The organism is Nonomuraea sp. NPDC050786 (assembly GCF_040654115.1).
Classification (GTDB): Bacteria; Actinomycetota; Actinomycetes; order Streptosporangiales; family Streptosporangiaceae; genus Nonomuraea.
This window is the reverse complement of record NZ_JBFAHJ010000026.1, coordinates 1-189,286: the sequence shown is the minus strand read 5'-3', so window position 1 is coordinate 189,286 and position 189,286 is coordinate 1. Positions and strand designations below refer to the sequence as shown.

Genomic DNA, 189,286 nt, shown 5'->3' with positions numbered 1-189,286 from the left:
ACGGTTGTCCCGGGCCCCGGTAGAAGAGGGTGAACGCGCCGACAGCGAGAGCAACGCCCCCCAGAAGGACCATGGCGCGGCGCATGAGATTGACACCTTCTCCGAATCTCTATGATCAGGACGAACCTGATCATAGAGTTCGTCCCTTATGGCGGCATGCTGTGGGCAACACGGGTATGACCGTGCTCTCGGGTCAGGCGGACGACGGCTGGAGCCTGAACACCTGGCATGGCTATCCCCTGGGTGGCGCGGCACTCGCGGGCGGGGCGGCGCGCGACGTCTTCGCGGCCTGGTGGCCGGACGCGCCGACGACGGAGAAGCGCGAGAACGCCTCACGTCGTGGCGGCGTCAAGGGCGTCACGACAATCCTCCAGGACGGGTCGCGACACAGCGTCTCCCTCGAGGAGCTCACCGGCCGGACGAGCGCGCAGCTGAACACACCGGCCACGGGCGGCTCCGCGCCTGCTTTTTCATCCTGAAGTGGCAGTTAATGGCGGGTGGACTGGTGGAGGAGTTAAGGCCCGACCGAATATGGTTTGTCCCGGCCGTTGGACGACAGCTAGGTTGTCCGCCATGCAGGACGAGGTCTACCACTACAACGAGGAACGCTGGGAAGCCCTTGTAGAGGCGGAGGCGTTGTTCACCCGTCCTATGCTCGACCTGGACGCGGAGAAGGCCCAGGCATATCTGGGCCTGGAGAGGCTGGGCATCCCCGGTGACCTGGCGGGCCGGAAGGTGCTCTGCCTGGCCGGAGGAGGCGGGCAGCAGTCTGCGGCCTTCGCTCTGCTCGGAGCCGACGTGACGGTTCTCGACATCTCGTCCGGGCAGCTGGAGCGGGACCGCTTGGCCGCTGAGCACTACGGCGTCGGCATCCGCACGGTCCAGGGAGACATGCGGGACCTGTCGGCCCTTGACGACTCCTCGTTCGATCTGGTCTGGCATCCGTACTCGCTGACCTTCGTTCCGGACTCCCGGATCGTTTTCCGCGAGGTCGCGAGAGTCGTCGACGAAGGCGGCTACTACTACCTGATGTGCGCCAACCCGTTCTTCTCCGGGCTCACTCACCACTCGTGGAACGGGGAGGGGTACACGCTGAAGCACCCCTACACGGACGAGGCCGCGACCAGCTATCCCGACCAGGACTGGGTCTACGACCGCGAGCCGGCCGGGCGCCACATCCGCGAACCCATGGAGTACCGGCAGACGCTGAGCCGGATCGTCAACAGCCTGATCCAGGAAGGCTTCACGCTGAGGCTCCTTTCTGAGGTCCGAGGTGACTATCCGGGTGCGGAACCGGGCAGCTGGGCGCACTTCACGGGGGTGGCCCCGCCGTGGCTGGAATTCGTCTGGCAGTACTTTCCGGCATCCTCGGAAGGCGAGGGCATCCGAGGGCACGGGTGACTGCGACGGCTGGTCAGAAGTCGAATTCGCCGAGTTTCGCACCGCCCACGAAGGCGCGGAAGACGCCTCCGCGTACGATCATCGGCGGGACGTCGGGCTGCTCGGAATCCCTGATCGCGTACCGGTCGCCGCTCAGCTTGGCCGCGTAGAGGCAGTCTCCTCCGTTCGGGCCGGAGAGCGTGGACTTCGCCCACTGCGCGGCATCCAACTCGGCGCGCAACTCGTCACTGATCTTCATACCTTGCCGCCACCTCACGTACTAGCTGCTGGCTCACGTGTATGGGATGTGCCCATGTGTGAATTGCGTCATATATGACGTTAACCGGCCTTACCGTCTCCTCGCGAGCGGATACGGCACCCTGCACGACATCTTCGAGGTAGACGTGATCTTGCATGTCGTCACCCTGGGCGAGGGCGAAGCCTCCGAGCACACCTGCCGTGGCGCCCACTTCCAGTGGCACGATCTGGAACGAGACATTGGGCCGCTCGGCCATCTTTAGCAAATGCCCCAGCTGCTCGCGCATCACCTCCTTTCCGCCAACCGGCCGAAGGAGCACGCATTCGTCGATCAGAGCCCAGTACATGGGTGGATTCTCGCGCTCGAACACGGCCTGTCGCCGGAGCCGCGTTTCGACGGCTGCTTCGACCCACTGCTCGGTGGCCCTCGGTGCGGCCGAGAGCATGGCCCGTGCGTAGCGAGCCGTCTGGAGAAGTCCCGGGACCACGAGCGGTTGCCACGTTCGTATGGTGTGCGCCTTCTCCTCCACCTTCGGCCACTCGCTGAACCACTTCGGAGTGGACATGACCGTCGTATTGGGCAGGAGCCCGAAGAGCTCCCCGTTCAGGCCGAGCACCGCTTCGGCCGCCAGGGTGAACTTCTTGCTCGGCCTCCGCTTACCGCGCTCGATCAGGCCGACCAGGCTCTCGCTGCATGAGAGCAGCTCTCCCAGGGCCGTTTGAGAAAGACCTGCTCTGTTACGCGCCTTCTTCAGTACCTCGCCGTACACCTCTGTCGTCATGCCAATGCCCTTTCGCAGGACCCGGACAAGCGTCAGCACGTCTGTCTGGAAACGGACTGTGACGTGCCGATTACAAAATACCGAGCAGGCAGCACTCTGGGGAGTGCTTCCGGACACTTTGCTCGACTCTCTGTCCGAGGCAAATGGCGGCATAACAGAGCAAGGTGGGTGATTTTGTGCGTACAGAAACCACACCAACGGAGCTGCCAGATGTCGTCCTATGGCGCAGTACGACGCTGCGCCGAAACGACAAGACGTCGTGGCAGGCGCGGCAGGCAACCGGACTATGGCTCACCGACCATGATCCATCGGTCCGCTCCGACGCGCTCCAGATCGTCTCCGAACTGGTCGCCAACGTCCTCCAGCACGTCCCGGGCGGCAGGCGACGCGACTGGGTCAAGGTCCGGCTCGGCCTCGGCGACGGCCTTGTCCGCCTGGAAGTGATCGACCCTGGCACTCCGGAGCCGGAACCATGTTTCACCTCTCTTCAGGTGGGTCTCATGGAGGAGTCCGGCCGCGGCCTTGGCATCGTGGCCCTACTGAGCTCCCGATGTGGGACGCACATCATCAAGCATGGCCATCGCGTCGTGTGGGCCGACATCGCAGCAGGCATGCCTTGACAACGATCAGGAGGTTTCCAGGCTGGGAGATCATCGAAGGTGCCGGAGGCGGCTACATCGCCATCCGCACCGTTCTGGTGCCCGAGCACAGCCCGCTGTCCAACGTACGGTGCGGCGCGACCCTGCCGGAGTTGTTCGACCATCTGGAGGAGGAAACTCGCGGCAGGGCCGGCGCTCGGGCAGGATGACCGGTCAGGCCGTGGCACCGCCGTCGATCACGTGGTCCTGGCCCACGACGAAACTCGACTCTGGCGACGACAGCCAGAGCACCCCGGCGGCGACCTCCTCCGGCGTGGCGACCCGGCCGATCGGCAGCGCGCGCTTCATGCGCTCGTCCCGCTGCTCCCGGGTCTCGCCGGGGCGCGTCGACATGGGCGAGTCGATCGGGCCGGGGCTGACGGCGTTGATCCGCACCCCGTCCGCGATGTGGTCGCGGGCCGCCGTGCGGGTCAGGAAGCTCACCCCGGCCTTCGAGGCGGCGTACGCGGCCGCCCCCGGCAGCCGCCAGTGCGCGCCGAGGTTGGAGGAGACGTTGACGATGACACCCCCGCCGTGCGCGCGCATGTGCGCGATCTCGTGCTTCATCGACAGGAAGACGCCCTTGAGGTTCACCGCGAGCACCTGGTCCCAGGTGTCCTCGTCGTAGTCGGCCAGCGGCGCCAGCGTGCCGAAGATCCCGGCCGCGTTGAGCGCGACGTGCAGCCCGCCGTACCGGGAGAGCGCCGCTTCGACCATGGCGGCGACCTCGGCCGAGTTGGTGACGTCCACGCCGAACGCGCTCGCCCGGCCGCCCTCCTCCTCGATCACCTTCACGACCTCGGCGAGCTTTGCGGCGTCGCGCCCGGCGGCCAGCACCGCCGCGCCCTCGCGCGCGTACGCCAGCGCGGCGGCACGCCCCAGGACGCCGGTCGCACCAGTGACCAGAGCGACCTTGCCTTCAAAACGGCTCATCTATTCCATACCAATCGTTCTCAAATTTGCACGGCAACCATGGCCTGCTCGACCGCGTCACGCAGCCGGCGCGGGTCCGGATCGGCCCTGCCGAGCACCCTGAGACCCTGAAGGAGCACGAGCAGGAACCGGGCGAGCGCGTACGGGTCCTTCCCCGGCGGGATCTCCCCCTGGGCGCGCGCCCTGACGAGGGCGGCGGCGAGCGCCGTCTCCAGCCCGGCCCAGCTCGCCGCCACCTTCGCGGCCACGGCGGCGTCACGCGAGGCGAACTCGACCGCCGAGTTCACCACCATGCAGCCCCGCCGCGCCTCGTCGGCCAGGCACTCGGCCACGTACGAGTCGAGGAACGCCCTGATCGCGGGCACCGCCGGCCCCGGCTGGGCCAGCGGCCCCACGATGTCGCGCTGCCCGAGGTAACGCTCGAGCGCCTTCAGGTAGAGCTCGTGCTTGCCGCCGAAGGTCGCGTAGATGCTCGCCCGGGCGATCCCGAGGTGCTCCACGAGGTCCGCCATCGACGTCGCCTCGTACCCGCGCTCCCAGAACAGCTCCAGCGCCTTCTGCAACGCGACCTCGGGATCGAACTCCTTGCTTCTCGCCACGGCGGCAAGCTAACACATTCGAGAACGATCGGTCCAGTTACCGGGGCGTCAGCACCCATCGCCAGGCACCGTCCTTGTTGGAGTCACGGTTGGTGCCGAGCTGGGTCATCCGCTTCCCGTCCACGCTCACCAGGACCAGCCCGTTGTTGAACTCGCTCTTGCACGCCCCGGCGCAGCCCAGCGCGATGATGTTGTCGTCGTCCGCCCACGCCTGCAGCTGGAGCACCCGCTGCTGCCCGACGACCTGGCCGGTCGCGGCATCGGTGACCTTGGTCGGCAACCCGTCGGGGCCGAGGACCAGGCGGCCGTTCGGCGAGGTCGCCGAGATGCGGGAGTAATCCACGTACCGGTCCCCTTCGGGCGCTTCGCGCTGCTCGCCGTCGAGGGTGTAGAAGACCCGGTCCGGCGTGGTGGCCGTGGGCGCCCAGAGCATGGTGCCGTCCAGGCTCCAGCCGAGATCCTGACGGCCGTTCATGTTGAAGATCTTCTGGTCGGGGCTCATCTGGTCGGTCATCGGCGGCAGCTCGTGGTAGTCGGCCGTGCCCGCCTCGACGTCCACGATGTAGTAGCCGGTACGCGGGCTGGTCCCGGGCCGGGAGGCCGCTTGGCTACCCTTGCCCTCCAGGATGTCGGGGTAGCTGGAGTAGGCGGTGGCCAGGACCTTGGTGCCGTCGGGAGACCACGCGACCGACCCGACCGGGTGCTCCAGGTCGATCCACTTCAGGATCTGCCGGGTGTTCATGTCGAGGATGCCCAGCCGCTTGCTGATCAGGTCCCCTTCCAGCACGGCCGCGACTTGCAGCCCCGGAGCCACGTCCACCCACGCCCACTGGGTCTCCTCGTAGCCGTCGGTCCGCGGGTCGTACAGCGACCAGGTGCGCCTGATCCGCTGCTCGTTGTCCGAGAGCTGCTCACGCCTATCGGTGTAGTAGGCGGACACGGCCATGCGCCCCGCGGCGATCAGCTTGGTCGGCGGGCTGTTCTCCGTGTCGGTCCGCACGTCGGTCGGCGCAGGTGACGGGCGAGGGGGAAGCATGACGCCGGTGGCCGCGTGCATGGCGGCCTGAGGGTCGTGCGCGGCCGGCTGAGCGCCGCGCAGGCCCACGGCCGACACGGCGATCGCCGCCACCAGCCCCACGGCCAGCACCACCATGCCGACGGGCTTCCAGGCGCGCCTCCGCAGCGCCCGGTCGGCCAGGTCGTGAGGCACCCTGGTCTCGTCGGCCCATTCATGCAGCGTGTCGCGGAGCAACCTGGTCATTTGGCCACCTCCAGTTCCTGGGCCAGCTCGGGGGCGATCTCGCGCAGGCGGGCCAGCGACCTGTGCGCCGTGCTCCTGACCGTGCCGACGGAGCAGCCCAGCGCCCGTGCGACCTCCTGCTCGGGCAGATCCTCGAAATACCTCAGCACCACCACCGCGCGCTGCCGCGCGGTGAGCCTGGCCAGCGCCGTCCGCAGCACCATGCGCAGCTCGCTCTGGTGGTTGGCGTCCCGGTCCGCCAGTTCGGGCGGCGTCGCCTGCACCACTTCGCCGCGCCGCGTGCTCGCCCGCCACCAGCTGATCTGCTGGCGGTACATGATCTGCTTGGCGTACGCCTCGGGCGTCTCCACCCGCCGCCACCTGCTCGCCAGCTTCGCCAGCGCGGTCTGCACCAGGTCCTCGGCCGCGTGCTGGTCACCACCTGTGAGCAGGAAGCCGAGCCGCATCAGGGCGGGAGAGCGCGCAGAGACGAACTCGCGGAAACGTTGCTCGTCCGCGGCGTCCACGGTCACCTCCAGGGGATTGACATCACCCTCTCAGACGCCCGCGTTCGCCCCCCGCTATGCGTCAGTCGTCCAGGAGATCGCGAACCTGCTCCATCACGCTCTCCACCGACACGTCGGTCACCCACGGCAGGTCGTGCGGGCAGCGCTCGGCACGCGGGTCCATGCCGTCGGCGCCGCAGACCGGGCAGGCCGTGGTCCAGGAGATCAGCGGCCGGTGCCGGACCCTGCTGAGCGGCCCGTAGTTGATCAGGTTGCCGCACCAGTAGACGGCCACCGTGGGCGTGCCGACGGCGGCGGCCAGGTGACGCGGGCCCGTGTCGTTGGCGATCACCAGGTCGCAGCGCTCGTAGAGCGCGGCCAGGCCGCCGATGCCGAGCGCGCCCACGACCGGGATCGCGGGCCGGCGCATCGCGCCGACCACGCCCATGACGAGGTCCTTCTCCTCCGGAGTGCCCGTTACGGCGATGGGGCGGCCGGTCCTGTCGGCCACCTCGGCGAAGCGCTCCACCGGCCAGCGCCGCCGCGGGTCTTTCGCGCCCGGGTGCACGGCCACCAGCCCGCGCGGCGGCTCGCCGAGCGCCTCGGCGAGCTCCGCCCGGTCGGCTCCGGTCACGGCCACCCGCGCCTCCAGGTCACCCGTCACCGCTCCGACCAGCGCGGTGACCTGGAGGAAGCGCAGGGTCTCGTGGTGGTAGTCCGTGTACGGCACCCAACGGTCCAGGCTCTCCGCCCCGGGGGCCCGCATCCCGGCGGTCACCCTGGCGCCCAGCCGGCGGATGAACGGGTTGGAGTGGCGGCCGCCGCCGTGGATCTGCACCGCCAGGTCGAACCGGCGCGCCCGCAGCCGCTCGCACAGCTCCTCCGGCACCGCCCACCCACTGGCCTGTGTCGACACGCCCGAGATCGGGGGCAGCGCCACCACGTCGTCCACCGGCCCCGGGCGGCCCTCGAGGAACTCGGCGTGCCACGGGGTGCCGAGCAGCGTCAGGCTCGCCCCCGGATAGGCGTGTTTGAGCGCCTTCAGGGCGGGGACGGCGAGCAGGAAGTCGCCGAGCGCGTTGGCGCGCAGCACGGCGATCCGTTCGACCTCTTCGATCAGACCGGATGTGCCTCGCATAGCCGCCCGTGCTACCCGGCGGGCTCACAGGTTTAACCCGCCGCACTTCGGTCGGGGCGCCCTGGACGGGTCGCGGCGCGGAGCCGCGAACCTCCGCAGGGGCGGGCGGTTGCGAGCAAACCGGGTTTGAGCTGCGCTTTCTCAGGTATTCGCTCCTCATGGCCACTGACAGGACCATCAGCGCCGTGGTCGTCGGCGACGTCATGCTCGACTCCTGGCTGCGCTGCTCGGCCAAGCGCCTGGCGCAGGAGGCTCCCGTGCCCGTGATGAGCCTGGAGGCCACCGAGGAGGCCCCCGGCGGGGCCGCCAACACCGCCGCCAACCTCGTGGCGCTCGGCGCCCGCGTACGGCTCCTGGGCGCCGTGGGCGACGACGCCTGCGGGGACAAGCTCGTGCAGTCGCTCCACCTGCTGGGCGTCGAGACGGACCTGGTGACCGTGCCGGGCCGGCGTACCGCGCACAAGCGGCGGCTGGTCAGCGGCGGCCAGCTCACCGCCCGCTACGACGAGGAGGACCTCGACGTCCTCTCCGAGCAGGCCGAACGTGAGCTGCTCGGCCGGCTCGGCGAGGCCGTGCGCGGCGCCGACGTGGTGGTCGCGTGCGACTACGGCGGTGGCGTGTTCACCCCGGCCGTACGCCGGGCGCTCGCCGGCTCCCCGCTGCTCGTGGTGGACGCGCACGCGGTGGCGCCGTGGGGCGAATGCGCGCCCGCCGCCGTGCTGCCGAACTACGCGGAGGTCGTACGCCTGCTGGGCGACACCGGCGAGCCGGCCGACCGCCTGGCGTACCTGACGGCCCGCTCCGGCCGGCTCATGGAGCTGACCCGCGCCGGGATCGTGGTGACCACGCTGGACGGCGAGGGCACGCTGCTGCACAGGCGCGGCCGCCCGCCGTACCGCACCTACGCCCGGCCCGCGCCCCAGCACATGGCCACGGGCGCGGGCGACACCTACACGGCCGCGTTCGCGCTCTGGCTGGCCGGCGGCGCGTCGCCGGAGGAGGCCGCCGAGGCGGGCCAGGCGGCGGCCGGCGTGGTCGTACGCCGCCCGGGGACGGCCGTCTGCACCCGGTACGAGCTGCTGCGCGCCCTGCGCAGCCACGAGGGCGCCGTGCAGCCGGCCGAGCGCCTGGCCCAGCTCCTGGACGGGCACCGGCGCAGGGGCGAGCGGGTGGTCTTCACCAACGGCTGCTTCGACGTGCTGCACCGCGGACACGTGATGTACCTGGAGCAGGCGGGCCGGCTCGGCGACGTGCTGGTGGTGGCGGTCAACAGCGACGCCGGCGTGGCCAGGCTGAAAGGTCCTGGCCGCCCGCTCAACCCGTGCGAGGACCGCATGTCCGTGCTGGCGGCGCTGAACGACGTGGACTACGTGACGGAGTTCGACGAGGACACGCCCGAACGGCTGCTCAGGATGATCCGCCCCGAGCTCTACGTGAAGGGCGGCGACTACACCGCGGAGATGCTGCCCGAGGCGCCGCTGGTCCGCTCGCTGGGCGGCGAGGTGCGGGTGCTCGGGTACCTGTCCGACCACTCGACCACGGCCATCATCGGCCGCATGCGCTCGCTTCCCTGAGCCGGCCGAGGACCAGCGGGTTCGGCACGGGCACGCACCGCATGTCCCCGCCCGGCGCGTCCAGCCAGCGCAGCAGGAGGTTGGCCTTGGCGGGAATGTGCGCGGCGGACAGCAGGTCACGCAGCTCGTCCGGATCGCCGTAGTCCTCGGCGCACGCCGAGAACGCCTGCCTGGCCCGCGCCCACAGCTCCTCCCGCACTCCCGGACGGCGCTCCGCGAGCGCCCCGGCGATCTCGCAGAGGTTGTTGGTCACCAGGCAGTACACCAGCCGCTCCCACGCCCGCGAGCCGTCCATGCCCGGCAGCGGCGGATGCCGGTCCGCGAGCACCTTGACGCCCTCGTGATCGCGGAAGACCGCCTGCGCGGGGCTGCCGTGCCCGTCCACCGCGATCAGCACGTTCTGCAGGTGGCATTCGAGCACGATCCCGTGGCGGAAGTAGGCGTGCAGGACCGGGGGCACCACGTGGTCGAGGTAGCGCTCCCACCACGCGAGCGTCTGGTCCTCGCTCAGCCCGTCGATCGGGTTGCCGGGGAAGCCCTCGCTGATCCCCGCAGCCAGCAGCGGCGTCAGCCCCGGGCGCAGGTGCTCGCGCAGGCCGTCGCGGACGATGACCGCCAGCGCCTCGCCGCCGTCCCTGCTCAGCTCCGCGCTGCGGTAGCCACGGTCGCGCAGCACGGCGGGCCGGGGCACGTGCTCCGGAAGGTCGTCGAACGCGTGCCCCACGAGGTCGGCGATCGCGGCCAGCTTCTTCAGGTCGTGCAGCCAGAGCCGGCGGACGTCGTTCGTGATCCGTACGTCCAGACTGAACTTGCAGAACAGGTCCGGGTCCGGCAGGTACACCGTGCGGATCGACGAGGTCGGCCACGCCACGGCCGGCGTGACGCCCAGGCGGCGCAGCGGGGGGCCGCCCAGCAGCTCCACCTGCCAGGGATGCGCGGGCAGCAGGGCCAGGCCGTCGCCCGGGGGCGAGCCCAGCCGGTCGAGCGCGCTCGCGTCCCCCTCCTCCACCAGCTGCTCCGCGGGCACGCCGAACAGCGGCAGCGCGAAGCTCGCGTGTGCCTCCGGCGAGTACCGGAGCCACGCTCGGGGGTCAGAGCCGCCGCGGGCCTTGGGCGCGGGATGGTAGCGGTGGCCCGCGACGAGGGCCTGCTCGGAGCGCAGGTACAGGTCCGCGGGGGGCGGCACGGACCGCCTGGCGGCCAGCAGGGCGGCCATGACGTCCCGGCTGTGCGCGATCTCCGCGGGCAGCGCGTCGTTGGCGACCCCCGTACCGGCGCGCAGTTCGGCGGCGGCCAGCGCGACCAGGTCGTCCAGCGAGAGCGGGCACCAGCCGTCCGGCGTGCGGAGCGCGGGCCTGCCGGGGAACCGCCCGTCGTCGGCACGCAGGACGTGTCCGGTCCCGGGCAGCAGGAACGTGCCGTCCCACGCGGGACGGGCCACCTCGCGTATGAGGCAGTTGAGCAGTGCCGTCATGGCGAGGGCTGCGGCGTCTCTTCGCGCCTCTCCGGAGAGAGGGAGAAGGTCGTCGGTGGCGGTCATGGCGACCTTATCCCTACCCTTTGTCCCCATTGGTGCCACAAGGGTAGCTACCAGGGCTCTTATCTGGAAATGGTGTGAAATATGAGGCGCTCGGAGGCGGGGTTCGCGGCCGACCTGGCCCTCGTGCGCCCTGAGCTGTCCGCAGCGTACATGGCGGCCCTCCCGGACGCCCGCGCCGCCGTCCTGGGTCGGCTCTGGCGCAGCCTCCTGTACGAGCCCCTGCCCGGCCTGCTGGCCTCCCCGGACCCCCTGCCCTGGACAGGAGCACGGGTCCAGATCGCGCTGGCGGACGGGCGCAGGCTCATGGGGCGGGCGCGGGAGCCGTACGACCTCGGGGGCGAGCCCGCGCTCTGGCTGAACGGCCACCCGTACACGCACCCGGCCGAGCTCCTGGCCGCCCTCGGCCTGCCGGGCACGGACCAGCTCGTGGCCGACCTGGACAACAGCGTGGCCTCGCTGGCCCTGTCCCGCGCGCAGCCTCCCCACGCCCCCCGCACCCCCGTGGAGCACGAGCAGAGCGTGGTGGACGGCCATCCGTACCACCCGGGCTGCCGCAGCCGTCCCGGCGTCTCCGTGGCCGAGCAGCTGGCGTACATGCCGGAGCACCGGCCGGTCGTCCACCTGGACCTGCTCGCGGTCCCCGCGGCCGACTGCCTGGTCTCGGGCCCGTGGCCGGACTCCCTCATGGACGGAGACCGGCTCCTGCTGCCCGTGCATCCCTGGCAGAGCGCCCACGTCCTGCCCGGCCTGGGCCTGCGCCCGCACGTCAGCGCCGCCGTCCCGGCCCGTCCGCTCATGTCCGTACGCACGCTCGCCCCGCTCGACGGCGGCCCGCACATCAAGACCGCCTTCAGCACCCGGATGACGTCCGGCGTCAGGGACATCTCGCCCGGCTCGGTCCGCGACTGCGTCCACCTGTCGCACCTGCTCACCGTCCTGGCCGCGCGGCAGGGTGGACGCCCGGGCATCGCCCGCTACCTGGCCGGGGCCGCCGCCATGGTGAACGGCGAGCACAGCCCCGACCTGGCGGCCATGCTCCGCGAGCCGACGGGGCCCGCCATCCCCGTCGGGGCGGTCACCGCCGCCATGGTCCGCGACCCGGCGGCGTGGCTGGCCGCGTTCGCCCGGCTGGCCTTCAGCGACCTACCGGGCCTGCTGGCACTCGGCGTGGCGCTCGAGGCGCACGGCCAGAACCTGCTGGTGGAGCTGGACCGGGACGGCCTGCCGCACCGGCTGGTCTACCGCGACCTGGCCGACGTCCGGATCAGCCCGGCCCGGCTCGCCCGCAACGGGATCGAGGTGCCGCCGGTCAGCGCCAGGCTGCTCACGGACGACCCAGGGACACTGCACGCCAAGCTCTTCGGCGGCCTCGTCGGCACCACGTTCGGCAGCATGGTCGCGCTCTTCGGCCGGGGCGACCGGGCCGAAGAGTCCCGCCTCTGGGACGTCGTGGCCGCGGCCGCGCGCTCCGCGGAGTTCCCCTGCGCCGAGGACCGCCGGGCCCTGTTCGGCCCGCACCTCACGGTCAAGGCCCACCTGCTCAGCCGCCTGGACGGCGCGCCGCCGGGTGACAGCTGGACCAGGCTGCCCAACCCGCTCGCCGCCTGACGGGTCAGCGCTTGTTGGATCAGGGGGCGAGTTCGGCGAGGGGGAGGCGGCGGAAGGCGATGCTCTCGTACGGGCCGAAGTCGCCGGTCTCGAACAGCAGGCCCACCGTGTCCCCGTCCACCCGGACCAGGTCGGAGTAGGCCGCCGGCAGCCCCGACACCGTGTGCGCGACCCGCCAGGTCACCCCCAGGTCGTCGCTGGCGCGTACCGTCATCAGCGCCCGCGCGTCCGGAGCGGCCGGCCCCGAGAACAGCAGCACGTCCGGCGACGAGCACCACAGCGTGCTGCCCTCCACCACCGGCCCCACCAGCCCCGCCTGCGGCCGGAAGGGCAGCAGGAGGGTCTGGCCGCCGTCGGCCGTGTAGGCGTCGGCCCTGGTGCCGGGGGCGGCGGACTCGGTGCGGGTGTTGAGGTAGAGGCGCCCGTCCGGCAGCTCGGTGGCCGTGGTCTCGTTGACGTTGACGTATCCGTCGGGGTTGTCGTCGACGTACCCGATGCGCCAGGTCTGCCCGCCGTCGTCGCTCAGCAGCCCGTGGCCGCCGTTGTACTTGCCCTCGGTCCCGTTGTCGGACCCGGCGGGCGGCAGCGAGTGGTTGGCGGGCACCACGATGCGGCCGCCGCGGAGCGCGACCGCGTGGCCGGGCGCGGTCGCGTACCAGCGCCACTCGGCGCGCTTCACGCTCCCCGTGATCTCGCGGGGCGCCGCCCACGTGACCCCGTCGTCCGAGCTGACCTGTACGAACACCCGCCGCCCGTCGGCCGGGGCCACCTGGCCGCGCCGGATCTTCTCCTCCGTGGCCGAGGGCCCCTGCCTGACGTACACGAGCACGATGCGGCCGTCGGCCAGTGCCACGGGCGCGGGGTTGCCCGCGGTGCCCCGGCGCGGCTCCGTGGCGACCACCTGGAGCGGGCCCCATGTCCTGCCGCCGTCCATGGAGCGCCTGAGCACGATGTCGATGTGGCCGGAGTCCCCGGCCGAGGCGTGCCGCCCCTCCGCGAACGCCAGCACCGTGCCCGCCCCTGTCACCACCGCCGCGGGGATCCGGTACGTGGGATAGCCGTCCGTCCGCTGCCGGTACGGCACCGACGTCGGGTAACGATCAACCATGCGGGGCACGGTACGGGCCCCGGGTGAACGCGGCGTGAAGACAGGACGGACGGGACACGGGGCACGACGAGAGGGTCGCAGGTCAGACATGAAAGAGTGCATTCATAGGCGAGTGCTTCTGGAGGCAGGGTGGCTGACGAGTTCGACGTCATTGTGATCGGCGCCGGTCCCGCCGGCGAGAACGTCGTGGACCGGGCCGTGCGCGGCGGGCTGACCGCGGCGATCGTCGAGGAGCGGCTGGCCGGCGGCGAGTGCTCCTACTGGGCGTGCGTCCCGAGCAAGGCGCTGCTGCGGCCGGTCGATCTGGTGGGCGAGGTGGGGCGCGCCCCGGGGCTGTCGCTCGGGCCCGTCGACGTGGCGGCCGTACTGGCCAGGCGTGACGAGGCCATCGGGCACTTCGACGACTCCGGGCAGGTGCGGTGGATCGAGAGCGTGCCGGCCGAGTACGTACGGGGGCGCGGGCGCCTCGACGGCCCCAAGCGCGTCCGCGTGACCACCGAGGACGGCGGCGAACGCGTGCTGACCGCCCGGCAGGCCGTCGTGCTGGCCACCGGCAGCACACCCGCCATACCGCCCACTCCGGGGCTGGCCGAGGCGGAGCCCTGGACCAGCCATGACGTGACCGTGACCGACTCCATCCCCGAGCGGCTGATCGTGATCGGCGGCGGCGTGGTCGCCTGCGAGATGGCCCAGGCCATGCACGGGCTCGGCGCGCGCCAGACCACCGTGCTGGTACGCGGCCGCGGGCTGCTGCCCAGGATGGAGCCGTTCGCGGGCGAGCTGCTGGCCGAGTCGTTCGCGGAGGCCGGCATCGAGGTGCGCGACCAGGTCGAGGCCGTCAGGGTCGAGCGCCCGGAGCGCGGCGGGAAGGTGACGGTGCACCTGCCGGACGGGCCGCCGCTGGAGGCCGACGAGCTGCTGGTGGCGACCGGCCGCCGGCCCGCGACGCGCGACGTGGGGCTCAGCACGGTGGGCCTGCCCGACGGCCAGTACGTCGAGGTGGACGACAGCATGCGGGCCACCGCGATCTCCGACGGCTGGCTGTACGCCGTGGGCGACGTCAACGGGCGCGCGCTCCTCACCCACATGGGCAAGTACCAGGCCAGGATCTGCGGTGACGTGATCGCCGCGCGGGCCCGCGGTGACGAGCTGCCCGCGATGCGGGATCTGGCGGACGGGTACGGCGCGCCGCAGGTCGTCTTCACCGATCCGCAGATCTGCGCGGTCGGCCGCACCGAGGCGGCGGCCCGGGCCGACGGGTTCCGCGTGCGCGTGGTGGACTACGACATGGGGAAGGTCACCGGCGGTTACCTGATGGGCGACGGCTACCGCGGCCAGGCCAGGGCCGTGGTGGACGAGGAGAGGAAGGTGCTGCTCGGCGTCACGTTCGCCGCGCCGGGAGCCTCCGACCTGCTGCACTCTGCCACGATCGCGGTCACGGCCGAGGTGCCGCTCGACCGCCTCTGGCACGCGGTCCCGTCCTTCCCGACGGTGAGCGAGGTGTGGCTGAGGCTGCTGGAGGCCTACGGCCTCTGATACCTGCCGGCCGCCGCCCAGACCCCATGTGCCGCGGCGGCGGCCGTTCGCGCCTGCAGCGTCACCTCCGCCACCGTGTCCTCCACGCTGCCCCGCAGCTCCACGCGCGACAGCAGGTCGGTAAGCCGCAGCACCGACAGCAGGTGGGCGGAGGGCCGCACCACGATGATGCGCCCGCTGCCCTCTTCCTCCATCCGCTGCATGGCCATCCCGAGCACCCCGATGACGGACGAATCGTAAAAGTGCAGATCAGCGAGGTCGAACACGAGGACCGGCCCCTGCGTCCAGTCCCACACGGCGTTGATGCAGGCGCTGAACCGGACCCGGCCCGCGTGGTCCAGATCGCCGCTGGCGCGCAGGACCGTGCAATGGACGTGCCGGATGGTCTCGATTCGCAAGCCGCTCCTCACACTGGGAAAACTTCCCGCTGAGCGGCATTATCACCGGCAATCGTGTTTTTTCCGACCGCATTACACTCACCTGCCCCCAGGGTTACCCGGCGGCCCGGCGAGCAGCCCGGCTAGTGCGCGATGGCCGACTCCAGCGTTGGCATGGCGCCGAGGCAGGGACCCATGATCACCAGGAACGGCGAGTTGGTGGGGCTGGGCAGCACGAGCTGGGTCACGTTGCCGTCGACCCGCTCCTCGGGCACTCCCATGTTCCCGTCCCTGATGCTGAGCACCCGCTTGACGGGCGGCGCCGCCATGCCCAGCAGCTTCCTGGTGGCGTGGCGCATCCAGCGCAGCTCGCTGTTGACCCGCCCCCACGTCGCGGGGATGACGCTCGCGGGCTCGGCCTTGGTGCCCAGCCTGAGCGTGAGGCGGCCGCTCGACCCGAACGTCTCCTTCAGCGGCGGGTTGACCACGAACAGGCCCGAGCGCAGCACGCGTACGCCCTGCCGGTTGAAGTTGGCCAGGCCGCCCGCGCTGATCAGCGAGGAGTGCTCGCAGCGGAGGCCGTCGAGGGCGTCCGGGTCGAAGTCCACCGCCGGCGGCTCCTCGAACACCACCTTGTTCAGCCGCACCCCGGCCACCCCGTCGGGCATGACGCGCCCCGACACGGCCTGGCGGACCTCCGGGCAGACCCCGTCGCCCTCCATGATGTCGAGCAGCTCGACGCAGATCAGCCCGTCGTCCGGGATCTCGTCGGGCGACAGGTCGAAGGTCGCGCGGGCGTGCGCCCGCTTCCCCTTGAGGACCACGCACTGGCGCAGCCGACCCTGGGAGCGGACCTGCACCAGCCGGGGCAGCGAGGCCGCGGTCTCGGCCTTGCCGTCGTGCCAGCCGGCCAGGGAGCGCTCGTCCAGCGACAGCGACAGCAGCACCCGCAGCGAACGCCCCTGCGCGGAGACCTTGAACCCCGCCAGCCCCGAGGTCTCGAACCTGCCCACGATCTGGGTGCCCCGGTGGAACCTGTCGGTCACCTGCAGCGCGGAGACCTGGCCGTTGTTGAGGTGGACGGGCGGGATGGCGGGAAGAATCAGCTGGTCGAGCTCGGTGGCGGATCCTGGGCTGGTCATGGGGTGCTCCTGGGGACGAACGGCCCTTCCGGGTCGGGGAACTCATGGTGCGCAACGGCGTGACCGAGCCGGCGGAAGCGATCGTGGGCGCTCCTGATGTACGGCCCCGCCGGGTCGTGGAAGTCGAAACGGGTGAGCATGGGCTCGCGCCGGTCCCACATGCGCGCGACCGCGCTGTAGAGGGGGTCGCCGTCGCGCTCCACGTGCCACAGGTTGACCGCGAGCGCCCGCGCGTAGTCGGCGCCGTGCTCCCAGTGCGGCAGGAGCCCGGTGGGCACGTCCGCGCCGCAGCGGCGCAGCCAGAGCCACAGGCGGGCGCGCTCGCGCTGCTCCGGCTCGAGGATGGACTCCCCCTTGTCGTGCTTGGCGATGGCCTCGTCGAGCAGCAGTCGGAGCTCCGACGGCTGCAGCGCGATGTGCGTGGTGCGGCAGGCCCTGCCCACCGACCAGCCTGCCTGGATGACGGGGATGCCGAACGCGGGCAGATCGCTGTTGCCGAACGCGACGGCCGCGTCGGTCATGCTCCAGAGCAGGTTCGTGGACAGGGCGCCGGCCACGCACCTGATCCGGGAGTGCGACCTGGTGACGGGGTCGAGGAAGAGCCAGTTCGCCGACACGTCCGAGGTGGCGTACTCCACCGTCGCCTGGAACAGCTCCGTGTCCTGGTCCGGCCGGTGGCCGAGGACCGCGATCGTCGGCAGGCCGGGGTCGAGCCCCAGGCGGGCGCAGCCGTGCTGGCGGAGCTGGCGGCGCTCGGTGTCCGTACGGACCTGGTAGCCGCTCTTGGCCCGCCAGGCAGTCCGCTCCGCGTCGGGCGCGATCACGTGCCTGTGCGGCCAGACGTGCCGCTCGAAGAAGGCGCCGACCCGGGCGGGCAGCTCCTCGTGGAACGAGCAGGGGCCCTGGTCGGGGAAGAGCGCGTACGCCTTCAGCGAGCCCTTCCCGTGCACGTGCACGACCGGGATGTCCCTGGGCACGCCGGGATCCACCCGGCTGGTGACCAGCGCGGCCGGCGGCACCCGCGGCCCCCCGTCCGCCTCGGCGCCGAACACCTCGGCCAGCCCGCGCCACTCCGGATCGACCAGCGCGAACAGCCGCGCCGACAGCAGCTCGCACACAGCCTTCGCGACCATGAGCGTGCGCACCACGACCCGGATGTCCTGGTCGAACGCCTCCGCCACGACGCAGCTGTCACCACCCGGGCTCTCGCCCCAGTATGTTCTGGCGGCGGCGAGCAGCCGATCGAAGTGCTCGCCATCCCCGACACGTCGCATATGACCCCCCACCACGACCGGTAGGAACCCGACATTGCCAGAGCGGCCGACACCCACCCGCACGTCAACACGCTTTCTTTGACGAAAACTGAAGATCGCCACGGCCGGCGCGGAGGGCAGCGGTAGCCTGAACGCCGATTAAGCGGGCAGAGACGGAGAAACCCCGCCTCCCGCGCGAACAAACCAACCCCAAGCGGGGTCCAAGATTTTACATAGAGCACGTCATGGCGGGGTTTAGGATGCACCCAAATGCCAAGAGGGGGAGGTTTTACCACCATGGGTTCCCGTGTGTCGAGTATCGCGCGCCTGACCGGGGCAGCGATCGCGGCCGGTGTGGTGGCCGCGGCCATCGCGCTACCCGCGGTCGGGGGGACAGGAGCGATGTTCGTCTCGGCATCGGAGGACCTGGGCATCAAACCTCAGGAGCTCAAGGAACCGCCCCTCGCGGAGAAGACGACGGTCCTGGACGCCAAGGGCAAGCCCATCGCGACGTTCTACGAGGAGTACCGCGAGAACGTCGCGCTCGACCAGATCGCCGACATCATGAAGATCGCGATCATCTCCATCGAGGACTACCGCTACTACGAGCACGGCCCGATCGACATCGAGGGCACCATGCGCGCCCTGGCCAAGAACCTCAGCTCGGGCGGCATCTCCCAGGGCGGCTCGTCCATCACCCAGCAGTACGTCAAGCAGGTGCTGCTCAACTCGGGCACCACCAAGAAGGAGAAGAACGCGGCCCTCGAGGCCAGCTACGCGCGTAAGCTCAACGAGCTGCGGTACGCGATGGCGGTCGAGCAGAAGTACACCAAGGACCAGATCCTCGAGAAGTACCTGAACATCGTCTACTTCGGCGCCCGCGCCTACGGCATCGAATCGGCCGCCAAGCGCTTCTTCGGGGTGCCCGCCGCCAAGCTGACCCTGCCGCAGGCCGCCACCCTGGCCGGCGCCGTGCAGGACCCGCTCCAGACCGACCCCAGCCGGGGCAAGGAGTACAGGGAGCGGCTGCTGGCCCGGCGCAACGTCGTGCTGGACCGGATGGCCCAGCTGAAGAGGATCACGCCGGAGGAGGCCGCCGCGGCCAAGGCCACGAAGCTCGGCTACAAGGGCACCCCGCTCCCCGGCGGCTGCGAGTCCAGCGACTACCCGTACTTCTGCATGTACGTCCGCAACGAGATCCTCAGCAACCCGGACTTCGGCAAGACGAAGAAGGAGCGGACCCAGTTCCTCAACCGGGGCGGCCTGGAGATCAAGACCACGATCGACCCGAAGATGCAGGCCGCCGCCGAGAAGGCGATCAAGAAGCACGTGTTCGCCTCGGACAACCCGGTCGCCTCGGAGGCCCTGGTGCAGCCCGGGACCGGCCAGATCAAGGCGATGGCCGCCAGCCGCAAGTACGGCATCCGCAAGAGCAAGAACGAGATGTCCTACAACGTCGTCGCTGACGCGGTGCACGGCGGTGGCGTCGGCTTCCAGGCCGGCTCGACGTTCAAGACCTTCACGCTGCTCACCGCGCTCAAGGAGGGCATGAAGATCAACGACGGGATCTCGGTGGGCGGCAGCTATCGCGCCCCGGCCTACTGGTCGTTCAAGAACTGCAAGGGCGTCAACGTGGGCGACCCCAACTGGTCCGTCACCAACGCCGAGGGCGGCGGCGGGGGCTTCAAGTCGCTGGCCACCGGCACCTGGGGCTCCGTGAACACCTTCTTCATGGCGCTGGAGCAGAAGGTGGGCCTCTGCGACGTGGTCACGACGGCCAAGAAGCTAGGCATCAAGCGCTCCGACGGGCTGCCCCTGCAGGAGTACGAGACCTTCACGCTCGGCATCAACGAGATGGACCCCGTGACCGTCGCCACCGCGTACGCCGCGATCGGCGCCCGCGGCAAGTACTGCGCGCCGATGGCCATCACCTCGATCAAGGATCGCGACGGCAAGGTCACCAACTACAAGCCCAAGTGCAAGCAGGCGATCGACCCCGAGGTGACCGACGCCGCGGCGAGCATCCTGTCCGGCGTGTTCACCAAGGGCACCATGAAGGGCGTCGGCGGCATCGGCCGCCCGGCGGCCGGCAAGACGGGCACCACGGACGCCCAGTCCACCGCCTGGTTCGCCGGCTTCACCCCTGACCTGGCGGGCGCGGTCAGCATCGGCGACCCGCGCGGCGCGGTGACCCACAAGCTGAACAACATCACCATCGGCGGCCGCTACTACGGCTCGGTCTTCGGCGCCTCCATCCCCGGGCCCATCTGGAACGACACCATGAAGGCCGCACTCAAGGGCATCCCGGCGACCGACTTCACGCCGGTCAACACCTCTCGTTTCGGTGGCTGCGGATCGAGTTGCGCGCCCCGGCGGCAGGAGCCCAGGAACGACCGCGCGGACGGTCAGCTGGACGAGGCGGACATCGACACGACGCTTAACCACTGATCAACAGCAGCGGAAAACCTGGGAAAATCAGAAAATACTGCCGGTTACCAATGCCTCCTAGCTGAGGAAATTCGGAGTGCGTCCGCACAAGCGGACGCACTCCTAGCAAAGGCCCTATTAACAGCGACGAAACATTGGTAACGTGGGAGCGCTCCCAGGATCTTCCCGCGAGGTGCTCCATGACCGAGCAGCCCACACTGGCACAGGTGGCGGCCGCTGCAGGGGTTTCCCCCGCGACCGCATCTCGAGTCCTCACGGGCTCGGTGCGGGTCAGTACCTCGACCCGCCGGCAAGTCTACGACGCCGTCTCCCGCATGGGATACGTGCGCCAACGCGCCCCAAGGGGAACGGCCGCCAAGACCATCGCCGACGGCGTCACAGCAGTGATCTGCGACCATCTCCCCCGTCTCTTCTCCGAGCCCTACTACGCCCGGCTCCTGTCCGCGGCGGGCGCCGTGATCGCTGAGCACGGCACCCAACTCATGGTTACCACGGTCACACCCACGTCATCCACCCTGCCCGCATTGTCGGGCGCGGTGCTCATCGTGGGCGCCAGAGAGCGACATCCTCTGGCGATCAAGTTATCCACCTCGGGCGTCCCGGTCCGCAACATCGGCCGCCCGCCGCACGATCTCAAGCTCCCGTACGCCGACGTGGACAACCTCGACGGCGGGCGCCAGGCGGCCGAGCACTTCCTGCTCTCCGGCCGCCGCAACGTCGCCGCCATCGGCGGCCCACCGTCCCTGCCCGGCGCCCGAGATCGCCTGGAGGGTCTGATACGCACGCTGCACGCGGCCGGCCTGCCGGACGTCCCCGTGGCGTACGGCGACTTCACCGCGGCCTCCGGCACGCACGCCATGCAGTGGCTGTTACGCCACGCCCCCGGGCTGGACGCCGTCTTCGTCGCGTCCGACCTGATGGCGGCGGGCGCGATCCAGGCATTACGCAGGGCGGGGCGCAAGGTGCCCGCGGACGTCGCGGTGATCGGGTTCGACGACGCGCCGGTCGCGAGGCACACCGTTCCCGCCCTGACCACCATCCGCCAGCCCGTCGAGGAGCTCGCCACGGTCGCCACCCGGCTGCTCCTGACGGGGGCCGCGGGGATCGACCCCGTACTCCCCACGGAACTGGTCATCCGTGAGTCGGCTTGAGCCGGGGGACGTGCTGGCCCGCAGGTATCTGTTGCTGGATCCGCTGGCCCGCGGGGGGATGTCGGTCATCTGGCGTGCCTTCGACCAGTCACTGCACCGGATGATCGCGGTCAAGGTGCTCACGGCCTCGCTGCACGCCGGCGACTGGCAGCGGGTCAGCGCGCGCAGCGAGGCCCGCGCCGCCGCCCGGTTCATCCATCCCGATTCCATCGAGATCTACGACTACGGCGAGACCATCACCACGAACGGCGGCGTCGCGGCCTACGTGGTGATGCCGCTGCTCGACGGCCCACCGCTGGCCGAGCGCATCGAGCAGGGCCCGCTGCCGTGGTCCGAGGCGGCGGTCATCGCGCTGAGGCTGGCCCGGGTCCTGATGGCCGGGCACGCGCGCGGCCTGGTCCACCGGGACGTCACGGCCGAGAACGTGCTGCTCACCGCCGACGGCCCCAAGCTGCTCGACTTCGGCATCGCGGCCTGGGCCGGAGATCCCGACGACGACCGTGGCACCCCTCCCTACGTCGCCCCCGAGCGGCTGCTCGGCGCGCCGACCCATCCCGCGGTCGACGTGTACGCCCTGGGCGTGCTGCTGTACGCCATGCTCACGGGGCACACGCCGTACCCGGAGACGACGTGGGAGGAGATCGAGGCGGCCCGCAGGATCCATCCCCCGCCCCGCGTCCCCGGCGTGCCGCACGCCCTGGCCTCGCTCACCCAGCGCTGCCTGGCCTACCGGCCGGAGGCGCGGCCGACCGCGGCCGAGATCGTCTCGGCGCTGACCTCCACGCTCGGCACGGCGGCGCTGGCCCGGCATGTGAGGCGCGGTCTTACGGTCGCCGGGTCGGCGGCCATCGCGCTCTCCGCCCTGCTGTGGTCCCAGCGCACGGGGTACCAGACCCTCGAGGGCGTCATGCCGTCGCCGCCGGCGGTCACCGCGTCGCCCACGGCCAAGCACATCGAGAGCACGCCGGCGCTCGTGGAGAGCACTCCCGTCGCGGTGGACACCGTGGAGCAGGCCGTGGACGACTTCAAGACCGTGCTGGAGGCGAGGACGCCGTGCGGCGCGACCGACGCCGACGTCGTGCTGGACCTCAAGCAGGTGCTGCACGCTGCGGTGTCGCCGCACGGCCCGTCGGCGTCGACGACCGCGGGCGTGCGCAGGAAGCTCACCGACCGCCTGGCCGAGGGCCGGCTCGAGCCCGCCTGCCTGAGCGAGCTGCAGGCCAGGCTCGACGAGATCGACGCCGCGCTCCAGCGGGATTGAGGAGGGGTCCGGCAGATTGATGAGGGGTACGGCAGCACCCGCCGTACCCCTCTGAAGCCGCCCGCGCCCCTCGCTGGCACGACCGGCGCCATGTCCCCTATGGGAGCGCTCCCAAGCATAGGGCACCGCATCCAAGATCGGATGAAACTTTCACAGCGCGTTGTCGGAGCCGTCAGGGGCGTGATTCAATGCGATCACCGGGCGGGCAGGTCATGGGGCAGGTTTCCTCTGTCGACAGCGCAAGGGAATCCCCATGAGGTTATTCAAGTCGGCGGCGATCACCGCCGTCACGGTACTGATCGCGACTGTCCTGATCGTGCCCACGCAGGCACAGGCGCACGGGGTGTCGATGTTCCCCGGCGCCAGGACGTTCCTGTGCTGGCAGGACGGCCTGCGGGAGAACGGCCAGATCATCCCCTACAACCCCGCGTGCGCGGCGGCCGTCGCGCAGAGCGGCCCGACCCCCCTGTACAACTGGTTCGCGGTGCTGCGCTCCGACGGCGCGGGCCGGACCTCCGGATTCATCCCCGACGGGCAGCTCTGCAGCGGCGGCACCGGCGGGCCCTACGACTTCACGGCCTACAACGCGGTGCGCAGCGACTGGCCGGTGACCCACCTGACCTCGGGCGCGACCATCCAGATGCGGCACAGCAACTGGGCCAAGCACCCCGGGGCGTTCAACTACTACATCACCAAGAACGGCTGGAACCCGAACGGGCCGCTGAAGTGGTCCGACTTGGAGCCGTTCGGCAGCGTCACGAACCCGCCCGACACCGGCCCAGCCGGCGCGCTCAACTACTACTACTGGAACGCCCAGCTGCCGTCCGGCAAGACCGGCCGGCACATCATCTACACGCACTGGATCCGCTCCGACAGCAACGAGAACTTCTACAGTTGCTCCGACGTCGTCTTCGACGGCGGCAACGGCGAGGTCACCGGTGTCGGACCGGGCCAGAGCACGCCCACCGTCACCCCCACGGTGACGCCGACGGTCACGCCGACCCCGGGCGCCTGCACCGCCACGTGGAAGGCCACCGACACCGGCTGGGCCGGCCACTTCCAGGGTGAGGTGACCGTGAAGAACACGAGCGCCTCCTCCATCAACGGCTGGACGGTCAAGTGGACCTACAGCGGCGGCCAGGGCTTCGACGGCTCGCCGTGGAACGGCGTACTGTCCGGGCAGCCGCCCAACGTGGTGGTCAAGAACGCCACCTACAACGGGCAGCTGGCGCCGAACGCGACGACCTCGTTCGGATTCAACGCCACGGGTTCGATCCCGAACCCGGCACCGGCCCTGACCTGCACCAGCCCGTGATCAAGTCACGTCGCGGGCTGATCGCGGCGATCATCACCCTGGCCGGCCTGACCCTGGCCGGGGTGATGTTCTTCGCCGGCCGGCAGCCGTCGTCGCAGCTGTACAAGGAGCTCGCCGCCCAGGTGACGCTGGTGCTCGAGCAGTCCTCGCTCGACGAGCACCACGCGCACGGCCACGAATTCGACTCGCGCGTCGTGTGCGCCGTGGAGACGTTCGGGACCGAACCGCCGAACGCCACTTCCGTCGTCGAGGTGAAGTGGGTGTACGCGCGCCACATGTGCGCGGTCACCGGCGCGGGCACCGACTGGGCGACCTCCGTACGGGCCTCCGGCCCGATCGCCGTCCGCATCGGCATCCCTCCGGTGATCAGGGTCCCGGAGCCGGGCATGGGCTATCCGGACCGGGTCAGGCGGCTCATCCCGGCCCGCTACCAGGAGCAGGCCTTCGCCGAGTTCGACGACGAGGACGCGATCGACGCCGCCCGCCAGCGGTTCACCGAGATCAAGAAAGCCCAGGTCAAGTAGCGACGGCTCGGAAGCGACCGAGCCCGCCTCCACGAAGTGGAGGCCATAAACACAGAACACGGACGCGGCCGACTGGAGGTATCGGCCGCGTCCGTTCCATCCGGGCGGGATGGTGTTCATCGGGCAGGGATGTTGGTGTTCCGCCTCACCTCCTCATACGCAGCAGTACGACGGGCGGTTCAGTTGGCGCAGGTGCAGCCGGACGAGACGGCTGTGTCGCCGCCCGGGCGGCTCCTTTCCCTGAGCTGTGGAACCGCCCCCGCCGCTACTGCGGCGGGGGCGGGGTCTTCACTCAGGCGGGAGTGCAGGTGATCGGGTCGGGGACGGTGGGCGTGCCGTTCGCGATGAAGCCGAACGTGGTGGTGGCGCCGGGAGCCAGCGCCCCGTTGTAGGACTCGTTCTTCACGGTGACGCCGGACCCCGACTGGGTGTGCTTGCCGCCCCAGAGCTGGGTGATCTGGTTCGCCGACGTCCAGGCGACCGTCCAGCCCGTGGTGGCCTTCGTGCCGTTGTTCTTCACCGTCACCTCGGCCTGGAAGGCGCCGCTCCACGAGCTCGTCACCTTGTACGTCGCCGCGCACCCGCCCGGGGGCGGCGGCGTCGTGTTCGTGGTGGTGAACGAGACGCCGTCGGACGGCGCCGAGGTGTTGCCCGCCGCGTCCCGCGCCACCACGGAGGCGGTGTAGGCCGTGGCAGGGGTGAGCCCGCTCAGGTCGAAGGACGCGCTCGTGGCCGTGCCTACCTTTGTGGACCCCAGGTAGACGTCGTAGCCGCTCACGCCCACGTTGTCCGTGGAGGCGGTCCAGCTCAGCTTGGCGGTCGAGCCCGTGATCCCGGAAACCTCGGGCTTGCCCGGCTTGCTGGGCGCTGTCGTGTCCTGTTCCTCCGGACCCGGGGGCTCACCCCAGATCTTGGTCGCGCCGCTGTAGAGGGTGATGTTCCCGGTCCGCACCGGCGTCGCGCCGGGCGTGGTGGGGATGTTCCGGTACGACCAGTCGTTCGCCGGGTCCCACGTGCCCGAGCTGGCGATCCTGAACTGCACCTCTCTGCGGTGCTGCGACTGTCCCGCCGGGGCGATGACCTGGCCGGAGCAGTCGATGTTCACGTAGTACGTGGTGCCGCTCGCCTGGTGCAGCGTGGGCGCCTTGCACTGCGTGTAGGCCGACGACACGGTGATCTGCGAGGCGGTCGTCGAGCCGTCGAGCGTGAAGTAGTAGCGGAAGGAGCCGTCGGACAGCACCCTGGCGGGCCAGGCCGACTGGTTGCGGACGATGGCCTTGATCTCGGTGAAGTTGGTGCCCGAGGCGTTCACGCCCGCCTCGACGAAGATCTCGGGGCCGTCCGGGGTCTCCCGCGGCGGGAAGTTCGCGGCGGGGGCGCCCCCGTACTCCTTGTAGAGCCGGGCCAGCGCGCTGGTGAAACCGGCGTTGTAGTCGGTGGCGACCTCGTTCATGACGTAGTCGTCGCGCTTGTCGGTGTAGGCGTCGTTAGGGTCGGGCGGGCCTCCCACGAGCGCGCCGTACAGCGTGTGGCGGGTCTGCTCGGGGTTGGTCATCTGGTCGGTCCACGAGCCGTGCGCCGTGCGGTGGTGCGGGTTCTTGGGCGGGTTGCTGCCGAACCCGATCACGTACGAGGAGTTGCGCGGGTTGTCGCCGAGCGCGTAGTTGATCTGCCGGACCGCGAAGTCGTGGTAGCGGGCCTTGCGCGTGGCGTCGGTGATGGTGTCGCTGTGCACGAGCGCCGCGAACGAGGTGTTGGCCGCGTACCGCAGCGAGCCCCACCGGTCCAGGACGGCCTGGCCGCCCGGCGAGTACGCCACCTTGGAGCCGTTCACGCCCACCGTCCACCAGTCGAGCCAGCGGTTGGCATCGTCCAGGTAGCGCTGCTTGCCGGTCAGCTTGTACAGCAGCACGTACGCGCCGTAGGACTTGTCGTCCCACGCGATCGTCCACTTGTACGACTTGGTGGTGCTCTGCGGCTCGTTGCCCAGGTTGTCGTAGCCGCTCTCGGCCTTGGCCAGGTAGGAGGCGTCGTTGGTGGCCCGGTAGAGCCAGATCGCGCCCCACACCAGCTCGTCGTTGTAGCCGCTCCACGATTGGTAGTAGCCCTGGGCGTCGGTGATGCAGTCGCTGTACTTCTTCCTGACGGTGTCGGCGAAGGAGTACAGCTGCTTGGCGTGCGTCAGCAGCGTGTCAGCATAAGCCGGATTTGTCGGGCGGAAGACCATCGACGAGGCCGCCATCGCGGCCGCCGTCTCGCCCGCCAGGTCCGACCCGCCGCACGACGCGTCGATCTTGTACGCGGGCCGCGCCATCTGCATGGCCTCGGCCGGGCCCCACCAGGCGTGGTCCGTGCCGCCGTTGCCGACCTGCCCGTAGAGCACGTTCGGCGACGGGTGCGCCTTGATGAAGTAGTCGTTGACGAACTTGAGGTTGTTGAGCAGGTGCGTGAGCTGGCCGGAGTTCGCGTACGCGTCGCGGTACTCGACCGCGCCCCAGGCCAGCATCGTGGTGGAGGCCGCCATCGGGAGGCCGAACTTGACGTGGTCGCCCGCGTCGTACCAGCCGCCCGTGAGGTCCACGCCCACGTCCTTGCCGTCGTTCATGCCCGAGTCGCCGCGCCAGGAGACGCGGTTCCAGTCGGGCAGGTCGCCGGACTGCTGGGCCTCGTAGAACCAGAGCGACTTCTGCAGCGCCTCGCCGTAGGCGAAGGCGGGTGCGGCGGCGTGGGCCGCCGGCCCGGCCCCTGCGAAGCACAGGGGCAGGGCCAGCGACGCCACGGCGATCAGAGCCTTTCTCACGGGAAGAGCCGTCCGTACTCGGCCAGGGCGACGGCGACGTCCACCTGCGCCCAGAACCGGTGATAGTTGAAGACGGGCGCGGGGCCGGTGCCGTTGATGTAGGCGTTCACCTTCGCCCAGTCGGGGTCGTTCTTGTAGAAGGACCTGATCGACATGAACGTCGAGCTGGAGTTGATGGTGTCGCCGTTGGGCATCTTGCCGCTCCAGCCGGCCGGCACGTAGACCGGGTCGGCCACGCGCTTGTAGTCGGTCTTGGTCTCGGGGACCGACACGCCCTTGGCGTCGCGGTTCTTCCACACGCCGTCGAGCAGCGCCTTGGCCATGTTCTTGGCCGCCGTGTTGTTCGCCTTGGCCGCGTAGTACATGAGCACCTTGGCGTACGCGCCCGCCACACCCACGTCATTGGTGTAGTCGGCGATCGTCACGTGCAGGCCGGGGTTGGCCGGAGGCATCCCGGAGGCGGCGGTGAAGTCGCCCGCGGGCTGGCCGGTCCACTTCAGCGTGGACGGGATCTGGTACGTGCCGTCCGCGTTGATCGTGGTGTTGTTCATGGCCCAGGTGACCCACTTGTCGAGCAGTGCCTTCGCGTCGGTGTTGCCCGAGGCGTAGTAGAGCTCGGCCACCCGCTCCATCGTCCACGCCTGGAAGCCGAACCACTGGTTCGACGGCGGGTCGTGGTAGACGGGCTGCCAGTCGTAGGTCAGGCCGTGGAACTTGGGCAGGCCGGCCGGCGGCGTCCCGTAGTGGCCCTCCCAGCTGTTGGTCGCGCCACCGGCGATGGCGCCCTCGGCCGACTGCAGCCAGGTGTAGAACTGCAGCTGCCTGGTGAGGCTGGTGCTCCAGTCAGCGGCGCCGGTGCTGCTCTTGGGCTTCAGCTCGGCCACGTTGGCCAGCGCCCAGGCCGCGAGCGGGTTCTGGTAGCCGGAGTGGTTGTGGCTGGAGCCGATGCGCCACGCCCAGCCGGCGTTGGAGTCGGTCGCGCCGCCCCAGGCGTAGTACCAGCTCAGCAGGTAGTTGGAGGAGTCCTTGCCGGTGCCCGCCGGGCACGAGGGGCTCGTGCAGCCGGGCTTCTTGAAGTACTTGTCGTACATCGCGTAGCGCAGGTAGTCGCCCATCTTCGCGGCCTTGGCGACCGACGCGGAGATCTGCGAGTCCTTGCCCTGCGCCTTGGCCCACGTCTCCGCCCAGTACGCGGCCTGCACGGCACGCGCGTCGGCGTCGGGGGCGTTGGTGTACCTCCACTGCTTGGCGTAGGAGTTGTCCTTGATGAACAGGTCCAGGTAGCCGTTGGGGCCGCCGAACTTCATCGTGTCGCAGGACGGCTGCGGGATGGTCTCGAAGACCGACTCCTCGGCGCCACGCTGGTAGGTGTTGATGTAGGCGGGCTTGGTGGTGCCGTCGCCGCAGCGGCCGAAGCCGTAGGTGTTGTCGACGTCGAGCAGCCAGTGCATGCCGTAGATGTCACGGGTGCCGTACGCGCTCTGCAGCTCGTTCGCGATCGGGTCGCTGCCCGGGGTCACGCTGGTGTCGAGCGGGCTCGGGTAGTTGCTGATCTGGTTCGACTCCGGCGCGTACGTGGCCGGCTTGTTCGGCGTGTAGAAGGAGTTCGTCGGCTGGTCCGCCGTGGCCGGGATGATGTACTTCTCCATCGAGGCCCACGCGTTGTTGAACTTCGACCAGTCGCCGGTGGCCTGCCCGTACGCCGCCTCCAGCCACAGGTAGTAGCTGTAGGCCTCGGACGTGGTCTCGTGCCCGTGGTCCGGCGCCTCCACCATGAAGGTCTCGACCGAGTGGTAGGGCACGCCCTCGGGCGAGAAGTAGCCGTTGGCCGGGTCGTGGATCTCGTTGTACATCTCGACGAAGCGCTGGACATAGGTGTTGTCCCCGCCGACGTCGTCGTCCGCCTCGCTGGCGGTCACGTCCACCGCGGTGTAGCCGGTGGCGCTCACCCTGAAGACGGCCGAGCCGCTGGTGGTGTCGCTGTCGTTGGCCGCCGCCAGCGTGACGTTCTGCGCGGTGTTCCAGTTGGACGGCGTGAAGGTCAGGCTCGCGCCGCCCGAGACCGTGAGGTCGGTGTCGCCGCTGACGCGCGCCGTCGTGACGGTCACGTTGGCCGAGGGCGCCTTCGACAGCTTCACGCCGAAGCTCGCGCTGCCCGCCTCGGGCACGGACAGCGTCGTCGGGCTCACCAGGAGCGCGGGGCCCGCGTCCGGGGAGACCGTGATGCCGACCGGCGACGAGGTGGTGGTCGCGCCGCTGTTGTCGGTGGCCTTCGCGGTGATCGAGTAGCTGCCGGCCGCCACGTTCGTCCAGCTGTAGCTGTACGGCGCCGAGGTGTCGGTGCCGAGCAGCGTGGAGCCCTGGTAGAAGTCGACCTTGGAGACCGTCCCGTCGGCGTCGGACGCGTTCGCCGCGATCGGCACGGTGGCCGGGGCGGTGAACGTCTGGCCCGCGGTCGGCGAGGTCAGCGACACGGTGGGCGGGATCGGGTTCCCGGTGCCGCCACAGGTGGTGCCGTTCACGCTGAAGCTGGTCGGGTTGGGGTTACTCCCCGTCCAGGTGCCGTTGAAGCCGATGGAGACGGACCCGCCCGTGGAGATGCTGCCGTTGTACGACATGTTCGTGGCAGTCACGCGGGTGCCCGACTGGCTCCAGTTGGCACTCCAACCCGTCGGGGTGTACTTCTGGCCCGTGGTCGGGAAGTCGAAGCCCAGATTCCACGACGTGATGGGGTCGCCGGTGTTCTTCAAGGTGATGTTCGCCGTGAAACCGCCCTGACCGGGGCTGTTCGTCCACGTGTTGGCCGTGTACGTCACGTCGCACGCCACGGCCGCCTGTGCCGGGCCGGCCGCCACGGCCGCGGTCGCGCCCGCCACGAGGACGAGCGTCGTGGCCACGGCGAGCCGCCTCGATAAGCGGGTGAGGAGGGAAGGAGGTCTGTACTTCACGGGGTCTCCATGGGATCAGAGGAGTGGGAGCGCTCCCAAACGGGATTGTGGGTGTCCTCACGCGTATGTCAACGGAATGGCGGTCCGGTAACCCCCGTGTTTCCTCTCACCAGGCTGCCCGGCATGAAAGTTTCATCCGCGTTCCGGGCCATTCAACGAGCATGTGGGGCAGTGGACACCTCGGGAAGTGACGCCCGCTGTACACGGATGCGACTGAGGCAGACCATGGGAGCGCTCCCAGCCCTCTAACACTGGAGATGATCGCTCGTGAGACTCCCACGCGGCCTCCGCAAATGGGCCGTGACCGTGACCGCCGCGAGTGTCGCGGCCTTAGGGCTCGTCGCCGGCCAGAGCACGGCCGCCAACGCCGCCACCGCCTGCGACGTGACCTACTCTGCCAACTCGTGGACGAGCAGCCCTGGGCAGGGCGGTTTCACCGCGAACATCACGTTGAAGAACACCGGCGACCCCCTCACCTCGTGGTCGCTGGGCTTCGACTTCCCGACCACGGGCCAGAAGTACACCCCGACGGGTTGGAGTGCCAACTGGAGCCAGTCGGGCACCCGCGTGACCGCCACGAACATGTCGTACAACGGCAGCATCTCCACGGGCGGCTCCGTCTCCATCGGCTTCAACGGCACCTGGACGGGCAGCAACCCCAACCCGACCAGCTTCAGCGTGAACGGCACCACCTGTGGCGGCACCAACCCGCAGACGCCCGCGGTGGTCACCTCGGCCAGCTCGGTCGCGGTGAACGAGGGCGGCACGGCCACGTTCACGGCCAAGCTCTCCTCCGCGCCGTCCGCCAACGTGACCGTCACCACGACGCGGGCCAGCGGTGACACGGACCTGTCCGTCGCCTCGGGCGGCTCGCTGACCTTCACGCCGGCCAACTGGAACACCGCCCAGACGGTCACCCTGGCCGCGGCCCAGGACGCCGACACCACCTCGGGCACGGCCTCCTTCACCGTCGGCGGCACCGGTGTCACCCCTGCCACGGTGACGGCCACCGAAGTGGACGACGACGCCGTGGTGGAGCAGGCGATCATCGTCACGCCGACCTCGGTGACCGTGCCGGAGGGCGCCACCGCCACCTACACCGTGCGCCTGGCCGCCGCCCCGACCTCCAACGTGACCGTCACCTCGACGGCGGGCAGCGGCGACACCAACATCACCGTCTCCAGCGGCGCCAGCCTCACCTTCACGCCGGCCAACTGGAACACCCCGCAGACGGTCACCCTGGCCGCCTCGGAGGACACCGACACGACCAACGGCACCCGCACGATCACCGTCGCCTCGACCGGCCTGACCTCCAAGACGGTCACCGCCACCGAGGCCGACAACGACGGCGTCCCCAACCCCGGCGGCCACGTCGAGAACCCGTACGCCGGCGCGACCGGCTACGTCAACCCCAACTGGAAGGCCAAGGCCCAGGCCGAGCCGGGCGGCTCCGCGGTGGCCAACACCTCCACGGCCGTGTGGCTGGACCGCATCGCGGCCATCGCCGGCTCCACCGACGTCATGGGCCTGCGCGCCCACCTGGACGAGGCTGTCAGGCAGGACGCCGCCAACGGCTCCACGCCGCTGACCGTGCAGTTCGTCATCTACGACCTGCCCAACCGCGACTGCTCGGCGCTGGCCTCCAACGGCGAGCTGCTCGTCGCCGAGAACGGGCTCAACCGCTACAAGACCGAGTACATCGACCCGATCGCGGCGATGATGAGCGAGCCGGCGTACGCGGGCCTGCGCATCGTCACGATCATCGAGCCCGACTCGCTGCCCAACCTGGTCACCAACCTCAGCTTCCCCAAGTGCGCCGAGGCCAACTCGACCGGTGCCTACGTGGACGGCGTCCGGTACGCGCTGAACAAGCTGCACGCCATCACCAACGTCTACACCTACATCGACGCCGGCCACCACGCCTGGCTCGGCTGGGACTCGAACTTCCAACCGACGGTCAACCTCTTCTACAACACCGTGGCCGGCACCACCGCCGGTGTGGACAGCGCCGACGGCTTCATCGTCAACACCGCCAACTACGGCGCGACCACCGAGCCGTACTTCACGATCAACACGAACGTGAACAACCAGTCGGTCCGCCAGTCCAGCTGGGTCGACTGGAACTGGTACGTGGACGAGTCGAGCTTCGGCGCGGCACTGCGTAACGCCCTGATCAGCAAGGGCTTCAAGCAGGGCCTCGGCATGCTGGTCGACACCTCGCGCAACGGCTGGGGCGGCACCGCCCGCCCGAGCGGGCCGAGCACCTCGACCAACGTGAACGACTTCGTCAACCAGTCACGCATCGACCGCCGCATCCACGCCGGCAACTGGTGCAACCAGAGCGGCGCCGGCCTGGGCGCGCGGCCCACGACCAACGTCCCCGCCGGGTTCGACGCCTACGTCTGGATCAAGCCTCCGGGCGAGTCTGACGGCGCCAGCACGGACATCCCGAACGACGAGGGCAAGAAGTTCGACCGGATGTGCGACCCGACGTACGAGGGCAACGACCTCAACAAGCACAACAAGTCCGGGGCGCTGCCCGGCGCGCCGCTGTCCGGCCGCTGGTTCTCGGCGCAGTTCCAGGAGCTGATGCGGAACGCGTACCCGCCGATCAACTAGCGATCGGTACGGCCGAGGGCTCGGCGCCTCACCCGGGCCCCGGCTGAACCGAGGGGCCCGGACCACCCGGTCCGGGCCCCTCGCGAAAGCCCGAGCGACCCGGACCACCCGGTCCGGGCTCCTCGCGAAAACCCGAGCGACCCGCCTGACCCGGGTCTCTCGGAGGGGCCCGCCTGACCCGGGTCCCTCGACCACCCGAAGGGGCCCCGCACTCCGGGGCCCCTTCCTTACTTCTTCCGGTCCCTGCGCCACTCCGACACGATCTCGTCGACATCGAACGGCATCAGGTTGAGCGGCGGACCGGACAGCCCCGTCCTGATCGCCTTGCGGATCTTCTCGTTGATCTCCTCGAGGACCTGCCGCACCTGCGTCTCCGACCTGGCCCCGCGCGCCGCGGCCAGCGCCTCCTCCGCCTCCTTGCGCAGCGCCAGCGTGGGCGGCAGGGGCATCGTGAGCCCCTCGCTCTCGACCTTCTGCTTGATCCACCACATCTCGTCGTACGGCCGGTCCGGCAGCGGCTTGCCCGCCCCGGGCAGGTCGTCGAACGCGCCCCGCTCCTCCGCCTCGCGGATCTGCCGGTCCACCCAGCTCTCGAACGGCATGCCCACTGGTTTCCGATCGGTCAATTGACCTCCTCAGGCCAGATTGTGACTCGGGGTCCGCGGGCCACGCCAGCCGAGCATGGCCTCGGTCATGCGTACGGACGCGACCGTGGCGGCCACGTCGTGCACCCGGAGGATGCGGGCGCCTTTGACGATGGAGAAGACGTTGGCGGCGATCGTGCCCTCTTTCCGCTCGCCCTGAGGGCGGTCGAGCGTCTCCCCGATGAAGTCCTTGTTGGACAGGGCCACCAGCGTCGGGTATCCGATCGCGGTGATCTCCTCCAGCCGGCGCGTGAGCTCGAGCGAGTGGAAGGTGTTCTTGTTCAGGTCGTGGCCGGGGTCGATGATGATCTTGTCCTCGCCGATGCCGGACTTCAGCGCGTACGCGACCCGCTCGCGCAGGAACCCCGCCACCTCCGAGACGACGTCGGCGTAACTCGGCCGGAAGACCCGCTTGCCCGGGCCGCCGAGGCTGTGCGTGACGATCACGCTGACCCCTGACTCGGCGGCGAACTCCGCCATGCCGGGCTCGCGCAGGCCGTTGGTGTCGTTGATCACGTCGGCTCCCGCCTCGACGGCCGCGCGGGCCACCTCGGGCCTGTGGGTGTCGACGGAGATGACGGCGTCGGTGGCCTTCCTGACCTCGGCGATCACCGGCGCGACCCGGTCGATCTCCTCGTCCGCACCGATCTGCGCCTGAGCGGCGCTGAAGGCGAACCCGCCGATGTCCACCCAGTCGGCCCCGTCGTCCACGGCCCTGCGCGCGGCCGCGACGGCGTTGTCGAGCTCGTACGTGCTGCCCTGGTCGTGGAAGGAGTTGGGTGTCCTGTTGACGATCGCCATGATGGCGACCTGGCGCGCGAAGTCGAACTCCCTCCGCCCGATGCGCCGGACGGGCGAGATCATCCCGGGAGAAAGCGTTTCGCCGCTCACGTTGCGAGCCTACCTGCCCCCCGTCCGGCCCCTCCGCCCCGCATCCCGCCGACGCGGCGCCACCTACGCCTCCAGCCCCACCCATGGCGCGCTTCTGGAGGCGGCACGCCGGCCACACCGCACGCATGCGGGCGCGCCATCAGGCCGTCACACCTGCGGGCGCCGTGCAGCGCTCCTGCGATCGAGCGGCTTCGGTGTGAGTGGGGACACCGGGCGGGGTGTCAGGCCGTGAAGCGGCCGAAGGGGTGGCGGCCGGCGGAGACCCGGATGCGCTTCATGACCCGATGGGGGGCGCGGCCCGGTGGGTGCGGCAGCCGCATGGTGAGCAGGACCGTGGTGCCGCCGGGACCGGTGTCAAAGTCGACCATGTCGCACAGCCGGCGGATGAGGAAGATCCCCCTGCCCTCCTCGGCGAGGTCGAGGGGCTTGCGGTCGGCGTCCACGTACCCGGTGGGGATGCCCGAGCCCCGGTCGGTCGTCTCGGAGCGGATCACGCCGTTCACCGTCCACAGCTTGAAGTACCCATGCCCACCGGCGTGCTCCACGGCGTTGACGACGCTCTCATGCACGGCCAGGACGAAGTCGTCGAGCTTGGGACTGCTCAGCCCGCAACTGCCTGCAAGTTCGGCCACTGCACGACGTAGTCGGGTGACGTCGTGGAGGGTGAAGGGCTGGGCCATCAGGGTGCGCATGCACTCCTCCGTGTCGTCCGACACACAGGCCGCGCTTCAGGACCTCGCGTTGTGTCTCCCGTTCCCCTGAGCCGGGGCCTTACACACCATGCCGCGCATACGAACGGCCCCCCACGCCGGTGGCGAGCTCCTTCATCCGCTCGACCGGCCCGCCGTCGGGGGCGAGCGGCGCGGTGTCCATGCCGGCGCCGTCGTGCAGCCCCTCGACCATCTCCCGCATGGCCTCCCACGACGAGTACCGGGGCGTCCAGCCCAGCACCTCCCTGGCCCGGTCGGTCTTCATGACCGGGATCCGCAGGACCAGGTCGAGCAGCCCGGGCGCGGCGGGTATGAGCCTCATGTGCCAGCCCACCGCCATGGCCGCCCTGGCCACGGTGGGCGAGACCGGCACCGTACGGGCGTCGAGCAGCTTGGCGAGGTCGGGCGGGTCGAGCACGGGCTCGGCGGCGATGTTGAACGCGCCCCGCACCTGCCTGGTGACCGCCAGCCGGTACGCCTCCGCCGCGTCCTCGGCGTGCACCACCTGCAGCCGCAGGCCGGGGACGTCCGGCACGAACGGGATGCGCCCCGCCCTGATCAGCCGCCGCGGCACGAACGGCCCGCCGAACAGCCTGCGCTGCTCGGTCGCCGCCACCCGCTGGAAGATGAACCCGGGCCGCATCCGCACCACGCGGGTGCCCGGGTGGTCGTGCTCGAAGACGTCGAGCACGCGCTCGACGTACGCCTTCTCCCGCCCGTACGCGGCCCCCGGCCAGCCGTGCGTGGGCCAGCTCTCGTCCACCGGCCGGTCCTTGGGCCCCGGCGAGTACGCCCCCACCGACGAGGCGTGGACCAGCGCCGGCACGCCCGCCTCCGCGACGGCGCGGAAGACGCGCATGCTGCCCAGCACGTTCGCCCGCCACGTGACGGAGGGGTTGCGGGTCGGCTGGAACAGCCACGCGAGGTGCACGACCACGTCCGCCCCGTCGAAGATCCGCGTGAGGTCCGCGGTCGCGATGTCGGCCTGCCGCCAGTCGGTGCGGTCGATCCGCCACCCGGGCAACCGGCGGGCGACCCCGACGATCGAGGTCACGCCGCCGTCCGTGGCCAGCGCGCGCACCACGCTGGTGCCGACATTCCCGGTTGCTCCAACCACAACGACTCTCATGGAAGCTCCGCTGCCCGGCCGTTGGTCCGAAAAATCCCCATGAGCTGGCAAGTTATGGCTGTAGGAGTATCTTGACCGCTCCGTCCGCCTTCTTCTGGAACATCTCGTACGCCATGGGCGCCTGCTCCAGCGGCATCCGGTGCGTGGCCAGGTCCATGACGCCGAGCGGATCGGACTCATCGGTCACCAGCGGCATCAGCACGCCGGTCCACCGCCTGACGTGGGCCTGGCCCATGCGCATGGTGATGCCCTTGTCGAACATGCGCAGCATGGGCATGGGATCCGTCATGCCGCCGTAGACGCCGATGACGGAGATGACGCCGCCGCGCCGCACCGCGTCGATGGCCTGGTTGAGCGCGGCCAGCCGGTCGACGCCCGCATGCGCCATCAGCGGCGCGGCGACCCCGGACGGCAGCATGGTGGTGAGGGTCTGGGCGACCTTGGCGGCGGGCGAGCCGTGGGCCTCCATGCCGACCGCGTCGATGACCGAGTCCGTGCCGCGCCCGGAGGTCCGCTCACGGATCTCCCCGGGGACGTCGGTGACCTCGCTCGCGTCGATGACCTCGATCCCGTGGCGGCGGGCCATCTCCAGCCGCTGCGTGACGCCGTCCACGCCGATCACCCGGTGGCCCAGGTGAGCGGCGATGCGGGCGCACATCTGGCCGATCGGGCCGAGGCCGAGGACGGTGACGCTGCCGCCCTCGGGGACGTCCGCCCAGGCGACGGCCTGCCAGGCGGTCGGCAGCACGTCGGACAGGTACACGAACCGCTCGTCCGGCGGCCCCTCGGGCACCTTGACGGGCCCGAACTGCGCCTCGGGCACCCGCAGGTACTCGGCCTGCCCGCCGGGCACCTGGCCGTAGAGCTTGGTGTAGCCGAACAGCGCGGCGCCCGTGCCCTGCTCGCGGACCTGGGTGGTCTCGCACTGGGCGTAGAGCTCCATCGAGCACATGTGGCAGTGACCGCAGGCGATGTTGAACGGGATGACCACGCGGTCGCCCGGCTTGAGGTTGTCGATCCCGGGGCCGACCTCCTCGACGACGCCGATGGGCTCGTGCCCCAGGATGTCCCCCTCGGCCATGAACGGCCCGAGCACCTCGTACAGGTGGAGGTCGGAGCCGCAGATGCCGGTGCTGGTCACCCTGATGACCGCGTCGTTGGGCTCCTTGATCGCGGGATCGGGCACCTCCTCGACCCGGACGTCGCGCTTGCCGTGCCACGTGACTGCCTTCATGGTGTCTCCTTACGGAAGGGGCTCCCGCGAATGCCGCATACCCCCACATAGCGGATCAAACGCCCCACGACTCTCAGCACACCCTGCGGCTGGGACTGCTGATGCAAAAGAAGTCATCCGCTACAGAAGACTCTTTACACGCTACGTATTGAATGGATAACTATTGGTAGCGAACTTCTGACCGAAGGAGCCGCGCGCATGCCGGTGAGCTTCATTCAGCCCGACGTCGGGTCGCGCGTGGACCGGCGCCTGGCCGGCTTCCTCGAGACCTGGGGAGCCCCCGTCGACGACCCCGACGTCGAGGCGGCGTACCGGTTACTGGCCGACTTCATCCTCAACGGCGGCAAGCGTGTCAGGCCGCAGCTGTGCTACTGGGGCTGGCGCGGCGCCGGCGGCGGCGACAGCGAGGAGATCATCACCGCCGCCGCGGCCCTGGAGCTCTGCCACGCCGGCCTGCTCATCCACGACGACATCATGGACGGCAGCGAGCTGCGGCGCGGCCGGACCACCGTGCACAAGAGCCTGGCGGGGCTGCACTCGGGACCGGGCGCGGAGGCGTTCGGGCAGGGGGGCGGCATCCTGCTCGGCACGCTCAGCCTGGTCTGGTCCGACACGATGCTGTCGTCGTGCGGGGTGGAGCCGCACCGGCTGCGCGCCGCGCACCACGTGTTCGACGCCATGCGCACCGAGGTCATCAGCGGCCAGTACCTCGACATCCTGGCCCAGCTCCGTTCGGGCGCGAGCGTGGCCGAGGCGCTGACGGTGATCCGGTTCAAGACCGCCAAGTACACCGTCGAACGGCCGCTGCAGATCGGCGGCGCGCTGGCGGGCGCCTCGATGGAGGTGCTGGAGTCGTACTCCCGCTTCGGCCTGCCGCTGGGTGAGGCGTACCAGCTCCGCGACGACGTGCTCGGCACGTTCGGTTCGGAGCCGGAGACCGGCAAGTCGGCCCTCGACGACCTGCGCGAGGGCAAGCGCACGGTGCTCTTCGCGCATGCCGTGCGGAACGCCTCCCCCGCCCAGCTCGACCAGCTCAGGAGCTGGCACGGCAGTCCGGAGCTGACCGAGGAGCACGCCGCGGAGCTCCGGCAGATCCTGTGCGACACGGGAGCGCTGGCCCGGGTCGAGGAGATGATCGAGGAACGCGTGCACGAGGCCGTGACGGCACTGGCCACGGCGCGGATCGAGCCCGAGGCCGCGAGAGCGCTGGCCCTGCTGGCGGACCAGCTCGCGCACCGCACCAACTAGGGGGTTCCCGGATGGGACGTGTACTTCTCGCGGCCCCGCGCGGCTTCTGCGCGGGCGTCGAACGCGCGATCGCCACGGTAGAGGAGGCGCTGAGGCGCTACGGCCCACCCGTTTACGTGCGCAAACAGATCGTCCACAACACCTACGTGGTCGACGACCTCACCCGGCGCGGCGCGGTCTTCGTCGAGGAGCTCGACGAGGTGCCCGACGGCTCGCTGGTCGTCTTCTCCGCCCACGGCGTCTCGCCGGCGGTCAAGGAGGCGGCGGGGCTGCGCGGGCTGCGGACGATCGACGCCACCTGCCCGCTGGTCACCAAGGTCCACAAGGAGGCCGTACGCATGGCCGAAGGGGGCTACGAGATCGTGCTGATCGGCCATGCCGGGCACGAGGAGGTCGAGGGCACCTACGGCGAGGCCCCCGACCGCATCCACGTCGTGGACCCGGCCCGCCCCGGCGAGGTGACGGCGAAAGGCCCGGTGAAAGGGCCCGTGACCTGGCTGTCGCAGACCACGCTGGCCGTGGACGAGACCATGCGGGCCGTCACCGAGCTGCGCAAGCGCTTCCCCGACATGGTCGACCCGCCCAGCGACGACATCTGCTACGCCAGCCAGAACCGCCAGGAGGCGATCACCAGGATCGCGCCGGAGTGCGAGCTGGTCATCGTCGTCGGCTCGGCCAACTCCTCCAACTCGCGGCGGCTGGTCGAGGTGGCGCTGGGCGCGGGCGCGGACGCGGCGTACCTGGTCGACAGGGCCGCGGACGCCGACGAGCAGTGGCTCGACGGCGTGCGCACCGTCGGGGTCATCTCCGGCGCCTCGGTCCCCGAGCTGCTGGTCGAGGAGTTACTCGGCTGGCTGGCCGCCCGCGGATTCGCCGACGTGGAGGGGGTGACCCTGGCCGAGGAGACTCTGACGTTCTCGCTTCCGCTCGAACTCCGATCCGCCCGCAAGTCCGGATAGGTGCACACTCCGCTGCCTGTGCTGGACCGCCGGACGCGGCCCGCCACAGGTCCCCTATCGAGATTGGTGGTGCAGCACGATGACCGAAACGACCAACTCAACCGCCCCTGAGACCGTCAACGGCAACGGACAGCTCAGCCTCAGCACCGAGGCCGCCAAGCAGCTCGCGACCACGACCAAGACGCCGCCGCAGATGCAGGAGATCACCTCCCGCTGGCTGCTGCGGCTGCTGCCCTGGGTGCAGTGCTCGGGAGGCGTGTTCAGGGTCAACCGGCGGCTGACCTATGAGCTGGGCGACGGCCGCATCACGTTCAGCAACACCGGCTCGGACGTACGGGTGATCCCTGCCGAGCTGACCGAGATACCCATGCTGCGCGGCTTCGACGACACCGAGGCGCTGCAGGCCCTGGCCGGCGGCTTCACCCAGCGTGAGATCGAGGCCGGTGAGGAGATCGTCTCCGAGGGCCGTCCCATTGACCGGCTCGTGCTCATCGCCCACGGCCGCGTGAGCAAGGTGTCCCGCGGCGCGTACGGCGACGAGCAGAGTCTCGGCATCCTGGCCGACGGCGACCACTTCGGCGAGCAGACGCTCACCGACGGCGGGCGGTTCGCGTACACCGCGCGGGCCAAGACGGCCACCACCGTGCTCACCCTGTCCAGGCAGGACTTCGAGCAGCTGGCCGACCGGTTTCCCACGCTCCGCGAGCACCTGGACCGCTGGCGTGCCAACGAGGAGCAGGCCCACAACGACTACGGCGAGGCCGCCATCGAGCTGGCGGCGGGCCACACCGGCGAGCCCGTGCTGCCCGGCACGTTCGTCGACTACGAGCTGAGCCCGCGCGAGTACGAGCTGAGCGTGGCGCAGACGGTGCTGCGCGTGCACAGCCGGGTCTCCGACCTGTACAACCAGCCGATGAGCCAGCTCGACCAGCAGCTCCGCCTCACGATCGAGGCCCTGCGCGAGCGGCAGGAGCACGAGATGATCAACAACCGGGAGTTCGGCCTGCTCCACAACGCCGATCTCAGCCAGCGCATCCGCACCCGCACGGGCCGGCCCACTCCCGACGATCTTGACGACCTGCTGGCCACCGTGTGGAAGGACCCGGCGTTCTTCCTGGCCCATCCGCAGGCCATCGCCGCCTTCGGGAGGGAGTGCAGCAAGCGCGGCGTCTACCCGCAGTCCATCGACGTCCTCGGGCACAAGATGCCGGCCTGGCGGGGCATCCCGATCTTTCCGTGCAACAAGATCCCGATCTCGGCCACGTACACGACGTCCTTCCTGCTCATGCGGACCGGGCAGGAGAACCAGGGTGTCGTCGGCCTGCACCAGACCGGCATCCCCGACGAGTACCAGCCCAGCCTGTCGGTCCGGTTCATGAACATCAACGAGAAGGCCGTCATCTCCTATCTGGTCAGCGCCTACTACTCGCTGGCCGTTCTGGTGCCGGACGCGCTCGGCGTGCTGGAGGACGTGGAGGTCGGCAGGAACGGCTGACCGAGTAACCGGACGCCGGAGGCCGGCACCACGTGCACGGTGCCGGCCCGCGCACTGCCGAAGGAGCGACGATGAGCCAGCCGTTCGAACTGCCGGACTTCTACCTGCCGTACCCGGCGCGGCTGAACCCGCATCTCGAAGAGGCTCGCGCGCACTCCAGACAGTGGGCGCGCGACCTGGGCATGTCCGAGGGCTCGGGCATCTGGGAGGAGGCCGATCTCGACGCCCACGACTACGCGCTGCTGTGCGCGTACACGCATCCCGACTGCGACGCCGTCGAGCTCTGCCTGATCACCGACTGGTACGTGTGGGTCTTCTTCTTCGACGACCACTTCCTGGAGGTCTTCAAGCGCACCGGCGACCTGGCGGGCAGCAAGGCGTACCTCGACCGGATCGCCCGGTTCATGCCGATGGGCGAGGACCTGACCATGCCCGAGCCCACCAACCCGGTCGAGGCGGGCCTGGCCGACCTGTGGGTGCGTACGGTGCCCAGCAGGTCGGCGGAGTGGCGCGCGCGTTTCGCCGAGAGCACCAGAAACCTGCTGGACGAGTCGCTCTGGGAGCTGGCCAACATCAACCGGGGGCGGGTGGCCAACCCCGTCGAGTACATCGAGATGCGCCGCAAGGTCGGCGGGGCGCCCTGGTCGGCGGGGCTCGTCGAGCACGCGGTGGGGGCGGAGGTGCCCGCCCGGCTCGCCGGGACCCGGCCGCTGCGGGTGCTGAAGGACGCCTTCGCGGACGCGGTCCACCTGCGTAACGACCTGTTCTCGTACGAGCGGGAGGTCGGGGACGAGGGCGAGCTGAGCAACGGCGTGCTGGTGCTGGAGAAATTCCTGGGGTGCGGCACGCAGGAGGCCGCGGACGCGGTCAACGACCTGCTGACCTCGCGGATGCAGCAGTTCGAGCACACGGCGCTGGGCGAGCTGGGCCCGCTGTTCGTGGAGTACGCGGTCGATCCGATCAGCGCGGCGGGCGTGCTGGCCTACGTCAAGGGGCTGCAGGACTGGCAGTCGGGCGGGCACGAGTGGCACCTGCGCTCCAGCCGGTACATGAACCAGGGGGTCGCCGCCCGCAAGCCACTGGGCATGCCGTCGATCGTCAACCTGCTGGGCGCCAAGCGGCTGCGTAACTTCACGCACGTGCCGTACCGGCGGGTGGGGCCCTCGCGGATCCCCGACCTGTACGTGCCCTTCCAGGTCCGGCTGTCGCCCCATCTCGACGCCGCGCGGCGCAACACCGTGGCCTGGTGCGGGGAGATGGGGATGCTCGACTCGACCGTGTGGGACGAGCGGCGGCTGATCGACCTCGACCTGCCGCTGTGCGTCGCGGGCATGCATCCCGACGGCGGTCCCGAGGAAGTGGACGTGGCGTCGTACTGGATGGCGTGGGGCACGTACGCGGACGATTACTTCCCGGCCGTCTTCGGCCGGTCACGCAACCTCGCGGCGGCCAGGATCGCGGTGGAGCGGTTCTCCGCGTTCATGCCGCTGGACGGCTCGCCCGCGCCGCCCCCGGCGACCGTGCTGGAACGCGGCCTGGCCGACGTCTGGGCGCGTACGGTGGGGCCGATGCCGCCAGAAGGGCGCCGCGAGCTGCGCGAGGCGGTCGAGAGCACGTGCCTCGCCTGGCTGTGGGAGCTGGGCAACCAGTTCGCCAACCGGATCCCCGATCCCGTGGACTTCATGGAGATGCGCCGGCAGGCCGCCGGCAGCGATCTGACCATGAGCTTCAGCCGGCTGCGGCACGGCCGGCGGCTCCCCCGTGAGCTGCGCGAGAGCGGGCCGATACGGGCGCTGGAGAACGCCGTCGCCGACTGCGGGACCTTGATCAACGACGTCTTCTCCTACCAGAAGGAGATCGAGTTCGAGGGGGATCTGCACAACGGCATCCTGGTGGTGCAGCACTTCTTCGACTGCGACTACCCGACGGCGCTCGCCATCGTGAGCGACCTGCAGGCGTCGCGGATGCGCCAGTTCGAGCACATCGTCGAGCACGAGCTGCCGATCGTGTGCGACGACCTCGGCCTCGACGCGGACACGCGGCAGGACCTCGACGCGTTCGTGGACGGGCTGCGTAACTGGGTGGCCGGGGTGTTCCACTGGCACCGCAACTGCTCCCGGTTCGACGAGGAGTCGCTGCGCCGCCACAACCGGCCGCCGGAGTTCAGGCTGGGCGGCCCCACGGGCCTCGGCACCTCGGCGGCCCGCTCTCTACGCGGGCAGGTGATGGGCGCGAGGCTCGTAGTACCAGCCCATCATGCGCAGCAGCCGGCGCTGGTGCGGCGTGACGTTGTGCAGGCGGATCCACCGCTGTGACGGCGGGAGCGTGGGCATGACGAGCACGCGCAGGCCCGAGACGTCGATGAAGCTCAGCCTGCCGATGTCGACGACGATGTACGCCCCCCGGCGGCAACTCGCCAGGGCACCGGCGACCGCCGGGCTGTTGGAGGCGTCGATCTCCCCGATCAGCGCCACGGACGGCGGCCCGGGATTCGGGCATACCGTGATCTTCAGCTGCCGATCCTGATAGAGCAGCCGGTCTTCGGCGCCGCTCACGTCGCACCCCCCAACACACACGCTCTGGGGGTCGTACTCCTGCTCTGACGATTCACCAGGTTACACGAAGTATGTTTCGCTATGTAATTTTCGCCGGAAAATGACCGAATTACGGGGAAATTATGAAGGGTCGGGCATGGGCTCCGGGCGCGGGTGCGGTGGGCGTACGGCCTGCGTCCGCCGAGCCGGGCGCGGGGCTACGGAGCCCGGCCGTCGCGCAGGCAGCCGCCCGCCCGGGACGGGCCGGTTATTCGGGGGAACGCCACCGGAAAACGGTCGTACGTCGAACTCGCACGCCCGGCAGGAAAACTCCATAAGAATGGGAACTGTCGCGACGCCGACGTGCCGCGATCGAAATGGCCGGCATCCCTTGTTCATGGGGCCATGACCGGAGAATTGGGGAGAGAATACGTTCGGGGGCGGACGGGGATCCGGATGTCCGAGGGAGGAAGTAGTACCGGGGGATACGGCCACGGCCCCGGGCCCAGGTGATCCTGCAGTGATCGACCCGGGCCACGGGGCGCGGATAGCTCAGTGCGCACCAAGCCCGTGCCGTGGCCTCGCGAACGTCCACGGCCCGTTCTTCTGGTTCACCTCAACTACCAGGAAGGCGACCTTTGGCCGGGCGGTCCCTCACACGAGAGCCGCGATCGGCTTCCTGCCTACGCCACGTGAGGAGCCGTCAGTCGGTGTCGACCGGGGCCACGTGGCTCATGACGGGGACGGCCAGGACAGGGGCGTCGAGGTCGCTCACGGAGACCGGCACGGACACCGGGAGGGCGTGGACGTCCTTGGCCGAGTCGTTCAGGATGTTGTTCAGCGCGGTCAGGTCCTCGGCAGCGGTGAGCTGGCTCAGGAGGGTCCACCCGCTGGTCTGCGGGTTGGGACCGACGTCGGCGGAGGCCGCGCCGGCGGAGAAGCCAAGAGCGGCGGCGGCGATTGCTGCACCGGCCAGAATGCGACGGATCATGTGTGCTTTCCTCCATGGATCGGCGCGGAAATAGCCCGCGCCATAGTCGTTTCTGCAGGGCTGTGAGGTGCCGGAAATAACAATCGCGGGAGGCGGCCTGAATCGCAACTCACACAGCCCTCGTGGAGGTCAAGGAGGTGCCTCGATTTCTTGGCACTCGGTTTCGGCGCCCGTCAACCATGCGCGGCGCACATATCACGGAAAAAGTCCGGCGAACGAGCTTTGTTTTTACCGGCGGCACGCGCGATGGGGCAGCCGTTCACCGTTGTTTAGCAAATGATCAACCGAAAATGGAGAACTTCTCCTACGCCGCCGGGCGTAGGAGCGACGCCTTCCACGGGCGGACGCCCGGAGCCGGCGGAGCGGCGAGGATGACCGGCGAGTCGTCGATCTGGAGGCAGGTGAGCGCGGTGCGGTCGCGTATCCGCAAGACGGTCATGGTCATCCACATCGTCGCGTCCGTCGCACTGCTCGGCGAGGTGTGGGGCCTGGTCGTGCTGAACACGGCGGCGGCCATGACAAAGGACACGGGGCTGGCGCACGCGGCTTATCGGCTGATGCCCGGCCTGGTCTTCGCGGGCGGCATCCCGCTCAGCCTCACCGCCTTGGCCACCGGCGTCATCCTGGGCCTGACCAGCCATTGGGGGCTGTTCCGCCATTACTGGGTGACGGCCAAGCTCGTGCTGCTGGTGGCGGTGATCTGCGTGGGCATGTTCCTGTTCGACCCCGAGGGAATGGCGGCCCTCACCGAAGGCGGCGCCGCGGCCCCCGCCAGCCGCCAGTGGGGCCAGATCGCCGCGCTCGGCGCCCAGGTCGCCATGCTGATGACCGCGACCGCGCTCTCCGTCTTCAAGCCCCGCCGCAAACCCCGGTGACGGCCGGGCGGCCGCCTTCTCACCGCCCTGGCCGCCCATGTCCCTCTCCCCCATGGCTCCGGCGTCATCCTCGCGACGGCCCGCTGAGGTCACGGCGGCAATCGTGGAAGGATGTCCCCATGGCAGAGATCGTCGGCGGGGGACGTCCGGTCAACGACGCCGAGCGGAGGGTGATCGCCTATCTGCGCGACCACGCGCCCGCCGACTGGCTGCTGCTGCACAACGTCGAGGTCCAGCGCGGCCACGACGTCTTCGAGGTGGACCTGATCGTGCTGACCGGCCACTCGCTCGTGGTCGTCGACGTCAAGGGCACCAGGGGCCGCATCGAGGTGTCGGGCACGCGCTGGTTCCCGCCGCGCAGGGAGGCGTTCGGCTCTCCCGTGGCCAAGCTGCGCGGCACCGCCAAGGCGCTGAAGGGCCTGCTGGTGTCCAAGGCCACCCAGCTGGAGCGGGTCTACGTCGACTGCCTGGTGGTGCTCACCTCGCCCGACGCCGAGCTGGTCGATCCGGCGGGACGTGACGCGGCCAACGTCACCGACCTGCCGGGGCTGCTCACCACCCTGAGCGACGTCTCCAGGATCAGGCGCGGGTGCAGCCCCGACGCGAAGCCGTACCGCACCGCGATTCTCGACGCGCTCAACCAGACGGTGCGCCGCAGCACCGCGCCGCCGAGGTTCGGCAACTGGGAGGTCGAGGAGCAGCTCGGCGGCGACGCCAAGGTCACCGAATATCGCGCCTTCAACGTGACGCTGCCCGGCAGCGAGACCGTGCTGCTACGGGTCTACCAGGCCGACCCGCTGGCCGACAGCGAGGCGCGGGCGGCCGAGCGGCAGCGCATCGCCAACGCGTACCAGACGCTGGCCAGGATCCCCCCGCACCCGTGCGTGGTGCGCTCGCGCGACTTCTTCGCCATCGACGACGAGAGCCGGTTCGTGCTGGTGCTGGACGACGTGCACGGCGAGGCGCTGCACCTGTCGCTCGGCAGGGGCGCCCGGCTGGGCGTGATCCAGGACCTGCTGCGCGGGCTGGCGCACGCCCACGCCAACGGCGTCGTCCACCGCGCGCTGACCCCGGCCTCCGTGCTGGTCACCGACGACGGGCACGCGGTGCTGACCGGGTTCGACTACGCCAAGCCGGGGCCGCGCAACTACACCGTCGCCCACGAGCTGGGCAACGTGCTCGACGCCCACTACGTGGCGCCCGAGTGCCAGGCGCGGCCCGACCGGATGACGACCGCCTCCGACGTCTACGCGGCCGGCGCCATCGCCTATCACCTGCTCACCGGAGAGCTCCCGGATGGCACCGACAGCCACGGTCCCGAGGTGCCCGAGGTCGTACGCAGGATGCTCGACCACTCCCCGGCCAAGCGCCCGACCGCCGCCGAGGCCCTCGGCGCTCTCGAGGGTGCGCCGCTCCAGGAGTCCCGCCTCAAACGACTGGTACGTCGGCTAGTGTCCCGATCATGACCGTACGCCTGCGTCCTGTCGAAGAAGATGATCTGCCCTTCCTGTACCGGCTCACGAGCGACCCCGACAGCACGGGCGAGTTCCAGTGGTACGGCTTCCAGAACCCCCACCGCCTCCGCGAACGCTGGCAGGACAACGGGATGCTGGGCGACGACGGCGGCATCCTGATCATCGCCGACGGTGACGACGAGCTCGGCTTGGTGTCGTGGAGCAAGCAGGTCGCCAACCGCGCCAGCTACTACTGGTCGATGGGGCTGATCGTGGCGCCGGAGCATCGCGGCCGGGGCCACGGCACGGAGGCGCAGCGGCTGCTCGCGCGCTACCTGTTCGACCACTCGACGGTCAACAGGATCGAGGCGAGCACGGAGATCACCAACGTGGCCGAGCAGCGGGCGCTGGAGAAGGCGGGGTTCACCCGGGAGGGCGTCCTGCGCGGCTGCGGCTTCCGCGCCGGCCGGTGGCAGGACGGCGTGCTCTACAGCATGATCCGCGCCGACCTCGACGAGGCGCCTTAGCGCCGACCGGCGCGATCGGCGCGATCGGCGCGATCGGGCCGATCGGGGCGATCGCGGAGCTCCCGGCAGATCCTGTATCAGTTCTGGACGATTCCTGTGCACCCAGTCCTGACGCTGTTCTCAGAGATCCCACGGGAAAGGATCACCCCCCATGAAGCTCAGCCGAGCCATGATCGCGTGCCTCGCGTTGGCACTCGGTCTCGGTACCGCCCCCGCCGCCATGGCCGACCCCGTGCCGGAGTCGGATCAGGCGCAGATCCTCGCGACCAACTTCCAGCTGCCGTTCCCCTGCAACCAGACCTGGACCGGCAACTCCGGCAACAGCAGCGCACACCAGTCATGGGAGATCGACTTCAACCGCGGCAGCACCGCCGACGCCGACCTGGGTGACACCGTGGTGGCCGCCGCGGCGGGGACCGTGGTGATCTCCGCGCACCAGGGTTCGACGAACCGCTACGGCAACCTCGTCAAGATCGACCACGGCAACGGCTGGGCCACGTACTACGCCCACCTGAACACCCGTACGGTCACCGCGGGCCAGACGGTGTCGCAGGGCCAGCAGATCGGCACGGTCGGCAACACCAGCGCGCCGGGCAACAACATCAGCCCTCACCTGCACTATGAGGTGCGGCTGGGGACCAACTATCCCGACAACATCCAGAAGGCCGTCTTCAACGGCGTCACGTTCGGCTACCCGCAGCAGAGCGTGACCTCCAAGAACTGCGGCAACCCCTACACCCCGACGTCGGTCTGCGGCTCGGGCTACAACGTGGTCGACTCGGCGACGCTCGGCACCGACGGCGCCGTCTACCTGCTCTACAACAGCTCCAACGGCAACAACTGCGTCACCACGATCAAGTACAAGAACGCCGGCACTGCCACCGCCACCACGGCCTACCTGGAAGTGGCGGGCAGCACGAGGAAGACGGACTCGGGCAACTACGGCTATTACGCGGGACCGGTCATCGCGTCGGCGGCCGGCAAGTGCGTCAAGTGGGGCGGCAAGGCCGGCTCCTCCACCTACGACAGCCCGCTCGAACACTGCGACTGACGAAGAGACAAGGGGGCCGGGTGGACACAGATTCACCCGGCCCCTTCACACGTGCGTGAACGTGTCCAACACATCTATCACGTAGAGCGACGGCTCGTCACCGAAACCGGATACCGCGACCCTGCTGCCGACCCGCCGACCCACCAGCGCCTCCACCCACCCGTCGGGCACGGCCCCCTCCGTCAGCGTGAACGCGCTCGGCCCGCCCCTCCGGTATGACGAGTCCAGCACCGCCCGGGACGGCCAGGACGACTCCAGGTACTGGATGATCACCTTGGAGCCGGCCGCGATCTCGTTCCCGGAGCCGTCGATGAGGAGCCGGGGCGGTGAGCCCGGCACGAAGTCGGCCGGGAGCGCCGGCAAGGTGCGGCCGACGAGCCGGGCGTCGGGCGGGTAACCGCCCAGGATGTCGAAGACCAGCACGAGCGTGTCCCCGGGCGCGACCCCGCTCAGCGGCAGGTCCGGCCCGAGCGCCTCCGACGCCGGACTGACCAGCATGACCCGGCTGCCCGCCGGCCGGCCCATGAGCGACTGCCGCCACGTCTCCGCCACCTGCCTGCCGTCGAAGACGACCGCGGTGGGCTGGTTGCCGTCATAGGTGCTCATGTACGGCCGGTTGCCCGACCAGCGCCGGATGTCCACGTCGGCGAGGACCACGTCGCCCGGCACCGTACGCCGGCCGCGGCCCGTCGACAGGACCGTGATCTGCGGTGTGCGGCTCGGCTTGCCCTTGGGGATGGCGACGACCGGCTTGGTGCCGAACGCACCCGTGACTACGGGCTGCGTGCCGTCCTCAGCGAGGCCACACGAGGTGGCGAGCATGAGCACGGCCGGCCAGAACAGACGCACGATTTCCTCCACGACCGGATCCTCGAGGGGCCGGACGTGTTCTTGCCGCAATGGCCAAAAGGAAAGCTGCGGGTCTCGCCATCTCACGACAAAGGCGCGGGAGACTTGACCCCGTGAGTAGGCCGAATTTGGCGCGGAGGGTCGCGGACGCGGCGGAGATCGCGTTGACCGCGCGGAAGTACGTGACGTTCATCGACGTGGTGACGGGGCTGCGCTGGCTGCACTCCAGACATGTGGACACCTGGCGGCAGGGCCGGGTCGCCACGCTGTCGGAGCTGGCGGCCGTCGACGACGACCGCCTGCTCACCACGGCCGGCCTGCTGAAGGAGTGGGCGCTGGCCAAGGGGCTCAAGCCGGTGGACACGCCGTACGTGGCGGGCACGCGCGACCGCCGCGAGCTGCGCTTCACCGCCGGGCACGGGCAGGAGCCGTTCCGCGTGCACTGGCTCTCGCCCGACCTCAGCGAGGCCAGGGTCCGCAAGCTCACCGAGCCCAAGGTGCCCGACCTGGTGGCGGTGGCCCCGCTCGACGAGTGGACGTGCGCCTCGTGCGGCGACACGGGGCCGTACCTGATCATGGAGGAGGACAAGCCGCACTGCCTGACCTGCGCGGACTTGGACCACCTGGTCTTCCTGCCGTCGGGTGACGCGGCGCTCAGCCGCCGGGCCAAGAAGGAGAGCGGGCTGTCGGCGGTGGTCGTCCGCTACAACCGGCGGCGCAAGGTCTATCAGCGTGCCGGCCTGCTGGTCGAGGAGGCCGCGCTGGCCGCCGCCGAGGAGCGGTGCCTGGCCGACGAGGAGGTACGCCTGCGCCGCCGCGAGCGCGACCGGGTCCGCAGGGCGGAGCAGGACGTCGAGTTCCAGGCCAGGATGGCGGCCGAGATCGCCAGGCTGTTCCCCGGCTGCCCGGAGCGGCGCGCCCAGGAGATCGCCGAGCACGCCGGACAGCGCGGCAGCGGCCGGGTGGGCAGGACGGCGGCGGCCAGGGCGCTCGACGAGAACGCCATCACGCTGGCTGTCATAGCCTCCATCAGACACCTCGACACCGACTACGACCGCCTGCTCATGTCCGGCGTGCCCAGAATGGAGGCCAGGGACATGGTCAGGGAACGCATCGAGCGCAAGCTGGAGGAATTCCGCCGATGAGCGACTGGCACGACGTACGGGAAGAGCTGCGCGCGTACGCGCTCGGGCTGCCCGAGACGCATGAGGACCACCCGTGGGGCGAGACCGTCATCAAGGTGAACAAGAAGGTCTTCCTCTTCCTCGGCATCGACGAGCAGACCGAGAAGTGGAGTCCGTCGTTCGGCGTGAAGCTGCTGTCGGAGGCGCACGGTCACGCGCTCACCGTCGAGGGGGCGGCGCCCAGCGGCTACGGGCTGGGCAAGGCGGGATGGGTCACCGTGCCGTTCCTGTCGCGGCTTCCGGAGACGGACGTGCTGCTCGACTGGGTGGAGGAGAGCTACCGCGCCATCGCGCCCAAGCGGGCGGTCAAGCAGCTCGACGAGCACCCGGTCAGGTGACCGCCAGGCGGGTGGCGTACCGCTCGTCCCGCCAGAGCTCCTTCTCCAGCACCTCGAGCAGCGTGGTCGCCGCGTGGTGGACGTCGGCGTAGCCGATGTAGAGCGGCGCGAAGCCGAACCTGAGGATGTCCGGCGCACGGAAGTCCCCCTGCACGCCCCGGTCGATCAGCGCCCGCATCACCGGATAGCCGTCGGGGTGGCGGAAGCTCACCTGGCTGCCGCGGGCGGCGGGGTCGGCGGGCGAGGCCAGCTCCAGCGCGTCGCCGACCAGGTCGACGAAGAGCGAGGTCAGCGCCATGCTCTTGGCCCGCACCAGGTGCATCGGCACCCGCTCCCACACGTCGAGCGCCGCCTCCAGCGCCGCGAACGACAGCACGTGCGGAGTGCTCACCGCGAACCGCCTGACGCCCTCCGCCGGGCGGTAGCCGGGCTCGAACGCGAACGGCTCGGCGTGGCCGTACCAGCCGGAAAGCACGTTCTCTGCGGCGGCGTGGTGGCGCGGGTTGACGTAGAGGAACGCGGGGGCGCCCGGGCCCGCGTTGAGATACTTGTACGTGCACCCGACCGCGAAGTCCGCCTCCGAGACGTCCACCTCCATGGCCCCCACGCTGTGGCACACGTCCCAGACCATGAGCGCGCCGGCTTGGTGGACCCGGGCCGTGACCGACGGCACGTCGTGGCGGGCGCCGGTGCGGTAGTCGACCTCCGACAGCAGCACCACTGCCGCGTCGTCGAACCGCCCCTCCGAGAAGTCGCGCACCTCGTAGCCGCCGAGCAGCCGGGACAGGCCCTGGACCATGTAGTGGTCGGTGGGGAAGTTCCGCACGTCGGAGACGATCACCCGGCGCTCGGGACGCAGCCGCAGCGCCGCCGCCACCGCCTGGAAGACCGCGATCGAGGTCGTGTTGCCCACCACGACCTGGCCCGGGCCCGCGCCGATCAGCGGGGCCAGGCGGTCGCCGACGGTCAGCGGCTGCGCGTACCAGCCGGAGTGGTTCCAGCCGCCGACGAGCTCCTTGCCCCATTCGTCCTCAACCGCCTGCCGCACCCGTTCCGCGGTGCGGCGGGGCAGCGCGCCGAGCGAGTTGCCGACGAGGTAGACGACCCCCTCCGGCAGCACGAACTCGTCCCTGAAGTCCCGCAGCGGGTCGGCGGCGTCGAGGGCGAGGCACTCGTCCCGATCCAATGTTTCACTCCTTTTGTGGGGGCATGGTGGCAACTACCCGGTTCACGCCATTCTGGTACTCGCGGACGTACCAGTTCTGCACCGGGTTGTGCGTCGCGTCGAGCCGGAACGCCCCGCGCGGCCCGTCGAGCTCCCCCACTGCCGCCATCCCTCCCTCCTCGGCCAGCCCTCTGTCGATGAGCCGCATGGCGTCCCAGCTCTGGAGCGCCACCGCGGACGGGTTCCGGCCGGTCTTCGCCCGCCATCTGGTGACGAAGGCGGTGTTGTCCGGGTCGTCCAGCGCGGGCGAGTACATGCCGACGCTGGTGATGCCCTCGGCGTCCTTGCCGACGGCCCGCAGCACGTCCTCGTCGGCGAGGCTCTGGCAGGCCAGCAGCTTGACCTTGGAGGCGGCGTGCTGCCGGTACCCCTTCAGGAACTCGACCGCGTCACCGCCGGCGTAGAAGGCGTACAGGAGCTTCGCCTCCGGCGGGATCTGCGCGAAGTACGGCCCCAGGTCCGTGACCCGGCCGTAGGGCGTCAGGATGCGTTTGAGGGGCTGGGCGCCGTACCCCTCGGTGAAGCCCCTGAGCGTCTCGACGCCCGCCGAGTAGTCGGAGGCCATGAGCACCACGCCCGCCCTGCCGTACCGCTCGGCGGCGTAGCGTCCGGCGGCGTAGCCGTGGTCGTGGTTGGTGTACGAGACGCGGAAGACGTTGGGGCCGCCCAGCGTGTCGGCACCCGCGTTGGCGATCACCACCGGCGTGCTGCCGGCCGCCTTGACCACCGACTCGGCGACAGGAGAGGAGATCAGCCCGGTGATCACGTCCACGCCCTCGTCGTCGATGAGCCGCCTGGCCTGCGCCTGGCCCTCCTCCGGGCTGCCCGCGTCGTCGGCCACGACCAGCTCGGCGGGCCTGCCGCCCAGGCGGCCGCCGTGGTCGTCCAGGTAGAGGCGCATGGCAGTCTCCATGTCGTCGCCGAGCACGGCGTACACGCCGGTCTGCGAGATGATCGCGCCGACCTTGACCAGCGGATCTCCCTCGCCGGACAGCGGCACGGCCCCGCCGCAGCCGGCGGCCATCAGCACGACCAACCCCAGCACGGATGCGCGCATGGCTCAGCCCAGGAACGCCTCTGCGTTGGCGGCGAGCAGCTTGGTCCGGACCGTGTCCGACAGGAAGCCGGCGTTCCGGATCAGGTCGCCCGGTGGCGACTCGCCGAGCGGGTAGGGAAAGTCGCTGCCGAGCATCACGTGGTCCTCCCCGAGAGTGTCGACGAGCAGCCGCAGCGCGCGCTCGTCGAAGACGGCAGAGTCGACGCTGAACCTGCCGAGGTAGTGGGACGGCGGCCGCTCCGAGACGCCGACCAGGTCTCGCCTGCGGTGCCAGGCGTTCTCGAACCGGCCGAGCCAGAACGCGAACGAGCCGCCGCCGTGCGCGAAGCAGATGCGCAGCGTGTCCGGCACCCGATCGAACACGCCGCCGAGGATCATCGCCAGGATGGACAGGTGCGTCTCCGCGGGCATCCCGACCAGCCACTGCGCCATCCACCGCTCGACGCGCGGGCCCGCGGGCAGGTCCCACGGGTGTACGAAGACCGGAACGTTCCTGTCGGCGCAGTGCTGGAGGAACCGGACGACGCCCGGGTCGTCGAGGTCGCGGTCGCCGACGTGGTTGCCGATCTCCACGCCCCTGTGCCCCGAGTCCAGGCAGCGGTCCAGCTCCCCGCAGGCCAGGTCGGGGTCCTGCAGCGGCACCTGGCAGAACGGGATCAGCCGGGGGTCCGCACAGATGTCCAGAGCGAGGTCGTTGAAGACCTTCGCGATCCGGATGCCCTCGACGGCCGGCCGGTCGTAGCCGAAGAAGACGGGCGTGGGCGAGACCACCTGGCGGTCCACGCCGTCCTCGTCCATCCGCGCGAGCCGGACCCGCGGGTCCCAGCAGTCGTCCTGAATCTTCCGGAAATCGCGGTCGTTGACGAGGATCGTGGCTGCACGCTCCGACTCGATCCTCAGCCTGGGCGCCCCGGGCCAGCCCAGGTCGGGCCAGCCCCTGGGGACGAAATGCGTGTGGACGTCGACGGCCATCTAGCCCTTGCCAGGGTGCAGCGCGCCGCAGTTGCCGCAGGTACGGGCCCGCTCGTCGGCGTAGAACGCCTCGAAGACCGGCGGCAGGTCCTTGACGATGTCGCGTACCTGCAGCTCGACCTCGTGCACCCGCTCGCCGCACTCCATGCAGTACCACTGGAACTTCTCCAGCTCGCCCTCCGGCCGGATCTTCTCCACCACGAGCCCCACGGACCCGGCCTCCGGCCGCTGCGGCGAGTGCGGCATGCGCGGGGGCAGCAGCCACATCTGCCCCTCGCGGATGTGCACGGTCTCGGGGCCGTTCTCGGTCACGACGTTGACGTGCATGTTGCCGCGCACCTGGTAGAACAGCTCCTCGTACGGGTCGACGTGGAAGTCGGTCCTGGAGTTGGGCCCGCCGACCACCATCACGATGAAGTCGTCCGCCCCCTCGAAGACCACCTTGTTGCCGACCGGCGGCTTGAGCAGGTGCGCGTGCTCGTCGATCCACTTGGTGAAGTCAATGGGCGCAATCATGATCGCTCCTGCGGGTGGAAGGCGACGGCTTGCATCTCGATGAGCAGGTGGGGGTGCGGGAGCTGGTGCACGGCGACCGTGGCCCTCGTGGGCCCTTCCTCGTCGAAGAACTCGGCGTAGACCTCGTTGTAGCCCTTGAAGTCGTTCATGTTGACCAGGTACGTGGTGATCTGTACGAGGTCGGCGAGCGAGCCTCCGGCCGCCTTGAGGATGTCGCCGATGTTCTCGATGACCGCCCTGGTCTGAGCGCGGATGTCCAGGTTCGTCGCCCCATACTTGTCCACCTCCACGCCCACGAACGTGTCGTCGGGCCGCCGGCAACTCGTACCCGAGACGTACAGGAAGTCACCTGCCCGCTTGACGTGCGGGAACCTGCCCCGGGGAACGGCCTTGCCGGGCACCCTGAGCCCCTTGACACGTCCGCTCACTTGGAGAACACCGCCCGCACCGAGCCCAGCCCCCCGACGCGGGCCTCGAACACGTCACCGGGCTCGACGGGCACCACCGGGCCGAGCGCGCCGGTCAGCACCACGTCTCCGGCCCGCAGCGCGTACTCCGTGGGGCCCAGCCGGGAGGCGAGCCAGACGGCGGCGTTGAGCGGGTTGCCCAGGCACGCCTCGCCGGAGCCGGTCGAGACCTCCTGGCCGCCCCGCGTCATCGTCATCGCCGCCGCCCGCAGGTCGAGCCCCATCAGCGAGACGGGCGTGCTGCCCAGCACGAACGCGCCGGCCGAGGCGTTGTCCGCGACCGTGTCGGCCAGCGTGATGTCCCAGTCGGCGATCCGCGAGTCGGCGATCTCGATGGCGGGCAGCGCGAACTCCACCGCCCTGAGCACGTCGGCCACCGTGAACGGCCCGCCGGTCAGGTCCCGGCCGAGCACCAGCGCGACCTCGGCCTCGGCCCGCGGCTGCAGGAACCCGTCCACCGGCACGGGCAGCCCGTCGGAGTAGGACATGTCCACGAAGAGCATGCCGAAGTCCGGCTGGTCGATGCCGAACTTCTGCTGCAGCAGCAGGTTGGTCATGCCGACCTTCCTGCCGACCAGCCGCCGCCCCGCCTCGATCGCCCGCCGCGTGTTGATCTCCTGTACGGCGTACGCGTCGGCCGCCGTGCCGACCAGGTCCCTGATCGGCGCGCACGGTTTGCCGGAACGCGCGGCCTCGGCCAGTCGGTCGGCGGCCTGGGTCCGCGTGTCCACGGCCTCGGACCATTCGTCATACATCGGGCTGCTCCAGTTTGATGGTGATCGTGGTGGGTTCGGAGTAGAAGTCGAGCGACTGGATGCCACCCTCCCGGCCGATGCCTGACAGCTTCATGCCGCCGAACGGGGTGCGGAGGTCGCGCAGGTACCAGGTGTTCACCCAGACGAGGCCGGCCTCCAGCCGCTGCGCCACGCGGTGGGCGCGGTCGAGGCTGGTCGTCCAGAGCGTGGCGGCCAGGCCGTACTCGCTGCCGTTGGCCAGGTCGATCGCCTCGGCCTCGCTGTCGAAGGGGGCGACGTGGCACACGGGACCGAAGATCTCCTCCCGGTTGAACCTGGACCATTCCGACAAGCCTGTCACTACTGTCGGTTCCACGAAATATCCAGAATCGCGGGGATCGCCGAACGAGGGCACGCCGCCCCCCGTGAGCACCTTGGCTCCCTCCGAGCGGGCCAAGGAGTAGTAGGAGAGCACCTTCTCGCGGTGCTCCTTGGAGATCATCGGCTGCGGCTCGACCTCCTGGGCGCGGCTCGCCAGCCGGGCGCAGAACTCCTCGAAGATCGGCCGCTCCACATAGAGCCGCTCGGTGCACAGGCACACCTGGCCGCCGTTGGTGAAGACCGACTTCACGGTCCCGTCGATGGCCCGGTCGAGATCGCAGTCCTCGAAGACCAGCCCGGCGTTCTTCCCGCCCAGCTCGAACGAGACCGGCTTGACCCGGTCGGCCACCGTCCGCATGATCGCGCTGCCCGTCTTGGTGGACCCGGTGAACGTCACGGCGTCCACCCACGGGTGCTCGACCAGGAGCTGGCCGGCGGAGCCGTACCCGAAGATGATGTTGACGACGCCGGGGGGCAGTCCGGCGTCGGCGCAGATCTCGGCGAACACCGCCGCCGAACCCGGCGTGTGCTCCGACGGCTTGACCACCACCGTGTTCCCCGCGACCAGCGCGGGCGCGAGCTTCCATGTCATCAGCAGGAACGGCAGGTTCCACGGGACGATCACCGCGACCACGCCGAGCGGCCTGCGTACGGTGTAGCTGAGCACGCCGGAGAGGTGGAAGGCGTCGTCCGGGCGCTGGGCGGCTATCTCGGCGAAGGCGCGGAAGTTCGCGATGCCGCGCGGGATGTCGAGCGTGCGGGTCTGGTCGAGCGGCTTGCCCGTGTCGGCGATCTCCGCCGTCACCAGGTCGTCGAAGCGGGCCTCGATGCCCGCGGCCAGGCGCCGCATCCACCCGGCGCGCTCGCCGACGGGCATCGCCGCCCAGTCGCGCGCCGCCTCCCTGGCCGCGCGCACGGCCCGGTCGACGACCTCGGGGTCGGCCTCGTGCACCTGGCTGATCACCGCGCCCGTCACGGGGTCGTGGACCGGGAACGTCTTGCCCGCGCCCACCGGCTCGCCACCGATGAAATGGGTCAGCACGACACTCTCCTCTTCTCCCCTGTATAGATCGCTGAGCGATCGGCGGACAACGGGTGGTGCCCGGGGACTCTCTGATCGCATCGTCTCGCCGGAACGGCGTCAGCGCTATGAGCGATGCTGTTGCACATGCGAACCAGAACCGATCACGTGACTGCCCATGACGGCACCTTCGACGTCCATCTGTGGCTCCCCGACGCCGGGACCGGGCCCGGCATCCTCCTGGTGCAGGAGATCTACGGCGTCGGCCCCTACATCGAGAAGGTCGCGCTGGACCTGGCCGCACGCGGCTACGTGGTCGCCGCGCCGGACCTCTTCTGGCGCCTCCACCCCCACTGGCGGGGCGAGCACACTCCCGAGGGCACGGCCGCCGCGATCGAGCTCGCGAGCGGGTTCGACCTCGCGCAGGGCGTGGCCGACTGCGCGCTGACCGTCTCCCACCTGCGCTCGCTGCCCGAGGTGAGCGGCGGAGTGGGGGCGCTGGGGTTCTGCCTGGGCGGCTCGATCGACTACCTGCTCGCCACGCAGGTCGAGCTGGACGCCGTGCTCTCCTTCTACGGCTCCGCCGTGCCCGACTCGACCGGTCTCATGGACCTCATCACGGCGCCCCTGCTGCTGGTCTTCGGCGGCAGCGACCCGTACATCGAGCGCGAGCGGGTGGCCGCCGTCGAGGGGGCCGCGAAGGGCCGGCCGAACGTGGTCATGCACGTCGAGGAGGCGGCCGGGCACGCCTTCCACAACAGCGAGGCCCCGATGTTCCACAACCCGGAGGCGGCCGAGCGCACATGGGAGGTGGCGCTCGGTTTCCTGTCCGAGCACCTGCCCGTGACCCTGTCCAGATAGACAGCTTCCGGTACCCCCGGATCATCGCCATCATGGTCGGATGGCGCGGACGTGGGAATTGTGGGGAACCGTCATTATTGCTGGTACGTTTGCACTCCCCGTCGCCTTGCTAGCAATCTTGCTGCTCTCCCGCCACCGCGTCCGCGCCGGCCGTCCGGCGCCCCTGCGCACGGCGATCGCCGACGTCGGCATAGTGGTCGGCACGGCTCCCTGGATCTGGATGACCCTCACGCCGTCGAGCGGTCAGACAGGAGTCGGTCTCATCCCGTTCACCGACCTCGCGGACCTGGTCACGGCGCCGTGGGAGGCGGTGTTCGTGCAGGTCGGGGGGAACCTGCTGGTGTTCGCCGCGCTGGGCGCGCTGCTGCCGGTACGCAGTCGCGCGATGTCCTCGACGGCGCGCGTTGCGGCGGTCGCGGCCGCATTTTCGGTCATCGTCGAAGTCCTTCAGTACGTCTTGCGATTGGGCCGTTTCTCGTCTGTGGACGACGTCCTCCTGAACACGGCAGGTGCTGTGATCTTCGCCCTGATTACGCGGCGCTGGTGGGCCGTTCGAATACCGGCCGAGACCGTTCCACGGTAACGGTCTGCTAAAACCCCGTCGAATTCACCACTCGGGCACGATCCGCTCAAAAGAAGCCCACGACCAAGCTTTCTATCTGTGCGATCGTGGACAAGACGGGGCAAGTTCTCTGGAGACGCCACAACCTGGTTGGTGACAGAGGGTGATCAATAGTGTCTGAATCCCCGGTACCCCACGAGCCCCCTATCTATCGCCGCATCGCCGACGGCCTCCGCGCCCGGATCCTGTCCGGCGAACTGCGCGACGGGGACCGACTACCGGGCGAGAACGCGCTGATGGCCGAATACGCGATCGCACGCGCCACCGCCAGGCAGGCGCTTGCCGTACTGATCAATGAAGGGCTGGCGGTACCTAAACGAGGTTCGGGGGTTTACGTGCGGCTGTTCAAACCGATACGCAGGCACGGCTCACGCCGCCTGTCACGAGAGCAGTGGGGTCAGGGCCGGGCCATCTGGGACGCGGACACGCGGGGCCGGCCTTTCACGGTGGACCGGGTGGAGGTGGCGTTGGAGCGGGCCGCCGAGGAGGTCGCGGGCGTCCTGGAGAGCGGCGAGGTATGGGTACGCCGGCGCCGCTACTCGGTCGACACCAGGCCCGTGCAGCTGGCCACCTCCTACTTCCCCGCGCACCTGGTCGAAGGCAGCGCGATCACCCTCGCCGACACCGGACCCGGCGGCGTCTACGCCAGGCTGAGCGACCTCGGCGTCCCTCCTGCCCACTTCACCGAGGAGGTGCGCGCCCGCATGCCGACGCCACGCGAGATCGCACTGCTCGACCTGCCCGGCGGGACCCCGGTGATCGTGATCGCCAGGACGGCGTACACGTCGGGCGGGCTGCCGGTCGAGCTCAACGAGATGGTGCTCGACTCGGCGGCGTACGTACTCCAGTACGACTTCGACGCCTAGTTCAAGAGCATCTGTCAAGCGATAGGTTGACCTGTCCATCTCGATCATTGAATTCTCTAGAGAAGTGCTCCATCTTCGAAGGAGATGGAACCTCGCCTGGGGACCCGGGAAGGCGGACAGCAATGTCCTTTGATCGGCATCTTGCCGAGATCGCCCGGGAGTACCCCCAGTGGACCATCTGGCGGAGCGACGCGGGCCGCTGGTGGGCCACGAGACACCATCCGCTCAGCGCGGCGCAGCGCGCCGGCGGATGTGCGATGACCATCGACGCGGACGACCCGGACGGTCTGCGCGACCAGCTCCGGGAGCAGGAGAGGCGGGCCGGCGAGCAGCACCCCTGGCAAGCGGGGCCCGCCCCTCCCTGACGCGGGCCATTTCGCGGCCGGCGTCCACAAGCAGCCCGGTGCCGAGTCCAGCGTCTCGGCGGCCCCGGCACCGGGCCTCCAGGTCCAGGAGGGGCCACGATCGCGGAAGCCTCCGACCCTATCGGGGGCGGGGGCTTCCGCTCCGCCCCGTGCACCACCGCCAGGCGTCTCAGCCGCGCACCACGCGCCCTGCGCCTTGCAACACGCGCACACACCGTGCGCCTCCAGCCGCGCCGTGCGTCACCGCCGTGCGTCTTAACCGCGCGTCCTGCGCCACCCGCCGCGCGACATGCGTCGTGCGCCTTCGACCGTGCGCCGCGTGCCTCAGCCCGCGCGCCACCACCCGTCCGGGTACGCCGCCCACGGCGCCCGGTCGGGGCGGCGGCGGTTGTGCCCGTCATAGCCACCCACCGCGTCTCCCGCCGTGCGCGACGGCACGACACCGGGTGGCGCCCCAGGGCGGCGGTCGGCCCCGCCCCGGGGCGGCGTCCCGTGCGTGGGTGGTGCTCCGAGGCAAGGTGCCGTCGGAGCGAGGTGGCCGGGGTTACTTGTGGACTTCGGTCAGTCGGACGACGTGGACGTCGGTGTCCTCGGAGACGTCGCCCTCGACCTTGAGCTTGACCGTCTCGTCCGGGTCCCCACCCGAGTCCGCCTCCGGCTCCACGATGACCCGCACATCGTCCTGGGGCGACGCAGGAGGCGTGGCGGACTCGGGGATCAGCGCCCCGGCCGTCGACTCCTTGCGCATCAGGTCGCCGAGGACGGAGCCGATCTCGGTCAGCCGCCGCACGACCTCCGTGTGCGTGTTGGTCAGGTATTCGACCCGCCGCCCCGCCTGCTCGTCCAGCGTGGCGGTGCGCTGGCGTGCCGAGGTGAGCATGGCCTCGGACTCGTCACGCGCCTCCGACACCAGCTTGTCGGCCTGCGCGTTGGCGGACTGCACGAGCTGCTCCGCCTCGGCCTGGGCGGCCGTGATCAGGCGCTCGGCCTCGGCGCGCGACTCGCGCAGCAGGTCCTCGGCCTCCGTGCGGGCGGCCGCGAGCTGCTCCTCCGCGTCCGTGCCGGCCTGGGCCAGCATGCCCTCCGCGGCCTGCGTGGCCTCGTTCACCCGCCGCTCCGCCTCCGCCTGGGCAGAGGTGAGGATCTTGTCGGCGGTCTCACGGGAGGTGGTCAGGAGGCGGTCGGCCTCCGACTTGGCCGCGTCGCGCACGCTGGCGGCCTCGGCCTCGGCGTCCTCCCGCTTGGCCGCGGCCTCCTCCTCTCCGAGCCGGAGGATCTGGGCGAGCCTGGGGCTGAGGTCCTCGTAGTTCTGCGGCGTCTCGACCATGCGCCGCCTGGCCTCCGCCAGCTCGATGCGGCCCTGCTCTGCCTGGTCGATGGCGCGCGCCAGCCGCTCTTCCAGATCCCTTATCTGGTTACGGGTACGGATCATGTAGTCGTGGACCTGACGGCGGTTGTAACCGCGCATCACGACTTCGAAGGTGTCCTCTTGCATCAGATCGGGAATGCTCTCGTGCTGGTTCATCATGGGGGCTACCTAATGGTGGTTTGCGTGAGGCGGGGGAAACTGCGCGGCTTGTGAGGGTCTGACGACGAGACGTCAGGAAACGACTTTCCTGCCATCTGCCCACGTCCGCAACCGGAACGCCTTAGCCGGACCTGGAATTACGATGTCTCGGATGTACATTGCAGCATTGGATAACGGGGCGGTCCCGGACATACACCCTGAGGCGTACATAGCCCCTGGCGCCGTGGTGGTCGGCAGCGTGCGCGTGGGACGGGCGTCCAGCATCTGGTACGGCTCCGTTCTCAGAGGGGACGATGAGCGGATAGAGGTCGGGGAAGAGTGCAACGTACAGGATCTGTCCTGCCTGCACGCCGATCCGGGCGAGCCCGCGATCTTGGAGGACCGGGTCAGCCTGGGCCACAAGGCCATGGTCCACGGCGCTTACGTCGAGTCGGGCGCGCTGATCGGCATCGGCGCGATCGTGCTGGGCGGCGCCCGCATCGGCGCGGGCACGCTGGTGGCGGCCGGAGCGCTCGTCAGCCCGGGCAAGCGGATCCCGTCCGGCGTGCTGGTCGCCGGTGTGCCCGGGAAGATCGTACGCGAGCTCACCGACGACGACCGGGCCTCCTTCGCCCGCACGCCGGACAACTACCAGGCCAAGGCGCTCAGGCACCGGCAGGCGTCATCGCTTTGATCAGGACCTCGTCCGACACCGATGCGGTGTTGAGCGGGTCGGCGTACTCGGGCAGCTCCGGACGGAGGAAACGGACGAAGTCCACGGTCAGCTTCAGGTCGGGTACCCCCTTGATCTGCTTGGCGTTGGCCTTGGTCGCGTCCTTCTTGAGCACGTTATAGCTGTCCCAGTCGGTATAGGCGGTTAAACCCCATTGGAGCACGTCGGGGAGGTTGGACGGCCAGCGCCGGCCGACCTTCCACGCCCCGCCGTCCTCCCGGTAGAGGGCGACGAAGGCGCGGCCGACCCTGCCGAGCGCGAGGTCCACCCAGCCGGCCTTGACCGCCAGTTCCTGGGGCTTGGAGCTGCCGTCCTGGGTGTACTTCACCTCGACCCGGCCGCTCTCGTCGCCCGTGCCGGTGGTGATCGACACCCAGTTGGGCTTGGTGTACGAGCCGGGCTGGCGGGCCATCAGACCCCCGAGCGAGAACTTCCGCTCGGGCTGACCGCCCTTCCTGCCCTCGGCCTTGACCCGGGCGTACATGAGGATGTCCCCCGCCAGCTCCTGATAGACGAAAGGGCCGCGGAAGCCGTCGAACCAGGTCGACGTCCTGGGCTCCAGATAGAGCGAGCCCTTCACGGTCGTGTTCACGTCGAGCTTGGCGATCCTGTCGACGTCCTTCTCCGTGTCGCTCAGCTTGGTCCACATCGACATGTCCGCCGCGCTCTGGAACTCCGTCGAGGCCTCGCCCACCTCGCCACCGGGCGTCGGCGGCTGGGCCCTGTCCAGGGTGAGCACCCCTGGGCCGGTCGGGGACGGCTGTGCGGACGTGGTGGCGCCGCAAGCGGAGAGCGCGCCGACGACCGTCAACACCCCCGCTAGCTTCGCCCTCATAGTGGACATTCTGCCGTGAAATGCCGGCGGGTGATCGGAACCGACCAAGTACGATGACGCCCGTGCGACCCTGGGATGCGTTCACCTCCGCCGAGGCCCAGGTCCGCGCGATGGTCGCGGACCCGCGCTGGCAGGGGCTCTCCGTGCCCGATCGCGCCCACGTACTGGCCGCCAGAATTCTTGTGACCCCAGATGGCGACAGGTGGCTCTTCGGCACGCACGCGCGCTGGCACCTGCACGACCCGGCTGACGGCCGCTGGCACCTCGCGCCGCCTCCGAGGGGCGTACGGGCGCGACAGGTACGGCGCGCGGCGGCGGAGCTGCCTCCTGACGTGGTCCCGTACGGGCCCGACTTCCACGCCGAGCCGGGCTCCATCCAGGCGTTCATCGGCCCTGACGTGCCGGAGGGCCTCACCGAGCGGCTCCGCGTGCTGCTGCGGGCCAGCGGGCGCAAGTCGGAGCTGGACTACCCGCTGACGGCCTTCGAGGAGATCTTCGCCTCCGACGTGCCGAGCACGGTGGCGGCCATCTGGGGCACGATCATGTGGTGCGCGTACGCGCCGGCGTTCGACGGCAACGAGCGGCTGATCACCGTGTTCGGCGAATACCTGCGCCGCCCGCTGCCCGGCGACGAATGGGTGCGCTGGCTGCCGGCGCCGCCGCTGCTGGACCTCGTCACGCTGGTGTCCGAGCGGCGACAGGCGGGCCGCCCGCGCGCCGCGCTGAGGCTCGCCGCCGTCATGGCCGACACGGCCCAGATCCTGATGTCCGACACCCGTTTCAGGCCGCGGGCGCTGGCGCTGCTCACGATGGTCGAGCCCATGCTGCGCCGGCCGGATCTCGACGACCTCCTCACGGACGCCGAGGCGCTGCGCGCGGAGTGGCTGGAACGCTGCCCGCGACGGCTCTGCCGGGCCCTGCTCGTCGAGAACGACGCGGCGGCGCACTTCTCACACGCCGTCTACGACCTGGTGGAGGCGCTGGCCTTCATGCCGGACCCGCCCATGGCCGCCGCGACGTTCCTGGCCGACCTGTCCGATTCCAAGAGGGCGCTGCCGGCCCGGCTGGACCACCGGCTCAGGCGCGCGTACGAGGAACTGGACCGCGCCGGGCTCACCGGCACCTCCGCGAGCGAGTCGACCGCGCCCGAGGGCTTCCCCGTGCCGGGCAGGGTGCTCACCAAGCCCGCGCCGACCCTGGAGGTGGCCCTGGAGGTGACACCGCCCGACCGGGCGAGCGCGGCGGCCGTGCTGGGGGCCGCGTACGCCACCGGCCTCGCATGGGGGAGGCTGACGGGGGCCAAAGTGCCGCAGAGCGGACTGGCCGGGCAGACGGCGCTCGTACGGAGAGTCGTCCACGAACGCGACGACAACCACACAGACCTCACCTAAACCACAAATACCGTTATTTGTCCCTTACTTCCCCTATAGCGTTCTAACACTCGAGGATCAGGTAATTCTCCGAATTGTGATCTCCGATTCCGGGAAATGATCCCCACGGGACCACGGTGATCGGAAAGGAATGACTCCGATGGGCCATGTCGCCGGAAGGCACATCGCCGTAACCTCGTAGAGGGTGTGGGCTGCGGAAGGAAGGACGACGCGGTGGGGCACGACGACCTGGACTCTCGGGTCCACGACCGTGTCGCGTTGGACGAGATTGCGCTCTACGCCGAGGTGCTCACGGCCGTGGCTGTCAGCGAGCGGCGGCTGACCTTGGACGAACTCGACGACGCGCTCGGATTGCGGACTTCGGCGAGCCGCTGAAGGATCAATCGCGATTACTAGCCCCGGGAACCTAGTTAACAGGTTTCCGGGGTTTCCTATAACTAGTCAATCGCGCCGTACGGTGTCCTTCCCGAGGAGGACTAGGAGCGGACGAGGCGCGCGATGGCCGCCGAGGCCTCCTTGACCTTCGCGTCGGCCTCCGGCCCGCCACTGTTGATCGCGTCCGCGACACAGTGGGAGATGTGCTCCTCCAGCAGCCCCAGCGCCACCGCCTGGAGCGCCCGCGTGGCCGCGGAGACCTGGGTGAGCACGTCGATGCAGTAGGCATCGTCATCGACCATGCGCTGCAGGCCCCTGATCTGACCCTCGATCCGCCTGAGACGCGTCAGATACGCCTGCTTGTCTCCGCTGTACCCATGCATGTTTCTACGGTACCTGGAAGCGATATCAGCGGAGGTCTGTGATCAGTTTCTCCCACTGCTCGGCCACCTCGCCGGCCGCGTGGCGCACCGCGGTGTCCAGCGCGCCCGCCGCGAGGGAGCGCCGCCTGCGCTCGTCGTCGATCAGCGCCAGCAGGGCCGCCGCGAACAGCTCCAGCTCGTCCTGGGTCTCGGGCACCAGCACGCCGTTGTAGCCCGTCGCCACGAACTCCGCCGGCCCCCTGGCCCCCTCGAAGGCCACCACGGGCACCCCGCAGCCCATGGCCTCGAGCACCGCCATGCCCAGGTCCTCGCTGCGCGAGGTGGTGGCCACGATCGACGCCTTGGCGAACTCGCCCGCCAGGTCGGGCGTCATGCCCATGAAGTAGACGTGGTTGTGCAGATGGAGGTCGCGGACCAGCGCGCGCAGCCGCCGCTCCTCCGGGCCGCCGCCGTACAGCCGCAGCCGCCAGTCGGGCCGCTTGTCCGCCACGATCGCGAACGCCCTGATCAGCCGGTCGTACGCCTTGACCGGCACCCACCGCCCGCCGGCCGCCACGATCCTGTTGTCCATGCGCGAGCGCGGCCAGGGGCCGTCGGGCAGCGCGTCCAGCACGGAGTGCACGGCGGGCCCGTCGGCGAGCAGCTTGCTCCACTCCTCGCCGGCCGACTCGGTGGCGGTCACGACGGCGTCCAGGCGCGGATAGAGGCGTTTCACCGGCCCCGGCACGACGGGCCTGCCCCACTCCCTGGCGATCTTCAGGGTCTCGCGCGGGGCGTGCCTGGCGGCCTGTACGCCGAGCCCCGGCCTGGTGGTGATCAGCACGTCGGACTTGAGGTTGCGCAGCAGCCGCCAGAGCGCCACCTCGGTGCGCACCTGTCCGCGCGGGAGCAGGTGCCTGACGCCCGGCCTGGCGTCGATCAGGCTGCGCATGGCCACCCCGGGCGCGACGGGGAAGAACGGCTTCTCCTTCTGCCGCCGTACGCTGATCACCTCGACGTCGTGCCGCTCGGACAGGGCTCCGGCGAGGTTGAGCGCGGCGCGCACGTCGCCCCGCATGGCGTACGCCGAGGCGAGGAGCAGGCTGACCTTCATCCGCCCACCTCGATCCGCAGCTCGTCGTCGGCGGTGTAGCAGGGTCTTATGGGCACGCCGTCCACGGTGGCCGAGGGATAGTGCAGCCGGCGTCTCTTGCCGTCGACGTCGTCGAGCCGCGAGCCGAGCCTGAGCGGCGTGGGCACGCCCTCGACCTCCAGCGCGGGCTCCCAGGTGCCCGAGTCGGCCCCGGTGTCGGGGTCGGCCGCGAGCACGTCCACGAGCGACACCGCGGCGTGGAACCGCACGCCCTGCACGGTGGCCGTGGCGCGGAGGCGGGTGTTCGTCTGCCTGCGGTCGAGGGTCAGCCTGGCCTCGTGGCGGGAGTCGTCGTCCTCCAGCCCCGTGTACGCCAGCAGGCCCGTCACCTCGAACCGCCCCTCCCTGAACCAGATAGCTCGCACCTCGGCCACCGGCTCGGCGTCGGAGATCTTCAGCGCCAGGTAGCCGTTGCGCGTGCGGTACGAGCGGTAGGCGAGGGTCCGCCTGCACAGGGCGTACGCGTCGAGGTGGTCGAGGGAGAAGCCGGGATCGACGCTGCGCAGCCTGCTGCGCTTGCCGTCGCGCCGCAGGTAGGCGTCCCAGCGCCCGGCGGTCAGCTCCAGCGGCGCGAGCGAGACCGCGAGCGTGGCCTCACGGGCCCGCGCGCCCGGCGTGCCGAGCCGCACGTCACGCTCGACCCCCGTGGTGCGATGCCTGAGCACGAGCTCGGTGCCGTCTTCCAGTGGTGCGTCGATGGCGAGCCGGAGGGCGAGGACGTCGGCCAAGGTGACTTCGGCGTCCGTGACGACGACGCCCATCACGAGCCCCCTCCCCGTCGAATAGAGCCATGCGACGTTGAGGTTACCGTGATTTTCCCGTTATGTGGATGTCGGATTTCGGACACTTGGCTCGCTGACATGGGAGGCTGCCCCACAGCGACGGTGAGGGAGTCCGACATCCGTGGGTCAGGAAGCGCCCTTGACAGACTTGATCAAGAGCTGGGCCACGTCCACGACTTCGAGCGACTCCTTGGCCTGGCCGCTGTTCTTCTTCTCGTTGATGGCGTCGCCGAGCATCACCATGCAGAACGGGCAGGCGGTGGAGACGGTGTCGGGGTCGGTGGTCAGCGCCTCGTCCACGCGCTCGGTGTTGATGCGCTTACCGATGCGCTCCTCCATCCACATGCGCGCTCCGCCGGCGCCACAGCAGAAGCCGCGGTCCTTGTGGCGGTGCATCTCCTGGGTCCGCACGCCGGGCACCTTGGACATGATGTCGCGGGGCTGGGAGTAGACCTTGTTGTGGCGGCCGAGGAAGCATGGGTCGTGGTAGGTGATCTTCTCCTCGATCGGCGTGATCGGGGTGAGCAGCCCCTCGTCCACCAGCTTCGACAGCAGCTGCGTGTGGTGCACGACCTCGTACGTGCCGCCCAGCTGCGGATACTCGTTGGCCAGGGTGTTGAAGCAGTGCGGGCAGGTGGCGACGATCTTCTTGACGCCGGCCTCGTTGAGCGTCTCGATGTTCTGCTGGGCCAGCATGTTGAACAGGTACTCCATGCCCAGGCGGCGGGCCGGGTCGCCGGTGCACGCCTCCATCGGGCCGAGCACCGCGAACTTCACGCCCGCGATGTGCAGCAGCTCCGCCACGGCCTTGGTGGTCTTCTTGGCCCGGTCCTCGAGCGCGCCCGCGCAGCCCACCCAGAACAGGTACTCGGCGTCCTCGGGCATCTTCTCGTCGACGACCTCGACCTCGAAGTCGAGCTCCCCGATCCAGTCGGCCCGCTTCATCTCGGACATGCCCCAGGGGTTGCCCTTGTTCTCCAGGTTCTTCACCATCACGCCCGCCTCGGACGGGAACGACGACTCCACCATCACCTGGTAGCGGCGCATGTCGAGGATGTGGTCGATGTGCTCGATGTCCACCGGGCACTGCTCGACGCAGGCGCCGCAGTTGGTGCACGACCAGAGCACGTCCGGGTGGATCACGCCGTCCTCGCCGACCAGCGGCTTGTCCAGGAGCGCCAGCACGTCGGTGTCCTTGTGCTCGACGCCCTGCTGGGCCGCCAGCAGGTACGGGGCCACCTGGAAGGCGTGGTCACGCTGGTCGAGGATGAGCATCTTCGGCGACAGCGGCTTGTCGGTGTTCCACGCCGGGCACTGCGACTGGCAGCGGCCGCACTCCGTACAGGAGTAGAAGTCCAGGAAGCCCTTCCACGTGGTGTCGGCGATCTTGCCGCGCCCGAGCTTCTCCGGGTCGAGCTCCTCGTCCTCGAAGTCGACCGGCTTGCCGGCCACGCGCATCTCGGGCGCGCCGCCGAGGCCGTCAGGGCGGCGCGAGAAGAGCACGTTGAGCGGCGCGGTGAAGATGTGCAGGTGCTTGGAGTTCACCACGATGACCAGGAACACCAGCATGAAGCCGATGTGCAGCAGCAGCGCGATCTCCTCCAGCAGCGCGCTGTGCGGCAGCACGTCGCCGAGCGCCAGCGAGACGAACGCCCCGGAGGAGTAGGGGAAGTTGCCGTTGGCGGCCGACGCGCCGCGGGCCAGGAAGAGCGTCCAGATGATGTTGAAGATCATGAACAGGACGAGCCACGCGCCGCCCAGGTGCGAGCCGGAGAAGCGGGAGGTGCGGCCGAGCGTCTTGGGAGAGTTCTTGATGCGGATCGCGGCGAACGCGACCAGGCCGAGCACGCACGCGACCGCGATGAAGTCCTGCAGGAAGCCGAGCACGCCCCAGGTGCCGATCAGCGGGATGTGGAAGTCGGGCCTGCCGGTGATCGCGCCCTGGATGATCGCGCCGTACGCCTCGATGTAGACGGTCAGCAGGATGAAGAACGCCCACATGACGAAGAAGTGCGCGGTGCCCGACGGCGTCCACTTCAGCAGCTTCTTCTGCCCGAACACCTCGACGAGCTGCGCCTTGAGCTCGTCCCCGGCGTGGGTCCTGGCGTACTCGATCCGCTCAGGGGCGGGCGGTCCCACGGTCGCGAGCTTGAACAGGAACAGCACCCTGCGGCCGGCGACGGCCACCGCCAGGACGGTCATCACTAGTCCGATGATGGCTACCCAGAGCACGGGTCCTCCCACAGACGACGTTGGCTGTCAGCGTACGGTCACCCGCTTCGCCGGCATCTCCCGGAAATCCTACCCGCGAGTAATATTTCCGGAATACGGGACATACCCTAAGGTCGTCGGCGTATGCAGAACAATGCTCTAGCCGGTCAAGTACCTCTGGATGGTCGGCGCGAGCAGCTCCACGAGCTCGTCGTGGCCGGCGCTGGCCAGCGGCTCCAGCTTTATCACGTAGCGGCCCATGATCACGCCGTACATCTGCGCGAAGGCCGCCTCGATCCGCAGGTGCGGCACCGTCAGCCGCTCGGCCACCTGGAAGAGCAGCGCGTTGGAGATGAACTCGCGGAACATCGTGGCCGCCTGCTCGTTGGTCATGGCCGAGCGGATCAGGGCCACCATCGGCTCGCGCGTCTCCGGCGCGGCGGTGACCTGGAGCAGCAGGCGTACGAGCCGCTCGCCGATCTCCTCGCGCGGGCCTTCGAGCAGCGCCGGGATGACCTGGTCAGGCGTGATCGGCAGCTGCATGGCCGCCGCGAACATGCCCTCCTTGGTGTCGAAGTAGTGGTGCACGAGGGCGGGATCGACCCCGGCCTCGCGGGCGATGGCACGCACGGTGGCCTTGTCGAACCCCTTCTCCGCGAACACCTTCCTGGCCGCTGCCAGAATCTCGCCCCGCGTGTCGGCCGACCCCGGCCTACGCCCAGGGCCGCGCCTGCTTATGGCCTCACTTCGTGAGGCGGCTCGGTCGCTCAAAGCCGCCGCCTTCCCTCGTCGCTCTGGTCGCTACGCTCCCGACGCTCCTCAGTCCAGGCGACGGCGCTCCCTCGCGTCACCGGCCCACCGCCAGGTAGACCCGCATCGGCACGGGGAGCATGCCCTCGGGGAACTCCCGGCGCAGCTCCACGCGCTGCCGCTCGACCAGTTCGTCCGCGTACTCCGGCGGGAGCGCCGCCATGTAGGAGTGTGAGCGCAGGTCGAGCAGGAAGTCCTCGATGCCCACCAGCCTGGTCCACGGGATCCAGCGCTCCGCGATCACCTCGAAGGCGGAGGCGATGGGCGGCGCCGACCACTGCTCGACCGCGGGACCGTAGTAGGCGGGCACCGCCTCCGCCAGGCGGGCCTCGTAGGCGGCCAGCCATTCGGCCTGGGCCGCGTGGTTGAAGTTCCAGCAGCCCGCGATGGCGCCCTCGGGCCGCAGCACACGCCTGGCCTCGGCGATCGAGGCCACGGGGTCGAGCCAGTGCCACGACTGCGCGTACGTCACCAGGTCGGCCACGCCGTCGGCCAGCGGGAGCGCGTTGCCGTCCGCCAGCACGGCCGCGACGGCCGGCGGGCCGCCCTCCGAGCGCGAGACCAGGCGGGCGAGCATCTCCGCGCCCGGATCGACCGCGACGACGCGGGAGCCACGCGCCCGCAGACCGCGCGTCATGATGCCGGTGCCCGCGCCGACGTCCACCGTGAGCGCGCCGTCGAGCTCGACGCCGGACAGCTCGCCGAGCGCGCGGTACAGCTCGTCGGGGTAGGCGGGCCGGCCCACGTCGTAGGCGTCGGCCACCCGGTCGAACACCCTGCCCAGATCCTTGATCGGCCCCATGTTCATGAGGTGGCCGCCAGGTGCAGCCGCGCGAACGCGAGCCCCTCCGTCAGATCGTCGATCCGCTCGGTGCGGCTGGCCGCCTTGCGGGTGTTGATCTCCAGCACCACCAGTCCTGAATAGCCGGTGTTGGCCAGTCGCTCCAGCAGGGGGGCGCACGGCTGGTTGCCTCTGCCGGGCACGAGGTGCTCGTCCTTGTTCGTCACGCCGAGGCCGTCGGCCAGGTGCACGTGGGACAGCCTGTCGCCGAGCTTGGTCGCCATCTCCATGGCGTCGGAGCCTGACACCGCCGTGTGCGACAGGTCGAGCGTGACCTGGGGGAAGTCGTAGTCGATCGGGTTCCAGTCGGGCGAGTAGGGCACCACGTCGTTGCCCCTGGCCTTGAGCGGGAACATGTTCTCGACCGCGAACGTGACATCCGTCTCGTCGCGCATCCTGGCCAGCCCCGCCTCGAACTCCCTGGCGTACTCACGCTGCCAGCGGAACGGCGGATGGACCACGACCGTCGCGGCGCCCAGGCGTTCGGCCGCCTTGCGTGCCTTGACCAGCTTGGCCCATGGGTCGCGGCCCCAGACCCGCTGGGTGACCAGCAGGCAGGGAGCGTGAATGGCCAGGACGGGGACGTGATAGTGCTCGGAGAGCCGCTCGATCACGTCGATGTCCTGGCTCACCGGATCGGCGCCCACCATGATCTCCACGCCGTCGTAGCCAAGGCGCGCGGCCAGCTCGAACGCGTCAGGAGTGCGTTCCGGATATACCGAGGCGGTGGACAATGCGATCTTCGCATTGGGCACGCGGATGACATCAGCCACGCTGCCAGCCTAAGCCGGTGGAGCGGATCTGGCGCGAAAGCCCCTTTGGTGAGCCGCGCTCAGGGGGTGTCCTAACTTTGGGGCATGCCACGGATAGCGAAAGGTGCGATCCCCAGTCCGAACATCTGGAACACGCCCCAGATCTACGAGCTGGAGAACCGCGCCGTCGATCCCGAAGGCGCGGCCGACGCGGAGATGCGCGCGCTGCGCCCCTGGGACGGCGGCACGGTGCTCGACATCGGCTGCGGCACCGGCTACCACCTGCCCACGCTCTCCGCCACGGCCGGGACGGTGATCGGGGTGGAGCCGCACGGTGACCTCGCGCTGCTCGCCCGCCGCCGCTGCGCCGCGCTGGCCAACGTGACCGTGCACGCCGCCGCGGCCCAGGACCTGCCGCTGCCCGACGCGAGCGTGGACGTGGCCATCGCGCGCTGGGCGTACTTCTTCGGGCCCGGCTGCGAGCCGGGCCTGCGCGAGCTGTCCCGCGTGGTACGCCGCGGCGGCGCGGCCTTCGTGCTCGACCTCGACGCCACGCGCGGGTCGTTCGGCCGCTGGTTCTCGCGTACGGTGCCGACGTACTCCGCCCAGGAGGTCGAGTCGTTCTGGGTCCGCCAGGGGTGGCAGCGGCGGCCGCTCGACCTCAGGATGGCCTTCGAGCGGCGGGCGGACCTGGAGGCGGTGCTGCGCATCGAGTTCGCGCCCGAGGTGGCCGAGCAGGCCATCGCCGAGACCCCGGGCCTGGAGCTCGCCTATCCCAACGTCCTGCGCTGGCGTTACTACTGACGCCTTGACATTGACGTCGGTGTCAACGTTTACCGTGGTGACATGCGCATCGGGGAGCTGGCGGAACGGACCGGGGTGAGCACGCGCTCCCTCCGCTACTACGAGCAGCACGGGCTGCTCAGAGCCCGCCGCGCGGCCAACGGCTACCGCGACTACAGCGAGGACGACGTCAGGCTGGTGTCCGAGATCCGGGCGCTGCTCAAGGTGGGGTTCACGCTGGAGGACACGCGGCCGTTCGTCGACTGCCTGCGCCGCGGGCACAGCACGGGCGGCTCGTGCGCGGAGTCGGTCGAGGTCTACGAGCGCAAGCTCAACGAGATCGACGAGGAGATCCGCGTCCTGCTCGCCCGCCGCGCCGAGGTGGCCGCGCAGCTCGCGCAGTCATGCCCAGGTTGCTTCGTAAGGGGATAGTCATGATCACGCTGACCACGGAGAACTTCGAGGAGCAGGTGCTCAAGAGCGACAAGCCGGTGCTGGTCGACTTCTGGGCCGAGTGGTGCGGGCCGTGCCGCATGGTGGCTCCGGTGCTGGACCAGATCGAGGCGGAGCACGGGCTGACCATCGGCAAGCTCAACACCGACGAGAACCCGGAGATCATGTCCCGTTACGGGGTGATGGGCCTTCCGACGCTGCTGCTGTTCGAGAACGGCGAGCCGGTCAAGCAGGTCGTCGGCGCCAAGCCCAAGCGCATGCTCGTCGCGGAGCTGGGCCTGGAGTAATCCCTTCGGCTTACGGGACAAATCGTTCCATGGGCCGATAATCGCGGGACCGGACGCTCCTAGCGTTGATCCCATGATCATCCGCAACGCCGTCGGGGGCTTGCTGGCGCTGGCGGCACTGCTCGCGTTCGCGCTGCTCGATCTCGCGCCGCCCGCTCCCCGCGGTCCGGACTCCCCGGCCGACTCGTTCAGCGCGACCAGGGCTCGTGAACACCTCGAGACCATCGCCAGGGCCCCGCATCCGGTGGGCTCGGCCGAACACGCCCGCGTCCGCGACCACCTGGTCTCCTCACTGCGCGCCCTCGGCCTGGACGTACGCGTCCAGGAGGGCGTCGGCGTCCTGCCCATCGACCATGACGGGGTCGTCCCCATGGGCAGGATGCGCAACATCGTGGCCACCCGTCCCGGCACGGACCCGACGGGCCAGGTGGTCCTGGCCGCCCACTACGACTCGGTGGCGGCCGCTCCCGGCGCCTCCGACGACGGCGCCGGGGTGGCCACCCTCCTGGAGGTCGCCAGGGCGCTGCCCCCCTCGGCACGGAACGACGTGGTCTTCCTCTTCACCGACGGCGAGGAGGCCGGGCTGCTCGGCGCGGAGGCGTTCGCCAGGCAGGCCACACCCGGGACGGTCGTGGTGCTCAACCACGAGGCGCGGGGCAACCGCGGCGTCGTGCAGACGTTCCGCGCCTCGCCGGGCGCCGCGCCGCTCATCTCCCTGTACGGCTCCGTCGTGCCGCATCCGGCGGCGGACTCCGCGTTCGCCTCACTGATGAGCGTCCTGCCGAACAACACCGACTTCCACGTCTTCGGGGGCGCCAGGTGGATGGGGCTCGACGCGGCGTACGTCGGGGGCGGCGCCTACTACCACTCGCCGCTCGACGACGTCGCGCACATCGACCTGAGGTCGTTGCAGCAGATGGGCGACAACACGCTGGCTCTCACTCGGGCGCTGGCGGGGGCCGACCTGGCCGCGCTGAGGTCCGGCGCCGAGTCGGTGTACTTCAACGTGCCGGGAGTGCTCGTGCGGTATCCGGCGTGGCTGGAGCTGCCGGTGGCGGCGGGGGCGCTGCTGCTGGCGTGCGTCGCGCTCTGGATCCTGCGCGGTCGGACCTCACTCCCTCGCGCCCTCGGGGGAACCTTGGCGGCGTTCGTCCTGGGCCTTGTCACCGCCGCTGCCGGATACGGTCTGTGGCCCCTTCTCGCCCTGATCCGCCCGGAATATGCGGACATGATGACCGGCGACCCCTACCGGCCGTGGCTGTATCAGGCCGGCCTGCTGGTACTCACGGGCGCTCTCGTCCTGGCGGCCCGCCGCCTCGTCTCCGGGGCCTCGGGCGTGCTGCTGGTGGCGCTGCTGGGAGTCGTGTCCGCCGTGCTGCTGCCCGGCGGGTCGCACCCGCTGGCCTGGTCGGCGCTGTTCGCCGCGGCCGGGATGATCGTCGCGGGGCGCGTGCGCGGGGACGGGTGGCAGGTGCTGGCGCTGACCCTGGGCTCGGCTCCGGCCGTCGTGCTGCTCGGGGCGGGTGCGGTCGGCTCGCTGGACGTGGGTCTGGGGATCGGCGGGGTCATCGCGGCCCCGTACTTCGCGCTCATGCTCATCCTCCTGCTCCCGCTGATCGAGCGGGCGCGGCCGCGGTGGGCGGCTCTGGTGGCGGGCGTGACGGCGGTCGGGCTGGTCGCGGCGGGGCTGGTGGTGGACCGGTTCGACGCCGGGCATCCGCGGCAGGTACGGCTGGCGTACGCCATGGACGCGGGCACCGGGCAGGCTGTCTGGGGGCGGCGGTCCGGCGGCGGGGGCGGCGAGCGGTGGTTCGGCGAGCAGGGCTGGGAGACCGAGCCCGCCCCGAAGGCGACCGCGCTGCGGTCTCCGTTCCTCTCCGTGGTCAAGGACGTGACGTCCGGCGGGCGGCGCACGCTCACCCTCCGCCTCACGCCGACCGGGCGGGCGCCTGTGGTCGGGCTCAGCGCGTCACCGGCCGGGCCTCTCACGGTGGACGGGCGTGAGCTCCGTACCGGGAAGGGGTTCGCCTACCACGCGCCTGCAGGGCCGCTGGAGGTCACGATGGTGGTACGGGCCGGCGCTCCGGCACGGATCCGGATTTTTGAGGAAGCCTACGATTTGTCGGTCGTGCCGGGATATAAGCCCATTCCTGGCGCTGTGGCGATGGGACCCAGGACGACGGTGTTCCGCGAGATGGTGGTGTGACGCGGGCCGTACCCGTCGAAGATTGTCAGTCCGTGCCGCTAGCCTGCTCCGCATGGCCAAGACAGCCCAGAAGCCCGGATACCGCTGTGCCGAGTGCGGGTGGCGCACCACGAAATGGGTGGGCAGGTGCGGCGAGTGCCAGGCGTGGGGCACGGTCGACGAGGAGGGGGCGCGCGCCGGCGTCAACGTCGTCCAGGCAGGCGCCACCACTGCCCCCGCCGTGCCGATCGGCCAGGTCAAGGCCGAGGTGGCGGCCGCGCGCACGACCGGCGTCGGCGAGCTCGACCGGGTGCTCGGCGGCGGCCTGGTGCCCGGGGCGGTCGTGCTGCTGGCCGGCGAGCCGGGCATCGGCAAGTCCACGCTCCTGCTGGAGGCCGCGGCCCGCATCGCCGAGCGCGAGACGGTCCTCTACGTCACCGGTGAGGAGTCGGCGGCCCAGGTGCGGCTGCGCGCCGACCGCATCGGCGCGATCCGTGACCACCTCTACCTCGCCGCGGAGACCGAGCTGTCGGCCCTGGTCGCCCATGTGGAGAAGGTCCAGCCCAGGATGCTGGTGGTGGACTCGGTGCAGACGGTCGGCTCCGCGCAGGCCACCGGCGTGCCCGGCGGGGTGACGCAGGTCCGCGAGGTCGCGGCCAACCTGGTGCGCCTGGCCAAGGAGCGCAACATGGCCACCGTGCTCGTCGGCCACGTCACCAAGGAGGGTTCGATCGCGGGCCCGCGGACCCTGGAGCACCTGGTCGACGTCGTGCTCAACTTCGAGGGCGACCGCCACTCCAGGCTGCGCATGGTGCGGGCGATCAAAAACCGGTTCGGGCCCACCGACGAGGTCGGCTGCTTCGACCTGCACGAGCGGGGCATCGAGGGCATCACCGACCCGAGCGGCCTGTTCGTCTCCCGGCGCAGCGAGCCGGTGCCCGGCACCTGCGTCACCGTCACCGTCGAGGGCACGCGCCCGCTCCCCGCCGAGGTCCAGGCCCTGGTCGCCCGCACGGAGGCGCAGCAGCCCAGGCGCACGTCGTCGGGGCTCGACACCTACCGCGTGCAGATGATCCTCGCCGTCCTGGAGCGCCGGCTCAACGCCCGGCTGGGCGGCTGCGACGTCTTCACCGCCACCGTGGGCGGCATCAAGCTGGCCGATCCCGCCGTGGACCTGTCGGTCATGCTGGCCGTGGCCAGCGCCGCCGGTGACAAACCCCTGCCGCCCGGGCTGGTGGCCCTCGGCGAGGTGGGCCTGGCGGGCGAGTTGCGGCCGGTCAAGGACGTACGCAGGAGGCTGACGGAGGCGGCCAGGCTGGGTTTCAAGCGGGCACTCGTGCCGGCCGGATCACTCGAAGAAGGCGGCCGCAGGCGCACCGGGCAGCGGGCATTGGTGCCGGTGGGGCCGGTGGCGTTCGCGCCCGGGTTCGAGGTGGTGCAGGCAGAGAACGTCTGGGACGCCCTCACACACGTGACATAAGCGCGGCTAAGCTGGGCGTGACCGATCGACACGGGGGTCATGTGGATAGGAGTCTGGACGATCGCCGTCGCGAAGCCCTGGCCGCGGTGGCCCCGGGCACACCTCTGCGCGACGGCCTGGAACGGATCCTGCGCGGGCAGACCGGCGGGTTGATCGTGCTCGGCTACAACAGGGTCGTCGAAGAGGTCTGCAGCGGCGGTTTCGAGCTCGACGTCGACTTCTCGGCCACCCGGCTGCGCGAGCTGGCCAAGATGGACGGCGCCATCGTGCTGAGCGACGACGACAAGATCGTACGCGCCGCCGTGCACCTCGTGCCCGACCCGTCCATCCCCACCGACGAGTCCGGCACCCGCCACCGCACCGCCCAGCGCGTGGCCAGGCAGACGGGCCTGCCGATCATCGCCATCAGCAAGTCGATGCGCATCATCGCCCTCTACCTCGACGGCATCCGCTACGTCCTGGAGGAGTCGGCGGCCATCCTCTCCAAGGCCAACCAGGCCCTGGCCACCCTCGAGCGCTACAAGCACCGCCTGGACGAGGTCTCCGGCACCCTGTCGGCCCTGGAGATCGAGGACCTGGTCACGGTCAGAGACGTGTCCGCGGTCGCCCAGCGCCTGGAGATGGTCCGCAGGATCGCCGACGAGATCAAGGGCTACGTGGTCGAGCTCGGCACCGACGGCCGCCTGCTCTCCTTGCAGCTGGACGAGCTGGTGGCCGGCGTCGACTCGGAGCGCGAGCTCGTCGTCCGCGACTATCTCCCGGCCCCTTCCGGCCGCCGCCAGCGGCGCCTGATCGACGCGATGCACGACCTGGACCAGCTGTCGGGCAGCGAGCTGCTGGACCTCTCGACCGTCGCCCACGTCCTGGGCCACAACGGCGCCGACAAGCTGGACAGCCCGGTCAGCCCCCGGGGCTTCCGCCTGCTGGCCAAGGTCCCCCGCCTGCCGGCCACGGTGGTAGACCGCCTGGTCAACCACTTCGGCGGGCTGCAGAAGCTGCTGGCGGCGAGCATCGACGACCTGCAGGCGGTGGGCGGAGTCGGCGAGTCGCGCGCCCGCAGCGTCCGCGAGGGCCTCTCCCGCCTGGCCGAATCCTCCATCCTGGAGCGCTACGTCTAGCCCGAGAAATTCTTCGGCGAGGATGTCAAGAACGGGCGCGCCGCTCCGACCCCTCCATGAAAGCGGAACAGCTGACATGAGGAGCCGGACATGCGCAAGATCATCTACTGGGTGCACACCTCGGTCGACGGGCACATCGACGGGCCGCGGGGCGAGTTCGACTGGCCGGTGATGGGCGAGGAGCTCTCGGCGTACTCCGACGCGCTCACCGAGCGGGTCGACACCCTCCTGTACGGGCGCGGCGTGTGGGAGGGCATGGTGAGCTTCTGGCCCACCGCCGAGTCGATGTCGGACCACCCGCACGTCCTGAGTTACGCGCCGATCTGGCGGAGCACCCCGAAGATCGTCTTCTCCACCACCCTGGCCGAGACGGAGTGGGCCGCCGCCGTCATCAGGAAGAACGTCGCCGAGGAGGTCGCCGAGCTCAAGCGGAAGCCGGGCAAGGACCTGCTGCTGACCGGAGGCTCCCGGCTGGCCGCCACGCTCACCGATCACGGCCTGATCGACGAGTACCACGTCGCCGTGCACCCGGTCGTGCTGGGCGGCGGCAGGCGCCTGTTCCTGCCCCGGGAGGAGCGGATCGGCCTGCGGCTCGTCGAGTCACGCACCTGCGACTCGAGCGTCGTGGTCATGCGCTATGACCGCGCCTAGGGGTCGGGCGAGCTCAGCGGAGGTGGAAGACGCCCTTGGGACTGCGCAGTTCGCCCATGTGCACCGTGGCCACGTACGTCCCCGGCAGCGCGGTGGCAGGGGTGGCCCGGCAGTCGGTGCTGGAGCGGTGCCGGTCCCATTCCAGGGCCCGGACGTAGGGCACCCCGCGCTGCAGCTTCTTGATCTCCGAGCTCACCCCGCTGACGCAGTCGGCGGTGGACCAGATGCGGTCCTCCCCCGAGGTGATGCGTACCTCCATGGCGCGCGGCCCGACGTCGGTCGTGCACATCACGGGGCCGGTGTTCACCAGCGTCACCATGAACGTGGGGCGGGCGCCGGCCGAGTAGATCTCCTCCTTGCCGCCTTGGAGGCTGAGCACCAGGTCCTCTGTGGCGCAGGGCTCGCCGGGGCGCCTGGGGGGCGCCGCCGAGGTGGCCGTGGGGGTGGTGGTGGGGGTCGGTGACGGGCTGGCCGTGCCCATGGCGAGCGTGCGGAGCCCCGCCAGCAGCGGATCGACGACGGGGGTAGCGCTCGGTGATGTCTGCGCGCTGGACGCGCGTTCCGGCCCGCTGCCCCCACTGGAGCACGCCCATGCCACGACGGCCACCACGACGAGGACCGCCACCAGGACGCTCATCCGGCGCCGCCAGTAGACGTCACCGCCGTCGCCACGCATAGTATCCGGATCCATACGCACAGGATGGTTCCCACGGCAGCTACGAAGAGTGACGACACGCCGAAGGCGGCCTTCTACGAATACGCTTGACCGCGTGGTTGAGCCGAACCTCCTACACGCCCCCGTTCTGGACTGGTACGAGGACAACGCCCGAGACCTCCCGTGGCGTGCCGCCGACGCGACCCCGTGGGGTGTGCTGGTGAGCGAGATCATGCTCCAGCAGACCCCGGTCGTACGCGTCCTGCCCGTCTGGCACGACTGGATGGCCCGCTGGCCCACCCCCAAGGCGCTGGCCGCCGAGCAGCCGGGCGAGGCCGTACGCCACTGGGGCCGGCTCGGCTACCCGCGCAGGGCGCTCCGGCTGCACGCCTGCGCGCGGGCCATCACCGAGGAGCACGGCGGCGAGGTGCCCTCCGACCACGCGACCCTGCTGTCGCTGCCCGGCATCGGCGAGTACACCGCCGCCGCGGTCGCCAGCTTCGCGTACGGCGGCCGCCACGCCATCCTTGACACCAACGTCCGGCGGGTCTTCGCCAGGGCCGTACGCGCGGAGGAGTACCCTCCCACGGCCACCTCAGCGGCCGAGCGGCGGCTCGCCGAGGCCCTCCTGCCCGAGCTGGGCGCCGCCCGCTGGGGCGTGGCCGTGATGGAGCTGGGAGCGCTCGTCTGCACGGCCCGCGCCCCGCGCTGCGCCGACTGCCCGATCACCCACCTGTGCGCCTGGCGGCTGGCGGGCAAGCCGCCGCACGCCGGGCCCGCGCGCAAGGGCCAGACGTACGCGGGCACCGACCGCCAGTGCCGCGGCCGTCTCCTGGAGGTGCTGCGGTCGGCTCACGGCCCGGTGCCCAAGGCCGCGCTCGACGTGGTCTGGGACGACGCGGTGCAGCGCGAGCGCGCCCTGGACGGCCTCATCGCCGACGGCCTGGCCGAGCACCTGGACGACGGCACGTACCGGCTTCCTGTCACCTGATCCACGGGGGCACGGTGCGCTCCGTGCCCTTGGGTGCGAGGTCGCACGCGTCCGGGTCGGAGACGCCGTCCGGGTTGTAGGCCTCGGTCCCGGCGGGCGCGACCACGATCGACACGAAGCCGCGTACCGGATCGGCGAACATCTGCCTGCTCACGTTCGCGGGCAGCACCATGGTGTCCCCCGCGCCGACCTCGACCCGCTCGCCGCCCAGCTCGACGACGGCGGTCCCGTCGAGCCAGGTCCACACCAGCTCGGCGTCGAACGCGTGCACCGGCCCGACCATGCCGGGCCTGGCGTCCACCCGCCACATCGCCTGTCCCGCGCCGCCCTGGGTCGGCGAGGCGAGCGTGGTCATGACACCGTTGGGCGTCTCGGTCTTACGGGAATCACCGGACAGAATCACAGACATCAGGATCTCCTTTCACACAATCCACGGCGGGACGCCGAAATCGGCCCCGTCGGCGGTCATGGCCCGCGCACCGGCCGGTGCCGTGACGATGGCGGTGTAACCGGCGGGGTCGGCGACGATCCGCCGCACCGTACGGGCGGGCATGACGACGGTGTCGCCCGCGGCCACGCTGAACGTGTCACCGCCCAGCTCCACGGTCGCCGCGCCGGCCACCCAGCTCCACACCTGCTCGCTGTCGAAGTCGTGCACCGGCCCCTCGGCCCCCGGCCGGGCGTCGACCCGCCACAGCGACCGCGAGGCCCCTCCCTGCGTCGGCGAGGCGAACGTCGTCATGACCCCGGCAGGAGTCTCCGATCGCCGCGCTTCCGCCGCACGTATGACAGTCATGCCCTGCATCTCCTAAGATAGGCAACTACGTTGTCCATATAGTCAATCAGGTTGTCCATCATGTCAAGCGAAGGCTTCGAACTACCGCTGCGACTGCTGCTCGCGTTCAGGATGTTGATCGACGAACTCCATGCCGAGCTTGCCCAGCAGGGGCATCCGGACATGCGCCCCATGCACGGGTTCGTCATGCAGGCGATCGGCCGGGGCGGCTCCACGGCCGTCGAACTGGGGCGTATCCTCGGGGTCTCCAAACAGGCCGCGGGCAAGACCATCGAGACCCTGGAACGCGTGGGCTACGTGGAGAGGACCGCCGACCCGCACGACACCAGACGCAAGATCGTCCAGCTCACTCCGTACGGGATCGACGCCCTGAACCGCTCGGCGCGCATCTTCGACACCCTGCGCGCCCGCTGGGCCGAGGAGCTCGGAGAGGAGCGCCTGCTGGCCCTGGAGTCCGATCTGCGCAGGATGACCCCGGCCAACCTCTGGCGGCTCGACATCCCCGGCTGGTTCGGGACGCTGTGAGGTCAGGCGGCCAGCTGGAGGCCCAGGCTGGTGAGGTTCGTACGGGCCCAGTCCAGCTCGTCGGCCAGCAGCGACACCAGCGCCCCCGGCCCCTTGGCCCGCCCGGGCACGGTCAGGTTGTGCGTCTCGACCTCGATGTGCGCGTTGCCGCTGACCGCTCCCGACAGCATCGCCGTGAGCGTGTCGTGGAGCACGGCACCGGTGCTCGGCGTCTCCCCCGTGTGGTTGTGCACGTGCCCCAGCTTGACCACCGGCGCGCCGGCCGCGGCCAGCCCCTTGAGTGCCGTACCGCACTCCTCGGCGCCGCAGGCGAGGTGACAGGCGTCCAGGCAGACGCCCAGGTGCTCGGAGTCGATGCCGCACACCCGCTCGAGCGCCTGCTCGGTGGTCTCCAGCACGCATCCGGGCCACGGCTCGAACCCGACCCTGATCGTCTTGCCGGTCACGCTGTAGATGCCGCGCAGCTCGCGCGCCAGGCGCTCGAGGCGGCGGGTCGCGATCGTGTGCAGATCGGCCGGCCAGTCGCGCCGCCACCCGATCGGGATCGTCGAGATGCTCCCGAACCGCACATCCTCCGGCAGCAGGAACGCCAGGATCTTGGCCAGGGCCATGGTGTAGCGGTAACGCTCGGGCTTGGCCCAGTCGGGGCCGGGGACCTCCTGGTTGCGGCCGCCGGTGCCGTTGAGGCTCACGACCTCCAGGCCGCGCTCCTCCAGGGAGCGGCGCAGCCGTACGAGCTCGATGCGGTCGGCCGTCAGGTGGTCGGCGACGCTCGGCGAGAGCCACAGCCCGATGCCCATGCGCTCCACGCCCAGCCGCTTGCGCACCGGGACCGCGTAACGGGTCAGGTGCGCGATCAGGTTCTCCAGGTCCTCAGCGGGGTGGACGCCTGCGTTGTAGGCGAGGTGAACGAGCGTTCCGTCATCGTGACGTAGGCGCATCGGTTTCCTCCACGGCTTGCTCTTGGTGTTCCGTCGTCCGCCCTCGGGACGTGCCGGCCCTTGCGAGCTTGCCTGCTCGATGGTGGGTCGCGCGTCCGCCCTGAGTTGATTCCGCACTACTCCCAGGGGAGCAGGCCTCAGCCTAGGAACACGCTCTTGTGAGTCGCTTGGATGAGACTTGGCGAAGCTCTACGCAGTGTAGTACTACTCGCGGTGGTGGCGGTACACCCGGTGCCCCAACAATTACGCAACGGCCGGAGTGCGTGAGCCGCCGCCCGCGGCAGGCGCCCCAGGAAAGTCCCCGTCACCTCGCCATGCCCACCACAGCGCACGAATATCAGCGGCCAGGCCGACGCCGGCTACCGGCCCCACCTGGGAGAACACCCATCACCGAGCAGCCCGCGGCTCCGGGAGGCCCGCCTGGCAGGGCCACCGCGCTCCCCGGAGGGGGAAGGACTGTGGGCGTCTTGGCAAACATACGAAAGCCCCCGTGTGAGGCATCTCACACGGGGGCTTTCGGGGATCCGTCAGTGCTGGATCGGTGCGGCGATGGCCGCGGCCGAGTCCGGGACCTGGGAGGCGGACTCGCCCTTGAAGATGAACTTGGCGTTGTCGCCTTCACCCTCGATCGTCACCTTGACGACCTGGCCCGGCCGGAGCTCGCCGTACAGGATCTTCTCCGACAGCGCGTCCTCGAGCTCGCGCTGGATCGTACGGCGCAGCGGACGGGCGCCCATGACCGGGTCGTAGCCCCTGTCGGCCAGCAGCTGCTTGGCCTCCGGCGAGACCTCGAGCCCCATGTCGCGGTCCTTCAGCCTGGCGTCGACCTGGGCGAGCATCAGATCCACGATCTTGATGATCTCGGCCGGCGTCAGCTGGTGGAAGACCACGATGTCGTCGACACGGTTGAGGAACTCGGGCCGGAAGTGCTGCTTGAGCTCCTCCTGCACCTTGGCCTTCATCCGCTCGTAGTTGGACTCGGTGTCGTTGGACTTCGCGAACCCGACCCCGATGCCCTTGGAGATGTCACGGGTGCCGAGGTTGGTGGTCATGATGATGACCGTGTTCTTGAAGTCGACCACGCGGCCCTGGGCGTCGGTCAGGCGACCGTCCTCCAGGATCTGCAGCAGCGAGTTGAAGATGTCGGGGTGGGCCTTCTCGATCTCGTCGAACAGGACCACGGAGAACGGCTTGCGCCGCACCTTCTCGGTGAGCTGACCGCCCTCCTCGTAACCGACGTAGCCGGGAGGCGAGCCGAACAGCCTGGAGACGGTGTGCTTCTCCATGAACTCCGACATGTCCAGGCTGATCAGAGCGTCTTCGTCGCCGAAGAGGAACTCCGCCAGAGCCTTGGACAGCTCGGTCTTACCGACACCGGAGGGACCCGCGAAGATGAACGAGCCACCGGGACGGCGCGGGTCCTTCAGCCCGGCGCGGGTGCGCCGGATGGAGCGCGACAGGCCCTTGATGGCGTCGTCCTGGCCGATGATCCGCTTGTGGAGCTCGTCCTCCATGCGGAGCAGGCGCTGCGACTCCTCCTCGGTCAGCTTGAAGACCGGGATGCCGGTGGCGGTCGCCAGGACCTCGGCGATGAGCTCCTGAGTGACCTCGGCCACGACGTCCATGTCGCCGGCCTTCCACTCCTTCTCCCGCCGCTCGCGCTTGAGCTGGAGCTGCTTCTCCTGGTCGCGGAGGGCAGCGGCCTTCTCGAAGTCCTGCGCGTCGATCGCGGACTCCTTGTCGCGGCGGACGTTGGCGATCTTCTCGTCGTATTCGCGCAGGTCCGGCGGAGCGGTCATCCTGCGGATGCGCATCCGGGAGCCGGCCTCGTCGATGAGGTCGATCGCCTTGTCGGGAAGGTAGCGGTCGCTGATGTAGCGGTCGGCCAGCTGCGCGGCGGCCACCAGCGCGTCGTCGGTGATGGACACGCGGTGGTGCGCCTCGTAGCGGTCGCGCAGACCCTTGAGGATCTCGATCGTGTGGCTGAGCGAGGGCTCGGCCACCTGGATCGGCTGGAAGCGGCGCTCCAGCGCGGCGTCCTTCTCGAGGTACTTGCGGTATTCGTCGAGCGTGGTCGCGCCGATCGTCTGCAGCTCGCCGCGCGCCAGCATCGGCTTGAGAATGCTGGCCGCGTCGATCGCGCCCTCGGCGGCGCCCGCGCCCACGAGCGTGTGCAGCTCGTCGATGAACAGGATGATGTCACCGCGCGTGCGGATCTCCTTGAGCACCTTCTTCAGGCGCTCTTCGAAGTCGCCGCGGTAGCGGGAGCCGGCGACCAGGGCGCCGAGGTCAAGCGTGTAGAGCTGCTTGTCCTTCAGCGTCTCGGGCACCTCGCCCCTGACGATCTTCTGCGACAGGCCCTCGACGACGGCGGTCTTGCCGACGCCGGGCTCGCCGATGAGAACCGGGTTGTTCTTGGTCCTCCGGGAGAGGACCTGCATGACCCGCTCGATCTCCTTCTCACGGCCGATGACCGGATCCAGCTTGCCCTCGCGGGCCGCCTGGGTCAGGTTGCGGCCGAACTGGTCGAGCACCAGGGAGGTCGAGGGGGCCGACTCCTGCGGACCGCCCGCCGCGGCCGGCTCCTTGCCCTGGTAACCGTGGAGCAACTGGATGACCTGCTGCCTGACACGGTTGAGATCAGCTCCAAGCTTGACCAGCACCTGGGCGGCCACACCCTCACCCTCGCGGATGAGCCCGAGCAGGATGTGCTCGGTGCCGATGTAGTTGTGGCCCAGCTGCAAAGCCTCACGGAGCGACAGCTCGAGGACCTTCTTGGCCCGCGGGGTGAACGGAATGTGCCCCGACGGAGCCGACTGGCCCTGGCCGATGATCTCCTCGACCTGCTGGCGCACACCCTCAAGGCTGATGCCGAGGCTCTCCAGAGCCTTGGCGGCCACGCCCTCACCTTCGTGGATCAAGCCAAGAAGAATGTGCTCAGTGCCGATGTAGTTGTGGTTGAGCATCCTGGCCTCTTCTTGGGCCAAGACGACAACACGCCTCGCTCGGTCGGTGAACCTCTCGAACATCTCGTCGCTCCTCACAGAGCGGTCAGTCAGGCCGGTAAATCCGGTCCCGTCATCCCGCATGCTAGCCCTGGCTCGGCGAACCGTGCCCACTGCCACTGACACGCTCTATAGCAGAGACGTTCCCCGAGAGCAGGGCGTTCACCCTCCATCCAACTACTGTTCGGGGGTGACGTGTTCCCGATACGCCGCAAGCGAACGATGTTTAAGACGCTTCACCGAAGCGCCAGAAAAATGCCCCTCACGACGCACGCGGATCCACACGGATCGGCCATCGGACGCGCCGGGGCAGAGTAGGCGTTGGGGACCGCCCCTTCGCCCGCACATCACAGATGCCGCGTCCGTATCGTTGCGTAATCATCCTATGTACGGGAGGGCCGCCCGTCCAAACGGTCGCGCTACGCCGTGAGCACAACGCGGCACGGGCCGCAACGCCAAGGGAATCCTGCCATCTGGTCAGGCCGGTTACCGCGTTCATCTCGCATCATGAGACCACTTCCGCCCCGGGAGGCCGCTTTCGCGTCACTTCTCTGCACTCGAGATGGCCGGGCATTGTGCGAACATGCCGGGGAACGAGCTTTGTGCGAGCCCTGCTCGGGTTAGCGGTTTTTACCCGGCACCGGGGAGCCTGCGGACCGCCGGTATTGCCCGGCGGCGTCCATCCGGCCGGTGGCGGGTTTACTTACGGTAGCGGCGGCGGGTTTACCTTCGGAGAGATCACCGCTATAGGGGCGGAGGGCGCCGGAGATCGCCTTCGGCTATAGGTGGCCGTGATTTACGGGGATGGCGCGTTCCATGAGCGTGGCGCTCACTCGTGACGTACGGACGCGAACGTACGTTGAATGGGGTATGACCGCCCCACCGGCTTTCCGGGCGCAGCACGGGGCGTAACCACATATGCGGGCGCCGGCCGGTGAAACGGTGCCGGGCATGGACCGGAGCGCCCGACCAAAACGCCCGCATATGCGCAAGGGGAAGATCGTTATCCGGGCGCCCGGCATTCGAGAACCGGCCCCAGATACGATCATGCGCTTATGGCGGCCGCCGGGGTCCTAGGCGAACGGCATAAGCGCATGGTCGATAGTCGGCTCGCTCAGTGAGCCGCCTCGTACTTCTCGACGACCGTGGAGGCGATCCGGCCGCGCTCGCTGACCGGCAGGCCGTGAGCCTTGGCCCACTGCCGGATCTCGGAGCTCTTCTCGCGGCTCATCGCCCTGCTGCCGCCGCGACCGCGGCGACGCGCGGAGACGGCGCCTGCCCTGCGCGCGTGCTGCACGAAAGGCGTGAGCGCGTCCCTCAGCTTCTTCGCGTTAAGGTCGCTGAGGTCAATCTCATAGGACGAGCCGTCAATAGCGAAGCTGACCGTCTCATTGGCCTCGCCCCCATCGAGGTCATCGATGAGAATCTCCTGGATCTGCTTGGCCATCTACGCAATCCTTTCGCGGAGCATTGTTTCATTCGCCTGCCCAAACATATACCCGGAAAGGCGCGGAGACAATTCAGCGCTGCGGGGATTCCGCTGACTGGCCGCTCAGTTCTGGCCCCTCGGCCGGATCCTCACGGTTTCGGCGGCCTCCGAGGGCCTCGGATCGGACCAACTTCACTACGCCAAAGATGAAGGCGCCGCCCACCACCACCGGGGGGATGAGCGCTGACAATACGTCTGTAAGGGCTTCCATTCGTCCTCGCCTCCACGGCTCGCAGGGTTTCGGGGGCGCATTATGCGGATGGGAGCGCGACCAGGAGGAGCGCCGGTGCTCCTCGTGCCGCACAAGGCGACTACCACCCAGACACGACCATAGCGGCGCAGAGATGCCGTACGGGTCGTGGGACGCCAACATCCGGCAACCCGGACGCCCCATAGCCTAATGCCAGTCTCTCCAGAGTCCTTACCGGATCAAGGGAAAATCTTCAGAATTGGCATCCTGCCTGGTGCGGATGGCTCAACGAAGATCTTTTACGACGCGCGTTCCGGCCAGCCTGTCGTGCGGCCCTCGCTCCAGGGGCTTGTCGATCAGGATCAGCAAGCCCACGCAGAACAGGAGCATTCCGGCGAGCAGATTGACCACGGGAATGCCCATCAGCATGACAGGCCCCGGATAGACCAGGGACCGTTTGAGCAGCGCCCCCGACGGAACGTCGCCCGGCGCCAGGCGAATCTTCATGATCGCCTTGCCGAACGTCCTGCCGCGCCTGGAATGCGCCTGCCAGTCGTAGGCCGCATAACCCAGTCCCGCGGCCAGCCACGCGAACACACCCGGCAGCCGGCCGTCGAACACCTCCAGCATCCCGACAGTTCGGAAGATGCCCCATAGCGCGATGAACAGAATGTAATAGAACACCCCGAAGACGAGCGCTTCAATCGCCCGGGCGGCGAGCCGTTCCCACCATTCCGCGGGCAGCGTGTCCGCCCACGACGGCGACCCGGCCATAACCCCCACCTCGCGTCATCAGCGGCCCAGGCCCCCATTTTGGTACGCCCACCACACATAAAACAGGGGCCGGCACGAAGCCGGCCCCTGCTTTTACCTGGTGCGTGAACTACTTGATCTTCACCACCACGGTCTTCGCCACCTTGTCGGCGAACGACTGCTGCAGCGGCTTGTCCCAGAGCTGCGAGGCGCCGTTGAGCCCCACGGCGATGTAGCCGAGCAACGAGGATATGAAGGCCAGCGGGAGGGCGGTGAACACCCATCCGCCCCACGTCACCGCGGCACGCTTGAGCGCCAGGTCGGTCGGCAGGCCCTTCGGAGGCATGCCCTGGCCGACGGGGACGACCTTGATGCCCATGACCATCTTGCCGACGGTCTGGCCGTTCATCTTCAGCAGGAAGAAGTCATAGGCGATCCACAGCGCGGTCACGATGAGCGCCGTGATGATGCTCACGACCGTCCCCGGGAGGAGACCGCTGGTGCTGCCGTCGAGCGAGGAGTAGCTGACCGCCAACGCCGCCACCAGGATCAGGCCGATGACGAAGTTCACGACGAAGAGGATGACAAAGTCGATGATCCGCGCCACCAGACGCTGCCACCACTCCGCCAGCGGGGCCGGCGCGCCGGGCGGCTGCACGCCCACGGGTCCCGGCTGGCCGTAGGCCTGTCCGTAGCCGGGCTGGCCGTACTGCTGGGGCTGGCCGTAGCCGGGCTGCCCGTACTGCTGGTCGCCGTACTGCTGGCCGTAGCCGGGCTGGGAGTAGCCCTGCTGGGACTGCGGCTGCTGCCCGTACTGAGCCTGCTGGCCGTAGCCCTGCTGGCCGTAGTCAGGCTGCGACGGCTGCTGCTGGCCGTACTGGGGCTGCTGGCCATACTGCTGCTGCCCGTAATCCGGCTGGGACTGCGGCTGCTGGCCATACTGCTGCTGCCCGTAGTCCGGCTGGGACTGGGGCTGCTGACCGTACTGCTGCTGCCCGTAGTCCGACTGGGGCTGCTGCCCGTAACCCTGCTGGCCGTACTGCTGGCCCGAGGGAGGCTGCTGGCCGTAGCCGGGCTGCGACTGGGCCTGCTGGCCGTAGCCCTGCTGGCCGTAGCCGGGCTGGGACTGCTGCTGCTGGCCGTACTGAGGCTGCTGGCCGTAGCCCTGCTGGCCCGACTGCTGCTCCTGGCCGTAACCCTGCTGGCCGTACTGCTGGCCCGAAGGCGGCTGCTGGCCGTAGCCGGGCTGGGACTGCGGCTGCTGGCCGTACTGGGGCTGCTGGCCGTAACCCTGCTGCCCGTACTGCTGCTGCTGCCCGTACTGCTGCTGCTGCCCGTACTGCTGCTGCTGGCCGTACTGCTGTTGCTGGCCGTGCTGGGGCTGCTGGCCGTAGCCTTGCTGGCCGTAGCCCTGCTGGCCGTACTGGGGCTGCTGACCGTAGGCATCGTCCGCCCGGTAGCCGACCACAGTCACGTCGGGGTCGGGCTCGCCTGGGTGGCGACCCGCGTTCTGTTGTCCGTATTCCGGAGTGCCGGCGGGGTTGTCGCCGGAGTCGTCCTGCGGATACGGCGGCTGTCCGGTGCTCACCGTGTCACCTCGCTTCGAGTGCGCATGTGGCACGTGTCAGGACACATGCCTGTGCTGCCCAACGTATCGACATAGGTATCAACAATCACCTTTCCATCTGGTCAAGATCCACGTCACCCGAGGCCAGATGGAGCAGCATGCGGGTGTTGCCCAGGGTGTTGGGCTTGACGTGTTCCAGGTCGAGGAACTCCGCCACACCCTCGTCGTACGAGGCCAGCAGTTCGGCGTAGACCTCGGGTGAGACCGGTGTGCCCTGGATCGGGCGGAATCCGAGCCTCGCGAAGAAGTCGACCTCGAAAGTGAGACAAAATACACGTCGCAGGCCAAGATCTTTGGCCTGCTGGATCAATGCGGAGACGATCCGGTAGCCGACGCCCATTCCCCGGCACTCGGGGTCCACGGCCACCGTGCGGACCTCTGCGAGGTCCTCCCAGAGCACGTGGAGCGCGCCACAGCCGACGACCTGCCCGCCCCGCTCGGCCACCCAGAACTCCTGTACGTCCTCGTACAGGGTCACCGTGGCCTTCTCCAGGAGCCGCCGCCCCGCGCCCGCGTAGGCGTCCACGAGGCGCCTGACCGCGCGCACGTCGGGCGTACGGGCGCGCCGGACCACCACCGCGGTCTCGGGCGCTGTCAGCTCGGCCACCTGCTCCATGGTTCTCCAGAGTACAGATCTCATTACGGCTCGGACCTAACTCCCACGTCTCGGCCCATCCTGTTACATCTCGTGGCCGGACGAGCACGGAGCTCGGCCCGCTCGGGGTTTGTGCAGCAGCACGGACATAGAGGGCATAAGGTCTCTTCTGCCCAGGTGATCACGAGATCCCCTTGTGACTCTTCGGTTGTGAAACCTCTACAGACTTGGCAGTTCTGGTTGAGCAGGAACCCGGAGTGCATTAATGTCCAGCGACAATGTCCCCCGTGTGTCGCGCGGGAGGCACGCTCAATTCCCGCAAGGGGAGCCGGGGATCCACCGGTGGCGACCTGCGACGCCATCACAGGGGTGAGTCCGAGTCTCTCGGTAGGGCTGCTCCGGCCCGAACCCGTCAGCTAACCCGGTAGGCGTTCCATGAGAGGAGCTGGTAGGTGAAGCGCCCGCGCCACGTCGGTGTGGTGAGTCTCACAGTCGCCGCACTGCTGTTCGCCGTTCCTGTCGGTTCGGCGTCCGCGGACCCCAAGCCCTCGCTGAAGGAGCTCGCCTCCCAGGCCGAGAAGCTGCACACCGAGATCGAGACGCTGACCGAGCAGTACAACGGCCAGCGGGAGAAGCTCAAGACGGCCAAGAAGACCTCCGAGGCCGCGCAGAAGACGTTGGCGACCAGCCAGTCGGATCTGGCCGCCAAGCGCGCCAAGGCCGTCCTGCTCGCCCAGAACGCCTACATCACGGGCGGCTTCACCAAGACCCTGCAGTTCGCGACCTCCGAGGATCCCGAGGAGTTCCTCAACCGCGCCGCGACCTCGTACGCGCTGGAGCAGGAGCAGGGCGAGGAGATCAACCAGCTCTCCAAGGCCATGGAGACGGCCGCCCGCGCCCAGGCGGGCGCCAAGGAGCGCATCGCCGAGGTCCAGAAGATCGTGGACGACCTCGACACGAAGCGCGACAAGATCACCAAACTGGTGGCCAAGGTCGAGAGCAGCCTGTTCAAGCGGGCACTCGGCGAGGCGGGACAGCCCGGCACGCGCGCCGTGCGCGTCAACCTGCCCATCGCGGGCGCCGGCAAGGCGGCGGAGGCCGCGCGGTGGGCGCTCACGCAGCAGCTCAAGCCGTACGTCTGGGGCGCCGAGGGCCCGAGCTCGTACGACTGCTCCGGGCTCGTCATGGCCGCGTACCAGCGGGTGGGCATCTCGCTGCCGCACTACACAGGCGACCAGTGGACCGCGGGCAGGCACATCTCGCGCTCGGAGCTGCGCCCCGGCGACCTGGTGTTCTTCTACGGCGACCTGCACCACGTGGGCATCTACATCGGTGGGGGCATGATGGTGCACGCCCCCCAGACGGGTGATGTCGTACGGATCGCGTCGATCGCCAGGCGGCCCTTCGCCGGCGCGGTGCGCATCGCCGACTGAGCCCTCCTCCGGCGCTAGATCAGCTGGCGGCGCGCGGCCCAGGCCACGGCCTCGATCCCCGTGGCCACGCCGATGCGGTCGCAGATGCCCCGTAATCTCCGGCGTACCGTGCGTCCGCTGATATCCAGACGCCGCCCTACCCGATCGACCGTGACTCCCTTGGCCAGCTCCGCCAGCAGCGCCAAATCAGCATGGGTCAGCTCAACGTCTTCAGTGAGCACATCCATCGGGAGCCCTCCCCCCAACAGCAGAACTCGGACCTCACAGATGGGCCAAAGCCGCTCCTCGCAGACGGTAAACGCATCGCGGAAAGGTCGTCAAGCATGACAATCGCCGCACTTGACGGGCGGTATTGACATGACCCCTTATATATGACGCACTCGCGATATGTCAGGACTCCCGGCGGCCGACAGTGATCTCTGGGGCTCTCCCGGGCGCCATCAATGAGTGCTTCGGACGTTACCGATTTTGATCCGTTCGGCGCGGAGTTTCGGCGTGATCCATAAGCCGGGCATTGCCGGCCGAGCGCCCGATATGCGATCTTCCGCCTCCCCGGCAAACCACCAATCGCTCGCTTTGTTCGGCGATTCACTTCTTATAGGGAGATCCAGGTCAGGCCGTCGGAATGGCCGGCCGGATCGGCGCACCGGATCATTCGGAGACGCACGAACCGATGGGCTCGCGGCTCACCGATCGGCCGGCGCGGGTTTTCTCGCATCACAGCCCACGCCGAGGGGCCTCTTTCCGGGGTGCGCGTGCCCGGTGCCCATCATGGCGATCATGGGTGCTCGCGCGACTGGAACGGTACCGTCACCGGCGGCCTTGACCCGATGCTTACAACCGCCCTCCTATCGGAAAACAGGCGAGCCGGAAGGCACCGCTTCCGGCGAGGGATCAGGCGCTGGCGGCGTCGTAGCGGTCCCTGGCCGCCTCGACGTCGCCGATGTGCGTCTCCGCCCAGCCCTTGATCGCGGCCACCAGCGGCATCAGGCTCTCGCCCAGCGGAGTGAGCGCGTAGTCCACCCGTACCGGCACCGAGGGAGTGAGCGTGCGCGAGACCAGGCCGTCGCGTTCGAGGCCGCGCAGGGTCTGGGTGAGCATCTTCTGGCTGACGCCCGCGATGCGCCTGGCCAGGTCGCTGTAGCGGCGCGGCCCCGCCGCCAGGGCGCTGAGCACGAGGGTGACCCATTTGTCGCTGAGGCGGTCGAGGAGCTTCCTGGAGGGGCATTCGGAGAAGTAGGCGTCGAAGGCCTGCCTGGCCTCCTCGCGCCGCTCCGCCGCCGTCTTCGTCGCCACTCTGTGCGCTCCTTCTTGTGAGTGGGTTACGCACCTGCAGGTGCCTACTTACCAGAAGAGAGTAGCTCTTCCTACGATCGTCCGCATGACGAACAACATGCGTGCACTCATCGGCGGCTCCGGCGCTCCCCGGCTGGTGGAGGTGCCGGTGCCCACCGCAGGGCCCGGACAGGTGCGGATCAAGGTCGCGGCGGCCGGGGTGAACCTGTTCGACCTCGCCGTGGCGGCGGGGACGCTCGCCGACTACGGCGTGGCCCGCAAGCTGGACTCCTACGGGCTCGGCTTCGAGGCCGCGGGGACCGTCGACCAGGTGGGCGACGGGGCCGCGTTCCACGTGGGAGACGAGGTCGTCGCGCTCGTGGCGCGACTGGAGCTGCCGGTGAAGGCGCAGGCCGAGTACGTGGTGGTCGACTCCTCGGCGGTGGCTCGGGCGCCGCGCGGCCGCACGGCGGCGGAGGCGGCCACGATCCCGCTCAACGCGCTCACGGCCTGGCAGTCGCTCGACCGCGCCGGTATCGGCCCCGGCCGTACGCTGCTCGTCACGGGGGCGGCCGGGGCCGTCGGGGGCTACCTGGTCGAGCTGGCCGCCCTGCGCGGCGCCCGGGTGGTGGCCGTCGCGGGGGCCGGGGACGAGGAGCTGGTGCGGGGGCTGGGGGCCGAGTGGTTCGTGCCGCGCGGTGAGGACGTGGCCTCCTCCGTACGTGCGCTTGTCCCCGGGGGTGTGGACGCCGTCGTGGACGCGGCCGTGCTCGGCCTGGCGGCCCTGGACGCGGTGCGGGACGGCGGGGCCTTCATCGCCCTCTCGGCGGGTGTCGCACCGGTGGCGCTGCGCGGGACCGACGTCGCCACGGTGTTCTTCCGCTCGGACGCCGCCCAGCTCGCGGAGCTGGTACGACTGGTGGAGGCGGGGCGGCTGACGTTGCGGGTGGCGGAGACGTACCCCCTGGAGAAGGTCGCCGACGCCCACGCCCGCCTGGCCGCCGGCGGCCTGCGCGGCCGCCTCGTCCTCATCCCCTGACCGGCCGATGCGACGGCCCCCGCACAGGGGGCCGCCGGGGCTCAGTGGGTGGGCTTGACCAGCGGGAACAGGATGGTTTCCCGGATGTTCCTGCCGGTGAAGGCCATGATCATGCGGTCGATCCCCACGCCGACACCACCCGTGGGCGGCATGGCGTATTCAAGGGCCTGCAGGAAGTCCTCGTCCAGCTGCATGGCCTCCAGGTCGCCACCGGCGGCCAGGAGGGACTGCTCCGTGAGGCGGCGGCGCTGCTCGATCGGGTCGATCAGCTCGGAGTAGGCCGTGCCCAGCTCCGTGCCGAAGCCGATCAGGTCCCACTTCTCCGTCAGCAGCGGGTCCTCCCGGTGCTGGCGGGTCAGGGGCGAGGTCTCCAGCGGGTAGTCCATGACGAACGTGGGCTGCACGATCGTGTGCTCCACCAGGGCTTCGAAGAGCTCCTGCACCAGCTTGCCCGCGCCCCACTTCGGATCCCAGTGGATCTCGCGGCGGTCGGCGAGCTTGCGGAGCTCCTCCAAGGAGGTCGAGGTGGTGATCTCCTCGCCGACGGCCTCCGAGACGGCGCCGTACAGGGTGATGCGGGGCCAGGCCGCGATCCCCAGGTCCACCTCCACCCCGTCATGGACGACGACCGAGGTGTCCAGGGCGGCCACCACGGCCTTCTGGTACATCCGCTGGGTCAGGTCGGCCATGTCGTTGTAGTCGAGGTAGGTGCCGTACGCCTCGAGCATCGTGAACTCGGGGTTGTGCGTGGAGTCGGCGCCTTCGTTGCGGAAGTTGCGGTTGATCTCGAAGACCTTCTCGATGCCCCCGACCACGAGCCGCTTGAGGTAGAGCTCGATCGCGATGCGAAGGTAGAGCTCCATGTCGTAGGCGTTGATGTGGGTCTTGAACGGCCGGGCCGTCGCGCCGCCGTGGATGGGCTGCAGCATCGGGGTCTCGACCTCGAGGTAGCCCTCCTCGTGCCAGAAGTCGCGCACCGCGCGCACCGTGGCGCTGCGGAGGCGGGCCATCTTGCGCGCCTCGTCGTTGACGATGAGGTCGACGTAGCGCTGGCGGACGCGTGCCTCGGGGTCGGTGAGGCCGACGTGCTTCTCCGGCAGCGGGCGCAGGCACTTGGCGGTGATCTGCCAGCTGTCGGCCAGGATCGACAGCTCGCCGCGCCGCGAGGTGATGACCTCGCCGGTGACGCCCACGTGGTCGCCCAGGTCGACGTCGCGCTTCCACGCGGCCAGCGACTCCTCGCCCACCTTGTCGAGCGAGATCATGACCTGCAGGTCGGCGCCGCCGTCGCGGATGGTGGCGAAGCAGAGCTTGCCGCCCACGCGGTTGAGCATGACGCGCCCCGCGACCGCGACCGTGTCACCGGTGGCGGTGTCGGGCTCCAGGCCCTGGTATTTCTCCCTGACCTCGGCGTTGGTCGCCGTACGTGGGAAATTCACCGGGTAAGGGTCGACGCCCTCGCTGCGAAGGCGGTCGAGCTTCTCCCTCCGGATGCGCATCTGCTCGGGAAGTTCGTCGCTCACACCATCAAAGAGTAGGGGATATGGCGAACTGCAAGGCATCGTCGGTCCGCTGAAGGAGCGCTGCAGGAGCGCTGCAGGATCTGTGCAAGGGCCTCGGCTTATCAATGTCTCACGAGCTCAGGGGGGAACCGGCAGGGAGCCGGTCCAAGGGGAGCTCAAGGAGAGAAGATGTTGAAGAAGATCGCGACCGGTTTGCTCGCCGTCGCCGCCACCGGCGCAGTCGCCCTTGCGCTTCCTTCGGCCGCCAGCGCCACCACGGCCCACCACGACGACGACTACTCCACCTCCTGGGGTCCTGTCTACGCCAAGCACTACCTCGCCAAGTCGCAGGGCTGGATCGGCGTCAACTGGGACGAGGACGGCGAGTCGAACGAGGTCACCGTGCGGGGCCGGCTCTACGACCTGGACAACCGCGACGCCGACGAGGGTGGCAAGTGCGCGTTCGTGAAGTTCGAGGCCAGCGACTTCGACCACGACTGGTCCCCGGTCTACTCCAAGAAGTACTGCGGCTACCCCGGCTACAAGAAGTTCTCCTTCCAGGAGAACGACGTCTACAGCATGCGGGTGAAGGTCTGCCAGATCGGCCAGTACAGCAGCTACCCGACGAAGTGCGGCTCCTGGTCGTACATCTACACCGCCGAGAGCGAGTGACGCATACGAGTGAGCGGCCCCCCTTACGGAGGCGGGGGCCGCTTCTTCGCGTCAGGCCGTGTTCCTGGTGTAGATCAGGCGCAGCCCGATGAGCGTCAGCCACGGCTCGTGGACGTCGATCGAGCGCGACTCGCCCACCACCAGCCCCGCGTGCCCGCCGGTGGCCACCACCGTCACGTCGTCGGGGTCGTCGGCCAGCTCGGCCGCCATCCGCTCCACGATGCCGTCCACCTGGCCCGCGAACCCGTAGATGATCCCGGCCTGCAGGGCCTCCACCGTGTTCTTGGCGATCACCGAGCGCGGCCTGACCAGCTCCACCTTGTGCAGCTGCGCCCCGGCGGCGGCCAGCGCGTCGACCGAGATCTCGATGCCCGGCGCGGTGACCGCCCCGACGTACTCGCCCTTGGCCGACACCGCGTCGAACGATGTTGCGGTGCCGAAGTCGACGATGATGCAGGGGCCGCCGTACTGGTCGATGGCCGCCAGCGCGTTCACGATGCGGTCGCTGCCGACCTCTTTGGGGTTGTCCATGCGTACGGGCACCCCGGTGCGGATGCCCGGCTCCACGATCACCGCCGTCACGTCGCCGTAGTAGCGGCGGCACATCTCGCGCATCTCGTTGAGCACGCTCGGGACCGTGGAGCAGATGGCGATGCCGTCGATGTCGGCCCCCTTGAGCAGCGGCGACTGCGCCAGCAGGCCCTGGAGGACGACCGCGATCTCGTCGGCGGTGCGGCGGGCGTCGGTCGCCAGCCGCCAGTGCTCGATGACGTCCTCGCCCTCGAACAGGCCCAACACCGTGTGCGTGTTGCCGACGTCGATCGTGAGCAGCATCAATTACCCCCGCAGATCCAGTGCGATGTCCAGGGCCGGCGCAGAGTGCGTCAGCGCCCCCACCGCCAGGTAGTCAACGCCAGTTTCGGCCACACCACGAGCCGATTCCAAGGTCAATCCCCCGCTGGCCTCGAGTGCAACCCTGTTTTTCGCCCGATTTTTCACCACTTGTACGGCATGGGCGGTCTCCTCGATCGTGAAGTTGTCCAGCAGGATCTCCTCGGCCCCCTCGTCCAGCACCGCCTCCAGCTGGTCGAGCCGGTCGATCTCCACCTCGATCGGCAGGTCCGGGTAGCGCTCCCTGACCGCCCTGAACGCCTCGGCCACCCCGCCGGCCGCCACCACGTGGTTGTCCTTGATCAGCGCCGCGTCCGACAGCGACATCCGGTGGTTCACGCCGCCGCCGCAGCGCACGGCGTACTTCTCCAGCGCTCGCAGGCCGGGCAGCGTCTTGCGGCTGTCACGCACGCGCGCCGCCGTGCCGCTGATCGCCTCCACCCACCTGCCGGTCAGCGTGGCCACCCCCGAGAGGTGGGTGAGCAGGTTGAGCGCCGTGCGCTCGGCCGTCAGCATGGCCCGCACCGGCCCCTCGACCGTCATCAGCACGTCCCCGGCCCGCACCCGCTCGCCGTCCTTGGCCTTCCGCTCCGTACGGGCGGCGCCCAGCCGGACGAACACCGCCTCGGCCACGGCCAGCCCCGCCACGATGCCGTCCTTGCGGGCCACCACGTCGCCCGCGCAGACCTGGTCGGCCGGGATCGTCGCCAGGCTGGTCACGTCGCCCGCCTCCTGCAGGTCCTCGGCCAGCGCCCGGTCGATCAGCGCGTTCACCTCGGCCGGGTCCAGCCCCGCGGCGGTGAGCTCCTGCGCCAGGCGCGGCGGCAGCACATCTCCATGAGGCGTGTACGTCATGCGGGGCCCCTCCTCGGTCAGGGTCACGTCCAGGTGGCCGAGCCAGTCGTTGTCGTCACGGGTGTCGTAGTCCTCGCGCCAGTGTGAGCCACGGGTCTCGAGCCTGGCCGCCGCCGCGCCGGTGAGCACGGTGGCGACGGTGAGCAGGTTCGTGGCCTCCCAGGACTCGGTGCAGGCGGCCACCTCGACCGGCGTCCAGCGGGCGTCACGCAGCGCCCTGGCCGTGGCCAGCAGCGACTCGCGGCTGCGCAGCACGCTCGCCCCCGTGCTCATGTGGGCCTGGATCCTGGGCCGGACCCTCGGGTCCACCAGTCCGGTCGCCGCCGGGTCCTCGACCGGCTCGCCGGGCGCCGGGCGTACCGCGTGGATGTCCTCGGCGATGCGCTCGGCGAAGACGAGCCCCTCCAGCAGGGAGTTCGAGGCCAGCCGGTTCGCGCCGTGCACGCCGGTGCAGGCCACCTCGCCGCACGCGTACAGGCCCTCGATCGAGGTACGACCGTGCAGGTCCGCGCGTACGCCGCCGCTCGCGTAATGGGCGGCCGGGGCGACGGGGATCGGCTCGGTCGCCGGGTCGATGCCGTGCTCGCGGCAGACCGCGTAGATGGTCGGGAAACGGGACTCCCACTTGTCGCGGCCGAAGTGGCGGCCGTCGAGGTACATGTGGTCGCGACCCGTCTCCTGGATCCTGCCCATGATCGCCTTGGCCACGACGTCGCGCGGCGCCAGGTCGGCCAGCTCGTGCACGCCCTGCATGAACCGGACACCCTCGTGATCCACCAGGTAAGCGCCCTCGCCCCTGACCGCCTCGGAGATCAGCGGCTGCTGACCGGTCGAGCCCTCGCCGAGCCAGAGCACGGTCGGGTGGAACTGGACGAACTCGATGTCGCGCACCACGGCCCCGGCCCGCAGCGCGAGCGCGACCCCGTCGCCGGTGGAGACGGCGGGGTTGGTGGTGGCGGCGTACACCTGGCCCATGCCGCCGGTGGCCAGCACCACCGCCCTGGCGCGCACCGCGCCCACCCCGTCACGGGCGCCCTCGCCCATGACGTGCAGCGTCACGCCCGTCGCCCGGCCCCTGGCGTCCTTGAGCAGGTCGAGCACCAGCGCGTGCTCGATCACCTCGATGCGCCGCTCGGCGCGGGCCGCCTCGACGAGCGCCCGCTGCACCTCCGCCCCCGTCGCGTCGCCGCCCGCGTGCACGATCCGGCGCCGCCGGTGGCCGCCCTCCCGCGTGAGCTGGAGCTCGCCCTCGGGAGTGCGGTCGAAGCGGGCGCCACGGGCCATGAGCCGCCGCAGCGCGCCGGGGCCCTCCGTGACGAGCGTGCGCACGGCCCGCGTGTCGCACAGCCCGACGCCGGCGAGCAGCGTGTCGTTCAGGTGCTCGTCGGGGGTGTCGCGGGGATCGAGCACGGCCGCGATGCCGCCCTGCGCCCATCGGGTGGAGCCCGCTGAGAGCACGTCCTTGGTGACGACCAGCACCTTGGCGGACGGCTCGAGCTCGGCGTAGCGCAGGGCCACGGTCAGGCCCGCGATACCCGAGCCGACGACCACCACGTCCGCTTCGACGGTCCAGCCGGGTGCGGGCGCGGTCAGCCGCAGGGGAATCGCCGGTGCACTCATCAGGGGTCTCCTCACTGAGGCGATTTCGTCAACATGACGATAACGCCTGGCGCGGCATGCCCATGCCCCGGGGTCCGGCTCTCTAGGAGGCGGGGTTCAAGGTGAGGGTGACGTTGTCGATCAGCCTGGTCGTGCCGACCTTGGCGGCCACCGCGAGCACGGCCGTCCCCCGGTACGTCTCGTCCACGTCGGCGAACGTGGCCGGGTCGACCAGCGCGAGGTAGTCGACCTCGAGCCGGTGCCCGGCCGCGTCGAGCACCTGCTGCGCCGCCGCGCGGATCCTGGCCGGGGTGAGCTCCGCCGCGCCCGCCCGCAGGGCGCGGGAGAGCGCCAGCGCCACCTGCCGGTCGTCGTCGGACAGGTAGCGGTTACGGCTCGACAGGGCCAGGCCGTCGGGCTCGCGTACGGTGGGCGCGCCCAGGATCTCGATCGGCAGGTCGAGGTCGGCCACCATGCGGCGGATGAGGGCGAGCTGCTGGGCGTCTTTCTGGCCGAAGACCGCGAGATCGGGCTGGACGAGGTTGAACAGCTTGAGCACGACCGTGAGCACGCCGTCGAAGTGGCCCGGGCGGTACGCCCCCTCGACGATCGTGCCCATGTGGCCCGCCGAGACGCTCACCTGGCGGTCGGGCGCGTACATCACCTCGACGTCCGGGTGGAAGACGACGTCCACGCCCTCGGCCCGGCACACATCAAGATCGGAGTCGAACGTACGGGGATAGCGGGAAAAATCCTCGCTTGGACCGAATTGCAGGGGGTTGACGAAGATGCTGACCACGACCTGATCGGCGCGGGCACGGGCCTGCCTGATCAGCGACCGGTGACCCTCGTGCAGCGCGCCCATGGTCGGCACCAGCGCCACCTCACCACCACGACGCGCCTTGACCAGGTCGTCCCGATGCCTGGCGACGATCAGCTCCATAAATCCTCCGCCTCTACGTCCATATGTTCCCCCCGAGTGCGTCGAGCAGCCGCTCGGCCTCCTCCGGCTTGAGCAGCCCCGCGGCCAGTGCCCGGTCGGCCGTGAGGCGGGCCAGCGCGATGTAGGCGTCGGCCGCCTCGGGCGCCGCCAGGATCAGCGCGTCGACGTGCTTGCGCACCGTGCCCGCGTCGCCCCGGACGACCGGCCCGGTCAGCCCGGCGATGCCCAGCCTCAGCACGTTGTCGAGCGCGGCGCCGAGCAGCGGGCCCAGCATCCGCCCCGGGTGCTCGACGCCGATGCGCCCCAGCAGCTCCTGCGACTCGGCGATGAGCGTGACCATGTGGTTGGCGGCCCCGGCCAGCGCCGCGTGATAGAGCGCGCGGTCGGCGTCGGCGATCCAGACGGGCTCGCCGCCCATCTCGATCACCAGAGCCTCGGCGATCGGCCGGAGCACGTCGGGGGCGGTCACGCCGTACGAGATGCCGGTGAGCTTGTTGAGGTCGTCGTCCCTGCCCGTGAACGTCATCACCGGGTGCAGCGCCAGCGGCAGCGCGCCGGCCCTGGCCGCCGGCTCGAGCACGGACAGCCCGTACGCCCCGCTGGTGTGCACGAGTATCTTGCCCTGCAGGTCGGCGCCCGTGGCGGCAAGCCCGGTGACGAGGTCGGGCAGGGCGTCGTCGGGCACGGTGAGCAGGATGAGCTGGGCCGCCGCGACCACCTCGTCGGGTCTGGACAGCTTGACGCCGAGCCGCTCGCCCGCCCATCGCTGTGAATTGTCCGATACACCGCTCGCGGCCACGATCCGGTGCCCCGCCTGCGCCAGCGCGGCCCCGAGGGCCGAGCCGACCTTGCCCGCTCCGAGCACCCCGACGGTCAGCCGTGCCGGGCGATCCCCTGCGTCCATGACGTCACACCTCTGTCGATATGGCACCGCCGACCAGCGTAACGGCCTCGGCTGCCGATGTGACCGCGGCTTTGCCGCATGTTGAGTTAACGACAAAAGCGACAAGGGCATACAAAACGTGCACCCCCTGTCGGAAGAGATGAGGAGAGGGGTTCCATCGCATGGCAGCGGGCGCCGAGTCCCTCATCCAGGACCGACGCCCGCGCGGATGTGACCTCTTGGAGGTGCGCCGGCTGGCCGCTCGCCGACCGGCCAGCCGGGGTGAAGAGCCCGGGCCGGACGAGCGCCGGCCCGGGTTCCTGCTGTCAGTGGTGGCTCGGCGCGTAGACGTTGGCGCCGCCCTTGCAGCCGGCGAACGCGATGCCCATGACGGCCACGGCGTTGCCGCAGACGTTGACCGGGACGTTGATCGGGACGTGGACCTGGTTGCCGCTGAGCACGCCGCCCTCGCCGCTGGTGATGTCGGCGTGCGCCGGGGCCGCGAGCGACAGCATGGCGACGGCTCCTGCGACGACCATGACCTTCTTGAGCACGGTGGCTCCTCTCGATCGAGCGGCCTGGGGCCGCTTTGCGTGCTTGCTCTGAGGAGCGACATGGCTCCGCCAATTGAGGGTTGGCGGAACGTGATCGCCCGATGACAAGGGGTAAAGCTACCGCAACTCGGCGACCATGAGTAGTCGTTTGATAACGATGCGTGTCACTCAGAAATCATGAGATAGTCCAGAGCATGTGGCTCACCTGGCGCGCCGCGACGGAGCGTGCGCTGTACGGCGAGGAGGGCTTCTACCTCCGCGAACGCCCTTCGGGCCACTTCCGCACCTCGGTGAGCGCCTCCACGGCGTTCGCCGACGCGGTGCTGGCCCTGCTGGCGGAGGTGGACGCCGAGCTCGGCGGCCCTGACGTGCTCGACCTGGTCGACATCGGCGCGGGCGAGGGCACGCTGGTCACCCAGGTGCTCGCCGCCGCGAAGCCCGCGCTGCGCGACCGGCTCCGCGTCACGGCCGTGGAGCTCTCCCCCAGGCCCGAGGGCCTGCCCCAGCGGGTCGCCTGGCGGCGGAGCGTGCCCAGCGGCATCACCGGCCTGGCCATCGCCAACGAGTGGCTCGACAACGTGCCGCTCGACGTGGCCGAGCAGACCGCCGACGGGCCGCACCTCATCATGGTCGACGTCCACACGGGCGAGGAGCGCCTCGGCGGCCCCGTGTGCCCCGACGACCGCGCCTGGCTCGACCGGTGGTGGCCGCTGTCCCGCGTGGGCGCGCGCGCGGAGATCGGCCGTCCCCGCGACGAGGCCTGGGCCTCCGTCCTGGTACGCCTCAACCGCGGCCGGGCGATTGCCATCGATTATGCACATGCTGTGGATAACCGGCCGCTCTGTGGCACGTTGACCGGTTACCGCGACGGCGCGGTCGTCGCCCCGATCCCCGACGGGACCTGCGACATCACGGCTCACGTGGCGCTCGACGCGTGCGCGGAGGCCGGGCGCCGGGCCGGTGCGATATCCACAACCTTGTCCACACAGCGCGACGCGCTGAAGGCGTTGGGGATCACCGGCACCCGGCCCCCCATCGACCTCGCCCACGCCGATCCGCGGGCCTACGTCCGGGCTCTGGCCAGAGCCTCGGAGGAGGGCGAGCTGATCGATCCGGCCGGCCTCGGCGGCTTCGGCTGGCTCAGCCAGCGGCGCTGACGTCCAGTGACTCCAGCCCCCGGATGATGTAACCGGGCTTCCAGGCCGGCGTGCTCCGCAGCTCCAGCGTGGCCGCCCGGTCCAGCAGCGCGCCGAAGGACTCGATGAGCTCGAGGCGGGCCAGCGGCGCCCCCAGGCAGAAGTGGATGCCGGCGCCGAAGGAGATGTGCGGATTGTCCGCGCGGCCCACGTCGAACCGGTCCGGCTCGTCGAAGACCGCCGGGTCGCGGTTGGCCGACCCGAACAGCAGCGCCACCTCCGACCCGCGCGGGATCTGCACGCCGTGCACCTCGATGTCCTCCAGGACCCAGCGCTCGAACATCTGCAGCGGCGTGTCCCAGCGCATCAGCTCCTCGACGGCCGTGGGCAGCAGCGAGCGGTCCTCGCGCAGCCGTGCCAGCTCGGAGGGGTTCCTGAACAGCGCCCACCAGCCGTTGCCCGTCACGTTCACGGTGGCCTCGTGGCCGGCGTTGAGCAGCAGCACGCACGTGCCGACCAGCTCGTCGTCGGTCAGCTCCGGGATCCCCGCCAGCGCGCTGATCAGGTCGTCGCCCGGGGTCTGGCGCCGCTCCGTGGCCAGGGTCTTGAGGTAGCCGGCGAACTCCGACGCCGCACGTACCGCAGTGTGCTGGGCCTCGGGTGCCGGGTTGAGCTCGTACATGCCGCAGATCTCCGCCGACCAGGGGCGCAGCAGGTGGCGGTCCTGGTCGGGGATGCCGAGCATCTCCGCGATCACCGTCACCGGGAGCGGCTCGGCCACCTCGGCGATCAGGTCGCCGCCGCCCTTCTCCACGAACGCGTCCACCAGGCCCGCGGCGATGGCCCGCACCCGGGGGCGCAGGGACTCGACCATGCGGGGCGTGAACGCCTTGGAGACCAGCCGGCGCAGCCTGGTGTGCACCGGCGGCTCCACGTCGAGCATGCCCGCCCTGATCACGCGCCAGAACGGCTCCTGGAACTCGGGCTCCGGCGGCCTGCCGAACTCCTCGTGCGTGGCCACGTGCAGGTAGGACCTGCCCAGGCGGCGCTCCCTGAGCAGGGCGTTCACGTCGGCGTGGCGCGAGATCAGCCACTGGTCGGTCGGCTCGAAGTAGCTGACGGGCGACTCGCGCCTCAGCTCGTCGTACACGGGGTACGGGTGGGCCACGAAATTCGGATCCCAAGGGTCAAAGCGCACTATTTCATCTTAGAAGTGGAATCCTGCTGCTCCAGGTGGGCGCGCTTGCTGCGCACCCGGATGTTCAGCAGCTCGACGACGAGCGAGAACGCCATCGCGAAGTAGATGTAGCCCTTGGGGATGTGCTGGCCGAAGCCCTCGGCGATGAGCACCACGCCGATGAGCACCAGGAACGCCAGCGCCAGCATCTTGATGCTCGGGTGCCGGTCCACGAACCTGCTGATCGGCCCCGAGGCGAACAGCATCACCACCACCGCCACCACGACCGCCGCGATCATCACGCCGAGCTGGTCCACCATGCCGACGGCGGTGATGACGGAGTCGAGCGAGAAGACGATGTCCAGCACCATGATCTGCATGATCACCGAGGCAAAGGAGGCCGCGGCGGCCTTCTTGCCGTCCTTGTCCGCGGGGGCGTCCATGCTGTGGCCGATCTCGGTGACGCTCTTGCCCAGCAGGAACAGGCCGCCGAGCAGCAGGATCAGGTCGCGTCCCGATATCTCGTGGCCGAGGACGGTGAAGAGCGGCTCGGTGAGCTGCACCACCCACGACAGGCCGAGGAGCAGGAGCAGGCGGGTGATCAGGGCGGCGCCGAGGCCCATCACACGTGCTCTGTCGCGCTGTTCGGGGGGTAGTTTCCCGGCCAGGATGGAGATGAAGATGATGTTGTCGATCCCCAGCACGATCTCCAGGGCGACCAGGGTGAAGAAGCCGATCCAGATCTGTGGGTCGGTCACCCAGTCCAGCATCGCGTACCTCCATGACTACGTGGGCGGGATTTCCGGTAGCAACGAGTGACGCGGCGCAGAAGTTCGCGACTTGCGATTCATAGGGAGGTTTCGGTTATAGTGCGGGTCGTAGGTCATGAGTGCCAGCGACAAGCCCCGGCTAGCTGGCCGGCAACCCTCGCGTCCGCGGCGGGGTGCCCCGGGTGAAGACCTGGTCCGTCACGAGGTGTGGCGGGCAAGCGCGGGCTCCGTGGCTGTTTCCAGGGGTCCCGACGACCCTGAGGGAGATGTGCCGTGTCCACCTTGACGATCTTCAACTCCGTCCCCGCCCAGCACGTCGAGGCGGCTTCCCCCGTCACGAGCAGGCCGATCCCCGCAGTGCTCGGGGCCGATCTGGAGGTGCCGGTCAAGGGCGGCAGGCTGGTCGGCTACGCCAACCTCGACTACGCCGCCAGCGCGCCCTGTCTCGAGCCGGTCAGCGCCGCCGTCACCGCCGCGCTCCCGGCCTACTCCAGCGTCCACCGTGGCGCGGGCTACGCCTCCCAGCTCACCACCGCCCGCTACGAGCAGGCCCGCCACACGGTCAGGGCGTTCGTCGGCGCCCGCCCGGACGACGCCGTGATCTTCACCCGCAACACCACCGACGCCACGAACCTCCTGGCCGGCTGCCTGCCCGCCGGCACGACCACCGTGGTCTTCGACACCGAGCACCACGCCTCGCTCCTGCCCTGGAAGAACTCCGTACGGCTGGCCCCGCCCGCCTTCCCCGGCGAGGCCGTCCGCGCCGCCGACGAGGCGCTGGCCGCGATCGACGGCCCCAAGCTGCTCGTGGTCACCGCCGCCTCCAACGTCACCGGCGAGCTCTGGCCCATCGCCGCCCTGGCCCACATCGCCCACCGGCACGGGGCCCGCATCCTGGTGGACGCCGCCCAGCTCGTACCGCACCGGCCGCTCAACCTGACCGCGCTCGGCCTGGACTACGTGGCCTTCTCCGGGCACAAGCTGTACGCGCCCTTCGGCGCCGGGGTGCTGGTCGGGCGGCGGGACTGGCTCGCGGAGGGCGAGCCGTACCTCAAGGGCGGGGGTGCGGTGCGCTCCGTGGGTGACGACACCGAGTGGCACGACGACCCCGAGCCGCGGCACGAGGCGGGCACCCCGAACGTGCTGGGCGCCATCGCGCTGGCCGCGGCCTGCGACGCGCTCACGGCCACCGGCTGGACCGCGCTGGTGCGGGAGGAGGAGCGGCTGATCGCCCGGCTGCGCTCCGGGCTGGCCTCGATCGAGGGCGTACGCGAGCTGTCGCTGTGGGGGGATGAGCACCCGCGCGTCGGCATCGTGTCGTTCACCGTGGACGGCTACTCGGCCCGCGAGGTCGCCGAGGCGCTCTCCAGCGAGTACGGCATCGGGGTGCGCGACGGGAAGTTCTGCGCGCACCCGTTCGTCCGGCACCTGCTGGGAAGATCCGACGGGGGCTGCGAGGACGGCACCGCCTCCGCGGTGCGGGCCTCGATCGGCATCGGCACCACGGAGGAGCACGTGGACCGGCTCGTCGAGGCCCTCCGGGAGCTCGTCGCCCGCTGACCCCTCAGCCCCTGTTCGGGGGCTTGTGGTGCGGCGGCGGCTCGTCGGAGACCAGGGCGTCGATGTCCCGCATGTCGTCGTCGTCGATCATGCCCGCCCGGTGCTCATGGGGCTGCCTGGGCACGCGCGGCTCCTGCGACGGCAGGGGCCTGGTGGACTCGCCGGTGACCTCCTGGGACGGCACGGGCCTGGTGGACTCGCCGGTCACCGGCGTGACGTTCGAGGGCTCCGGAGCGCGCGCGCCCGGAGCGTACGCGGCGAGCTCCTCCTCGGCGGCCCGGCGCTCCCCGCGTCTGCGGAACCTCGCGCTGAACAGGCCGTCGAGCCCGATCCGCCCGCCGCCGAGCGCCAGGAACAGCAGGCTCAGCGCCCCGAGCAGGCCGGGCAGTTCCCAGCCGCCGGTGGTGGCCAGCACGCCGTGCCCGTAGTGCACGAACGCGATCGCGCCGAGCATGTTGAGCAGCAACAGCAGCGCCATCAGCCGTACCAGCAGGCCGAAGATGAGGAAGAGGCCGCCGACGGTCTCCACGACGGTCGCGTAGGTCGCGGCGAACTCGGGCATCGGGACGCCCATGCCCCTGAACGCCCGGCCCTGGGCGGCGATACCGCCGAACCACTTCTCCAAGCCGTGCGCCAGGAAGATCACGCCGGTCACGACCCGCGCGATCAGGAACGCGATATCGAAAACAGCTCTCTTCATGGTGTTTTCTCCCCCCGTTCCCGTTATTTCTCCCCTTGTCCGGCTTGGGGATGCGCTTTCATACGATTCCTTGACCCGCCCCCCGGCTGGATCACCGTTCAGCGCGGTGGCAGCATGGCCATATGACGGAACGTGTGGTCGGAATCGGTGCGGGCGCGAAAGAGCTGGCCACCGAGGACATGATCCTCAACATCGGCCCGCAGCACCCGTCGACCCACGGGGTGCTCAGGCTCCGCCTGACGCTCGACGGCGAGCGCATCACCGCCGCCGAGCCGATCATCGGCTACATGCACCGGGGCGCGGAGAAGCTGTTCGAGGTCCGCGACTACCGTCAGATCATCATGCTGGCCAACCGGCACGACTGGCTCTCGGGCTTCGCCAACGAGCTGGGCGTGGTGATCGCCGCCGAGCGCCTGCTCGGCATGGAGCCTCCGGTAAGGGCCGTATGGGCGCGCACGCTGCTGGCCGAGCTCAACCGGGTGCTCAACCACCTGATGTTCCTCGGCTCCTATCCGCTCGAGCTGGGCGCGATCACGCCGCTCTTCTACGCCTTCGACGAGCGCGAGCGCATCCAGGCCGTCATGGAGGAGATCTCCGGCGGGCGCATGCACTACATGTTCAACCGGGTCGGGGGCCTCAAGGAGGACCTGCCGCTCGGCTGGCTCGACCGGGTGTCCGCCGCGATCGCGGAGACCCGCCGCCGGGTGCCCGACATCGAGGACCTCATCCTGCACAACGAGATCTTCATCGCCCGCACCAAGGGCGTCGGCGTGCTCTCCCGCGAGCAGATCATGCAGTACGGCGTCAGCGGCCCCATCGCCAGGGCCTCCGGGGTCGACTTCGACCTGCGCCGCGACGACCCGTACCTCGCCTATCGCGAGCTGCCCGTCAAGGTGGTCACCCGGCACGCGGGCGACTGCCACGCCCGGTTCGAGGTGCTGTTCGACCAGCTCAAGGTCTCGCTCGACCTGGCCGACGCCTGCGTCGAGCACCTGCGCTCGCTGCCGCCCGGTCCCATCAACCAGCGCCTGCCGAAGGTGCTGAAGGTGCCGGAGGGGCACACGTACGCGTGGACCGAGAATCCGCTCGGCATCAACGGCTACTACCTGGTCTCCAAGGGCGACAAGACCCCGTGGCGGCTCAAGCTCCGCTCGGCCTCGTACAGCAACATCCAGGTGCTGCGGGAGATGCTCCCCGGCCACCTGGTCGCCGACATGGTGGCCATCCTCGGCTCGATGTTCTTCGTCGTGGGTGACATCGACAAGTGAAAGTCGAGCGCGACAAGTACGTCGACTGGCTCCGTGCCCTGAGCCTCTGCGTCGTGGTGGTCTGGCACTGGGCGTTCACCATCCTGCAGTGGAAGCCGACCGGCCCCGAGCCCACCAGCCCGCTGGGCTTCACCTCCGGGCTGTGGATCCTGACCTGGCTGCTGCAGGTGCTGCCGCTCTTCTTCTACGTGGGCGGCCACGTGCACCTGCTGTCCTGGGAGCGGGCCCGGGCGCGCGGCGTCGGCATCGGCTCCTTCGTCTGGCGGCGCATCCGCGCGCTGGCTTTACCGGCGCTGTTCCTCTCCGGGGCGTGGATCTCCATCGGCGCGGTCGTCACGTTCACGTTCCGGGTGGACTGGATGTGGCGGGTGGTGCTGCTGGTGCTCAGCCCGCTCTGGTTCCTCGGCGTCTACCTCGTGCTGATCGCGCTGCTCCCCGTGGCGCTCTGGCTGCACCGCCGCTACGACGTGCTGGCGCTGATCTGGCTCGGCGGCGCGTCGCTGGTGGTCGATGTGGTGCGCTTCCGGTACGGGGTCGAGTGGGTCGGCTGGCTCAACATGATCATCGTCTGGGGGCTCGCCCACCAGGCCGGGTTCTTCTACGACCGGATCGTCATCCTGCCCAGGCGCTATGACGTCGCGCTGCTCTGGACGGGTCTCTTCGCCCTCTTCGGCCTGGTCTACTCCGGCATCTACCCGGGCTCGATGGTGGGCGTGCCCGGCGACAAGTGGTCGAACATGGCGCCGCCCACGTTCGTCATCGTCGCCCTGCTGCTGTTCCAGATCGGGCTGGTGGAGGTGCTGCGGCCGTCGATGGAGCGCGTCCTCGAGCGGCCCGGCTGGCGCCGGGTGAACGGCTTCATCAACCGGTACGCGCTGCCGCTCTTCCTCTTCCACACGACCGGCATGGCCATCGCGCTGGGGCTGTCGTGGTGGCTCTTCGGCAACCTGGGCACCGAGATCCCGCCCGACCTGAAGTGGTGGCTGGAGCGCCCCATCGCGATCATCGGGCCGCTGATCTGCACCACCCCGGTCATCTACCTGTTCGGGCGCAAACGGGCTTAGTCGCGTTGTTGCTGGTCGTCCGAGTCCTTGGGGATGCGGCAGGCGCGCTCCAGGTAGAGGGCGGCGCAGATCAGCGCCACGCAGGCCAGGAACGACCCGGTCGCGATGAAGAACTCCGACCGCGGCGTCTCCCGGTCGAAGATCTGCACCGTGTAGAGGGCGAATCCGGCGAACAACCCCGCGAACGCCGCCCCCACGTACGCCGACGCCTTCGCCAGCGCGGCCAGCCGGGCCACCGCCAGGGGCTCCACCGGCTTGGTGCCCGGCTTCCTGGCGATCCTGGCCTTGGTCGTCCACGCGCTGTAGCCCTCACCGATGGCCAGCAGCAGCACCGTGGGGATCGCGGTCCACGGCATGAGGGGCAGGTCGGCGTAGACGGGTCTGACCAGCGCCCACGCGATCAACGCGACAACGATGACGATGCCGACCAGGTGGCCGGGATGGGTGAGCTTCAATCGGGCCTCTGCAGCTTCAGGTCGTCGCGCAGGCGTACCCCTGCCTGGTCGACGCCCTCCAGCAGCTCCGCCACCCGGCCGCGCCCGGGCACCACGCCGTCGGGGTCGGCCTTCACCCAGGGCACCAGCACGAACGCGCGCTCGTGGGCGAGGGGATGCGGCAGCGTCAGCTCGGGGTCGTCACAGACGGTGTCGCCCACCACGATCAGGTCGATGTCGAGCGTGCGCGGCCCCCAGTGCTCCGTGCGCACCCGGCCGAAGGCGTTCTCCACGCTCTGCGCCCGCTCCAGCAACGTGCGCGGCGCCAGGGTGGTCTCGGCGATCACGACCGCGTTGAGGTACGGCTTCTGCCCGGCGGGACCGCCGACGGGGTCGGTCTCGTAGACCGGGGACGCCTTGACGAACTCCAGCCCAGGGGCGTCGAACAGGGTGTCCACGGCGCCCTGCAACGTCTGGAACCGGGGCCCCAGGTTGCTGCCCAGAGCCAGGACGACTTTCATACGCGGCTCCGCTCGATGGTCACGACCACGTCGTCGAACGGCAGCGGGATCGGCGCCGCCGGTTTGTGCACGCTCACCTCGACCTTGTTCACCAGCTCACTGGCCAGGCAGACGTCGGCCAGCCGCTGCGCGAGCGTCTCGATCAGCGCGACCGGCTCGCCCTCCACGACTTCGACCAGCGCCTGGGCCAGCTCGCCGTAGTGGACGGTCTTGGTGAGATCGTCGCCGGCCGCCGCCGGCGCGGTGTCGAGGAACAGCGTCGCGTCGATCACGAACTCCTGCCCGAGCTCCCGCTCGGCAGCGAGCACGCCGTGCCTCCCCCTGGCCCGCAGGCCCTTGAGAGCGATGCGATCAGCGCTCAAGCTCGCCGTCCTCCTCCTCGTCGTCGTCGCTCTGGAGCACCGGGGAGCCGTGGTGCATCCACAGCCGCCAGCCCTGCGCGGTGCGGATGTAGACGTTGCTGGCCACCACCTTGCCCGCGGCGAAGCTGGCCTCACCCTCCTCGCCGGCGGTGAGGATGTTCTCGACGCAGGTCAGCACGGCCACGTCACCCAGCACGGTCGTGCTGACGTCGGTCAGCACGAACTGGATGTAGGTGGTGTTGGCCATGATCAGGGCCCAGGACCGCAGCACCTCGGACCGGCCGGCGAGCAGGGTCCAGCCCGGGTGCACGCAGCTGACCTGGTCGTCGGCGGTGTCCTCGGCCCAGACCTCGGTCATCTTGTCGAGGTCGCCGCTCTCGATCGCGGCGTAGAACTCCTGGTTGACCGTCTCGATGGCGGCGGTGTCGACGCTCATGTGCCTGCTCCGGCTCTCTTCCATGCGGCAGCCACGCGCACGGCATCGGCATTGGGGGCCACGTGGTGGACACGTACGCACCAGGCGCCCGCTTGCGCGGCCAGTGCGGTCACGGCCAGCGTGGCGTCGTCACTACGGCTGAACGGCCGGGGCGTGCCGTCGGAATCGGCCAGCAGCCGCCCGAGGAAGCGCTTGCGCGAGGCCCCGATGAGCAGCGGGTAGCCCAGCTCGGCCAGCTGCGGGATCCCGTTCAGCAGCGCCCAGTTGTGCTGGGCGTTCTTGGCGAAGCCGAGGCCCGGGTCGAGCACGATCTGCTCCTCCGTGACGCCTTCCGCCAGGACCAGGTCGACCCGCTTGCTGAGCTCCTCGCGGACCTCGGTGACCACGTCGGCGTAGACGGCCCGGCTCTCCATGTCGTGGCTGTGGCCGCGCCAGTGCATCACGACGTACGGGATGCCGGTCTCGGCCACCACGCGTGGCATCTCGGGATCGGCGAGGCCGCCGCTCACGTCGTTGACGAGCCGCGCGCCCGCCTCGACCGCGGCCCTGGCGACCTCGGCCCGCATCGTGTCGACGCTGACCGCCACTCCCTCGGCGTCGAGCGCCCTGATCACGGGCACGACCCTGGCCAGCTCCTCCTCCAGCGACACCCTGGCCGCGCCGGGGCGGGTGGACTCCCCGCCCACGTCGACCAGGTCGGCCCCCTCCTCGACCAGGTCAAGGCCGTGCTGGATGGCGGCTCTCTCGTCGAACCACCGGCCGCCGTCGGAGAACGAATCGGGGGTCACATTGACCACACCCATGACGAGGCACCGATCCGCACCTCCCGGCACGTTGATGGGCACGCTAGTCATGGGCCAAGCCTAGGCGCTTCCCCACACATGTTGACATCGTGGGTCCCCGTTCGGCCATCAGCGGCCCAGGATCAGCGCCATCGCCTCGGATCGGGTCTTGTCACTCGTGCGGAAGTCGCCGCGGACGGCCGAGGTGACGGTCTTGGCGCCCGGCTTGCGCACGCCGCGCATCGTCATGCACAGGTGCTCGGCCTCGACGACCACGATGACCCCGCGCGGCTCCAGGACCCGCATGAGGGCGTCGGCGATCTGGGACGTCATGCGCTCCTGGACCTGGGGGCGGCGGGCGTACACGTCGACCAGGCGGGCCAGCTTGGACAGGCCGGTCACCTGGCCGCGGTCGTTGGGGATGTAGCCCACGTGGGCCACGCCGTGGAACGGGACCAGGTGGTGCTCACACGTGCTGTAGACCTCGATGTCCCTGACGAGCACCATCTCGTCATGGTCGACGTCGAAGACCTTCGTCAGCACGTCCTCGGGCGTCTGGCCGAGCCCTGAATACTGCTCGGCCATGGCTCGGGCGACCCTGGCGGGGGTGTCGAGAAGGCCGTCCCTGTCGGGGTCCTCGCCGATCGCGTAGAGGATCTCGCGTACGGCCTTCTCGATCCGGCCCAGGTCTACGTCGTGCTGAGTCACGCACTTTCTCCGGACGGGAGGGCGTCCTGGTGGCCCCCGGTGAGCGAGCCGTTGGCCGACTGCTCCTTGGGGGTCAGGATGGGCGGGCGGTCGGAGGGGAGCCGCTTGCCGTAGCCCGCGTAGGACGGGCGGTGCTCCTTGACCACCACGGGGGAGAAGATCTCGAGCACCTGCTCGCGGGAGAGGGTCTCCTTCTCCATGAGCTCGAGCACGAGGTTGTCGAGCACGTCGCGGTATTGGACCAGGATGTCCCACGCCTGGTCGTGCGCCGTCTCGATCATCCGGCGGACCTCCTCGTCGATCGTGGAGGCGATCTTCTCGGAGTAGTCGCGCTCGTGGCCCATCTCGCGGCCCAGGAACACCTCGGCCTGGCCGGTGCCGAACTTGCGGGCGCCGAGCTGCTCGCTCATGCCGTACTCGGTCACCATGCGGCGGGCGACGGCCGTGGCCTTCTCGATGTCGTTGGAGGCGCCGGTGGTGGGCTCGTGGAAGACGAGCTCCTCCGCCGCGCGGCCGCCGAGCAGCATCGCGAGCTGGTCCATCATCTCCGACCTGGTGGCCAGGAACTTGTCCTCCATGGGCAGCGTCATCGTGTAGCCGAGCGCGCGGCCCCGGGACAGGATCGTGATCTTGTGGACCGGGTCGGAGTTGGGCAGCGCGTGCGCCACCAGCGCGTGACCGCCCTCGTGGTAGGCGATCATCTTCTTTTCCTTGTCGGACATGACCCGCGACTTGCGCTCGGGCCCTGCCATGACGCGGTCGATCGACTCCTCGAGGACGTCCATCGTGATCAGCTTCTGGTCGGCCCGCGCGGTGAGCAGGGCGGCCTCGTTGATCACGTTGGCCAGGTCGGCGCCGGTGAACCCGGGTGTGCGGCGCGCGATGACGTCGAGGTCGACGTTGGGCGCGAACGGCTTGCCGCGGCCGTGGACCTTGAGGATGCCCTTGCGGCCCTCGAGGTCGGGGCGGTCGACGGTGACCTGCCGGTCGAAGCGGCCCGGACGCAGCAGCGCCGGGTCGAGGATGTCGGGCCGGTTGGTCGCGGCGATGAGGATCACGCCGCCCTTGACGTCGAAGCCGTCCATCTCGACGAGCAGCTGGTTGAGGGTCTGCTCGCGCTCGTCGTGACCGCCGCCCAGGCCGGCGCCGCGGTGGCGGCCGACGGCATCGATCTCGTCGATGAAGATGATCGCCGGGGCGTTGGCCTTCGCCTGCTCGAACAGGTCGCGCACACGCGACGCGCCGACACCGACGAACATCTCGACGAAGTCGGAACCGGAGATCGAGTAGAAGGGCACGCCCGCCTCGCCGGCCACGGCGCGGGCCAGCAGGGTCTTGCCGGTGCCGGGCGGGCCGTACAGCAGCACGCCCTTGGGGATCTTGGCGCCGATCGCCTGGAACTTGGCCGGGGCCTGCAGGAACTCCTTGATCTCCTGGAGCTCCTCGATGGCCTCGTCAGCACCCGCGACGTCGGCGAAGGTGGTCTTGGGGGTGTCCTTGGTGATGAGCTTGGCCTTGGACTTGCCGAAGTTCATCACCCGCGAGCCGCCGCCCTGCATCTGGTTCATGATGAACAGGAAGAGCAGCACGATGATGACGATCGGCAGGAAGCTGACCAGGATGCTCACCAGGAGGTTCTCCTGCGGCACCTCGGTGTTGAAGCTCTTGGTCTTGCCGGCGTCGTACTGAGCCTGAAGCTCGTCGGTCAGCTTGCTGCCGTAACCCGTGACCCAGTTGGACTGGATCAGCCTCGTCGGCGAATCACCGGCCTTGACCGTGACCGGGTTGACCAGTGTCAACTCGATCCGGTTGTCCTTGTCGACAATCTTGGCGTTGCTGACGTTTCCGGCGCGAATCTGCTGGAGGACCAAGGACGTGTCGGCCTGCTTGAAATTGCCACCGCCACTCCAGAGCTGAGTGACGAGGAGGAGCAGCACGACGATGCCCAGGATCCACAGCAGTGGCCCACGTGTAAATCGCTTGAGATCCATCCGATGCGGAACCCCTTGCGGGCCCGTCCCTTCCTGAACATGGCCTGGAACCCCGGGCTGCCCCGGGGCCGCGGCATCCGACACCGCGACTTCTGACTACCCGAAGGCGACGCGCGGTCACCCTCCAGGAGTCTGAAGGTACACCGGCAGAGCGCACGGGGGGACCCGCCCGCTACACCGGTCTTGCCCTATCAACGTACGTCACGTTGTGCGGTGTTCCCGGCCGCGTTCCAGATTGCTACTTGTAAACGTGTGGGGCCAGAGTGCCGATGAAGGGCAGATTGCGGTATCGCTCGGCGTAGTCCAGTCCGTAACCTATGACGAACTCGTTGGGAATGTCGTAGCCCACGTATTTCACATCGATCGGCACCTTCACCGCGTCCGGTTTCCGCAGCGCGGTGCAGATCTCCAGCGACGCGGGATTGCGCGACTTCAGGTTTTCCAGGAGCCAGTGCAGGGTCAGGCCCGAGTCGATGATGTCCTCGACGATCAGCACGTGGCGGCCCATGATGTCGGTGTCGAGGTCTTTCAGCACGCGCACGACGCCGGACGACTTGGTGCCCGCCCCGTACGACGACACCGCCATCCAGTCCATCTGCACGGGCACGTGCAGGGCTCTGGCCAGGTCGGCCATCACCATGACGGCGCCCTTCAACACGCCCACGAGCAGCAAGTCTTTACCCGCGTAGTCCTCGTCGATCCGCCCGGCAAGCTCTTTGATCTTCGCCTGGAGCTCGTCCTCGGGAATGAGGACCTTTTCCAGGTCATTGCCCATGTCGGCAGCGTCCACCTGTGGTTCCTTATGCGATGGGACTGATGGCGACTATCAGGGTGCCATATCGCCGCACGACGGACAGACCCCCCGGCAGGTCAACGGCTTTCTGCCCGTGCCACCGCGTGACCAGTGCGTCCACGGCCAGGATATGAGCAGCGGACAGAGCTCCCGACGGTGCCCCGGCCGCGATGGCCGCCCGCCGCAGCACCCTCCGCCTGACGGCGTCGGGCAGCTTCTCCAGCTCCGGTACGGCCAGCGTCATCGAGCCCGGAATATCGCTAAGAGCGCAATTCTGGTACGCCGATTCGGCCCACTGATCCAGGGCGTCGGCGTCCTCGCGCGCCATCCTGGCGGTCCTGGCGAGCGCCTCGGCCACTCCCGGGCCGAGCTCCGCCTCCAGCACGGGGAGGACCCGGTTCCTGACGCGGACCCTCGTGTAGCGGGGGTCCTCGTTGTGCGGGTCGTCCCAGGGGACGAGGTCCAGGGCCTGGCACGCTCTGACGGTGGTGGCCCTGGGGATCTCGAGGAACGGCCTCCGGTAGCGGCCGCTGCGGGCCGCCATCCCGGACAGCGACCTGACGCCGCTCCCCCTGGCCAGCCCCAAAAGCACGGTCTCCGCCTGGTCGTCCCTGGTGTGGCCGAGCAGGACCACCTGCGCCTGGTGCTTGTCGGCCGCCTCCGCCAGCGCCTGGTAGCGGGCCTCCCGCGCCGCCGCCTCGGGGCCGCCCTCGGTGCCCACCGTCACGGTGAGGACCTCGGCGGGGTGGAGATCCAGGCGCGTCTCCCCGATGTCCACGACCGTCCTCGCCCGCTGGGCCGAGCCCGGCTGGAGCTGGTGGTCCACGGTGAGCAGCCCGGCGCGCAGCCCCATCCGGGGCGCCACGAACCCCAGCGCCGCCGCCAGCGCCAGGGAGTCGGCTCCGCCGCTGCACGCCACCATGACCAGCGCGCCCTTCTGGACGTCGGCCAGCGCCTCACGCACTGCCCTGCGCACGTCGGCTACGGCTGGATGTGGACCCACGGGTGCCATTGTCCCGTGCCACCACCCGCCACCCGCACCCTGTCCCGCCGACGCGCGGCGCTCCGCGGGCGCGGTGTGGTGGTGGTTCGGGAGGTCAGGCCGGGAGTGCCGGGGTGCCGATGACGCGGTTGATCCAGGCGTCCGGGTCGGCGATCTCTGGTGTAGTGGGCAGCGTCTCCGGGGAGGTCCAGATGCGGTTGAAGCCATCCATCCCCACCCGGTCCACCACCTTCCGCACGAACGCCGACCCCTCCGCGTACTGCTTCATCTTGAGCTCGATCCCCAGCAGCCGCCGCACCGTGCGGTCGAGCCGGGAGCCGCCCTCGCGGCGCTGGGCGAACTTGGCGCGGATGTCGGCCACCGAGGGCACCACGGACGGGCCCACCGCGTCCATGACGTAGTCGCCGTGCCCCTCCACCAGGGTCATCACGGCCGTCAGCCGGTCGAGGATCTCCTTCTGGCCGGGCGACTGGATGGCGTCGATGAGGTTGCCCTCGCCGCCGCGCACCACGTCGGCCACCGTGTCGGCGGCGTTGCGGAGGCGTTCGAGCAGCGTGGGCAGGTCGAGGTCGGAGGCGAGCAGGAACTCGGTCATCTGCGACCGGACGTATTCGCGCAGCCACGTGACGCCCGTGAACTGCACCCGGTGCGTCTCCTCGTGGAGGCACACCCACAGGCGGAAGTCGTGCGGGTCGACGCCCATCTCGCGCTCGGCGTGGACGATGTTGGGGGCGACGAGCGTCAGGCGGCCCGCGGGCTCCTGGCCCGTCGGGTCGGGCGGGAGGAACAGCTCGTACTGCCCCAGGACCCGCGAGGCGAGGAAGGCGAGGACGGCCCCCACCTCCACGCCCGTGATGCGGGAGCCCACGGCCGTGACGATGGCGGGCGGCTGGTTGGCGCCGCTGCTCATGCGCTGGGTCAGCGGCTCGAGCACCACGCGGAAGCCCTCGACGTTCGCCTTGATCCAGCCGGGCCGGTCGACGATGGTCGCGGCCTGCGGCGCGGTCTCAGTATGGATCTTGGTGAAGCTGCGCACGTGGCCCTCGGCCTCGCGTGACAGGGTGCGGAGCTCGGTGACGGCCTGCCTGGCCTCCTCCCGGCTCACCTGAGGACCGGGGCGCACCAGGCGCGTGCCGGTCGTGACGGCCAGATCCCAGTCGATCACCTGCATACCGTCCACCGTACGTGCTCCACACCGAACCCGCGAAGGAGCGTCCTCATGAGCGTGCGACGATGGCCGCCAGGCGGTCGAGTACGGGTTCGGCGGTGACCGGTACGCGGTCCGCCATGAACGCGAACGTCACCAGCCGCCCGTCCTTCGTGGTCGCCATGCCCGCCAGCGTGTTGACGTTGTTGAGCGTCCCGGTCTTGGCCCGGACCAGACCGACCTGGCCCCGGCTGTCACGCGACGTGAACCGCCGGCCGTTGCCCAAGGTGCCGGAGAAGCCGGCGATGGGCATGCCCGAGGCGATGGCGTGCAGGTTGGGCTGGTTCGCGGAGCCCGACATGGCGATGACCGTGGCGAGAGCGCTCGGGCTGATGCGGTTGAGGGTGGACAGGCCGCTGCCGTCGGAGAGCGAGACGCCCTGCGCGACCCCGAGCCGCTGGAGCACCGCGATCACGGCCTTCGTGCCCGCCTGGACCGAGCCCTCCTTGCCCTCCTTGACGGCGACGTGCCTGGCCAGGGCCTCGGCCATGTCGTTGTCGCTGTGGGTGAGCGTGTGCTCCACGAGGGAGTAGAGCGGGGCGGAGTCCACGCGGCCGAGCTCCGGGGCGCCCGCGGGGGCCTTGCCGGGCCGTACGGACCCCGCCACCGTGACGCCCTGCTTGGCCAGCAGCTTGGCGAAGGCCGCGGCGGCGTACTGGGGCGGGTTGGAGACCCGGGGCTGGCGGTTGCGCGGGTTCTGGCGGCCTTCGTCCATGGCCAGGGCGTAGACGGGCGCCGCCTCGCCGTCCGGGACGTAGTTCGGCTTCCACCCCGGCGGGATGGGCTGCCCAACGAAAAGCGATGAGTCGTACGAAAGGGTGATTTTTCGAAGATTTTGCGCTTTAAGGGCCGCAGCTGTACGTGCCGCCAGCGTGGCGAGGCTGGCCTGCTTCGGATACGTGGGCTTGGCCGACGGGCCGGCGAGCAACGGGTCGCCGCCCCCGACCAGGACGGCCGTGCCCGGACTGGCCCCCTGGACGACCCTGGTGGAGAAGCGGGTGTCCGGCCCCAGGGACGCGAGGGCGGCGGCGCAGGTGACGAGTTTCGTGGTGGAGGCCGGGACGATCGGGGTGTCGGCGTTGGAGGCGAAGATCCGCTCTCCGGTGACCGCGTCGAGGACCACCGCGCCGACCCGATCGCCGAGCGCCTCGTCACCCAGCGCGTCCGTGAGCTGCCGCGTCAAAGTACCCTTAGTCGGGAGAGGTCCGTCCCCCGGCTTCACCGAAAGCTGGGCCAGCACAGGCCCCGAGGTGACCACGGGGACGGAAGGAGACCCTTCCGGCGGGGACGCCGTCGGCTTGGTCGGTGAAGACTGCCTCGTCAACGCGCCCAGGCTGAAGTCGGTGGTCATCGCGTAAACGCCGATGACGATCGTCAGGGCCTGCAGCACGGCGAGAGTGGTCAACATCACCCACCGGTCGTGCCGCGCCACGTCGCCTGCCCTCTCTTGTGTGTTCGCCTACGAGACATTAACGCCCACCCGGGGGTGCCGGGGGGCTTGAGTGCGGGAGACGATGCCTGACCAGGCGCTGCCTGGGTAGGCGGGATCGACCCATGAGAAAGGACCGCGGTGGAGTTCGACGTCGTCGTTGAGATTCCGAAGGGGCAACGGAACAAGTACGAGGTGGACCACGAGACCGGCAAGATCAGGCTCGACCGGCTGCTGTTCACCTCCACGCAGTACCCCGCCGACTACGGCTTCATCGAGAACACCCTCGGCGAGGACGGCGACCCGCTCGACGCGCTGGTGCTCCTGCAGGAGCCGACGTTCCCCGGCTGCTACATCACCTGCCGGGCGGTGGGCATGTTCAGGATGACCGACGAGAAGGGCGGCGACGACAAGGTCCTCTGCGTCCCCTCGACCGACCCTCGCATGCACCACATCCAGGACATCCATCACGTCTCGGAGTTCGACCGGCTGGAGATCCAGCACTTCTTCGAGGTCTACAAGGACCTGGAGCCCGGCAAGTCCGTCGAGGGCGCCAACTGGGTGGGCCGCATCGAGGCCGAGGCCGAGATCGAGCGCTCCTTCCAGCGGCTCAAGGAGTCCGGCGGGCATCACTGATGCCTCATTGGGGCCTGGTGGCGCCCACCAGGTCCCCTCTCCAGATCGAGGCCACCCGCACCACGTCGCCGGTCTGCGGGGCGTGCACCATCTGACCGTCGCCGACGTAGAGCCCGACGTGGTGGATGGTGCTCGGATCGTCTTTGTCGTAGCCGAAGAAGAGCAGGTCTCCCCGTTTCAGCTGGTCGAGCGGCACGTGCGGGCCCGCCGTCCACTGGGTGCCCGTCCAGTGGTCGAGCTGTACGCCCGCCCGCTCCCAGGCCCGCATCGTCAGCCCCGAGCAGTCGTAGGTGTCCGGGCCGGCGGCCGCCCACACGTACGGCTTGCCGAGCTGGGTCAGCGCCCAGTTGGCCGCCACGTCCCCCGTGGCCGAACCCCCTGAGACGAGCCTCGGCAGCGCCGCGGCCCGCTGCTGGGCCAGCAGCTTCGCGCGGCTGCGCGCCTTGTCGACCTGATGGCGCAGGACCACCGTGCGGGCCCTGAGCTCCTTCGTCTGCTCCTGCTGCCTGGCCACGGCCGCCTCGGCGGCGCTCTTGGCCGCCCCGGCGCGCTCCGATGCGGCCTGCTGGGCGTCGTAGGCGTTCGCGGCCTCAGTACGCAGGATGGCGGCCACCTGCTGGGCGTCGTTCATCCGGCTGAGCACCGCCGCCCGCTCCCCCCAGAGCTGCGCGAGCACCCCGGCCCGGTGCAGGGCACCATCCCGGTCGCCCCGATCGGTGATCATGCCGATGATCGGCGCCAGCGGAGCCATCCCGCCGTAGCTCTCCGTGGCCAGCAGGGCGACCTCCTGCCGCACCCGCTCGGCCTCCGCGTCCGCCGCCGCCAGCCGCGCCATGGACTGCGTGTACAACTGCTCCGCCTGCCGGAGCCGGACCAGCTCGCCGTTGTACGCCTCCACCAGGCGCTCCGCCTCGGCCGCCAGCCCGTCCAGCTGCGACTGCGCCGTGGCCAGCCTGGCGGTGACAGCCCCCAGCTCCTTGGAACGGTCACGTGCGGTCTGGCGTGCCCTTTTCACGTCCCGCGAGGAGGGGGGTTCGGCCCCGGCGGGCGGACATAGAGCGACTATCAGGCAGCAAGCCAGCAGCCCTGTCCGAAATGCACGCATTGGTCCCCCTGGAAACACATGGCTACTCTATGCACACGGTTCCCAGCAGTCCGCTTACGTAACGTAGTCAGCACCCGCGTGTCGGCGATCAACCGGTCGAGGCGGGTGTGGGCTCCTCACTGGTGGGGGTGGTCGTCTGCGTGGGCGTCGCGTCCGGGGTGGTGGGAGGCGGGGGCTGCGTCGCCGTGGGCGTGGGGCAGGGCGTGCGGGTGGGGGTCGCGGGCGGGGACGCGTGGCCGGACTGATGGCCGGGCGGGTGGCCAGGCTGGGGGCCACCGTCCGGCGGGGCCTGGGTGGGAGGCGGAACGTACGTGGGCGGCGGGGCATCCGACCCGGGCGGCTGCTCCTGGGGCAGGGGCGGCCCGGAGGACGGCTGGGCGCCATGGGTGGTGCGGACCGCGTCGTTGACCGGCACGACGGGAGGCAGGAGCATCGGAGCGCCGGTCACGCCGATCGGCTGAGTGGTCCTGCGATCCAGCACCGCCCCGCCGGTCACCTGGGCGTCCGGCGACTCGGAATGCCAGGGCAGCTGGATACCGGGCGGCTGGCCCGTCGCGGGGAACGCGGCCGTCGCCACACCGGAGACGCCGCCGCCGCCCGCGTCGAGCTGCTGGAAGATCACCACTATCGCCACCACGGCCGCGACCGCCGCCAGCGCGCTCGCCAGCGCCTTAGTCCACCCCTGAGCGCCGTTCTGCGCGGAAACGGGAAACCCGGCGGCGCCCAGGGCAGCCGTACGCCTGGCGACGTAGCGGCGGTAGGGCAGCAGCTCCGGGTCGACGAAGCAGCTCATCACCCGGATGCGGAGCGAGTCGGGCAGCGCCTCGCCGGGCAGCAGCCCGAAGACCTTGGTGGGCGACACCTCGCGATGGCGGTGCGGCGCGCAGACCTCGCACCGCGGCAGGTGCCTGACCAGGCGCTCACGCATGTCCTGGGTCAGCTCGCCGGAGAACCCGGCCAGCATCGCGGCCCGCCGCGGGCAGTCGTACGGGCCCTTCCTGGCGAGGATCTCGGCGGTGATCGCGTCGCTCAGCAGCTCGCGGGCGCCCTCCAGGAGCGGCTCCACCTGCCGCGTGCCGAGCACCAGGACGAGCTCGGACGCGGACAGCGAGTGCCGGTAGGTGAGCTCCAGGACCTCGCGCTCGGCGACGGGCAGGCTCTGGACGGCGTTCCAGGCCATGATCCGCAGGTCGCCGTCGGCGGGGTCGTCGAGGGGCGGGGCCTCGGCCAGCGCCTCGGCCGCGCCCGGCGGCGCGGCGGCCCTGCGGCGCATGCACTCCGCGCGGGCCAGCGCGTACAGCCAGGCCCGCAGCCTGTCGGGCTCGGCCAGCGCGTCCGCGTGCGCCTCGGCGGCGATCAGCGTGTCGCGGAGCGCCACCTGGGCGCCGTCCGCGCTCAGGAGGAGGGACCAGCAGTAGCGGTAGATGCTCTCCGCGTACGTGTCATAGAGCGCGGAGAGCGCATCTGGATCACGGGCGCGGAGTGCTTCGACCAGGACGCGGTCATTCATATGACCGAAGGTAATTGATTGGTAACTAGTAGTTCTACCGGTTTACGCCTACGGCATAGCGACGCCTTTGAATTTGCGGAGAATTATTGCTTATGTTCGTTAACGACCTGGGTGCTCCGGTCCACCGCGAACGGCTCGGTGGCGGGCTTCACCGTGTGCATCGGCACGGCGCCGGCGAGCGCCAGATCCTCGTAAGGCCGGCCGGTGGATCCCCAGGTCCTCGCCGTGATGTCGGTCCTCGCCACGGTGGCCCCGGCGGGCAGGCCGGAAACGGTGAGAATGAATCGCGGCGGGCTGCCCGCTTTGACGTCATCCACGAACGTGCTACCACCGCCGAGGAGTTTGCCCGCTTTGTCGCGCACCAGCGCGTTCACTACGAGACTGCTGGCGGGCATTTGATAGGGATTTCCGACATATCCAGTAATAAGGTATGAGCCATCTTTCTGGCGCAAAGTCTGGCTTCGCGTAATGGGAAAGCTCTGGAACGCCGAAGGGATGCGCGCGGCCATCCGCCAGCGCGCGGGACGGTACTGGATCGTCACCTTCGCCGGCTTCTCCACGGAGGTCGCCTGGCCGGTGAAGGCCAGGGACCCGCCCGGCGGCACGGCGTCGAGCGGCTGGTCCATCCTGACCACCTCGGTGCCCTTGGCGTCGTGCCCGACGATCGTGGCCACCACGTGCTCGCCGAAGTGCCACGGGTTGGCGTTGCTGAGCACGCCTGCCCAGGTGACGGCGTACCCGTCGGCGGATTTGACGATGTTCGAGACCTGTTCCTTGAGAGCCAGGGGCTTGAGCTCTTGTACTGGTCGTTTCTCGCTGGAGCACCCGGAGAGGCAGATCGCCCCGAGTGCCCCGAGTGCGAGCAGGCTGGCGGTTCGGCTACGCGGGATCACTTTGCCGTGATAACCCGTGCATGGGCACGGATCGCGGGTGACACGCGCCAGGTGTACCAACTCTTTAACGGGGCTCTTCGACGGGAGCCCTTCAGCGGGAGCCCTTCAACGAGGACGGACGACCCTGGCCTCGTCCCAGACCGCCTCCGGCGACTCGTAGACCGTGCCGTCGGAGCCGAAGACCAGGTAGCGGTCGAAGTCGGCGGCGAACCAGCGGTCGTGGGTGACCGCCACCACCGTGCCGTCGAACGCGTCCAGCCCCGCCTGCAACGCCTCGGCGCTGGCCAGGTCGAGGTTGTCGGTCGGCTCGTCGAGCAGCAGCAGCGTGGCCCCGGAGAGCTCGAGCAGCAGGATCTGCAGCCGCGCCTGCTGCCCGCCCGAGAGCGAGTCGAAGCGCTGCTCGGCCGTGCGTCCCGCCAGCTCGTAGCGGGCCAGCGTCTTCATGGCCTCGTTCTTGAGCTTGGCGTGCTCGGTCATGACGATCTCGACCGGGGTGCGGCCCAGCAGGTCGGGCCTGGCGTGGGTCTGGGCGAAGTGGCCGGGGACCACCCGGGCGCCCAGCCTGGCGACACCGTCGTGGGCGACCGGCTCCCCGGCCAGCAGGCGCAGGAAGTGGGACTTGCCCGAGCCGTTGGAGCCGAGGACCGCGACGCGCTCGCCGTACCAGACCTCGAGGTCGAACCGGCGCATGAGCCCGGTGAGCTCCAGCCCCTCGCAGATGACCGCGCGCTTGCCGGTGCGGCCGCCTCGCAGGCGCATCTTGATGTTCTGGTCGCTCGGGGCCACCTCGGGCGGCCCGGCCTCCACGAACTTGCGCAGCCTCGTCTGGGCGGCGTGGTAGGCGGCGGCCATGCCGTCGTTGTACCTGGCCTTGTTCTTGAGCATGTTGACCAGGGCCTTGAGCTTGGCGTGCTCCTCGTCCCAGCGCCTGCGCAGCTCGTCGAGGCGCTCGTTGCGGGCCTTGCGGGCCTCCGCGTACGTGGCGAAGCCGCCGCCGTGGATCCAGATGTTGCCGGACTCGACGGTCACGATGCGGTCGGCCGCGTTCGCCAGGAGCTGGCGGTCGTGGCTGACCAGCAGCACGGTCTTGGGCGTCTCCCTGAGCTGCTGCTCCAGCCACTCCTTGCCGGGGACGTCGAGGTAGTTGTCGGGCTCGTCGAGCAGCAGCGTCTGGTCGGGGCCGCGCAGCAGCGCCTCCAGGACGAGCCGCTTCTGCTCGCCGCCGGACAGCGTGGCCACGTCCCGATATTTCACCTTCTCGTACGAGACCCCGAGCGCGGCCACCGTGCAGGTGTCCCACAACACCTCGATGTCGTAGCCGCCCGCGTCGGTGTAGTCGCTGATCGCCTGCGCGTAGCGCATCTGCGTCTTCTCGTCGTCGCGCTCCATCATGGCCAGCTCGGCCTCGTCCAGCCGCTCGGCCGCCGCGCGCACGGCGGGCGGGGCGACGCCGAGCAGCAGGTCACGCACGCTGCTGCCGTCGCGCACGCTGCCGATGAACTGCCGCATCACGCCGAGCCCGCCGGAACTGGCCACGCTGCCGTCGACCGGCTGGAGGTCACCGGCGATCAGCCGCATGAGCGTGGTCTTGCCGGCGCCGTTGGGCCCGACGAGCGCGGCCTTGACGCCTTCACCGATCCGGAAGGACACATCGTTGAGCAGGGGCCGCCCGTCGGGCAGCACGTACGTGAGATGTCCTACTTCGACGTGGCCCATTCAGGCAGCGTAACCGCCCCTTCCGGCGCGGGCATCACATTTTCCGCCGATCAGGCGGTCACCACGCCGCGCAGAATCTCCGTTCCCACGACGCCCTCCACGGCGTGACACAGCTTTACGTCGGTGGTGAGAAGGGGAATGCCTCGATCGACGGCCAGTTGGGCGAAGACTGCGTCATACATGCGATGAGCCGGCCGGAGAGCAGCCCCTTCTTCCGGAGAACCCCAGCCACCTCGATGCGTGCGAAATCCGCCGTTTCCAGCATGACCTGCCCGCGGAGAAACGCGTCTTGCATCTCGCGAGCATGTTCGTAGCCCGGCTGATCGACGAACCACCGCAGGAACACACCGGTGTCGACGATGTAGGCGTCAGCCACGAGACCCTTCCCGAAGCTGGTCCAGCTCCTCATCGACACCCGTCACACCGCGCATCCGCTCTCGGATCCTCTCCAGAGCCGCGGCTGCCTGCGTCCGACGGCTCGCCAGGAGGCTCTCACGAACGAGCGCGATCACCGGTTGCACCCGATCGTCAGGGAGCTGATCAACCAGCGAGTGAAGTTCTTCACGCATCGCGCTCATACCGGCAGTCTACGTCCGCCTCCCATCGCGCCATTCGCATTTCCGCGGCCGGGGTCGCGGTTCAGACCAGGGCGTCCTTATAGAAGATGCTGGCCTTGCGCGCGCCGGCCGTGCCTGAGGCGAGGCCGAGACAGAGTCTGGGCCGGCCCGACGCGATCTGGATGGCCAGGCCCTCCGGCTCGCGGTAGTCCAGGGACTTGCCCGCCTGGCTGAGCGAGCGCTGGACCTTGGCGCCCGTGCGCAGGTCGACGCAGGTGAGGTACGTGTTGCCCGGCGCGGGGTTGGAGGGGCCGTAAGCCGTCCCGTCGAGCAGGTAGAGGTAGTCGCCGTAAGCCGTGTAGCCCTGGAAGACGCCCAGGCCGGACGGCTGCGCGACGTCGTACAGCACCTTGGCCGTGCCCGCCTTGACCGCCGCCAGCGAGTACGCCACGAACCGCGCCTGGCCGTCGACCCGGCAGCGCATGATCAGCCGGTTGGTCGACGGGTCGATCGCGCACGTGGTGCTGGTCGCGCCGGAGATCAACGTGTACTTGGTGAGCGCCGAGGACGACGGCCTGAGCGTCTGGCCGTTGACGAACTTGAACCTCGCCAGCCGCCTCCCCCACGCGTTCCCCGCACCGTCGCTCACCGCGTCGGTCTCCGTCCACAGGTAGGCGGAGCCGCCCGACGGCTCGACGCCGATCTGCACGCCGTGCCCGAAGCCCAGGAGATACATGTGGCCGAGCACCGACCCCGACAGGCTCAGCTTGGTCACGCAGAGATCCCCGGCCGCCGCCGATCCCGAGCCGTTCTTCAGCTGGGCCACGTAGATGTGCCCGTTGACGTTGTCGAAGGCGAACGACTGCAGCACGGTCTCGTCGTACAGCGCCTTCTTCCAGATCAACGGGTCGGCGGGCGCGGCCAGGTCGAACCGGCCGGAGGAGGCGGCCGCAGCCGTCCCCGTGCCCGCCACGACCGTCGCCGCGACTCCGGCGCCGACCTTGAGCAGATCTCGGCGAGTGACCGTCATACGACCTCCATAACGGATATTTACGGACTTTTCAGGAAGTCATCACCATAGTGCAGTCGGCTGAGAACGATCGGTGGTTCCTCACAATCCTCCGAGAGGGCCCTGGACAGTAAGTGATCTAATGACTAGAACTGTAGGGAACTCGCCTCCCCCAAGGACCAGTGATGACGCGATTCCGCTCCGCCTTAGCACCCCTGGCCATCGCGTTGGCCGGCCTCACGGCCGCGCCGCAGCAAGCGTGGGCGGCCCCGCCCAAGCCCGTCCCGTCAGTGGTCCAAGAGCAGCAGCAGGCCACGCCGGCCACCGCCTGCGCCACCCCGACGGTCAAGGGAACCACGACCGACACCCGGCTCACCAGCCTGTTCACCAACTACGGCAACGACAACAGCAGGCTGGACGACTGGACGGGCGCCGACGGCACCTACTCGGTCAAGCTGCCCAACGGCAAGGAACTGTGGATCTTCTCGGACACGTTCCTCGGCCGGGTCAACCCCGGCGGCACGCGCCCGCCCGTGGTCGGGGAGGGCGGCGACACCGTCTTCCTCAACAACTCCTTCGCCGTCGAGCGGGACGGCAAGCTCTCCACGATCCACGACGGCACCGCGCAGCAGCCGACCGCCGTGATGCCCCCGCGCGACCAGAACCACTGGTTCTGGGCCGGTGACGCGACGGTGGCCGGCGGGCTCGTGGAGGTCACCTACCAGGAGTACGAGCGGTACGGCACCGGCGCCTGGGACTGGCGCTGGCACAGGAACGTGGTGGCCAGGTTCGCCCCCGGCCGGCTGAACGAGCCGGTCAGCGTGACCGACCTGCCGTCCGCGCACGGCATCTCGTGGGCCTCCGCGATCCTGAAGGACGGCGGATACACCTACGTGTACGGCGTCGAGGACCTCGGCTCGCCCAAGTACATGCATGTCGCCAGGGTCAAGGGACAGAGCCTGCTGGGCACGTGGGAGTTCCTCAAGGCCGACGGCGCCTGGTCGCGGGACGAGGCCGACTCGGCGCGGATCATGAGCGGGGTGGCGAACGAGTACAGCGTCACCAAGGTCGGACCCGGATATGTCCTGATCACCCATGACACGACCGAGGTGCTCAGCCCGAACATCGTGGCCTACACCTCGTGCTCGCCCGCCGGCCCGTTCACCGCCAAGCAGCACGTCTACACGACCCCCGAGACCAGCGGGAACATCTTCACCTACAACGCCCACGCCCACCCCGAGGTGGCCGGCAACGGGCTCGTCATCTCCTACAACGTCAACAGCTTCGTGAACACCGACCACTACCGGGACGTGACCATCTACCGGCCGAGGTTCCTGGATGTGACCTTCCAGTGAGGCGTAACTGGGCGGCCCGCCTGCGGCACGTCACGATCGACGGACTGCGGGCGGTCGTGCTGGAGAACGAGCGGCTGCGCGTGACCGTCGTGCCGGACAAGGGCGGCGACGTGGTGGAGTTCCTGCACAAGCCCACCGACACGGACTTCGTCTGGCTCTCCCCGCAGGGCCTGCGCAACCCGCACGACCACCTCCACGGCGCGGCCGACGACGTCGCCCAGTTCGTCGACCACTACGAGGGCGGCTGGCAGGAGATCTTCCCCAGCGGCGGCGCGCCGAGCGAGTACCGCGGCGCCCGGCTTGCGCAGCACGGGGAGGTCTCCGGGCTGCCGTGGCGGTCCGAGGTGGTGGCCGACTCCGAGGAGGAGGTCGCGGTACGGCTCAGCGTGCGCACGCGGCGGCTGCCGTACCGGATGGAGAAGGTCTTCAGGTTGAGGTCGGGGACGGCGGCGCTGGAGATCGAGAGCCGGGCCACCAACGAGGCCGGCCTCCCGCTGCACGCCATGTGGGGGCAGCACATCGTGTACGGCCTGCCGTTCCTGCGCCCCGGGGCCAGGATCCGGCTGCCGGAAGGCGTGAAGGTCATCCCCCATGAGAGTGCGATAAATCCGGCGCAGGGCCGCCGGGTGAAGGCGGGCGGCCCCTGGGACTGGCCGCGGGTGCCCGCCGATCAGGGCGGGGAGACCGATCTGAGCGTGGTCCAGGAGCCGGGAGCGCCGAGCGACATCGTCTACCTGACCGGCTTCGACGAGGGTTGGTACGAGATCTCGGGGGACATCGGTATCCGGGTGGAATGGGATGCGGCTCTCCTGCCGTACCTGTGGATGTGGCAGGAGCTCGGGGCGTCCACCGATTATCCCTGGTGGGGACGGGCGTACACGGTGGGCCTCGAGCCGTTCTCCAGCATGCCGACCGACGGCCTGGCCGCCGCCGTGGCCAACGGCACGGCCCTGACCCTGGACCCGCACGAGACGAAGGTGATGCGCTTGCGCGCGGAGGTGCTGGCATGAGCGAGTTCAGCGGGAAAGTGGCGCTCGTGACGGGCGGTTCGATGGGCATCGGGCGGGCGGTGGTCGACCGGCTGGCCGACGGCGGGGCGTCCGTGGTGTTCTGCGGGGTCGACAAGGACGCGGCGCTCGACAGCAACAGCGTCACCGGTGTGGTCGCCGACGTGCGCCGGGCCGACGAGATGCGCGACCTGGTGGACCTGGCGGTGACCAAGTACGGCGGGCTCGACGTCGTGGTCACCTGCGCGGGCGTGCAGCGTTACGGCACGGTCGAGGACACCCCTGAGGACGTCTGGGACGAGGTGCTCGACATCAACCTCAAGGGCGTCTATCTCACCTGCAAGGCGGCCATTCCCAAGCTGAGGGCCAGGGGCGGCGGCTCGATCGTGATCATGTCGTCGGTGCAGGCGTTCTCCTCGCAGGCGCAGGTGGCCGCGTACACGGCGAGCAAGGCCGCGCTCAACGGCCTGACCAGGGCCATGGCACTCGACCACGCCGCCGACGGCATCCGCGTGAACGTGGTCTGCCCGGGCTCGGTGGACACCCCCATGCTGCGCTGGGCGGCGGACCTGTGGCGGGGCGAGCTGTCGCAGGAGGAGCAGATCCAGCAGTGGGGCCGCTCCCACCCGCTGGGCCGCGTGGGCCGGCCCGAGGAGGTGGCCGAGCTGGTGGCGTTCCTCGCGGGGCCGCGCTCGTCGTTCATCACGGGCGCCGAGCACCGCGTGGACGGCGGCCTGCTCGCGCAGAACCCGGCCGCCCTCCCCGAATAGCCCACGGACTCCCAAGGTCCCGCACCAAGCCGGCAAGAGTTGCGCCAACGCGGCGATCTCCCAGGTCGTACCGCTGGTACCAGTGGTCCTCGGCGTGCCGGGCGAGCAGCCCCTGCACGGACCCTCGAAACGACCACTGATCGAGGAGAGACCTGTGAGGCTATCCAGAAAGGCGGCCGGCCTCGTCGCCGCGGCCGCGATGCTCACCGCGGTCGCCCCAGCCGGCGCCCCAGCCGGCGCCGCGGTGGCGAGCCCCCGCTCGACGTGTTACGGCGGTCGCGTCTGCCTCTACGCCGGCTTCGACTTCAACCGCGGCCACGCCGACCTCTGGCGCGACTTCATCCAGGACGACTCCGACTTCTCCGACAACAACTGGCTGAACTGGGACTTCACCGACTCCTGGCACAGCATGAACAACGAGACCAGCTCCATCAGGAACCGCATCGGCTGCAGCGCCACTCTCTGGCAGCACCCGGGGTACACCGGCGCGCACAGCACGTTCACGCACGACTCGAACGACGGCTTCCTGGTCAACAACGCCGTCTCCAACAACCGCGCCAGCGCGCTCGATATCTGGTGTCGGTGAACAGCCGGGTCCGGCCGCCGCAGGCCGGCTGCCGCGGACTCCTCGCGGGCACGCTGCTGCTGATCTCCGCCGCCGCCTGCGCCGCCGACGAGCCCGCCCCACGGGCGCCCGTGAAGAGCGTCTCCTCGGTGTCGGAACTGGTGCTGCCGTTCGACGCCTACAAGACCACTCCCGAGCAGCGGGCCATCCTGGGCAACGCCCACAACCGGCTGGTCGAAGGGTGCATGCGCAAGAAGGGCATCGCCATCGACCTGCCCGAGGAGGACCCCGTCACCATCGCCGCGGTGGACCCCGGCAACTCCCGCCGGTACGGCGTCGCGGACACCGTGGCGACCAAGAACTTCGGGTACCACCTGGCCCGCCTGCCCTCTCCCGACACGACGGGCTCCTGGACGGGCCGGCTCTCCAAGCCGGCCCGCCACCGCCTGTACGGCAACGCCGTCGACCGCGGCTGCCTGGACAGGGCCACGCAGGCGCTCGGCAAGGGCGCCCAGAAGGCGGACTGGCCGTGGCTGACCCTGCAGGACTCGCTCACGCTGGAGCAGGCCGCCAAGCACCCGTCCGTGACGGCGGCGGCGGAACGCTGGCAGTCGTGCATGAGCCAGGCGGGTCACCCGTACCCGACTCCGGAGGCCGCCATCGCCGACGGCCGCTGGAAGCTCGACAAACCGGCCATCAGCGAGGAGGAGAAGCAGGTCGCGTACGCGGACACGACCTGCAAGTGGTCGTCGGGCCTGATCGCCGCCTGGTTCGCGGCCGACGCGGAGCTCCAGCGGGCGCTCATCCGGGACAACCCCGAGCGCTTCGCCGAGCTCCGCGCCAACCTCAAGCAGCGCCTGGCCCGCGCGTCAGGACTGCTGGCCGAGCACGAACGCGGCCAGGTCGGCTGACTGGCGCAGCCTGCTCGGCTCGTGGACGTACATCATGTGGCCTGCCTCGTAGTACCTGAACTCCACGTTCGCGGCCAGCTCCGCGGGCACGGGCAGGTGGGCGAAGGCGTGCTCGGCGGCGTAGTACGGCGTCGCGCCGTCGTGGTAGCCGCAGGCCACATGCACGCGCAGGTGCGGGTTGGCGCGCATGGCCGCGCCCAGCTTGTCGACCACCTGGACGTGCGCGCCCTCGAACTCCTTGTACGACCACGGCTGCACCCGCGAGGTGAGCACCTCGTACGGCAGGTCGTTGGCGTAGCCCAGCTCGGTACGGAGGTAGTGGTTGAGCGCGGCGCTGTAGGGGCCCATGATCGCGTTCATGCTGGGGTCGGCCGAGAAGTGCTCGCGCCCCGAGTCGGGGTCCCAGCCGATGAACCGCCCGTCGAGCCGCCCGACGACCTGGCGGCGCGAGCGCAGCACCTCGGTGAAGAACCGGACGTGCTCGATCCGCAGGTCCACGCGGTCGACGTACTCCTCGCTCAGCCCGGTCAGCGAGGCGATCGTGGAGACGGCGGCCGCGCGCTCCTCGGCGCTGAGGCGGTTGCCGCGCGCCAGCGCCCACGGGTAGTCGCGCTCGGCGAACGCCTCGGCCTCGCGCAGCACGTCGGCCAGCGGCCGCTCCCCATGCAGCCCGTGATAGTGCGCAATAGCGGCATAAGTCGGCAAATAGAGGGCGTAGGCCAGGTCGTTGCCCTGGTTGAAATCCCCGGTGATGAAGTCGAGCACCGAGGAGATCAGCATGACGCCGTTGAGGTACATGCCGTACCGCGACTGCAGGTGGTCGGCCAGCGCGGCCGCCCTGATCGTCCCGTACGACTCCCCCGCCAGGAACTTCGGCGACATCCACCGCCCGTTCCTGGTGGTCCACAACCGGATGATCTCGCCTACGGACTCGATGTCGCCGGTGAAGCCGTGGTACGGCTCCGCCTTCTCGCCCTCGGCGGCCCGCGAGTAGCCGGTCGAGACCGGGTCGATGAAGACCAGGTCGCTCACGGCCAGCAGGCTCTCCTCGTTGTCGGCCAGGCCGTACGGAGGAGGCAGGAGCGCTCCCGCGTCCCCCATCACGACCCGGCGCGGCCCGAGCACGCCCAGGTGCAGCCACACGCTCGAGGAGCCGGGGCCGCCGTTGAACGCGAACGTGACGGGCCGGCTCAGCGGGTCGGCCCCGTCGAGCGTGTACGAGGTGACGAACATCTCGGCCTTCGGCCGCAGGCCCTCGAACCTGCCGTCGTCGATCACCTCCTCGCGCAGCACCATGGTGCCGGTGGTGGCGGTGTACGCCTGCCCCGCCGGCAGGGCGTGCGAGGTGGTGACAAGGTTGTCGGCCGGGGGCGCCGGCTGGGTAGCTTCAGACATATCGCCCAATTATGGAGCTACCTCGACAGATACGGAGGGATCAGCGAAACGCTCGTTCGGCACGGTGGCGTACCAGTCGGGCCGTCCGGGGTCGCGGTCGTACGGATAGCCGCCCGTCTCCCGGTAGTGCTCGGCGTAGCGCGCGACCTTCTCCGGATCCAGCCGTACCCCGAGCCCGGGCCCCGACGGGACGGCGATGGCGCCCTCCGAGTACGCCATCTTCCCGCCCTCGATCACGTCGTCCCTGAGCTGGTGGTAGTGCGCGTCGGCGGCGTAGGTGAGGTTCGGCAGCACCGCGCCGAGGTGCAGCATGGTCGCCAGCTGGATGCCCAGCTCCCCTGACGAGTGCACGGCCACCCCGAGCTGGAACGTCTCGCACACGCCCGCCGCCTTCACGCACGGCCTGATGCCGCCCCAGAACGTCGTGTCGAGCAGCACCACGTCGGCGGCCCTGCGCATGACGTTCGAGGCCAGCTGCTCGAAGTTGACCACGACGGTGTTGGTCGCCAGGGGCACCCTGACCTGCTCGCGGACGGTCCTGAGCCCTTCCAGGCCCCAGACCGGGTCCTCCAGGTAGTCGTTGTTCAGCCCCTCGATGGCCCGGCCGAAGCGCAGCCCCTCGGCCACCGAGAGCACGGCGTTCGGGTCGTACCTGAGCCGGTCCTCGGGGTACGCCTCGGCCAGCGCCCGGTAGCACTCCAGCTCGTAGTCCGGCGGGAACACGCCGCCCTTGAGCTTGTGCACGGTGAACCCGTGCGCCTTCTTGAGGTGCCTGGTGTGCTCGACGAGCTGCTCGGGCGTGCGGATCTCGCCGTGGCCCTCGGCCGCGTACCGGAAGAACAGGTACGAGGCGAACGGCACGGCATCGCGGACCCGCCCGCCGAGCAGGTCGTGAGCGGGCACGCCCAGGTGCTGCCCGATGAGGTCTATGCAGGCGAACTCGATGGCCGCGAGGAGCTGCGTCCTGTTGTTGTAGAGCGAGGCCGTCGGGTTGGCGATCTTGAAGCGCAGCGCCTCGAGCTGGAAGGGATCATGACCCTTCAGGTACGGCATCAGCGCCCGGAACGCCGATTCGGCGCTCTCCCCTCCGCCGCCCATCTCGCCCAGGCCGACCAGCCCGTTGTCGGCCTCGACCTCGACGATCGTGCGGACGAACCGGCCCCAGTGCGCGCCGTTGCTGTGCCGGAGCGGCGCCTCGAGCGGGACCGCGACCGTCGTGGCCCTGATGTCAACGATCTTCACGAGCACGTCCCCCAAACAGCGGCCACCCCGCAGGCGGGCAGCCGTACCTTGACCGTCTCATCCACGACCGTCTCATCCACGACGTCGAGCCCGCGGGCCGCGCGCAGCCCGGGCAGGCGGAGCGACACCTCGACCGGCTCGGCCGCCAGCGACTGCAGCCGCACCACGCGCTCGTCCCCCGACCGTCCGATCGACGTGATCAGCACGTCGGGGTGGTCGACCGACGCGTACGTCTCGGTCACGTCGGGGCTGTCGGTGATCAGCGCGCCGACGAACGGCTCGGTCAGCCCGGAGGCCGCCGCCGCGCCGAGCCTGCGCCCCTGAGCCCCCGCAACCGTCGCGGCCCCGGCGACATTGGGAGTCGTCGCGGACCCGGCGACATTGAGAGTCGAGGTGACCGCGTAGCGGAACGTGGTCTCGCCCTGCTGCTGGGCCGGGAAATTGGTGTCCCAGATGTTGTTGAGCGCCCAGGAGTAGACCGTGCCGTCCTCCTGGTCGAGCGTGGGCGGGAACGGCGCGTACGGCATGTGGATGGTGCCGAGCTGCACGAGCGGCGCCTCCAGCGTGGCCCAGGCGACGGTCAGCTCGGGGTCCTCGAACGCGATCCAGTGCCTGATCGGCAGCATGTACTCGGCCGAGCCCGGCACGCGGGGCACGTCGGGGCCGCCGACGCCGCCGGTCAGCTCCCAGGCGCTCGCCGGACCTGTCGCGAACGGGAAGGCCAGGAAGACCGCCTCCTTGGCCGGGGTGCCCTGCTTGGCGAGCTGGTAGGTCAGGTCCAGCCGAGGCACGCCGCTGTGCAGCTCGATCGTCGTGCGGATCCAGTCGACGCCCTTGCCGTGCAGCTCCACGACCAGCTTCTCGCCGACGGCCGTGCGCTGGGCCTTGGTGATGGTGGCGCCCCTGCCGATGGCCCGGTCGCCCAGGAGCGTACGGTCGTGCGCCCCCACATGTCCCGACAGATGGTTGAAATGCGGGGCGGTGGCGTACTGGTCGTAGACGTACTGGCCGAAGCCGGCCGCCGCGTCGCCGTTGACCAGCTCGCGGCCGGCCCGCTTGTCGAAGATCGAGCTGATGTAGCCCTCCCGCACGTCGTAGGCCACGCGGTAGAACTCGTTCTCGATCACCCCGCTCAGGTCGAGCTCGACCGGCTCGGGGGCCTGGGTCTCCCCCGGCACGACGTCGACGCGCGCGTAACCGAAGCCGGGGACGTCGGGGACGACCGCCTGCACGTGCCGCCCGATCGGCCGGGTCGGCCAGTCCTCCGGATGCACGAACTCCTCGTGGTGTGCGAGCGTCTCCCCCGTCCGCGAGTCCACCAGCGCGATCGGCACGTCGATGCCCACCACGTCTCTCGGCAGGAACGCGCGGACGACGTCGGTCCGCGCCCACGTGCCCGGGTTGAAGACGGCGAACGAGGCCAGCGCGCCGCCCTCGGTGCCCGCCTCGGAGAGCGCGGCGGCGAACCTGCGGGTCGCGGCGTGCAGCAGGTCGGCCGCGTCGTCCTGGGCGTCGTAGGCGCCGGACGACTTGCGCGTCCACTGCAGCCCGCCCGAGTCGCCCGCCTCCTCGGCGTCCTCCCACGGGTTGGCCGCACCCCAGGTGTGCTCGTTGAACAGGGCCACCTTGTCGTAGGCCGCGTCGATCTTCTCGGTGGCGTCCACGCCCGCGATCGTGTGCAGGGTCTCGGCCACCCGCAGCGCGGACTGCGCCCTGCGCACGTAGCCGAGGGGGCGCGCGCCCGAGCCGAGCCCGTCGGCCCACCAGTCGGTCCAGTCGCCCTCGTGCACGGCCAGCCGGTCGTGGTAACGCTCCTCGACATGCTCGAAGAAGTCGCTGTTGACGGCCGAGCGCAGGCGCGGGTAGGCCCACTTCTCGTTCCACCGGCGCGCGATCGTGGCGGGCACGATCGAGGGGCCCGCGTTGTCGGCGTGCGCCCCCTGCACCCGCAGGTGCAGCACGTCCAGCTCGTACGGCTCCTTCGGCGCGTCGGGCCCCTGCCACCCGAAGGTCCCGGGCCCGTACGGGTAGCCCCGCGTGGCCAGGGCGGACAGGTACCGCGGCAGCAGGTCGTCGGCCAGCTCGTAGGAGTCGGTCAGCCCGACCGTGTTCCCCTCCATGTACGCCATCCCGTGCGGCGTGTCGGTGAACCAGACGATGAGCTCGTTCCCGCTCGGCGCCCGCCACCGGAACGGCCTGGTCAGCTTGTCGCCGCCGTGCAGATAGGGCACCGACCGCCCGGCCCAGTTGTGGGCCGCGGCCAGGTAGCGCACGCCGGCCGCGTTGAGGGCGTCCACCAGGCCGACGACCGCGCCGGGCACGTCGGTGTGCATGGCCGACTTGGTGGCGAAGCCGTACCGCTCCTTGAGCTGGGCGATGAAGCGGAGCTGGCGGTGCAGCTCCTCGGTCGAGCACGCCTCCGTGTGGAGCTGGAACGGCAGCGCGGTCACCTCGATCACGCCCTCGCGGGCCTTGCGCGCGAAGGACTCCACCATGTCGGCGGGCCGCGCGTCGAGCCACTTCAGCGCCGGCATCGACGACTCGACCGACCACCGGAACTTCGCGTCGTCCGGCCAGGACGCGGTCTCCTCGGCCAGCCGCAGCGCCGCGTCGAGGTAGTCCAGGTGGTGGCGGAGCACGGTGCCCTGCGGGTCGGTGTAGCCGATGTCCAGGTGCGAGTGGTGCACGACGAAGACGCTCCACTTGCGCTGCGGGGTCACCGTGACCTGCGCGCTGCCGACCACCCCGGCGTCGTCGCGGCACTCGAGCGTGAGCACGCGCGGCGCCTGCACCTCGGGCACCAGCAGCGTCACGTCGCTGCCCGACGCGCTGTCCACGCCCACCAGCACGTGGGTCAGCGGCTCGGTGCTCGACACCCTGACCGCCTGGCGGCCGTCGTGGGTGAACAGCGGCAGCACCGAGACCCGCACCTCCAGCCCGCGCACGCTGATCACCGGTGTCGAGGTGTCGTCGCGCAGCGCCTGCCTGATCCCGTCGTAGTCGGGACTGCCCAGGCTCCGCTGGAGCAACCGGCTCGTCATCAAACACTCCCTAGAGACAGGCCCCTGGCGAAGAGGCGCTGGGTGGCGAGGAACAGCACGACGGTCGGCAGCGAGACCACGAGCCCCGCGGCCAGGCCGACGGGCACGGGCGTGCCCGCGTACACGTCGGTCATCAGGCCGGCGATGGCCGTCATCACCGGCCGCACGTCCTCGGTCTGGGTCAGGGTCAGGCCGAAGATGAGGTCGTTCCAGACGAAGGTGAACTCCAGGATGAACACCGCCGTCAGCGCGCTGAGCGAGATCGGCAGATAGATACCCCAGAAGATGCGCCAGGTGGAGGCGCCGTCCATCCTGGCCGCCTCGAAGATCGAGAACGCTACGCCGGTGTAGAAGTTGCGCAGCACGAACGCGGCGAGCGGCACGCTGATCGCCGTGTAGACGAGGATCATGCCCAGGCGGCTGTCGTACAGGCCGGCGTCGCTGTAGCCGACGAACAGCGGCACGAGCAGCATCTGCGAGGGGAAGACCGTGCCGCCGAAGATCAGGATGAACCAGAAGAAGCCGTGGCGGAGCCGGAGCACCACGATGGTGTACCCGGCCAGCGCGCCGATGATCACTCCGAGCAGGGGCGAGACGACAGCGTACAGCGCGGTGCTGGCCAGGCTCTGGGTCAGGTTGGCGCTCTCCAGGGCCCGCCCGAAGTTCTCGAACAGCGCGAAATCGGGCGAGGGGACCCACGCGCGGCCGGGATCGTACGAGCCGGCCGGGCGCGCGGCGTTCACGAGCAGCAGGTACGTCGGCCCCAGCCAGAGCAGCCCGAGCAGGACGAGGACGGCACGCCTGATCACGAGGCCACCTGCCGCTTGAGGTAGAGGTAGGACGCCAGCCCGGTGACGACGGTCAGCATCACCGCCACGGCCGAGCCGTAGCCGTAGTCGCTGGCCACGAACGTCTCCTTGTACATGGTGACCGCCAGCGTCTCGGAGTTGCGCCCCGGGCCGCCCTGCGTCAGCACCCACACGATGTCGAACGTCTTCAGGCCGGCCACCAGCGCGAGCCCGACCACGACCGCCGTCAGCGGCCTCATGAGCGGCCAGATGACGAACCTGAACAGCCGCCAGCCCCCGGCCCCGTCCAGCCGGGCGGCCTCGATCGGCTCCTTCGGGATGGACTGCAGCCCCACCACGAACAGCAGCATGTTGACGCCGAGCTGCTGCCACGTCCAGACCAGCAGCATGGCCAGCGTGTTGACCGGCGCGTCCTGCAGGAACGCGGTGTCCACGCCGAGCAGCTGGTTGGCGATGCCGTCATGCGACAGGATCGGGCTCCACACCATGGCGAGGCCGGCGCCGCTCAGCGCGTACGGCAGCAGGAACGGCACCCGGAACCACACGCCGCCCTTGATGTCGTACGACAGCACCGCCACCAGCAGGCCGAGCCCGACGGGCAGCACCATGGTGCCGACGACCCAGAGCAGCGTGTTGCGGATCGAGGTGAGCAGGGCCGGGTCCTCGAGCAGCTTGCCGAAGTTGTGCCCGCCGATCCACTGGGCGGGCTCCAGGCCGTCGTACCGGGTGAAGCTGAGGTAGGCCGTCCACAGGAACGGCGCGTAGAGCAGGCCCGCGACCAGGAGCACCGCGGGCGCCACGTATCCGTACCCGAACCGGCCGAGTATGGGAGCGCGCGTGCTCACTGATGCGTGCTCCAGTACTCATCGGCGGCCTTCTGGATGGTGTCGAGGACCTCCTTGTAGCTGCCCGGCTCCGTCACGAACTTGCCGAACCCGTCCAGCGCGGCCGTCAGGACCGGTGGCGGCGTGGCCTCGAAGTACCGGTTGACCAGGCGGTACTGGCCGCCGCCCGCGTCCTTCGTGACGGTGCCGAGCACCTTGTCCGCGATGGCCACCTTGGGGTTGGCGCTCACGTCGCCCCTGCTGCTCGCCCACTTCTCCTGAGCCTCGGAGGTGGTCCACCACTTGAGGTACTTCTGGTTGGCCGCGGGGTCGGCCGCCTTGGTCAGCGAGCAGAGCGGGCCGCTCTCGAAGATCATCGAGGTCTTGGGCAGCGCGGGATTGACGTTGGGGATGACGAAGAAGTCGTAGTCCTCGCCGGGCTTCATGTTCCGCTGGGTCATGCTGGTGTTGAACCAGGTGCCGAAGGAGACCATCGCGGCCTTGCCGCTCTTCAGCACGTCACCAGGGTCCGTCTTGTCCCCCGGATTGATGAAATATCCGGCGTCAATGAGGGACTTCCACTTCTCCATCACCTGCACCACGCCCGGATCGGTGTACTTCGCCTTGCCGGTGGCGAGGCGGTCGTACAGGTCGGGGTCGGTGCCGGCCATGAGCTGCTCGAACCAGACGAAGGAGAAGAGCACGCTCGTGTGGTAGAAGGCCTTCACGCCGTTCTTCTTCAGCGTGTCGGCCACCTTGATCAGGTCGTCCCACGTCTTCGGCGCCTCGAGGCCGTACTTGCCGAAGATCTGCTTGTTGTAGAACATGCCCCAGTACGCGACGTTCATCGGCACGCAGTACTGCTTGCCGCCGATCGTGTAGTACGGCGCGAGGTCCTTCGACAAGTCGCCCGCCTGGATCGCCTGCTGCCAGATGTCCGTCGTCTCGGCCACCTGCTTCTGCTTGACGATCTCCTCGAGCATCCCCCCGGTCTGCCAGGTGAACAGGTCAGGCTTGACGTTCGTGCGGAACGACGCCTTGATGAACGCCTGATATTGCGCCGAGTCCGTGTATCCCGTCGGCTTCATGCCCAGGCCGATGCTCTGCTTGGACAGGGCGCCCATCTCGTCGAAGTACTTCGTCCAGGCGCCCTTGTCGTTGTACAGGGTCAGCTCGGTCTTCTTCTGCGGCTGCGCGCCGTTCCCGCCGCAGGCGGTGAGGACGAGCGCCGCCACGCCGAGCGTGACCACACGTGACCGGAACATGGACCGGCCTCCTTGTTTCATCAGGGGTCTTACATCAGGGGGATTGCAACCTGTGCTCTATGACCGTCTTCACGTCCACCAGGTGGGCCCGCATGCGCTCCTCGGCCTGCGCGGTGTCGCGCGCCTCGATGGCCTCCAGGATCGCCAGGTGCTCCTCGTAGTCGCGGCGCCGGTCATCGAAGATCTGCAGGATCTCCCGCTGCTCCGGTCCGTGGATGGTGAGCAGCGAGTCGACGACCTCGTGCAGCACGCTGTTGCCCGCCAGCCGGGCCGTCGCCCGGTGGAAGGACATGTTGGCCTCGTGCAGCAGCGCGTCGTCGCCGCGCAGGTGCCTGCCCGCCTCGTCGAGCACCCGCTTGAGCGGGAGCAGCTCGTCGGGGTCCGCATGCTCGGCGGCCATCGCGGCCAGCGGAGGCTCGATCACGATGCGGGCGCCGAGCAGCTCGAGGAGCTGGGCGGCGTGCAGCTCGCGCACGTTGGGGTTGGGCAGGACGACCCGCTCGATGTCGGCTCCGACGTAGATGCCGGAGCCGTGCCGCATCTCGATGGCCCCGGTGGCCTCGAGTCTGCGGAGCGCCTCGCGTAGCGTCGGAGTGGTGACGGCGAAGCGCTGGGAGAGCTCCCTGGTCGAGGGCAGCCTGTCGCCTGGCCGGTGCCCGCCCGTACGGATGAGCTCCAGCATGCGCTCGGTCAGAGCGTCGGACAGCGTCGGCCGCGTTACCTCGGACATATCAAGTGATCTAATCACTTCTCGGCGTCGGCGTCTATGATTTCGCCATGAGGCGTGCGGTGGCGTGGATCGCGGCCGTCCTGGCGGTCCTGGCGGCGGTCGGTGTGGGCGGCGCGGGCTGGTATTACTCGGGCCTGGTGATCGACCCCTCGCACGGGGGATCGTACCCCTTGGAGGTGCTGGCCTTCGACGGCTCGACGGTCACCCTGAAGGGCGGTTCCGACACCGCGGCGCCCGGCACGTACGGGCTGACCTGGCGTGACGGCAACGCCACGCTGGGCCCGGTGGTCTCCGCCTCCGGCGCCACGGTCGTCAGGCAGGTCACCCGCGTGCGGCGGGGCACGCTGGCGCGCGGGGTCCGGGCGTACTTCGACCGGTGGATCTGGGGCCACGAGGACCCGCGCTCGGCGCTCGGCCTGCCGTACGAGACGGTCTCGATCCGGAGCGAATTAGGCGACTTCCCCGCGTGGCGCCTGCCGGGCACCTCGAAGACCTGGGTGATCGCCGTACACGGCCGCAACGCGAACCCGTCGGAGTCCCTGCGCTTCCTGCCGGTCTTCCAGGCACTCGGAGTGCCGGTGCTGGCGATCAGCTACCGCAACGACGAGGGCGCCCCGGCCAGCGGCGACGGCAAGTTCCACCTCGGCGCCACCGAGTGGCGGGAGGTCGCCGCCGCCATCGCCTACGCCCGCGGCCAGGGGGCGACCGGGGTGGTGCTGTACGGGTTCTCGATGGGCGGGGGCATCGTGCCGATGGCGGCGCGCGAGTTACCCGGCGAGCCGATCAAGGGCCTGATCCTGGACAGCCCGGTCATGGACTGGAACGCGCCCATCGACCTGGGGGCGCGGCAGCAGGGGGTGCCGCTCTGGCTGGCCTCGGTGGGCAAGTTCACGGTGGAGCGGCGTACCGGGATCTCGCTCGACGACCTCGACCACGTGCGGCACGCGAAGGAGTTCAGGCAGCCGGTCCTGCTCTTCGTGGACGACGACGACGCCAGCGTGCCGATCGAGCCCGCGCTGCGGTTCGCCCGGCTCAGGCCGGACCTGGTGACGCTCGTACGCACCCGCGGCGGCGGCCACGTGGGCTCGTGGAACGTCGACCAGGCACGCTACGAGCAGGCACTGCGTACGTTCGTCACCGCTGCAGCAGCTTCGTCATGATCGTGATCTGCCCCTCGCGCGAGTCCCGCACCTGGCCCGCCCACTTCTGAACGGCCGGATCGGCCCCGCCCTGCACCTCGGCGACGGCCATGCCGACGGCGTCGCCCTGATGCGCGACGAGCAGGTTGAGCAGGTCGTACTCGAAGTTCTTCGACTTCTTCAGCGCCTGGACGCGCTTGACGTCGGTCTCGGGCATGCCGCCGCACGAATCCGAACTCCGGCAATCAACAGCACGACCACGCTGCCGAAACCGATCATCAGAAGGAGCCGCCACACCATCCACGGGAGCCTTCCCTCCCACCCCGCGCAGCTGAGCAGAAGCAAATAGGAGAACGACATGAACGCCCAATGAAGCGCGACCACCGCCGCGATCAGGGCCGCCATCAGCCCCACCAGCGTCCCGGGCCACCGCTTCGACCAGCCGGCGACCACGCCGGACAGGAGGACACTCGCCATAGGCAGACCGTTCAGGACCAGATAGCGCCCGTACGTGGATTCCACCTGCTGCCGGAAATCAAGCCACATCCATTCCAGGTCCGACCACAGCGCTGCCAGGCCCGATGGAAGGGGGCCATAACCCGCACAGCCCGCCGCCCCGTCGCCCTCGAAGAACTCCGGCAGCCATAAGGAGAGAAAGCTCAGCAGACTGACCACAAACGCGGCCAGCCACCATCGAAGATGACGCCGCCGGCCCATTGGCCGAACACCTGATACCCCATTCCGAAGCACCCCTGGCGTCACCCCTATGGCTGTACGGATTTTGTCGAGATTTCGTGCATCCCGCCGGTTATGGCACCGCCATGCTGTCATGATCTCGGTGCGCCTCACCGATGGGATCCGCGATGCCTCCTCGCTCACTCGTGCTGCTGGCCGCCTCACTCTGCGCGGGCGGCCTCGCGGCTCTGGTGTACTTCCACGACTCCGATCTGGTCCTCTTGAGGGAACACCTGAACCATCCGTTCGCATTGGGTGCGCTGGCCTGCCTCCTGATGGCGTCGGCCGCCATCGGGCTGCGATGGAGATGGCTACGTCTCCTGATCGCCATCCCTGCCGGGCTGGGCGTGAGTGCCGCGCTGTTCGTGGGGCTGCTCGCCCTTGCGCTCACCTCTACCGAGGAGGTCGGCTTCGTCGCCGGACCGGCCCCGTACCGGATCCGGCTTCAGCAGTCGCCGGCGGGTCTCGGGCCGGACGGGGTGATGTGGCTCAGCGTCCGCAGGGACGGCGGGCTGTTCAGCAAGGAGTGGGAACTAGGCTGCTTCAACGACGACGACCCCGACGACACCTTCGAGTCGGTCAAGTGGACGGGGCCGAGTTCGGTTGAGATCCGCGTGGCCGACGGGCGAACGTTCCCCATAACCTTGGACCCCGTCTCGGGCCGGCCCCAGACCACCGCCGCCCTCAATTGTTGACAGCCGCCCCAAAAACGACGCAGCTGAATGCGATGACAGGATCGTGAGGATGACGCAGTGGATGAGATGTCCGATCCCGAGGACCTTGCCCTGTGGGCGCTGCACTGCTACTGCCCGAATGCGAGACGAACGCCCCATCAAGTGGTGTCCGAGGGCAACAACGGACGGGTCTTGTACGCGGCACGTCACGGTGCCCTAAGGAGCCATTTAGACGTTTCCGACGCGCAGCTTGCTCAGCTCCTGGAATTCGGCCTTCTGGCACGTGATGGCGAGAAGCTTCGGACCGCCTTCCCGATACTGGGCGTACGCGAGATAACCCCTCTGCGGGCAGCTCTACGCCGACTGGCGACCCCTTTGGTGGACGTCGTCGAGAAGCCGACACGAGACATCGCCGCGGAACTCCAGCGCCGCGGGCTCCGTCACAGCCCGTACGCCATCGTGTTCGGCTACGCGCTGGACCTGCTGCTGTGGCAGCAGTTGCGCGCCGAGGCCGCCGTGCCCGACACGTCGCTGACTGCCGAGCGTCCATGGTGGAACGGGGCATTCTGGGCCATCCACCCACCACGCACCGGCGGTTCCGGCACGAACTTCCACCGCTTGGGCGAGGATCTCACCCTGGTGGCCGTCTGGTCGGAGGCCACCCTGCGCCGCCTGTACGACCTGGCCGCCACACCTCGGCTGGCGGAGTCGCTGCGGGATCGCCACGTGACCGCGGTCACCGACTCGGAAGGACATCACTGGCGTCTGCGGCTCGACGACGGCCGCTCTGCGATACCGCTCGTGGGGGTGGGCGACGTCCTCGACGAGCTTGCCTCCGCGGCCGCCGCTCCCGTCTCCGCTTTCCTGCTGAGCAGCGCCTGCCAGGAGGCGCACCCGTACGTCTCCACCGATGATCGGACCGTGGCCACCGTGGTCATCGCCCACGAGCTGATCTGGGAGATCACCGAACAGCTCATCGCCCGCGGAGCCTGCACTCGCGCGCCCCAAGGCGAAGACCTGACCGGCCTGCTGTTCCTGCTGGCGAACCGGAGCTCGTGATCGGGCAGGGGCGCGCGGTCCCGCCGTCGTCGAAAGACGCTCACCCGGCAGGCTTGCTGCTGCAGGGCTGCAGGGCTACAGGTCGCGCTGCAGTGTGATCACCTTGCGGGTCGGCAGGTAGCCGAGCGCGTCATTGATGGCGCGCATGTGGCGGTTGCTGTCGGCGCTGCGGCCTCCCCGTGATCCCCGGACGCCAACGCGAGGATGTGAGGAACGGCCTCGCGCAGATTGACGAAGTGGCGATGCACCCCCTCCACCGCGACAGCACCGTTCACACCCCACACCGTCATTCCGGCCCGCAACCCGGACTGCACCCCGGACGGGGCGTCCTCGACCACCAGGCACTCTCCCGGCTCGGCACCCAGGCGGGCAGCGGCCTGCAGGTAAGGGACGGGAGAGGGCTTGCCCTCCTCGACAGCGGCCGCGTCCACGATCACGCCCGGCATCGGCAACCCCGTCCGCAGGAACCGGCCGCGCACCCGGTGCTCGTAGTTCGAGGTCACCAGCGCCCACGACCCCGGCAGCAGGCCCTCCAGCAGCTCCAGCGCGCCATCGAAGGCCGCATAGACGCCGGACCGGACATCCTCGTCCTCCAGCTCGTGCAGCATGGCCAGGCATTCACGCGGATCATGCTCCGCAGCGACCTGGGCGAACGTCTCCATCGGCCGCGTCCGCAGAGCCACCCGGTAGACCTCGTCCGCATCCAGCCCGTACCGCTCCGCCCAAGCACCCCAGACCCGGCGCTGGTTGCTCAACGCGTCGATCAACGTGCCGTCGACATCGAACAGGACGTACTTCATGCGACTCGGCCGCGCAGGTTCACTGGTCACGCGTCGATGATGCCAGTCAGCGTGCGGGCAGCAGCGGGCAGCAGCGGGCAGCTCTCACGGCTGCGAAGTGGTGCCAGTTCCCGCACGAGCCGGGCGCCGCGCCGCCTGGCTTGAGCGATCGGTCACCTGAGGCCCGCGAACACCGCCGAAGATGGTGGTCCCGGAAGCGCATCCTGATGCAGACAACTTGACCACGCCCCGGGATGTTGCCGCCCGTGTCCTGACAGCCCTCAGAGGCTCACGCGGAACCACCAAGAGCGTTCACCGCATCAGCGGCCTGGGCGTTGAAGTGGCCGTAGGAGCCCCAAAAGGACTGCCCTTCGAAGGCGTGCTGCGGTTCGCGTTCCCGCGTCCAGGCTTTACTCCCTGCACATGGCTGACCACCGTGGCCCGGGACGACCTGATCGAACGGGCGGGCGTGTTGTCCTCCGTGAAGCTCAGCGAGGTTGGAGAAGCCCTCCGATGCCTACTGGCGGACGCTCTAAGAGCCTGCTGACGAGAGATTCTGTAGCTGCGTCTCCTGCATGACGAGGCCTACCGAGCATGACCGGGCAACCCGATACCGATGTCCATCGCTGGTGACATTCCTTTCAAGAAGAGATGTTGCGATGGTGCGACGGGCGTGACCAAATCGTCTGTCAGCCTGGCCGGTCAGAATAGATCAGAACGCCGTGTGAGCCGGTCGGTTCATTCCGCAGGAGCCCTTGCAGATCGGCGACGGGCTGGACTCCGGAGACCGGCGGGCGACCGTCGATCACGAGGCTGGGCACGCCGGTGATGCCGTGCTCTGCCGCGCGGCGCCGGTCGGCGCGTACCTCGTCGGCGTAGTCGTCGCCGTCCAGGACAGCGCGCACCTCCCCGGTGTCCAGCCCGGCCTCGTAGCCCAGGCGCTGCAGGACCTGCGCATCGGCCACGTTGCGCCCCTCGGTGTGATACGCGTGCAGCAGCAGCTCCATCATCTGGTCGGCCCGGCCACGGTCGGCGGCGAGCTTGACCAGCCGGTGCGCGTCGAAGGTGTTCACCGGGCGGGCCAGATGCAGGTTCAGCTCCAGACCTTCCGCCGCGCCCAGCGACCGGATTCGGGCGATGCGGGCAGGCGCCTGCTCGCCCCACCAGCCGGCTATGGCCTCCGCGGCGGTCGGCCCGGGCGTCCGGCTTTCATCTGGCGCGAGCTCGTAGGCGCGCCAGACGATCTCGATGCTGTTGCGGTCGGGCTGCTCGGCCAAGGCGGCCGTCAGGCGTCTCTTGCCGATGTAGCACCAGGGGCACAGCACATCGGCGTATATCTCAAGCTTCATGAATGTCCCGCACAATGATCGTGGTTGATGGAGCGGGTTCGGCAACCTGGCGGCGTGCTGCCGACGGATACAGCTGCCCGCTGGAGGGGATCGGACGATCAGGCATCGAAGCGCTGCGGCCCAGGACCGACCTCGCGGACGACGGTGTAGGTGGGCACCCCAGCCATGCGTGGTTCGGCCTTACCGGACAGGCCCTCCAGCGCCTTGCCGATGGCGGCCATCCGGCCATCGGTGTCGGAGGTCTCCACGAAGTGGCGATAGTCCGCCTCACTCGCCCAGTGCACGATGTTGTACACCCGGGTCCCGTCGGTGCTCACATGGAAACGAGCCGAGCGATAGCCGGGATAGAAGCGCACCCACCGCTCCTGGATCTCCGCGAACGCCTCCACAAGCTCACGCTGTGTGTCAAAGCCATCAACGGTGTAGTCGATGATCGAATAGAAACCGGCATCGGTGCTCATGAACACACTCCTCAAGGTCGGATGCAGGGGCAAACGCCCCGGTCGCCATCGTGCAATCTCAACCGCAGTTGAGGTCAAACGCCCGGGCGAAGGCGCGACCGGCCCTGCTCAACCTCCAGAATTCTTCGATTCCGGGAGTGACTTCCAAGGCCGGCCATGCTGTAACACTGGGGGCCGCCCCTAAGTGTTACAGCTAGTCTTCGCGCGAAGCACGCCCAGAAAGCGTGCGAAGCACCGTTCAGCTTCTCGCCTCGTGATCGATGTAGTCACGCCTTCCAGCCCGCCGCCGGGGTATGGCACCTGCTGGACGGCCCGCCCGAGGATCACACGCTGGGAGAAACCCGCGCGGCCATCGTCCGCTACGTCCGCGCGAACCCGAACAGCACGCCCAAGGCCATCGCAGGCGGCGCCGGCCTGTCCTACGAGAACGTCCGCAAGACCTGCCCCCGCATGGCCACTGGCGGCCAGCACCGCGTGGACGCGACAGGACGCTACCGACTCCCGGGGGGCAGAGCCCCCCGTAAGTGTCCCCGCTCTGGGCAAGCGGGAGCTCCGCGAACTCAGTGCACAGGATGTGGACAAGTGGCTGGCGGACAAGGCCAAGACGCTGAGTACGAGCACACTCCGCCTGATCAGGTCCTACCTCAACCGCTCCGTCAAGCGTGCGATGGCCCGTGACCTGGTGAAGCGGAACGTGGTGGACCTCTGCTCAGTCCCGCGCGGCAAGGATGGCCGTCCGTCCAAGGCCCTCACGCTGGCTCAGGCAGAAGCCGTGCTCAAGGCCGCCGAAGGAACCCGCATGCATGGGTATCTGGTGCTGGCCCTGCTCACCGGCGCACGCACCGAGGAGCTTCGAGCGCTGACGTGGGATCACGTGGATCTGGAGGGCGATCCCGACGCTGACCCGGCCGTGCCGCCGTACGTGGCCGTGTGGCGGTCCGTCCGGACCGGCGGGGACACCAAGACCCGGAAGTCCCGGCGCACTCTGGCGCTCCCATAGCGCTGTGTGGAAGCGCTCAAAGCACAGAGGGCTCAGCAGGAGGCGGACAAGGACGCGGCGGGCAAGCGGTGGATGGAACACGGGCTCGTGTTCGCCTCAACCGTGGGCACGCCTCTCGACTCCCACAACGTACGGCGCGCTTTCCGCGCGGTCATCGCCAAGACCGACCTCGACCCCGACAAGTGGACGCCCCGAGAGCTGCGGCACAGCTTCGTGTCCCTGCTCTCAGACCAGGGCATCCCACTAGAGGAGATCTCCCGGTTGGTCGGCCACAGCAGCACGACGGTAACCGAACTGGTCTACCGCAAGCAGATCCGGCCCCTCATTCAAGAGGGCGCGACCGCCATGGATCGGATCTTCAAGACTTGAGCCGATTACGCATCGAGTCCACGTCGCCTACAACCTCTGTTCCAACCAGTGCCTCATACGGCCAAGGCCCTGGCCTTCGAAAAAGGCCAGGGCCTTCTTGTTGAAGTCCCAAACGTCCGTGAGCAGGCTCGTGCAACCCGTCTCAACACCGACTGCACGAACCGACTCAACTAAGGCCGACCCAACACCCATGCGAGCCACAGTCGGGTCTACGGCGATGTGCTCAATGAAGACGAAGCTTCTCGCATGCATGAGGGCGTCGGCAGGACGATGGTGGATCATCGCTGTTACGTAACCGACCGGGACGCCCTCCTCCGACTCGGCGACGAAGGCGATTGCGCCTTCGCGCGCCAAGAAGCCCGAGAAGATCGGTATCAACTCTTCGACGTCGGAACTCGGTTGGAAGACATCTGGCCTGGCCCCGACGTGCAACCCATGAACGAACCGATTTAGCTGCGCCAAGATCGCAGCATCGTCAGAACCAGCTTGGCGGATGTGAACCGAAGGCATCGTCATGGGTGGAAAGAATGCTCTACGGCTTTCCCAGCAGTCCAGAGGACTTCGGTTCCACTTGGGTCTTAGACACCCAGTTAGACACCCAGAAGCCCCCCGCGATCTTGCGAGGGGCTTCTGACCTGGAGCCGCCTTGGGGATTCGAACCCCAGACCCCTTCATTACGAGTGAAGTGCTCTGGCCGACTGAGCTAAGGCGGCGCGCTCTGCAGCTTCGAAGAGTCTACAGGAGCCAAAGGGGTTCTCGCTCCCATCGATCTACCACCCCCTCGGACCGGGCGGCCTCGCTCGGCTATTCACCGGTCCGCCGCGCCGTAGTACCGTGACCGTACTGTCCAGGCACGCGAACGTCCGCTTGCTCGGGGTTCTCCAAGTGAAGACAGATCGCCGAAAGATTCCGTGACGGGTTTCTCCCGAGATCAGGGGGAGGATGTCTTGCCCCGTATCGTGGTCGCACCGGATGGCAGAAGGCTGGCGGTCGAGGAGCGAGGTAAGCCCGACGGCACCCCCGTCTTCTACCTGCACGGCACCCCGGGCAGCAGGCTCGGCCCGTCTCCACGCGCGCAGGTGCTCTATCGGCTGGGCGTCCGGCTGATCACCTTCGACCGGCCGGGATACGGGCTGTCGGACAGGATGCCGAACAGGACGGTGGCCAGCATCGCCGCGGATGTGGCGGCGATCGCGGACGCGCTCGAGGTCGACGGTTTCTCGGTCGTGGGGCGGTCGGGCGGCGCGCCGCACGCGCTCGCCTGCGCCGCGCTGCTTCCCGAGCGCACGAGGCGAGCGGCCGCGCTGGTCAGCCTCGCCCCGCACAGCGCCGAGGGGCTCGACTGGTTCGCGGGCATGGCGAAGTCGAATGTCTTCGAATATCTGGTGGCGCGGGCGGGCCCGCATCTCGCGGCCACCCGCCTGGCCTCGCTCGCCAGCCAGATCCGGGCCGATCCTGAGAGCAAGGTGCTCTCCATCGGCCAGGAGGGCGGGCGGGCCGACCGCCGGGTCGTCTCCGACCACGGGCTGCGCCGGATGATGGTCCGCAACTTCACCGAGGCCCTGCGCCACTCGGCGGACGGGTGGGTGGACGACGTGCTGGCGTTCAGCACCGATTGGGGGTTCGACCCGGCCGTCATCCGGGTGCCGACCCTGGTGTGGCATGGCGAGAACGACGTGTTCGCCCCCGTGGGGCACGCCCGCTGGCTGGGCCGGCGCATCCCGAACGCGACGGTCTGCATACAGGGCGAGGTGGCGCATCTCGACGCGCTGAGTGTCCTGCCTCGGGTGCTGCCGTGGCTCACCCGGGAGCCCGTCGAACCAGTCCGCTGAGCTCCGGCCCACTGCGCTCCAGCCCACTGAGCCCCAGCCCGCTGAGCTCCGGCCCACTGCGCTCCGGCCCGCTGAGCTCCGGCCCGCTGAGCGTCGGGCCCACTGAGCGTCAGGTGGGCTGGGGTTCGAGGTCCCTGTTGACGCGTCGCCATTTCTGCAGTGCCTCGGTGCACGGATGCGTCTCGCCCAGCTTGGCGGTCACCGCGGCGAGAGTCCTTCTGCGTAGATCGTCCGCCTCCCGCTCCTTGCCGAGCGCGCGCAAGGTGATCGACAGGTTGGCCTGGCAGGCCAGCGCATCAGGATGGTCCTTGCCCAGCGTGGCGATGAGGGCGATCAGCGTACGCCGCTCCATGTCCTCGGCCGTCTCCAGCTCCCCCTGATCCGCAGCGCAGTTCGCCACGTTGATCGAGCAGGTCAGCGTGAACGGGTGGATGTCCCCGAGATGGCGGCGCAGCGCGGCGAGACTGCCCTCGCCCATGTCACGGGCCTCGCCGAGGCTGCCGAGCCCGAGCAGGTACGAGCAGAGGTTGTTGGCCGCGGCCGACGTGTACGGATGCTCAGGACCGAGCAGCTCGCTGTAGTCCTTCATCACGTTGCGCGCCATGTCCCGGGCCGCCGCCTGGTCACCCGCGGCGGCCATGCAGCAGGCGAGCTCCAGCGCGGCCGCCTTGGCCTCGGGATCGGCCGGGTAGAGCCGGAGGTAACGGCTGTAGACGTCGCGGGCGTGCTCGCCCGCCTCGTTGTGCTGCCCGGCCCTGCGCAGCGACACCGTGAGGCTCTTCGTGGCGCGCAGCGCGACGGGATAGTCGTCGTAGTTCAGGTCCACGTAATGCTGGAGCGTCTGTCGCAGCAGCGCGATCGAGGCCTCGAGATCTCCCGCCTCACGCATGTCCCTGGCGAAGTTCTGCGCCGAGTTGAGCGTGTCGGGGTTCGTCGGCCCCAGCGCCTGGAGCATGCGCTGGTAGATGTCGCCGTCGAGATCCTTCGCGTTGCGCCAGTCGCCGACGAGGCGGTAGGAGACGGCCAGGTTGTTGGCCGATCGCAGCGCGCGCGGGTGGTCCTCGCCGTACATCTCCTTCCAGCGTTCGTAGACCTCCCTGTCCTGTGCCAGCGCCTCGCGGTACTGCCCGAGCGCCCGCAGGTCCGCGGCGACCCCGCTGGCGGTCAGCAGCGTGTGCGGATGGTTCTCGCCGAGCAGCGCGCGCTGCTGGCCCCAGACCCACTGCTCCAGCTCGTACGCCTCCTGCAGCATGCCACGCGAGCGCTGCACGTTGGCGATGTTGGTCAGCAGGTGCAGCCGCTGCCGTTCCAGCTGGCCGAACTCCTGCTCCCAGAAAGTGGACAGGCGCTCCCCGAGCTGCAGGGCGTTGTCGTAGTCGCCGCGCTTCCACCAGTACCGCACGCGCTCGGTCAGGAGCTGCTTGGTCTCCTCCTCCACACACGTCTCGGCGTTCGACGGGAGGAGGTGCGGCCAGATGAGGTCGTACTTCTCCCAGTTCTCCGGGTCGTCCACCTCGCCCTGGCGGGGCCGGGCGCCCACCAGGATGCGATGCACCTCGTGCGAGACCTTGGCCTGCTCCTCCTGCGTCATCTGGCCGCGGATGACGGCCTGGACGAGGCGGTGGACCTGCAGTGTGTTGCCGCCCTGGTCGATCTTGGCCAGTGCGAACCTGCTGATCTCCCTGATGACCCGGCCGAGCACGAGCTTCTCCCCCCGGAGCGACTCGTCGAACGGCACGAGCACGTTCATCGTCTCGTTGCTGTAGAGCAGCGACAGCGAGATGGGGTCGGGCGAGCAGAAGGCGCACAGCTGCAACAGCCGCTCGGCGGCGGGCGAACGCTCCTTGAGCTGGCTCAGCGAGACGTTCCATGTGGCCGCCACCGGGCTCGGGTAGTCGGCGGCCTGGTTGGCCGACAGCACGACGGCCGCCTGGCTCTGCAGCAGCTCGACGTAGTCGGAGGCGGGCTGGCCGGTCTCCCTCAACCACGCCGCGGCCTGCGCGATGGCGAGCGGGAGGTAACCCAGCGCGTCCGCGACCCGCAGGGCCTCTTCGGGGTCGAGACCGGGCACCGTACGCATCAGGTGCTCCAGGCTCTCCTCCCGGCTGAACACGTCCACTTCCAGCGGCTTGGCGATGTTGACCCAGGTCGGGTTGCGCGAGGTGACGATGATGTGCCCCGAGCCGCCGGGCACGTATCTGCGCAGGTCCTCCGGATCGCCGGCGTTGTCGAAGATCAGCAACCAGCGCTTGTACGGCTCGCCGCGCCGCAGCGCCTCGCGTACCGTGTCGGCCGCTTCCACGATGCTCTCGCTGACGGACAGGTGGAGTCGCCGGCCGAGTTCGGCCAGGGCGGGATTGATCAGATCGGGCTGCTCCGCCGCGATCCACCACACCACGTCGTAGTCGGCCTGGAACCGGTGGGCGTACTCCAGCGCCACCTGCGTCTTGCCGACGCCGCCGAGCCCGTACAGCGCCTGCGGGAGCACGACCGCCTGGTTGCCGCCGACGAGCTGGTCGCGCAGGCTCTCCAGCGCCTTGTCCCGCCCCGTGAACACGGCGTTCCGCGGCGGGACGTTCCAGACAGCGGGCACCGTACCGGGGAAGCGGGCGGTCAGCACCGCCGGGTCGGTGACCACGGTGGTGGGCTTGCCGACCGCGCGCAGGATCGCCTCGGCGGCCTGCGAGGGTGAGAGCCTGAAGAGATCGACGGTCGGCTGCCCCGAGAAGGGCGGGGCCGGCCGCAGGTCACCCGAGACCCGCAGAATGGTCAGCCTGGGCGCCAGGTTCAGCTCGTCCCCGGTGGACGTCGCCCAGGCGGCGGCCTGGAAGTCCTGCACATACGCCGCGGACAGCACGGCCACGACACCGTCCGCGGACCTGGCTCCGTCGCCGTCCCCGACCGCCGACAGCGCCTGCGGGGTGACCCGGAGGCCGGCCTGCCGGAGCACGATCGCGATCCAGTCGGCCCACATGCGGTCCTCCGGCGCGTAGCTGAGCAGGACCTCCTCCTGAAGGGCCGGCTCTCGCCTCGTGAACGACTCCAGCAGGCGCAGCCGTACCGGCTCCTCCATCGGCGCCAGGCCGGTGACCCCGCCCTGCGTGATCACCTCTGTCAGCCGCTCGAAGGACGCGAGCAGCGATCCCGGCGATCGCGGGGCGTCGCCGAAGACGGCCAGGGTCTCCTCGAAGGCGTAGAAGCGCTTGTACGGCACCTCCACCGCCCCCCAGTAACGCTCCCGGTCCTCGGCGGGCATGTCCACGAGGAAGCGCTCGAACCGGGATCGCGCGTACGCCCGGCCGGCGTCCGCCTTCTTCTTCTCCCCGTCGTCCACCCGCATGGGGACGGGGAGGATCCTGCGGCGGCGGTCGTGACGCTCGCTGATGGCCCCCGCGACCCGCGCCGCGCCGTCGATGCCCTGATCGCTCATCGTGAAGCAGTCGACGACGATGTCCGGCATGTCGATCGTGCAGATGTCGGCGATGTCGCTCAAGCCGGTCCTGCTGTCGATCAGGCAGTAGTCGTAGTTGCGCTTGATGTCGGCCCGTAAGGCCTCCAGGAAGCTGCCACCGGCCAGCCTCTCGTAGAAGGTGTCCCAGTCGAAGGCGGACACCAGCGAGGAGTAGTCGCGGTTCTGCTGGCCGGCGGAGAGGAAGTCCAGGGTGCCCTCCCCCGGGAAGCGCCACTCCAGCGACACCGCGTGCGGCGCCACCTTGGCGTACTCCAGCTGCCAGCCGGCGTCGTGCCGGCGCGAGCTCGCGGCCTCCCACCTGTACTCGTTGACGATGTCGATCAGGCCGGTGGTCGCGCTCGTCACGCTGTCGTCGAGGAACGGCCGGAAGAAGCGATGCAGCCCCGGGGACTCCAGATCCCAGTCCATGGCCAGCACGCGCAGCCCGTTGCTGGCCAGCACCCAGGCGACGTTGGCCACCGCCATCGTCCGCCCGGTGCCTCCCTTGTAGGAGTAGAACGTGACGATCTTGCCTTCGCTTTCGCTTTTGGGCATCGCCGTCTCCTGGCTCTGTCAGTCCGGGGCGTCCGCACTCCTATTTCACACCGATTTGTTTGATCAGTGCAGCGCGTGGGGATGCAATTCGCGTTTCCCACCGAATGGGACTTCAAGCACGCGCCCTTACCAGGCGTCGCCAACCGTCACATATTCAGGCTTTTCTTCACACGCATATCGCCGCGCGAAATACTCGCGCGAGGTCCCGCCTTCAGCCGGTCACGACCACGGGGCTTCCTCGCCCGCCTGCCACGCCGCCACCGTCTGCCGCATCCGGGCGACGAACCTCTCACCCAGCGGGGTCAGCGCCCGGCTGTCGGCCAGCGTGCCGGTGGCCGCGAGGGTATGGCCACACCAGCGGGCGAACTCCTCCTGCGCCTTCACCTGCGCCGCGCCTCGTACCACGTTTCGCCGCGTACGCCAGAAATCGGTCACCCCGATGTGCGCGTACGTCCCCTGGAACAACCCCTCCAACGGCCGGGGATCCGTACGCCAGGGCGCGTGGTAGAGCCGGGTGTCGTCCTTGCCGAACAGGTCGAACAGGTCGAGCACGGCGCCCAGCTTGACGTGCTGGTACTCGTGGATGAGCAGCAGGGCGAGCGTCGCGGGGTCACCGGGCAGCGCCGCCGCGACGGCGCCGAAGGCGTGGCGGGCGGTGGAGCTCACATCGCGCCCGGCGGGTGCGGAGGCCAGCGGGGTCAGCGTGGTGAGCCCGCCGCGCAGGCCCTGGGCGTATTGGGGGTACTCCTTCTCGATGAGGCACCACGCCGCCTCGAACGACCGCTGCCACGCGCTCAGCGCGCTCTCGTCCAGCCGGTCCGCCGGCGGCCACTGGTGGCAGTCGCGATGCGGGTCGGCGTCCTCCAGGACGAGCGAGAAGTCGCCGCAGCCCACCGTCCGCACCGGAAGCCACTCCGGTGCCCCGTGGCCTGGTCCCGTTCCCTCGATCCTGATGTCGCCCGCCTCCGCGACGAGCGTCACCGTGCCCCCGTCGGCGCCCTTCAGCGTGCCCACCGTCGGCAGATGGACGGCGCCGCCCTCGACGGCCACCTGGAGCGTGACGTCCTGGCCCGCGCGGATCAGCGCCGCCGCCGCGATGTTCGCCAGGTACGTGGCCTCCCCCTCGCCGCCCAGGCACGCCACCGCCCACACCCGGACGTACGGATGCGCCAGCACCGCTTCGAGCGCTTCGCGATGGTGCCGGTCGAGCCGGGTGAGCAGCTCCCACACCCCGTCGGCGGCATGCGGGCGCAGCGCGGCGATCAGCGCCCGGCGCAGGCTGAGCTGCGCGTCCGCCAGCCGCTCGATGTCGGCCGCGCCGCCGAAGCCGGTCGCGAGCGAGTCGAGGGTGGCGTAGGGGATCTTGTGCGCGGGCAGCTCGGTCTTGTCCCGTACATGAGAGATCAGCTTGAAGAGATCCGCGCAGTAGACGCTGGGATTGTCGAACGACCCCGCCCGGAACCTGTGCGTGTAGAGCCCGCCCCCGCAACTCGCGACGATGGGGCATGCGCGGCAGGTGGCCGACAGGCTCTCCAGCCCGCCCTGCCTGGCGAGGACACCGGGATGGGCGGCGACCTCGTCAAGGGCGTGTCGGAAGACGTCATAGCCGGTCGCCGGGGCGCCGTCGTACGCGACCTTCAGCGAGTCGACGAGTTCGTACGAGCCGTCGGTGTCGATGACGATCATCGTGCTCGGCTCGAGCCCGACCGCCTCCGACAGGCTCGCCTCGCCCCTCGCCGTCCGGATGATCGACTCGAACAGGCGCACGGACATCGGCCGGCCGTCCGCGTTCCAGCGTTCGAAGACGGCGAGCAGCCAGTCGGCGTATGCCGTCGTGGACCACCGTTCAGGCGGGCTGTCCCAGGTGGCGTAGGGGAGCAGGAAGTCTGTTCTGGGCGGCTCGAGCTCCCGCAGCGCCTCGTACACCGTGATCGGTTCGTTGGCCACGTCGATCGTGCAGAGCAGGCCCGCATAGATGTCCGGCCGTTTCCTGAGCAGTTCGACGGCCCTGATGACCTGGTCGTAACTGCTTCTGCCGGACGCGTACCGGCGATGGCGGTCGTTGGCGGCCCTGTCGCCGTCGAGCGAGACGCCGACCTGGATGCCGTGCTCGGCGAACAGATCGCAGTAGCGCTCGTCGAGCAGGATCCCGTTGGTCTGGATGTGGAGGTCGAGCTGACACTCCGGGTCAAGCGCATCACGCAGCTCGCGAGCGACCTCGTCCAGGCGCTCGTGCCCGGCGAGCAACGGCTCACCGCCGTGCAGCACGACATCGATCCTGTCCACGCCGTGCTGCCGCACGTGCTCCGCTATCCGCGCGGCTACCCGGCCAGCGGTTTGTGCGGATATGACCTTGGGACGGCTACGCCAGCTCTGATCGGCATGCTCGTATACATAACAGTGGTTACAGGCGAGATCGCATCTACTGTGGAGTTTGACAATGAACTGCCGGAAAGGAGTAACCACTCCACTCAGCCGTCCCTGGCTAGAAGCTAGACGAAGTTGGAGAAGGCGGCGACCGGGACTGTAGGCGTCGCGGAACGGTCCGGCACGATTCGGCGGAGATTATCTTCGAGCATCCGCTCGCCCGGGGCCCCGATTTCGCCAAAGGGAACGTCACGAAGATCCCTGACCTCGGAGACCAGCTCCCCGCCCTCAACCGTGATCATTGTCATCCGATCCTGTACGTGCTCGGGTGCCGACGGGATTAGTGTCATGCCCGCTCGTAGATACTCCCACACGACACGACGTACAGGATTAGGACCGTTAAAACTTCTCTGGCCACGCTGTCATAGGGCTCTCGTCCGGTTGAAAGAAGCCTTCGACTTCATGCCTGATCGTGCCCCGGCTCCTGCTCCTTGCCGTACATCGTGTCGTGCTGGATGCGGGGCGAGCACACCGAGGCCGAGGGGCACGCGCAGCGCCGGCCGCCGTCGTCCAGGCGCACCGTCACCGTGTCGGAGGGCACGTTGTGCCCGACCACGGTCCCGTCGCCCTGCGGCGTGCTCACGCGGCTGCCGTTTCTGGGCATCCGGTAACGCGTCTCGACATACAGCGGGTGCTCGTATTTGAGACAGCACATGAGCCGCCCGCACGCCCCCGCGATCCGCAGGGGGTTGACGGGAAGGTCCTGGTCCTTGGCCATCCGCACCGAGACCGGCTCGAAGTCCTTCAGGAACGTGGCACAGCACAGGTCACGGCCGCAGGGGCCGATGCCGCCCTGCAGCCGCGCCTCGTCCCTCGGCCCGATCTGCCGCAGCTCGACCCTGGCCCGGAGGTTACGGGCCAGATCGCGTACGAGGGCGCGGAAGTCGACCCGGTGCGGGGCCGAGAAGTAGACCGTGTAGACGTTCTCCTCGTCGAGGTAGTCGATCCCGACGACCTTCATCGGCAGCGTGTGCCGCTTGATCAGCCGCTTGGACACGCTGCGCGCCTCGGCCCTGCGCCGCTTGTTGGCCTCGTCGCGGGCGAGCTGCTCCTCGCCCGCGATGCCCGCGCACACCGGCAGCCCGTCGATGTCCTCACTCGTGTACTGCGGCGCCCACACGCACTCCGCCACCTCGGGACCCGAGTCTGTCGGCACGAGCACCTTGTCGCCCACCTTCGGGCTGTGCTCGCCGGGATCGAGGTAGTAGAGCCTCCCGTAGCGGGTGAAGCTCACGGCCATGATCATTCCCATGGGCTCGAGCTCGCCTCCTGACAGCCTAGGGGTCGTACCTGCCACATTACGTGGGCGGCGGGCGGAGAGTGAGGGCGGAGCCGGATCACTTGTCGAGCGGGCACACCTTGCTCTGCGGGAGCGACACCCCGTAGGCGGACATCAACACGGCGCGGTCGACAAGGCACGGAGATTGGACGGTAGCCACCCCTGGCTGTCGCCTCAACTTGCTGACCAGCGGAGCCCAATCCGCCTCGGGCTGCAACGTCAGCCGGAACACCTCCGGCATGTCTTCCACTTTGGTGGCCTGGAGGAGCGCCTTGTTCTCCGAGAACTGGCGCCGGAACTTCTCATAGGACGCCGTCTTGTCCTCGAAGACCAACGACTGGACCCCCGGCATGGCCTTGATCGTTCGCTCGAGCGCACGCATCTGGGCAAGCGTCACCGCCTTTCCCTCCTTGGTCACCTTGAAGCCGCCCTTCCCCGCAGGCTCGCGCTTGGCGCCGCAGGCGGGCAGGGAGGACTCCTTGCCACAGAGGAACACGCTGATCAGCGACTGCCGGGTTTCGGCCAAGGGAGGGGCCTGCTGCACGACACCCAGCACGCCGGACGTCCCCCGAAGCGCCTTCTCCACATCCCGCCAGTCGGCCCCCTCCCTGAGCTTCAGCCAGAACGACCTCGGCACATCAGTGGCCTTGACCGCGTCCAGCACCGCCTTGTTGTGCGCGAAAGCGGCTCGGAAGTCCCGGTAAGCATCTCCTTGCTCTCTGAAGACCATCTCCTTGATCTGCGACAGCTCGCTCAGTGTCCGATTGATCGCGTCCTTCTCCTCACGGGTGGCGTCGCGCCCCTGGCACTTCGGCTCCTGCGCCGACTTCGTACACAGGAAGACGGCCACCTCCGTGCTCCCAGCAGGCCCGGGGCCGGCCGCCACCGCACGGTTCTCGTCGCCCGAACCGACCAGCCACACGGCCGTCGCCGCCCCCGCGAGCACCACGACCGCCGCCGCCGCCGTCACCAGCCGGAAGTCCGCCCGGAACCGGCGCCCCTGCGGCTCCCGCAACGGTCTGAGCGCTCCGGTGTCCACCGTCGCCCCCGCCTCGACGAGGGCCTCGCGCAGTCTGTCCTCCACGCGGCTGGTCATGAATCCTCCCCAAGCACCCGGCCGAGGGCCGCCAGCCCTCGTGCGATCGTGGACCTGACCGTGCTCGCGCCGATCCCCATGGTGTCGGCGATCTCCTGGTCGGACAGGTCGAAGTAGTAGCGCAGCGTGAGTGCCTCGCGCTGCCTGCGCGGCAGGTCACGCAGGGCCAGCAGCACCTCGCGGCGCTCCTCCCCCATGAGCGCGGCGCTCTCCGCCGACCAGACAGGCGGCTCGTACGGCACCGCGCGCCGGAACACCGTCGCCCGCCTGCGCAGCACGGACCGGCATCCGTTGAGCACCGCGGAGCGGACGTAGGCCAGCGCCTTGTCGGCGTCGCGTAACCGGCCGCGGCCGGCGTGGGTGCGCGCGAACGCCTCCTGAACGACGTCCTCCGCGCTGGCCTGATCGCCGACCATGATCAGAGCCAGCCTGACGAGGCCCACGTGGTGCTCGGCGAAGATCGACGCCACGTCGACCCGCCGCCGCGCCAGGGCCTCTTGTTGGGTGAGTAGTTCGACTTCCACGTATCAGAGACGCCTCACGGCCTCATCTGCTGCTCGCGTTACGCGACGGCCCTCCGCGGAGTCAGGAACGCAGCGCCAGCATCATCGCCTCGACGGCCATCTGCGGATTGACGTTCGCCGCCAGCCGTTCGCGGCACTGCATGATCGCGTCGATCCGCCGCAAGGTCTCCTCCGGCGTGGACGCCTTGGCCAACTGGTCGAGATCGAATCGCAGGTCGTCATTGGCCAGCTCGACACCGGCCCCGAACTGCATGGCCAGCACGTCCCGATAGAACGACACCAGCTCCAGCAGCGCCGAGTCCAGCGAATCGCGCTTGATCCGCGTGGCCCGCGATTTCTGCCGGTCCTCAAGCTCCTTCAAGGCCCCGGCGCCGCCGCGTACCAGCCCTCGGTTGAGCCCCTTGCCCGTGGACCCTTCGCCGTAGAGCTTGCGCAGCTCGGCCGTCTCGCTCTCGTTGAGCGCGGCCGTGGCCACGGCGGCCTCCTCCTCCGCCGTCTTCACCAGCCGCTCGGCCGCCGAGACGCACTCTCCCACCCCGGTCAGCGAGCGGGGGATGCTCAGCACCGCCTCACGACGCCGCCTGACGCCCTCGTCGAGCGCGAGCGCCCGCGCCCTGCTCACGTGCCCCTGAGCGGCCCTCGCGGCGAACCTGGCCACCTCCGGCGGCACGCTGTCACGCGTGGCCAGCACGTGGGCGACGGCCTCCGCGGCGGGGGTGGTCAGGTTGACCACCCGGCAGCGCGACCTGATGGTGATCATCATGTCGTCCGGAGCCGGCGCGCACAGCAGCCACACCGTACGGGGCGGCGGCTCCTCGATGGCCTTGAGCAGGGCGTTCGCCGCCGACTCCGTGGCCCGGTCGGCGTCCTCGAACAGGATGACCCGCCACCGCCCCTGCGTCGGCGCCCCGGCTGCCCGCAGGATGAGCTCCCGGGTCTGCTTGACGCTGTAGGACAGCCCCTGGGGGCGTACGGACTCCAGGTCAGGGTGCGAGCCGACGAACACCTGATGGCACTGGTCGCAGTGGCCGCAACCCCCGTCGGGACAGAGCAGCGCCGCGGCGAAGGCGCGGGCGGCGTCCTCCCGGCCCGAGCCCGGCGGACCGGTGAACAGCCACGCGTGCGTCATGCCCGCGCCGCGCCCGCCCTCGACGACCTCCTTGGCCGCCGCCGCGGCCCGCGACAGCACGGCCACCGCCTGGTCCTGCCCGATGAGGTCGTCGAAAACTGCCACGACGTAAGGCTAGCCGCAGATCGCCTCACGCCCACACCACAGTCACACTCCGGTACGGCGCCACCGCGTCACTCACGCTTCGGGCACGACGCCGCCTCACTCACCTTCGCCGCACGCACTTCCATGCGGCCGCGCAGACTCCCATGCGGCGGCACCATGCCCCCCACAGGCGCCCACTCCGCACAACGGCACCGCCGCGGCGCCCTCCTCCGAAGGACCTCCGCCCAAACGCCGCGCCCCTGCCGGTGTGGGCGTGCACGCGCTGTGTGCCGCCGAGGCCGCTCCGGCGGCACACAGGAAGGTCAGTCGCGCCGACGCGTGGAGAACATGGTGTCGGTGATGGCCGGCATCGTGCCCGTGGCGTCCTCCGACTCCTGCGGCACCGGGTCCGGGAGGATCTCGCGGATCCGGTCCTGGATCTGATGGGTGATCACCTCGGGCGGCAGCGTGCCGTCCACCACGAGGTAACGCTCGGGCGCCGCCGCGGCCAGCGCACGGAACTCCTTGCGCACCCGCTCGTGGAACTCCAGCGGCTCGGACTCGATCCGGTCGGCGGCCCCGCCCAGCCGGGTCAGCCCCACCTGGGGTGGCGTGTCGATGAGCACGGTCAGATGCGGCACCAGCCCGCCGGTGGCCCAGGCGTTGATCTTGGACACGTCCTGGGGGTCGAGCGCCCGCCCCGCTCCCTGGTAGGCCAGCGAAGAGTCCACGTAGCGGTCCGTGATCACGAGCGAGCCCCGGTAGAGCGCGGGACGGATCACCTTCTCCACGTGCTCGGCCCGGTCGGCGGCGTAGAGCAGCGCCTCCGCCCGCGCCGACAGCCCGCGTTCGGCCGCGTCGAGCAGGATCGCGCGCAGCCGCATCCCCACCTTGGTCGAGCCCGGCTCGCGCGTCTGCACCACGTCGTAGCCCTGGTCGCGCAGCCAGATGGCGATCAGCCGCGACTGGGTGGTCTTGCCCGACCCCTCGCCGCCCTCGAACGCCAGGAACAGTCCGGGCACGTGCTCGGCCGCCTCCGCCGGGAACCGCTCACCCCGCACCGACGCGATCAGGTCGGCCGACAGGGAGATGCCCTTCCTGTCGTCCATCTGCCGCAGCGCCAGGATGCCCACGACCATCGCGAGCGCCCCGCCGATCACCAGCACCAGGTTTGAGCCGTCGAACCGGTAGGCGAACTCGCCCATCTGCAGCACGTGCACGCCGAAGATCGCCGCCAGCGGGTTGGCCACGGCGACCACCAGCAGCAGCGTCACCCGCGCCGTGGACTGCAGGAACGAGAACGTACGGCCGCGCAGCCCGTCCTCGACCTCGAGCCCGATCAACGTGTAGCCGATGATCCAGGCGATGCCCGCACACGCTCCCAGCAGCACGGTCAGCATGACCACGATCACCAGGTTGTGCACCAGCGCGGTGGCCACGAGCACCAGCCCCGCGACCGTGATGGCCAGGCCGAACAGCCGCCGCCGCGACAGCTCGCGGAGCAGCCTGAGCCCGAAGAACATGCCCAGCGCCATGCCGAAGAAGACCGCGCCGAACACCACGCCGTAGGCCGCGTCGCCGCCGCCGAGCGCCCCCACGTAGATCTTCGCGACCCCGACCACGGCCCCGCCCGCGGCGAACGCCCCCAGCATGCCGATGATCAGCCCGCGCACCAGCCGGTTGCCGCCGACGTACCGCCAGCCCTCGACGATCTGCTTGAGGACGGAGGGCGTGGAGATCGCCCCGTCGCGCTTGGGGATGTCGCGCAGCGTGAAGATCAGGAAGGCCGAGACGAGGTAGGCGCAGGCGTTGACGATCAGCGCCAGCCCCGTGGCGTCCGCGCCGGGCGCGAACGGCACCAGGCCCCCGAACGCGTCGCCCACCACGGACAGGGCCGCGAACAGCAGGGCCGCGACCGGCGCGGTGCCGTACGTGACCAGCAGGTTGAGCCGGTTGGCCGACTCCAGCTGCTCCTTGGGCACCAGGTTGGGGACGGTGGCCTCCTTGGCCGGGACCCAGAACAGGTTGACGCACTCGACCAGGATGGTCGCGATGATCACCCACTGGTAGCTGATCTCCCACTGGAAGCTGTAGATCAGCGGGATCGACAGCACCACGGCGAACCTGACCAGATCGGCCACGAACATCGTCAGCCGCCGGTCGAACCGGTCGGCGAACACGCCCGCGAGCGGCCCGAGCAGCACGGCCGGCAGCATCTTGGCGACGAACACGCCGCCGACGGCGAGCGACTGCACGCGGTAGTCGCCCTGCGTGATGTTGGCGGCCAGGGCGGTCAGGGCCAGGATGTTGAGCCAGTCGCCCAGACTGCAGACCGACATGGCCGTCCACAGCCGTCGAAACGGCGCAATGGCCAGCACATGGGTGGGTTGGCGTCGGCCAAAGGCAGTCATCGGGTCTCTCCGTGGATACTCCGGCCTTCAGGCCGGAGAGGAAACGTACTACCGCAAAGCGAAACAAGGAAATGGCGGCCGGCCAACAGACGCACGGTCGTCAGAGAGGCGCACGGGTGCGCTTCCTGTTTGGTCGTGCAGGCGTAGCCGTCAGCTCGCTGGAGCAGGCGCAGCCTCTTGTGTGAGGTCCTGACGGGGCCGGTGGAGGTCTGCACGGTATGGCTGCCAGAGGTGCGGACGGCGAGAAGCCTGCGGGCGCGGGCGGGATGGCACGGGTCAGGAGGCGTGCCGCCGGCGGTCAGGACGAACACGCGGGGTGCGGTCTCACGACCGGCTTCTCCGCTTACGCGGGTGACGCCCGCCGTGCCAGGTGAAACGTGGCGGGTCTCCCCTCGACCATGTTGGGCACTCCGCTGCCCGAAGGCGTCCGCGTCCCGTTTCTTTCCTGCTCCGGGGGTGTCTGCCGGCGCGGATTCCAGGGTCCGCCGCTGAGGAAGCACGGCGGAGTGGATCTGCTGACGTGTGTCCAACGTAGCCACCAAGGTCACCTCCCTATCGGTGGTGGCTGGATCTGGTCACTCCGGCCTGCCCCGATTCTCGCGGAGCAGACCCCGGCCTTACCGGGGAGCGTGTGACGATTTCAGCGTATCCAGTGTCGGCCGAAGCGGTCAGGCAAGAGACCCGACCGATATTCCGACGGCTCGTGACAGAGAGTGTGATGCACGCCCCCTCGTGGGGCCTCACACTCGAATGGACCCGGAAACGCCATCATGTGATGACTCCGACCCCATGTTGAGCGTCTTCCATCAATGGCCGCCACTCGGCACGGATATGGGGCGGTAGATCCAGCTCATCCCAGAGCTCCGCCAGTAGCACCGCGTCCACGTGATCGAGCAGCTCCTGAGGACCGCCCTCACACAGAAGCAGCGCGTACGCCGCCCGACGCTCCTCCCGGTCGGCCAGGTCGTAGTCACGATCGCGCAGTCGCGCCACCCCAAGTGCGGCCGCGACCGGCAGCCGCGGCAGCCGGCTCGGCACATGGAACAGGCGCCCGTCACCGCTCTCCCGAGTGGTGAACTCCACCTTCGGCTCCAGCGCCAGCCGGAACCCCGCCGCGTCGAGAATGCGCCCCGCGGTCTCGAGCGTCGGCGACTTCCTGCCGTGCTCGTAGGCCGAGAGCGTCGTCCTCGACGTGCCGCTCACGCTGGCCAGGGCCCGCTGGTTCATGCTCGCCGCATGCCTGGCCTGCCTGAACAGCAGCCCGCCCCGCTCGGCCCAGAAGGCGGCGTGCGCCGCCTCCATCGGCGAAGAGACCATGCCCACCTCCGATGAGTATCCGGTTGGATACTCTACGCCACGATGACAGGCTGTGGCTACCGGATCGCGGAAAGTCAGGCCCGCAACTCCAGCATCGTGATCTCCGGCGGCGCCCCGACGCGTACGGGCGGGCCCCAGAACCCCGCGCCCCTGGTGACGTAGACCTGCACCCCGTCCACCGTGGCCAGGCCGGAGACCACGGGCTGCTGCAGCCCCACCACCAGGTTGAACGGCGCGATCTGGCCGCCGTGCGTGTGTCCGGACAGCTGCAGGTCGACGCCGTGGCGGGCGGCCTGTTCGACCTGGACCGGCTGGTGCGCGAGCAGCACGGTGGACCGGCTGGTGTCCCGGCCGCCCAGCGCCTTGTCGAAGTCGGGGCCGTCTCCCGAGGACGCGCCGCCGAGGTCGTTGACCCCGGCCAGGTCGAGCACGGCGCCCTGGTGCCTGATCTCCACGCGCTCGTTCCGCAGCGAGCGCACACCGAGCTGGTCGAGCTCCTCGATCCACTCCATGGGCCCGCTGGGAGAGAAGTATTCGTGGTTACCCGTCACGAAATATGCCCCGTAGCGGGACTCCAGGCTCTTCAGCGGCTGCGCCAGCGCCCCCAGCTGGGCGACCGACCCGTCCACCAGATCGCCCACGATCGCCACCACGTCGGCCTCGAGCCCGTTGATCATGCGGACGATCCGCTCGGTGTGCCCCCGGCCCGTCAGCGGCCCCAGGTGGATGTCGCTCACCACGGCGAACCGCAGGCCGCTGAGCCGCGCGTCCAGCTTCGGCAGCGCCACCTTCACGCGTTCGATCACGGGGTCGCCGAGTGCGCTCGTCATGCCGTACCCGACCGTGCCCAACGCCCCCACGCCCGCGACGGTCGCGGTGGCCCGCCCGAGGAAGAGCCTCCTGCTCATCGGGGGCGCGTCGGGCGCGGGCTCGGGAATCGCCGGCCCGCCGCCCGCCATGACCGGCACGGGCTCCGGCTCGGGGGCGGCCCGCCGCTCGGCCCTGCGCACGAAGAACGCGGCCACCGCCCGCGGCACCTCCAGCACCACGAGGAAGACGAGCAAGTAGAACATCAGGGCCAGCCAGACGTATCCCGGCCAGGCCAGCCAGTGGCCGATCTCCATCCGGCTGCCCACGAACGTCGCCACGACGAGGGCGGCCAGGCCCACCACGCCCCAGCTCAGCACCTTACGGAGGCGCCCCGGGCCGGTCGTGGAGCGCACCATCCGATGCCACAGATAAAAGTGCGCAAGCAGGACCAAGCCCGCGAACACCAACACGATCACATCATTGATGCTACTTCCGGCAGCGGCGTCCGGCGGCCCCCGGAAGTGGCGGGCTGCCTGCGGCTGGACCCCCACCGCCGGGAGTCGCGGCCTCCCGGCAGTCGCGGCCTCCCGGCAGTCGCGGACCGCGCGCTACGGCTTGGCCGCCGGCTTCTTCGCCGCGGGCTTCTTCGCCGGCGCCTTCCTGGCGGTGGTCTTCTTCGGCGCCGGCGCCCGCTCACGCCGCTCGGCCAGCAGCTCGGCCGCCCGCTCGATCGTGATGTCCTCGACCGTGTCGCCCTTGCGCAGCGACGCGTTCGTCTCGCCGTCGGTCACGTAGGGGCCGAACCGCCCCTCCTTCACCACGACGGGCTTCTTGGAGTTGGGGTCGTCGCCCAGCTCGCGCAGCGGCGCCGCGGCGGCGGCCCGCCGCCCGCGCGTCTTGGGCTGCGCGAACAGCTCCTTGGCCTGCTCGATCGTGACGGTCAGCAGGTCTTCTTCCGAGGCCAGCGACCGGGAGTCCGTCCCCTTCTTCAGGTACGGGCCGAACTTCCCGTTGTGCGCCACGACCTCCTCGCCCTCCAGCTCGCCCACGAGCCTGGGGATCGCCAGCAGCTTGAGCGCGTCCTCCAGCGTGATGGTGTCCAGCGACATCGTCTTGAACAGCGAGCTGGTGCGCGGCTTGGGCGCGTCGGCCTTCTTCGTCCGCTTCTTCGGCGCCTCGTCCTCCGGCGCCTCGGGCAGGATCTCCGTGACGTAAGGCCCGTACCGGCCGTCCTTGGCCACGATCATGTGGCCGGTCACCGGGTCCTGCCCCAGCTGCCGGTCGCCCGTCGGCCGCGAGAACAGCTCCTCGGCCTTCTCCGCCGTCAGCTCGTCGGGCGTCATGTCCTCGGGCACGTTGACCCGCGCGCCGTCCCTGTCGAGGTAGGGGCCGTAGCGACCGACCCGCAGCACGATGTCCGAGCCCTTGACCGGGAAGGAGCTGATCTCCTTGGCGTCGATCTCGCCGAGGTCGGTGACCATCTCCTTCAGACCCTCGTCGCCGTCGGCGCCGTAGTAGAAGCGCTGCAGCTCCGGCACCCGCTCCGCCCGGTCGTTGGCGATGTCGTCGAGCACCTTCTCCATCTCGGCCGTGAAGTCGTAGTCGACCAGGTTGCCGAAATGCTGCTCGAGCAGGTTGACCACGGCGAACGCCAGGAAGGACGGCACCAGCGCCGTGCCCTTCTTGAACACGTAGCCGCGGTCGAGGATGGTCCCGATGATCGAGGCGTACGTCGAGGGCCGCCCGATCTCCCGGTCCTCCAGCTCCTTGACCAGCGACGCCTCGGTGTAACGCGCGGGCGGCTTGGTCGAGTGACCGGCCACGTCGAGCCTGGTCACGCTGAGCGCGTCGCCTTCCGCCAGGTTCGGCAGCCGCTTCTCCGAGTCGTCGCGGTCGGTCGAGGGATCGTCGGCCCCCTCGACGTACGCCTTGAGGAACCCGTAGAACGTGATCGTCCGTCCGGAGGCGCTGAACTCGACGTCCTCGCCCGCCGACGACCTGCCGGCCACCTTGACCGTGACCGACTCGCCGACCGCGTCCTTCATCTGCGAGGAGACCGTCCGCTGCCAGATCAGCTCGTACAGGCGGAACATGTCGCCGGACAGCCCGGTCTCGCCCGGCGTGCGGAACTCCTCGCCCGACGGCCGGATCGCCTCGTGCGCCTCCTGCGCGCTCTTGACCTTGCTGCTGTAGACGCGCGGCTTGTCGGGCACGTACGCGGCGCCGTACAGCTTGATCGCCTGTGACCGCGCGGCCGCCACGGCGGTCTCCGACAGCGTGATGCTGTCGGTACGCATGTAGGTGATGAAGCCGTTCTCGTAGAGCCGCTGCGCGACCTGCATCGTGTATTTCGCGGAGAACCCCAGCTTCCGGCTGGCCTCCTGCTGCAATGTGGTCGTCCGGAACGGCGCATAGGGCTTGCGCGTGTACGGCTTCCGCTCCACGGACCTGACCGCGAACGACGAACCCCTGAGCCTGCCGGCCAGCTCGCCCGCGGCGGCCTCGGAAAGGTGGAGCACGTCGGCGTTCTTGAGCTGCCCCGTGCTGGCGAAGTCGCGGCCCTGCGCCACCCGCTTGCCGTTCACCCCGGTCAGCGTCGCCGTGAAGTCGCGCGGCCGCTCCTCGGCCTTGTTGGTGTCGAAGAGCGCCTGCAGGTCCCAGTAGTGGGCAGGCGTGAACGCCATGCGCTCGCGCTCCCGCTCCACCACCAGCCTCGTCGCCACCGACTGGACGCGACCGGCCGACAGCCGGGGCTTGACCTTCTTCCACAGGACCGGGCTGACCTCGTAGCCGTAGAGGCGGTCGAGGATGCGCCGCGTCTCCTGGGCGTCCACGAGGCGGAGGTTGAGGTCGCGCGGGTTGGCCACGGCGTCCTGGATGGCCTGCGGGGTGATCTCGTGGAACACCATGCGGTGCACGGGGACCTTGGGCTTGAGCACCTCGCGCAGGTGCCAGGCGATGGCCTCGCCCTCGCGGTCCTCGTCAGTGGCCAGATAGAGCTCGTCAGCGTCCTTCAGCAGCTGCCGCAGCTTGTTGACCTGCGACCGTTTGTCGGGGTTGACGACGTACAGCGGCTCGAACTCGTGCTCGACGTTGACCCCGAGCCGCGCCCACGGAGCGCCCTTGTACTTCTCGGGAATGTCGTCGGCCTTCTCCGGCAGGTCGCGGATGTGGCCGATGCTCGATTCGACGATGTAGCCGCGCCCGAGGTACCCGGCGATCGTCTTCGCCTTGGCCGGCGACTCGACGATGACCAGGCGTGTTCCGCCGGCGCTGCCGTTCTTGGCTGGCACGCTGCTTCCTACCTCGCTGTTCGCTTGCAAATCCCCCTGCCGGGAGCCGGCACAGACTGAAAGGTAACCCGACTCGCGGAAATTTCCTTCCCCCGCGGGCTACCCACTACCTTCCGGGTCCACCCACAAGCACGCAGAATAAGGCCCATCGAGCGGCATGGCGCCCTGACTCACCCTGGAGACTAATCGTTGTGCTCGACTACTCCTACATGGATATCTTCATTCCACGCGATCTCACTCGTGAAGCAGCACGTCAGCTGCTGACCGAACACGCAGAGTACGGCAAGTGGGAGCTCGCCCGCGTACGCGTGCATCCCGACGGGAGCCGTCACGTACGGCTACGTCGCAAGGTCATGCGGGTACGCAGCACGCTCTGAACATGGGTATGGCTTTGCCCGTCCCAGGCCGCGCCCCCGGAACGGGCAAAGCGTCTATCGCCGGCTACTCACAGGCTGTGAGCAGTTGCCGCACCTTGTATTGGTACTGTCTGATTCCCTTACTTGCGGCCGAACCGGAACCGGCGGGCGGTCCCGAACAGCGCGGTCGAAGCGGCGAACATCGAGCCGAGCATGAGGGCCAGCAGGGAGCTCGAGTTCATCCCCGTGAGGCCGGCGGGCTGCTCGGCGCTCATCAGGCTGCCGACCGGAAGGCCGCGGGCGGCCGAGGTGACCGCGCCGCCGGCCGGGGTGGAGGCCACCAGGTCGGTCGCCGGGCGGAGCACGGACACGGCGCCGGCCGGGGCGGCGGGGCGCCGGGCGCCGTCAGCCGGGCCGGCGACGCGGGTCTTCTTCGCCTGGGCCGGGGCCTGCGCCTGGGCGGGCAGACCGGGCAGCTCGGGCAGCTGCGGCAGGCCGAACGTGCCGGCGACGTCCTCGACCAGCGGGAGCGAGGCCACGCCCAGCTGCTGCGGGACCCCGCCCTTCTGGGTGACCCCGGCGACGTCCTGCATGCCGCTCATGGCCGGGACGGCGGGGAGCATGGGCAGCACCCCGCGCTTGGCCTCCTTGGTCGCGGCGACGCCGGCGAAGTGGCCGTACCCGTGCCCCGGCTTGCCGACGTTGGCCCCGCCGAGGCACCCGGCCGCGGCGTCGCCCAGCACGGCGACCGCGTTGCCGCAGACGTTGACGGGAACGGCGATGGGCGCGATGACCTGGTTGCCGGCGAGCACGCCGCCGCGACCTGAGGTGTGGTTTCCGCCACCACCGGTGTTGCCGACCTTGGCACCGCCCTTGCAGTGGGCCTCGGACCTGCCGAGCACCGCGGCCGCGTTGCCGCAGATGTTGATCGGCGCGGTGATCGGCGCGACCACCTGGTTGCCGCTCAGCACGCCGCCCCGGCCGGACGTGTAGTTGCCGCCCGCGCCCTTGCCGCCGTTCGTCACGCGGGCGCCGCCCTTGCAGCCGGCGAACGCGTGGCCGAGCACGGCCACCGCGTTGCCGCAGACGTTGATCGGCGCGGTGATCGGCGCGACCACCTGGTTGCCGCTCAGCACGCCGCCCCGGCCCGAGGTGACGTTGCCGCCCGCACCGGAGCCGCCGCCGCTGTTGGCGACCTTGGCGCCGCCCTTGCATCCGGCGGAGCCGTTTCCGACGGCGTTGCCGCAGGCCGTCACCGGCGCGGTGATCGGGGCGATGACCTGGTTGCCGCTGCCGACCGCGTAGCGCCCGTCGGTGTCGTTGCCGGTCGAGCCCGAGACCTTGTGGTAGCCGTGCGAGCCGCCGCCGTTGGTCACGCTCGAGCCGCCCCTGCAGCCCGCGAACGCCCGGCCGACCACCGCCACGGCGTTGCCGCAGATGTTCACCGGCGCGGAGATGGGGGCGATGACCTGGTTGCCGCCGAGCACGCTCCCCCTGCCCGAGGTGCGGTTGCCACCGGCGCCCACGCCGGTGTTGTGAACGCTGGCCCCGCCCTTGCAGCCGGCCACGGCGCCGCCGAAGATCGCCACCGCATTGCCGCAGACGTTGATGGGGGCGGAGATCGGCGCGGTGATCTGGTTGCCGCCGAGCACGCTGCCGTCACCCGAGGTGCGGTTGCCGCCGGCGCCGCCCTTGCCCTGGTTACGGACCGTGGCGCCGCCCTTGCAGCCCGCGTCGGACCTGCCGATCAGCGAGATGGCGTTGCCGCAGGCGTTGATGGGGGCGCTGATGGGCGCGTTCACCTGGTTGCCGCCGAGCACGCTGCCGTCGCCCGAGGTCCGGTTGGAGTTGTTGCCACCCTGGTTGACGACCGTCGCGCCGCCCTGCGAGGAGGCGTGGGACGAGCCGACCACGCCGACGGAGTTGCCGCTGATGTCGATGGGGATGGAGATCGGCAGGTTGACCTGGTTGCCGCCGCCGACGGACCCGTCGCCCGAGGTGTCGGCCAGCGCGGTGCCGCTGCCGAAGGACATGACGGCCACCGCGAGGAGGGCCGCAGGAGTAGATGCCTTTGCCCACGTACGCATGATGAATGCTCCTAGTGGTCTTCTTGGGGGGATACCTGAACACGGTTCGCGGGCAGCCGAGGACGTACGCGCTTTCGCGCACAGCGGAGACCTCGGATCAACGTCACGAACCAGCTGAACTGACGTGTTTCACCCGCCGGCGAAGGGGTGTCAGACCACGCTTCGCCGCATTACTTCGTGATTCGTGGCCGGCTGTGAAGAAGACCGGCACCAGAGGGGCGGGGATCAGTCAGGAGAGAAGGAGGGGTCGTCCGCCGCTGTGCGGACAACGGGGGGCAGCACACGCGCCAGGAGGGCGCGCCGAGCCTGCAGCCGCGGGTCGAACACGGACCTCGCGACGTCCCCTGCAGCGGCCCCGAACAGGCCGCCGGCACCGCCGTTGGGCACCAAACCATTGGTGTCCAGGATCTTTCCGGCGGTGGATGGTGCTGGCAGACCAGGATCCCGCTGGCTGTTGAGCCCGTCGACCGTACGCCCGGCCATGGCCTCGGCGTTGTCCGACTCCGAGACACGGGCCGGGCCGGTGAGGGATTGGAGCGCCGCGGCGTCACTCACCGCTGTCTTGGCCGCCGCCATCATCGCTGGGGCGGTCGCCGCAGTTTCGGCAGTCGCCTTGGCTTCGGCAGTCGCCGTAGTTTCGGCAGCGGCCTTGGCTTCGGCAGTGGCCGTGGTCGCGGCGGTCGCCGTGACTTCGGCGGCGGCCGGGTCGGCGGTGAGCATGCCGAACACGACAGCGAGCAGCCATCCGGCGGCCACCAGGGAGCCGACCGTGACCGCCCGCACGACGAGCCGACGGGCACCGGCCGCGAACCGCGCCATCCGGTCAACCCGATCGGTGGTCGCGCCCTGTGCCGGGTAGGTCACGGGCAGGCGATGCGCACCGAGGGCCATCGCCCTCAGCCGCCGCACCACCGCTCGTGCCACGTTACCTCCCGAAATTCCAGAACCGGCCTCACATCATGAGGCCGGTCCGTGGACTCACCCCTCAACGGTCCGTAACCGTAGCAGCACTCAAGGTTGTCGCAAGGGCTTTTCACCTGAGAGCCAGAAATTCACCAACTCCCCTGCGGGCAAACCGCCCCCAACTGCCGCAACACCCTCTGCCGTACGCCAGCCGCACCCCACCGAAGCCCCATCCGGAGCCCTCACCGCCCCTGTTCCTGACCCACTTCGAGGGCCCTGGGGATTCTTGGTATGACGCACCCTTCAGAGTTTGCTAACCTTACTGAGCCGACGCGGGATGACGGTCCCGCGTGCAGGCACCAAGTCCGGGTGGCGGAATAGGCAGACGCGCTAGCTTGAGGTGCTAGTGCCCAGTGATGGGCATGGGGGTTCAAGTCCCCCCTCGGACACAAACCGGTCGCCTATGGGGTCCTGGTCACGAGTAGACGTGACCAGGACTTTCTGTTTTGACGAGTGGTAGATCAGCCGCAGTCCGATGTCCGCGTAGATCTTGGCCTTCCGGAGCGGGTCGGCGTTCGCGAGGACTCGCACCATGTCACCAAGCCTATGCGTGATCTCTGCCAGCTGATCTCGTCCCAGCCGTTTCTGAGGCAGTACGTGCGCGCGGTGGAGACGTTGCTCGGCCGCGGTCTTGCGATCGAGCTCTTCTTGAATCCACCCGGCGACCAGCGCCGGGTCGGCGCCCGCCTCAAGGGCGGCCCGATGCTGGGCAAGCTTTCGATCACACTCGGCGATCTGGCGGCGCGCCACTGCGAGCGCTTGAGCCTCCGGCCGGGCCAGGTCCTGTGCGGCCGTCAGAACGTCGAAGGTCCGGTCGAGGTTGTGGGGAGCGAACAGCCGGCCGAGCCAGCGGTCCAGTCGCGGGACGACACGGTCCTCTCGTAGATAAACATTGCGGGGATGCATGACGTGATTCGCCAGGGCGTACTCCTCGGGGAAGCGGCAACAGTAGTAGGCCGCGTCGTTCACCCACTGGCCCTGGGTCGTGAGCCGATGGGCTGGGGATTCCATTGCGGGTCAGTCTCTCGGCGATGGCGAACAGACCGTAGCCGTCCAGGAATGCGGCGAAGATCTCTTCCACGACAGCCGATGGCGCTGGACGGCCGGCCATCTGGCCGTGGCGTTGGGCGGCAGTACGCTGATTCTCGCTGCAGGCGGGCTGGCGGCCGGACTGGCGCACGGTTTCCGGGTCGGCGAGCCGACCCGTCAGGCTGCACGCCTGCTGGGTGCGGCACTGGTCCAGGTGCCCGCCACGTGGACGCTGGCAGGGATCGCGATGCTGCTGTTCGGGCTGCTGCCCCGGCAGACCGCGCTCGCATGGGCCGCGCTGGTGGCCTTCGCCCTGCTCGGCCAACTTGGCGAGCTGCTCCAACTGGATGAATGGGTCAGGGATCTGTCGCCCTTCGTGCACGTCCCACCGTCCTTGGGCCGGCCGCTGGACGTGAGCCCGCTGCTGTGGCTGGGCGCGGTCACCGCGGCGCTCTCGCTGGTCGGGATCGCCGCCTTCCAGCGGCGTGACCTGCGGGGAGAGTGACCGTGCCGCTCCTGATCGTCCTCAGCGTGCTGGGGCTGGCCGTGCTGGCCTTCGCCGCGGATCAGCTGGTGCTCGGCTCCGGCCGGTTGGCAGAACGCCTCGGGCTGGAGCCCGTCGTCGTGGGCGTGGTCGTGATCGGGTTCGGCACCAGCGCACCCGAGCTGGTCGTGGCCGGCACGGCCGGGCTCCAAGGGCAGGCCGAGCTTGCGGCGAGCAGCCTGGTCGGCTCGAACATCATCAACCTGACGTTGATCCTAGGCGTCGGTGGCCTGACCGCCACCCTGGCTGTCCGCTCCTCGGTGTTACGGCGGGAGGCGCCGCTGTCGGTGGCGGACGTCACGATCTTCGCGATCACCCTGTTGTACGGGCTCAGCCTGGCGGCGGGCGTCGTCCTGGCCGTGGCCTTGATCGGGGCGGTAGTGGTGCTGCTGCGTTCGCCCGCGCCACTCCCCGTGACGTGGTCGCCGCGGAGACCACGGACTACCTGGACACCTCCGTACGGCCGCGCCTGGCAGTTGAAGTGCCACGCACGCTCGCCGCTCTGGTCGGGACGTTGCTGGGCGCGCACCTGCTCGTGACCAACGCCTCCGAACTCGCCATGCGGGCGGGAGTGTCACCGACCCTGGTGGGGTTCACCCTCGTCGCGCTCGGGACCTCACTGCCCGAACTGGTCACCTCCATTCAAGCCCAGCGCCGCGGTGATAGCGACCTGCTCGTCGGCAACCTGCTCGGCAGCAACCTGGTCAACAGCCTCGCCGGTGGCGCGATCATCGCGTTCACCACCACCGAACCACCCACCATGGCGCCTGCCGTCATCGCCGCGATGGCAGGAGTCAGCGGGATCACCTGGGCTCTGCTGGCCCGCGGCAAACGGCTCAGCCGCAGGGAGTCAGTCCTTCTGCTGGTCCTCTATGTCGCGCTTCTGCCGTTGATCGCATGAACGGCGCCCGACCAGGGCTACTTCGCATGAACCCCCGGAGGCCGAGGAACATGGAGGGCACGGTGACGATGACCACTCTCGAGAGAGCCACTGCGGTTGCACGCCTGCCGGCGGGTCCGATGGAGTATCGACTGGAGCCTCGTGGCAAGGCTGCGGTCATCGTGTTCCACGGCGGGCACATGCGGGCCGGTCTCACGTTGGGCGAAGAGGTCTTCAGCGCTGCGGGTTACACGGTGCTGGTGCCCTCTCGCCCCGGCTACGGCAGAACTCCGCTGCAGACCGGCACTTCACCTGGCGGCTTCGCCGATGCGACCAGTGAACTGTGCCGCCACCTGGGGATAGACCAGGTCGCTGCCGTGGTGGGGATATCGGCCGGGGGCCGCACCGCGGTCACGATGGCTGCACGCCACCCCGAACTCGCGCAACGGTTGATCTTGGAGAGTGCCCTTGGGTTCCTGCCCTGGCCCGGCCGCCGCCTGCGCCTGGGCGCCCCCCTCGCCTTTTCCGCCCTCGTCGAGAAAGCGACCTGGGCGGCGGTGCGCGCGCTGCTGCGCCGAAGCCCGGCCGCTGGGTTGCGGACCATGCTGGGCGGCTTGTCCACCGAACCGATCGACAAGGTTCTGGCCGCGCTCAGCGACGAGGACCGGGCAACCCTGATCGCCTTGTTCTCCACCATGCGCTCCGGCCGGGGCTTCCTCAACGATCTCCACAGCACCCCTGACATGACCTCCCAGGTCACGCAGCCGACCCTGATCATCGCAAGCCGCAAAGACGGAGCCGTCCCCTTCGTTCATGCTCAATCGCTGGCGGCGGGTATTCCCCACGCCGAACAGATCCTCAGCGACTCCGACAGTCACTTCATCTGGTTCGTCCACGACTATCCGTTGATCGCCAACCAGATCAGAGTCTTCCTCTCTGCTGACCCATCCCAGCGGGGATAGCCGCCACAGCGATCTCATCACCGTGGTGACACTCAGCTGATCGACCGTTCTCCACGTCGTTCAGGCGGTGCCGATCTCGCGGTGGAGGGAGTCGAGCTGGGTGTGGAGAACGGCATGGAGCCATGTCACTTCACCGAACCGAGCCTTCCTGACCTGTGATCGGTGAGCGCCGCCGCTTGTGTCGAGCCAGAGGCGGCGCCGACGATCCCTGCGCGCGTGGTGCGCAAGCCGTCACACCGGGGTCACTGACGGCTCGTACGTCCCAGGGACGCCGCCGATTCCTCCTGACTGTTGGCGTGGGCGCGGCGCAGGTACACACCCACCGCGAACAGCCAACAGAATCCGGCCAGCAGGGAGAGATGTTCGAGGAGGCCCGCGGGGGCGGACCGCCAGATGCCCAGGGTGTCCAGACGGTAGGCGATGCCTGCGGCGAAGGCGAAGACGATGATGAGGATCCCGGACAGCCGGGAGTAGACGGCCCAGTGACGGCTCGCCTCTCCCATGCGTCTGGCCAGCACGAACGCGGCCGCGCTGAGTCCTGCGAACAGCAGGAAGCCGGCCACCTGGTGAACGACGCCGCTGGCGGTGACGATGTGCGGCTGCCCGGGCGGGTAGCCCAGCGCGGGATCGGTGGGCACCAGCCCGGCGACGCCCATTCCCGCTGCGGCCGTTGCGAGCAGGATCGGTCCCCAGGTCGCGCCGCGCCCACCGCGTAGAGCGCGGCGCACTCCGGCGGCGATGCCGCTGCCGAGCAGCGCCGAAAGAACGCGATTCATCGGGAAAGCCCTCTTCTTTCTCCGCGACGGCGAACGTCGCGGGCCGACCAGACTTCCCGGCTCTCCACCAGCACGCCCTTGGGACATGTCCTTGCTTGATACAGTGATTTTAGCTCATACTGAAATAACTGCAAGAGGGGAGGAGCCGGTGTGACCGAACAGGAACCGTTGCTGGAATGGGTGGAACGTGTCGCCATGTATCTGGCGCGCGATGGGGTGCCGCCGATCGCCGGGCGAGTGCTGGGCTGGTTGATGGTGTGCGATCCACCCGAGCAGTCGGCCGGGCAGATCAGCGCGGCCATCAGCGCCAGCCGCGCCTCACTCACCTCGAACCTGCGGCTGCTGACGAGCATGGGGTTCCTCACCTGGCGGACCCGGCCGGGCGAGCGGACCGTCTACTACCGGATGGCCGAGGACGCGTGGGCGGTGGTGGTGCGCCGGCAGATCGACTCCATCACCTCGTTCCTGGACATCACCCGCGACGGCGTGGAACTGGTCGGCCTCGACGACGAGCGCGCCTCACGCATCCGCCAGGCGCACGCCACCTTCGAATGGATGGCCAAGGTCTTCGACAACGCGCCACCCCTGCACCTTGGCCCCGCTGACGACCTCGATGACGATGAGGAGACATCGTGACCAGACAGGCGATCGTGGTCGGCGCCGGCATCGGCGGACTGGCCACCGCCCTGGCCCTGCACCGGATCGGCTGGCAGGCCACGGTGCTGGAGCGGGCGGCCGAGCTGGGCGAGATCGGGGCGGGCATGTCCCAGGCGCCCAACGCCCTGCGCGCGCTCGCCGAACTCGGCGTCGGCGAGCGGGCCCGCGCGGCTGGCGTGCCCACCGACGCCTCCGCCAACCTGCGCACGCCGGACGGCCGCTACCTGCAGCGCGCCCGGCCAGGCGACCCGCGCCCGCTGTTCGCGTTCCACCGCGCCGACCTGCACGGGGTGCTGCTGGAAGCACTGCCCGCAGGCTGGGTGCGCACGAATGCGGAGGTCACCGCGGTGCGACAGGACGCGACGTCGGGGACGGTCATCTGCGACGGCACGGAGTTGAACGCGGACCTGGTCGTGGCCGCCGACGGCATCGGCAGCACCATGCGCCGCCAGCTGTGGCCGCAGGCGCCGGCGCCGCGCTTCCTCGGCCGCACCGCCTGGTTGGGCGTCGCCGAGATGCCGGGCCTGCCCGGCAGCGTCACCCTCGGGCCGGGCGGCTACGTCCTCATCCACCCGCTCTCCCGCGGCCGCGCGTACTGGGCTTATGTCACCACTGCGCGGGCGCCCGGCATCCGCTATGACGATGAGAAGGCCGAGGTGGCCCGCCGCATCGGCAGCTGGCACGACCCTATCCCTGCGCTGGTCGAGGCCACCCCCGCCGGCGCCGTCATCCACATCGACATCCACCATGTGGACCCGCTGCCCACGTACGTGCGTGGCCGTGTGGTGCTGCTGGGCGATGCCGCGCACGCGATGAGCCCCGATCGCGGCCAGGGCGCGGGTCAGTCGATCGAGGACGCGGTCGTGCTCGCCGCCGCGCTCGCCGGCGAGCCCACGATCGAGGACGCGCTGCGCCGCTACGACGCCGAACGCCGCCCGCGGACCCAAGCCACCGCCCGAGGCGCCGGCAAGGACGGGCAGCGGCTCACCTCTCAAGTCGCCCACCGGGCGATCGTGACCATGCTGCGCATGGTGCCAGCTGCCCTGTGGCGCAAGGGCATCGCCGCCGACGGCAACGCCACCTGGCGCTGGCAACCGCCCCGCCTGCCGGCCACAGGCACTTGAGACGCTAGGGATTCTCGTAAAGGTCGGGGATCCCGTCGGCGTCGGAGTCAGCGGTCTCAGCCTCGTGGATGCGCCGGTAGAGGCGGGCGCGCAACCGCAGGATCATCGCGGCCAGCAGCGCTGCGGCCAGTGAGCCGGTCAGGACGGCGACCTTGACCTGTTCGGCACCGGCCGTGCCGAACGCCAACTCCCCGATCAGGAGCGACACCGTGAAGCCGATGCCGGCCAGGATCGCCAGCCCCACCATGTCGATCCAGGCCAGTCCCTCATCCAGGGTGGCGCGCGTGAACCGGGACACCAGCCAGGTCGCGGCCAGGATGCCGAGCGGTTTGCCGACCAGCAGCCCGGCCACGATGCCCAGGGCGACCGGCTCGCCGATCGTCTCGAACAGGCCGCCCAGCCCGCCGAGGGTGACCCCGGCGGAGAAGAAGGCGAAGGCGGGCACGGCCACGCCCGCGGAGATCGGCCGGAACCGGTGCTCGAAGTGCTCGGCCAGCCCGGCTCCGCCCGTCGCCCCGTCCGCCCGCGTCCCGGGGTGGACGGGGACGGTCATCGCGAGCAGAACTCCGGCCACGGTGGCGTGCACACCCGAAGCGTGCACCAACGTCCAGCAGGCGAACGCCAGCGGCAACAACACCCACCAGGCGCGTGTTCCCCGCCGGACCAGCACGGCGAAGACCGCCAGCGGCACTAGGGCGCCCAGCAGCGGGAGCACCGCCAGGTGCGAGGTGTAGAAGACGGCGATGACGACGATGGCGATCAGGTCGTCGACCACCGCCAGGGTCAGCAGAAACGTTCGCAGCGCGTCCGGCAGGAAGCGGCCGATCACGGCCAGCACCGCCAGGGCGAAGGCGATGTCGGTGGCCGTGGGGATCGCCCACCCCCTGGCCCCCGCTGCACCGGCCACGGTCAGGTACACCAGCGCCGGCATGATGACGCCGCCGAGCGCCGCGGCCACCGGCACCGCCGCCCGGCGCAGGTCACGCAGATCGCCGGCGACGAACTCTCGTTTCAGCTCCAGACCCGCGACGAAGAAGAAGACGGCCAGCAGCCCGTCCGCGGCCCAGGTGGCCAAGTCGAGGTTGAGGTGCAGCGCGGCGGGCCCGACCTGGATCGTGCGCAGGTCCTGGTAGGTCTGTGCCCAGGGGGAGTTGGCCCAGATCAGCGCGGCGAGGGCGGCGGCCAGCAGCAGCGCCCCGCCGATGGTCTCCTTGCGCAGGATGTCGGCGATACGGCGCGCTTCTGGCCACGTGCTCCTGTCCAGCAGGCGCGCGGTACGTGGAAAGGTGGGGCCGGGCATGGAACTCCGCTCGTCGCAAAGGTCGGGTCGCTCTCTGCCGACCAGACTTCCCGGCACACCTATCAATACAGTATCAAGGCACGCAAAGAGCCATATAACGGGACCTGGCTCCGCTGGCTCGCCCGGCCGCGGAGAACCAAGGCGGATTGAGCGACCGCAGGATCACCCGCTCCACCAGTTCCGGATGGCGGGCCGCCATGGTGACGGTGGTACGTCCGCCGGCGGAGATCCCGACCACCGCGGAACCATGGCGAGCGATTGGTCATGTGCGCCTCCGGGCAGGTCGTCATCGGAAATATCGACGATGTCAGGGGCGGGAGCCGACATAGTCGGCGATGCGAGCCACGGCGGTCGCGACGCCGTCTTCGGCGGCAACGCGTTCGGCCAGCATGTGGGCGGCCGGGGCCAGCTCTGCCGCGTTCTCGATGGCGGCGGCCAGACCTTCGGCGGTGAAGCGGCCTGCGACGGCAGCCGGAGCGACACCGAGGTCGTGCAGGCGGGCGGCCCAGAACGGCTGGTCGCCGAGGAACGGGCGGACCACCTGCGGTACGCCCGCCCGCAGGGCCGCCGCGACTGTCCCGACACCGCCATGGTGCACGGCCACCGCGACACGCGGCAGCAGCCAGTCGTGCGGGGCCTCCTCGATGACCAGCACGTCGCCGGCTCCCGCGCCGGGCCGTAGTGCGCCCCAGCCGGTGGCCAGCACGGCCCGCCGACCGAGGAGCCGGACGGCTTCCACCACAGTGGCGGCCAGGGCCTCCGGGTCCCCGCCGACCGAGCTGCCGAAGCCGACGTACACCGGCGGGTCCCCCTCTTCCAGGAACCGGGCCAGCGGCTCAGGCGGCCTCCATGCCTCATCGGCGGGCAACGTCCAGAACCCGGTCGGGTGGGCGGCGGCGGGCCAGTCGGCGGGGGCAGGCAGCAGGTGCGGGCTCCACGCGTGCAGGACCGCGCCTTCCCTGATCAGATCGGCCATCGGTCGGAAGGCGCCTTTCAACCCCAGGGCCTCGTCGCGCCATGCACGCACCGTGCTCCGGTACGGGGCCTCGACCGCTGACGTGACGCGCCAGCTGACCTGGTTCAGCACGCGCGGCAGCCGTAGCGGCAGGATGGGAGAGGGAAAGGCGGTCGTCGGCAGGTAGAGCGGCAGCAACAGGCCGGCGATGGCGGGGACGCCCAGCTTCTCGGCAACATAGGGCCCGCCCAGGGACTTGGGGTGATAGACGACCACATCGGGCCGGCAGGCGGCCAGTGCGGCCTGGTCGTCGAGGAGACGGCGCATCATCGGCTTGACGGAACGGGCGGCGGTGATGGCCGCGCGCACACCCTGGCCCTTGACGGAGTGCTGCAGATCGAGCATCTCGTCGTTGAGCGATGCGAACTCCACACCGTGCTCGGCGGCCAGTGATGCCAGGCGCCGCGGCGCGGCCAGGAGCGGGGTGTGCCCGGCCGCGAGCAGCCCGCGGGCCAGGGCGATGTAGGGCTGGACGTCGCCGCGGCTGCCCGCAGTGATCAGTAACGGTCTCATCGCTTGTCCCTCAGCTCGTCCCACTCCCCCAGCAGGGCGGGGAAGCGACCCATCATGAACGCGTACATGTCCCGCATCAGCTCCAGACGTCACCGGCGCACGGGGTCGTCGCCACCGCCTTCAGCCCCTGTTCGGCCAGCGCTCGAAAGCTCTCGAACTCGGCCATCTTGGCCGCGGAAGGCACGGGCGAAGACGTCCTCGGCCAGCCGGTAGCGGTCGCGCCTTTACGTTTCGGTCACCGGCCTGCTCATCTGCCGCGAGGCCGGACATGCACGTGCGCCTCATCACGAGCTTTCCCTGGATCCGCGCAACCGCCGGGCCACGCCGCTGTACCAGGCCGGTACCTCCCGCTCGTCGTCGAACCAGCGGGCCACCACGATGTCGGTGGAGGAGTGCAACAGAATCGAGGCCACGATGGTGACGGCGACGATCTGGAACACCTGCTGCGCGGCGGCGATGCCGGAGGCAAGCACGAGGAGCCCGTACACGACGGAGGCGAACCCCTTCGGCCCGAACCAGGCCACCGCGGCCTGCTCGCGCACCGACAGCCCGGAGCGCAGGAACGACAGCCAGATGGCGATCGGGCGGGCCAGCACCAGGGCGCCGATTGCGAACACCCAGCCCTGCCAGCCGACCGAGCCCAGCAGCGCCGGCGTGATGAGCGCGCCGAACACCAGCAGCGCGGCCAGCTTGAACACCTCGGCGATGAGCTCGCCGAAGTGCTCGAACGACTCCCGCTGCCGCGGCCCGAAGGTGGCCACGGTGATCCCGGCCGAGAATGCGGCCAGGAACAGGTTGCCGTGCGTGGCCTTGCCGACGGCGAGCACGAGCAGGCCGATGGCCAGGGCGTTGAGCGGCTCGTACTGGGTGGAGGCGGAGAACCAGCGGGTCTGCTCCAGCTTGATCGCCGCCCACGGGATGGCGACCCCGATGACGACGCCCAGGCCGAGCTCCACCCCCAGCTCGCCGAGGTGCAGGTCGGCCGAGCCGGAGGCGACGGCGAGGAAGAGGATGACGAACGGCAGCGCCAGCCCGTCGTTGACGCCGGACTCGACGTTGAGCAGCTGGCGCAGCCGGGGCGGCACCTTCTCGTTGCCGACCAGGGCAGCGGCGAAGACCGGGTCGGTGGGCGCCAAGATCGCGCCGATCAGTAGCGACTCGATCCAGCCCAGCCCAAGCAGGTAGTGCGCGCCGACGGCGGTGACGAGAAGGGTGAGCGGCAGTCCCCAGCCGAGCGCCCGGCCCGGCAGCCGCCAGGCGCTGCGCAGCTCCGCCCAGCCGACGCGCATGCCGTCGGTGAACAGCACGGTGAACAGCGCCAGCTCGGCCAGCGTGGCCACCAGGTCGTCGCCGGGCCGCAGCGAGACCACGCCGAGCACGCCGTCGCCCAGCAGGAACCCGGCCACCAGGAACAGCGCGGCCGTGGACAGGATGGTGCGGTGGGCCAGGCTGGACAGCAGGACGGCCAGCAGGAGCACGCAGGCGAACGCCGTCAGCAGCGTGCCCATCAGGGGCACCGCGTGTGGGACATCATGGACGCCTTCCGGTCGGATCCGCTTGCACGATCTTGCCGACCAGACTTCCCGGCGCACCGCGCCAACCATAACAGTGCCGGTGTCAAGGCAACAGACGCATTCTTGACGGGCGCCGCGCCGCCAAACCCCCACACAACGCCGCAAGCAAGCGTCCCCGCCTATGCGATCTTGACGGCGCTTGATAGGTTCCATACAGGTGCGCCGGGAAGTCTGGTCGGCAGGTCCTAACCCGTTGACGTGCGAAGGATGTGCCAGTGCGCGCCCGTGACCTGCTTGCCGACTTCCCCACAGTCGGTCTCGGCTCCCCCGTGATCGATGCGGCCCGGCTGCTGGCCGATCAGGATCTGCCCGGTCTGATCGTCGTCGGCGACGACGGCCTGCCGGTCACCATCCTGCCCGGCACCCAGGTGCTGCGGCTGGCCGTGCCCGGTTACTGCCTGGATGATCCAGCGCTGGCGCGGGTGGTGGACGAGGCGCACGCGGATGCCTTCGTGCGGGCGCTGGACGGCCGCACCGTGCGCGAGGCGCTGCCGGAACGTGCGCGGGAATTGCCGGTCACCGATCCGGACGCGACCGTGCTCGAGGTGGCCGCGCTGATGGCTCGCACCCGCAGCCCGCTGGTCGCCGTCGTGGGCGGCGGGCGATTGCTGGGCGCGGTGACGCTGCAGGCGCTGCTGGATCGGGTACTCGCGACGTGAGCGTGCTGTCCTGGGTGAGCGTGGCGGTGTTCCTGGCCGCGTACGCGCTGATCGCGACCGAGAAGGTGCACCGAGTGGCGGCCGCGCTCGGCGGCGCGGGCATCATGCTGGCCATCCACGCCACCGGCGCCGAGGCGGCGTTCTTCTCCGAGCACTCCGGTATCGACTGGAATGTCATCTTCCTGCTGCTCGGCATGATGATCATCGTCGGCGTGCTCAAAGAGACCGGCGTCTTCGAGTACCTGGCGATCTGGGCGGCCAAACGCGCCCGGGGCCGGCCGTTCCGGCTGATGGTGCTGCTGGTGCTGATCACCGCAGGGGCGTCGGCGCTGCTGGACAACGTCACCACGGTGCTGCTGATCGCGCCGGTGACGTTCCTGGTGTGCGAGCGGCTCGCGGTCAACCCGGTGCCGTTCCTGATCGCCGAGGCGATGGCGTCCAACATCGGCGGCGCCGCCACGCTGGTCGGCGACCCGCCGAACATCATCATCGCCAGCCGCGGCGGCTTGAGCTTCAACGACTTCCTCATCCATATGGCTCCGATGGTCGTCGTGCTGATGGTGGCGTTCATCGCCTTGTGCTGGCTGATGTTCGGCCGGACGTTCCGCTACGACCCGGAGCGTGCGGCCGAGGTCATGGCGCTGAACGAGCGGGAGGCGATCGCCGACCGCAGGCTGCTGTGGCAGTCGCTGGCCGTACTCGCGCTGGTGCTGGCCGCGTTCGTGCTTCATCCGGTGCTGCACTACGCGCCGTCGGTGGTCGCGTTGCTGGGCGCGGGTGTGCTGGTGGCGGCGACCAAGGTGACCACCGAGCAGGCCATCGCCGAGGTGGAATGGCCCACTCTGGTGTTCTTCGCCGGGCTGTTCGTCATGGTCGGCGCCCTGGTGGAAACGGGCGTGATCAAGGAGCTGTCCCAGGCCGCCGTGGCTGCCACCGACGGGCAGCTCACGGTGACCACGATGGGGGTGCTGGGCATCTCGGCCGTGTTGTCGGCCGTCGTCGACAACATCCCCTACGTCGCCACGATGAGCCCGATCGTCGAACAGCTCGTGCACGCGGGCGGCAACGGATCGGCGCAGGTGCTGTGGTGGGCGCTGGCCTTCGGCGCCGACCTCGGCGGCAACGCCACCGCCGTCGGCGCCGCGGCCAACGTGGTGGTGCTCGGGATCGCCGCTCGCAACGGCGCCCCGATCAGCTTCTGGCAGTTCACCAAGTACGGCCTCATCGTCACGGTCGTCACGGTCGTGTTGGTCGCCCCGTACCTATGGCTGCGCTACCTTCTGTGACCAGGCTGGCACCGGACCCCTACTCCACCTCCCGCAGCCAGGCAGAAAAGGTGACCAGCGTGGATCGCGATACCGCCGTCCGGGCGGCCGTCTTCGCCGCCTTCGTCATCGTCTGGTTGGCCGCCGGTGGATCGGATGCGCTGCTGTGGCCGACGGCCATCGTGGTCGCCGCCGGTCTGGTTTTGCATGCATGGGTCAAACGACGCGCGCGTCACGGCGACAAGGACGGCGCCTTCTAGCCGATCACCGGCGGAGCCGTGCACTCGGTCGCTCAGTAGCCCCTCTGGACAAGACGGGGTGATCAACAGCATGATTTATTTTACGATACCGTCTCGTAAATAAAAGGGAGGTGGAGCGATGGACACTGATGTCCTGGTGGTCGGCGCTGGGCCGGTGGGCCTGACAATGGCATGTGCGCTGTTGCAGCACGGCGTCTCGGTCCTCGTGATCGACAAGGTCGCCGGGCCGGCCACCACGTCGCGGGCGAACTTCGTGCACGCTCGGGGCTCGGAGGTGCTGGACCGCCTGAACGCCCTGGGCGACCTGCCGAAGGAGTCGGTGCGAGCCATGACGATCACCACCTACGCCGGCGACCGCCCCATGATGAAGATCCGGTTCGGCGACCCAGGCCTCGGCACCGCCGCGCCCCCGATGGTGATCTCCCAAGCTCGCGTCGAGGCGCGGCTACGCGAGCGGCTCGCTGAGCTGGGCGGCCATCCAGGATGGGGTTCCGCGCTGGTCGGGGCGGAACAAGACGCGTCCGGCGTCACCGCGATGCTCGGCGACGGCCGTACTGTGCGGGCGGGGTGGCTGGTGGGCTGCGACGGCACCGGCAGCACGGTGCGCAAACTGGCCGGCATCGGCTTTCCCGGCGTCAAGGTCAGCGAGCGTTTCCTGCTGGTGGATGGACGCCTCGACGGCGATCCACCGCTGGATCGGTCGGGGACGAGCGGCTGGGTGCATCGCGACGGCGTGCTGGGCGCGATGCCCATGCCGGGCGATCAATGGCGGCTGCTCGCCTACGACGCCACGTTCCGCGACGACAGGCCCAGCGAGAAACAGATCGCCGACCGCATGCGGCGCATCCTGCCCGAACGTACCGGCCTGCCGGACATCCGGCTGCTCGACGCCACATGGGCGTCACTGTTCAATGTGCACCGTCGTCTGGCCGACACCTACCGACAAGGGCGCATCCTGCTGGCCGGGGACGCCGCGCACGTACACGCCCCCTTCGGCGGTCAAGGCATGCTCACCGGACTCGGCGACGCCGAGAACCTCGCCTGGAAGCTGGCCCTCGTGGTCCAAGGCCGGGCCGGCGAGCGACTGCTGAACACCTACGAGGCCGAACGCCGCCCGCTCGCCACGCAGGTTCTGCGCGGCAGCACCGCCGCCACCAAAGTCAACATCGCCGCCGGGCCACTCGGCCGCTTCCTGCGTGACCAGGTGCTCGTGCCGGTGTTCAACATCCCCTGGCTCCAGCGCTGGGCCACGTACACCACCTCCCAACTGTGGGTCAGCTACCGCGGCGGCCCACTCGGCGGCCGCGGACGCAAGCCCCGGCCCGGGGACCGGATCCCCGATCTCGCCTGCGAGCGCCCGGACGGCACTCGCACCCGACTGCACGCAGAGCTCCGCGGCCGCTGGGCGGTCCTCGGCGGTGCGGACGCCTTCGAGGCAGCCCGCCGCCGGCTCGGCGATCACGTGGTACTCCTGCAGCCGGCGGAGAAGGCGCTGCCTACTATGCTCGTACGCCCGGACGCCCACCTGGCCTGCAAGGGCGGTCCGGCCGAGCTCGCCCGCTGGCTGGACGGAGCACTTGAGTGACCACTGCCCGAGGACGCGGACGTCCCCGCGATCCCGAGACCGACGCCGCGATCCTGCGCGCGGCGCTGGAACTGTTCCTCGAACGCGGTGTGGAGGGCACCAGCATGGAGCAGATCGCCAAACGGGCCGGCGTCGGTAAGCTCACCGTCTACCGACGCTGGAGCACCAAGGAAGATCTGATCGCCCAGGCCATCGAGGAGTCGGTCGCCGCCGAGCTAACTCCCTCCCCCGCCCAGGTCGAGGCCCTGTCCCCACAGGAAATCATCGAACGCGCCCTTCCCGCGGCGGCGGAGATGGTCGCCAGTCCGGCTTTCCGCGCCCTGGTTGCCCGCGTCATGGGCTCGGCTGTCAGCCATCCGAAGCTGATGGCCGTCTACTGGAAGCACTACATCCTGCCCCGCCGCCAGTTGGCCGCCGCCATGCTGCGGCGCGCGCAGAAGGACGGCACGGTGGCGGCGGACGCCGACTTGGACGTCCTGATCGACATGATGGCCGCAGCCGTCACCTATCGCGTGCTGCAGCCGGACCCGCCCGACGCCGCCGGGATGCTGGACTATCTCAAGGCCGTCTACCGCCAGGTGGGGCTGTACCAACCCGCTCAAGGACCTTGACCGCGGTGGTGACGCCGTCCCCCTGCGCAGACGCGCTCGCCGAGGGACTGCGCGCCTGGCGAGTGCCTGGCCGGTGAGGGCCAAGCGGATGGCGGCGGCCAAGCCTTCCATTGTCGGAGGGCGCTGCAGTGCGGGTGCGACGCCAGCCGGACCCAGCCGTTTTCGCCAGGCCGGATCGCGCAGCACGATCCGGATCAGGTGCGGGTTGAGGTAGGCGATGGCCGCGGCGATCGGAGGTACGCACGCGAAGCGGCTAAGCCTCTCGCACCATGGCCACGAGCCCGCCTGTATCTGCGAGGCTAGGCAGGATGCGGACAGCTCCGGCGTCGCGCAGGTCATCAACTGAGCTTCGCCCTGATGCCACCGCGATCATCGGCACTCCGCTTTCAAGGGCCGCCTCGACGTCGGCCGGCGTGTCTCCGATGAGCACTGCGTCGCTGGCCGTCACCGGCTCCCCGAACATGGATGCGACCCGCCCTAATGCGATGCGCACCAGTTCGGCACGCACATCATCGTCCTCGCCGAAAGCCCCGATGTCCCAGCGGATATGCCGGTCAAGGCCGAAGACTTGGAGCTTGATCTCCGCGACCATTCGGACATTGCCCGTCAGAACGGTCTGCACGACGCCGGGAATCGCGCTCAGTGCCTCCAGGGCCGCGGCGGCACCAGTTAGCGCGTGGCCACGTTCCCGCAACTCGGAAGCCCGCGCCAGGTGCGCCTTGGTGAGCGCTGAAGCAAACCGCTCGAAGTCATGCCGGTCGGTCTGGAGGCCATGGAGCTTCGCGGTCTCCCGGAAGATCACGGATTCGGTGATGCCGTCGATCTTCGCCTGCTTGAGCATGGGCACGCCGGTCACCTGCTCGAATGCCTGTGCTGACAGCTCGCGACCGACACCTCTTGTGTCGATGAGCGTATGGTCGATGTCCCACAGCACGATCCGGCGAGCCGTCATAGGTTCCCTCCAGCAGCCACCCGTCGCGCTCCAGGCTGTCACACACTCGTGTGGATCTGCCCTTGCGAGTCTTGTCGCGGTCTACTCTCAATGCATCGGTAGGAAGGGGGCCGGATGAGCGCATCTTCGCTTCCCGTCGGCGAACGTATCCGCTACTGGCGGAAAAGAGGCAGCGCAAACAAGCCGCGGTCGCCGGACTATGCGGCATCACCGAGGAGTACCTGAGCCAAATCGAGCGCGGCCTGAAGATCCCCTCTCTACCAGTGCTGCAGGCTCTCGCGACCGAGCTGGGAGTCCCGATTTCGGCTCTGCTGAGTGAGAAACGAAACGAGCTCCTGGCCGAGAACGCCCACGTTGCCGACAGCGTCGTCACCGCCCTCATGGGGTACGGCCCGAGAGATACCTCCCAGCCCGTGGCCCTGGCGGAGCTGCGTGAGCGCGTGGAATTGGCGTGGCGGATCTGGCAAACCAGTCCAAAACGGTTCACCGAGGCCGCGTCCGTTCTGCCCGCTCTCATTGTCGACACCGAGGACGCCATACGAGCTCACCGCCTGGGCTCTGACAGCGGGACGCGGCGGGACGTTCTAAGAACGGCCGCGGACCTCTATTTCATGCTTCGCTCGTATTGCCGTCGTGCTGGGCGCGTCGACCTCTCGCTCATGGTTGCGGACCGAGCGTTGCGCGCAGCCGAAGACGCTGATGATCCGATTCGGCTGGCCGCGGCGCAATGGAACCTAGGGCATGTCCTTCTCGCCGATGGCGAGTACGAGGGAGCCGAGCAGATCGCACTCCGAGGCATCGAAGGCCTGCGCGCCCTGCCAGAGAATGCGGACGTGGTCGCGATGGCGGGCGAGCTGGAACTGGTGGCGGTCGTGGCCGACGCTCGTCGCAAGCAGTGGTGGCAAGCACGTGAACGTCTCTCCGACAACGCCGCACCGCGTGCCCAGCGGATCGGAGAGGGCAACACGATGTGGACAGTCTTTGGACCTACCAACGTCGAACTTCACGCGGTAAGCATCGAGATGGAAGCCGGCGAGGCTGCAGAAGCCCTACGCGTCGCGGATCAGATCGACACCGTCCACCTACCGTCTATGGAACGGCGCTTCACCTTCCTTCTGGAAGTTGCCCGCTGCTACGACTTGCGCCGGGAAGACCCGGCCGTGCTGGTGCATCTGCTTGATCTGGAACAGATTGCACCCGAGGACTTGGCCAGAAACCCGCTCGCCCAAGACATGGTCACACGTCTCCGCCGTCGCGTACGTCCCACCTATCGGCGGCAGGTTGATGCGCTGGCTGAACGGCTCAGCCTTGTTTGACTCCTAGCTGCTGGTTACCCGAACTGACAGTTCGGGTGGCGACCTGTTGGCATCCCTACCGTCGCTGGAAACGTCACTCGACGGACAGCGGTGGTGATCATGCAAGGGATGGCAGACAGAGCCCAAGCCGCCGCTGGCGCGCCCGGCCTCGGCCGCCGTGAACTGTCCCTCCTGCTGATTAGCGCTCTACAGCGCGCGGCGGACATGGACGAGTTCGAGTGCGGCGACGTCTTCGCTCGGGTGGCCCGGCTACGCCCACACCTGTGGGCGCCGACGCCGCACGCGTCAACCACCTTGCCGACAGCGTGCGCGCCCTGCTGTCCATACCTGTCCAAGCCGGAAGCGGGCCATTCGCTCCCGGCGAGGGCGCGGCGTTCGCCGCGCCCTGGCTGACCGCTTGGCAGGCCGCTGGGCGTGAGTTCGGCCACGCCGCCGCCGAAGGTCGCCTCGACCGCGGGCTGCGCGCCCTCCTGACCCACATTCTGATCTTCCACTGGAACCGGCTCGGCCTAGGGCCTGTTCTGAGTTCGGATCTCTATGTGGGCTGCAGGCTTCGGATCCACAAGATGGCACCACGTAGGTGGAGCCCAGCGAGATAGCTTTC

The 189,286-nt window shown here is 69.6% G+C and carries 179 protein-coding genes, 2 tRNA genes and 2 riboswitches; of the genes, 71 read left to right on the top strand and 110 right to left on the bottom strand.

The window, feature by feature from the left end:
* The first annotated feature begins 176 nt into the window (after positions 1–176).
* Complete coding sequence (locus AB0H84_RS37580; protein WP_357615402.1) at positions 177–479, top strand: hypothetical protein; 303 nt, start codon at positions 177–179, stop codon at positions 477–479.
* Positions 480–573: 94 nt separating this feature from the next.
* A complete protein-coding gene (locus AB0H84_RS37575; RefSeq protein WP_357615399.1) occupies positions 574–1,401 on the top strand; it encodes a class I SAM-dependent methyltransferase in 828 nt (275 codons plus the stop codon).
* A gap of 13 nt (positions 1,402–1,414) precedes the next feature.
* Here AB0H84_RS37575 and AB0H84_RS37570 read toward each other — a convergent pair whose 3' ends face one another.
* Positions 1,415–1,639, bottom strand: coding sequence for a DUF397 domain-containing protein (locus AB0H84_RS37570; RefSeq protein WP_357615397.1), 225 nt, complete (start codon positions 1,637–1,639; stop codon positions 1,415–1,417).
* On the bottom strand, positions 1,626–2,420 hold the full coding sequence (locus AB0H84_RS37565) for a helix-turn-helix transcriptional regulator (RefSeq protein ID WP_357615394.1): 795 nt from the start codon (positions 2,418–2,420) through the stop codon (positions 1,626–1,628). The genes AB0H84_RS37570 and AB0H84_RS37565 overlap by 14 nt, the downstream gene beginning before the upstream one ends.
* Positions 2,421–2,584: 164 nt before the next feature.
* On the opposite strand from AB0H84_RS37565, the gene AB0H84_RS37560 reads away from it, so the two are divergent.
* Entirely contained in the window at positions 2,585–3,040 is a 456-nt protein-coding gene (locus AB0H84_RS37560) for an ATP-binding protein (RefSeq protein WP_357615391.1), read from the top strand.
* Complete coding sequence (locus tag AB0H84_RS37555; RefSeq protein ID WP_357615388.1) at positions 3,037–3,228, top strand: hypothetical protein; 192 nt, start codon at positions 3,037–3,039, stop codon at positions 3,226–3,228. Before AB0H84_RS37560 ends, AB0H84_RS37555 begins: the two co-directional genes overlap by 4 nt.
* Before the next feature lie 4 nt (positions 3,229–3,232).
* On the opposite strand, the gene AB0H84_RS37550 is transcribed toward AB0H84_RS37555, so the two are convergent.
* The 5 genes from AB0H84_RS37550 to AB0H84_RS37530 all read right to left on the bottom strand — a co-directional run bounded on the left by AB0H84_RS37550 (position 3,233) and on the right by AB0H84_RS37530 (position 7,474).
* Positions 3,233–3,991 carry an SDR family oxidoreductase gene (locus AB0H84_RS37550; RefSeq protein WP_357615385.1) on the bottom strand — a complete coding sequence of 253 codons (759 nt, stop codon included), beginning with the start codon at positions 3,989–3,991 and terminating at the stop codon, positions 3,233–3,235.
* Between the two features lie 20 nt (positions 3,992–4,011).
* Positions 4,012–4,590: a helix-turn-helix domain-containing protein gene (locus tag AB0H84_RS37545; RefSeq protein ID WP_357615382.1), complete on the bottom strand. Its 579-nt coding sequence runs from the start codon at positions 4,588–4,590 to the stop codon at positions 4,012–4,014.
* Between the two features lie 37 nt (positions 4,591–4,627).
* Positions 4,628–5,851, bottom strand: coding sequence for a hypothetical protein (locus tag AB0H84_RS37540; protein WP_357615379.1), 1,224 nt, complete (start codon positions 5,849–5,851; stop codon positions 4,628–4,630).
* Complete coding sequence (locus tag AB0H84_RS37535) at positions 5,848–6,357, bottom strand: SigE family RNA polymerase sigma factor (RefSeq protein WP_357615377.1); 510 nt, start codon at positions 6,355–6,357, stop codon at positions 5,848–5,850. The genes AB0H84_RS37540 and AB0H84_RS37535 overlap by 4 nt, the downstream gene beginning before the upstream one ends.
* Positions 6,358–6,418: 61 nt before the next feature.
* Positions 6,419–7,474, bottom strand: a complete 1,056-nt coding sequence (locus AB0H84_RS37530) for a glycosyltransferase family 9 protein (protein ID WP_357615374.1) — start codon at positions 7,472–7,474, stop codon at positions 6,419–6,421.
* A 158-nt stretch (positions 7,475–7,632) separates the two neighbouring features.
* Here AB0H84_RS37530 and rfaE2 point away from each other — a divergent pair, with 158 nt between their 5' ends.
* Entirely contained in the window at positions 7,633–9,048 is a 1,416-nt protein-coding gene (rfaE2, locus tag AB0H84_RS37525; protein ID WP_357615371.1) for a D-glycero-beta-D-manno-heptose 1-phosphate adenylyltransferase, read from the top strand.
* Here the strand turns inward: rfaE2 and AB0H84_RS37520 are convergent.
* A complete protein-coding gene (locus tag AB0H84_RS37520) occupies positions 9,020–10,588 on the bottom strand; it encodes an IucA/IucC family C-terminal-domain containing protein (protein WP_357615368.1) in 1,569 nt (522 codons plus the stop codon). The two genes, rfaE2 and AB0H84_RS37520, sit on opposite strands and share 29 nt — an antisense overlap.
* Positions 10,589–10,669: 81 nt before the next feature.
* On the opposite strand from AB0H84_RS37520, the gene AB0H84_RS37515 reads away from it, so the two are divergent.
* Entirely contained in the window at positions 10,670–12,196 is a 1,527-nt protein-coding gene (locus AB0H84_RS37515) for an IucA/IucC family protein (protein ID WP_357615364.1), read from the top strand.
* Positions 12,197–12,215: 19 nt separating this feature from the next.
* On the opposite strand, the gene AB0H84_RS37510 is transcribed toward AB0H84_RS37515, so the two are convergent.
* Entirely contained in the window at positions 12,216–13,304 is a 1,089-nt protein-coding gene (locus AB0H84_RS37510; RefSeq protein ID WP_357615361.1) for a sialidase family protein, read from the bottom strand.
* A gap of 129 nt (positions 13,305–13,433) precedes the next feature.
* Between AB0H84_RS37510 and AB0H84_RS37505 the strand changes: the two genes are divergently transcribed.
* Positions 13,434–14,840: an NAD(P)/FAD-dependent oxidoreductase gene (locus AB0H84_RS37505; protein WP_357615358.1), complete on the top strand. Its 1,407-nt coding sequence runs from the start codon at positions 13,434–13,436 to the stop codon at positions 14,838–14,840.
* Here the strand turns inward: AB0H84_RS37505 and AB0H84_RS37500 are convergent.
* From AB0H84_RS37500 to AB0H84_RS37490, 3 genes are all read right to left on the bottom strand, one after another.
* Positions 14,828–15,238 carry an STAS domain-containing protein gene (locus tag AB0H84_RS37500; protein WP_357615355.1) on the bottom strand — a complete coding sequence of 137 codons (411 nt, stop codon included), beginning with the start codon at positions 15,236–15,238 and terminating at the stop codon, positions 14,828–14,830. The genes AB0H84_RS37505 and AB0H84_RS37500 overlap by 13 nt on opposite strands.
* A 122-nt stretch (positions 15,239–15,360) precedes the next feature.
* A complete protein-coding gene (locus AB0H84_RS37495) occupies positions 15,361–16,359 on the bottom strand; it encodes a hypothetical protein (RefSeq protein WP_357615352.1) in 999 nt (332 codons plus the stop codon).
* The gene (locus tag AB0H84_RS37490; protein WP_357615349.1) at positions 16,356–17,633 is read right to left on the bottom strand and encodes a hypothetical protein; all 1,278 of its coding nucleotides are present in this window, start codon (positions 17,631–17,633) and stop codon (positions 16,356–16,358) included. Before AB0H84_RS37490 ends, AB0H84_RS37495 begins: the two co-directional genes overlap by 4 nt.
* Before the next feature lie 288 nt (positions 17,634–17,921).
* On the opposite strand from AB0H84_RS37490, the gene AB0H84_RS37485 reads away from it, so the two are divergent.
* The 5 genes from AB0H84_RS37485 to AB0H84_RS37465 all read left to right on the top strand — a co-directional run bounded on the left by AB0H84_RS37485 (position 17,922) and on the right by AB0H84_RS37465 (position 24,311).
* On the top strand, positions 17,922–20,060 hold the full coding sequence (locus AB0H84_RS37485) for a transglycosylase domain-containing protein (protein WP_357615346.1): 2,139 nt from the start codon (positions 17,922–17,924) through the stop codon (positions 20,058–20,060).
* Positions 20,061–20,239: 179 nt separating this feature from the next.
* The gene (locus AB0H84_RS37480) at positions 20,240–21,211 is read left to right on the top strand and encodes a LacI family DNA-binding transcriptional regulator (RefSeq protein WP_357615343.1); all 972 of its coding nucleotides are present in this window, start codon (positions 20,240–20,242) and stop codon (positions 21,209–21,211) included.
* Positions 21,198–22,472, top strand: a complete 1,275-nt coding sequence (locus AB0H84_RS37475) for a serine/threonine-protein kinase (protein ID WP_357615340.1) — start codon at positions 21,198–21,200, stop codon at positions 22,470–22,472. Before AB0H84_RS37480 ends, AB0H84_RS37475 begins: the two co-directional genes overlap by 14 nt.
* 253 nt (positions 22,473–22,725) lie before the next feature.
* Positions 22,726–23,787 (top strand): lytic polysaccharide monooxygenase, encoded by a 1,062-nt coding sequence (locus AB0H84_RS37470; protein ID WP_357615337.1) that lies wholly within the window; start codon positions 22,726–22,728, stop codon positions 23,785–23,787.
* The gene (locus tag AB0H84_RS37465; protein WP_357615334.1) at positions 23,784–24,311 is read left to right on the top strand and encodes a hypothetical protein; all 528 of its coding nucleotides are present in this window, start codon (positions 23,784–23,786) and stop codon (positions 24,309–24,311) included. Before AB0H84_RS37470 ends, AB0H84_RS37465 begins: the two co-directional genes overlap by 4 nt.
* A 292-nt stretch (positions 24,312–24,603) precedes the next feature.
* On the opposite strand, the gene AB0H84_RS37460 is transcribed toward AB0H84_RS37465, so the two are convergent.
* Entirely contained in the window at positions 24,604–27,099 is a 2,496-nt protein-coding gene (locus AB0H84_RS37460) for a glycoside hydrolase family 9 protein (protein WP_357615425.1), read from the bottom strand.
* Between the two features lie 8 nt (positions 27,100–27,107).
* The gene (locus tag AB0H84_RS37455) at positions 27,108–30,059 is read right to left on the bottom strand and encodes a glycoside hydrolase family 48 protein (protein WP_357615332.1); all 2,952 of its coding nucleotides are present in this window, start codon (positions 30,057–30,059) and stop codon (positions 27,108–27,110) included.
* A 267-nt stretch (positions 30,060–30,326) separates the two neighbouring features.
* Here AB0H84_RS37455 and AB0H84_RS37450 point away from each other — a divergent pair, with 267 nt between their 5' ends.
* Positions 30,327–32,678 (top strand): glycoside hydrolase family 6 protein, encoded by a 2,352-nt coding sequence (locus AB0H84_RS37450; protein ID WP_357615330.1) that lies wholly within the window; start codon positions 30,327–30,329, stop codon positions 32,676–32,678.
* A 227-nt stretch (positions 32,679–32,905) separates the two neighbouring features.
* On the opposite strand, the gene AB0H84_RS37445 is transcribed toward AB0H84_RS37450, so the two are convergent.
* From AB0H84_RS37445 to AB0H84_RS37425, 5 genes are all read right to left on the bottom strand, one after another.
* Positions 32,906–33,304, bottom strand: a complete 399-nt coding sequence (locus tag AB0H84_RS37445; protein ID WP_357615327.1) for a DUF1992 domain-containing protein — start codon at positions 33,302–33,304, stop codon at positions 32,906–32,908.
* Between the two features lie 9 nt (positions 33,305–33,313).
* Positions 33,314–34,213, bottom strand: a complete 900-nt coding sequence (gene folP / locus AB0H84_RS37440) for a dihydropteroate synthase (RefSeq protein WP_357615324.1) — start codon at positions 34,211–34,213, stop codon at positions 33,314–33,316.
* Between the two features lie 221 nt (positions 34,214–34,434).
* Positions 34,435–34,905, bottom strand: coding sequence for an ATP-binding protein (locus AB0H84_RS37435; RefSeq protein ID WP_357615322.1), 471 nt, complete (start codon positions 34,903–34,905; stop codon positions 34,435–34,437).
* A 79-nt stretch (positions 34,906–34,984) separates the two neighbouring features.
* Positions 34,985–36,052, bottom strand: coding sequence for an NAD-dependent epimerase/dehydratase family protein (locus AB0H84_RS37430; RefSeq protein WP_357615320.1), 1,068 nt, complete (start codon positions 36,050–36,052; stop codon positions 34,985–34,987).
* Positions 36,053–36,104: 52 nt separating this feature from the next.
* Entirely contained in the window at positions 36,105–37,286 is a 1,182-nt protein-coding gene (locus tag AB0H84_RS37425) for a zinc-dependent alcohol dehydrogenase (protein WP_357615317.1), read from the bottom strand.
* Between the two features lie 204 nt (positions 37,287–37,490).
* On the opposite strand from AB0H84_RS37425, the gene AB0H84_RS37420 reads away from it, so the two are divergent.
* The 4 genes from AB0H84_RS37420 to AB0H84_RS37405 all read left to right on the top strand — a co-directional run bounded on the left by AB0H84_RS37420 (position 37,491) and on the right by AB0H84_RS37405 (position 43,303).
* A complete protein-coding gene (locus tag AB0H84_RS37420) occupies positions 37,491–38,534 on the top strand; it encodes a polyprenyl synthetase family protein (protein ID WP_357615315.1) in 1,044 nt (347 codons plus the stop codon).
* Positions 38,535–38,545: 11 nt separating this feature from the next.
* Complete coding sequence (locus tag AB0H84_RS37415) at positions 38,546–39,493, top strand: 4-hydroxy-3-methylbut-2-enyl diphosphate reductase (protein ID WP_357615312.1); 948 nt, start codon at positions 38,546–38,548, stop codon at positions 39,491–39,493.
* A 79-nt stretch (positions 39,494–39,572) separates the two neighbouring features.
* Complete coding sequence (locus AB0H84_RS37410) at positions 39,573–40,988, top strand: family 2B encapsulin nanocompartment shell protein (RefSeq protein WP_357615309.1); 1,416 nt, start codon at positions 39,573–39,575, stop codon at positions 40,986–40,988.
* A 71-nt stretch (positions 40,989–41,059) separates the two neighbouring features.
* Entirely contained in the window at positions 41,060–43,303 is a 2,244-nt protein-coding gene (locus tag AB0H84_RS37405; protein WP_357615306.1) for a terpene synthase family protein, read from the top strand.
* Here AB0H84_RS37405 and AB0H84_RS37400 read toward each other — a convergent pair.
* Positions 43,199–43,543, bottom strand: coding sequence for an STAS domain-containing protein (locus AB0H84_RS37400; RefSeq protein ID WP_357615304.1), 345 nt, complete (start codon positions 43,541–43,543; stop codon positions 43,199–43,201). The genes AB0H84_RS37405 and AB0H84_RS37400 overlap by 105 nt on opposite strands.
* 682 nt (positions 43,544–44,225) lie before the next feature.
* Positions 44,226–44,513, bottom strand: a complete 288-nt coding sequence (locus AB0H84_RS37395) for a hypothetical protein (protein ID WP_357615301.1) — start codon at positions 44,511–44,513, stop codon at positions 44,226–44,228.
* A gap of 290 nt (positions 44,514–44,803) precedes the next feature.
* Here AB0H84_RS37395 and AB0H84_RS37390 point away from each other — a divergent pair, with 290 nt between their 5' ends.
* The 4 genes from AB0H84_RS37390 (at position 44,804) to AB0H84_RS37375 (ending at position 48,420) form a co-directional block, all read left to right on the top strand.
* Entirely contained in the window at positions 44,804–45,388 is a 585-nt protein-coding gene (locus tag AB0H84_RS37390; protein ID WP_357615299.1) for a hypothetical protein, read from the top strand.
* A gap of 119 nt (positions 45,389–45,507) precedes the next feature.
* Positions 45,508–46,854: an NERD domain-containing protein kinase family protein gene (locus tag AB0H84_RS37385; RefSeq protein WP_357615296.1), complete on the top strand. Its 1,347-nt coding sequence runs from the start codon at positions 45,508–45,510 to the stop codon at positions 46,852–46,854.
* On the top strand, positions 46,851–47,369 hold the full coding sequence (locus AB0H84_RS37380; RefSeq protein WP_357615293.1) for a GNAT family protein: 519 nt from the start codon (positions 46,851–46,853) through the stop codon (positions 47,367–47,369). The genes AB0H84_RS37385 and AB0H84_RS37380 overlap by 4 nt, the downstream gene beginning before the upstream one ends.
* 151 nt (positions 47,370–47,520) lie before the next feature.
* Positions 47,521–48,420: a M23 family metallopeptidase gene (locus AB0H84_RS37375; protein WP_357615290.1), complete on the top strand. Its 900-nt coding sequence runs from the start codon at positions 47,521–47,523 to the stop codon at positions 48,418–48,420.
* Between the two features lie 45 nt (positions 48,421–48,465).
* Here the strand turns inward: AB0H84_RS37375 and AB0H84_RS37370 are convergent, their stop codons facing one another.
* Positions 48,466–49,281 (bottom strand): FKBP-type peptidyl-prolyl cis-trans isomerase, encoded by an 816-nt coding sequence (locus AB0H84_RS37370; protein ID WP_357615288.1) that lies wholly within the window; start codon positions 49,279–49,281, stop codon positions 48,466–48,468.
* 101 nt (positions 49,282–49,382) lie between these two features.
* Between AB0H84_RS37370 and AB0H84_RS37365 the strand changes: the two genes are divergently transcribed.
* The gene (locus AB0H84_RS37365) at positions 49,383–50,414 is read left to right on the top strand and encodes a DUF2293 domain-containing protein (protein ID WP_357615285.1); all 1,032 of its coding nucleotides are present in this window, start codon (positions 49,383–49,385) and stop codon (positions 50,412–50,414) included.
* Positions 50,411–50,791 carry an MmcQ/YjbR family DNA-binding protein gene (locus tag AB0H84_RS37360; protein ID WP_357615282.1) on the top strand — a complete coding sequence of 127 codons (381 nt, stop codon included), beginning with the start codon at positions 50,411–50,413 and terminating at the stop codon, positions 50,789–50,791. Before AB0H84_RS37365 ends, AB0H84_RS37360 begins: the two co-directional genes overlap by 4 nt.
* On the opposite strand, the gene kynU is transcribed toward AB0H84_RS37360, so the two are convergent.
* Genes kynU through AB0H84_RS37325 form a run of 7 tightly spaced genes read right to left on the bottom strand, consistent with a single transcriptional unit; the run spans position 50,784 to position 57,185 of the window.
* Positions 50,784–51,977: a kynureninase gene (kynU, locus tag AB0H84_RS37355; RefSeq protein ID WP_357615279.1), complete on the bottom strand. Its 1,194-nt coding sequence runs from the start codon at positions 51,975–51,977 to the stop codon at positions 50,784–50,786. The genes AB0H84_RS37360 and kynU overlap by 8 nt on opposite strands.
* Positions 51,978–51,981: 4 nt before the next feature.
* Complete coding sequence (locus AB0H84_RS37350) at positions 51,982–53,061, bottom strand: ABC transporter substrate-binding protein (RefSeq protein ID WP_357615276.1); 1,080 nt, start codon at positions 53,059–53,061, stop codon at positions 51,982–51,984.
* 15 nt (positions 53,062–53,076) lie between these two features.
* The gene (locus AB0H84_RS37345) at positions 53,077–54,045 is read right to left on the bottom strand and encodes an amidohydrolase family protein (RefSeq protein ID WP_357615274.1); all 969 of its coding nucleotides are present in this window, start codon (positions 54,043–54,045) and stop codon (positions 53,077–53,079) included.
* A complete protein-coding gene (locus AB0H84_RS37340) occupies positions 54,046–54,561 on the bottom strand; it encodes a 3-hydroxyanthranilate 3,4-dioxygenase (RefSeq protein WP_357615271.1) in 516 nt (171 codons plus the stop codon).
* The gene (locus tag AB0H84_RS37335; RefSeq protein ID WP_357615268.1) at positions 54,558–54,989 is read right to left on the bottom strand and encodes a RidA family protein; all 432 of its coding nucleotides are present in this window, start codon (positions 54,987–54,989) and stop codon (positions 54,558–54,560) included. The genes AB0H84_RS37340 and AB0H84_RS37335 overlap by 4 nt, the downstream gene beginning before the upstream one ends.
* The gene (locus AB0H84_RS37330; protein ID WP_357615265.1) at positions 54,986–55,783 is read right to left on the bottom strand and encodes a fumarylacetoacetate hydrolase family protein; all 798 of its coding nucleotides are present in this window, start codon (positions 55,781–55,783) and stop codon (positions 54,986–54,988) included. The genes AB0H84_RS37335 and AB0H84_RS37330 overlap by 4 nt, the downstream gene beginning before the upstream one ends.
* A complete protein-coding gene (locus tag AB0H84_RS37325; RefSeq protein ID WP_357615262.1) occupies positions 55,776–57,185 on the bottom strand; it encodes an aldehyde dehydrogenase family protein in 1,410 nt (469 codons plus the stop codon). Before AB0H84_RS37325 ends, AB0H84_RS37330 begins: the two co-directional genes overlap by 8 nt.
* A 126-nt stretch (positions 57,186–57,311) precedes the next feature.
* On the opposite strand from AB0H84_RS37325, the gene AB0H84_RS37320 reads away from it, so the two are divergent.
* The 4 genes from AB0H84_RS37320 to AB0H84_RS37305 all read left to right on the top strand — a co-directional run bounded on the left by AB0H84_RS37320 (position 57,312) and on the right by AB0H84_RS37305 (position 59,878).
* A complete protein-coding gene (locus tag AB0H84_RS37320; RefSeq protein WP_357615259.1) occupies positions 57,312–58,025 on the top strand; it encodes a dienelactone hydrolase family protein in 714 nt (237 codons plus the stop codon).
* Positions 58,026–58,065: 40 nt separating this feature from the next.
* On the top strand, positions 58,066–58,608 hold the full coding sequence (locus AB0H84_RS37315; RefSeq protein WP_357615257.1) for a VanZ family protein: 543 nt from the start codon (positions 58,066–58,068) through the stop codon (positions 58,606–58,608).
* Positions 58,609–58,760: 152 nt separating this feature from the next.
* Positions 58,761–59,513, top strand: coding sequence for a GntR family transcriptional regulator (locus tag AB0H84_RS37310; protein ID WP_345000685.1), 753 nt, complete (start codon positions 58,761–58,763; stop codon positions 59,511–59,513).
* A gap of 122 nt (positions 59,514–59,635) precedes the next feature.
* Positions 59,636–59,878 (top strand): hypothetical protein, encoded by a 243-nt coding sequence (locus AB0H84_RS37305; RefSeq protein WP_357615254.1) that lies wholly within the window; start codon positions 59,636–59,638, stop codon positions 59,876–59,878.
* A 544-nt stretch (positions 59,879–60,422) separates the two neighbouring features.
* Here AB0H84_RS37305 and AB0H84_RS37300 read toward each other — a convergent pair.
* Positions 60,423–61,406 (bottom strand): hypothetical protein, encoded by a 984-nt coding sequence (locus AB0H84_RS37300; protein WP_357615252.1) that lies wholly within the window; start codon positions 61,404–61,406, stop codon positions 60,423–60,425.
* 142 nt (positions 61,407–61,548) lie between these two features.
* Between AB0H84_RS37300 and AB0H84_RS37295 the strand changes: the two genes are divergently transcribed.
* Entirely contained in the window at positions 61,549–62,079 is a 531-nt protein-coding gene (locus tag AB0H84_RS37295) for a gamma carbonic anhydrase family protein (RefSeq protein ID WP_357615249.1), read from the top strand.
* Here the strand turns inward: AB0H84_RS37295 and AB0H84_RS37290 are convergent.
* Positions 62,051–62,953: a hypothetical protein gene (locus AB0H84_RS37290; RefSeq protein WP_357615246.1), complete on the bottom strand. Its 903-nt coding sequence runs from the start codon at positions 62,951–62,953 to the stop codon at positions 62,051–62,053. The genes AB0H84_RS37295 and AB0H84_RS37290 overlap by 29 nt on opposite strands.
* A gap of 53 nt (positions 62,954–63,006) precedes the next feature.
* On the opposite strand from AB0H84_RS37290, the gene AB0H84_RS37285 reads away from it, so the two are divergent.
* Entirely contained in the window at positions 63,007–64,344 is a 1,338-nt protein-coding gene (locus AB0H84_RS37285) for a hypothetical protein (RefSeq protein WP_357615243.1), read from the top strand.
* Positions 64,345–64,820: 476 nt separating this feature from the next.
* Here the strand turns inward: AB0H84_RS37285 and AB0H84_RS37280 are convergent, their stop codons facing one another.
* From AB0H84_RS37280 to AB0H84_RS37250, 7 genes are all read right to left on the bottom strand, one after another.
* A complete protein-coding gene (locus AB0H84_RS37280) occupies positions 64,821–65,102 on the bottom strand; it encodes a metal-sensitive transcriptional regulator (protein WP_138670633.1) in 282 nt (93 codons plus the stop codon).
* Positions 65,103–65,127: 25 nt separating this feature from the next.
* Positions 65,128–66,195, bottom strand: a complete 1,068-nt coding sequence (locus AB0H84_RS37275) for a glycosyltransferase (RefSeq protein ID WP_357615240.1) — start codon at positions 66,193–66,195, stop codon at positions 65,128–65,130.
* Positions 66,192–66,995: a hypothetical protein gene (locus AB0H84_RS37270; protein WP_357615423.1), complete on the bottom strand. Its 804-nt coding sequence runs from the start codon at positions 66,993–66,995 to the stop codon at positions 66,192–66,194. The genes AB0H84_RS37275 and AB0H84_RS37270 overlap by 4 nt, the downstream gene beginning before the upstream one ends.
* A 147-nt stretch (positions 66,996–67,142) precedes the next feature.
* Entirely contained in the window at positions 67,143–69,248 is a 2,106-nt protein-coding gene (locus AB0H84_RS37265) for a (Fe-S)-binding protein (RefSeq protein ID WP_357615237.1), read from the bottom strand.
* A 138-nt stretch (positions 69,249–69,386) separates the two neighbouring features.
* On the bottom strand, positions 69,387–69,998 hold the full coding sequence (locus AB0H84_RS37260; protein ID WP_357615233.1) for a TetR family transcriptional regulator: 612 nt from the start codon (positions 69,996–69,998) through the stop codon (positions 69,387–69,389).
* 76 nt (positions 69,999–70,074) lie between these two features.
* Entirely contained in the window at positions 70,075–70,839 is a 765-nt protein-coding gene (locus AB0H84_RS37255) for a class I SAM-dependent methyltransferase (protein ID WP_357615230.1), read from the bottom strand.
* 2 nt (positions 70,840–70,841) lie between these two features.
* Complete coding sequence (locus AB0H84_RS37250; protein ID WP_357615227.1) at positions 70,842–71,651, bottom strand: sugar phosphate isomerase/epimerase; 810 nt, start codon at positions 71,649–71,651, stop codon at positions 70,842–70,844.
* An 84-nt stretch (positions 71,652–71,735) separates the two neighbouring features.
* Here AB0H84_RS37250 and AB0H84_RS37245 point away from each other — a divergent pair, with 84 nt between their 5' ends.
* The 7 genes from AB0H84_RS37245 to AB0H84_RS37215 all read left to right on the top strand — a co-directional run bounded on the left by AB0H84_RS37245 (position 71,736) and on the right by AB0H84_RS37215 (position 78,587).
* A complete protein-coding gene (locus AB0H84_RS37245) occupies positions 71,736–72,434 on the top strand; it encodes a class I SAM-dependent methyltransferase (RefSeq protein ID WP_357615225.1) in 699 nt (232 codons plus the stop codon).
* A gap of 42 nt (positions 72,435–72,476) precedes the next feature.
* Positions 72,477–72,845 carry a MerR family transcriptional regulator gene (locus AB0H84_RS37240; protein WP_357615222.1) on the top strand — a complete coding sequence of 123 codons (369 nt, stop codon included), beginning with the start codon at positions 72,477–72,479 and terminating at the stop codon, positions 72,843–72,845.
* Positions 72,846–72,847: 2 nt separating this feature from the next.
* Positions 72,848–73,153 carry a thioredoxin gene (trxA, locus tag AB0H84_RS37235; protein ID WP_357615219.1) on the top strand — a complete coding sequence of 102 codons (306 nt, stop codon included), beginning with the start codon at positions 72,848–72,850 and terminating at the stop codon, positions 73,151–73,153.
* 73 nt (positions 73,154–73,226) lie between these two features.
* Entirely contained in the window at positions 73,227–75,359 is a 2,133-nt protein-coding gene (locus AB0H84_RS37230) for a M20/M25/M40 family metallo-hydrolase (RefSeq protein ID WP_357615217.1), read from the top strand.
* A 52-nt stretch (positions 75,360–75,411) separates the two neighbouring features.
* A complete protein-coding gene (gene radA / locus AB0H84_RS37225) occupies positions 75,412–76,818 on the top strand; it encodes a DNA repair protein RadA (protein WP_357615213.1) in 1,407 nt (468 codons plus the stop codon).
* Positions 76,819–76,859: 41 nt separating this feature from the next.
* Positions 76,860–77,936, top strand: coding sequence for a DNA integrity scanning diadenylate cyclase DisA (gene disA / locus AB0H84_RS37220; protein WP_357615211.1), 1,077 nt, complete (start codon positions 76,860–76,862; stop codon positions 77,934–77,936).
* 90 nt (positions 77,937–78,026) lie between these two features.
* Positions 78,027–78,587, top strand: a complete 561-nt coding sequence (locus AB0H84_RS37215) for a dihydrofolate reductase family protein (RefSeq protein WP_357615208.1) — start codon at positions 78,027–78,029, stop codon at positions 78,585–78,587.
* A gap of 13 nt (positions 78,588–78,600) precedes the next feature.
* Here AB0H84_RS37215 and AB0H84_RS37210 read toward each other — a convergent pair whose 3' ends face one another.
* Entirely contained in the window at positions 78,601–79,278 is a 678-nt protein-coding gene (locus AB0H84_RS37210) for a hypothetical protein (RefSeq protein ID WP_357615206.1), read from the bottom strand.
* Between the two features lie 79 nt (positions 79,279–79,357).
* On the opposite strand from AB0H84_RS37210, the gene AB0H84_RS37205 reads away from it, so the two are divergent.
* Entirely contained in the window at positions 79,358–80,233 is an 876-nt protein-coding gene (locus AB0H84_RS37205) for an A/G-specific adenine glycosylase (protein ID WP_357615203.1), read from the top strand.
* Here AB0H84_RS37205 and AB0H84_RS37200 read toward each other — a convergent pair.
* Both AB0H84_RS37200 and AB0H84_RS37195 read right to left on the bottom strand, forming a co-directional pair.
* Positions 80,226–80,642 (bottom strand): cupin, encoded by a 417-nt coding sequence (locus AB0H84_RS37200; protein ID WP_357615200.1) that lies wholly within the window; start codon positions 80,640–80,642, stop codon positions 80,226–80,228. The two genes, AB0H84_RS37205 and AB0H84_RS37200, sit on opposite strands and share 8 nt — an antisense overlap.
* Before the next feature lie 12 nt (positions 80,643–80,654).
* The gene (locus AB0H84_RS37195; protein ID WP_357615198.1) at positions 80,655–81,029 is read right to left on the bottom strand and encodes a cupin; all 375 of its coding nucleotides are present in this window, start codon (positions 81,027–81,029) and stop codon (positions 80,655–80,657) included.
* A 60-nt stretch (positions 81,030–81,089) separates the two neighbouring features.
* Between AB0H84_RS37195 and AB0H84_RS37190 the strand changes: the two genes are divergently transcribed.
* Positions 81,090–81,554 (top strand): MarR family winged helix-turn-helix transcriptional regulator, encoded by a 465-nt coding sequence (locus AB0H84_RS37190; protein ID WP_357615195.1) that lies wholly within the window; start codon positions 81,090–81,092, stop codon positions 81,552–81,554.
* Positions 81,555–81,556: 2 nt separating this feature from the next.
* On the opposite strand, the gene AB0H84_RS37185 is transcribed toward AB0H84_RS37190, so the two are convergent.
* The 6 genes from AB0H84_RS37185 to AB0H84_RS37160 all read right to left on the bottom strand — a co-directional run bounded on the left by AB0H84_RS37185 (position 81,557) and on the right by AB0H84_RS37160 (position 90,175).
* Positions 81,557–82,495: a TIM barrel protein gene (locus tag AB0H84_RS37185; protein ID WP_357615192.1), complete on the bottom strand. Its 939-nt coding sequence runs from the start codon at positions 82,493–82,495 to the stop codon at positions 81,557–81,559.
* Positions 82,496–83,022: 527 nt separating this feature from the next.
* The gene (locus AB0H84_RS37180) at positions 83,023–85,524 is read right to left on the bottom strand and encodes an ATP-dependent Clp protease ATP-binding subunit (protein WP_357615190.1); all 2,502 of its coding nucleotides are present in this window, start codon (positions 85,522–85,524) and stop codon (positions 83,023–83,025) included.
* A 1,090-nt stretch (positions 85,525–86,614) separates the two neighbouring features.
* Positions 86,615–86,947, bottom strand: a complete 333-nt coding sequence (locus tag AB0H84_RS37175; RefSeq protein WP_345000635.1) for an Lsr2 family protein — start codon at positions 86,945–86,947, stop codon at positions 86,615–86,617.
* Positions 86,948–87,464: 517 nt separating this feature from the next.
* Complete coding sequence (locus AB0H84_RS37170; protein ID WP_357615187.1) at positions 87,465–87,953, bottom strand: RDD family protein; 489 nt, start codon at positions 87,951–87,953, stop codon at positions 87,465–87,467.
* Positions 87,954–88,062: 109 nt separating this feature from the next.
* Entirely contained in the window at positions 88,063–89,520 is a 1,458-nt protein-coding gene (locus AB0H84_RS37165; protein ID WP_357615186.1) for an RDD family protein, read from the bottom strand.
* Positions 89,521–89,605: 85 nt separating this feature from the next.
* Positions 89,606–90,175, bottom strand: a complete 570-nt coding sequence (locus AB0H84_RS37160) for an amino-acid N-acetyltransferase (RefSeq protein ID WP_357615183.1) — start codon at positions 90,173–90,175, stop codon at positions 89,606–89,608.
* 275 nt (positions 90,176–90,450) lie between these two features.
* A riboswitch (cyclic di-AMP (ydaO/yuaA leader) is annotated at positions 90,451–90,601 on the top strand.
* A gap of 5 nt (positions 90,602–90,606) precedes the next feature.
* Here AB0H84_RS37160 and AB0H84_RS37155 point away from each other — a divergent pair.
* Positions 90,607–91,587 (top strand): NlpC/P60 family protein, encoded by a 981-nt coding sequence (locus tag AB0H84_RS37155; RefSeq protein WP_357615181.1) that lies wholly within the window; start codon positions 90,607–90,609, stop codon positions 91,585–91,587.
* Positions 91,588–91,601: 14 nt separating this feature from the next.
* Here the strand turns inward: AB0H84_RS37155 and AB0H84_RS37150 are convergent, their stop codons facing one another.
* Together AB0H84_RS37150 and AB0H84_RS37145 are read right to left on the bottom strand one after the other, a co-directional pair.
* A complete protein-coding gene (locus tag AB0H84_RS37150; protein ID WP_357615178.1) occupies positions 91,602–91,814 on the bottom strand; it encodes a LuxR C-terminal-related transcriptional regulator in 213 nt (70 codons plus the stop codon).
* Positions 91,815–92,481: 667 nt separating this feature from the next.
* On the bottom strand, positions 92,482–92,883 hold the full coding sequence (locus tag AB0H84_RS37145; protein WP_357615176.1) for a helix-turn-helix domain-containing protein: 402 nt from the start codon (positions 92,881–92,883) through the stop codon (positions 92,482–92,484).
* An 85-nt stretch (positions 92,884–92,968) separates the two neighbouring features.
* Between AB0H84_RS37145 and AB0H84_RS37140 the strand changes: the two genes are divergently transcribed.
* Complete coding sequence (locus AB0H84_RS37140) at positions 92,969–93,901, top strand: NADP-dependent oxidoreductase (protein WP_357615173.1); 933 nt, start codon at positions 92,969–92,971, stop codon at positions 93,899–93,901.
* Between the two features lie 41 nt (positions 93,902–93,942).
* Here AB0H84_RS37140 and lysX read toward each other — a convergent pair whose 3' ends face one another.
* Positions 93,943–95,463, bottom strand: coding sequence for a bifunctional lysylphosphatidylglycerol synthetase/lysine--tRNA ligase LysX (lysX, locus tag AB0H84_RS37135; protein WP_357615170.1), 1,521 nt, complete (start codon positions 95,461–95,463; stop codon positions 93,943–93,945).
* A 129-nt stretch (positions 95,464–95,592) separates the two neighbouring features.
* Here lysX and AB0H84_RS37130 point away from each other — a divergent pair, with 129 nt between their 5' ends.
* On the top strand, positions 95,593–96,075 hold the full coding sequence (locus tag AB0H84_RS37130) for a hypothetical protein (protein ID WP_357615167.1): 483 nt from the start codon (positions 95,593–95,595) through the stop codon (positions 96,073–96,075).
* A 51-nt stretch (positions 96,076–96,126) separates the two neighbouring features.
* Here the strand turns inward: AB0H84_RS37130 and AB0H84_RS37125 are convergent, their stop codons facing one another.
* From AB0H84_RS37125 to AB0H84_RS37105, 5 genes are all read right to left on the bottom strand, one after another.
* Positions 96,127–96,909 (bottom strand): type III pantothenate kinase, encoded by a 783-nt coding sequence (locus AB0H84_RS37125; RefSeq protein WP_345000615.1) that lies wholly within the window; start codon positions 96,907–96,909, stop codon positions 96,127–96,129.
* 3 nt (positions 96,910–96,912) lie between these two features.
* Positions 96,913–99,441 (bottom strand): L-aspartate oxidase, encoded by a 2,529-nt coding sequence (locus AB0H84_RS37120; protein WP_357615164.1) that lies wholly within the window; start codon positions 99,439–99,441, stop codon positions 96,913–96,915.
* Positions 99,442–99,523: 82 nt separating this feature from the next.
* Positions 99,524–100,363, bottom strand: coding sequence for a pantoate--beta-alanine ligase (gene panC / locus AB0H84_RS37115; protein ID WP_357615162.1), 840 nt, complete (start codon positions 100,361–100,363; stop codon positions 99,524–99,526).
* Between the two features lie 13 nt (positions 100,364–100,376).
* A complete protein-coding gene (locus AB0H84_RS37110) occupies positions 100,377–101,267 on the bottom strand; it encodes a DUF2520 domain-containing protein (protein WP_357615159.1) in 891 nt (296 codons plus the stop codon).
* Positions 101,268–101,572: 305 nt separating this feature from the next.
* Positions 101,573–101,800 (bottom strand): chaplin, encoded by a 228-nt coding sequence (locus tag AB0H84_RS37105; protein ID WP_357615156.1) that lies wholly within the window; start codon positions 101,798–101,800, stop codon positions 101,573–101,575.
* Between the two features lie 194 nt (positions 101,801–101,994).
* On the opposite strand from AB0H84_RS37105, the gene AB0H84_RS37100 reads away from it, so the two are divergent.
* Positions 101,995–102,957: an SAM-dependent methyltransferase gene (locus AB0H84_RS37100; RefSeq protein WP_357615153.1), complete on the top strand. Its 963-nt coding sequence runs from the start codon at positions 101,995–101,997 to the stop codon at positions 102,955–102,957.
* On the opposite strand, the gene AB0H84_RS37095 is transcribed toward AB0H84_RS37100, so the two are convergent.
* Both AB0H84_RS37095 and AB0H84_RS37090 read right to left on the bottom strand, forming a co-directional pair.
* Positions 102,941–104,134, bottom strand: coding sequence for a cytochrome P450 (locus tag AB0H84_RS37095; protein ID WP_357615150.1), 1,194 nt, complete (start codon positions 104,132–104,134; stop codon positions 102,941–102,943). The genes AB0H84_RS37100 and AB0H84_RS37095 overlap by 17 nt on opposite strands.
* Positions 104,134–104,883 (bottom strand): TerC family protein, encoded by a 750-nt coding sequence (locus AB0H84_RS37090; protein ID WP_357615147.1) that lies wholly within the window; start codon positions 104,881–104,883, stop codon positions 104,134–104,136. Before AB0H84_RS37090 ends, AB0H84_RS37095 begins: the two co-directional genes overlap by 1 nt.
* A gap of 111 nt (positions 104,884–104,994) precedes the next feature.
* A riboswitch (SAM riboswitch) is annotated at positions 104,995–105,110 on the top strand.
* A gap of 121 nt (positions 105,111–105,231) precedes the next feature.
* On the opposite strand from AB0H84_RS37090, the gene AB0H84_RS37085 reads away from it, so the two are divergent.
* A complete protein-coding gene (locus AB0H84_RS37085; protein ID WP_357615420.1) occupies positions 105,232–106,443 on the top strand; it encodes an aminotransferase class V-fold PLP-dependent enzyme in 1,212 nt (403 codons plus the stop codon).
* Between the two features lie 4 nt (positions 106,444–106,447).
* Here AB0H84_RS37085 and AB0H84_RS37080 read toward each other — a convergent pair whose 3' ends face one another.
* Positions 106,448–107,143 carry a DoxX family protein gene (locus AB0H84_RS37080; RefSeq protein ID WP_357615144.1) on the bottom strand — a complete coding sequence of 232 codons (696 nt, stop codon included), beginning with the start codon at positions 107,141–107,143 and terminating at the stop codon, positions 106,448–106,450.
* 122 nt (positions 107,144–107,265) lie between these two features.
* Between AB0H84_RS37080 and AB0H84_RS37075 the strand changes: the two genes are divergently transcribed.
* Both AB0H84_RS37075 and AB0H84_RS37070 read left to right on the top strand, forming a co-directional pair.
* Positions 107,266–108,411, top strand: a complete 1,146-nt coding sequence (locus AB0H84_RS37075; protein ID WP_357615141.1) for an NADH-quinone oxidoreductase subunit D — start codon at positions 107,266–107,268, stop codon at positions 108,409–108,411.
* Positions 108,408–109,475, top strand: a complete 1,068-nt coding sequence (locus AB0H84_RS37070; RefSeq protein ID WP_357615138.1) for an acyltransferase — start codon at positions 108,408–108,410, stop codon at positions 109,473–109,475. The genes AB0H84_RS37075 and AB0H84_RS37070 overlap by 4 nt, the downstream gene beginning before the upstream one ends.
* On the opposite strand, the gene AB0H84_RS37065 is transcribed toward AB0H84_RS37070, so the two are convergent.
* From AB0H84_RS37065 to dacB, 11 genes are all read right to left on the bottom strand, one after another.
* Positions 109,472–109,930: a DUF3180 domain-containing protein gene (locus tag AB0H84_RS37065; protein ID WP_357615137.1), complete on the bottom strand. Its 459-nt coding sequence runs from the start codon at positions 109,928–109,930 to the stop codon at positions 109,472–109,474. The two genes, AB0H84_RS37070 and AB0H84_RS37065, sit on opposite strands and share 4 nt — an antisense overlap.
* Entirely contained in the window at positions 109,927–110,430 is a 504-nt protein-coding gene (gene folK, locus AB0H84_RS37060; protein WP_357615135.1) for a 2-amino-4-hydroxy-6-hydroxymethyldihydropteridine diphosphokinase, read from the bottom strand. The genes AB0H84_RS37065 and folK overlap by 4 nt, the downstream gene beginning before the upstream one ends.
* Positions 110,427–110,792 (bottom strand): dihydroneopterin aldolase, encoded by a 366-nt coding sequence (folB, locus tag AB0H84_RS37055; protein WP_357615132.1) that lies wholly within the window; start codon positions 110,790–110,792, stop codon positions 110,427–110,429. Before folB ends, folK begins: the two co-directional genes overlap by 4 nt.
* The gene (locus AB0H84_RS37050; RefSeq protein ID WP_357615130.1) at positions 110,782–111,228 is read right to left on the bottom strand and encodes a nuclear transport factor 2 family protein; all 447 of its coding nucleotides are present in this window, start codon (positions 111,226–111,228) and stop codon (positions 110,782–110,784) included. Before AB0H84_RS37050 ends, folB begins: the two co-directional genes overlap by 11 nt.
* On the bottom strand, positions 111,225–112,031 hold the full coding sequence (folP, locus tag AB0H84_RS37045) for a dihydropteroate synthase (RefSeq protein ID WP_357615417.1): 807 nt from the start codon (positions 112,029–112,031) through the stop codon (positions 111,225–111,227). The genes AB0H84_RS37050 and folP (AB0H84_RS37045) overlap by 4 nt, the downstream gene beginning before the upstream one ends.
* Before the next feature lie 108 nt (positions 112,032–112,139).
* Positions 112,140–112,718 (bottom strand): GTP cyclohydrolase I FolE, encoded by a 579-nt coding sequence (folE, locus tag AB0H84_RS37040; RefSeq protein WP_345000585.1) that lies wholly within the window; start codon positions 112,716–112,718, stop codon positions 112,140–112,142.
* Positions 112,715–114,709 carry an ATP-dependent zinc metalloprotease FtsH gene (gene ftsH, locus AB0H84_RS37035; RefSeq protein ID WP_357615127.1) on the bottom strand — a complete coding sequence of 665 codons (1,995 nt, stop codon included), beginning with the start codon at positions 114,707–114,709 and terminating at the stop codon, positions 112,715–112,717. The genes folE and ftsH overlap by 4 nt, the downstream gene beginning before the upstream one ends.
* Before the next feature lie 238 nt (positions 114,710–114,947).
* Entirely contained in the window at positions 114,948–115,499 is a 552-nt protein-coding gene (hpt, locus tag AB0H84_RS37030) for a hypoxanthine phosphoribosyltransferase (RefSeq protein ID WP_345000581.1), read from the bottom strand.
* 10 nt (positions 115,500–115,509) lie between these two features.
* Entirely contained in the window at positions 115,510–116,514 is a 1,005-nt protein-coding gene (tilS, locus tag AB0H84_RS37025) for a tRNA lysidine(34) synthetase TilS (RefSeq protein WP_357615124.1), read from the bottom strand.
* An 85-nt stretch (positions 116,515–116,599) separates the two neighbouring features.
* Entirely contained in the window at positions 116,600–117,676 is a 1,077-nt protein-coding gene (locus tag AB0H84_RS37020) for a zinc-dependent metalloprotease (RefSeq protein WP_357615121.1), read from the bottom strand.
* A gap of 46 nt (positions 117,677–117,722) precedes the next feature.
* On the bottom strand, positions 117,723–119,120 hold the full coding sequence (gene dacB / locus AB0H84_RS37015; protein WP_357615414.1) for a D-alanyl-D-alanine carboxypeptidase/D-alanyl-D-alanine-endopeptidase: 1,398 nt from the start codon (positions 119,118–119,120) through the stop codon (positions 117,723–117,725).
* Between the two features lie 162 nt (positions 119,121–119,282).
* On the opposite strand from dacB, the gene AB0H84_RS37010 reads away from it, so the two are divergent.
* Complete coding sequence (locus tag AB0H84_RS37010) at positions 119,283–119,777, top strand: inorganic diphosphatase (protein WP_345000573.1); 495 nt, start codon at positions 119,283–119,285, stop codon at positions 119,775–119,777.
* Between the two features lie 4 nt (positions 119,778–119,781).
* On the opposite strand, the gene AB0H84_RS37005 is transcribed toward AB0H84_RS37010, so the two are convergent.
* The 7 genes from AB0H84_RS37005 to AB0H84_RS36975 form a co-directional block, all read right to left on the bottom strand.
* Positions 119,782–120,792: a C40 family peptidase gene (locus AB0H84_RS37005; protein ID WP_357615118.1), complete on the bottom strand. Its 1,011-nt coding sequence runs from the start codon at positions 120,790–120,792 to the stop codon at positions 119,782–119,784.
* Positions 120,793–120,970: 178 nt separating this feature from the next.
* Positions 120,971–122,392, bottom strand: coding sequence for a hypothetical protein (locus tag AB0H84_RS37000; protein ID WP_357615116.1), 1,422 nt, complete (start codon positions 122,390–122,392; stop codon positions 120,971–120,973).
* Positions 122,393–122,475: 83 nt separating this feature from the next.
* A complete protein-coding gene (locus AB0H84_RS36995; RefSeq protein WP_357615113.1) occupies positions 122,476–123,285 on the bottom strand; it encodes a hypothetical protein in 810 nt (269 codons plus the stop codon).
* A 105-nt stretch (positions 123,286–123,390) separates the two neighbouring features.
* Complete coding sequence (locus AB0H84_RS36990; RefSeq protein ID WP_357615110.1) at positions 123,391–125,001, bottom strand: ATP-binding cassette domain-containing protein; 1,611 nt, start codon at positions 124,999–125,001, stop codon at positions 123,391–123,393.
* A gap of 115 nt (positions 125,002–125,116) precedes the next feature.
* Positions 125,117–125,377 carry a hypothetical protein gene (locus AB0H84_RS36985; protein WP_357615107.1) on the bottom strand — a complete coding sequence of 87 codons (261 nt, stop codon included), beginning with the start codon at positions 125,375–125,377 and terminating at the stop codon, positions 125,117–125,119.
* Complete coding sequence (locus AB0H84_RS36980) at positions 125,370–125,579, bottom strand: hypothetical protein (protein WP_357615104.1); 210 nt, start codon at positions 125,577–125,579, stop codon at positions 125,370–125,372. The genes AB0H84_RS36985 and AB0H84_RS36980 overlap by 8 nt, the downstream gene beginning before the upstream one ends.
* A 61-nt stretch (positions 125,580–125,640) precedes the next feature.
* Positions 125,641–126,588, bottom strand: coding sequence for a teichoic acid biosynthesis protein C (locus tag AB0H84_RS36975; protein ID WP_357615101.1), 948 nt, complete (start codon positions 126,586–126,588; stop codon positions 125,641–125,643).
* A gap of 164 nt (positions 126,589–126,752) precedes the next feature.
* Between AB0H84_RS36975 and AB0H84_RS36970 the strand changes: the two genes are divergently transcribed.
* From AB0H84_RS36970 to AB0H84_RS36950, 5 genes are all read left to right on the top strand, one after another.
* Complete coding sequence (locus tag AB0H84_RS36970; protein WP_357615098.1) at positions 126,753–127,922, top strand: DUF4185 domain-containing protein; 1,170 nt, start codon at positions 126,753–126,755, stop codon at positions 127,920–127,922.
* A complete protein-coding gene (locus tag AB0H84_RS36965; RefSeq protein ID WP_357615096.1) occupies positions 127,919–128,932 on the top strand; it encodes a DUF4432 family protein in 1,014 nt (337 codons plus the stop codon). Before AB0H84_RS36970 ends, AB0H84_RS36965 begins: the two co-directional genes overlap by 4 nt.
* Positions 128,929–129,699 carry an SDR family oxidoreductase gene (locus tag AB0H84_RS36960; RefSeq protein WP_357615093.1) on the top strand — a complete coding sequence of 257 codons (771 nt, stop codon included), beginning with the start codon at positions 128,929–128,931 and terminating at the stop codon, positions 129,697–129,699. The genes AB0H84_RS36965 and AB0H84_RS36960 overlap by 4 nt, the downstream gene beginning before the upstream one ends.
* A 154-nt stretch (positions 129,700–129,853) precedes the next feature.
* The gene (locus AB0H84_RS36955; RefSeq protein WP_357615090.1) at positions 129,854–130,285 is read left to right on the top strand and encodes a peptidase inhibitor family I36 protein; all 432 of its coding nucleotides are present in this window, start codon (positions 129,854–129,856) and stop codon (positions 130,283–130,285) included.
* Complete coding sequence (locus AB0H84_RS36950; protein ID WP_357615087.1) at positions 130,282–131,175, top strand: hypothetical protein; 894 nt, start codon at positions 130,282–130,284, stop codon at positions 131,173–131,175. Before AB0H84_RS36955 ends, AB0H84_RS36950 begins: the two co-directional genes overlap by 4 nt.
* Here the strand turns inward: AB0H84_RS36950 and AB0H84_RS36945 are convergent.
* From AB0H84_RS36945 to AB0H84_RS36915, 7 genes are read right to left on the bottom strand one after another with little or no spacing between them, the layout of a single operon-like run.
* Positions 131,134–132,570: a peptidase S10 gene (locus AB0H84_RS36945; RefSeq protein ID WP_357615084.1), complete on the bottom strand. Its 1,437-nt coding sequence runs from the start codon at positions 132,568–132,570 to the stop codon at positions 131,134–131,136. The two genes, AB0H84_RS36950 and AB0H84_RS36945, sit on opposite strands and share 42 nt — an antisense overlap.
* A 9-nt stretch (positions 132,571–132,579) precedes the next feature.
* Positions 132,580–133,812: an enolase C-terminal domain-like protein gene (locus AB0H84_RS36940; RefSeq protein WP_357615082.1), complete on the bottom strand. Its 1,233-nt coding sequence runs from the start codon at positions 133,810–133,812 to the stop codon at positions 132,580–132,582.
* Positions 133,809–136,853 carry a glycoside hydrolase family 38 C-terminal domain-containing protein gene (locus tag AB0H84_RS36935; protein ID WP_357615080.1) on the bottom strand — a complete coding sequence of 1,015 codons (3,045 nt, stop codon included), beginning with the start codon at positions 136,851–136,853 and terminating at the stop codon, positions 133,809–133,811. Before AB0H84_RS36935 ends, AB0H84_RS36940 begins: the two co-directional genes overlap by 4 nt.
* Positions 136,853–137,662, bottom strand: a complete 810-nt coding sequence (locus AB0H84_RS36930; protein ID WP_357615077.1) for a carbohydrate ABC transporter permease — start codon at positions 137,660–137,662, stop codon at positions 136,853–136,855. Before AB0H84_RS36930 ends, AB0H84_RS36935 begins: the two co-directional genes overlap by 1 nt.
* The gene (locus AB0H84_RS36925; RefSeq protein WP_357615074.1) at positions 137,659–138,507 is read right to left on the bottom strand and encodes a sugar ABC transporter permease; all 849 of its coding nucleotides are present in this window, start codon (positions 138,505–138,507) and stop codon (positions 137,659–137,661) included. Before AB0H84_RS36925 ends, AB0H84_RS36930 begins: the two co-directional genes overlap by 4 nt.
* Positions 138,504–139,751: an extracellular solute-binding protein gene (locus AB0H84_RS36920; RefSeq protein WP_357615071.1), complete on the bottom strand. Its 1,248-nt coding sequence runs from the start codon at positions 139,749–139,751 to the stop codon at positions 138,504–138,506. Before AB0H84_RS36920 ends, AB0H84_RS36925 begins: the two co-directional genes overlap by 4 nt.
* Positions 139,752–139,785: 34 nt before the next feature.
* Positions 139,786–140,481 (bottom strand): FadR/GntR family transcriptional regulator, encoded by a 696-nt coding sequence (locus AB0H84_RS36915; RefSeq protein WP_357615068.1) that lies wholly within the window; start codon positions 140,479–140,481, stop codon positions 139,786–139,788.
* 47 nt (positions 140,482–140,528) lie between these two features.
* Here AB0H84_RS36915 and AB0H84_RS36910 point away from each other — a divergent pair, with 47 nt between their 5' ends.
* Positions 140,529–141,641 (top strand): hypothetical protein, encoded by a 1,113-nt coding sequence (locus tag AB0H84_RS36910; RefSeq protein WP_357615065.1) that lies wholly within the window; start codon positions 140,529–140,531, stop codon positions 141,639–141,641.
* On the opposite strand, the gene AB0H84_RS36905 is transcribed toward AB0H84_RS36910, so the two are convergent.
* On the bottom strand, positions 141,616–141,837 hold the full coding sequence (locus tag AB0H84_RS36905; RefSeq protein ID WP_357615061.1) for a DUF305 domain-containing protein: 222 nt from the start codon (positions 141,835–141,837) through the stop codon (positions 141,616–141,618). The genes AB0H84_RS36910 and AB0H84_RS36905 overlap by 26 nt on opposite strands.
* The gene (locus AB0H84_RS36900; protein ID WP_357615058.1) at positions 141,801–142,337 is read right to left on the bottom strand and encodes a hypothetical protein; all 537 of its coding nucleotides are present in this window, start codon (positions 142,335–142,337) and stop codon (positions 141,801–141,803) included. Before AB0H84_RS36900 ends, AB0H84_RS36905 begins: the two co-directional genes overlap by 37 nt.
* A gap of 146 nt (positions 142,338–142,483) precedes the next feature.
* Between AB0H84_RS36900 and AB0H84_RS36895 the strand changes: the two genes are divergently transcribed.
* Together AB0H84_RS36895 and AB0H84_RS36890 are read left to right on the top strand one after the other, a co-directional pair.
* Positions 142,484–143,050, top strand: a complete 567-nt coding sequence (locus AB0H84_RS36895) for a hypothetical protein (RefSeq protein ID WP_357615055.1) — start codon at positions 142,484–142,486, stop codon at positions 143,048–143,050.
* Positions 143,051–143,407: 357 nt separating this feature from the next.
* Positions 143,408–144,088, top strand: a complete 681-nt coding sequence (locus AB0H84_RS36890) for a hypothetical protein (protein WP_357615052.1) — start codon at positions 143,408–143,410, stop codon at positions 144,086–144,088.
* 98 nt (positions 144,089–144,186) lie between these two features.
* Here the strand turns inward: AB0H84_RS36890 and AB0H84_RS36885 are convergent, their stop codons facing one another.
* The 3 genes from AB0H84_RS36885 to AB0H84_RS36875 all read right to left on the bottom strand — a co-directional run bounded on the left by AB0H84_RS36885 (position 144,187) and on the right by AB0H84_RS36875 (position 146,677).
* Complete coding sequence (locus tag AB0H84_RS36885) at positions 144,187–144,918, bottom strand: HAD-IA family hydrolase (protein WP_357615049.1); 732 nt, start codon at positions 144,916–144,918, stop codon at positions 144,187–144,189.
* A 638-nt stretch (positions 144,919–145,556) separates the two neighbouring features.
* Entirely contained in the window at positions 145,557–146,216 is a 660-nt protein-coding gene (locus AB0H84_RS36880) for a DsbA family oxidoreductase (RefSeq protein WP_357615046.1), read from the bottom strand.
* Between the two features lie 98 nt (positions 146,217–146,314).
* A complete protein-coding gene (locus AB0H84_RS36875; RefSeq protein WP_357615043.1) occupies positions 146,315–146,677 on the bottom strand; it encodes an antibiotic biosynthesis monooxygenase in 363 nt (120 codons plus the stop codon).
* Positions 146,678–147,251: 574 nt separating this feature from the next.
* Between AB0H84_RS36875 and AB0H84_RS36870 the strand changes: the two genes are divergently transcribed.
* On the top strand, positions 147,252–147,677 hold the full coding sequence (locus AB0H84_RS36870; protein WP_357615040.1) for a hypothetical protein: 426 nt from the start codon (positions 147,252–147,254) through the stop codon (positions 147,675–147,677).
* Between the two features lie 6 nt (positions 147,678–147,683).
* Positions 147,684–148,046, top strand: coding sequence for a tyrosine-type recombinase/integrase (locus AB0H84_RS36865; RefSeq protein ID WP_357615037.1), 363 nt, complete (start codon positions 147,684–147,686; stop codon positions 148,044–148,046).
* A gap of 27 nt (positions 148,047–148,073) precedes the next feature.
* Here AB0H84_RS36865 and AB0H84_RS36860 read toward each other — a convergent pair whose 3' ends face one another.
* Entirely contained in the window at positions 148,074–148,562 is a 489-nt protein-coding gene (locus AB0H84_RS36860) for a GNAT family N-acetyltransferase (RefSeq protein WP_357615034.1), read from the bottom strand.
* A 120-nt stretch (positions 148,563–148,682) separates the two neighbouring features.
* Positions 148,683–148,759: transfer RNA gene (locus AB0H84_RS36855), tRNA-Thr, on the bottom strand.
* Positions 148,760–148,993: 234 nt separating this feature from the next.
* On the opposite strand from AB0H84_RS36855, the gene AB0H84_RS36850 reads away from it, so the two are divergent.
* Positions 148,994–149,878 carry an alpha/beta hydrolase gene (locus AB0H84_RS36850; protein ID WP_357615031.1) on the top strand — a complete coding sequence of 295 codons (885 nt, stop codon included), beginning with the start codon at positions 148,994–148,996 and terminating at the stop codon, positions 149,876–149,878.
* A 109-nt stretch (positions 149,879–149,987) separates the two neighbouring features.
* Here the strand turns inward: AB0H84_RS36850 and fxsT are convergent, their stop codons facing one another.
* From fxsT to topA, 11 genes are all read right to left on the bottom strand, one after another.
* Positions 149,988–153,884, bottom strand: a complete 3,897-nt coding sequence (gene fxsT, locus AB0H84_RS36845) for an FxSxx-COOH system tetratricopeptide repeat protein (protein WP_357615028.1) — start codon at positions 153,882–153,884, stop codon at positions 149,988–149,990.
* Between the two features lie 219 nt (positions 153,885–154,103).
* Positions 154,104–156,350: an FxsB family cyclophane-forming radical SAM/SPASM peptide maturase gene (locus AB0H84_RS36840; RefSeq protein WP_357615025.1), complete on the bottom strand. Its 2,247-nt coding sequence runs from the start codon at positions 156,348–156,350 to the stop codon at positions 154,104–154,106.
* A 26-nt stretch (positions 156,351–156,376) separates the two neighbouring features.
* Positions 156,377–156,553, bottom strand: coding sequence for a hypothetical protein (locus AB0H84_RS36835; RefSeq protein ID WP_357615022.1), 177 nt, complete (start codon positions 156,551–156,553; stop codon positions 156,377–156,379).
* 158 nt (positions 156,554–156,711) lie between these two features.
* Entirely contained in the window at positions 156,712–157,557 is an 846-nt protein-coding gene (gene ricT, locus AB0H84_RS36830) for a regulatory iron-sulfur-containing complex subunit RicT (RefSeq protein ID WP_357615411.1), read from the bottom strand.
* Between the two features lie 91 nt (positions 157,558–157,648).
* Positions 157,649–158,686, bottom strand: coding sequence for a permease-like cell division protein FtsX (locus AB0H84_RS36825; RefSeq protein ID WP_357615019.1), 1,038 nt, complete (start codon positions 158,684–158,686; stop codon positions 157,649–157,651).
* On the bottom strand, positions 158,683–159,210 hold the full coding sequence (locus AB0H84_RS36820) for a SigE family RNA polymerase sigma factor (protein WP_357615016.1): 528 nt from the start codon (positions 159,208–159,210) through the stop codon (positions 158,683–158,685). Before AB0H84_RS36820 ends, AB0H84_RS36825 begins: the two co-directional genes overlap by 4 nt.
* 61 nt (positions 159,211–159,271) lie before the next feature.
* Positions 159,272–160,444: a DNA polymerase III subunit delta' gene (locus AB0H84_RS36815; RefSeq protein WP_357615014.1), complete on the bottom strand. Its 1,173-nt coding sequence runs from the start codon at positions 160,442–160,444 to the stop codon at positions 159,272–159,274.
* 302 nt (positions 160,445–160,746) lie between these two features.
* Entirely contained in the window at positions 160,747–162,834 is a 2,088-nt protein-coding gene (gene tmk, locus AB0H84_RS36810) for a dTMP kinase (protein WP_357615011.1), read from the bottom strand.
* A gap of 768 nt (positions 162,835–163,602) precedes the next feature.
* Positions 163,603–164,151 (bottom strand): helix-turn-helix domain-containing protein, encoded by a 549-nt coding sequence (locus tag AB0H84_RS36805; RefSeq protein WP_357615008.1) that lies wholly within the window; start codon positions 164,149–164,151, stop codon positions 163,603–163,605.
* A gap of 74 nt (positions 164,152–164,225) precedes the next feature.
* The gene (locus tag AB0H84_RS36800; protein WP_357615005.1) at positions 164,226–165,437 is read right to left on the bottom strand and encodes a metallophosphoesterase; all 1,212 of its coding nucleotides are present in this window, start codon (positions 165,435–165,437) and stop codon (positions 164,226–164,228) included.
* Between the two features lie 132 nt (positions 165,438–165,569).
* A complete protein-coding gene (gene topA, locus AB0H84_RS36795) occupies positions 165,570–168,254 on the bottom strand; it encodes a type I DNA topoisomerase (protein ID WP_357615001.1) in 2,685 nt (894 codons plus the stop codon).
* Positions 168,255–168,445: 191 nt separating this feature from the next.
* Between topA and AB0H84_RS36790 the strand changes: the two genes are divergently transcribed.
* On the top strand, positions 168,446–168,631 hold the full coding sequence (locus AB0H84_RS36790; RefSeq protein WP_345000499.1) for a DUF5703 family protein: 186 nt from the start codon (positions 168,446–168,448) through the stop codon (positions 168,629–168,631).
* A gap of 119 nt (positions 168,632–168,750) precedes the next feature.
* Here AB0H84_RS36790 and AB0H84_RS36785 read toward each other — a convergent pair whose 3' ends face one another.
* The gene (locus AB0H84_RS36785) at positions 168,751–170,697 is read right to left on the bottom strand and encodes a chaplin family protein (RefSeq protein ID WP_357614998.1); all 1,947 of its coding nucleotides are present in this window, start codon (positions 170,695–170,697) and stop codon (positions 168,751–168,753) included.
* A gap of 225 nt (positions 170,698–170,922) precedes the next feature.
* Complete coding sequence (locus AB0H84_RS36780) at positions 170,923–171,621, bottom strand: hypothetical protein (RefSeq protein ID WP_357614995.1); 699 nt, start codon at positions 171,619–171,621, stop codon at positions 170,923–170,925.
* 342 nt (positions 171,622–171,963) lie between these two features.
* Between AB0H84_RS36780 and AB0H84_RS36775 the strand changes: the two genes are divergently transcribed.
* Positions 171,964–172,049 (top strand) — tRNA-Leu (locus tag AB0H84_RS36775).
* A gap of 332 nt (positions 172,050–172,381) precedes the next feature.
* Here the strand turns inward: AB0H84_RS36775 and AB0H84_RS36770 are convergent.
* Complete coding sequence (locus AB0H84_RS36770) at positions 172,382–172,741, bottom strand: hypothetical protein (RefSeq protein WP_357614992.1); 360 nt, start codon at positions 172,739–172,741, stop codon at positions 172,382–172,384.
* Between AB0H84_RS36770 and AB0H84_RS36765 the strand changes: the two genes are divergently transcribed.
* From AB0H84_RS36765 to AB0H84_RS36750, 4 genes are all read left to right on the top strand, one after another.
* Positions 172,646–173,194 carry a hypothetical protein gene (locus tag AB0H84_RS36765; RefSeq protein WP_357615428.1) on the top strand — a complete coding sequence of 183 codons (549 nt, stop codon included), beginning with the start codon at positions 172,646–172,648 and terminating at the stop codon, positions 173,192–173,194. The two genes, AB0H84_RS36770 and AB0H84_RS36765, sit on opposite strands and share 96 nt — an antisense overlap.
* 2 nt (positions 173,195–173,196) lie before the next feature.
* The gene (locus tag AB0H84_RS36760) at positions 173,197–173,772 is read left to right on the top strand and encodes a hypothetical protein (RefSeq protein ID WP_357614989.1); all 576 of its coding nucleotides are present in this window, start codon (positions 173,197–173,199) and stop codon (positions 173,770–173,772) included.
* Positions 173,715–174,134 (top strand): hypothetical protein, encoded by a 420-nt coding sequence (locus tag AB0H84_RS36755; protein WP_357614986.1) that lies wholly within the window; start codon positions 173,715–173,717, stop codon positions 174,132–174,134. The genes AB0H84_RS36760 and AB0H84_RS36755 overlap by 58 nt, the downstream gene beginning before the upstream one ends.
* 68 nt (positions 174,135–174,202) lie before the next feature.
* Positions 174,203–175,075, top strand: a complete 873-nt coding sequence (locus tag AB0H84_RS36750; protein ID WP_357615408.1) for an alpha/beta hydrolase — start codon at positions 174,203–174,205, stop codon at positions 175,073–175,075.
* Positions 175,076–175,317: 242 nt separating this feature from the next.
* On the opposite strand, the gene AB0H84_RS36745 is transcribed toward AB0H84_RS36750, so the two are convergent.
* Positions 175,318–175,851 (bottom strand): DUF998 domain-containing protein, encoded by a 534-nt coding sequence (locus AB0H84_RS36745; RefSeq protein ID WP_357614983.1) that lies wholly within the window; start codon positions 175,849–175,851, stop codon positions 175,318–175,320.
* 150 nt (positions 175,852–176,001) lie between these two features.
* Between AB0H84_RS36745 and AB0H84_RS36740 the strand changes: the two genes are divergently transcribed.
* Together AB0H84_RS36740 and AB0H84_RS36735 are read left to right on the top strand one after the other, a co-directional pair.
* A complete protein-coding gene (locus AB0H84_RS36740) occupies positions 176,002–176,487 on the top strand; it encodes a transcriptional regulator (protein WP_357614982.1) in 486 nt (161 codons plus the stop codon).
* Positions 176,484–177,632, top strand: a complete 1,149-nt coding sequence (locus tag AB0H84_RS36735; protein WP_357614979.1) for an FAD-dependent monooxygenase — start codon at positions 176,484–176,486, stop codon at positions 177,630–177,632. The genes AB0H84_RS36740 and AB0H84_RS36735 overlap by 4 nt, the downstream gene beginning before the upstream one ends.
* A gap of 4 nt (positions 177,633–177,636) precedes the next feature.
* Here AB0H84_RS36735 and nhaA read toward each other — a convergent pair whose 3' ends face one another.
* The 4 genes from nhaA to AB0H84_RS36715 form a co-directional block, all read right to left on the bottom strand.
* On the bottom strand, positions 177,637–178,932 hold the full coding sequence (nhaA, locus tag AB0H84_RS36730; RefSeq protein WP_357614976.1) for a Na+/H+ antiporter NhaA: 1,296 nt from the start codon (positions 178,930–178,932) through the stop codon (positions 177,637–177,639).
* 73 nt (positions 178,933–179,005) lie between these two features.
* Positions 179,006–179,191 (bottom strand): alpha/beta hydrolase-fold protein, encoded by a 186-nt coding sequence (locus AB0H84_RS36725; RefSeq protein WP_357615405.1) that lies wholly within the window; start codon positions 179,189–179,191, stop codon positions 179,006–179,008.
* A 48-nt stretch (positions 179,192–179,239) separates the two neighbouring features.
* A complete protein-coding gene (locus AB0H84_RS36720; RefSeq protein WP_357614973.1) occupies positions 179,240–180,460 on the bottom strand; it encodes a glycosyltransferase in 1,221 nt (406 codons plus the stop codon).
* Positions 180,461–180,744: 284 nt separating this feature from the next.
* On the bottom strand, positions 180,745–181,968 hold the full coding sequence (locus AB0H84_RS36715; RefSeq protein ID WP_357614970.1) for a cation:proton antiporter: 1,224 nt from the start codon (positions 181,966–181,968) through the stop codon (positions 180,745–180,747).
* Positions 181,969–182,249: 281 nt separating this feature from the next.
* Here AB0H84_RS36715 and AB0H84_RS36710 point away from each other — a divergent pair, with 281 nt between their 5' ends.
* From AB0H84_RS36710 to AB0H84_RS36690, 5 genes are all read left to right on the top strand, one after another.
* Positions 182,250–182,693, top strand: a complete 444-nt coding sequence (locus AB0H84_RS36710) for a CBS domain-containing protein (protein WP_357614967.1) — start codon at positions 182,250–182,252, stop codon at positions 182,691–182,693.
* Positions 182,690–183,979, top strand: a complete 1,290-nt coding sequence (locus AB0H84_RS36705) for an ArsB/NhaD family transporter (protein ID WP_357614965.1) — start codon at positions 182,690–182,692, stop codon at positions 183,977–183,979. Before AB0H84_RS36710 ends, AB0H84_RS36705 begins: the two co-directional genes overlap by 4 nt.
* Positions 183,980–184,038: 59 nt before the next feature.
* On the top strand, positions 184,039–184,218 hold the full coding sequence (locus tag AB0H84_RS36700; protein ID WP_357614962.1) for a hypothetical protein: 180 nt from the start codon (positions 184,039–184,041) through the stop codon (positions 184,216–184,218).
* Between the two features lie 118 nt (positions 184,219–184,336).
* Complete coding sequence (locus AB0H84_RS36695) at positions 184,337–185,803, top strand: FAD-dependent oxidoreductase (protein ID WP_357614960.1); 1,467 nt, start codon at positions 184,337–184,339, stop codon at positions 185,801–185,803.
* Positions 185,800–186,414, top strand: coding sequence for a TetR/AcrR family transcriptional regulator (locus tag AB0H84_RS36690; RefSeq protein ID WP_357614957.1), 615 nt, complete (start codon positions 185,800–185,802; stop codon positions 186,412–186,414). The genes AB0H84_RS36695 and AB0H84_RS36690 overlap by 4 nt, the downstream gene beginning before the upstream one ends.
* A gap of 253 nt (positions 186,415–186,667) precedes the next feature.
* Here the strand turns inward: AB0H84_RS36690 and AB0H84_RS36685 are convergent, their stop codons facing one another.
* Positions 186,668–187,366 (bottom strand): haloacid dehalogenase-like hydrolase, encoded by a 699-nt coding sequence (locus AB0H84_RS36685; RefSeq protein WP_357614954.1) that lies wholly within the window; start codon positions 187,364–187,366, stop codon positions 186,668–186,670.
* 50 nt (positions 187,367–187,416) lie between these two features.
* On the opposite strand from AB0H84_RS36685, the gene AB0H84_RS36680 reads away from it, so the two are divergent.
* On the top strand, positions 187,417–188,682 hold the full coding sequence (locus AB0H84_RS36680; protein WP_357614951.1) for a helix-turn-helix transcriptional regulator: 1,266 nt from the start codon (positions 187,417–187,419) through the stop codon (positions 188,680–188,682).
* Positions 188,683–189,286 lie beyond the last annotated feature (604 nt).

Excerpts from the sequence above, each read along its gene's own strand:
- AB0H84_RS37390 (WP_357615299.1), top strand. The coding sequence starts at position 44,804 with ATGGAGAACTTCTCCTACGCCGCCGGGCGTAGGAGCGACGCCTTCCAC.
- panC (WP_357615162.1), bottom strand. The coding sequence starts at position 100,363 with ATGGAGCTGATCGTCGCCAGGCATCGGGACGACCTGGTCAAGGCGCGT.
- AB0H84_RS37255 (WP_357615230.1), bottom strand. The coding sequence starts at position 70,839 with ATGGGGCCGATCAAGGATCTGGGCAGGGTGTTCGACCGGGTGGCCGAC.
- AB0H84_RS36825 (WP_357615019.1), bottom strand. The coding sequence starts at position 158,686 with ATGACCAGCCGCGTGGAGGACAGACTGCGCGAGGCCCTCGTCGAGGCG.
- AB0H84_RS37480 (WP_357615343.1), top strand. The coding sequence starts at position 20,240 with ATGACCGAGCAGCCCACACTGGCACAGGTGGCGGCCGCTGCAGGGGTT.
- AB0H84_RS37495 (WP_357615352.1), bottom strand. The coding sequence starts at position 16,359 with ATGACCAGCCCAGGATCCGCCACCGAGCTCGACCAGCTGATTCTTCCC.
- AB0H84_RS36915 (WP_357615068.1), bottom strand. The coding sequence starts at position 140,481 with ATGTCCGAGGTAACGCGGCCGACGCTGTCCGACGCTCTGACCGAGCGC.
- ricT (WP_357615411.1), bottom strand. The coding sequence starts at position 157,557 with ATGATCATGGCCGTGAGCTTCACCCGCTACGGGAGGCTCTACTACCTC.
- AB0H84_RS37315 (WP_357615257.1), top strand. The coding sequence starts at position 58,066 with ATGGCGCGGACGTGGGAATTGTGGGGAACCGTCATTATTGCTGGTACG.
- AB0H84_RS37175 (WP_345000635.1), bottom strand. The coding sequence starts at position 86,947 with ATGGCCAAGCAGATCCAGGAGATTCTCATCGATGACCTCGATGGGGGC.
- AB0H84_RS37190 (WP_357615195.1), top strand. The coding sequence starts at position 81,090 with ATGTCAAGCGAAGGCTTCGAACTACCGCTGCGACTGCTGCTCGCGTTC.
- AB0H84_RS37080 (WP_357615144.1), bottom strand. The coding sequence starts at position 107,143 with ATGAAGAGAGCTGTTTTCGATATCGCGTTCCTGATCGCGCGGGTCGTG.
- AB0H84_RS37195 (WP_357615198.1), bottom strand. The coding sequence starts at position 81,029 with ATGACTGTCATACGTGCGGCGGAAGCGCGGCGATCGGAGACTCCTGCC.
- AB0H84_RS36695 (WP_357614960.1), top strand. The coding sequence starts at position 184,337 with ATGGACACTGATGTCCTGGTGGTCGGCGCTGGGCCGGTGGGCCTGACA.
- AB0H84_RS37210 (WP_357615206.1), bottom strand. The coding sequence starts at position 79,278 with ATGGATCCGGATACTATGCGTGGCGACGGCGGTGACGTCTACTGGCGG.
- ftsH (WP_357615127.1), bottom strand. The coding sequence starts at position 114,709 with ATGGATCTCAAGCGATTTACACGTGGGCCACTGCTGTGGATCCTGGGC.
- AB0H84_RS37550 (WP_357615385.1), bottom strand. The coding sequence starts at position 3,991 with ATGAGCCGTTTTGAAGGCAAGGTCGCTCTGGTCACTGGTGCGACCGGC.
- AB0H84_RS37470 (WP_357615337.1), top strand. The coding sequence starts at position 22,726 with ATGAGGTTATTCAAGTCGGCGGCGATCACCGCCGTCACGGTACTGATC.
- AB0H84_RS36935 (WP_357615080.1), bottom strand. The coding sequence starts at position 136,853 with ATGACGAGCCGGTTGCTCCAGCGGAGCCTGGGCAGTCCCGACTACGAC.
- AB0H84_RS37565 (WP_357615394.1), bottom strand. The coding sequence starts at position 2,420 with ATGACGACAGAGGTGTACGGCGAGGTACTGAAGAAGGCGCGTAACAGA.
- dacB (WP_357615414.1), bottom strand. The coding sequence starts at position 119,120 with ATGTTGACCACTCTCGCCGTGCTGCAGGCCCTGACGATCGTCATCGGC.
- AB0H84_RS36905 (WP_357615061.1), bottom strand. The coding sequence starts at position 141,837 with ATGCCCGAGACCGACGTCAAGCGCGTCCAGGCGCTGAAGAAGTCGAAG.
- AB0H84_RS36860 (WP_357615034.1), bottom strand. The coding sequence starts at position 148,562 with ATGACGATGCCTTCGGTTCACATCCGCCAAGCTGGTTCTGACGATGCT.
- AB0H84_RS36805 (WP_357615008.1), bottom strand. The coding sequence starts at position 164,151 with ATGGTCTCTTCGCCGATGGAGGCGGCGCACGCCGCCTTCTGGGCCGAG.
- AB0H84_RS37100 (WP_357615153.1), top strand. The coding sequence starts at position 101,995 with ATGTGGCTCACCTGGCGCGCCGCGACGGAGCGTGCGCTGTACGGCGAG.
- AB0H84_RS37395 (WP_357615301.1), bottom strand. The coding sequence starts at position 44,513 with ATGATCCGTCGCATTCTGGCCGGTGCAGCAATCGCCGCCGCCGCTCTT.
- AB0H84_RS36910 (WP_357615065.1), top strand. The coding sequence starts at position 140,529 with ATGAGGCGTGCGGTGGCGTGGATCGCGGCCGTCCTGGCGGTCCTGGCG.
- AB0H84_RS37385 (WP_357615296.1), top strand. The coding sequence starts at position 45,508 with ATGGCAGAGATCGTCGGCGGGGGACGTCCGGTCAACGACGCCGAGCGG.
- AB0H84_RS36960 (WP_357615093.1), top strand. The coding sequence starts at position 128,929 with ATGAGCGAGTTCAGCGGGAAAGTGGCGCTCGTGACGGGCGGTTCGATG.
- AB0H84_RS37410 (WP_357615309.1), top strand. The coding sequence starts at position 39,573 with ATGACCGAAACGACCAACTCAACCGCCCCTGAGACCGTCAACGGCAAC.
- AB0H84_RS37425 (WP_357615317.1), bottom strand. The coding sequence starts at position 37,286 with ATGAAGGCAGTCACGTGGCACGGCAAGCGCGACGTCCGGGTCGAGGAG.
- fxsT (WP_357615028.1), bottom strand. The coding sequence starts at position 153,884 with ATGCCCAAAAGCGAAAGCGAAGGCAAGATCGTCACGTTCTACTCCTAC.
- AB0H84_RS37330 (WP_357615265.1), bottom strand. The coding sequence starts at position 55,783 with ATGTATGACGAATGGTCCGAGGCCGTGGACACGCGGACCCAGGCCGCC.
- AB0H84_RS37240 (WP_357615222.1), top strand. The coding sequence starts at position 72,477 with ATGCGCATCGGGGAGCTGGCGGAACGGACCGGGGTGAGCACGCGCTCC.
- AB0H84_RS37575 (WP_357615399.1), top strand. The coding sequence starts at position 574 with ATGCAGGACGAGGTCTACCACTACAACGAGGAACGCTGGGAAGCCCTT.
- AB0H84_RS36900 (WP_357615058.1), bottom strand. The coding sequence starts at position 142,337 with ATGGGCCGGCGGCGTCATCTTCGATGGTGGCTGGCCGCGTTTGTGGTC.
- AB0H84_RS37435 (WP_357615322.1), bottom strand. The coding sequence starts at position 34,905 with ATGCGCACCCTGATGGCCCAGCCCTTCACCCTCCACGACGTCACCCGA.
- AB0H84_RS36980 (WP_357615104.1), bottom strand. The coding sequence starts at position 125,579 with ATGAGCGCGATGCGTGAAGAACTTCACTCGCTGGTTGATCAGCTCCCT.
- AB0H84_RS37160 (WP_357615183.1), bottom strand. The coding sequence starts at position 90,175 with ATGGAGCAGGTGGCCGAGCTGACAGCGCCCGAGACCGCGGTGGTGGTC.
- AB0H84_RS37075 (WP_357615141.1), top strand. The coding sequence starts at position 107,266 with ATGACGGAACGTGTGGTCGGAATCGGTGCGGGCGCGAAAGAGCTGGCC.
- AB0H84_RS37295 (WP_357615249.1), top strand. The coding sequence starts at position 61,549 with ATGTCTCGGATGTACATTGCAGCATTGGATAACGGGGCGGTCCCGGAC.
- AB0H84_RS37580 (WP_357615402.1), top strand. The coding sequence starts at position 177 with ATGACCGTGCTCTCGGGTCAGGCGGACGACGGCTGGAGCCTGAACACC.
- AB0H84_RS37000 (WP_357615116.1), bottom strand. The coding sequence starts at position 122,392 with ATGAATGACCGCGTCCTGGTCGAAGCACTCCGCGCCCGTGATCCAGAT.
- AB0H84_RS37125 (WP_345000615.1), bottom strand. The coding sequence starts at position 96,909 with ATGCTGCTCACGATCGACGTCGGCAACACGCACACGGTGTTGGGCCTG.
- radA (WP_357615213.1), top strand. The coding sequence starts at position 75,412 with ATGGCCAAGACAGCCCAGAAGCCCGGATACCGCTGTGCCGAGTGCGGG.
- AB0H84_RS37180 (WP_357615190.1), bottom strand. The coding sequence starts at position 85,524 with ATGTTCGAGAGGTTCACCGACCGAGCGAGGCGTGTTGTCGTCTTGGCC.
- AB0H84_RS37340 (WP_357615271.1), bottom strand. The coding sequence starts at position 54,561 with ATGATTGCGCCCATTGACTTCACCAAGTGGATCGACGAGCACGCGCAC.
- lysX (WP_357615170.1), bottom strand. The coding sequence starts at position 95,463 with ATGCCTTGCAGTTCGCCATATCCCCTACTCTTTGATGGTGTGAGCGAC.
- AB0H84_RS37120 (WP_357615164.1), bottom strand. The coding sequence starts at position 99,441 with ATGAGTGCACCGGCGATTCCCCTGCGGCTGACCGCGCCCGCACCCGGC.
- AB0H84_RS37110 (WP_357615159.1), bottom strand. The coding sequence starts at position 101,267 with ATGGACGCAGGGGATCGCCCGGCACGGCTGACCGTCGGGGTGCTCGGA.
- AB0H84_RS37200 (WP_357615200.1), bottom strand. The coding sequence starts at position 80,642 with ATGTCTGTGATTCTGTCCGGTGATTCCCGTAAGACCGAGACGCCCAAC.
- AB0H84_RS37320 (WP_357615259.1), top strand. The coding sequence starts at position 57,312 with ATGCGAACCAGAACCGATCACGTGACTGCCCATGACGGCACCTTCGAC.
- tilS (WP_357615124.1), bottom strand. The coding sequence starts at position 116,514 with ATGGCACCCGTGGGTCCACATCCAGCCGTAGCCGACGTGCGCAGGGCA.
- AB0H84_RS36895 (WP_357615055.1), top strand. The coding sequence starts at position 142,484 with ATGCCTCCTCGCTCACTCGTGCTGCTGGCCGCCTCACTCTGCGCGGGC.
- AB0H84_RS36875 (WP_357615043.1), bottom strand. The coding sequence starts at position 146,677 with ATGAGCACCGATGCCGGTTTCTATTCGATCATCGACTACACCGTTGAT.
- AB0H84_RS36715 (WP_357614970.1), bottom strand. The coding sequence starts at position 181,968 with ATGGGCACGCTGCTGACGGCGTTCGCCTGCGTGCTCCTGCTGGCCGTC.
- AB0H84_RS37430 (WP_357615320.1), bottom strand. The coding sequence starts at position 36,052 with ATGAGAGTCGTTGTGGTTGGAGCAACCGGGAATGTCGGCACCAGCGTG.
- AB0H84_RS37090 (WP_357615147.1), bottom strand. The coding sequence starts at position 104,883 with ATGCTGGACTGGGTGACCGACCCACAGATCTGGATCGGCTTCTTCACC.
- AB0H84_RS37540 (WP_357615379.1), bottom strand. The coding sequence starts at position 5,851 with ATGACCAGGTTGCTCCGCGACACGCTGCATGAATGGGCCGACGAGACC.
- AB0H84_RS36880 (WP_357615046.1), bottom strand. The coding sequence starts at position 146,216 with ATGAAGCTTGAGATATACGCCGATGTGCTGTGCCCCTGGTGCTACATC.
- trxA (WP_357615219.1), top strand. The coding sequence starts at position 72,848 with ATGATCACGCTGACCACGGAGAACTTCGAGGAGCAGGTGCTCAAGAGC.
- AB0H84_RS37405 (WP_357615306.1), top strand. The coding sequence starts at position 41,060 with ATGAGCCAGCCGTTCGAACTGCCGGACTTCTACCTGCCGTACCCGGCG.
- AB0H84_RS36685 (WP_357614954.1), bottom strand. The coding sequence starts at position 187,366 with ATGACGGCTCGCCGGATCGTGCTGTGGGACATCGACCATACGCTCATC.
- folK (WP_357615135.1), bottom strand. The coding sequence starts at position 110,430 with ATGAAAGTCGTCCTGGCTCTGGGCAGCAACCTGGGGCCCCGGTTCCAG.
- AB0H84_RS36785 (WP_357614998.1), bottom strand. The coding sequence starts at position 170,697 with ATGCGTACGTGGGCAAAGGCATCTACTCCTGCGGCCCTCCTCGCGGTG.
- AB0H84_RS36975 (WP_357615101.1), bottom strand. The coding sequence starts at position 126,588 with ATGACGGTCACTCGCCGAGATCTGCTCAAGGTCGGCGCCGGAGTCGCG.
- AB0H84_RS36990 (WP_357615110.1), bottom strand. The coding sequence starts at position 125,001 with ATGGGCCACGTCGAAGTAGGACATCTCACGTACGTGCTGCCCGACGGG.
- AB0H84_RS37230 (WP_357615217.1), top strand. The coding sequence starts at position 73,227 with ATGATCATCCGCAACGCCGTCGGGGGCTTGCTGGCGCTGGCGGCACTG.
- AB0H84_RS37305 (WP_357615254.1), top strand. The coding sequence starts at position 59,636 with ATGTCCTTTGATCGGCATCTTGCCGAGATCGCCCGGGAGTACCCCCAG.
- AB0H84_RS37140 (WP_357615173.1), top strand. The coding sequence starts at position 92,969 with ATGACGAACAACATGCGTGCACTCATCGGCGGCTCCGGCGCTCCCCGG.
- AB0H84_RS37570 (WP_357615397.1), bottom strand. The coding sequence starts at position 1,639 with ATGAAGATCAGTGACGAGTTGCGCGCCGAGTTGGATGCCGCGCAGTGG.
- AB0H84_RS36750 (WP_357615408.1), top strand. The coding sequence starts at position 174,203 with ATGACCACTCTCGAGAGAGCCACTGCGGTTGCACGCCTGCCGGCGGGT.
- AB0H84_RS36945 (WP_357615084.1), bottom strand. The coding sequence starts at position 132,570 with ATGTCTGAAGCTACCCAGCCGGCGCCCCCGGCCGACAACCTTGTCACC.
- AB0H84_RS37020 (WP_357615121.1), bottom strand. The coding sequence starts at position 117,676 with ATGCAGGTGATCGACTGGGATCTGGCCGTCACGACCGGCACGCGCCTG.
- AB0H84_RS37170 (WP_357615187.1), bottom strand. The coding sequence starts at position 87,953 with ATGGCCGGGTCGCCGTCGTGGGCGGACACGCTGCCCGCGGAATGGTGG.
- AB0H84_RS37530 (WP_357615374.1), bottom strand. The coding sequence starts at position 7,474 with ATGCGAGGCACATCCGGTCTGATCGAAGAGGTCGAACGGATCGCCGTG.
- AB0H84_RS36720 (WP_357614973.1), bottom strand. The coding sequence starts at position 180,460 with ATGAGACCGTTACTGATCACTGCGGGCAGCCGCGGCGACGTCCAGCCC.
- nhaA (WP_357614976.1), bottom strand. The coding sequence starts at position 178,932 with ATGCCCGGCCCCACCTTTCCACGTACCGCGCGCCTGCTGGACAGGAGC.
- AB0H84_RS37490 (WP_357615349.1), bottom strand. The coding sequence starts at position 17,633 with ATGCGACGTGTCGGGGATGGCGAGCACTTCGATCGGCTGCTCGCCGCC.
- AB0H84_RS37510 (WP_357615361.1), bottom strand. The coding sequence starts at position 13,304 with ATGGTTGATCGTTACCCGACGTCGGTGCCGTACCGGCAGCGGACGGAC.
- AB0H84_RS37130 (WP_357615167.1), top strand. The coding sequence starts at position 95,593 with ATGTTGAAGAAGATCGCGACCGGTTTGCTCGCCGTCGCCGCCACCGGC.
- AB0H84_RS37300 (WP_357615252.1), bottom strand. The coding sequence starts at position 61,406 with ATGATGAACCAGCACGAGAGCATTCCCGATCTGATGCAAGAGGACACC.
- AB0H84_RS37270 (WP_357615423.1), bottom strand. The coding sequence starts at position 66,995 with ATGGGCGTCGTCGTCACGGACGCCGAAGTCACCTTGGCCGACGTCCTC.
- AB0H84_RS37050 (WP_357615130.1), bottom strand. The coding sequence starts at position 111,228 with ATGAGCGTCGACACCGCCGCCATCGAGACGGTCAACCAGGAGTTCTAC.
- tmk (WP_357615011.1), bottom strand. The coding sequence starts at position 162,834 with ATGACTGCCTTTGGCCGACGCCAACCCACCCATGTGCTGGCCATTGCG.
- AB0H84_RS37290 (WP_357615246.1), bottom strand. The coding sequence starts at position 62,953 with ATGAGGGCGAAGCTAGCGGGGGTGTTGACGGTCGTCGGCGCGCTCTCC.
- AB0H84_RS36835 (WP_357615022.1), bottom strand. The coding sequence starts at position 156,553 with ATGATCACGGTTGAGGGCGGGGAGCTGGTCTCCGAGGTCAGGGATCTT.
- AB0H84_RS37275 (WP_357615240.1), bottom strand. The coding sequence starts at position 66,195 with ATGAAGGTCAGCCTGCTCCTCGCCTCGGCGTACGCCATGCGGGGCGAC.
- AB0H84_RS37380 (WP_357615293.1), top strand. The coding sequence starts at position 46,851 with ATGACCGTACGCCTGCGTCCTGTCGAAGAAGATGATCTGCCCTTCCTG.
- AB0H84_RS36745 (WP_357614983.1), bottom strand. The coding sequence starts at position 175,851 with ATGAATCGCGTTCTTTCGGCGCTGCTCGGCAGCGGCATCGCCGCCGGA.
- AB0H84_RS37185 (WP_357615192.1), bottom strand. The coding sequence starts at position 82,495 with ATGCGCCTACGTCACGATGACGGAACGCTCGTTCACCTCGCCTACAAC.
- AB0H84_RS37150 (WP_357615178.1), bottom strand. The coding sequence starts at position 91,814 with ATGGATGTGCTCACTGAAGACGTTGAGCTGACCCATGCTGATTTGGCG.
- folP (WP_357615417.1), bottom strand. The coding sequence starts at position 112,031 with ATGGGTGTGGTCAATGTGACCCCCGATTCGTTCTCCGACGGCGGCCGG.
- AB0H84_RS37515 (WP_357615364.1), top strand. The coding sequence starts at position 10,670 with ATGAGGCGCTCGGAGGCGGGGTTCGCGGCCGACCTGGCCCTCGTGCGC.
- AB0H84_RS36920 (WP_357615071.1), bottom strand. The coding sequence starts at position 139,751 with ATGTTCCGGTCACGTGTGGTCACGCTCGGCGTGGCGGCGCTCGTCCTC.
- AB0H84_RS37375 (WP_357615290.1), top strand. The coding sequence starts at position 47,521 with ATGAAGCTCAGCCGAGCCATGATCGCGTGCCTCGCGTTGGCACTCGGT.
- AB0H84_RS36970 (WP_357615098.1), top strand. The coding sequence starts at position 126,753 with ATGACGCGATTCCGCTCCGCCTTAGCACCCCTGGCCATCGCGTTGGCC.
- AB0H84_RS37520 (WP_357615368.1), bottom strand. The coding sequence starts at position 10,588 with ATGACCGCCACCGACGACCTTCTCCCTCTCTCCGGAGAGGCGCGAAGA.
- AB0H84_RS37360 (WP_357615282.1), top strand. The coding sequence starts at position 50,411 with ATGAGCGACTGGCACGACGTACGGGAAGAGCTGCGCGCGTACGCGCTC.
- AB0H84_RS37345 (WP_357615274.1), bottom strand. The coding sequence starts at position 54,045 with ATGGCCGTCGACGTCCACACGCATTTCGTCCCCAGGGGCTGGCCCGAC.
- AB0H84_RS37245 (WP_357615225.1), top strand. The coding sequence starts at position 71,736 with ATGCCACGGATAGCGAAAGGTGCGATCCCCAGTCCGAACATCTGGAAC.
- AB0H84_RS37280 (WP_138670633.1), bottom strand. The coding sequence starts at position 65,102 with ATGCATGGGTACAGCGGAGACAAGCAGGCGTATCTGACGCGTCTCAGG.
- rfaE2 (WP_357615371.1), top strand. The coding sequence starts at position 7,633 with ATGGCCACTGACAGGACCATCAGCGCCGTGGTCGTCGGCGACGTCATG.
- AB0H84_RS37215 (WP_357615208.1), top strand. The coding sequence starts at position 78,027 with ATGCGCAAGATCATCTACTGGGTGCACACCTCGGTCGACGGGCACATC.
- AB0H84_RS37285 (WP_357615243.1), top strand. The coding sequence starts at position 63,007 with ATGACGCCCGTGCGACCCTGGGATGCGTTCACCTCCGCCGAGGCCCAG.
- AB0H84_RS37415 (WP_357615312.1), top strand. The coding sequence starts at position 38,546 with ATGGGACGTGTACTTCTCGCGGCCCCGCGCGGCTTCTGCGCGGGCGTC.